The organism is Bradyrhizobium sp. AZCC 2289, assembly GCF_036924615.1.
Classification (GTDB): Bacteria; Pseudomonadota; Alphaproteobacteria; order Rhizobiales; family Xanthobacteraceae; genus Bradyrhizobium.
This window is the reverse complement of record NZ_JAZHRY010000001.1, coordinates 9,191,869-9,414,539: the sequence shown is the minus strand read 5'-3', so window position 1 is coordinate 9,414,539 and position 222,671 is coordinate 9,191,869. Positions and strand designations below refer to the sequence as shown.

Annotated in this window: 232 protein-coding genes, 2 tRNA genes and 5 pseudogenes (2 of these 239 only partly in view); 119 read left to right on the top strand and 120 right to left on the bottom strand. The window is 62.5% G+C overall.

From position 1 onward, the window contains the following. On the bottom strand, positions 1-634 hold the 5' portion of the coding sequence (locus V1289_RS44200; RefSeq protein WP_334405844.1) for a fumarylacetoacetate hydrolase family protein. The gene continues 365 nt to the left of window position 1, outside the view; the window shows 634 of its 999 coding nt (coding positions 1-634); the start codon lies at positions 632-634; its stop codon lies off the left edge, out of view. Between the two features lie 87 nt (positions 635-721). On the opposite strand from V1289_RS44200, the gene V1289_RS44195 reads away from it, so the two are divergent. The 7 genes from V1289_RS44195 (at position 722) to V1289_RS44165 (ending at position 5,412) form a co-directional block, all read left to right on the top strand. Next, complete coding sequence (locus V1289_RS44195; RefSeq protein WP_334405843.1) at positions 722-1,639, top strand: ABC transporter substrate-binding protein; 918 nt, start codon at positions 722-724, stop codon at positions 1,637-1,639. A 15-nt stretch (positions 1,640-1,654) separates the two neighbouring features. Continuing rightward, positions 1,655-2,353 (top strand): GntR family transcriptional regulator, encoded by a 699-nt coding sequence (locus V1289_RS44190; protein WP_309184673.1) that lies wholly within the window; start codon positions 1,655-1,657, stop codon positions 2,351-2,353. Positions 2,354-2,390: 37 nt separating this feature from the next. Beyond that, a complete protein-coding gene (locus V1289_RS44185) occupies positions 2,391-3,164 on the top strand; it encodes an ABC transporter ATP-binding protein (protein WP_442896144.1) in 774 nt (257 codons plus the stop codon). A 23-nt stretch (positions 3,165-3,187) separates the two neighbouring features. Further along, a complete protein-coding gene (locus tag V1289_RS44180; RefSeq protein WP_442896232.1) occupies positions 3,188-3,925 on the top strand; it encodes an ABC transporter permease in 738 nt (245 codons plus the stop codon). Next, positions 3,922-4,689, top strand: a complete 768-nt coding sequence (locus V1289_RS44175) for an ABC transporter permease (protein WP_334405840.1) — start codon at positions 3,922-3,924, stop codon at positions 4,687-4,689. Before V1289_RS44180 ends, V1289_RS44175 begins: the two co-directional genes overlap by 4 nt. 98 nt (positions 4,690-4,787) lie before the next feature. Further along, a complete protein-coding gene (locus tag V1289_RS44170) occupies positions 4,788-4,952 on the top strand; it encodes a hypothetical protein (RefSeq protein ID WP_334405839.1) in 165 nt (54 codons plus the stop codon). Between the two features lie 223 nt (positions 4,953-5,175). Further along, a complete protein-coding gene (locus tag V1289_RS44165; protein WP_334405838.1) occupies positions 5,176-5,412 on the top strand; it encodes a hypothetical protein in 237 nt (78 codons plus the stop codon). A gap of 65 nt (positions 5,413-5,477) precedes the next feature. Here the strand turns inward: V1289_RS44165 and V1289_RS44160 are convergent. From V1289_RS44160 to V1289_RS44140, 5 genes are all read right to left on the bottom strand, one after another. Further along, positions 5,478-5,554 (bottom strand) — tRNA-Pro (locus V1289_RS44160). 141 nt (positions 5,555-5,695) lie between these two features. After that, entirely contained in the window at positions 5,696-6,175 is a 480-nt protein-coding gene (locus tag V1289_RS44155) for a DUF192 domain-containing protein (protein ID WP_442896143.1), read from the bottom strand. Positions 6,176-6,301: 126 nt separating this feature from the next. Continuing rightward, a complete protein-coding gene (locus V1289_RS44150) occupies positions 6,302-6,997 on the bottom strand; it encodes a cold-shock protein (protein ID WP_334405836.1) in 696 nt (231 codons plus the stop codon). A gap of 198 nt (positions 6,998-7,195) precedes the next feature. Next, positions 7,196-7,957, bottom strand: a complete 762-nt coding sequence (locus V1289_RS44145) for an SIR2 family NAD-dependent protein deacylase (RefSeq protein WP_334405835.1) — start codon at positions 7,955-7,957, stop codon at positions 7,196-7,198. Positions 7,958-8,024: 67 nt separating this feature from the next. Beyond that, complete coding sequence (locus V1289_RS44140; protein WP_334405834.1) at positions 8,025-8,261, bottom strand: hypothetical protein; 237 nt, start codon at positions 8,259-8,261, stop codon at positions 8,025-8,027. A 185-nt stretch (positions 8,262-8,446) separates the two neighbouring features. Between V1289_RS44140 and V1289_RS44135 the strand changes: the two genes are divergently transcribed. Next, the gene (locus V1289_RS44135; protein ID WP_334405833.1) at positions 8,447-8,614 is read left to right on the top strand and encodes a hypothetical protein; all 168 of its coding nucleotides are present in this window, start codon (positions 8,447-8,449) and stop codon (positions 8,612-8,614) included. A 72-nt stretch (positions 8,615-8,686) separates the two neighbouring features. On the opposite strand, the gene V1289_RS44130 is transcribed toward V1289_RS44135, so the two are convergent. The 3 genes from V1289_RS44130 to V1289_RS44120 all read right to left on the bottom strand — a co-directional run bounded on the left by V1289_RS44130 (position 8,687) and on the right by V1289_RS44120 (position 10,012). Continuing rightward, positions 8,687-8,977, bottom strand: a complete 291-nt coding sequence (locus V1289_RS44130; protein WP_334405832.1) for a hypothetical protein — start codon at positions 8,975-8,977, stop codon at positions 8,687-8,689. Positions 8,978-9,328: 351 nt separating this feature from the next. Then, positions 9,329-9,514 carry a hypothetical protein gene (locus V1289_RS44125; RefSeq protein ID WP_334405831.1) on the bottom strand — a complete coding sequence of 62 codons (186 nt, stop codon included), beginning with the start codon at positions 9,512-9,514 and terminating at the stop codon, positions 9,329-9,331. 309 nt (positions 9,515-9,823) lie between these two features. After that, complete coding sequence (locus V1289_RS44120) at positions 9,824-10,012, bottom strand: hypothetical protein (RefSeq protein WP_334405830.1); 189 nt, start codon at positions 10,010-10,012, stop codon at positions 9,824-9,826. Between the two features lie 248 nt (positions 10,013-10,260). Here V1289_RS44120 and V1289_RS44115 point away from each other — a divergent pair, with 248 nt between their 5' ends. Continuing rightward, entirely contained in the window at positions 10,261-10,407 is a 147-nt protein-coding gene (locus V1289_RS44115) for a hypothetical protein (protein ID WP_309184641.1), read from the top strand. Positions 10,408-10,578: 171 nt separating this feature from the next. Here V1289_RS44115 and V1289_RS44110 read toward each other — a convergent pair whose 3' ends face one another. Next, positions 10,579-10,770, bottom strand: coding sequence for a putative quinol monooxygenase (locus V1289_RS44110; protein ID WP_334407916.1), 192 nt, complete (start codon positions 10,768-10,770; stop codon positions 10,579-10,581). Positions 10,771-11,282: 512 nt separating this feature from the next. Between V1289_RS44110 and V1289_RS44105 the strand changes: the two genes are divergently transcribed. The 4 genes from V1289_RS44105 to V1289_RS44090 all read left to right on the top strand — a co-directional run bounded on the left by V1289_RS44105 (position 11,283) and on the right by V1289_RS44090 (position 13,252). After that, positions 11,283-11,468, top strand: a complete 186-nt coding sequence (locus tag V1289_RS44105; RefSeq protein WP_309184639.1) for a hypothetical protein — start codon at positions 11,283-11,285, stop codon at positions 11,466-11,468. 145 nt (positions 11,469-11,613) lie between these two features. Next, positions 11,614-12,066 carry a VOC family protein gene (locus V1289_RS44100; protein WP_309184637.1) on the top strand — a complete coding sequence of 151 codons (453 nt, stop codon included), beginning with the start codon at positions 11,614-11,616 and terminating at the stop codon, positions 12,064-12,066. A gap of 48 nt (positions 12,067-12,114) precedes the next feature. Further along, on the top strand, positions 12,115-12,438 hold the full coding sequence (locus V1289_RS44095; protein ID WP_334408039.1) for a hypothetical protein: 324 nt from the start codon (positions 12,115-12,117) through the stop codon (positions 12,436-12,438). 166 nt (positions 12,439-12,604) lie between these two features. After that, positions 12,605-13,252, top strand: a complete 648-nt coding sequence (locus V1289_RS44090) for a glutathione S-transferase family protein (protein WP_334405828.1) — start codon at positions 12,605-12,607, stop codon at positions 13,250-13,252. A 30-nt stretch (positions 13,253-13,282) separates the two neighbouring features. On the opposite strand, the gene V1289_RS44085 is transcribed toward V1289_RS44090, so the two are convergent. Both V1289_RS44085 and V1289_RS44080 read right to left on the bottom strand, forming a co-directional pair. Further along, positions 13,283-13,534, bottom strand: a complete 252-nt coding sequence (locus tag V1289_RS44085) for a hypothetical protein (protein ID WP_334405827.1) — start codon at positions 13,532-13,534, stop codon at positions 13,283-13,285. A gap of 31 nt (positions 13,535-13,565) precedes the next feature. Further along, a complete protein-coding gene (locus V1289_RS44080; RefSeq protein WP_074278682.1) occupies positions 13,566-13,823 on the bottom strand; it encodes a PilZ domain-containing protein in 258 nt (85 codons plus the stop codon). Between the two features lie 233 nt (positions 13,824-14,056). Between V1289_RS44080 and V1289_RS44075 the strand changes: the two genes are divergently transcribed. Both V1289_RS44075 and V1289_RS44070 read left to right on the top strand, forming a co-directional pair. Beyond that, positions 14,057-14,131: transfer RNA gene (locus V1289_RS44075), tRNA-Glu, on the top strand. A 1-nt stretch (position 14,132) separates the two neighbouring features. Beyond that, positions 14,133-14,444, top strand: coding sequence for a hypothetical protein (locus V1289_RS44070; RefSeq protein WP_334405826.1), 312 nt, complete (start codon positions 14,133-14,135; stop codon positions 14,442-14,444). Between the two features lie 839 nt (positions 14,445-15,283). Here the strand turns inward: V1289_RS44070 and V1289_RS44065 are convergent. Continuing rightward, on the bottom strand, positions 15,284-15,511 hold the full coding sequence (locus tag V1289_RS44065; RefSeq protein WP_334405825.1) for a hypothetical protein: 228 nt from the start codon (positions 15,509-15,511) through the stop codon (positions 15,284-15,286). A gap of 405 nt (positions 15,512-15,916) precedes the next feature. Here V1289_RS44065 and V1289_RS44060 point away from each other — a divergent pair, with 405 nt between their 5' ends. From V1289_RS44060 to V1289_RS44050, 3 genes are all read left to right on the top strand, one after another. Then, entirely contained in the window at positions 15,917-16,414 is a 498-nt protein-coding gene (locus tag V1289_RS44060) for a DUF3617 domain-containing protein (RefSeq protein WP_334405824.1), read from the top strand. Between the two features lie 417 nt (positions 16,415-16,831). Beyond that, positions 16,832-18,064 carry a Zn-dependent hydrolase gene (locus V1289_RS44055; protein ID WP_334405823.1) on the top strand — a complete coding sequence of 411 codons (1,233 nt, stop codon included), beginning with the start codon at positions 16,832-16,834 and terminating at the stop codon, positions 18,062-18,064. Next, positions 18,061-18,552, top strand: coding sequence for a YodC family protein (locus V1289_RS44050; RefSeq protein ID WP_334405822.1), 492 nt, complete (start codon positions 18,061-18,063; stop codon positions 18,550-18,552). Before V1289_RS44055 ends, V1289_RS44050 begins: the two co-directional genes overlap by 4 nt. A 79-nt stretch (positions 18,553-18,631) precedes the next feature. Here the strand turns inward: V1289_RS44050 and V1289_RS44045 are convergent, their stop codons facing one another. After that, positions 18,632-18,850 (bottom strand): DUF2061 domain-containing protein, encoded by a 219-nt coding sequence (locus tag V1289_RS44045; RefSeq protein WP_334405821.1) that lies wholly within the window; start codon positions 18,848-18,850, stop codon positions 18,632-18,634. Positions 18,851-19,636: 786 nt separating this feature from the next. Between V1289_RS44045 and V1289_RS44040 the strand changes: the two genes are divergently transcribed. From V1289_RS44040 to V1289_RS44030, 3 genes are all read left to right on the top strand, one after another. After that, on the top strand, positions 19,637-20,674 hold the full coding sequence (locus V1289_RS44040; protein WP_334405820.1) for a PrsW family glutamic-type intramembrane protease: 1,038 nt from the start codon (positions 19,637-19,639) through the stop codon (positions 20,672-20,674). 103 nt (positions 20,675-20,777) lie between these two features. Further along, on the top strand, positions 20,778-21,350 hold the full coding sequence (locus V1289_RS44035; RefSeq protein WP_309184625.1) for an HdeD family acid-resistance protein: 573 nt from the start codon (positions 20,778-20,780) through the stop codon (positions 21,348-21,350). 242 nt (positions 21,351-21,592) lie between these two features. Then, complete coding sequence (locus tag V1289_RS44030; RefSeq protein WP_334405819.1) at positions 21,593-22,678, top strand: 3-deoxy-7-phosphoheptulonate synthase; 1,086 nt, start codon at positions 21,593-21,595, stop codon at positions 22,676-22,678. Between the two features lie 58 nt (positions 22,679-22,736). Here V1289_RS44030 and V1289_RS44025 read toward each other — a convergent pair whose 3' ends face one another. The 4 genes from V1289_RS44025 to epmA are packed head-to-tail and all read right to left on the bottom strand — an operon-like array spanning position 22,737 to position 25,382. Further along, positions 22,737-22,994, bottom strand: coding sequence for a hypothetical protein (locus V1289_RS44025; protein WP_334405818.1), 258 nt, complete (start codon positions 22,992-22,994; stop codon positions 22,737-22,739). Positions 22,995-23,029: 35 nt separating this feature from the next. Further along, entirely contained in the window at positions 23,030-23,233 is a 204-nt protein-coding gene (locus tag V1289_RS44020; RefSeq protein WP_334405817.1) for a hypothetical protein, read from the bottom strand. A gap of 8 nt (positions 23,234-23,241) precedes the next feature. Further along, positions 23,242-24,333, bottom strand: coding sequence for a lysine-2,3-aminomutase-like protein (locus tag V1289_RS44015; RefSeq protein ID WP_334405816.1), 1,092 nt, complete (start codon positions 24,331-24,333; stop codon positions 23,242-23,244). After that, a complete protein-coding gene (epmA, locus tag V1289_RS44010) occupies positions 24,330-25,382 on the bottom strand; it encodes an EF-P lysine aminoacylase EpmA (RefSeq protein WP_334405815.1) in 1,053 nt (350 codons plus the stop codon). Before epmA ends, V1289_RS44015 begins: the two co-directional genes overlap by 4 nt. A gap of 276 nt (positions 25,383-25,658) precedes the next feature. Between epmA and V1289_RS44005 the strand changes: the two genes are divergently transcribed. The 3 genes from V1289_RS44005 to V1289_RS43995 all read left to right on the top strand — a co-directional run bounded on the left by V1289_RS44005 (position 25,659) and on the right by V1289_RS43995 (position 28,355). Next, positions 25,659-26,000, top strand: a complete 342-nt coding sequence (locus V1289_RS44005) for a hypothetical protein (RefSeq protein ID WP_334405814.1) — start codon at positions 25,659-25,661, stop codon at positions 25,998-26,000. Positions 26,001-26,164: 164 nt separating this feature from the next. Next, positions 26,165-26,731 carry an elongation factor P gene (efp, locus tag V1289_RS44000; RefSeq protein WP_074278685.1) on the top strand — a complete coding sequence of 189 codons (567 nt, stop codon included), beginning with the start codon at positions 26,165-26,167 and terminating at the stop codon, positions 26,729-26,731. A 34-nt stretch (positions 26,732-26,765) separates the two neighbouring features. After that, the gene (locus V1289_RS43995; protein WP_334405813.1) at positions 26,766-28,355 is read left to right on the top strand and encodes a M23 family metallopeptidase; all 1,590 of its coding nucleotides are present in this window, start codon (positions 26,766-26,768) and stop codon (positions 28,353-28,355) included. 18 nt (positions 28,356-28,373) lie between these two features. On the opposite strand, the gene V1289_RS43990 is transcribed toward V1289_RS43995, so the two are convergent. Continuing rightward, a complete protein-coding gene (locus tag V1289_RS43990; protein WP_334405812.1) occupies positions 28,374-28,853 on the bottom strand; it encodes a carboxymuconolactone decarboxylase family protein in 480 nt (159 codons plus the stop codon). A 50-nt stretch (positions 28,854-28,903) separates the two neighbouring features. On the opposite strand from V1289_RS43990, the gene V1289_RS43985 reads away from it, so the two are divergent. Then, positions 28,904-29,515: a MarR family winged helix-turn-helix transcriptional regulator gene (locus V1289_RS43985; RefSeq protein ID WP_334405811.1), complete on the top strand. Its 612-nt coding sequence runs from the start codon at positions 28,904-28,906 to the stop codon at positions 29,513-29,515. A 54-nt stretch (positions 29,516-29,569) separates the two neighbouring features. After that, positions 29,570-30,802, top strand: a complete 1,233-nt coding sequence (locus V1289_RS43980; RefSeq protein WP_334405810.1) for a lytic murein transglycosylase — start codon at positions 29,570-29,572, stop codon at positions 30,800-30,802. A 101-nt stretch (positions 30,803-30,903) separates the two neighbouring features. Here the strand turns inward: V1289_RS43980 and V1289_RS43975 are convergent, their stop codons facing one another. Beyond that, the gene (locus tag V1289_RS43975) at positions 30,904-31,710 is read right to left on the bottom strand and encodes a glucose 1-dehydrogenase (RefSeq protein WP_334405809.1); all 807 of its coding nucleotides are present in this window, start codon (positions 31,708-31,710) and stop codon (positions 30,904-30,906) included. 41 nt (positions 31,711-31,751) lie between these two features. Continuing rightward, positions 31,752-33,593, bottom strand: coding sequence for a single-stranded-DNA-specific exonuclease RecJ (gene recJ, locus V1289_RS43970; RefSeq protein ID WP_334405808.1), 1,842 nt, complete (start codon positions 33,591-33,593; stop codon positions 31,752-31,754). A 712-nt stretch (positions 33,594-34,305) separates the two neighbouring features. Here recJ and V1289_RS43965 point away from each other — a divergent pair. Next, positions 34,306-34,662: a hypothetical protein gene (locus V1289_RS43965; protein ID WP_334405807.1), complete on the top strand. Its 357-nt coding sequence runs from the start codon at positions 34,306-34,308 to the stop codon at positions 34,660-34,662. Here the strand turns inward: V1289_RS43965 and V1289_RS43960 are convergent. The 5 genes from V1289_RS43960 to V1289_RS43940 form a co-directional block, all read right to left on the bottom strand. Continuing rightward, positions 34,638-35,981: an IS5 family transposase gene (locus tag V1289_RS43960; protein WP_334405806.1), complete on the bottom strand. Its 1,344-nt coding sequence runs from the start codon at positions 35,979-35,981 to the stop codon at positions 34,638-34,640. The two genes, V1289_RS43965 and V1289_RS43960, sit on opposite strands and share 25 nt — an antisense overlap. A 281-nt stretch (positions 35,982-36,262) precedes the next feature. Beyond that, the gene (locus V1289_RS43955) at positions 36,263-37,360 is read right to left on the bottom strand and encodes a cytochrome D1 domain-containing protein (RefSeq protein WP_334405805.1); all 1,098 of its coding nucleotides are present in this window, start codon (positions 37,358-37,360) and stop codon (positions 36,263-36,265) included. A gap of 534 nt (positions 37,361-37,894) precedes the next feature. Next, complete coding sequence (gene rclC, locus V1289_RS43950) at positions 37,895-38,521, bottom strand: reactive chlorine resistance membrane protein RclC (protein WP_334405804.1); 627 nt, start codon at positions 38,519-38,521, stop codon at positions 37,895-37,897. Positions 38,522-38,530: 9 nt separating this feature from the next. Then, a complete protein-coding gene (locus V1289_RS43945) occupies positions 38,531-38,890 on the bottom strand; it encodes a carboxymuconolactone decarboxylase family protein (protein WP_442896142.1) in 360 nt (119 codons plus the stop codon). A gap of 59 nt (positions 38,891-38,949) precedes the next feature. Beyond that, complete coding sequence (locus V1289_RS43940; RefSeq protein ID WP_334405803.1) at positions 38,950-39,093, bottom strand: hypothetical protein; 144 nt, start codon at positions 39,091-39,093, stop codon at positions 38,950-38,952. 57 nt (positions 39,094-39,150) lie between these two features. On the opposite strand from V1289_RS43940, the gene V1289_RS43935 reads away from it, so the two are divergent. Continuing rightward, the gene (locus tag V1289_RS43935) at positions 39,151-40,170 is read left to right on the top strand and encodes an AraC family transcriptional regulator (protein WP_442896141.1); all 1,020 of its coding nucleotides are present in this window, start codon (positions 39,151-39,153) and stop codon (positions 40,168-40,170) included. A 324-nt stretch (positions 40,171-40,494) separates the two neighbouring features. Then, entirely contained in the window at positions 40,495-41,787 is a 1,293-nt protein-coding gene (locus tag V1289_RS43930; protein ID WP_334405802.1) for a sensor histidine kinase, read from the top strand. A gap of 224 nt (positions 41,788-42,011) precedes the next feature. Here V1289_RS43930 and V1289_RS43925 read toward each other — a convergent pair whose 3' ends face one another. Then, complete coding sequence (locus V1289_RS43925) at positions 42,012-43,211, bottom strand: alpha/beta hydrolase (RefSeq protein WP_334405801.1); 1,200 nt, start codon at positions 43,209-43,211, stop codon at positions 42,012-42,014. A 565-nt stretch (positions 43,212-43,776) separates the two neighbouring features. Here V1289_RS43925 and V1289_RS43920 point away from each other — a divergent pair. Then, positions 43,777-44,814: a phosphatase PAP2 family protein gene (locus V1289_RS43920; RefSeq protein ID WP_334405800.1), complete on the top strand. Its 1,038-nt coding sequence runs from the start codon at positions 43,777-43,779 to the stop codon at positions 44,812-44,814. A gap of 166 nt (positions 44,815-44,980) precedes the next feature. Here V1289_RS43920 and V1289_RS43915 read toward each other — a convergent pair whose 3' ends face one another. The 6 genes from V1289_RS43915 to V1289_RS43890 all read right to left on the bottom strand — a co-directional run bounded on the left by V1289_RS43915 (position 44,981) and on the right by V1289_RS43890 (position 51,378). Then, a complete protein-coding gene (locus tag V1289_RS43915) occupies positions 44,981-46,021 on the bottom strand; it encodes a SecDF P1 head subdomain-containing protein (RefSeq protein WP_334405799.1) in 1,041 nt (346 codons plus the stop codon). A gap of 244 nt (positions 46,022-46,265) precedes the next feature. Beyond that, a complete protein-coding gene (locus V1289_RS43910; RefSeq protein ID WP_334405798.1) occupies positions 46,266-46,985 on the bottom strand; it encodes a haloacid dehalogenase type II in 720 nt (239 codons plus the stop codon). 147 nt (positions 46,986-47,132) lie between these two features. Beyond that, entirely contained in the window at positions 47,133-48,131 is a 999-nt protein-coding gene (gene glpX, locus V1289_RS43905; RefSeq protein ID WP_334405797.1) for a class II fructose-bisphosphatase, read from the bottom strand. A gap of 89 nt (positions 48,132-48,220) precedes the next feature. Continuing rightward, complete coding sequence (locus V1289_RS43900; protein ID WP_334405796.1) at positions 48,221-49,540, bottom strand: homoserine dehydrogenase; 1,320 nt, start codon at positions 49,538-49,540, stop codon at positions 48,221-48,223. 73 nt (positions 49,541-49,613) lie between these two features. Continuing rightward, positions 49,614-50,834: an LL-diaminopimelate aminotransferase gene (locus tag V1289_RS43895; protein WP_334405795.1), complete on the bottom strand. Its 1,221-nt coding sequence runs from the start codon at positions 50,832-50,834 to the stop codon at positions 49,614-49,616. A 253-nt stretch (positions 50,835-51,087) separates the two neighbouring features. Next, positions 51,088-51,378 carry a hypothetical protein gene (locus V1289_RS43890; protein WP_309184602.1) on the bottom strand — a complete coding sequence of 97 codons (291 nt, stop codon included), beginning with the start codon at positions 51,376-51,378 and terminating at the stop codon, positions 51,088-51,090. 296 nt (positions 51,379-51,674) lie between these two features. Between V1289_RS43890 and V1289_RS43885 the strand changes: the two genes are divergently transcribed. Both V1289_RS43885 and V1289_RS43880 read left to right on the top strand, forming a co-directional pair. Continuing rightward, the gene (locus tag V1289_RS43885) at positions 51,675-53,480 is read left to right on the top strand and encodes a PHA/PHB synthase family protein (protein WP_334405794.1); all 1,806 of its coding nucleotides are present in this window, start codon (positions 51,675-51,677) and stop codon (positions 53,478-53,480) included. Positions 53,481-53,554: 74 nt separating this feature from the next. Continuing rightward, positions 53,555-53,953 carry an MAPEG family protein gene (locus V1289_RS43880; protein WP_334405793.1) on the top strand — a complete coding sequence of 133 codons (399 nt, stop codon included), beginning with the start codon at positions 53,555-53,557 and terminating at the stop codon, positions 53,951-53,953. Between the two features lie 62 nt (positions 53,954-54,015). On the opposite strand, the gene V1289_RS43875 is transcribed toward V1289_RS43880, so the two are convergent. From V1289_RS43875 to V1289_RS43845, 7 genes are all read right to left on the bottom strand, one after another. Further along, the gene (locus V1289_RS43875; protein WP_334405792.1) at positions 54,016-54,888 is read right to left on the bottom strand and encodes a hypothetical protein; all 873 of its coding nucleotides are present in this window, start codon (positions 54,886-54,888) and stop codon (positions 54,016-54,018) included. Next, positions 54,885-56,675 carry a caspase family protein gene (locus tag V1289_RS43870; RefSeq protein ID WP_334405791.1) on the bottom strand — a complete coding sequence of 597 codons (1,791 nt, stop codon included), beginning with the start codon at positions 56,673-56,675 and terminating at the stop codon, positions 54,885-54,887. The genes V1289_RS43875 and V1289_RS43870 overlap by 4 nt, the downstream gene beginning before the upstream one ends. Positions 56,676-56,858: 183 nt before the next feature. Further along, positions 56,859-57,452, bottom strand: a complete 594-nt coding sequence (locus V1289_RS43865) for a class I SAM-dependent methyltransferase (RefSeq protein WP_334405790.1) — start codon at positions 57,450-57,452, stop codon at positions 56,859-56,861. A 4-nt stretch (positions 57,453-57,456) separates the two neighbouring features. Further along, positions 57,457-58,437 (bottom strand): N-acetyl-gamma-glutamyl-phosphate reductase, encoded by a 981-nt coding sequence (gene argC, locus V1289_RS43860; RefSeq protein ID WP_334405789.1) that lies wholly within the window; start codon positions 58,435-58,437, stop codon positions 57,457-57,459. Continuing rightward, on the bottom strand, positions 58,434-59,120 hold the full coding sequence (locus tag V1289_RS43855) for an FMN-binding negative transcriptional regulator (RefSeq protein WP_334405788.1): 687 nt from the start codon (positions 59,118-59,120) through the stop codon (positions 58,434-58,436). Before V1289_RS43855 ends, argC begins: the two co-directional genes overlap by 4 nt. A 291-nt stretch (positions 59,121-59,411) precedes the next feature. Beyond that, entirely contained in the window at positions 59,412-60,401 is a 990-nt protein-coding gene (locus V1289_RS43850; protein ID WP_334405787.1) for an MBL fold metallo-hydrolase, read from the bottom strand. Between the two features lie 156 nt (positions 60,402-60,557). Next, positions 60,558-61,088, bottom strand: coding sequence for a DedA family protein (locus tag V1289_RS43845; RefSeq protein WP_334405786.1), 531 nt, complete (start codon positions 61,086-61,088; stop codon positions 60,558-60,560). A 180-nt stretch (positions 61,089-61,268) separates the two neighbouring features. On the opposite strand from V1289_RS43845, the gene V1289_RS43840 reads away from it, so the two are divergent. The 5 genes from V1289_RS43840 (at position 61,269) to V1289_RS43820 (ending at position 66,195) form a co-directional block, all read left to right on the top strand. Next, positions 61,269-61,637, top strand: coding sequence for a hypothetical protein (locus V1289_RS43840; protein WP_334405785.1), 369 nt, complete (start codon positions 61,269-61,271; stop codon positions 61,635-61,637). Between the two features lie 132 nt (positions 61,638-61,769). Further along, on the top strand, positions 61,770-63,827 hold the full coding sequence (parE, locus tag V1289_RS43835; RefSeq protein WP_334405784.1) for a DNA topoisomerase IV subunit B: 2,058 nt from the start codon (positions 61,770-61,772) through the stop codon (positions 63,825-63,827). A 258-nt stretch (positions 63,828-64,085) separates the two neighbouring features. Then, on the top strand, positions 64,086-64,877 hold the full coding sequence (locus V1289_RS43830) for an outer membrane protein (RefSeq protein ID WP_309184587.1): 792 nt from the start codon (positions 64,086-64,088) through the stop codon (positions 64,875-64,877). A 197-nt stretch (positions 64,878-65,074) separates the two neighbouring features. After that, on the top strand, positions 65,075-65,260 hold the full coding sequence (locus tag V1289_RS43825; RefSeq protein WP_309184586.1) for a hypothetical protein: 186 nt from the start codon (positions 65,075-65,077) through the stop codon (positions 65,258-65,260). 164 nt (positions 65,261-65,424) lie between these two features. Further along, on the top strand, positions 65,425-66,195 hold the full coding sequence (locus tag V1289_RS43820) for an SDR family NAD(P)-dependent oxidoreductase (RefSeq protein ID WP_334405783.1): 771 nt from the start codon (positions 65,425-65,427) through the stop codon (positions 66,193-66,195). A 99-nt stretch (positions 66,196-66,294) separates the two neighbouring features. Here V1289_RS43820 and V1289_RS43815 read toward each other — a convergent pair whose 3' ends face one another. The 4 genes from V1289_RS43815 to V1289_RS43800 form a co-directional block, all read right to left on the bottom strand. After that, complete coding sequence (locus V1289_RS43815; RefSeq protein ID WP_334407910.1) at positions 66,295-67,065, bottom strand: outer membrane protein; 771 nt, start codon at positions 67,063-67,065, stop codon at positions 66,295-66,297. A gap of 204 nt (positions 67,066-67,269) precedes the next feature. Then, positions 67,270-68,523, bottom strand: coding sequence for an FAD-dependent oxidoreductase (locus V1289_RS43810; protein WP_334405782.1), 1,254 nt, complete (start codon positions 68,521-68,523; stop codon positions 67,270-67,272). 138 nt (positions 68,524-68,661) lie between these two features. After that, positions 68,662-69,492: an outer membrane protein gene (locus V1289_RS43805; RefSeq protein WP_334405781.1), complete on the bottom strand. Its 831-nt coding sequence runs from the start codon at positions 69,490-69,492 to the stop codon at positions 68,662-68,664. A gap of 145 nt (positions 69,493-69,637) precedes the next feature. Beyond that, positions 69,638-71,143 (bottom strand): caspase family protein, encoded by a 1,506-nt coding sequence (locus tag V1289_RS43800; RefSeq protein ID WP_334405780.1) that lies wholly within the window; start codon positions 71,141-71,143, stop codon positions 69,638-69,640. Positions 71,144-71,531: 388 nt separating this feature from the next. On the opposite strand from V1289_RS43800, the gene V1289_RS43795 reads away from it, so the two are divergent. Together V1289_RS43795 and V1289_RS43790 are read left to right on the top strand one after the other, a co-directional pair. Next, positions 71,532-73,037 carry a DEAD/DEAH box helicase gene (locus tag V1289_RS43795; protein ID WP_334405779.1) on the top strand — a complete coding sequence of 502 codons (1,506 nt, stop codon included), beginning with the start codon at positions 71,532-71,534 and terminating at the stop codon, positions 73,035-73,037. A 123-nt stretch (positions 73,038-73,160) separates the two neighbouring features. Continuing rightward, positions 73,161-74,228 carry a GGDEF domain-containing protein gene (locus tag V1289_RS43790; RefSeq protein ID WP_334405778.1) on the top strand — a complete coding sequence of 356 codons (1,068 nt, stop codon included), beginning with the start codon at positions 73,161-73,163 and terminating at the stop codon, positions 74,226-74,228. A 135-nt stretch (positions 74,229-74,363) separates the two neighbouring features. Here the strand turns inward: V1289_RS43790 and V1289_RS43785 are convergent, their stop codons facing one another. The 9 genes from V1289_RS43785 to V1289_RS43745 all read right to left on the bottom strand — a co-directional run bounded on the left by V1289_RS43785 (position 74,364) and on the right by V1289_RS43745 (position 82,341). After that, positions 74,364-74,804, bottom strand: a complete 441-nt coding sequence (locus V1289_RS43785) for a TfoX/Sxy family protein (RefSeq protein ID WP_334405777.1) — start codon at positions 74,802-74,804, stop codon at positions 74,364-74,366. A 156-nt stretch (positions 74,805-74,960) separates the two neighbouring features. Beyond that, entirely contained in the window at positions 74,961-75,365 is a 405-nt protein-coding gene (locus tag V1289_RS43780) for a HesB/IscA family protein (protein WP_074277105.1), read from the bottom strand. Positions 75,366-75,439: 74 nt separating this feature from the next. Continuing rightward, on the bottom strand, positions 75,440-75,811 hold the full coding sequence (locus tag V1289_RS43775; protein WP_309184577.1) for an SUF system Fe-S cluster assembly protein: 372 nt from the start codon (positions 75,809-75,811) through the stop codon (positions 75,440-75,442). Further along, positions 75,808-77,055 (bottom strand): cysteine desulfurase, encoded by a 1,248-nt coding sequence (locus tag V1289_RS43770; RefSeq protein ID WP_334405776.1) that lies wholly within the window; start codon positions 77,053-77,055, stop codon positions 75,808-75,810. Before V1289_RS43770 ends, V1289_RS43775 begins: the two co-directional genes overlap by 4 nt. Further along, entirely contained in the window at positions 77,052-78,377 is a 1,326-nt protein-coding gene (sufD, locus tag V1289_RS43765; RefSeq protein WP_334405775.1) for a Fe-S cluster assembly protein SufD, read from the bottom strand. The genes V1289_RS43770 and sufD overlap by 4 nt, the downstream gene beginning before the upstream one ends. Before the next feature lie 18 nt (positions 78,378-78,395). Next, positions 78,396-79,148 carry a Fe-S cluster assembly ATPase SufC gene (gene sufC / locus V1289_RS43760; protein WP_334405774.1) on the bottom strand — a complete coding sequence of 251 codons (753 nt, stop codon included), beginning with the start codon at positions 79,146-79,148 and terminating at the stop codon, positions 78,396-78,398. Between the two features lie 123 nt (positions 79,149-79,271). Further along, positions 79,272-80,753: a Fe-S cluster assembly protein SufB gene (sufB, locus tag V1289_RS43755; protein WP_334405773.1), complete on the bottom strand. Its 1,482-nt coding sequence runs from the start codon at positions 80,751-80,753 to the stop codon at positions 79,272-79,274. 94 nt (positions 80,754-80,847) lie between these two features. Further along, a complete protein-coding gene (locus V1289_RS43750; RefSeq protein WP_334405772.1) occupies positions 80,848-82,005 on the bottom strand; it encodes a cysteine desulfurase family protein in 1,158 nt (385 codons plus the stop codon). A 171-nt stretch (positions 82,006-82,176) separates the two neighbouring features. Continuing rightward, positions 82,177-82,341, bottom strand: a complete 165-nt coding sequence (locus V1289_RS43745) for a hypothetical protein (protein WP_334405771.1) — start codon at positions 82,339-82,341, stop codon at positions 82,177-82,179. Here V1289_RS43745 and V1289_RS43740 point away from each other — a divergent pair. Further along, the gene (locus V1289_RS43740) at positions 82,328-82,975 is read left to right on the top strand and encodes an alpha/beta hydrolase (protein WP_074277112.1); all 648 of its coding nucleotides are present in this window, start codon (positions 82,328-82,330) and stop codon (positions 82,973-82,975) included. The two genes, V1289_RS43745 and V1289_RS43740, sit on opposite strands and share 14 nt — an antisense overlap. A 14-nt stretch (positions 82,976-82,989) precedes the next feature. Next, a complete protein-coding gene (locus V1289_RS43735) occupies positions 82,990-83,502 on the top strand; it encodes a DUF1697 domain-containing protein (RefSeq protein ID WP_334405770.1) in 513 nt (170 codons plus the stop codon). A 3-nt stretch (positions 83,503-83,505) separates the two neighbouring features. Here the strand turns inward: V1289_RS43735 and V1289_RS43730 are convergent, their stop codons facing one another. Then, positions 83,506-84,183 (bottom strand): glutathione S-transferase family protein, encoded by a 678-nt coding sequence (locus tag V1289_RS43730; RefSeq protein ID WP_334405769.1) that lies wholly within the window; start codon positions 84,181-84,183, stop codon positions 83,506-83,508. 116 nt (positions 84,184-84,299) lie between these two features. Further along, positions 84,300-85,403 carry an anhydro-N-acetylmuramic acid kinase gene (locus V1289_RS43725; RefSeq protein ID WP_334405768.1) on the bottom strand — a complete coding sequence of 368 codons (1,104 nt, stop codon included), beginning with the start codon at positions 85,401-85,403 and terminating at the stop codon, positions 84,300-84,302. A 161-nt stretch (positions 85,404-85,564) separates the two neighbouring features. On the opposite strand from V1289_RS43725, the gene tyrS reads away from it, so the two are divergent. Both tyrS and V1289_RS43715 read left to right on the top strand, forming a co-directional pair. Next, entirely contained in the window at positions 85,565-86,818 is a 1,254-nt protein-coding gene (tyrS, locus tag V1289_RS43720) for a tyrosine--tRNA ligase (protein WP_334405767.1), read from the top strand. A 55-nt stretch (positions 86,819-86,873) separates the two neighbouring features. Then, positions 86,874-88,121 carry an MFS transporter gene (locus V1289_RS43715; RefSeq protein WP_334405766.1) on the top strand — a complete coding sequence of 416 codons (1,248 nt, stop codon included), beginning with the start codon at positions 86,874-86,876 and terminating at the stop codon, positions 88,119-88,121. A gap of 30 nt (positions 88,122-88,151) precedes the next feature. Here the strand turns inward: V1289_RS43715 and V1289_RS43710 are convergent, their stop codons facing one another. Next, entirely contained in the window at positions 88,152-91,865 is a 3,714-nt protein-coding gene (locus tag V1289_RS43710; RefSeq protein WP_334405765.1) for a YhdP family protein, read from the bottom strand. A 228-nt stretch (positions 91,866-92,093) separates the two neighbouring features. Here V1289_RS43710 and V1289_RS43705 point away from each other — a divergent pair, with 228 nt between their 5' ends. Together V1289_RS43705 and V1289_RS43700 are read left to right on the top strand one after the other, a co-directional pair. Continuing rightward, positions 92,094-92,813, top strand: coding sequence for a peroxiredoxin (locus tag V1289_RS43705; protein ID WP_334407908.1), 720 nt, complete (start codon positions 92,094-92,096; stop codon positions 92,811-92,813). Positions 92,814-92,977: 164 nt separating this feature from the next. Next, positions 92,978-94,348: a peptidoglycan DD-metalloendopeptidase family protein gene (locus V1289_RS43700; RefSeq protein WP_334405763.1), complete on the top strand. Its 1,371-nt coding sequence runs from the start codon at positions 92,978-92,980 to the stop codon at positions 94,346-94,348. Positions 94,349-94,369: 21 nt separating this feature from the next. On the opposite strand, the gene V1289_RS43695 is transcribed toward V1289_RS43700, so the two are convergent. Then, positions 94,370-95,605, bottom strand: coding sequence for an ABC transporter substrate-binding protein (locus V1289_RS43695; protein WP_334405761.1), 1,236 nt, complete (start codon positions 95,603-95,605; stop codon positions 94,370-94,372). 241 nt (positions 95,606-95,846) lie between these two features. Here V1289_RS43695 and V1289_RS43690 point away from each other — a divergent pair, with 241 nt between their 5' ends. Both V1289_RS43690 and V1289_RS43685 read left to right on the top strand, forming a co-directional pair. Next, entirely contained in the window at positions 95,847-97,910 is a 2,064-nt protein-coding gene (locus V1289_RS43690; RefSeq protein WP_334405759.1) for a carbamoyltransferase C-terminal domain-containing protein, read from the top strand. A gap of 131 nt (positions 97,911-98,041) precedes the next feature. After that, complete coding sequence (locus tag V1289_RS43685; protein ID WP_309184562.1) at positions 98,042-98,236, top strand: hypothetical protein; 195 nt, start codon at positions 98,042-98,044, stop codon at positions 98,234-98,236. On the opposite strand, the gene V1289_RS43680 is transcribed toward V1289_RS43685, so the two are convergent. The 6 genes from V1289_RS43680 to V1289_RS50075 all read right to left on the bottom strand — a co-directional run bounded on the left by V1289_RS43680 (position 98,217) and on the right by V1289_RS50075 (position 105,943). After that, positions 98,217-98,366 (bottom strand): hypothetical protein, encoded by a 150-nt coding sequence (locus V1289_RS43680; protein WP_334408037.1) that lies wholly within the window; start codon positions 98,364-98,366, stop codon positions 98,217-98,219. The genes V1289_RS43685 and V1289_RS43680 overlap by 20 nt on opposite strands. A 15-nt stretch (positions 98,367-98,381) precedes the next feature. Next, on the bottom strand, positions 98,382-99,254 hold the full coding sequence (locus V1289_RS43675; protein WP_334405757.1) for an NAD(P)-dependent oxidoreductase: 873 nt from the start codon (positions 99,252-99,254) through the stop codon (positions 98,382-98,384). Between the two features lie 3 nt (positions 99,255-99,257). After that, positions 99,258-100,389, bottom strand: a protein-coding gene (gene prfB / locus V1289_RS43670; protein WP_309184560.1) for a peptide chain release factor 2 whose coding sequence is annotated in 2 segments (ribosomal slippage) — positions 99,258-100,319 and positions 100,321-100,389 — 1,131 coding nt in all. Because the reading frame shifts where the segments join, the coding sequence is not laid out codon by codon here. An 80-nt stretch (positions 100,390-100,469) separates the two neighbouring features. Next, positions 100,470-102,968 carry a penicillin-binding protein 1A gene (locus V1289_RS43665; RefSeq protein ID WP_334405755.1) on the bottom strand — a complete coding sequence of 833 codons (2,499 nt, stop codon included), beginning with the start codon at positions 102,966-102,968 and terminating at the stop codon, positions 100,470-100,472. Positions 102,969-103,182: 214 nt separating this feature from the next. Beyond that, positions 103,183-104,487 carry an N-acetylmuramoyl-L-alanine amidase gene (locus V1289_RS43660; RefSeq protein ID WP_334405754.1) on the bottom strand — a complete coding sequence of 435 codons (1,305 nt, stop codon included), beginning with the start codon at positions 104,485-104,487 and terminating at the stop codon, positions 103,183-103,185. 613 nt (positions 104,488-105,100) lie between these two features. Then, on the bottom strand, positions 105,101-105,943 hold the full coding sequence (locus V1289_RS50075) for a hypothetical protein (protein ID WP_442896140.1): 843 nt from the start codon (positions 105,941-105,943) through the stop codon (positions 105,101-105,103). Here V1289_RS50075 and V1289_RS43655 point away from each other — a divergent pair. Further along, positions 105,899-108,307: an Rne/Rng family ribonuclease gene (locus V1289_RS43655; RefSeq protein WP_442896139.1), complete on the top strand. Its 2,409-nt coding sequence runs from the start codon at positions 105,899-105,901 to the stop codon at positions 108,305-108,307. The two genes, V1289_RS50075 and V1289_RS43655, sit on opposite strands and share 45 nt — an antisense overlap. Positions 108,308-108,372: 65 nt before the next feature. On the opposite strand, the gene V1289_RS43650 is transcribed toward V1289_RS43655, so the two are convergent. The 3 genes from V1289_RS43650 to V1289_RS43640 form a co-directional block, all read right to left on the bottom strand. Continuing rightward, the gene (locus V1289_RS43650; protein ID WP_334405752.1) at positions 108,373-109,710 is read right to left on the bottom strand and encodes a dicarboxylate/amino acid:cation symporter; all 1,338 of its coding nucleotides are present in this window, start codon (positions 109,708-109,710) and stop codon (positions 108,373-108,375) included. A gap of 126 nt (positions 109,711-109,836) precedes the next feature. Next, on the bottom strand, positions 109,837-110,391 hold the full coding sequence (locus tag V1289_RS43645; protein ID WP_334407907.1) for a biotin transporter BioY: 555 nt from the start codon (positions 110,389-110,391) through the stop codon (positions 109,837-109,839). 100 nt (positions 110,392-110,491) lie between these two features. Next, positions 110,492-111,679 (bottom strand): pyridoxal phosphate-dependent aminotransferase, encoded by a 1,188-nt coding sequence (locus tag V1289_RS43640; protein ID WP_334405750.1) that lies wholly within the window; start codon positions 111,677-111,679, stop codon positions 110,492-110,494. A gap of 239 nt (positions 111,680-111,918) precedes the next feature. Between V1289_RS43640 and V1289_RS43635 the strand changes: the two genes are divergently transcribed. The 9 genes from V1289_RS43635 (at position 111,919) to V1289_RS43595 (ending at position 121,021) form a co-directional block, all read left to right on the top strand. Further along, a complete protein-coding gene (locus V1289_RS43635) occupies positions 111,919-113,325 on the top strand; it encodes a M48 family metalloprotease (protein ID WP_334405748.1) in 1,407 nt (468 codons plus the stop codon). 108 nt (positions 113,326-113,433) lie between these two features. After that, positions 113,434-114,201, top strand: coding sequence for a DsbA family protein (locus V1289_RS43630; protein ID WP_334405746.1), 768 nt, complete (start codon positions 113,434-113,436; stop codon positions 114,199-114,201). A gap of 279 nt (positions 114,202-114,480) precedes the next feature. Then, complete coding sequence (locus V1289_RS43625; RefSeq protein ID WP_334405744.1) at positions 114,481-115,233, top strand: DUF1236 domain-containing protein; 753 nt, start codon at positions 114,481-114,483, stop codon at positions 115,231-115,233. Between the two features lie 232 nt (positions 115,234-115,465). Then, positions 115,466-115,936, top strand: coding sequence for a type II 3-dehydroquinate dehydratase (aroQ, locus tag V1289_RS43620; protein ID WP_334405742.1), 471 nt, complete (start codon positions 115,466-115,468; stop codon positions 115,934-115,936). A gap of 41 nt (positions 115,937-115,977) precedes the next feature. Beyond that, a complete protein-coding gene (gene accB, locus V1289_RS43615; RefSeq protein WP_309184549.1) occupies positions 115,978-116,469 on the top strand; it encodes an acetyl-CoA carboxylase biotin carboxyl carrier protein in 492 nt (163 codons plus the stop codon). 24 nt (positions 116,470-116,493) lie between these two features. Beyond that, entirely contained in the window at positions 116,494-117,843 is a 1,350-nt protein-coding gene (gene accC, locus V1289_RS43610; RefSeq protein WP_309184548.1) for an acetyl-CoA carboxylase biotin carboxylase subunit, read from the top strand. A gap of 126 nt (positions 117,844-117,969) precedes the next feature. Then, positions 117,970-119,502 (top strand): sensor histidine kinase, encoded by a 1,533-nt coding sequence (locus V1289_RS43605; RefSeq protein ID WP_334405740.1) that lies wholly within the window; start codon positions 117,970-117,972, stop codon positions 119,500-119,502. Further along, positions 119,499-119,939: a response regulator gene (locus V1289_RS43600; protein ID WP_309184546.1), complete on the top strand. Its 441-nt coding sequence runs from the start codon at positions 119,499-119,501 to the stop codon at positions 119,937-119,939. Before V1289_RS43605 ends, V1289_RS43600 begins: the two co-directional genes overlap by 4 nt. Next, positions 119,936-121,021, top strand: a complete 1,086-nt coding sequence (locus tag V1289_RS43595) for a sensor histidine kinase (RefSeq protein ID WP_334405737.1) — start codon at positions 119,936-119,938, stop codon at positions 121,019-121,021. The genes V1289_RS43600 and V1289_RS43595 overlap by 4 nt, the downstream gene beginning before the upstream one ends. Here V1289_RS43595 and V1289_RS43590 read toward each other — a convergent pair. Further along, positions 121,018-122,466: a DASS family sodium-coupled anion symporter gene (locus tag V1289_RS43590; protein WP_334405735.1), complete on the bottom strand. Its 1,449-nt coding sequence runs from the start codon at positions 122,464-122,466 to the stop codon at positions 121,018-121,020. The two genes, V1289_RS43595 and V1289_RS43590, sit on opposite strands and share 4 nt — an antisense overlap. Before the next feature lie 111 nt (positions 122,467-122,577). Here V1289_RS43590 and aat point away from each other — a divergent pair, with 111 nt between their 5' ends. Continuing rightward, a complete protein-coding gene (gene aat / locus V1289_RS43585; RefSeq protein ID WP_334405733.1) occupies positions 122,578-123,258 on the top strand; it encodes a leucyl/phenylalanyl-tRNA--protein transferase in 681 nt (226 codons plus the stop codon). On the opposite strand, the gene V1289_RS43580 is transcribed toward aat, so the two are convergent. Then, positions 123,255-124,253, bottom strand: a complete 999-nt coding sequence (locus V1289_RS43580) for a DUF2155 domain-containing protein (protein ID WP_334405731.1) — start codon at positions 124,251-124,253, stop codon at positions 123,255-123,257. The genes aat and V1289_RS43580 overlap by 4 nt on opposite strands. A gap of 328 nt (positions 124,254-124,581) precedes the next feature. On the opposite strand from V1289_RS43580, the gene V1289_RS43575 reads away from it, so the two are divergent. Genes V1289_RS43575 through V1289_RS43565 form a run of 3 tightly spaced genes read left to right on the top strand, consistent with a single transcriptional unit; the run spans position 124,582 to position 127,612 of the window. Next, the gene (locus V1289_RS43575) at positions 124,582-125,361 is read left to right on the top strand and encodes an SDR family NAD(P)-dependent oxidoreductase (protein WP_334405729.1); all 780 of its coding nucleotides are present in this window, start codon (positions 124,582-124,584) and stop codon (positions 125,359-125,361) included. Positions 125,362-125,395: 34 nt separating this feature from the next. Next, a complete protein-coding gene (locus tag V1289_RS43570; protein ID WP_334405727.1) occupies positions 125,396-126,343 on the top strand; it encodes an alpha/beta hydrolase in 948 nt (315 codons plus the stop codon). Between the two features lie 30 nt (positions 126,344-126,373). After that, positions 126,374-127,612 carry a cation:proton antiporter gene (locus V1289_RS43565; protein WP_334405725.1) on the top strand — a complete coding sequence of 413 codons (1,239 nt, stop codon included), beginning with the start codon at positions 126,374-126,376 and terminating at the stop codon, positions 127,610-127,612. Between the two features lie 55 nt (positions 127,613-127,667). On the opposite strand, the gene V1289_RS43560 is transcribed toward V1289_RS43565, so the two are convergent. Further along, positions 127,668-127,943 carry a hypothetical protein gene (locus tag V1289_RS43560; RefSeq protein WP_334405723.1) on the bottom strand — a complete coding sequence of 92 codons (276 nt, stop codon included), beginning with the start codon at positions 127,941-127,943 and terminating at the stop codon, positions 127,668-127,670. Positions 127,944-128,019: 76 nt separating this feature from the next. Then, positions 128,020-128,958, bottom strand: a complete 939-nt coding sequence (locus V1289_RS43555; RefSeq protein WP_334405721.1) for a GlxA family transcriptional regulator — start codon at positions 128,956-128,958, stop codon at positions 128,020-128,022. A gap of 109 nt (positions 128,959-129,067) precedes the next feature. Between V1289_RS43555 and V1289_RS43550 the strand changes: the two genes are divergently transcribed. From V1289_RS43550 to V1289_RS43540, 3 genes and pseudogenes are all read left to right on the top strand, one after another. Further along, positions 129,068-129,754: a DJ-1/PfpI family protein gene (locus V1289_RS43550; RefSeq protein ID WP_334405719.1), complete on the top strand. Its 687-nt coding sequence runs from the start codon at positions 129,068-129,070 to the stop codon at positions 129,752-129,754. 601 nt (positions 129,755-130,355) lie between these two features. Next, entirely contained in the window at positions 130,356-132,053 is a 1,698-nt protein-coding gene (locus V1289_RS43545; RefSeq protein ID WP_334405718.1) for a methyl-accepting chemotaxis protein, read from the top strand. A gap of 80 nt (positions 132,054-132,133) precedes the next feature. Then, positions 132,134-132,364 (top strand): annotated as a pseudogene (locus V1289_RS43540) (transposase); the annotation flags it as partial. Positions 132,365-132,498: 134 nt separating this feature from the next. On the opposite strand, the gene V1289_RS43535 reads toward V1289_RS43540, so the two are convergent. Continuing rightward, positions 132,499-132,909, bottom strand: a complete 411-nt coding sequence (locus V1289_RS43535; RefSeq protein WP_334405717.1) for an NADH:ubiquinone oxidoreductase subunit NDUFA12 — start codon at positions 132,907-132,909, stop codon at positions 132,499-132,501. A 263-nt stretch (positions 132,910-133,172) separates the two neighbouring features. On the opposite strand from V1289_RS43535, the gene V1289_RS43530 reads away from it, so the two are divergent. The 5 genes and pseudogenes from V1289_RS43530 (at position 133,173) to V1289_RS43510 (ending at position 136,773) form a co-directional block, all read left to right on the top strand. Further along, positions 133,173-133,712: a BA14K family protein gene (locus V1289_RS43530; RefSeq protein WP_334405716.1), complete on the top strand. Its 540-nt coding sequence runs from the start codon at positions 133,173-133,175 to the stop codon at positions 133,710-133,712. A 215-nt stretch (positions 133,713-133,927) separates the two neighbouring features. Then, the gene (locus V1289_RS43525; RefSeq protein WP_334405715.1) at positions 133,928-134,110 is read left to right on the top strand and encodes a hypothetical protein; all 183 of its coding nucleotides are present in this window, start codon (positions 133,928-133,930) and stop codon (positions 134,108-134,110) included. A 2-nt stretch (positions 134,111-134,112) separates the two neighbouring features. Continuing rightward, positions 134,113-134,516 (top strand): annotated as a pseudogene (locus tag V1289_RS43520) (response regulator). 9 nt (positions 134,517-134,525) lie between these two features. Next, positions 134,526-136,247, top strand: a pseudogene (locus V1289_RS43515) (CHASE3 domain-containing protein); the annotation flags it as partial. A 166-nt stretch (positions 136,248-136,413) separates the two neighbouring features. Next, positions 136,414-136,773 (top strand): response regulator, encoded by a 360-nt coding sequence (locus V1289_RS43510; protein ID WP_334405713.1) that lies wholly within the window; start codon positions 136,414-136,416, stop codon positions 136,771-136,773. A 180-nt stretch (positions 136,774-136,953) separates the two neighbouring features. Here the strand turns inward: V1289_RS43510 and V1289_RS43505 are convergent, their stop codons facing one another. Next, positions 136,954-137,850 carry a DMT family transporter gene (locus V1289_RS43505; protein ID WP_334405711.1) on the bottom strand — a complete coding sequence of 299 codons (897 nt, stop codon included), beginning with the start codon at positions 137,848-137,850 and terminating at the stop codon, positions 136,954-136,956. A gap of 742 nt (positions 137,851-138,592) precedes the next feature. On the opposite strand from V1289_RS43505, the gene V1289_RS43500 reads away from it, so the two are divergent. The 4 genes from V1289_RS43500 to V1289_RS43485 all read left to right on the top strand — a co-directional run bounded on the left by V1289_RS43500 (position 138,593) and on the right by V1289_RS43485 (position 144,453). After that, complete coding sequence (locus V1289_RS43500; protein WP_334405709.1) at positions 138,593-142,336, top strand: vitamin B12-dependent ribonucleotide reductase; 3,744 nt, start codon at positions 138,593-138,595, stop codon at positions 142,334-142,336. A 108-nt stretch (positions 142,337-142,444) separates the two neighbouring features. After that, positions 142,445-143,476: a DUF4238 domain-containing protein gene (locus tag V1289_RS43495; protein WP_334405707.1), complete on the top strand. Its 1,032-nt coding sequence runs from the start codon at positions 142,445-142,447 to the stop codon at positions 143,474-143,476. A gap of 346 nt (positions 143,477-143,822) precedes the next feature. Continuing rightward, positions 143,823-143,948, top strand: coding sequence for a hypothetical protein (locus V1289_RS43490; protein WP_334405705.1), 126 nt, complete (start codon positions 143,823-143,825; stop codon positions 143,946-143,948). Positions 143,949-144,108: 160 nt separating this feature from the next. Beyond that, a complete protein-coding gene (locus tag V1289_RS43485; RefSeq protein WP_334405704.1) occupies positions 144,109-144,453 on the top strand; it encodes a tRNA-binding protein in 345 nt (114 codons plus the stop codon). A 132-nt stretch (positions 144,454-144,585) separates the two neighbouring features. Here V1289_RS43485 and V1289_RS43480 read toward each other — a convergent pair whose 3' ends face one another. Next, positions 144,586-145,632, bottom strand: coding sequence for an acyl-CoA desaturase (locus V1289_RS43480; protein WP_334405702.1), 1,047 nt, complete (start codon positions 145,630-145,632; stop codon positions 144,586-144,588). A gap of 421 nt (positions 145,633-146,053) precedes the next feature. Between V1289_RS43480 and V1289_RS43475 the strand changes: the two genes are divergently transcribed. Beyond that, positions 146,054-146,398 carry a tRNA-binding protein gene (locus V1289_RS43475; RefSeq protein WP_334405701.1) on the top strand — a complete coding sequence of 115 codons (345 nt, stop codon included), beginning with the start codon at positions 146,054-146,056 and terminating at the stop codon, positions 146,396-146,398. Positions 146,399-147,339: 941 nt separating this feature from the next. On the opposite strand, the gene V1289_RS43470 is transcribed toward V1289_RS43475, so the two are convergent. Then, positions 147,340-147,609, bottom strand: coding sequence for a DUF2312 domain-containing protein (locus tag V1289_RS43470; RefSeq protein ID WP_334405700.1), 270 nt, complete (start codon positions 147,607-147,609; stop codon positions 147,340-147,342). A gap of 590 nt (positions 147,610-148,199) precedes the next feature. Beyond that, a complete protein-coding gene (locus tag V1289_RS43465) occupies positions 148,200-148,571 on the bottom strand; it encodes a hypothetical protein (protein ID WP_334405698.1) in 372 nt (123 codons plus the stop codon). Between the two features lie 661 nt (positions 148,572-149,232). Between V1289_RS43465 and V1289_RS43460 the strand changes: the two genes are divergently transcribed. Next, the gene (locus V1289_RS43460) at positions 149,233-149,478 is read left to right on the top strand and encodes a DUF6894 family protein (protein WP_334405696.1); all 246 of its coding nucleotides are present in this window, start codon (positions 149,233-149,235) and stop codon (positions 149,476-149,478) included. 135 nt (positions 149,479-149,613) lie between these two features. On the opposite strand, the gene V1289_RS43455 is transcribed toward V1289_RS43460, so the two are convergent. Beyond that, positions 149,614-150,237, bottom strand: coding sequence for a L,D-transpeptidase (locus V1289_RS43455; protein WP_334407906.1), 624 nt, complete (start codon positions 150,235-150,237; stop codon positions 149,614-149,616). Positions 150,238-150,574: 337 nt separating this feature from the next. Between V1289_RS43455 and V1289_RS43450 the strand changes: the two genes are divergently transcribed. Then, complete coding sequence (locus V1289_RS43450; protein WP_334405694.1) at positions 150,575-151,375, top strand: hypothetical protein; 801 nt, start codon at positions 150,575-150,577, stop codon at positions 151,373-151,375. 130 nt (positions 151,376-151,505) lie between these two features. Here V1289_RS43450 and V1289_RS43445 read toward each other — a convergent pair whose 3' ends face one another. The 3 genes from V1289_RS43445 to V1289_RS43435 all read right to left on the bottom strand — a co-directional run bounded on the left by V1289_RS43445 (position 151,506) and on the right by V1289_RS43435 (position 155,384). Beyond that, positions 151,506-151,820, bottom strand: coding sequence for a hypothetical protein (locus V1289_RS43445; RefSeq protein WP_334405692.1), 315 nt, complete (start codon positions 151,818-151,820; stop codon positions 151,506-151,508). A gap of 423 nt (positions 151,821-152,243) precedes the next feature. Next, a complete protein-coding gene (locus tag V1289_RS43440; RefSeq protein WP_334405691.1) occupies positions 152,244-153,797 on the bottom strand; it encodes an MASE4 domain-containing protein in 1,554 nt (517 codons plus the stop codon). Between the two features lie 1,311 nt (positions 153,798-155,108). Beyond that, positions 155,109-155,384, bottom strand: a complete 276-nt coding sequence (locus V1289_RS43435; RefSeq protein WP_334405689.1) for a hypothetical protein — start codon at positions 155,382-155,384, stop codon at positions 155,109-155,111. 341 nt (positions 155,385-155,725) lie between these two features. On the opposite strand from V1289_RS43435, the gene V1289_RS43430 reads away from it, so the two are divergent. Then, positions 155,726-155,899 carry a hypothetical protein gene (locus V1289_RS43430; protein ID WP_309184514.1) on the top strand — a complete coding sequence of 58 codons (174 nt, stop codon included), beginning with the start codon at positions 155,726-155,728 and terminating at the stop codon, positions 155,897-155,899. Beyond that, complete coding sequence (gene pdxY / locus V1289_RS43425) at positions 155,880-156,779, top strand: pyridoxal kinase PdxY (RefSeq protein WP_334405687.1); 900 nt, start codon at positions 155,880-155,882, stop codon at positions 156,777-156,779. The genes V1289_RS43430 and pdxY overlap by 20 nt, the downstream gene beginning before the upstream one ends. On the opposite strand, the gene V1289_RS43420 is transcribed toward pdxY, so the two are convergent. The 4 genes from V1289_RS43420 to V1289_RS43405 form a co-directional block, all read right to left on the bottom strand. Then, a complete protein-coding gene (locus V1289_RS43420; RefSeq protein ID WP_334405685.1) occupies positions 156,769-157,173 on the bottom strand; it encodes a cupin domain-containing protein in 405 nt (134 codons plus the stop codon). The genes pdxY and V1289_RS43420 overlap by 11 nt on opposite strands. A gap of 32 nt (positions 157,174-157,205) precedes the next feature. Continuing rightward, positions 157,206-158,618 carry an adenylate/guanylate cyclase domain-containing protein gene (locus V1289_RS43415; protein ID WP_334405683.1) on the bottom strand — a complete coding sequence of 471 codons (1,413 nt, stop codon included), beginning with the start codon at positions 158,616-158,618 and terminating at the stop codon, positions 157,206-157,208. 86 nt (positions 158,619-158,704) lie between these two features. Next, a complete protein-coding gene (locus V1289_RS43410; protein WP_334407905.1) occupies positions 158,705-159,502 on the bottom strand; it encodes a DUF2066 domain-containing protein in 798 nt (265 codons plus the stop codon). Positions 159,503-159,601: 99 nt separating this feature from the next. Next, positions 159,602-160,123 carry a DUF1993 domain-containing protein gene (locus tag V1289_RS43405; RefSeq protein WP_334405681.1) on the bottom strand — a complete coding sequence of 174 codons (522 nt, stop codon included), beginning with the start codon at positions 160,121-160,123 and terminating at the stop codon, positions 159,602-159,604. 115 nt (positions 160,124-160,238) lie between these two features. Here V1289_RS43405 and V1289_RS43400 point away from each other — a divergent pair, with 115 nt between their 5' ends. Then, the gene (locus V1289_RS43400) at positions 160,239-160,451 is read left to right on the top strand and encodes an MbtH family protein (protein ID WP_334405679.1); all 213 of its coding nucleotides are present in this window, start codon (positions 160,239-160,241) and stop codon (positions 160,449-160,451) included. A gap of 133 nt (positions 160,452-160,584) precedes the next feature. On the opposite strand, the gene V1289_RS43395 is transcribed toward V1289_RS43400, so the two are convergent. Then, positions 160,585-160,764 (bottom strand): hypothetical protein, encoded by a 180-nt coding sequence (locus V1289_RS43395; protein ID WP_334405677.1) that lies wholly within the window; start codon positions 160,762-160,764, stop codon positions 160,585-160,587. Positions 160,765-161,072: 308 nt separating this feature from the next. Here V1289_RS43395 and V1289_RS43390 point away from each other — a divergent pair, with 308 nt between their 5' ends. Then, positions 161,073-162,008 (top strand): hypothetical protein, encoded by a 936-nt coding sequence (locus V1289_RS43390; RefSeq protein ID WP_334405675.1) that lies wholly within the window; start codon positions 161,073-161,075, stop codon positions 162,006-162,008. Positions 162,009-162,186: 178 nt separating this feature from the next. Here V1289_RS43390 and V1289_RS43385 read toward each other — a convergent pair whose 3' ends face one another. Beyond that, positions 162,187-162,432 (bottom strand): hypothetical protein, encoded by a 246-nt coding sequence (locus V1289_RS43385; protein ID WP_334405674.1) that lies wholly within the window; start codon positions 162,430-162,432, stop codon positions 162,187-162,189. 694 nt (positions 162,433-163,126) lie between these two features. Between V1289_RS43385 and V1289_RS43380 the strand changes: the two genes are divergently transcribed. Continuing rightward, the gene (locus V1289_RS43380; protein ID WP_309184504.1) at positions 163,127-163,342 is read left to right on the top strand and encodes a hypothetical protein; all 216 of its coding nucleotides are present in this window, start codon (positions 163,127-163,129) and stop codon (positions 163,340-163,342) included. Between the two features lie 132 nt (positions 163,343-163,474). Here the strand turns inward: V1289_RS43380 and V1289_RS50070 are convergent, their stop codons facing one another. The 3 genes from V1289_RS50070 to V1289_RS43365 form a co-directional block, all read right to left on the bottom strand. Then, complete coding sequence (locus V1289_RS50070; RefSeq protein ID WP_442896138.1) at positions 163,475-164,023, bottom strand: septal ring lytic transglycosylase RlpA family protein; 549 nt, start codon at positions 164,021-164,023, stop codon at positions 163,475-163,477. A gap of 141 nt (positions 164,024-164,164) precedes the next feature. Then, the gene (locus tag V1289_RS43370) at positions 164,165-164,953 is read right to left on the bottom strand and encodes an SDR family NAD(P)-dependent oxidoreductase (protein ID WP_334405671.1); all 789 of its coding nucleotides are present in this window, start codon (positions 164,951-164,953) and stop codon (positions 164,165-164,167) included. A gap of 74 nt (positions 164,954-165,027) precedes the next feature. Next, positions 165,028-165,210, bottom strand: coding sequence for a hypothetical protein (locus V1289_RS43365; protein WP_442896231.1), 183 nt, complete (start codon positions 165,208-165,210; stop codon positions 165,028-165,030). Between the two features lie 255 nt (positions 165,211-165,465). Here V1289_RS43365 and V1289_RS43360 point away from each other — a divergent pair, with 255 nt between their 5' ends. The 3 genes from V1289_RS43360 to V1289_RS50065 all read left to right on the top strand — a co-directional run bounded on the left by V1289_RS43360 (position 165,466) and on the right by V1289_RS50065 (position 166,393). Continuing rightward, complete coding sequence (locus V1289_RS43360; protein ID WP_334405669.1) at positions 165,466-165,834, top strand: hypothetical protein; 369 nt, start codon at positions 165,466-165,468, stop codon at positions 165,832-165,834. A 136-nt stretch (positions 165,835-165,970) separates the two neighbouring features. Next, positions 165,971-166,204 carry a DUF6894 family protein gene (locus V1289_RS43355; protein ID WP_309184499.1) on the top strand — a complete coding sequence of 78 codons (234 nt, stop codon included), beginning with the start codon at positions 165,971-165,973 and terminating at the stop codon, positions 166,202-166,204. A gap of 9 nt (positions 166,205-166,213) precedes the next feature. Then, positions 166,214-166,393 (top strand): hypothetical protein, encoded by a 180-nt coding sequence (locus V1289_RS50065; RefSeq protein WP_442896137.1) that lies wholly within the window; start codon positions 166,214-166,216, stop codon positions 166,391-166,393. A gap of 24 nt (positions 166,394-166,417) precedes the next feature. Here the strand turns inward: V1289_RS50065 and V1289_RS43350 are convergent, their stop codons facing one another. Further along, positions 166,418-167,008 (bottom strand): NADPH-dependent FMN reductase, encoded by a 591-nt coding sequence (locus V1289_RS43350; protein ID WP_334405666.1) that lies wholly within the window; start codon positions 167,006-167,008, stop codon positions 166,418-166,420. Between the two features lie 202 nt (positions 167,009-167,210). On the opposite strand from V1289_RS43350, the gene V1289_RS43345 reads away from it, so the two are divergent. The 3 genes from V1289_RS43345 to V1289_RS43335 all read left to right on the top strand — a co-directional run bounded on the left by V1289_RS43345 (position 167,211) and on the right by V1289_RS43335 (position 170,284). Next, the gene (locus V1289_RS43345) at positions 167,211-167,645 is read left to right on the top strand and encodes a hypothetical protein (RefSeq protein ID WP_334405664.1); all 435 of its coding nucleotides are present in this window, start codon (positions 167,211-167,213) and stop codon (positions 167,643-167,645) included. A 137-nt stretch (positions 167,646-167,782) separates the two neighbouring features. Continuing rightward, positions 167,783-168,037: a hypothetical protein gene (locus V1289_RS43340; RefSeq protein WP_334405662.1), complete on the top strand. Its 255-nt coding sequence runs from the start codon at positions 167,783-167,785 to the stop codon at positions 168,035-168,037. Between the two features lie 165 nt (positions 168,038-168,202). After that, complete coding sequence (locus V1289_RS43335) at positions 168,203-170,284, top strand: methyl-accepting chemotaxis protein (RefSeq protein WP_334405660.1); 2,082 nt, start codon at positions 168,203-168,205, stop codon at positions 170,282-170,284. A gap of 45 nt (positions 170,285-170,329) precedes the next feature. Here V1289_RS43335 and V1289_RS43330 read toward each other — a convergent pair whose 3' ends face one another. The 4 genes from V1289_RS43330 to V1289_RS43315 form a co-directional block, all read right to left on the bottom strand. Continuing rightward, on the bottom strand, positions 170,330-171,490 hold the full coding sequence (locus V1289_RS43330) for an acyl-CoA dehydrogenase family protein (RefSeq protein ID WP_334405658.1): 1,161 nt from the start codon (positions 171,488-171,490) through the stop codon (positions 170,330-170,332). Positions 171,491-171,647: 157 nt separating this feature from the next. Further along, positions 171,648-171,905: a hypothetical protein gene (locus V1289_RS43325; RefSeq protein WP_334405656.1), complete on the bottom strand. Its 258-nt coding sequence runs from the start codon at positions 171,903-171,905 to the stop codon at positions 171,648-171,650. 62 nt (positions 171,906-171,967) lie between these two features. After that, complete coding sequence (locus tag V1289_RS43320; protein ID WP_334405654.1) at positions 171,968-173,002, bottom strand: DUF2778 domain-containing protein; 1,035 nt, start codon at positions 173,000-173,002, stop codon at positions 171,968-171,970. 146 nt (positions 173,003-173,148) lie between these two features. Then, entirely contained in the window at positions 173,149-173,826 is a 678-nt protein-coding gene (locus tag V1289_RS43315; RefSeq protein WP_334405652.1) for a nitroreductase, read from the bottom strand. A gap of 167 nt (positions 173,827-173,993) precedes the next feature. On the opposite strand from V1289_RS43315, the gene V1289_RS43310 reads away from it, so the two are divergent. Then, positions 173,994-174,242, top strand: a complete 249-nt coding sequence (locus V1289_RS43310) for a hypothetical protein (protein ID WP_334405650.1) — start codon at positions 173,994-173,996, stop codon at positions 174,240-174,242. Between the two features lie 97 nt (positions 174,243-174,339). Here V1289_RS43310 and V1289_RS43305 read toward each other — a convergent pair whose 3' ends face one another. Further along, complete coding sequence (locus V1289_RS43305) at positions 174,340-175,284, bottom strand: helix-turn-helix domain-containing protein (protein WP_334405648.1); 945 nt, start codon at positions 175,282-175,284, stop codon at positions 174,340-174,342. A 306-nt stretch (positions 175,285-175,590) separates the two neighbouring features. Here V1289_RS43305 and V1289_RS43300 point away from each other — a divergent pair, with 306 nt between their 5' ends. From V1289_RS43300 to V1289_RS43275, 6 genes are read left to right on the top strand one after another with little or no spacing between them, the layout of a single operon-like run. Then, the gene (locus V1289_RS43300) at positions 175,591-175,791 is read left to right on the top strand and encodes a hypothetical protein (protein WP_334405646.1); all 201 of its coding nucleotides are present in this window, start codon (positions 175,591-175,593) and stop codon (positions 175,789-175,791) included. Further along, on the top strand, positions 175,778-176,740 hold the full coding sequence (locus tag V1289_RS43295) for a DUF2336 domain-containing protein (RefSeq protein WP_334405644.1): 963 nt from the start codon (positions 175,778-175,780) through the stop codon (positions 176,738-176,740). Before V1289_RS43300 ends, V1289_RS43295 begins: the two co-directional genes overlap by 14 nt. After that, the gene (locus V1289_RS43290; RefSeq protein ID WP_334405642.1) at positions 176,740-177,045 is read left to right on the top strand and encodes a PilZ domain-containing protein; all 306 of its coding nucleotides are present in this window, start codon (positions 176,740-176,742) and stop codon (positions 177,043-177,045) included. The genes V1289_RS43295 and V1289_RS43290 overlap by 1 nt, the downstream gene beginning before the upstream one ends. A gap of 44 nt (positions 177,046-177,089) precedes the next feature. Continuing rightward, positions 177,090-177,314: a hypothetical protein gene (locus V1289_RS43285; RefSeq protein ID WP_334405641.1), complete on the top strand. Its 225-nt coding sequence runs from the start codon at positions 177,090-177,092 to the stop codon at positions 177,312-177,314. Between the two features lie 21 nt (positions 177,315-177,335). Then, positions 177,336-177,590: a hypothetical protein gene (locus V1289_RS43280; RefSeq protein ID WP_334405639.1), complete on the top strand. Its 255-nt coding sequence runs from the start codon at positions 177,336-177,338 to the stop codon at positions 177,588-177,590. Further along, a complete protein-coding gene (locus V1289_RS43275) occupies positions 177,568-178,617 on the top strand; it encodes an HD-GYP domain-containing protein (RefSeq protein WP_334405637.1) in 1,050 nt (349 codons plus the stop codon). Before V1289_RS43280 ends, V1289_RS43275 begins: the two co-directional genes overlap by 23 nt. A gap of 30 nt (positions 178,618-178,647) precedes the next feature. On the opposite strand, the gene V1289_RS43270 is transcribed toward V1289_RS43275, so the two are convergent. The 4 genes from V1289_RS43270 to V1289_RS43255 form a co-directional block, all read right to left on the bottom strand. Continuing rightward, the gene (locus tag V1289_RS43270) at positions 178,648-179,523 is read right to left on the bottom strand and encodes an MBL fold metallo-hydrolase (RefSeq protein ID WP_334405635.1); all 876 of its coding nucleotides are present in this window, start codon (positions 179,521-179,523) and stop codon (positions 178,648-178,650) included. A gap of 133 nt (positions 179,524-179,656) precedes the next feature. Further along, the gene (locus V1289_RS43265) at positions 179,657-181,279 is read right to left on the bottom strand and encodes an ABC-F family ATP-binding cassette domain-containing protein (RefSeq protein WP_334405633.1); all 1,623 of its coding nucleotides are present in this window, start codon (positions 181,277-181,279) and stop codon (positions 179,657-179,659) included. A 206-nt stretch (positions 181,280-181,485) separates the two neighbouring features. Then, positions 181,486-183,699, bottom strand: a complete 2,214-nt coding sequence (locus V1289_RS43260) for a multicopper oxidase family protein (RefSeq protein ID WP_334405631.1) — start codon at positions 183,697-183,699, stop codon at positions 181,486-181,488. A gap of 138 nt (positions 183,700-183,837) precedes the next feature. Further along, positions 183,838-183,987: a hypothetical protein gene (locus V1289_RS43255; protein WP_091976305.1), complete on the bottom strand. Its 150-nt coding sequence runs from the start codon at positions 183,985-183,987 to the stop codon at positions 183,838-183,840. Between the two features lie 124 nt (positions 183,988-184,111). On the opposite strand from V1289_RS43255, the gene V1289_RS43250 reads away from it, so the two are divergent. Beyond that, positions 184,112-184,579 (top strand): hypothetical protein, encoded by a 468-nt coding sequence (locus V1289_RS43250; RefSeq protein WP_334405628.1) that lies wholly within the window; start codon positions 184,112-184,114, stop codon positions 184,577-184,579. A gap of 18 nt (positions 184,580-184,597) precedes the next feature. Here V1289_RS43250 and V1289_RS43245 read toward each other — a convergent pair whose 3' ends face one another. The 4 genes from V1289_RS43245 to V1289_RS43230 all read right to left on the bottom strand — a co-directional run bounded on the left by V1289_RS43245 (position 184,598) and on the right by V1289_RS43230 (position 188,078). Then, the gene (locus V1289_RS43245) at positions 184,598-185,428 is read right to left on the bottom strand and encodes a tetratricopeptide repeat protein (RefSeq protein WP_442896136.1); all 831 of its coding nucleotides are present in this window, start codon (positions 185,426-185,428) and stop codon (positions 184,598-184,600) included. A gap of 32 nt (positions 185,429-185,460) precedes the next feature. Further along, complete coding sequence (locus V1289_RS43240; RefSeq protein ID WP_334405625.1) at positions 185,461-186,147, bottom strand: substrate-binding domain-containing protein; 687 nt, start codon at positions 186,145-186,147, stop codon at positions 185,461-185,463. Between the two features lie 6 nt (positions 186,148-186,153). Beyond that, positions 186,154-186,858, bottom strand: a complete 705-nt coding sequence (locus V1289_RS43235) for a GrlR family regulatory protein (protein WP_309184477.1) — start codon at positions 186,856-186,858, stop codon at positions 186,154-186,156. 182 nt (positions 186,859-187,040) lie between these two features. Further along, the gene (locus tag V1289_RS43230) at positions 187,041-188,078 is read right to left on the bottom strand and encodes a glutamine synthetase beta-grasp domain-containing protein (RefSeq protein ID WP_309184476.1); all 1,038 of its coding nucleotides are present in this window, start codon (positions 188,076-188,078) and stop codon (positions 187,041-187,043) included. Between the two features lie 540 nt (positions 188,079-188,618). Here V1289_RS43230 and V1289_RS43225 point away from each other — a divergent pair. Further along, on the top strand, positions 188,619-188,813 hold the full coding sequence (locus tag V1289_RS43225) for a DUF2735 domain-containing protein (protein WP_334405622.1): 195 nt from the start codon (positions 188,619-188,621) through the stop codon (positions 188,811-188,813). A 93-nt stretch (positions 188,814-188,906) separates the two neighbouring features. Here the strand turns inward: V1289_RS43225 and V1289_RS43220 are convergent, their stop codons facing one another. Beyond that, entirely contained in the window at positions 188,907-189,215 is a 309-nt protein-coding gene (locus V1289_RS43220) for an MliC family protein (protein ID WP_334405620.1), read from the bottom strand. Positions 189,216-189,313: 98 nt separating this feature from the next. Here V1289_RS43220 and V1289_RS43215 point away from each other — a divergent pair, with 98 nt between their 5' ends. Further along, positions 189,314-190,060, top strand: a complete 747-nt coding sequence (locus tag V1289_RS43215; RefSeq protein ID WP_334405618.1) for a tyrosine-protein phosphatase — start codon at positions 189,314-189,316, stop codon at positions 190,058-190,060. Positions 190,061-190,077: 17 nt separating this feature from the next. Here V1289_RS43215 and V1289_RS43210 read toward each other — a convergent pair whose 3' ends face one another. Further along, positions 190,078-190,281: a hypothetical protein gene (locus V1289_RS43210; protein WP_074277330.1), complete on the bottom strand. Its 204-nt coding sequence runs from the start codon at positions 190,279-190,281 to the stop codon at positions 190,078-190,080. Positions 190,282-190,387: 106 nt separating this feature from the next. Next, positions 190,388-191,086, bottom strand: a complete 699-nt coding sequence (locus V1289_RS43205; protein WP_334405616.1) for an SGNH/GDSL hydrolase family protein — start codon at positions 191,084-191,086, stop codon at positions 190,388-190,390. Between the two features lie 124 nt (positions 191,087-191,210). On the opposite strand from V1289_RS43205, the gene fabG reads away from it, so the two are divergent. The 4 genes from fabG to V1289_RS43185 all read left to right on the top strand — a co-directional run bounded on the left by fabG (position 191,211) and on the right by V1289_RS43185 (position 193,460). Next, complete coding sequence (gene fabG, locus V1289_RS43200) at positions 191,211-191,891, top strand: 3-oxoacyl-ACP reductase FabG (protein ID WP_334405614.1); 681 nt, start codon at positions 191,211-191,213, stop codon at positions 191,889-191,891. Between the two features lie 163 nt (positions 191,892-192,054). Beyond that, complete coding sequence (locus V1289_RS43195; protein ID WP_334405613.1) at positions 192,055-192,741, top strand: DUF2161 domain-containing phosphodiesterase; 687 nt, start codon at positions 192,055-192,057, stop codon at positions 192,739-192,741. A gap of 31 nt (positions 192,742-192,772) precedes the next feature. Beyond that, positions 192,773-193,072 carry a putative quinol monooxygenase gene (locus tag V1289_RS43190; protein ID WP_334405612.1) on the top strand — a complete coding sequence of 100 codons (300 nt, stop codon included), beginning with the start codon at positions 192,773-192,775 and terminating at the stop codon, positions 193,070-193,072. Positions 193,073-193,157: 85 nt separating this feature from the next. After that, complete coding sequence (locus tag V1289_RS43185; RefSeq protein ID WP_334405610.1) at positions 193,158-193,460, top strand: hypothetical protein; 303 nt, start codon at positions 193,158-193,160, stop codon at positions 193,458-193,460. Positions 193,461-193,642: 182 nt separating this feature from the next. On the opposite strand, the gene V1289_RS43180 is transcribed toward V1289_RS43185, so the two are convergent. After that, entirely contained in the window at positions 193,643-194,263 is a 621-nt protein-coding gene (locus tag V1289_RS43180; RefSeq protein ID WP_334405608.1) for a GNAT family N-acetyltransferase, read from the bottom strand. A gap of 217 nt (positions 194,264-194,480) precedes the next feature. Between V1289_RS43180 and V1289_RS43175 the strand changes: the two genes are divergently transcribed. Then, complete coding sequence (locus V1289_RS43175; protein WP_334405606.1) at positions 194,481-195,434, top strand: helix-turn-helix domain-containing protein; 954 nt, start codon at positions 194,481-194,483, stop codon at positions 195,432-195,434. Between the two features lie 122 nt (positions 195,435-195,556). On the opposite strand, the gene V1289_RS43170 is transcribed toward V1289_RS43175, so the two are convergent. The 3 genes from V1289_RS43170 to V1289_RS43160 all read right to left on the bottom strand — a co-directional run bounded on the left by V1289_RS43170 (position 195,557) and on the right by V1289_RS43160 (position 197,702). Beyond that, a complete protein-coding gene (locus tag V1289_RS43170; RefSeq protein ID WP_334405604.1) occupies positions 195,557-195,991 on the bottom strand; it encodes a winged helix-turn-helix domain-containing protein in 435 nt (144 codons plus the stop codon). A 130-nt stretch (positions 195,992-196,121) separates the two neighbouring features. Beyond that, a complete protein-coding gene (locus V1289_RS43165; protein ID WP_334405602.1) occupies positions 196,122-197,006 on the bottom strand; it encodes an AraC family transcriptional regulator in 885 nt (294 codons plus the stop codon). A gap of 69 nt (positions 197,007-197,075) precedes the next feature. Beyond that, positions 197,076-197,702 carry a TetR/AcrR family transcriptional regulator gene (locus V1289_RS43160; protein WP_334407903.1) on the bottom strand — a complete coding sequence of 209 codons (627 nt, stop codon included), beginning with the start codon at positions 197,700-197,702 and terminating at the stop codon, positions 197,076-197,078. Positions 197,703-197,794: 92 nt separating this feature from the next. Here V1289_RS43160 and V1289_RS43155 point away from each other — a divergent pair, with 92 nt between their 5' ends. From V1289_RS43155 to V1289_RS43135, 5 genes are all read left to right on the top strand, one after another. After that, positions 197,795-198,367 carry a hydrolase gene (locus V1289_RS43155; RefSeq protein ID WP_334405600.1) on the top strand — a complete coding sequence of 191 codons (573 nt, stop codon included), beginning with the start codon at positions 197,795-197,797 and terminating at the stop codon, positions 198,365-198,367. Positions 198,368-198,381: 14 nt separating this feature from the next. Continuing rightward, complete coding sequence (locus V1289_RS43150; protein WP_334405598.1) at positions 198,382-199,473, top strand: AbrB family transcriptional regulator; 1,092 nt, start codon at positions 198,382-198,384, stop codon at positions 199,471-199,473. A 359-nt stretch (positions 199,474-199,832) separates the two neighbouring features. Then, positions 199,833-200,594: an IS5 family transposase gene (locus V1289_RS43145; protein WP_334405596.1), complete on the top strand. Its 762-nt coding sequence runs from the start codon at positions 199,833-199,835 to the stop codon at positions 200,592-200,594. 182 nt (positions 200,595-200,776) lie between these two features. After that, entirely contained in the window at positions 200,777-201,790 is a 1,014-nt protein-coding gene (locus V1289_RS43140; protein ID WP_334405594.1) for a carbon-nitrogen hydrolase family protein, read from the top strand. Positions 201,791-201,816: 26 nt separating this feature from the next. Further along, positions 201,817-202,866 (top strand): phenylacetaldoxime dehydratase family protein, encoded by a 1,050-nt coding sequence (locus V1289_RS43135; protein WP_334405593.1) that lies wholly within the window; start codon positions 201,817-201,819, stop codon positions 202,864-202,866. Between the two features lie 20 nt (positions 202,867-202,886). Here V1289_RS43135 and V1289_RS43130 read toward each other — a convergent pair whose 3' ends face one another. Next, complete coding sequence (locus tag V1289_RS43130; protein ID WP_334405591.1) at positions 202,887-203,285, bottom strand: PaaI family thioesterase; 399 nt, start codon at positions 203,283-203,285, stop codon at positions 202,887-202,889. A gap of 124 nt (positions 203,286-203,409) precedes the next feature. Between V1289_RS43130 and V1289_RS43125 the strand changes: the two genes are divergently transcribed. Then, the gene (locus tag V1289_RS43125; RefSeq protein WP_334405590.1) at positions 203,410-204,192 is read left to right on the top strand and encodes a cobalamin-binding protein; all 783 of its coding nucleotides are present in this window, start codon (positions 203,410-203,412) and stop codon (positions 204,190-204,192) included. Positions 204,193-204,252: 60 nt separating this feature from the next. Here V1289_RS43125 and V1289_RS43120 read toward each other — a convergent pair whose 3' ends face one another. Next, on the bottom strand, positions 204,253-205,128 hold the full coding sequence (locus V1289_RS43120; protein ID WP_334405589.1) for an ABC transporter substrate-binding protein: 876 nt from the start codon (positions 205,126-205,128) through the stop codon (positions 204,253-204,255). Between the two features lie 98 nt (positions 205,129-205,226). Here V1289_RS43120 and V1289_RS43115 point away from each other — a divergent pair, with 98 nt between their 5' ends. Continuing rightward, the gene (locus V1289_RS43115; RefSeq protein WP_334405587.1) at positions 205,227-206,168 is read left to right on the top strand and encodes a LysR family transcriptional regulator; all 942 of its coding nucleotides are present in this window, start codon (positions 205,227-205,229) and stop codon (positions 206,166-206,168) included. A 23-nt stretch (positions 206,169-206,191) separates the two neighbouring features. On the opposite strand, the gene V1289_RS43110 is transcribed toward V1289_RS43115, so the two are convergent. Then, positions 206,192-207,469 carry an ArgE/DapE family deacylase gene (locus V1289_RS43110; RefSeq protein ID WP_334405586.1) on the bottom strand — a complete coding sequence of 426 codons (1,278 nt, stop codon included), beginning with the start codon at positions 207,467-207,469 and terminating at the stop codon, positions 206,192-206,194. A 60-nt stretch (positions 207,470-207,529) separates the two neighbouring features. Then, positions 207,530-207,925: pseudogene (locus V1289_RS43105) on the bottom strand (pyridoxamine 5'-phosphate oxidase family protein); the annotation flags it as partial. On the opposite strand from V1289_RS43105, the pseudogene V1289_RS43100 reads away from it, so the two are divergent. From V1289_RS43100 to V1289_RS43090, 3 genes and pseudogenes are all read left to right on the top strand, one after another. Continuing rightward, positions 207,915-208,157: pseudogene (locus V1289_RS43100) on the top strand (hypothetical protein); the annotation flags it as partial. The pseudogenes V1289_RS43105 and V1289_RS43100 overlap by 11 nt on opposite strands. 75 nt (positions 208,158-208,232) lie before the next feature. Continuing rightward, positions 208,233-208,385, top strand: coding sequence for a hypothetical protein (locus V1289_RS43095; protein WP_334405584.1), 153 nt, complete (start codon positions 208,233-208,235; stop codon positions 208,383-208,385). A 20-nt stretch (positions 208,386-208,405) separates the two neighbouring features. Then, positions 208,406-208,657 carry a DUF6719 family protein gene (locus V1289_RS43090; protein ID WP_334405582.1) on the top strand — a complete coding sequence of 84 codons (252 nt, stop codon included), beginning with the start codon at positions 208,406-208,408 and terminating at the stop codon, positions 208,655-208,657. Positions 208,658-208,741: 84 nt separating this feature from the next. Here V1289_RS43090 and V1289_RS43085 read toward each other — a convergent pair whose 3' ends face one another. The 3 genes from V1289_RS43085 to V1289_RS43075 form a co-directional block, all read right to left on the bottom strand. Next, positions 208,742-209,140 carry a hypothetical protein gene (locus tag V1289_RS43085; protein ID WP_334405580.1) on the bottom strand — a complete coding sequence of 133 codons (399 nt, stop codon included), beginning with the start codon at positions 209,138-209,140 and terminating at the stop codon, positions 208,742-208,744. 42 nt (positions 209,141-209,182) lie between these two features. Next, entirely contained in the window at positions 209,183-209,338 is a 156-nt protein-coding gene (locus tag V1289_RS43080) for a hypothetical protein (RefSeq protein WP_334405578.1), read from the bottom strand. Positions 209,339-209,597: 259 nt separating this feature from the next. Next, positions 209,598-209,759 (bottom strand): hypothetical protein, encoded by a 162-nt coding sequence (locus V1289_RS43075; RefSeq protein ID WP_309184455.1) that lies wholly within the window; start codon positions 209,757-209,759, stop codon positions 209,598-209,600. 221 nt (positions 209,760-209,980) lie between these two features. Between V1289_RS43075 and V1289_RS43070 the strand changes: the two genes are divergently transcribed. Next, positions 209,981-210,205: a hypothetical protein gene (locus V1289_RS43070; protein WP_334405577.1), complete on the top strand. Its 225-nt coding sequence runs from the start codon at positions 209,981-209,983 to the stop codon at positions 210,203-210,205. Positions 210,206-210,230: 25 nt separating this feature from the next. Here V1289_RS43070 and V1289_RS43065 read toward each other — a convergent pair whose 3' ends face one another. Further along, complete coding sequence (locus V1289_RS43065) at positions 210,231-210,779, bottom strand: CreA family protein (RefSeq protein WP_334405575.1); 549 nt, start codon at positions 210,777-210,779, stop codon at positions 210,231-210,233. Positions 210,780-210,999: 220 nt separating this feature from the next. On the opposite strand from V1289_RS43065, the gene V1289_RS43060 reads away from it, so the two are divergent. The 4 genes from V1289_RS43060 to V1289_RS43045 all read left to right on the top strand — a co-directional run bounded on the left by V1289_RS43060 (position 211,000) and on the right by V1289_RS43045 (position 215,128). After that, a complete protein-coding gene (locus V1289_RS43060) occupies positions 211,000-212,757 on the top strand; it encodes a L,D-transpeptidase (RefSeq protein WP_334405573.1) in 1,758 nt (585 codons plus the stop codon). Between the two features lie 96 nt (positions 212,758-212,853). After that, a complete protein-coding gene (locus tag V1289_RS43055; RefSeq protein ID WP_334405571.1) occupies positions 212,854-213,429 on the top strand; it encodes a glutathione peroxidase in 576 nt (191 codons plus the stop codon). Between the two features lie 152 nt (positions 213,430-213,581). Next, complete coding sequence (locus V1289_RS43050) at positions 213,582-214,547, top strand: polysaccharide deacetylase family protein (RefSeq protein ID WP_334405569.1); 966 nt, start codon at positions 213,582-213,584, stop codon at positions 214,545-214,547. A 23-nt stretch (positions 214,548-214,570) separates the two neighbouring features. After that, on the top strand, positions 214,571-215,128 hold the full coding sequence (locus tag V1289_RS43045) for a dihydrofolate reductase family protein (protein ID WP_334405567.1): 558 nt from the start codon (positions 214,571-214,573) through the stop codon (positions 215,126-215,128). 86 nt (positions 215,129-215,214) lie between these two features. Here V1289_RS43045 and V1289_RS43040 read toward each other — a convergent pair whose 3' ends face one another. Both V1289_RS43040 and V1289_RS43035 read right to left on the bottom strand, forming a co-directional pair. Beyond that, positions 215,215-215,667, bottom strand: coding sequence for a DoxX family protein (locus V1289_RS43040; protein WP_334405565.1), 453 nt, complete (start codon positions 215,665-215,667; stop codon positions 215,215-215,217). Positions 215,668-215,795: 128 nt separating this feature from the next. Next, entirely contained in the window at positions 215,796-218,105 is a 2,310-nt protein-coding gene (locus V1289_RS43035; protein WP_334405563.1) for an NADP-dependent malic enzyme, read from the bottom strand. A 336-nt stretch (positions 218,106-218,441) separates the two neighbouring features. Between V1289_RS43035 and V1289_RS43030 the strand changes: the two genes are divergently transcribed. Beyond that, complete coding sequence (locus V1289_RS43030) at positions 218,442-220,337, top strand: hypothetical protein (protein WP_334405562.1); 1,896 nt, start codon at positions 218,442-218,444, stop codon at positions 220,335-220,337. Between the two features lie 2 nt (positions 220,338-220,339). Here the strand turns inward: V1289_RS43030 and aspS are convergent, their stop codons facing one another. Further along, positions 220,340-222,115: an aspartate--tRNA ligase gene (gene aspS, locus V1289_RS43025; protein ID WP_334405560.1), complete on the bottom strand. Its 1,776-nt coding sequence runs from the start codon at positions 222,113-222,115 to the stop codon at positions 220,340-220,342. A gap of 195 nt (positions 222,116-222,310) precedes the next feature. On the opposite strand from aspS, the gene V1289_RS43020 reads away from it, so the two are divergent. Continuing rightward, positions 222,311-222,671 carry the 5' portion of a protein adenylyltransferase SelO gene (locus tag V1289_RS43020; RefSeq protein WP_334407901.1) on the top strand. Its footprint extends 1,115 nt past the window's final position, so only the first 361 of its 1,476 coding nucleotides appear in the window; the start codon lies at positions 222,311-222,313; its stop codon lies off the right edge, out of view.

The following is a 222,671-nucleotide window of genomic DNA, read 5'->3' as shown; positions in this document are numbered from 1 at the left end:
CCATTTCGATGCGTTGGGCGTCGCGCGCCGAGAAATCGTTGAAGATCGTATAGCCGAAGATGTGACCCCTGGCTTTTGCAGCCGAAATATTGGCGCCCTTGTTCCTGGTGATGATGCCGAACTCGAGCTCGTAATCCATTACCTGGCTGTAGCGCGGCCATTTCACGGTCGTGTTGGGACCGCGCACGCTGAAGCGGTTGGTGATGTAGTAGATCGGCTGTTTGCGATAGACCTCCGGCAATTCGCCGAGCGGTTCGGCATTGAGCCGCGCCAGTTCCGCCATGTCGTTTTTGGCGCGCGCTGCGAGCTTGAGCTGGCCGCGCGGCGCCTGAAGGATATGCAGCGGGAACGACATGCCGTCGCGCATCTGCCGCGGTTCCGGCACCGGCGCAAGAATCTCGGCACCCGCTACGGCAACCGACAGCGCGTCGTCCTTGCCGTGCTTGTCGAACGCCGCCGCCGCCTGTTCGAGCGCGCGCGGGCCGGCATCGATCAAGGCCAGCATCGACGCAAACGCCGGATTCGCATTTCCGTCCCGGCTTGAGGCCGCCGCCAGGTCGAACAAACGGGCATCTCCGGAATGCACGATCGCGATCTTCTCCTGACCGCCGGATTTGAATGTTGCGAGTTTCATGTGTTGAGCCCTTGCTTTTGATTGGAATATATGATCCGATAAAATATCGATAATCAAGTCCTAAAAATGTAAAATGGGGAAACCGCGGTGAAAAATATCCTTGCGAGCATTGCGTTCAGCTTGGCGCTGGCTGGATCTGCTGCCGCGCAGACGAAGATCCAGATCGGCTGCACCGCGACGTCGGATTGCGCCTCCGCCATGGTCGCGGTCGACGAGGGTATCTTCAAAAAGCACGGGCTTGACGTCGAGATGACGCCAATCGGCATCAACTCGAACATTCCCGCGGCGATCCTGTCGAACTCGATCCAGATCGGCGGACCGACCTCGACCGTGTTCCTGCAGGCCGTCGACGGCGGGCTGGACCTCGTCGCCATCGCCGGCGCGTCGATCATGAATCCCGTGTCGAACGGCAACATCACCGCCTTCGTGCGCAACGGCATCACCATCAAGGAGCCGAAGGATTTCGTCGGCAAGAAAGTCGGCGCCCCCGGCCTGAACGCCTTCCTGCACGTGCTGTTCGTCAAATGGCTGGTGGAGAAAGGCGTCGACCCCAAAAGCGTCAATTTCGTTGAGGTCACCTTCCCGACCATGTCTGATATCATCAAGTCCGGCGGTGTCGATGCCGTGCTCACGGCCGAGCCGTTAGTGACGCGCATGCTCAATGCGGGGCTGGGCTCGGTCGGGGCGCGCTATGCAGTCGAACTCGCGCGCACCGATCCGATCATTTTCTACGCCGCGTCGCGCGAATGGGTCGACAAGAATGCCGCCACCATCAAGGAATTCCGCGAAGCGCTCGATGAATCTGCGCAAATCGTCAACAGCGACCGCGAGAAGGCGTCCGCGTCAATTTCAAAGTTCACCAGGCAGCCGCTCGAATTGGTCAAGGCGACGCCGCCGAACCAGTCCGAACCGGTATTGAAGCCCGAGCAACTGGCGTGGTGGATCGACGTCATGTCGTCGCAGAAAATGCTGCATCGAAGCTCGACACCGCCAAACTGGTCCTGAATTGAGGCCTTTGTCATGCCGGCTCCCGAGCGCAATCCAAACCAACCCGCCAGCGAAGCCGGCACCTTGAGCGAGCGCGCCGCGACGCTGGTCGAGCAGGATATTTTGGCCGGCCATCTCGCGCCGGGGGCGCGACTTGGGATCGTCGATCTGGTCGAGCGCTACGAGATTGGCGCGACGCCGTTGCGCGAAGGATTATCGCGGCTGATTTCGCGCGGCTTGATCGTCGGGATCGGACAACGCGGTTTTCGCGTGGCCGACGTCAGCCGTGAGGATCTGGACGACATCACCTGCATGCGCACCGCGGTTGAGATCGAGGCGATCCGGCTCGCGATCGCCCAGGGCGACGATGCCTGGGAGGCCGGCATTCTGAGCGCGCTGCACCAGATGCGCCGGCATATCGAGCGCACCGGCAACGAATTCCGCGAAGGTGCTGAGGATTTCGACCGGCTGCACAAGGGCTTTCATACCGCCTTGCTTGGGGCCTGTGGCTCGAAACGCATGCTCGCCGCCCATTCCGACCTTTACGACCAGGCGTACCGCTATCGCCGCGTGATGATGCGCCAGTTCGACAGCGGCAAGAAATTCGTGCGCGCGCATCAGCTGCTCGCCGACTGCGTGCTCTCGCGCGACGTTCCCGGCGCCCAGGCCATGCTGGCGGAGCACCTTCGCTCGACCATCAACTTCGTCTATCCCCCAGGCAGCGGAAACTGACGTTATGGCCATCGCCGCGAAACGCCAGGAGGCGCCCGTGTCCTCCCTCGCCACGCCGCAGCTCGCGTTTGCGGACGCCACGCTGATACTTGGCGGCAAAACCATCATCGAGAATTTGACCCTCGGCGTGCGTCCCGGCGAATTCCTTTGCATCGTCGGCGCGTCCGGCTGTGGCAAGACCACCGCACTCCGCCTCGCGGCCGGTCTCTATCAGCCGACCAGCGGCGCGGTGACGTTCGACGGCCAGCCGATGCTGCAGCCGCGCCGCGAGATCGCGATCGTGTTCCAGGACTACGGCAAGGCGCTGCTGCCGTGGCGTACCGCGGCGGGCAACGTCTCGCTCGCGCTCGAGGCGGGCGGGATTTCCGTGACCGAGCGCCCTGCCCGCATCGACGCTTTGCTGCGCAAGGTCGGCCTGCCCGGCCACGCCGAAAAATATCCGGCGGAGATGTCCGGCGGCATGCAGCAGCGCCTGCAGATCGCCCGCTGCCTGGCGCAGGAGCCGAAGGCGCTGCTGATGGACGAGCCGTTCGGCGCGCTGGATGCGATGACGCGGCAGGGATTACAGGACGAGGTGCTGTCGCTGGTCGCGGCCAGCAACGCCACCGTGATCTTCGTGACCCACGATCTCGACGAGGCGATCTATCTCGGCGACCGCGTCGTCGGCTTGCTGCCGCATCCCGGACGGATCGGCATTGAACTTGCGGTCAATCTGCCGCGCCCGCGCGATCAGCTGGCGACCCGCGAGCACCCGGAGTTCCTGCGGCTCCGGCGTCAATTGTTCGACTTCATCAAGGCGACCGAACAGTGACGCTCGACCGCGCCAAGCCGCTGATGCTGCCGATTGGCGCGCTATTGGCTTTCGAGGGCTGGGCGCGCGCGACCCATCTGCAGAGCGACAGCCTGGCGCCGCCGAGCGAGATCGTCGCGGCGCTGGCGGGCGCCCTGGCCGACCACTCGATCCTGGCGGCGACCCGCGACACGCTGTTCGCGACGTTTGCGGGCCTTGCGATCGGCAGCCTCATCGGGCTTGCGCTCGGCATCGCTTTCGGCATTTCCGATACACTCGATCGCCTGATGGAAGTGACGGTCGAGGCCGTCAGGCCGATTCCATCGATCGCCTTGTTGCCGATTGCGCTGATCGCGCTCGGGTTCGGCTACCGCATGGAAATCGTCATCGTGGCCTTTGCCTGCATCTGGCCGATCCTGATCCTGAGCCGTGCGGCGGTTCGTAGCGTCGAACCGCGGCTGATGGAAGTATCGCGCGTGCTTCGGCTGCCCGCGGCGCAGCGAGTCCTCAAAATCATCATCCCCGCGGCCTTGCCGCGGATATTCGTGGCGTTTCGCCTCTCCGCCGGTATCGCGCTGATCGTCGCTGTCACCGTCGAGATCGCGATCAATCCGCTTGGCCTCGGCGCCGGTATCATGCTGGCGCAGCAGGCGCTTCGTCCCGACCTGATGCTGGCCTATCTGGTCTGGATCGGCGCCATCGGTTACGCGCTGAACATGCTGCTGACCGTGGCGCAGCGCCGCCTGTTCGGCCGCGCCGCGTTGAGCGGAGACAGCCTGTGAAAGGCGGCGCGATCATCTGGCGCGTGGCGAGCTTTGCGGTTGCCGCCGGATTCATTGCGCTCTGGCAACTGGTCGCCAATTGGAAGCTGGTATCGCCGGTGTTCCTGCCCGGGCCCGACCGGGCCTGGGCTTCGCTGCTGCGCGGATTTTCCTCCGGTGACCTCTGGAGCAAGCTTTTCGGCACGCTCGAGCACATGGCCTATGGCTGGCTCGCCGCATCGATCGCCGGCATCGCCATCGGCGCGATGATCGGATCGTCACGCCTGATGCGGACCTATGTAGCGCCGTCGCTGGAGTTCTTGCGGCCGCTGCCGGTCTCCGCGATCATTCCGGTCGCCATCGCGGCGTTCGGGCTGACCCAGGGCATGGCGCTGTTCGTGATCGCGTTCGGCGCGATCTGGCCGATCATGCTGGCGACCGTTCATGGTTTTGCCGCGGTCGAGCCCCGCCTCTATGAGGTGGCGCGGTCGCTGCAGATGTCGCGGCTGGCGGTGATTTTCAAAATCGCACTGCCGTCGGCCAGTCCCGATATTCTCGCGGGCATGCGCCTCAGCCTGACGGTGGCGCTGATCCTCTCGGTGGTCTGCGAAATCCTCGCCGGCCTCGATGGCCTCGGCCACTGGGTGCTGCTGTCGGCGCGCGCCTTCCGATCCGCCGATCTGTTCGCCGGCGTAATCCTGCTCGGCGTGACCGGCTATGTCACCTCGGTCGCGATGTCGCTGGCCGAGCGGCGGCTGCTGGCGTGGCAGGCTTCGCAGCGGTAAGTGCGCCCCCTGAATAGTAACCCAATGATTCGGCGCATTAACCCAACCTCTTTACAAAACGTAAACGTGCGCTTGCCATTTTTAGGCAGGAGGGTTCCATGGATATATATCCCGTACCTGCCACCGTGACGCACGCCAGAGTCCAGCTCGTCGCCGACCAGACCACCAAGGCGCCGCCCCGCACGATCAACCAGGACGTGCTGGACGTGTTGGCCACGGAGAAACAGGCCGAACGAGAAGCTGTCCTCGACGTCAAGGCCTGACCGAACCAGTAACCGGTTCGGCGGAGATGCCGGCAAGCGCCCTCAGCGCAGATTTTCCGCTGAGCGAATTTCTCAAGCGACGCGCCGGACTCCTTCTGTTCACGGAGAACGAACGGAGCCCGGATTTTCTCGCTCATCCCGAGATTAACGAAATCTCTATTTCGTGGTGGCGATCCCAAAAATCGTTGTGCAATCTGATCCGGTCGATTGCCGTGGGGATGTCATGAACGACGATTATTTCAAGCAGCAGGCTGACCGCATCCGGGCGATGGCCGACAAAGCCGACCCCTTCACCAAAAAGCGTCTGCTCGACCTGGCGGAGCGTTATGACGCCAAGCTCGGACGGCCATCACGAGCGACCCGGCAACTCAGGCCGCCGCTGGTGCCGGAACACAGCAGCCAGGCGAACGCCCCGACCGGTGCCGCCGAGCAGCTGCCGGACACACCCTCGCCGAGATGATGCCAACCGGTGCCGGCCGCGCCGTCGCGGGCGAGCCGTCAAGCTGGTGGAATTTGCGAGCTATTTGGTCGGGGCAGCTGGATTCGAACCAACGACCTGCAGTACCCAAAACTGCCGCGCTACCAGGCTGCGCTATACCCCGATCATGTTGGGAAGCTGCGTCGATACACGCTTAACCCGGCGCCATCAAGGCTGCTCGATAGTGTTTTCGAGCGAAAGCCTGCCCCGGACTTGATCCGGGGTGGATACCGGTTCGCGTCAAGAAAACGCGTTAAAATCAAGACTAATGGCCGTTGAACAGCGGGTGCGCCACCCGGTCGCCGGGCTGGATCCCGTATTTTTGCGCCGTGCCGGCAATCACCTCCAGCACCCCCTTGGCCAGTCCGCGCGAGGAGATGATCCGGGTGGACAGCGGTTCGGTATTTTCGGCGATCCGCAGGATCCGGCCGTCGGCCCGGATGAAGATCATGTCGAGCGAGATATAGGTGTTTTTCATCCACATCGACACCTCCTGTTCTGGCGTGAAATCGAACAGCATGCCTTTGCCGTCCGCCAGCTCCTTGCGGTACATCAGGCCCGTCTCCTTCTCCTGTTCGGTCGTCGCCATCTCGACCGAGAACACCTGCACGCCGGACTTGGTGACGATCTCGAGCGGCTGCACGCTCGCCGCCCGCGCGTCAGAATTCGCCAACGCGCCAAGCGCTGCGATCAGCATCAGCCAAACGTACAGGCGAGCCCGGACGACAACCGAAACGAAATTCATGGAAAACACTCACACCTGATCTTTTTGCCGGCCGACCCTAACCCGATGATTGCGGCAAATGCCAGAGGCCGCGACCGGGACGCATTCGGCCCGGCTCACGATTCCGTCAGGTCGTATATGGGATGATTAGTGCGACGACAGCGCCGACGGGCCACCCTCAGGGTGAATCTCGGCGGCCATCATGCCTTTGGAGCCGGGCCCGAACCGCACCAGCACATACTGGCCGGGGCGCAGTTCAGTCATGCCGAAGCGGCGCAGCGTTTCCATATGGACGAAGATATCCGGTGTCCCCTCCCCACAGGTCAGGAAGCCGAAGCCGCGCAGCCGGTTGAACCATTTGACCTGCGCCCGCTCCAGACCGCTGGTCGGGGTGACGCTGACATGGGTCCGCGGCGGCAGCATCTGTGCCGGGTGGATCGCGGTGGACTCATCCATCGAGACGATCCGGAACGCCTGATAGCCCTTTTGACGCTGCACGCATTCGACCACCAGCCGCGCGCCTTCGTAAGCCGTCTGATAGCCGTCACGCCGGAGCACGGTGACATGCAGCAGCACATCCGGCCAACCATTGTCCGGGACAATGAAGCCGTAGCCTTTCGAGGCATCGAACCATTTGATGACCCCGGAGATTTCAACGAGGTTGGCGGCGGCATCGCCGAGGCCCGACAGCGCATCCATCGCCGGATCGCGCTCCGCACCGGCGGAGAATTCACCTGGCCCAAGCGTGTTCTGTCCAAGCGTATTCTGTCCAAGCCGGTTCTGCCCTGCCCCGCCTGACGGCGGACCACCGAGCTTCTTGGACTCAAAACCGTCCGACCCCATGACCCCGGACCCCACACTTATTGGCCGCACGTCGTTTTGCGACTGAGCCGGAACACGCGCCCATCCATGACCACTCATGATAACGCCGCGCGAATCTCTCGAATCAAAAGATAACACTCCCGCCTGCGGCGCATAGCTAAAAAACTAACCCGCCGGGAACTATGAACAGTCTTGCACAGCCGCGAATCAAACGGGCAATCAGTTGCCTACGAACGGCCCGAGGGTTTCCCCGATGTCGTGCCGGATCACCAGATCGGCAATGTCATCCTGTTCGGTCGGTTCGTTGTTGATGATGACCAGTTTGGCGCCGCAGTTCTTGGCCATCAGCGGAAACCCTGCGGCCGGCCACACCACCAGCGACGATCCGATGGCCAGGAACAGGTCGCACTGCTGCGCCAGTTCCGAGGCGCGACGCATCGCGTCCTCCGGCATCGCCTGTCCGAACGAGATCGTTGCGGTCTTGACCAGGTCGTCGCACCGCGTGCAGTCGGGCGCGCTGCCGGTGTCATCGAAACGCGCTTTGACCCACGGCAGATCGTAAGCCTGTCCGCAGCCGATGCAGCGGGCGTAGGTGGTGTTGCCGTGGAGTTCGACCACGTCGTCGCCCTTGAAACCCGATACCTGATGCAGATTGTCGATGTTCTGGGTGATGATCGCGGGAACCTTGCCGGCCCTGTAGAGCGAAGCCAGGGCACGGTGGCCGCGCCCGGGTTTCGCGGCGGCAAAGGTCGGCTCCATCGCGAAGCGCCGCCGCCATGCCTCGTCCCGTGCCTCGGGACTGGCGACGAACTCGTCGAACGGGATTGGGCGATTGCGGGTCCACAACCCGCCGGGGGAGCGAAAATCGGGGATCCCGCATTCGGTCGAGATGCCGGCACCGGTAAAGGGAACGATGCTGGAGGCCTCGGCGATCATATTGCCGAGTTGTTCGACGCCGTTATGCAGATCCTTGGCAATCACTGGCGACCATCCGACTGTTGGCTCCACCAACTATAGCACGGTCAACCCAATTGCGGGATCGGCGCTGCTAGGCCGCTTTGGCGACCGGCTCCTTCGGCTCCCTCGCCTCTTCGCCCTTCTTGACCTTGGCAACCGGGGCGCCTTCGATTTTTTTCACCGGCTTGCCGTACTGGGCGAGCCGTTCCAGTTCCGCTTCGAGCTCGGCGCGCCGCGCGGCGACCTTTTCAAACAGCTTGTCGGTGGCATGATCGCGCAAGGCTGCGAGTTCTTCGATACTCAGCGAATCCAGATCGATCTTTGCCATGACAGCCTCCCGTTTCCTTTCCGCTAGCGGGAAGGTGCGCAAGCCACAAGGCGAGTTCCGTCCTTATCCACCGCCTTCGCTTTGAACGCAGGCGATCACAATCCTGCGACGCTGTTTCCCAATTCGTGCCCCAATCGCGAACGCCAATAGGGTCGGGACAAGACTCAAAGCAAGCAGGATGGGCAATGACCGAACAGGAAGACCGGATCGCGCGCGAGCGCGAAGAAATCGCCGCGCGCGTCGCCAGCTTCAAAGCCACCCAGCAGAAATTCGCACGCGAGCGTGAGGAATATTACGCCACGACACTGGGCAATGCGTGGAGCGGGTTTACCCGGCCGCCGTTCTGGGATTAGCGGAGTTTTACGCGACAGCCGGCAAAAAGCCCGGAGCGATGCTCCGGGCCTTTTTATGATCTGCGACGTTCGTTACCAGTAGTAACGACGCCAGTAGTGGCGACGGTAATACGGTCCACCGTAATAAGCGTAAGGTCCCGGACCGTAATAAGCCGGTCCGTAATAGCCGTAATAGCCCGGGTAGTAGCCCGGTCCATAATAGTACGGCCCATAGGCGCCCGCGACGCCCGCTGCGATCGCGCCTGCCGCGAGGCCGAATGCCAGCCCGGGACCGAAACCGAACCGGTGCGCCTCGGCCGGCGAGCTTAGGGTGGTTGCGCCGATTGTGGCCACCGTTGCCAGAATTGCGATTGTCTTTTTCATTCGCACCTCCTCGCATTGTCCGATGAACAAACGCGGGTGTTTCGCGATGGTTGCAACCGGTGCAGCGAATGTCGGGCCGAAGGGAACCGGCCCGGGCCCTGAACGCCGAGGTCGCGCGTGACGCGAGCTATGCGCCTGGACCAGGGTTGATCTGCGGCCGGCCCAGGAACCAATCGCGCGTTTCGTGGTTTGATTAGCGCGGGGGTCTTATCCCGAAGGGCGTAGCCATGCCGCCGTGGATGGAAGTCCTGCTCAACATCATCGCCTATGGCGGCTTTATCGCCATCGCGATCTACCACCGCTCGCCGAGCAAGGACCCGCCGGAGTGACAGGGCTTGAGCGCGCCATCCGTTAATTGGCTTTGTGCAGTTCGCCGGCCGTGCGCACCAGCCTGTCGGCCTTCACCAGCACTTGGCCGCTTTCCGGGAACGGCCGGAGCGAAAAGCTGATCGCAACGAAGGTCAGGCAAAACAGCAGGCCAACCACCATTACCCGTCGGTGGGTCGGCTTATCCGCGTTGTGAAATGAAGGGACCATGACTGTTCTCTCGGCAGCCATCCCTATCGCACCCCCAGATCAGCACAACGCGATTTGGGTTTTAACCTAACTCAATAGGGTTATCGGTTGCCTGGAGTTATCGGCTGTCTGGAAAGGGTTCGTTAGCAGACCGCCGCAAGCCGCCCCCTTCGCGACGGCGTGGTGGTCTGGATAAGGGCCACCCAGACCACAATCATCCGCAGCATATCCAACAATTATCCGCAGCAAATCCACAGGGCGGAAATGCCGTTTTCCTCCGCACCTTCATCGTCTTGCTGCGCACTCGTCCACAGCCGGCACCTCAGCGCATCAGCCGGCAGCGAGCTTCTTCAACGTCGCGTGAAAACTCAGGCTGCGGGTCCCGACCAGAACCGTGCCGAACACCTCGGCCCGATCATCGGCAAAGGTACCGGAAAACCCGCTGGTGACTTCCTCCCCGCCGCACAACGGCTGGGCAAACGGATCCGAAAACGGCGATGCTGATATGCGCGAGCACATCGCCACGGCTTCCGTCGGACGGGAAATAGCGGGACTCCTTTTGTTCTCGGGGAACGAACAGGGGGCGCATTTTCCCGTCCGCTGCCGGCTTAAAAGACCGTTACTTTTCTCGGCTTCGTGGTGACGGCAACGGCGATCTCGCGCCACGCTCTGTGCGACGACCTGACGCCCCCAAACCTTGCCGGAATTTCATTTTGCGCGATCGAACCTTTTCAGCCCGGTCTGGACTTACCTAAAAAGGTGCTCTCATGACCCAAGCCGACCACTACCGAGACCAGTCCAACCGGGCCAAGCGATTGGCTCAGTCCGTCAACGATCCGGAAACCTCGAAGAAGCTGATCGAGATGGCCGAAGAATTCCGGCTCTACGCCGAACGCCTCGAACAGACCCACTGACGCCTTCCCCACTGACGCCTTCGGTTCCGATTGAATCAGAGCGGAGCGCCGGGCTTGCCCCTGCCGCATGTTGTTCCCGCGGACGATATCCAGTCCACATTCTGTGGAGCTAACTTTCACTCGCAAGCGGCGACACACTGCCGGCGACGGCAAGCATCACCTGCCGATTCATTATCGCTGGATCGATTCGGCCCGGTATATTCTCGTCCCCGAGCTTTCGACGATACGGCCCTTGAGAGATTTTACGAAGGCCTTCGACCCGTCGACCGCGAAGTGAGTGCGCAATGCTGCCTCATCCGCCCATTGCTCGAAGAAAAACAGCCGCATCGGGTTCTGGCAATCGACGTGGACGTCATGGGAGATGCAGCCGGGCTCCTTCCGGGCGCGCTCGAAATGCTCGAGGCATGCGCGAACACGTCGTCAAACGCCTCCTCGCGCGCAACAATACTGCCGGTCACCAGAATCATCTCGCCACCCCGATGTTCGCGCGCACCGCCCGCTCCCGGCAGACGCCCGTGGCTGTGCGTTGACTGGCCCGGCCGCGTCGTCAGTGCGGCAAATGAGGAACGACAACCAGCATGGCCAATAGCATAGCGAGGCTGCTCAAGACCGATAATTTCATCCGCACCGTCTTTGCATCGGTGACCGGCAGCACGAAAAGAAAACGATCGTCAGAACGATCGGGCCGTCGACCAGATACATCTGATATCCCTCCGTTTGATCCAAGATTGAGGGAGAGCGCGGATCGAATATGTGCGGAAGGTCATGCGATCGAGGCCGGCCGCTTTTGCCGGAATTAGTGCACGTTCGATGGAAACGACGCGGGCCCGCTGCAAGGCGGTTCTCTTTCGGGGAAATTGCGTGCATAATGGCGCATGGCAAAAGCAAAAGTGACCTTCAAAATCGTCCGAAACGCAGAGGACGACTGGAATATCCTGGCGGAATATCCGGGCGTCGAGCCCCGGGAAATCACCGGGCTGAAAAGCAAATCCGACGCGGACGACTGGATGAACGGAGACCGCCGCATCGCGTGGCTCCGCTCCCAGGGTTACGCCAAGTAAGCCGCGAAGTGATCCCTTAGCTTTCCGGCGAAAACCCGGGGGTTTTGACCCGCCCGCAAGGGCCTGCCCTCGCGGGCATTTTGCTGCTATTCAGTGCCCCGAACTGTCGAACCTTCTTAAAAGAAACCAGAGGGAGCCAAGAAATATGCGTTATCTCCACACCATGCTGCGTGTCCGCAATCTCGATGCCGCGCTGAAATTCTATCAGGACGCGCTGGGGCTGAAGGAAGTGCGCCGCGTCGACAACGACAAGGGCCGGTTCACGCTATTGTTCCTGTGCGCGCCCGAAGACGAAGGCCTGTTCAAGCAGGCGCCCCAGAATCGCGGCGCGCCGCTGGTCGAGCTCACCTATAATTGGGACGAGGAGAAGTACGGTGAGGACCGCTATTTCGGTCACCTCGCCTATGAGGTCGACGACATCTACGCGACCTGCGACCGGCTGATGAAGCTCGGCGTCACCATCAACCGGCCGCCGCGCGACGGCAACATGGCGTTCGTGCGTTCGCCGGATCTGCATTCGATCGAGCTGCTGCAAAAAGGCAATCCGAAGCCGCCGGCGGAGCCGTGGGCTTCGATGCCGAACACCGGCCACTGGTAAACCCTGTACAGATTTTATGTGCACGTCCGCCATCCCAGCTACCGGCTGGTGACAGAGGCGGACGCGCCGTTTCCATCCGGCACCTCCGAAGACAAATGGCGGCTGACGCGCGGCCGCCATGCCGACGACGTCAATGCGGAGGTGCGGGACGCCGTCGATCAGAACGGCTACTCGCTGTTCCGAATCGGACTATCGCTGTCTGGAGATTCCAAAGTCATGGAGGAACCCCACCCTCCCTCATACGTTGTTCTCGCGATCAAAAGATTTCGAGGAGGAAACGATGGGAAAAGGAATTTTGCTTTGGTTATTGGGCGTGCCGATTCCAGTGATCATTCTGCTTTGGTTGTTCTTCGGCCATTGATCTCTATTTGACGCGCGGGCGCCGCGCGAACCGGGCGCCGTACTTTACGCGAAATCAGGCCCTGCCGTTACGCGGCGGGGTCTGATTTTTTATTGGCCTCGGTGCAATCGTATCAGCGCTTTTCGGCGGGAATTCCGATATGAACTGTGACCAGCAGATCATCGGGAGCGAAAGCGCGTGGCCAACGACAAGCAAAACCAACTCACGATCTGGGGCCGGGCCAACTCGGTCAATGTGCAAAAAGTGCTGTGGTGCCTGCACGAACTCGATATCAGCTATCAGCGCATCGATGCCGGCATGCAGTTCGGCAAGAACAACGAGGCCGCCTATCTCGCGATGAATCCCAACGGCCGCGTGCCGACCCTGGTCGACGGCGATTATGTGCTTTGGGAATCCAATTCGGTAATGCGTTATCTCTGCCTCGCATACGGCCAGGGCTCGCCGATCTATCCGCAAGCGCCACAGCAGCGCGCCGCCGTCGATCGGTGGCTGGACTGGACGCTGTCGACCCTGCAACCGGTCGACCGTCCCGTGTTCTGGGCGCTGGTGCGGACGCCGCCCGAAAAACGCGACATGGTCGCGATCCAGAAGGATGTCGACGCCGAAGCCGTGGTGTGGCGTATCATGGAGAAGCAGCTGGCGAACCGGCGCTTCATCGAAGGCGATCAGTTCACGATTGCCGATATCGCGGTCGGCGCCTTTGCGCGGCGGTGGTTCGGCGTCGATGGCGTCACCAAGCCGAAGCTGCCCTGTCTCGAACGCTGGTTCGCGCAGATCTCGCAACGGCCGGGGTTTGTCAAATTCATCGCGCCGCCGATGACGTGAAGGACGCGTCAAACAAAACCGCAGCGTTGCTCAGCGCGCGCCCATATAGCCACTGGCCCCGCTGCTGACGTATCCGCCGATCTTCACGCAGGTGTCGGAGCCCTCGGCCTTGACGAAGCCCGCACCATATTCGGCGCACGTATTGCTGCGGGCGGCTCCCTTGTTGAGCGGAATCGGCTTGCCCGAGGTCGGAGCTTGGCCGGACTTCTCATGGCCATGTTGCTGCGCCAACGCGAAGGCCGGCCATCCGGCGACGATGATGATCAGGAGGATTTTTCGCATCGCGCCTTTTACCGCGCGGCGCCGACCGGCGCTAGCGGACGAACTTGACACCCACCGACTTGCCGCGGCGCCAGACCACTTCGCAATTTCGCCCGGTCCGGGCGTCGCGCGAAAATGCCAGCCGCAATTTGGCGGGCAACGTGTTGGGATCGTCGATCGTGACCTTCGCGCCCGTCGTCGACATGTCCTGCACCACGCATGGGCGTGCCGCGAAGCCGCCTTCGAGCGTGATCCAGCCGGATTGACGCAGTGATTTGCGCGCCTCGCGCTTTTTGGTTCCGATCGCCATGGCGGCATTCCTTACGCCTTGCGGATTTAAAAAGCGTTGTGAACTGGCCGACCTTTCGGCGGGCGCCCGGCCTCCGACACGGTCCCGAATGGCCCGCAAAAGGCCTTTTCGGGCGGCTTGCCCGCCCGGCCAAACGCCACTATACGTTCGCCCGTCCCGCCTTGATCCTTCGTCGCGGCCGGGACCAACACGGCAAGTCAAGCGCGTAAGGCACTGATTTGCCAGTTGTTTTTGCTCCCTTCGTCTATCGGTTAGGACGCCACCCTTTCACGGTGGAGAGAGCGGTTCGATTCCGCTAGGGAGCGCCATATGTTTCAATGGCTTAGCTCCGCGAAGCTCCTTCATGTCCAGCATATGTCCAATATAGGCAGTGTGGACTGCGATCATGAATCGCCGACAGAAATCACACTCGGCGAGGTGCGGTCCTCGGGCCCTCGCCGGCTGCTGGTCTACTGCGGCAACTACCGCTTGGCCCGTTCAGTCGTCATCAACTCTGATCAATGGTCCGACGATATCCGGCGGTCGGATCTGGAGCCGCGGTTTTCCTACAAAGCCTGGCGCCGCCGCGGCGCCGACGTCCGGCCGCTTTTTGAGCCAGCCGCCATGGGAACGGGCGGATAGAAATTCCAGCCCGTACCTCGCAATCCCGTGAAGCCGTTTCGTGGCCGCCGACCGACGAAACACAGGGATCGGGCTGCGAAACCATTTTCATGCTTCGGCGAAGAAATCCTGCAACCGTAACGGCCCAAGATGCCTCCGTGACTTAACAACGGGGTCAGGTCATGTGGGAAATCATCAACCTTCTATACCGCGAATATTGCCGCATCCGTTTGGATGAGATGCGCAAGGTCCGGCTTCACCGCGAGGTGATGTCATGAAGCCCGAGCAAGAAAAGCTTCATTTCGAGGATGTCGCCCAGACTTTGCGATCCGCTGAGTTCAGGCGTTCAGACGATCTCAGCAGATGGCTAAGGCAATTCTTCAGCAGTCGCTGGTTGCGATACGTTGCCGCACGCGGTGAGTTGGATAGATCATCCGCGCTTTTGTCGACTCACCACCGTGCCTGATGGTCCTGATACAATATGCGCATTTGATTTTTAGACATGCGAACCGTCGCGCTTGTATTCGTATTTCTAGCTGCGCTCTCCGCGATGGTTCGCGGGCATCAGTATCAGTTCAAACCGCTGCCTACCCGGCCGCTGCCGGCGGTGAACGTGCCCTGAGCGGTCGCAATGCTGCGGGCGCTGAACTAGACCTCGGCCCTGCCACGCCGCGCCGAGAGGTCATCAAGGCCTACCAGATCGTGACGTAGTCGTCATCGAACCTTGGCACGGATTGTGCTGACATATCCTTGCCTGGAAATTTCACTGTCCGGGGCTAAATCCAACGCCGCCAAGCGATCATACTCCGCTTGAGCGTTGCAGCGGTTGGTGCGCTGGGGCCATTTCCTTGGCCTCCTTCTTAGTCGTCCGGGTGCTCACTCGGCTGGATTTCGTCGCAATACACCGCCAGCAACGTTGCCGCATCTTGATTTGTCGGCTCTGCGATCGTCCGCTGCTCCTCTATTTCTTTGCGGATCGCCCAAATGAGTTCTTCCCGATCTAAAATTCCTTTCCGCAACAACTCGCCAACCAGAATCTTCGTCAGCGAGAATGCAGAAAAGCTAACGGCCTCTTCGTTGATACGCATCTTGATGGTCTCTCCAAGTCTGTTGTGCTTCGAGCGCTTGCCACCTTCTGATCCCGCCGCCGCCCTTGCCCTTAACAGGCACGGGTTCATCTCCGGAATGGCGTATTCAGACTGAGCGCGATTCCTGGCAAAATTGCTTCCATGCAGCGCCAGAAAAAGACGGCTGCTGCTATATTGTGCCGACTATCACCGCGGCCATTCTGTCGCGGTCTCGGCCGATCGCTGGCCCGACCATGTGCGGCTGTCCGATCTGGAGCCAAAGTTTACCTGTCAGGCTTGCGGGCCGCCGCTGCGCCGACGTCCGGCCGTTATCGTGCGGTATGGTCTGGACGGAATTATCAAGCTTGATGATCCGGGTGAGAGCACTACCTAGACGTTGTTGGGGCTTTCGATATGGAGAGCGCAATGACTGAACTGGCACGCTGTGAGGATAAGTCTAACTCGGTACGACGCGCAGGAATGCTAGCAGCCACGGCTGCAATCGCGCTGTTTGCGGCAATGCCGGGGTGTCTCGCGTATGACGGTCCAACTTTTCGGAGTGGGCTGTGGAAGTTTGAAAGGACGTTGGAGGCTGACGGCAAGCCGACCAATCGGCTGCCCACCAGCGGATTATCAATCGACCGAGAAATGACTCGCTGTGTCGATCCAACCTCCGCGCTGAAAGCGGAATTCACACCGTCCCACTTTGGAGCCTGCAAAACCAAAAACGTTCGGAAGACAGATGGTGGTTATGTTTTCCAGAGAGCCTGTGAAAGTGGTGTACCGATCGAGACCCAGATCGATGTGAAGAATGACGGCGCTTATACAGAGATTAATCAGGGTAGCATTGGAAAGATATCGACGAAAGAGACCGTCGTAGCGCAAAGGGTCGGCGATTGTGAACGCAGCGACCGTGAGCGATAAAGCGGCCTCTCGCTCCTCGCTTGTGGTGCACCATTTGTGGGGCAACCGCTCTCAGTGTCCCGGGTGTGAACCGGCGGGCCGTTTCGCGGCTCCAGTTACGAACCTCCTGCGGCGGGATTTTCGTATTTGTTGATCCCGACCCCGAAAGCCACGGGCTTGGCATCGGCTGGCGCGGCGGCCAGCAATAGGCCGGCCAGCACGACGCCCACACATCATCAACCGAGCCTGACCACGTCCTGCACCCCCGCGCCGCAGCGGCGCCCGGCCCGGTCCACCATGATATCCTAGTATCTTGATTCCATGAGCCTCTTTGACGCGCTGTCGTCAAAACATGTTAATCCAATGTTAGAGACTTCGTCCGATCGACGTTAAGAGTTGTTCAAACGGCGTGTTTGGACTTTTGCGAGGTTGCGCTTCATGCCTGACGATTGTTCCGCGGTCGACGGTGCCCGGGTGCTTGCGGATCTCAATACGCTCCGCAGCATCGGCGCCTACAAGACCGGCGTTCACAAGCCGACCTTCTCTGAACCGCATATGCGCTCGCTCAAATGGCTTGCCGGGAGGCTTCCCGAAGCCGGGCTCACCGCCGATATCGACGGCATCGGCAATGTGCTCGGCACCACTACGAAATCCGGACCGAAACTGTTGGCGGGCTCGCATCTCGAAAGCCAGAATTTTGCGGGCTGGCTCGATGGGCCGCTCGGCGTCGTCTATGCCCTCGAGGCCGCCCGCGTCATCAATCCCGATCCGACGTTACGCGGCGCGGTCGAAGTCGCGGCCTGGTGCGATGAGGAAGGACATTTCGGAAGCTTCCTCGGCAGCAGGTCCTACGTTGGCGGCGTCACCGAGGCCGATATCGACGCCGCGCGCGACCGCAGCAGCGGCCGGACCATGCGGGACGCCCTGCGCGATGTCGGTCTTGCCGGCCGGGCGCGCGTGACGGCCGAGCGCGGGCGGCACATCGGCTATCTGGAGGCGCATATCGAGCAAGGCGAGACGCTCGAAAGCGGCGGCCTTACGATCGGCGTGGTCACCTCCATCGTCGGGATCTGGCAATACCGGATCAGCTTTACCGGCGAGCAAAATCACGCCGGCACCACCCGCATGGCGGTTCGCAGGGATGCCGGCGTGGCGCTGGCGAGGTTTTGCGTTGCCATCGACGATCGCTTTCCCGCGCATTGCGGACCGCGCACGGTATGGACCACCGGCCGCATCACGCTCGATCCGGGCGCGCCGAGCATTATCCCGGGCAGCGCCGAGATGCTGTTCCAGATTCGCGACGACGACCCAACCGTCATCGAGCGCCTAGAGGGTTTATTGCAAAGCATGGCCGCCGAGGTCACCGCGCAAGGCCGCTGCGGCGTGAACGTGGAGCGTCTTCGTACCGGCGCCCCAGCCTTGATGGATGGCGTTATCCAGCAGACCATCGAGGCTGCGAGTGCCGGCTTTGCCGGCGGCAGGTCCATCCGCATGCCCAGCGGCGCCGGCCATGATGCCCAGGTGCTCGCCACGATCATGCCGGCGGGCATGCTGTTCGTGCCCTCGATCGGCGGCATCAGTCATCACTGGACCGAAAACACGGCCGACGCCGACATCGTCACCGGCGCGCGGGTTTTTACCGACGCCTGCCGCCGCCTGCTGGCGGGATGAGCGCCTCCGCTTCGGCGATGCCGAAGCCGTGGCAATTTGTTATTGTTGCGGCGCACGCGGGCGCGATTCGCGCGAATCCGCTGGGAATTTTGCCGATGACCTTCAAGTCAGGCGACCTCGTTGTGCTGAAATCCGGCGGCCCGACCATGACCGTCGATACCGTCAACACGGATATTTTTGACGACAACAAGATCACCGGCGTGCTCTGCGCCTGGTTCGTAGGGGACAAGTTCGAACGCGCGAGATTCGACCACAGGGCGATCGAGCCGGCCGGATTGCAACAGAGCCCGGCAGGGAAAACGGAAGCGATTCAGGACGAAACTGCGGGCGATTACAAACTGGTGCTTGATGAGATGGTTTCCGCGATGAATGTCCCGGCGGAAGAAGGCGAGAGCGCCACCAAGTCCGGCGCCCCTGGCGTGAAGATCGCCGTCGCCAAGCGGAAGCGGAGCCCGCCAACAGCCCACAAGACGATAGGACCGCATTAGCCGGAGCTTGATTAGCCGAGATCGGGCGCTGCTTGAGAGGCCGGCGTTGTTTTTGCTCGCGCCAGCTCCAAGAACCAGTTCACCTGCGCCGCCCCCATTGAATGTCGGCCCAGACGCGCTCGTGCAGGTAATACCAGGCGATCTTGGTGACGACCTCGATGCCGGCGATTGAGCCGGCGATCTCGACCCTGCCGGTCATCAACCAGCTGATGGCGAAAGTGTCGAACGTTCCCAGCGTTCGCCAACTGACGGCTTTGAGAACCGATCTTGTATGCGTCTCTGCTCCACGAAAAAGCACCCGGTCATGCCTCCTGTCTGGCTCTGATCGAAATCTATCACGCCCGCGTGCCGGACTGTCCCACGATCGTCGCGCTCCCGTGACTTTCCCGCTCCGGTCGGTCCGACGAGTGCGCAACCTTCTTGACCACCGGGCAGATCAATCGCGGATTCCGCCACGGGGCTTGCTTGCTATGACAAGACTGCTGCACCCGCGGCGCGACTGCCTGTACGGCCGCAGGCCTCAACCGTCGACAGCAAAAAAATATCGACGGGATCGGCGACGAGGACGCCATGGTCAATGCCAAGCCGCACGGCATCTGCCGCGGTTGCTGAGCCGCCCGCTGACGTCTCCATTTCAATGGGCGCGTATTCTGTGTCGTCTCTTGGGCACAAAAAAGCCCGGGAGGTTGCCGGGGCTTTTGATTTGGCTCGGAACGAAACTCAGTACAAATTGATCATTACAGATTGATCCTTGGCGACCACCGGGCCACCGAAGTTGAACTTGCAGTTCACGCCCACCAAAGCAGTTTGCCGACGGGTTGCGTTGATGCTCCACAGGCAGCATGTGTAGATGAATTGGGCAATGAATGTCGTTGCGCGAGGGTTACATTGGCGCTGATAGAGCAACCGCGGACGGTGCGACGATGATCCGCACCGTTTCGGTTGCCACCGCGAATTGCTATGCCGGCCGCTTCCGAGGCCTCGGAATTTTGGAAGTTCCGGCCAGCACCGGTGCGGCCATGGATGTTCTTGCTAAGCGCCGAATTTGCGGCCATTTTCGACCCGACAGGTAAAGTTCCGCTAGATGCTGCTGCTCGAATCCCTTCCCACCGTCATCGGCGCCGCCGCAATCGCACCCGCATTGTTGGTGCTGTGGCTTGTGATCGCCGCCGATGAGCGGCCGGGCCCGCCTGCCCGGGTCTGGGTCGCCTTCCTGCTCGGTGCCGCCAGCATCTCGTTGCTGGGTATCGCCCGCGCGCCGTTCAACGCGCTGCTGGCAATCCCCGGCAATCCCTGGATGACGCAGGCGCTGCGCTCGCTCTTCGGCGTCGCCGCCCCCGAAGAGATCGTCAAGGTTTTGGTGATTGTCGCCGTGTCGGCCCGGCGCCGGACTTTTGCGGACCCGATGGACACCGTCGTCTACGGCGCCGCCGCCGGACTCGGATTCGCGGCGTATGAGAACCTCGCTTATCTCGTGCAGCACGCCGACATGTGGCGATCGCTGGCCGCCTTGCGCAGCGTCCTGACCGTGCCGTTCCACGGTGCGCTCGGTATCATCGCCGGCGCGTACCTCGCCATCGCGCGCGCCGGCACCGCGCTCGGCGCACACCGGCACCACCGCGACTGGGCACGCATCTCGAGCCTGATTCTGGTGTTGTTCGCGCCGATCGCGCTGCATGCCGGATTCGATTTTCCGCTGTTGACGCTGCAGAAAAATTCCGACCTCAGTGATACCACCCGGTTGATCCTGGGATCGGCCAGCGTTTTGATCGGCTTCAGTTCGATCGGATTTGCGGTGCGGCTGGTGCGCCGGGTCGGCCGGCACCACGCGCCGCGCACTGAACTGGCGCGCGAGCGGCTGAGCCAGTTGCGGCGGATGTGGGCGCTGTTGGTCGCCGGCGGCGGCGCGGGCTTCGCAGGTGTCGCCTTCCTGCTGACTTCGCTGCACCACTGGTTCATCAATCCGGAGCGCAACGCGTCGCTGGTTCTGGTCCCGATCGGGCTGACATCGATCCTGATCGGCTTCGCGCTGCTGGTGGCTACCACGGCGGTCTATGTTTTCGGCCGCAATCGGATGCGGACGACGTCGGAAGGCTTTTCGTCGGCACCCGGACAGGGATAAGCCTCCTTCCGGCTGACGCGTTTTCTTTTCCCCAACCGGTTTCCACTGCGCTCGAAAACGCTTTAGTATGCCATCAGGCTCGCGCGTACCGGGAGAGCTTGCGATGACCCTTCCCAACGACATCAACAAATTACAGTCCGACATGAGCGCTGCCGTCAAAGCGCATTGGAAGGCCTTCTTGTTCGAAGGCATCCTGCTCGCGGCGCTCGGACTGGCGGCGATCGTCGTACCGCCGCTCGCCAGCCTCGCGGTCACCATCTTCCTCGGCTGGATGTTCCTTATCAGCGGCATCGGCGGACTGATCGTGACGTTCTGGGCCCGCCACATGCCTGGCTTCTGGTGGTCGCTGATTTCGGCAGCGCTCGCCGTGCTCGCCGGCATGATCCTGCTGGCGCGGCCCGTACAGGGCATCCTCACGCTCACCATCGTCGTCGGCGCCTATTTTCTCGCCGAAGGCGTCGCCACCATCATGTACGCGCTGGAACACCGCCGCGAATTGTCCGAACGCTGGTCCTGGCTCCTGTTCGGCGGACTGATGGACATCGTAATCGCGTTTTTGATCATTGCCGGCCTGCCCGGCTCGGCGGACTGGGCGATCGGCCTTTTGGTCGGCATCAATCTGTTGTTCGGCGGCGCTACGCTGATCGGCGTGGCGCTCGCCGCGCGCAATTCCTGAACCGGCGGCGACGGTGCTCGCCGCCCCGATTTGGGGATGACAAGACACCAGGCGTGCGCTATAGAGCGGCCATGACCACCATCGCCGCCAGCTATTTTTGGTATTTTAGCTTCGACAGCTCGCTGGCGCTGGGAGGATCACGCTCAATCTGAAGTATTGCAGCAAGAAGTCCGAACAGCCGCCAGACCTGGCGGCTTTTTTGTTGCGCCGGCAGGTCCTTAAAACACACACAGGAGCCCGCCGTGTTGAGCACCACAGACGATCTTCGAATAAAGGAACTGAAAGAGCTGAGTACGCCCGAAGAGGTGATGCGCGAAATACCGCGCACCTTGACCGCGACGCGTATTGTGATGGCGGCGCGCAACGCCATCCACGCCATCCTGAGCGGTACCGACGACCGCCTTCTGGTCGTCGTCGGGCCCTGCTCGGTCCACGATCCCGTTGCAGCCGTGGAATACGCCGAGCGCCTCGCCGCCTTGCGCGAACGGCTTGCCGATCGCCTCGAGATCGTGATGCGCGTCTACTTCGAAAAGCCGCGCACCACGGTGGGGTGGAAGGGCCTGATCAACGATCCGGATCTCGATGGCAGCTTCAACATCAACAAGGGGCTGCGTCTCGCGCGCAACGTGCTTTCGGCCGTGAACAATCTCGGCGTGCCGGCGGGGACCGAGTTCCTCGACATGACGACGCCGCAATACATCGCCGATCTCGTTGCGTGGGCGGCCATCGGCGCGCGTACCACGGAGAGCCAAATTCATCGTGAGCTTGCGTCCGGACTGTCCTGCCCAGTGGGCTTCAAGAACGGCACTGATGGCAATGTGCGCATCGCCGCTGACGCCGTGAAGTCGGCATCGCATCCGCACCATTTCATGGCGGTCACCAAGGGCGGACGGTCCGCAATCGCGGCGACGTCAGGCAACGAGGACTGCCACGTCATTCTGCGCGGCGGCAGCAAGCCGAATTATGACGCAGCCAGCATCGATTCCGCCGCGGCCGAACTCGCCCGTTCAGGCGTGACGCCGCGGATGATGGTCGATGCCAGCCACGCCAATTCGAGCAAGAAGCCGGAGAACCAGCCGCTGGTCGTCGCCGATGTCGCCCGCCAGATATCCGACGGCGAGCAGCGCATCGTCGGCGTCATGATCGAGAGCAATCTGGTCGCCGGCCGCCAAGATGTGCTGCCGGGCGTAGCGTTAACCTACGGGCAGAGCATTACCGATGGCTGCATCGACTGGGAAACGACTGCGTCGGCACTGAACCTGCTGGCCGATGCCGTCGCGGCTCGGCGGGAAGTGCGGTCGGGCAACTTCCGGGAATGCTCGGCCTAGCCGATCAGCGTGCGGGGCGCGACGTTTCGCGCCCCTGCCGCCGGGGCGCCATCGCCGCCTAGCAGCCGCGGCAGATGCTCTTGATCTTCTTGTCGAGAGCGGCGTTTTCCTTGCTGAGCGGGTCGTTCGGATCGCTCAGGTTTTTCTCGTCTGGCACATCGCCCACGCGCGGCTGGCGATGACCGACCGGTGCCTGTATTGCAGGCTTGTCGGCTACCGCCGAGTTTTTCGGAACCGTCGATGTTCCGCCCTGCGCGAACGCGGCGGGACCGCCGATCAGAACCAGCAGCGCTATCGACAGGATTGTTTTTCGCATCTTGGTTCTCCCTTTCGAAACTCTCTTTACCGCGTTCACTGGGGAACGTCGATAACGGCGCAATTCCGGCGTCCCTGGGCAGCACAGTCCTGCACCTTCCGCAGATCGGCCATGGTGCCAAGTAACCAGATTCCCGCCGCCACCAGCACAGCAAAGAAACCGAGCATCACGGCGTTTTCGACGTTGCGATGGCGCTCATCTTCCGGCGGCTCCGGGCTCACCCCGCCCTCGTCTGTCATCGGGCCGATCACGGCTTCGGAGGATAGAGATGAACGTCACCACAATAATCCACGACACGATAACGCGTTTCCGAGGATAGTTCACCTTCCCGGGAATTCGCATGCGACAAATAATTCGGGCCCACCGGGGCCTTGCCATGGCCGCCGGGAATGTCGAGCACATAGTCCGGCTGGCACAGGCCGGATACCCGTCCCCGCAAGGCCCGCATCAGTTCCTGTCCGTGCTCGATCGTGGTGCGGAGATGCGCCGTGCCGGGCGCCAGATCGCCGTGGTGCAGGTAATAGGGCTTGATCCGGCATTCGACCAAAGCCCGCATCAGGGCCTCCAGCGTTGCCGCATCGTCATTGACGCCACGCAGCAAGACCGACTGGCTCACCAGGGGAATGCCGGCATCGGCCAGGCGGGCGACCGTGGCGCGCGCCATGTCGCTCAGCTCGCGCGGATGGTTGGCGTGAATCGCAAGCCAGGTGGTCGCGCCCTCCACCTTGAGCGCAGCGACCATCTCCGGGCTGATCCGCGCGGGATCGGCAATGGGTACGCGGGTGTGGATACGGATGATCCTGACGTGATCGATGGCGGCGAGATCCGCCATGATTTCAGCGATCCGGCGCGGCGACAACATCAGGGGATCGCCGCCGGTCAGGATGACTTCCCATACTTCTGAATGGTTACGGATGTAATCTAGCGCAGCGCGGTAGGCACCCTCCGAGAGTGCGGTCGCCTTGCCCGGCCCGACCATTTCGCGACGGAAACAAAACCGGCAATACACCGCGCAGACATGAACCAGCTTGAACAGCACCCGGTCGGGATAGCGATGGACGATGCCGGCGACCGGCGAATGGGCATCGTCGCCGATTGGATCGGCGCTCTCGCCGGCATGCTCGATTAGTTCCCGGACATCGGGGAGGAATTGGCGCGCGATCGGGTCGTCGGGGTTTTCGCTGTCGATCAGCGCGGCAATATCGGGCGTCACCGCGATAGCATAGCGCGCGGCGACGCGTTCGAGACCGGCAAGATCCGCCGCCGGCGCAAGCCCCCGTTCGACCAGTTCGCTGGGCTGACGCAATGTCGCGATCAGCTTTGGATCGATCCTGTTCATGCCTCACCTGCCGGCGGCGTCCACACCACCTGGTCGATCCGCAGCGCGCCGCTCGCCAGCATCACCAGCCGGTCGAAGCCGAGTGCTATGCCGCTTGATTCCGGCATCGCCGCGACCGCATCGAGAAAATCGTCGTCGAGCGGATAACGCTCGCCATAACGCCGCGCCTTTTCGTCCATCGCCAAATCAAAACGATGGCGCTGCTCGGCCGCATCCGTCAACTCGCCAAAACCGTTGGCGAGCTCGACGCCGCAGGCATAGACCTCAAAACGTTCGGCGACGCGCGGATCGGCCGCCTTGGCCCGCGCCAGCGCCGCTTCCGGGGTCGGATATTCGAACAGCACCGTCAGCCGCCCCTGCCCGAGCCTGGGTTCGACATGCTCGACCAGCACCTTGCTGAAAATGTCCGACCAGGTGTCATCATCCGCAATCCGTACCCGCGTCTTGGCCGCCGCCGCAAGCTGTGCGCGATCACCTTCGCCCTCCGCGATCGTCGCCAGCAGATCGATACCAGCAAAACGCTCGAACGCCGCCGCCACCGTCAGCAATTCCGGCTCGGCAAACGGGTCGGCCGTTCTGCCGCGAAACGAAAATCGCCCGATGCCGGTCGCCTGCGCCGCGTGCGCGATCACGACAATGCTGTCGGCCATGATCGCGTCATAGGGCGCGTTGGCGCGGTACCATTCCAGCATGGTGAATTCCGGCAAATGAAGATCGCCGCGCTCGCGGTCGCGAAACACCCGGGCGAACTCGAAGATCTTTGCCTCGCCCGCCGCCAGCAGCTTCTTGGCCGCGAATTCCGGCGAGGTCCGCAAATAGCGGGTCGCACGGGTGCCGTCGGCGCAGGTCAACTCGGTGCGGGGGGCGTGCAGATGCGTCTCGTTGCCCGGCGAAACCTGCAGGATTGCGGTCTCGACCTCGGCAAAGCCCTGCTCGTCGAACCAGGCCCTGACGGCCTTGGTGATGGCGCTCCTGGCCATCAGGAACGGTTTTCGATCGGCGTGCCGCGCCGCCGACCACCAGGGCGACGGCTGGTTGATCCCAGCCATCAGCAACCCGCCCCGGCGTGCCGCGGCCGACCGTCGTCCAGCAAAGCCATCAACAGGTTCAGGAGATCGGCGGATACCATTGACACTATTTGACTTTCTCCTTGCCGGCGCGATCGGCTAGAGACTGCGGACGGCCCGCGCCTTTCGAATCGTCTGTTCATGTCGAAAGACACGCGCCTTGTCCATTCGCGCAACCGGTGCTGGAAGCCTGGGACGCGCTGAACCTCGCCGGCTATTGGGTCGTCCGACGCGCAGGATCTGGAGCGAGATGCGGACATGTTTGGCGACTGGTTACGAAGCACGGGTTTTCTGCTGTCGTTTGCGCTGGTGTTGTTCAGCTTTTCCGCCGCGGCGCCGGCCAGCGCGGACGAGCCTGGGGCCGAATTCAAATTGCGGGCAGTAGACACGCTGGTTTCACCCGATCATCAGCTGCGGATAGAGCAGTATTCCAAAGATATGGGAGACGAAGGTTTCCGGCATCAGTTCTGGGCCTTCGACGACAAGATCGAGGCCTGGCGCTGCATCTATGACCTCAAAACAGGGGCATTCTCGGTCCCGCCGGCGTTTGCCGAACACAACGCCAAGGCCGTCAAAACCCCTCGCGCGGACCGGAAATAGCCGCGACAGGCTCTTGATCCCGCCCGTCAGCAACCTGCCAAAACGGGCCGCAAAAGGCTGGTATCTGCAGGGCAAATCAGTATGTTGCAGCCCGAAACCGCCTCATTGGCCCCAGGACACCCATGTCCGGATTGGTCGGAGGCCAGAAATTCAGGAAAACAGCTTTGAAAGTCATCGCCAGTTCTATTCGCAAGGGCAACGTCATCGAGCAAGACGGCAAGCTTTATGTGGTTCTGACCGCCGAGAACATCCATCCCGGCAAGGGAACCCCGGTCAGCCAGATCGAAATGCGCCGAATCGGCGACGGCGTGAAGATTTCGGGACGCTACAAGACCACCGACCAGGTCGAGAAGGCGACGATCGAGGACCACAACTTCAACTATCTCTACGAGGACGCCGACGGCTTTCATTTCATGAACGCCGAGAACTTCGACCAGGTCCAGGTGCCCAAGGACATCGTCGGCTCCGCGGCCCCCTATTTGCAGGAGAACATGTCGGTGAAGCTTTCGCTGCACGACATGATTCCGGTCGCCATCACGATGCCGCAGCGCGCGACGCTCGAAGTCGTGGATACCGAGCCGGTGACCAAGGGCCAGACCGCATCGTCGTCCTACAAACCTGCTATCCTCTCCAACGGCGTCCGCACCGCTGTGCCGCCGCACGTCGGAGCGGGAACAAGGATCGTGGTCATGACCGAAGACGGCTCCTACGTCGAGCGCGCCAAGGATTAAGCCAGCTGTGCCGCCGGGGGGCGACGCATTGAACATGAAAGCCGTCCGCTTGCTGACCCGTTGGCTGGCAGCCTTCTGTTTGCTTGCCGCCGGCGCGGCTGCCGCTTCGGCCGACGAGTTCAGGACCCCTTCGATCTCGGCCGTGCGCGTCGAATGGCGCGCGGTTCTCGATCAGCTTCGCTCCGAGATCAGCTCCCAGCCGGCGATCGCCGCAACCTTCACCTTCGCCGGCCAACGCCGGGTGCCGGCCTGGGATCCCCGTTCGACGCCGGCGCTGGTGCAACTGAACGCGGTGACCTCGCCGATCTTCGCCGGCATCGGGCGCAGTCCGGTGCCGGTGCTGTTGCCGTTCGATACTGCAGCCTATCTCGAAGCGCGCGCGAACGGCGCACCGGACAGCCTCTCGGTGTCGCGCTACCAGGCCGACTTCCGGTCCGCCGACCTGTTCCACGCCGGTTCCTCCGGTTACGACGCAATGTTCTCGCTCGAGCCCGGCGCCGGCGACGGCATGCCGCAGCGGACCTTTGACAGGCCGGTCGAGGTGCAGATCACCGGGTCGATGCTGACCTACGATCTTGCCGATCCCCTCAGCGGCAAGGGCGAGCCGGTCAAGGCGCTGGCGGCGCAATTTCCCGACATGCGCCGCTTCATCCGCGAAGGCTATGTGCGCTATGCCTTCACGCGCTTTGGCGTGCCCTATGTGGTGTCGATCCAGTGTCTGGACTCGGCGCCGCGGGCGCGGCGGCTGGCGTGCCGCGAGGCCTATCCGGTCGCGGAGCGATTCCTGAAAGCATTGCGCATCGCCGGCGGCCAGCCGTCGCGGCCGCGCACCGACATCTCGTCCGATATCGCCGAACGGCCGGCCGCGGCGTCGGCCGATTTCAGCTATCGCCCGAGCGGCGACATCATCGCCAACAGCGGCGCTCACAAACTGGGCGGCCATGCCGACCTCACCGCCTATTCGCAAATCCGGTTTCCGCTGGAAAAGGCCCCGGCCTTCGCCCACTCGCAATCCCTCGGCAAAGGCAAAGCCGGCGAGTCGGCCGCGGAATATCCGTGGCGCGACAATTTTTGCGAGGCCCGCAGTTTCGAAGTCGGACAATGCGCCGGCGGTTTCGGCCACCAGGGCCAGGATATCCGTCCCGGCGCCTGCCCGGCCAACGGCGAAGGCCCTCAAAGCTGCGATCCCAAACGGCAGGCGGTCGTTGCCGTCCGCGATGGCGTCGTGATCCGCTCGACGAAGCAGCAGGCGGCGACGCTGCAGATCAACACCGGCAACGAGCACATCCGCTTCCGCTACATGCACATGAACCCGTCCAGCATGGACGCGGACGGCCTTCTCAGCGGACGCCGCGTCGCCGAGGGCGAAAAGATCGGCGTGGTCTCGAACTACCTCGACCATCCCAACGGCACGTCGCGTCATCTCCACTTCGACGTCCAGGTGTTCACGCGCGACGGCTGGCTCTGGGTCAACCCCTACACCACCCTGGTCTCGGCCTATGAACGCCTGATCCGCGGCCGTGGTCGCGAGATCGGGCCCGAACCGCAGGCGTCCGCCGCGGTGGCGCATGCGTTGCCCGAGGATGTCATCCGTCCCGACGCACGGGAAGGCAGCGAGAACTAATTCCATCGACATCCCACACTACGACGACGCCGCGCGGACGGCTTTTGCTCGCGCCGGCGGGATCCAGCGATAGGCGGCGCCGAACCTGTTCCAGACATTGATCGAAGCGATCGCCGAGGTGAGATAGGTCAGCTCCTTCTCGGAGAATTCCGCGCTCGCCTGCGCGTAGACTTCGTCGCTGACGCCGCCGGGCAACAAGGTCAGCGCTTCGGTCCAGGCGAGCGCTGCACGTTCGCGTGGCGAGAACTGCGGCGCCTCGCGCCAGACAACGACGAGGTTGAGCTTGTCGGCTGACATGCCGAGGCTCTCGCCCTGCAGGATGTGGTACTGCACGCAGAAGGCGCAGCCGTTGATCTGCGAAGCGCGCAACTTGATCAGCTCGAGCAGTTGCTTGTCGATGCCGGCCTTGGCGGCCGCCTTGCCGAGCGCCAGCACGATTTCGTAGGCGTCGGGCGCCAGCGTCCTGAAGTCTTCGTATTCCTTCCGAGCATGTGACATTTTCATCGCCTCATGTTATCAGTGTTCTGATTTATTATAAGAGCCCTTATATGGCGCTCAAGGTTGGAACCTCGGCGAAAGCAATATCTCGCGCGGCGCGAAAAACGCCGGCCGGAAAATCGAAAAAATCCCGAAAATTCGCGGCGGCGAAAAAATCTGCCCGGCGCCGGAAAAAATCCGCCAATCATCCTCCGGTCGCCTTCGGCCATCCGCCGCCGCCCGGCGAAGGCAAGCGCGGCGAACGGGGCTACCTCACCTATTTGCTGCGGCAGGCCCAGGCCGCGACGCGGCTCAGGATGGAACGGGCGCTCGCCGAACTCGGCGTGACGCCGCCGCAATTCATCGTGCTCACGATGCTCAAGGCCTATCCCGGGCTGTCCGGCGCAGATCTCGCGCGGGTGGCGCTGCTGACTCCGCAGACCGTCGGCGTCATCATTCGCAACCTGGAACGCGACGGCGCCATCAGGAAAACCCCGCACCCGGTCCACGGCCGGGTGCTGCAATGGACGATGACACGGCGCGGCAACAGCCTGCTCGAAAAATGCCGGCGTCACGCCAAGGCGCTGGAGCGGCGGCTGGCTGCCGGGCTTGGCGCCAAGACGCAGATCATCGTCCGGCGCTGGCTGTCCAAAATCGCCACAGATTTGCAGCAGGAAGGCTAGTTCCGCGGCGCCCTGGCTTTTGGTGCACGCCTGCTCCGCCGCTACACTGGCCCGATGAAACAGCCTGATTCTCTGCGCTCCCCTACCCGCCGCGGCCTGCTCAAAGCTGGCCTCGCGGGCGGCGCGTTGCTTGCGCATCCGCTCGCGGCGTTCGCCACGGCGCCCCCGGGCTTCAACCAATGGCGCGACGGCTTTCGCGCGCGGGCCTTGGCCAAGGGCATTTCGGAGGCGACCTGGACCCGCGTGATGGGCGACATCGAACCCGACATGTCGGTGTTCAAGCAGATGCAGAAGCAGCCGGAATTCAACGAGCAGATCTGGCAGTACATCAATCGCCGCGTCTCGGACTGGCGCATCATCAACGGCCGCGAGGCGATGAAGAAGAACGAGGCGCTGTTCGCGCGGATCGAACAGGATTTCGGCGTCGAGCGCGGCACGCTGCTGGCGCTGTGGGGCGTCGAATCCGCCTATGGCGATCCCCTGGTGCAGCAGAACCACATGACGCCGGTGTTTCCCTCGCTCGCCGCCCTTGCCTGGAACGAGCCGCGCCGAAAAGCCTATTGGGAAACCGAGCTGATCAACGCCTTGAAGATCGTCGACCGTGGCTGGGGCACGCCGGAGGAAATGCGGGGATCCTGGGCCGGCGCGATGGGGCACACCCAATGGATGCCGGAAGTCTGGCTCAATGTCGGCATGGACTACGATCACGACGGCAAGGTGTCGCCGTTCGGCAAGCCCGACGATGCGCTGGGCTCCAGCGCGCGCTTCCTGGTCAACCGCGGCAAATATCACCGCGGCGAACATTGGGGCTATGAAGTCCGCGCGTCCGGCGCCGCGAGCGGCAGCCGCACCTATGCGGCGTGGACAAGCGCCGGCGTTGTCAGAGCCGACGGCCAGCCGTTCCCGCAACAAAACGCCTCGGCGCAGATGTGGGTGCCGGTCGCCGGCGGACCTGCGTTCCTGCTCGGACCGAATTTCTACGCGGTGCGCAGCTACAACCCGTCGATGAACTATGCGCTGGCGATCTGCCATCTCGGCGACCGCATTCTCGGCGCGCCGCCGTTCATTCAACCATTTCCCGGTTCCGAGCGCGCGCTGACGCTGGCCGAAGTGCAGGAAATGCAGACCCGCCTGACCAAGGCCGGCTTCGACACCGGCGGCAATGACGGCCGCGTTGGCAACGACACCATGAAGGCCGTGAAGGACTATCAGACCAAAATGGGCCTGTTGCCGGCGGACGGCTATGGCGGGCTGAAGGTGTTGGCGCGGTTGCGACAGGGCAGTTAGGTCAGCGTCATTGCGAGCGAAGCGAAGCAATCCATCCCTCCGCGGAAAGGAAGAATGGATTGCTTCGGCGCTTCGCTCCTCGCAATGACGAGCCAAACCCCTCACCTCCGCGGAACGCCGCCTGCATTCATGCCGCCGTCGATCACGAGTTCGCTGCCAGTGACATAGCTCGACGCATCGGACGCCAGATACAGCACGCCCTGCGCAATCTCCGAGGCATGGCCAGCGCGCGCCAGCGGCGTCGCGATCTTGGCGCGCTCCTCCGGATCGATCGGCGCGTTCTGTCCGCGCCCCGCGGCTTCCGTTGGAATCTTGCCCCAGATCGGGGTGTCGATGATGCCGGGATGCACCGAGTTGACCCGGATGCCGTCGCCCACCGCGGCGCACTCCATCGCGATCGACTTGGCGAACAGCCGCACACCGCCCTTGGTCGCGCTGTAGGCGGAGAGGCCGGGCGCGCCGCGCAGGCCCGCCAGCGACGACATCATGATAACAGAGCCGCCGCCGGTCTTGCGCATCGCCGGCAGGCAATGCTTCACCGAGAGGAATACGCCGTCGAGATTGATCGCGTTCTGCCGCCGCCAGTCTTCCAGCGTCATGTCGGTGATCGACGGCACGGATATGCCGATGCCCGCGTTCGAAACCAGGATATCCAGCCGGCCATAGCGCTTCATGACCTCGGCCACGACTTCGATCCAGCGTGGTTCGCTGGTCACATCCTGATGGATGAAGATCGCCTCGCCGCCGGCTTTCTTGATGCCGGCGACCACCGCCGGGCCCCTGAGGTCGTCGACATCGGTGACCGCGACAGAAGCGCCTTCGCGCGCCAATAACTCGGATACCGCTTCACCGATGCCGGATGCTCCGCCCGTGACCAGCGCGACCTTGCCTTGAACCTGACCCGTCATTTCCACTCCCGTTTGTTATTATTGGCTTCGTTGGTGTTGATCTATCGGATGATCGCCGGTCCCTGATCCGGCACGGCGACATCGACCACGCGAAACTGCACGCGTTCCGAACCCTGCCAGCGATCCACCGCGAGCGAGCCCGCGACATGCAAGGGCTGGCCGCGATTTTGCATCAGCGCGTTGCCGAGCTTTTGGCCGACCGAACGGAACGCGATGCCGTTGACGATGGTGCCGTCGCCGGATTTGAACCGCAGGCGCAGATGCGCCTGCCCCACTTCGTCGGCATAGACCAGCTGATGCGACGGCAGCGCGATGACCGGTTCGGGATTGCCGGCGCCGAACGGCCCGGCGAGGTTCAAGGTCGCCGCGAATTCCGGCGTCACCGCGCGCGCGCTGACGGCGCCGTCGATGAACAACTCGTTCTCGTGGCGGGAGTTGGCGACATCGGCGGCCAGCGCGCTTTCCATGAAGGCGCGAAACTCCGCGAGCTTCTCTTTCCGCAGCGTCACGCCGGCGGCCATGGCGTGGCCGCCGCCTTTCATCAGCAATTTTTCCTTCACCGCCTGCCGCACCGCCTTGCCGAGATCGACGCCGGAAATCGAGCGGCCCGATCCGGTGCCGATGCCGCCCGGCTCCAGCGCGATGGCAAAGGCCGGCCGCGCGAATTTTTCCTTCAGCCGCGAGGCGACGAGCCCGACCACGCCGGGATGCCAGCCTTCGGATGCGGTGACGATCACCGCACCCTTGTCCTCGAGCCCGAGCGAGGCCAGCGCCTCGGCTTCGGCCTGCGCTTCCGCCGCCTGTTCGATGATGCGGCGTTCGCTGTTGAGACGGTCGAGTTCGGCGGCGATCCGCGCGGCCTCGGAGACATCGCCTTCGAGCAGCAGCCGCACGCCGAGATCGGCGCGCCCGATCCGGCCGCCGGCATTGATGCGCGGTCCCAGCATGAAGCCGAGATGCCAGGCTTCGGGCGGGCCGTTCAGCCTTGAGACGTCCATCAACGCGGTATGGCCGACATGGTCGCGGCGGCGCATCGCGATCAGGCCTTTGGCGACGAAGGCACGGTTGAGCCCGGTCAACGACGCGACGTCGGCAACGGTGCCGAGCGCGACGTGATGCAGCATGCCCAGCAGATCCGGCTCCGGCCGTTCGCCGGTCCAGAACCCGCGCTGGCGCAATTCACGGTTCACCGCGACCAGCGTGATCAGCACGAGGCCGACGGCGGCGAGATAGCCGAGGCCCGAGAGATCATCGGCCCGGTTCGGATTCACCAGCGCATCGACCTCGGGCAAGTCATCGCCACTTTGATGGTGATCGATGACGACGATGGACATGCCGAGCCGCCGCGCTTCGGCAAACGGCTCGAAGCTGGTGGTGCCGCAATCGACGGTGACCAGCAGCGTCGCGCCTTTTCCGGCGAGCGAACGCACGGCTTCCACATTGGGCCCGTAGCCTTCAAAAATGCGGTCGGGGATATGGATCAGCGGATCGAGCCCGCAATGGCGGAGATGCCAGGCGAGCAGCGCCGCCGAGGTCGCGCCGTCGACATCGTAATCGCCGAAGATCGCGACCTTTTCGCCGCCTGTTGCCGCGTCGGCAATCCGCTTCGCGGCGGTTTCCATCTGCGTCACGGTATAGGGGTCGGGCATCATTTTGCGGATGGTCGGGTCGAGAAAATCCTCGACCGCATCGAGCTCGACATCGCGCCCCGCGATCACCCGCGCCAGCATTTCCGGCAGTTGATAACGCTGCACGATCGCGAGCGCCTTTGCCGCGCCGCGGGCATCGAGCCGGTCGCGCCACAATTTTCCCGTCGCCGATTTTGCGACGCCGAGAAATGCCGGCGGTAATTCGACGGGCAAGGCGGTTACGGGAGGCGTCATGATGCTTTCAGTCTGTGGGGCCAACGTGCCCTGCCATCTCTGCGCACTTCCGGATTCAATGTCAAAAGCAAAGCAGACACGAATTAGTGGCTCGCGGCGCGATGCGCCCGAGGTTTTGCATGAGCGTTGCCCTCGAAACACAGAGGGCGCAGGGAAAGCCGGGTGCGCGCTGCACCCGCGGTCTCGTGTGCAAAATTGTGCAAAAAGATGCGCACACGAGCATACAGGTTCAGCGGAGAGCATCCGGCCTTCCCTGCGCAATGGTTTTACGGCTTACTTCGCGCTCTCCCCGGTGACCGGGCTTTCTTGCCACCGTTATCCCTGAGAAGCTTGCTTCTCAAAAACTTGACGCCAGCATCGGGGCGCCAGGACCACACGACTTCGCCGTCCGCATCAGCCGCGCTCGTCCGTCGCAGCATCTACGTCCACCGCATCCCACCGCGCGTTTCGTGACGATCGCGAGCCGCCCCTCTTGTCGGGTGAGACGCGCGGAGAAACACCACTGATTTGCCCGATGCGACAAGCGGATTATTTTCTTAAATAGGGCTTGACAGGAAATCTTGATTTGCCCGTCGGGCAAAATTGCAGGGCGTAAAATGGCTGGAGCGACTTGTCCGCCGTCGCATTTGAAGTACGATCTGAAATTCGATCTCCTCCGGCGAGAATGGAGACTTGAATGTCGGGTCGTGCTTTGACAGCCGTGGCGGTTCTGGTGGCGCTGGCCGTTTCCAGCGCCATCACCGCGGCGCAAACCGTGCCGAAACTTGACTACGAATTTTTCAAGAGCCGCGTCGAGCCGGTCTTTCTGACCAAACGCCCTGAACATGCCCGCTGCTACGTCTGTCATGTCGAGAGCAACAACGCATTCCGTCTCGAGAGGCTTTCAAAGGGGGAGCCTGCCTGGACCGAGGAACAATCGCGCCGGAATTTCGAGATGGTCGCAAAGCTCGTCAACCCGGGCGATCCCGATACAAGCCGGTTGCTGCTTCATCCCCTTGGCCCCGAAGGCGGCGGCGATGTGGTCTCCGGTGAAGAATGGCCTTTTCACGCAGGCAACGGATTTAGCTGAGGGAAGAGGCTGGCGAAGAAGAGGCACAACAAAATCCTGAGCCACTTGACGAGGCGGCGGAAGTTGTAGCCGGCGGCGGCGAGGATGGCGTTGTTGAGGTCGCCATTGCGGTGGGCGAGATAGTTGCGGCCCATTCGGTGCTCGTCCTTGAGATGGCCGATGACTGGCTCGACGGCAGAGCGGCGACGCATCTCTCGTTTGATCGCCGGGGTCACGCGGCGCTTCTGTTTTGAGGTGTAGATTTTGAACTTGTAGTCGGGTGGCGCGTTGTGGCCGCGATAGCCGGCATCGGCGTGGAGCCGATCGATCGTAGCGCCGACGAGTTTCTCGATCCCCGGGATCACCTCAGCCAGCGTATGGCCGTCATAGGGATTGCCCGGCAGCGCCTGTACATGGGCGACGAACTGGCCGCCCTTGCTATGCTTGAGGGGGATGGCAACGCTGACCTTGACGCCGAACTCGTAAGGCTTGTGGGCCTTGCCCTTGCCGATGCATTCCACTTCGGGGGCATGCAGGCTGTAGACCTTGGCGCCGCGCTGCCCGCGTTCCTGCTCGCGCACCCGCCGGCTAAGGCTGAGCAGGTGAGCGAAGCTGCCCTCGAGCCCATGGTCGCCGTCGATCTTGCGGGCAATGTCGCGGATGACGCGGCCCAGATAGGTCTTGAGCGTGCGCAGAGCCCGGTTGGCGCGCTTGAACTGCTTGGCATGGGCGTAACGCTGATGCTGGATCAGCGCGGACTTGCCGACCCGCGTGTACGACTGCCGGAGCTCCACGCCCAGCTTTTTGGCCAGCGTCGCCAGCTTCTCACGGGCCCGGTTCAACAGCTTGGCGTCGGTCGGGAAGGCAACGTTCTTCGGCTGCACCGTGGTGTCGACAATGACGCGCGAGAGTTCCGAAGGCTTCATCGCGCCGGTTCGCGTCGCTACCGCCAGGCTCTCCTGCAACAGCGCTTGCAGCCGCTCCTCTCCCATGCGGTTGCGCCAGTGGGTCATCGAGGAGCGATCGAGCGGCAGCCGGTGCTTGAAAAACTCCTCGCCGCAAAAGTACTGGTAATATGGGTTCTCGATCCACTGCTCGCACACCACTTCGTCGCTGAGGTTGTAGGTGTGCTTGAGAATCGCCAGCCCCGCCATCAGCCGGGTCGGCAGCGGCGGCCGGCCGGAGCCGTCGGCGTAAACCGCCCCGAACTTCTCTTCCAGAAATCCCCAGTCGATCGTCCGCGCCAGCTTCGCCAGCGCGTGATCCATGTTGATGACCTGGTCCAGCCGCGAACGAAACAGATCCTGCTCGCCGCTTTCCCGCCGCTCCCGTGGCCGCATCGAATCCCCTCCGATCACATGATCGGTAGAGAATCACAGCTTCAGATTCGAGGGAATCCTCAACACGAATTTGCAAGAAAATCGACGCAGCAGCTACGATTGCTGGCAAATCCAATCACAGCAATCCCCGCAATTTCCATTGCCAATCAATCGCTTCGGGATATTTCACGGAGGACTGCTTCATCCCCTTGGCCCCGAAGGCGGCGGCGATGTGTTTCACTCTGGCGGACGCCAGTTCCCGTCGAAGCGCGATCCGGCCTGGCGCACGCTTGCCGCGTGGGTCAATGGAGCGACGCTCGCTTCCCAGAAGAAATAGCGGCGGAGCCCGGATGGTCCGGGATAACAAGCGTGTTGATGCGCTTGGGCACCTCGCCGACCGGGACCACAGCGATCAGCTTCATTGATGTGGTATCGATCGCCGAGACCGAGCGCAGACCCGCGTTGGAAATGTAGACCGTCTTGCTGTCGGGCGTGAAGGTGACCCAATTTGCAACCGCCGAAATCGATCCATGCCCCCGCAGCTTGAGGGACGGAAGTGCTACTTCGCCTGACAGCGTGAGGTCGGCAAGCGAATAAACATACACCGCGTTATTGGGGATGCTGGTCACCCACAGGCTCTTGCCGTCGGGTGCAACGCCTATGCCGTGTGAAGGCGCCGTGGCGCGGTCCCCATCGGTTTCAAACTCGGCCTTGGCTGCAGGTAGCTGGACCCGTGCCACTTCCTTGCGCGCGGCAAAATCCACCACCGCAAACCCGTTGAGGTCGGACAATTGCACGAAGATACGTTTGGTCGAGCCATCCGGGCCCGCCTCGATCGCCATCGGGCGAATGCCCTTGTCGAGCTTGATCTCCCACGCGGGTTGCTCGGTCGTGAGGTCGATGACCGTTACGATCCCGGTTCGGATCGAACCGGTGACGGCGTATTTGCTGTCGGGCGTTACATAGACGTTATGCAGCCTGCCGTTGACCGGCACGCTTTTGGTCCGCGTCAGGGTTGCCGGATCGATGATATCGAGCGCGCCGGGATCGCGGGCGATGCCGACCACGATGCGGCCGCCTTTGGCCACCGCGATATTGTTGGGGTGGGCGCTCAGTTCGACTTTCTTGATCAGCTTGCCGGATTTGCGGTCGAAAACATCCAGCGTCGAATCGACTTCATCGCTCACATAGACCCTGGAACCGTCGGGAGAGAATGCAATCCCGTGCGCGCCCTCGACGCCCCTGATCTGCTGGACCACCTTGTTGGTGGCGGGATCAATGACGTGGATACTGTCCCCGGCGCTGTTGGTGACGTAGACGCGGGCCATGCTGGCCCAGGCCGGAATGGGTGCAACCATCAACAGGATCCACGCATGGCGTAAGACGCGATAGGCGTTCATGGGCGTCGGGCTCCCGTTGCTCTGATGGTGTCTCAGGGTACGTAGCAATTGGCCAAACTGCAAGGCAGAGGCCGGCCCGAAACGAACCCGTCGGATGGGTTGAGCGACCGCGAAACCCATCAATCAATTGCGCCCGCGGAGCTGATGGGTATCTCGGAATTTATCATCGGGCCGGCCGCAGGGCCGGACCCGTTGGCTCAACCCATCCTGCGCGCTTGAGTCCGCTTTCGGCGGTAAAACGGAAGTTGGACTTTTGGGCCGTCAGGGCAGCTTTTGACCCGACCCGGAAGTCGAGGCCTTTCGGACAATTTTCTGACGATGTCCGTTGATCGGGGTAGAGCAGAAGTCTCGTTTCGGGGCCGTCAGGACCGTTGTTGACCCAAAGTGGTCATGGTCCGCGGCGGGCGGCCGACACAAGGGGCCGCCCGGTCGGCGGCCTCTTTCATTTTCGACCAGGCGGACCATGTTGCCTATTGGCAGATACTGTTCCAGACTGTTTCCGATGCTGCAGGTTCCGGTGGCAACCGGCTGCGCTCACTCGGCCGGGGCGGTGGAGGTCTTGCTGGCGGTCATCGTCTGAAGTTTGGCGAAAGGGCGCGCCTCAAGGAAGGCGCGGGCGCTGTCGGCCATGATCAGCAGACCGCCGACCAGCATGATTACATCCTTCAGCACGAGCCGACCGCCGCCTGACAGATAAGGGAAACCGTGCTGCGCATCGCCAAGCGCCGAGACCCACGCGTCTGGCGTCGTGATCAGGAAAGACAACGTCACGAATGGCGTCAGGAACGAGAGCGTTGCGCCCAAGATGCCCCATCGGCGCGAGAACACGCCCAGCAGCGTCAGCAGGCCGATCGTTATCTCCATGGTTCCGAGCCGGTCGGAAAAGCCATAGGTATTATTCGCGGTCTGCCAAGCCCGCTCGGCCGGCTTCAACTCACCCTCGTGCGTGAGGTGCGCCTTGTACTCGGCCGGATGCTCGTAGAAGAACGACATAAACGGGCTGTTGGCGACGAAGGGCGTGATGCTGTCGGCTTCATAGGGCGCGAATTTGAGCGCGCCAATCCACAGGAAGACGATCGCGATGGCGACGCGCATCAGCGGGATGCCGACCCGATCGGAATGAGCGATCCAGGAAAGCGGCAGACGAAGATAGCCGATCATGAGTTCTCCTCAGGCGTTGGGATTGATTTCGGCGGCGGCGTCGAATGCGTCGAGCGCGCGGGTGGAATAGACGACGGCCGCGCCGGCATTGACGGAGACCGCAACACCCAGCACTTCGGCTATCTCTTCCCTGGTCGCACCCCGTTCCCGGGCCGCCGCGGTATGTACCGTGATGCAGCCGTCGCAGCGCAGGGTTATGGCGACCGCAAGCGCGACGAGTTCGCGGGTCTTTTCATCGAGGTGACCGACCTTCGGGCCGGCCCCGCTCAGGGTGGTGTAGCCCTTGATGATATCGGGGTTGAGCTTGCCGAAGCCGCCGACCCCGGCGAGAAGCTGCTGCCGATATGTATTCCAATCCAGCATGTGCATGACGCTCTCCTCTTCGATGCGATGTGAAAACGCGGAATGAACGGTGGGATTGACTGTGTTCAGCGCTCCGCGTTGCGCGACGAGGCGCGAGCGGGATAAGCCAGGACCGGCAATGCAAGAGTGCCGCCGATGAATGTTTTCTTCATCGCGTATTCGTGATCGTTGCGCGTCTGAAATCCGCGCTTGGGTTGACGCATCCGCATTACATTCTCCTCATTCATTCGATGCTTCGAGAAATCGGGGCGAACGGGGAATTGGCGATGCTCTCGCGGCGCAAAACCTATGCCGGCCGGATCAAACATCCAGACGACGCGACTGAGCCGGCTACTCTCGACCCGCTCAGTTCGATTGCTCCCCTGTTCCGGGCGCGCCCGGAAATTCAGGATGTGTGCCGATTTGCCTTGCAATGGGAGGTCGTGCACGAAGCGGAACCGGCGGGCTTTGCTCAATTTCACATCGTGACCAATGGAAATTGCCTGCTGGAGCGGTATTCCGGCGAAACGTTCAAGCTGGAAGCCGGCAGCATCCTCCTGCTCCCGCAGGGCGACTCCCACGTCGTGCGATCGGCGAGCCGTGGCGGAAGCTCCGGAGCGCCGATCAGAACCGAATACAACAACGCGATCAGGATCAAGACCAACACCCGCGGCGCCACCGAGACCGAGATGATCTGCGGCCGGCTGCGGTTGGATGGGGCCATGTACAGTCTCGTCACTGCCGCATTGCCAAAGGCGATCGTGCTCAGCATCGGCAGAGGGGATCTGTTCGACCGGATGCGGATGCTGGTGCAGGCGATCGATGAGGAACTGCAGGCCGCGCGTCCGGGCGCGGCGACGATTGCCACCGAGCTTGCTACCGCTCTCTTCGTGATGATGCTTCGCCTGCATTTCGAACAGTCCGCGGCATCGAGCGGCATATTACGGCTGCTCGCATCGTCGTCTTCGGCCAGAGCCGTCACCGCCATGTTGAGAGCTCCCGCGCATCCATGGACGCTGGATGAGCTTGCGGCGGAAGCGCATGTTTCGCGCGCGACTCTGGTTCGGATCTTCCGCAGGGAGGGGGATATTGCGCCGCTTGGTTTCCTGAGCGAGTTGCGGCTTGGTCTGGCACGCCATCGCCTCGGCTCGACAACTGGAACCCTGGCGCAGGTGGCGGCAGTGGTCGGCTACGACTCCGAGAGCGCATTCGTGCGCGCGTTTCGGAAACGTTACGGGATTTCGCCCGGTAGACTCCGCGCCGTCATAACGGGCGATCTCGCGGAGAAAGCTCACCCAATTCCATGATGGCCGAACGCAGCGTGAGACTGACAGCACGGCCGTAATAAAAGCAGGAAAGGCCGCCCCGGTTGGCGGCGTCTCTTTCATTTTCAAGCAGGCGGACCATGTCGCCTATTGGCACGAAACGGACATGCCGGGTTGGCCGGACGATGTCTGCTCTTGAGGGTAGAACGGACATGCCGTTCAGGCGGGGCCACTTCCGTTTTTGACCCCGAGCAGACGTTGGATGTTTGGCCGCATCTTCGTTTTGGACGGCGATGAGAGCTATCGCGAACTGCGGCTGGAGCCGTTATACTGCCCTCACCGTCCAAGCCGAGGAACATGCTCTGCATGAACGAGAATGTCCAAGGAGAAAGCACCGCTTCTGAGCTGCAAGATCGGGTGACCGAACTCATCGAGCAACAGACGGCCATCTCGGAAGTGCTGCGCGCCATTGCGAACTCGCCGCACGACTTGCAGCCCATCTTCGACGCCATCCTCGACAGCGCCACACGCCTCTGTCGAGCAGACTCAGGCGCCTTACGTCTCTCCGAAGAAGGCGGCCTTCGTCTCGTGGCGGTGCGAGGGGACCCCCTTTTGGTTAGTCAGGTGTGGTCATTAATCCCGGCTCTCGCAGAAAAGGGGAGCCTTCCGGATCGATTAGCCGCAAGCAGGTTACCCACCCACATCCCCGACTTCACAGCAGTTGAAGGCGATCTTCGGGATGATTTTTGTATCACGGTGGTGAACGCAGGTCTTCGAACGGGCCTGTTTGTGCCGTTGCTCAAAGACAATGAGATAGTCGGGATAATTAGTCTGGGCCGCAAACAGGTGCAGCCATTCACTGACAAACAGATTTCCCTATTCAGGGACTTCGCTGCGCAAGCTACCATTGCCCTGGAGAGCACCCGCCTCGAGCGGCAATATCGCGGGGCGCAGATGGCGCTGGCGCGCGCCAACCGCGTCGCGACGATGGGCCAGTTGACGGCCTCGATTGCTCATGAAGTGAACCAGCCAATCACAGCGGCAGTCACATACGCGTTAGCCGCTCGGCGTTTCCTAAGCGCGGATCCACCGAATTTTCGCGAGGTGGATGACGCGCTCTCTCTGATTGTCAAGGAAGGGACTCGCGCGGGCGAGGTCGTCGAGCGAGTTCGTGCGCTCATTAAGAAGGTGCCCGCACGAAAGGACGCCGTAGCGATCGACGATGCCATCCTTGAGGTTATTGCTCTCACCCGTACGGAGGCCGCAAACAATAGTGTGTCGGTGCGGACGCAATTTGCGGAGGGCTTGCCGCGTGTCCAAGGCGATCGGGTCCAACTGCAACAAGTGATGCTGAACTTGATCGTCAATGCCATCCAGTCGATGAGTGGCGTTGAGGACGGCAACCGCGAATTACAGATCAGCATCGATGCGGTTCCGTCCGAAGGTGGCGTGCGCGTCGGGGTTCGGGACACCGGCCCGGGGCTGAGCCCGGAAAGCCTCTCGCGTCTGTTCGAGCCATTCTACACGACCAAGCCCGAGGGCATGGGCATTGGCTTATCTATCTGCCGCTCGATCATCGAAGCGCACGGCGGACGGCTGTGGGCGATCCCGTGCGAACCGCAGGGTGCTCTCTTTCAGTTTACGATCCCCGCTGACTGAGCGGACGGATCGTGATCGAGTCGATGTCGCTCTTTGGGCACTTTTGAGATATGGCGTTCTCGCCAAGCGATGTGTGCCTCTCGGGGAAGAGCGGACCTCATCGGCCGACGTGCAACCGGCGCTAATGACCGAGCGCAGAGATTCGGTCGAAGCGATCCGCTGCATTGAACCTTTTCAGGGACGGCGGACGCGGTCGGCTCCAATCCCGCCCTACGCGCCTGTGTTCAGTTGATGCGCTTGTGGCCGAGCTGCCGCACTTCCCAGGGCAGAATGACCTCGCGAAAAATCACCGGATCCGGCCAGGTCGAGGCGGTGCGGCCCATGTGGCCGCCAATCGGGTTGATCCATGCTTCGCGCGGCTCGCTGCCGCTATTGATGAGAAGTTCGAGATCATCGATTGGCACCTGCGTATCCCTGGTTCCGCCGACCACCAGGATCGGAGCCGCCGGCTTGCCGAGCACTTCCTGCGCCTGCAGCGACATCTTGGGCAAGAAAGCCAGCAACTCGTCCGCCGATTTCATGCCGTAGACGAACAGGCTGGCCGGCAGCAGGTCAAACAGATATTCGCGGGTGTACATCCGGCCACGGAAGAAGTCCGGCTGGAATGTGCGATGGATCGGCGGCGACTGGGTGACGGCGCCGGCGAGGCGCTTGGCCTCCGTGTGCGCAAGTTTCGCGGCCCAATAGGCGCCAAAGCTCTGGCCATGCACGACGATGCGGCTCTTGTCGATCTGCGGCCGCGACGCGAGATAATCGAGCACGCGCGAATAGATCCGCTCCGCGGTCTCGCTTGCCTTGCTTGGTGCCTGTCCGGTGCCCGGGCTATCGACCGCGAAGAAGCCAATGCCTTCCGGCAGCGCCGCAGCGTAGGTTTCGGCAACCGTTTCCTTTCGGCTGTCCAGACCCGAAATCGCCAGCACCAACGGGACGGGACCAGGGACATTGGCAGGCAGCCGCAGGTAGCCGACAATTTCGCTGCCTTCGAAGGGAATGCGCACGACTTCGAGCGGTGGGTCGAAATACCGGGCATGCTGGAGATAGGCTTCGACGGCGCGCTGGTATGCCGCCTGTTTCCCGGCGGAAGTCGGCGCCGGCCACTGCCCGAAATAATACAGGCGCCAGGCGCGCAGGAAGTTTGCATCGGCTTCCTTCGGCTCGCTCGCGGCCCTCGCCTTTGCCATGTAGACGTCGGCGACGGCACTCCAGGCAGCGGCCCATTCGTCTGGATCGCGTGTGCCGATGCGGCCGAGCGCATCGGCGGCGTCGCCAGGCAGAATCCCTAACGCTGGATAGGCGCCGGTCTGCGCCCTTGCGAACGTTTCGGCCTTGATCTCATCGATGGTGCGGTCTGCCGTCTGCGCCGACGCCGCCGCGCTGAGGGCGTGCATCAGCACGATGAATAAAATCAACGAGAATGGGCGCATGGCTCTGCTTGAGCTTCCTTGTGGCAGCCTTCCCGGCATGGACGTCATTCCCCGTCGTTTCCTCAAACCGCCGTTTTGTGATCGGCGTCGGGCTGAACAATAGAAGCCAGTTTACGGCGATGGCAATCTCGCATCAGCTTGATATCTTAATGATACCCGAGCACCGAAGACTTCAGCCGATCGGCCGCTCGACGCTCGTGCCACAATTGTAGTGGCGCCGTTTACTCAACCTTAGGCTATGCTCTGTATTTCTACTGGAGATAGTGGAACTGGGAATAAGACTATGTCCGGGTATAGCGAATGGCTTCAATTATGAGGCTCGTCGGGTCAATCAGGTTCTCGCAGATGTCCCGGAGGGTTATTTCGCCTTTGTAAAATACGTCCGGTAGCGCCCCAGCTTGGGCGGGCGCGAAATTCATCCACCCTTATCAACGGATACGTCCTCCTGCGTGCGGATGCGGCAGGAGCACGCCACCTCGCGAACTCTCACGTACGGATTGTTGTCTGCCGTGTCTGTCGCGACCACCGAACAAGCATCGATAAGGCCCAGGTGGAGAATGTTCTCGTGCACGGCACCATTGACATGAAGCGGACGATCTTGCGCTGGCCGGATACCCAGGGGCGGTTGAACCTGGCCGATGACGAAGTTGAGGCCGCCTGGAATATTTTCTCGTTTAACTGGCGACTGCTGGCGAGCGCGGCGGGGGTCGTCGTTGCCGTTCTCGTCGCAACAGAATTTTACGTCGAGACCATGGGCTATCTCGTGGCTTTTGCTCTGGCGAGCCTTTACTGGTGGTTTGGACTACGGAACGCTCGTTCGACGACGCACGCCAACCCCAGGATTTTTCTCTGCCTTGTCGCACTTGCGCAACTGGTAATGGCCATACCGGTCATACTGACGCTGACGTATGTCGCCGTTTCCGTTAATCTTCCTCTGCAGGATGCCAGGTTGCTGGCTTGGGACCGCGCGCTGGGATTTGACTTCCGGAGTTTCCTGGACTTTACAAACCATCATCGCGAACTGATCCCGCTCCTGGCCCGGTCGTACAGTTCGATCAATCTGCAGCTGCTCGTGATTGTACTCCTGCTTCCTCTGACTGGATGCTATCGGCGAGTCGCGGAGACGGTATGCGCTGTCACGCTCGCTATTTTGGCCACGACCCTTATCGCGGCCCTCGTGCCGGCCATCGGTGTCTATGGTGCGTTAGGATTGCAGGCATCCGATTTCCCCCAACTCGTGCCCCAGGCCTATTACGACACATTGCGCGACGTGCCGCTCGTGCGAGGAGGGCACCTGCACAAACTGAGCTTGACTCAATTGTCGGGCGTCCTGACGTTTCCCAGCTTTCATGCGGCATCTGCTATTCTCCTCATGTGGGCTTGCTGGCCCCTGCGCTGGGTGAGACTGGTCGTCATTCCATGGAACATCGTGATGATGGTGGCGACGCCGCTGGGCGGAGGCCATTATTTGGTTGATGTCCTGGCGGGGGTCTTGGTGGCGATCGTGGCGATCGGCGTGACGAGCAAGATAAGTGGCATTTGTTCGCCGAAACGAATCGACGCGCTACATTCCGATGTCCAACCGCTACAGCCTTCGCGATAGACTGATGTCAGGAATTCAACTTCAAAAGTGTTGATATCCGGCTGCACAGTTGCGTTGCGCGACGCCCATTGGCTCACACAGGGCCGAGCTACTGCGGTTACCCGCGTGCTTCTTGTCCTGTTGGTCGGCTTCGTCGCAATCCGCCCAAAGAGCGCTAATCTCCCGGCTATTGTTTTCCGCTATTGCCCGCCGGTTCCACAACCTGCTGTTCGACGACGCTCAGGCGCCCGGGCAGCGTTCCCGAGCGCAACATCATGGCCATGGTGTTGGCGTCTTCGAGCGTGAAGTTACCCGATGATATCACCCCCGAGCCGCCCAGGATCGGCTCCCGAATGACGGACACCGAGAGCACCTGGTCGTCGAGGACGATGGCGAATGGCTTGCTCACATTGTCCTGGGTAACTTGCGCGAAGCGCCTCGTGCCATGCGCGTTGAACCGGAACGACGCGATCGGCTGGTGGGTCGCGGGATCGAACCCTGGCGCGGCATCGGTGATATCGTTGCCCTCGACGGCGGTCTCCTTCAGGACCAGATAGGGAGCCTTGGTCTTGAAGTCGGTGAGTACTTCGGATCCCTCGGGCGGGGAGCCTTCCATCGCCTTGGTGGCGGTCATCGACTCATCCACCAGGCGCAATGCGAGCCGCGCTTGCTTGGCGAACATCGCGCTCACGCGTCCGGGATCGCTGATGCCCGGCAGCAGGACGCGTATACGGTCGGACCCGTCGGGCTGCACACTCGCCTGCCCGATGTCAGTGCTGCGCAGGCGCTGTTCGATCATCTCGATCGACTGCCTGACCAGTCGGTGCAGGCGCTCGGAGAACCCGGAATCCGTCGGCGTGAGCCGGGTCAGCCCGTCACCGCCGTCGGCAACGGCGATAGCCGCTTCGCCTGATTGCGCCGCTTCCGTCGACGGCACGAGCTTGCTCAAGACCCGTTGCCGGTCCTTGGGCTCTGTAATCCGGACTTCGACGCCGCCGTCGCGCATCGCCAGACCGGCAAACGGGATGCGTCCCTCCCGCAATATTTTATACAAATCATCGCGCAGCTCGGTCACGACGGCTTCATGCAAGGCCGCGCCGTCGACCTTGAACACGACGCGGGACCCGCCTTGCGTTTCGAGAAGCTTCCCGGCATTGACCGCAATCGCCGCGCGCATCCTGTCGACCGCCTGCGCATCGTCGGACGCCGGCGCGCGCGGCGCCGACATCGCCGGCAATGCTGCGGACGCGAGGATGAAAGCGACGACAAGCCCTGTCGTCACGGTCCGCTGGTTCATGGTCATGGCGTCCTCTTTTCGGCGGCACAGTGCCGTTAGCGCGCCATTGCGGGCGTAGCACAGCAGGCAGTGCCAGTCCCTTGGTGCTCCGAGCGCGCGCCGAGGTTCAATCACTCGCTTTTCGGGGGGCCGGCCGCGCCGCCAGTCGGGACGCTATCGCAATCCGCCGCCTAACCTAGCAGCCCATCTTGTCGGCGATCCCGCCAAAATCCTTGGCGACGATGTCCCAGTCGCCCTTGGCTTCGAAATCGTACTTCTGCAATGGGCCGTATTCGGTCGGCCGTGCGACGAAGGCCGTCTTCAAACCGAGCTTTTGCGCGGCCTTCAAATCGTGATTATGGGCGGCCACCATCATCACCTGCTCCGGCGGCAGGCACAGCAGCTTTGCGGCGCCGAGATAGGTTTCGGGATCGGGCTTGTAGTGCTCGAACAGTTCGGCCGACATCACCAGGTCCCAGGGAAGGCCGGCGAATTTCGCCATGTTGGTGAGCAGCGCGACGTTGCCGTTGGACAGCGGCGAGATGATGTATTTTGTCTTCAGCCGCGTCAGGCCGGCGACGCTGTCGGGCCATGCATGCAGGCGGTGCCAGCCCATGGTCAGGTGATGCAGGTCGGCGTCGGTGAGGCCGGAAATCCCGAGCTGCGCGACCAGCTTTTCCAGCGACTGCCGGTGCAGCGTGTCCAGTATCATGTAGCCGCGCTCGGGATGCTTGCGCACCTCGTCCATCGAGGCGGCATAGACCGCGCGCCAGCCGTCGACCAGCGCGGTCCAGTCCGCCTTGATGCCACGCGTCTCCGACCACTTGGTGAAATCCGCGATCAGGCTGGTGCGCCAGTCGACCACGGTGCCGAAGACGTCGAACCCCAGCGCTTTTACGGCGGAAATATCGGACATGGTCGCCTCCCCTTTTTATTGTTTTTTCTTGGTCATTCTCCGATGCGCAATTGCGCATCGTAGATGGTCCGAAGGACCAGACCCGGAATCTCGCGCGGCAACTTGCAGATTCCGGGTTCGCGCTTCGCGCGCCCCGGAATGACGGGATCAATCGAGGTGAAATTTCTCCAGCTGCCGGTGTTCCGCCTTGATGTAGCGCACGGTGCCGGTGACCGAGCGCATCACCACGGTTTCGGTCTCGATGACGTCCTTGCGGAATTTGACGCCCGACAGCAGCGAGCCGGTGGTGACGCCGGTGGCCGCGAACAGGCAGTCGCCGCGCGCCATGTCCTCGATGCCGTAGATCATGCGCGGATCGGCGACGCCCATCTTGTGGGCGCGCTCGCGCTTTTCCTCGCTGTCGAGGATCAAGCGGCACTGCATCTGGCCGCCGATGCAGCGCAGCGCCGCCGCCGCCAGCACACCCTCGGGCGCACCGCCGGTGCCGATATACATGTCGACGCCGGTATTGTCGGGATCGGCGCAATGGATCACGCCCGCGACGTCGCCGTCGGTGATGAGGCGTACCGCAGCACCGGTGCTGCGAACGCCCGAAATGATATCGGCGTGGCGCGGGCGATCGAGCACCAGCACGGTGATCGCGGCAGCATCGACGCCCTTCGCCTTGGCGAGCCGGCGAACGTTGTCGGCGGGCGATGCATCGAGCTCGACGACGCCCTTCTTGTAGCCGGGGCCGACCGCGATCTTCTGCATGTAGACGTCGGGCGCGTGCAGCAGCGTGCCGCCGTCGGCCATCGCCATGGTCGCGATCGCGCCGGGCATGTTCTTGGCGCACAGCGTGGTGCCTTCGAGCGGATCGACGGCGATATCGACCTGCGGTCCGGCGTTGAGCCCGACCTTCTCGCCGATGAACAGCATCGGCGCCTCGTCGCGCTCGCCCTCGCCGATCACGATGGTGCCCTCGATCGGCAGCTTGTTGAGTTCGCGGCGCATTGCGTCGACCGCGGCCTGGTCGGCGGCCTTTTCCTGGCCGTGGCCGCGCAACCGCGCCGCCGAAACCGCGGCGCGCTCCGTCACGCGCACGATTTCGAGCGTCAGAATGCGCTCGAGCAACAGCTGCGGCGGCACGGAAATATGGGTCGACATCACAAGCACTCCTTTGAACCTTCACAACGGACCTGGCGGCCCGTATCTTCGTTTCTTGCGCTTAGCACGTGAGCCGTGCGGTTCACGCGTTAGTTTTTCTCGATTCGTATCACCTGCGGCCGGCCGCTGATCACCTTGTCGCGCTGCACCGCCTCCAGCGCGCGATAGACCGCGTCCTCGCTGGTGGCGTAGGTGATCAGGATAACCGGAACCGGTGACGGTTTCTTCGCCGACCCGTTGGCGTCGACGCCGTCGGGATGACGCTGCACGATCGATTCCAGCGAAATCCTCTGTTCCGCAAGCCGGGTGGCGATGGTCGCGGCAGTACCTGCGAGATCGCGCGCCATCAGGCGGATGTAGTAGCCACCTTCGTGGCGTTCCATCGGCGCCTTGGTGGTCGCGCGCAATTTCTCCACCGGACGTCCGAACGGCATTGCGCGAATGCCGCGCGCGACATCGGCGATGTCGGCAACGACGGCGGACGCGGTCGCCGCACCGCCCGCGCCGGGACCGACCAGCGTGATCGCTGGAATCCCCTCGCCGTCGATCGTGACCGCATTGGTGACGCCCATCACCTGCGCAATCGATGACGATTTCGGCACCATGGTCGGATGCACGCGCTGTTCGATACCCTTCGCCGTCCGCACCGCGACCCCAAGCAACTTGACCCGATAACCGAGTTCCTCCGCGGCGCGCAGATCTTCCGGCGCGATCGAGGAGATACCTTCGACATAGACTGCGCTTTGTGCAACCTTCGTGCCGAACGCGAGGCTGGCCAGGATCGCCAGCTTCTGCGCGGTGTCGTGGCCGTCGACGTCGAACGACGGATTGGCCTCGGCATAGCCCAGACGCTGCGCATCCTTGAGGCATTCGGCGAATGACAGGCCTTCCTGTTCCATCCGGGTCAGGATGTAATTGCAGGTGCCGTTGAGGATGCCGTAGACGCGATTGATCGATGTTCCGGCAAGGCCCTCGCGCAGGGTCTTGATGACGGGGATTGCTGCGCCCACCGCTGCCTCGAAATTCAACGCGCCGCCGTGCTTCTCGGCAGCCTTCGCCAGCCGCAATCCGTGCTTGGCGATCAGCGCCTTGTTGGCTGTCACCACCGACTTGCCGGATTTCAGTGCGGCCTCGATCGCCGACAGCGCCGGTTCGCCGGAACCGCCCATCAATTCGACGAAGCAATCGATGTTGGGATCGTTGGCCAGCGCCAGCGGGCTTTTGGCCCAATCGATGTCGCGCAGATCGAGACTGCGCTTTTTCACTTTCGAACGCGCGGTTACGGCGGTGACGCGTATGCCGCGGCCGCTGCGCGCCGATAGCGTGCGTCCCTGCTGCTCGATCAGGCGGACGACTTCGGCGCCGACAGTGCCGAGCCCCGCGATGCCCACTTTCAGGGGTGCGACCATGACTTGAAAAACCTGCCGGAGGAACTTTGACCAGGCACGATCCGAAAACGGGAAACCATTTTCGGAATCACGCCTAGCGCCGATTGGCGAGAGGAACCACGTTGTGCAACGTTTCGATGCCGCTTTCAAGGAAGCGGCGCACACCGCGCGCAGCCTGCCGGATCCGCTGCTCGTTCTCCACCATGGCGATGCGGACATAGCCTTCGCCATGCTCACCGAAGGCGACGCCGGGCGACACCACCACGCCGGATTTCTCCACCATCAGGGTCGCGAACTGCATGCTGCCGACCTGCTCGAAGGCCTTCGGCAGCGGTGCCCAGGCAAACATCGAGGCTTGCGGCGGTGGGATCTCCCAGCCCGCGCGGCCAAACGATTCCACCAGCGCGTCGCGGCGCTTGCGGTAGGTATCGCGCATTTCGCGGATGCAGTCGTCCGGTCCGTTCAGCGCCGCGGTCGCGGCAACCTGAATCGGCGTGAACGCGCCGTAGTCGAGATAGGATTTCACCCGCGCCAGGGCGGCAATGATGCGCTCGTTGCCGACGGCAAATCCCATGCGCCAGCCGGCCATCGAGAACGTTTTCGACATCGAGGTGAATTCGACGGTGACGTCGATCGCACCGGGAACCTGCAGCACCGAGGGCGGCGGATTCTTGTCGTCGAAATAGACCTCGGCATAGGCCAGATCCGACAGGATGAAGATCTCGTGCTTCTTCGCGAACGCGACCAGATCCTTGTAGAAATCGAGGTCGGCGACATAGGCGGTCGGATTGGAGGGATAGCAGACGACCAGCGCCAGCGGCTTCGGAATCGAATGGATGATCGCACGTTCCACCGCTTCGAAAAATTGCGGCGTCGGCTCCGACGGCACCGAGCGGATCACCCCGCCCGCCATCAGGAACCCGAAGGCGTGGATCGGATAGCTCGGATTGGGGCACAGCACGACATCACCGGGCGCGGTGATCGCCTGCGCCACATTGGCAAAGCCCTCCTTGGAGCCCAGCGTCGCCACAACCTGGGTTTCCGGATTGAGTTTGACGCCGAACCGCCGGTTATAATAGGCAGCCTGGGCCCGGCGCAGACCGGTGATGCCGCGCGACGCCGAATAGCGATCGGTCCGGGGCTTGCCGAGGGTTTCCTTCAGCTTCTCGATCACATGGGGCGGCGTCGGCAGGTCCGGATTGCCCATGCCGAGGTCGATGATGTCGGCGCCGGCGTTCCGCGCGGCCGCCTTGGCCCGGTTGACCTGTTCGAACACGTAAGGCGGCAGACGGCGGATACGGTAGAATTCTTCCATGGGACCTTTGCTCCGACTACCGGCAGGACAGAATCGCCAGACCCTTGGGCGTTGCGAAACCAAATCGGGTTTCGTCCAGAAATCGCGCTCAATCAACGATTTAGAGCGAATTCAGGCGCAAAAATCCGGGGTCGATGACCCGATATGCGGTTGAATTGGGGTTCTTTTTAGCACGGTCACATGGCGGCGCCAGCTTCTATCGGCCTGACCAGGCCACTTCAGATTGGACCCGGTCACTTGAAATTGGAACAAGTCACTTGGCGGCGGGGTTTGGGGCCGCCGAGGTGGCCTGGCGGTCCCGCGCAGCGATCAGCTCTTTCTCGATCTTGTCCTGCTCGGCCGGCTTCATTGCCGCCTCCTCGCGGTCGGGGGGCAGATCGTGAACCGGGAGATAGGAACCGGCTTCCTTCGGACGCTGGGGCGCATCATTGGGCAGGCCGACCCCCGGCAGATCCGCGATCGACGTCGAGCAGCCGCCCACGGCCAGCGCTGACGCGAACAGCGCACCGATTGCCAACAGCCTGATCGTTCGATCCATCCGCATCCGTCCGGAAGTCCCCACTTGCCGGTAGCCACGCTCTTACGCGCCCTGTCGCTGGTACGAGCCGTTTTGCTGGTACGAGCCTTGCAACGACAAATCGCGTAACTGCGTCAAATTCGCCGCAACCGTTCAAACCATTGTCGCCCGAAACGATTAAAGCCAGACCACCAAATCGGACCGCTGAGGCCTCAATATGTCAGAACGAAGATTCTTTATCGCAGTGCAGCAGGATTAACCCCAAAAGTGTCACCGCAGATCGGCGCGGTGACGAACCCCAAATGAAGTTATAGTGTCCCGTCATGAGCGATGTTAGCACCGAAACCCAGTCCGCGAAAACCTTCAACGCCGAAGCATTCGCGATGAACATTGCGCGGGCGATGGAAAGCAGCGGGCAGGCCCTGGCGGCCTATCTCAAGCCGCGCGAGACCGGGGAGATCAAGGACAAGCCGCCGAACGAACTTGGCGAGGTGATCAAGACGCTCAGCGTGGTCGCCGAATATTGGCTCTCGGACAAGGAGCGCGCGGAGGATCTGCAAACCAAGATGGGCAAGGCCTATCTCGATCTGTTCGGCTGTGCGATGCGCCGCATGGCCGGCGAGCAGCAGCCAAAACCCGCGATTGAGCCGTCACCGCGCGACAAGCGCTTCATGGACCCGGAGTGGAAATCGAACCAGTTCTTCGATTTCGTCATGCAGCTCTACCTGCTGACCACGCAATGGGCGCACGAACTGGTGCGCAACGCCGAGGGAATCGATCCGCACACCCGCAAGAAGGCCGAGTTCTACGTCCAGCAGATCACCAACGCGATCGCGCCGTCGAATTTCATCCTCACCAATCCGGAAGTGCTGCGCGAGACGCTGGCGTCGAACGGCGACAATCTGGTTCGCGGCATGAAGATGCTGGCGGAAGACATCGAGGCCGGCCGCGGCACGCTGCGCATCCGCCAGTCCGATCCTTCCAACCTCGTGGTCGGCGTCAACATGGCGACGACGCCCGGCAAGGTGATCTTCCAGAACGAGCTGATGCAGCTGATCCAGTACACGCCGACCACGGAGACCGTGCTGCGCACGCCGCTCCTGATCGTGCCGCCCTGGATCAACAAATTCTACATCCTCGATCTCAAGCCGGAGAAATCCTACATCAAGTGGTGCGTCGATCAGGGCATCACCGTGTTCGTAATCTCCTGGGTCAATCCGGACAAGGAACTCGGCAAGAAGACGTTTGACGACTACATGAAGGAAGGCCCGCTCACGGCGATGGACGTGATCGAAAAGGTGACGGGCGAAATGAAGGTCCACACCGCCGGCTATTGCGTCGGCGGCACCCTGCTCGCCTCGACGCTGGCGTGGCTTGCCGAAAAGCGCCGCGTGCGGGTGACCTCGGCGACGTTCTTTGCGGCGCAGGTCGATTTCACCCATGCCGGCGATTTGCTGGTGTTCGTCGACGAAGACCAGATCTCGGCGCTGGAGCGCGACATGGAAGCCGCCGGCGTGCTGGAAGGCAGCAAGATGGCGATGGCCTTCAACATGCTGCGCTCGAACGATCTGATCTGGTCCTATGTCGTGAGCAACTACCTGAAGGGCCAGCCGCCCACCTCGTTCGACCTGCTGCACTGGAATTCCGACGCGACGCGGATGCCGGCGGCGAACCATTCCTATTATCTGCGCAACTGCTATCTGGAGAACCGGCTCTCCGCCGGCAGCATGGTGCTGGACAACACGCTGCTCGATCTGTCGAAGGTCAGGGTGCCCGTCTACAATCTGGCGACCCGCGAGGATCACATCGCGCCGGCGGATTCGGTGCTCTACGGCTCGCAATTCTTCGGCGGCCCGGTGAAATATGTATTGTCCGGGTCGGGCCATATCGCCGGCGTCGTCAACCCGCCGGCGTCGGGCAAGTACCAATACTGGACCAACGACAATATCAGGGATGTGACGCTCGCCGACTGGCTCAAGAACGCGCAGGAGCACAAGGGATCGTGGTGGCCCGACTGGCGCCAATGGCTGGAAAGCATTGACCCCGAGATGGTCCCGGCGCGCGTGGTCGGCGAGGTGCTGCCGCCGATCGAGGACGCGCCCGGCAGCTATGTGCGGGTCCGCGCGTAGCGCAGGCCGCCGCGCTTGGGTATAACCAGCCATCCCGCCGGGACGGGATTCGAAATCAATCGAGGGGGAAACCAATGACGCGCGAATTGTTCTGGCTGACGCTGACGGTGATTTTGACCGGAATCCTGTGGGTCCCCTACATCCTGAACCGCTGCCAGGTTCGCGGCCTCATCGGCACCATGGCCAACCCGTCGCGTAACGACAAGCCGCATGCCGAATGGGCCACGCGGCTGATGTTCGCGCATGACAACGCGGTCGAGAACCTCGTCATCTTCGCGCCACTGGTCCTGATCCTCGCCGAGATCGACTATTCGACGAAATGGACCGTGCTCGCCTGCGCGGTTTATTTCTGGGCCCGCGTCGCGCACCTGATCGTCTATACGCTCGGCCTGCCGGTGTTCCGCACGCTGGCCTTCACCGTCGGCTTCCTCGCCCAGGCGGTGCTGGCGCTGGCGATTTTCAAGATCGTTTGAGCCGATCCCGGCCTCTCCTGCACGGGTAGAGGCTGGCGGTTACGGCCGCCGGTGATCCCGGATCAATTGCTGCGGAGCGCCGCAGCGATCTGCGCAGCAACGTCGACGTCATCGAGATATCCGCCAATGCCGTGCCGGTTATCGGTGTGGTTATTCACATACGGATAGTTCTTGATCGGCGGCGTGATGGCGAAATTGGCGGCGTCAAGCGGATAGAGCGCCACCACGTCGTGGGGATCGAATGCGTTGTACCAGTCCGCGGCGCCAGCGGGCATCACAAGCGGCGTTGCCAGCCGGCGGCTGATGGCGCGGATTCCCAGCGGCGATCCGACCGTCACGTAACGCGGCACCATATTGCCGGCATGCGCGCGCAGCACCTCATAGGCGACCACCGAGCCGAGGGAATGACCGACCACCACGGTCGGCTCGCCGGTCAGCTTTGCAGCGACGATCGCATTGATGGCGCGACGCACCGGCCGGTCGTTGACATAGATGAACACGTCCCTGAGCAGCTTGCCGATGCCGTAATTGGAAACGCCGGTGGCGCGGCGTTCGACGACCCTGATGATGGCCTGCACCCAGGCCCAGTTCTCCGGGCCCCGCTCCTGCGGACCCCGCTCCATTTCACCATCCAGTTCCTGATCGGTGACGATACCGTCCTCGCTGGCCTGGACGGCCACCTCCTGCAGAAACTCGGCATATCCGTCGTCGGCGGCGCCGCCGCGCGTGGCAACGCTGTCCGCCTCCGGAAGATCGCGACGGCGCAGCAATTCGTCGAGCATGTCCCCGTAGAACGGAACGTCGATCTTGATGTCGGCCGGCTCCGTCACCCCCGCGACGGTGAATCCGCGGCGCAGTGCGGTCATCCATTCGTCCTGGATGATCTCCGGCGACTTGCCTTCCTGTGCGCGGCCATGAACGAGGAGCAGTCTCATCGGAAATCGCCTTTCGCGATGGCGTCCCGTAATAGCTTTACGCCCTCGGGCGCGAACGTCGTCCACAACGCAGGCAGCAGCCAATCGCGCGCCGCAAGCACCACCTCAGACAGCCGCGCATCGCGCACCGCGACGAATGACCAGCCCTGGCGCAGCATCGGGCAAAACGGCAGGATGGTCTGCGGTCCCGTCTCATGCGGGCTTACCCCGCGTTCCGCCAGCATAGCCACGTCGAACAATTCGGTTTTCAAATCGTCGCGCATGTATTGCCGCACCGATTTCACCTCCTGATCGAGGCCGGTGCTGGCGTAGGCGTAGGCCGCATACAGGCCGAGCGTGGGATCGAAGGCCTTGAGATCACGAATCTTGTCGGCGAACGATTCCGCTTGGTCTCGCGAAATCCGGAATACGCCGAGTCCGGCGGCTGCGGCCACCGCCGCGCGAAATCCTTCTATTTGTTCACGTACATACTTATACCCCTCCCAGCGCTTGCTGTTCGTTGCCGGGACGTAATTCACGTTGGTCACGACACCCTTGTCGACGAAGATATGACCGATGTAGCCGCGCAGCCCCGGCAATACGGTCCCGTTGCCATTGTCGAATTCAATCAGAACGCTGGCGGAAGCTGCGGAGACGTCCATCGGCCAAAGCCGTACGAATTCTTGATCGAGCGTTTCGGCTCGAAAATTCGGGCAGTTGGCACCTCGAACCCTGGCGCCCGTCACCGAAAATCCGGTCTGCGTCTCGAATTTTTCCACCGGCACGTCGGCGGAGAACAAGTTGATTGCCTCCGCAAGACCCAGGTTCGGAGCAATTCCCTGTGCCGCGGCAGCTGCGGCTTGCGCAGTACCTTGTACCTCGCTCGCCAGATTGATCGCCCGCTGCGCCACGGCCGCGACCGACGGTCCGGACCGCCTGCGGCGAGGACCTGATGGCCCCCGCCGGGTGCTGCGGAGAGTGTCGGTACCCCCGAGATCGCCCGGCCAGGCGAATTTAATATCGGGGCCTTCTGGCGCGCGCTCCACGCGCCCGACATAGGCCTGCACGGATTCGAGGATGAACTCCGGAAGCTGTCCGGCCTTCGGCATTTCGGTGAACGCCGCATCCTCGACGAGTTCGCGAAGCAGGTCCTTCAGCTTGCGGTTGGTTACCACCTCGATCTGCTGACCGTTTTCCGACACCTGCTCGATGAGAGCGGCCGGCGGGTCGCGAAAACTTCGCATGAACTCCCGGGTGAATATGCCTTCACGGCGCGCCTTGTCGTCCGCCAGCGCCGCCTCGACCGCGACCAGCGAAGGCAGCGTTGCGAAGACGCGATCGATCTCCGGCCGCGTATTCCGGTCGAGCTGCTTGTTCGGAAAAATCGACCCGCCGTCGACGCGACTGCTCTGCATTCCCGCAGGGATCGATCGGCAGGCATCCGAGATGAAGACCACGCTCTGGAGTCCACTTTCGCGCGCGGCCATCACCGAGACCTCCACCGAGATGGCCTCGTTCGGATTGTTGGGCGCGCCTGAAAGCAGCCAGATCTCGGAGCCACCGTTTTGCAGGCCGTGGCCGGCGAAATAGATCACGATTTGCGAATAGGTCCGCGCGTCGACGGCGCGCTCAACCTCGGCAAAAATACTTGCGAATGTTACCGGCGCAACGTCGTCTGTGAAGGGTTTGACTTCAAAGCCCTGCTTGCCGATCCAGGCCGCAAATTTGTTCGCGTCCTCCACCGCGCCCAGCAGCGGCGCGGGTGCTTTCGGCTTGTTCACGCCGATCACGATCGCCAGGCGAGACATGTTCTTCCCCCGTTCGACGCCCGAGAGTGCCACGGCGAAATCGATCATTCAACTAAAGGTTGGGAAGCCGGTTCAGCCACGACGCCGTCCGGTTTCACCGAAACAGCGCGATCCGTGCCAGTCCGGAGCCCCCGGCAGCCGGCCTCGCGCTGGTCGGGCTGGCGATCTTCAGGCTTCCCCGGATCAAGCCGCGGTCTTGCGGACGACGAGATGCAGCATGTTGGCGGGCGTCGCGTCGAAACTCTGGATCACGCTGGTATCCGATGTCAGCGGATCCCAAGCCCCCGCAGCAGCGTAGGTCGCCTGCAGCCACCCCAGTGAGGGATAATTGTAGTAACGGCCGAGATTGTCGCGGCCGTCGCCCTCACCGATCTTGAAACTCGCATAGAACACGCCGGACGGTTTTAGCGCACGGTGGATTCGGGTCAGAATACCGCCGAGTTCGTCTCGCGGCACATGCAAAAGACACGCACTGGCCCAGATGCCGTCATAGGCTTCGCGCCCGTCGAGTTCATCGAACAGCAACGCCTCAACGGGATGGCCGAGACGGCGCGCGGCGATCTCGGCCATTTCAGGTGAGCCGTCAGTGGCGCGGACCTTGAAGCCCGCCTCCAGCATGACCGCCGAATGATTGCCGGCGCCACAACCGAGTTCGAGGACCGAACCGCCCAGCGGCAACAAGGCCAGAAAACCCCGCAGCCGCGTCGATGGCGCCTTCGCCCAGTCCGCATAGGACTGGGCGTTGCTGCGGTAGAATTGCAGGGTTTTCTCGTCCACGCCGCTAGCTCTCGGCAAGGCCCAGCATCAGCCGCATGTTTTGCACCGCAGCCCCCGAGGCGCCCTTGCCGAGATTGTCGAGCCGCGCCACCAGAACCGCTTGGCGGTGTTTGTCGCTGGCAAAGACGTACAACTCGAGCTTGTTGGTCTCGTTGAGCCCCTCGGGCTCGAGCTTGCCGCTCTTGGTCGCCGCGTTTTCGAACGGCATCACCGAGACGTAGGTGCTCCCGGCGTAGCGCTTGGCCAGCACGGCGTGCAGGTCAGATCCGCCGGGTTTGCCCGGAAGCATGTCGAGCTGCAACGGCACGGAGACCAGCATGCCCTGCCGGTAATTCCCGACCGAGGGCACGAAGATCGGCCGCCGCGTCAGCTTCGAGTAAAGCTGCATCTCCGGCAGATGCTTGTGCTCGAAACCGAGGCCATACAATTCGAACGCCGGCGCGGAGCCGTCTTCGAAACTGGCGATCATCGACTTGCCGCCGCCGGAATAGCCGCTGACCGCATTGACGGTGACGGGATAATCCGCGGGCAAGACAGCGGCATCGACCAGCGGCCGCAGCAACGCGATCGCGCCGGTCGGATAGCAGCCGGGATTGGAGACCTTTCGTGCGGCCCTGATCTTGTCGGCCTGGTCGGGCGTCAATTCCGGAAAGCCGTAGGTCCAGTCGGGGGCGACGCGAAACGCCGTCGACGCGTCGAGCACCTTGGGAGCCGCAGCGCCCATGCTGTCGATCAACGCAACGGTCTCCCGCGCAGCATCGTCCGGCAGGCAGAGGATGACGAGATCCACCTCCCCCATCAGCGCCCGCTTGGCGGCTGCGTCCTTGCGCTTCTCCTCGGCAATGCTTTTCACCACGACGTCGTTCTGCTGGTGAAGGCGCTCCTGAATGCCGAGGCCCGTCGTACCCGATGCGCCATCGACAAAGACGGATGGTTTGGTGGTGTCGCCGACGGACCGCGGCTGATGGGTATCGGTCAGGGTCATGGCACGCTCCTTTCGAGCTTGTTCGTTTCGTCCGCAAAGGCTCCTTCGTCCGCAAAGGCTTGCGGCCGCGCTTCTCGCATCAGCTGCGCAATCCGGTGCGCGCCCGCGTCGGTTTGCAAGGCAAGGGCCCCCGCAATCGCCGCATAGTCGGTCTCGGATTTGTGCTGGTTCAGCTTGAAGCTGCCTTCAACCTCTTCAACCGTCATCACCAGTCCCACGATCGCCTTTTTCAGCCCATCCAGCCGCCCCGCCGTCATCTTCGACGAGGTCCAGGGCTGCTTCGGCACCAGCCAGTTCTCGAATTTGGCGCTGAGCGTATCGACCTGCACAGCGAGTTCGTCGTCGGACAATCTTCGCACCGTCCCGGTCAGATGCACGGCCTGATACAGCCAGGTCGGGACCTGATCCGGCGAGACGTACCAGTCGGGCGATACATAGGCATCCGCGCCGTTGACGGCCAGCAACCAGGACGAGGCCCCGTCCGCCAGACTTGCCAGCGGATTGTGACGGGCAAGATGAAACAACGCCTGCGGCGTACCGTCGTTGGCGGCCGTCAGATAAAACGGCAGCGAGGATGCGATCGGCTTCTTGCCGTCCCACGCGCAGACGTTGCCGAAACCGCGCGCTTGCGCAAACGCCAGGCTTGCGGCGCGATCGCATTTGAACGGAGGTGGCGTATACATTTCAAACTCCTGCTAGACGTAGGAGCCGCCAGATCAAACCGCGTTTCTTGAAAGGGAAAAGCCGCGGAGAGGATCCGGCGGCAGGGGCAACAATCTTAAACGCAGACGACCGCCCATACCGCAGAGGTGCGGCGGCGGCGGGCAAACAGAATGGTCGCGGCGTTGGTCATGGCGCGGCTATAAGGCCGCGCCCCGCCGGCGTCAAGAGATGCCGCCGTCATTCCGGGGCGCGAAGCGAACCCGGGATTCCGGGTTCGATGCTCCGCATCGCCCCGGAATGACGAGCGATGGTCAGATCGTCGGATTCCACGGCGCCGGGACCACCCGGTAACCGCCGCCGTCCTTTTCGACATTGCCAAGGCCCGGGAATGGATAATGGAAGCCCTGCACCTGCAGCTTCTCCGCCACTACCATGTCGTAGACCCGGCGGCGGGTTTTCTCGGCTACATCGCCGTCCTGGTCGAAAAAGGCGTGCCAGCCCGGATTGGTCGCGAACGGGTTCGGGTTGTTGGTGACGTCAGACTGGATGAAGACCTTGCCGGAGCCCGACGACAGCACATAGGAGGTGTGGCCGGGCGTGTGACCGACGGTCTCGACCGCCAGCAGTCCGGGCGCGACTTCCTTGCCCCACTCGTAAGGCGTAACCTTCTTCTTCAGACCCGCCTCGAAGATATTGCGATTGTTCTTGAACAGGCCCTGCATGCGTCCGGCGGGCGCGCGGCTCATCTCGCCATCGTCCATCCAGAACTTCCACTCGGTCGCGGGCACCAGCACTTCGGCATTCGGGAATGCGGGCGTGCCGTCCGCGGTCAGCAAACCGTTCACGTGGTCGCCGTGGAAGTGCGAGATCACCACCAGATCGACCGCCTTGGGATCGAAACCCGCGGCAACGAAATTATCGGCGAACAGGCCGTTGGCGCCCTTGCTGTTGGCTTTGGATACCGCGCCGTTGCCGGTATCGATCACGACCAGCTTGCCGCCGGTATTGATGACCAGGGGCGCGAAATGGATCGTCATCATGTCGGGCGGCATGAACGCCTTCACCAGCGCGGCGTTGACTTCGTCCTTCTTCGCGTTGGTGATGAAGGAATCTTCCAGCTTGAAGACGTTCTTGCCGTCGGAGACCACCGTGACCAGGATGTCGCCGACCTTGTAGCGGTAGTAGCTCGGCGCCTGCTTGTCGGCGACCGGCGCTGCGGCCTTCGCGGGAGCGGCTGATAACAGGGGCGCAGTGGCGATTGCGGCGGCGCCGGCGAGTGCGTGACGTCGAGTCAGTTCCATAGGTATCCTCCCAGTGAGACGATAACGGCGATGCGGGATTCCCCGCCCTTTGTTGCGCGGCGGGATTTTACCAGCGTTTCGACGGTAACGCGATGACGCTGTCTTTGGGGGCTAACCCCCGCATCACAGGGTTATTCCAGCCGCGCCCGGCGCGCTTCACGCCACGCGCCAAACCCATTCGGCGATCTGCGCGATCACGTCGCCAAACAGCAATAGCGCGGCCGACCAGACCAGCGCCGAGACGAAATTGGCGACCTGAAACGGCCAGTACGACATCTCGAAAATGCCGGCAGCGAGCGGCACCGAGGCCCGCAACGGTCCGAAAAACCGCCCGATGAAAATGCTCGGCACGCCCCAGTTTTTCACAAACGCCTCGCCGCGCGGCAGGATCTCCGGGTAGCGCGACAGCGGCCACATCTGCGCGACGTGTTCCTTGTACCTGTAACCGAACCAGTAGGAGACCCAGTCGCCGAGGGCTGCGCCGATGCCGCCGGCGATCCAGACCGGCCAGAAGCTGATGCCGCTGGCGCCGATCAGGGCGCCGATCGCGACCAGCGCGCCCCAGGCCGGAATCAGCAGCGATATGAATGCGAGCGACTCGCCAAATGCCAGCACCAGCACGATTGGCGCGGCCCAAACCTGGTGGTTGCGCACGAAATCAGCCAGAGCGTGCGCGAAATCTTCCATCGTATCAAAGCCTTCCCGCCCCGTTGATGGCTTGAACCTTTCTGCGGGTTCCGAGCCTAACCACAGGTAAGCCAGCCCGTTGCGTGACTTCAAGTCACAAAGGCGGGCACGGGGCGTGATGTCAGTCGGCTTTCCTACCCGCCCGGCGTGCAACTCTCCAACAGGACAAGGAATTATCGGATGATCGGATCGTTGATGATGTGCGTGAGCGTCGTGGTTCTACTGGTCGGAATGCTCGCCGGCATCGCCATGGGCATCCAGCAAAACTTCACCCTGGCGCCGGCGCACGCGCATCTGAACCTCATCGGCGGCGTGCTCTTGTTCCTTTTTGGGCTGTATTACCGCCTGATTCCGGCGGCCGGGACGACCATGCTGGCCAAGGTGCAGGGTTGGCTGCATATCGCAGGCGCGATTCTGTTCCCTGCAGGCGTCGCCCTGGTGTTGCTCAAGGGGCCTTCGGCTGAGGCCGCGCCAATCCTGGGATCGCTGATTGTGGTCGCGGCGATGACATTGTTCTTGGTCATTGTGTTCCGGACCTCGCGGGCCTAAGGCCGGCTCCCTATTTGAATCGCCGGGCCCGGCGCTGGTCGCCGGAGCCCGGCCGTCACCTTTTCAACCCATCCGTGGCATAGTTAGAGCAACCGATTCGCTGCGCCAGCCGCGCGCAATACATGAAGAACTATGTCCAAACCATTGAAATCTCCTGCAAAGGCTAAATCCGGCAACGATCTGTTCGGGGCCCCGGAACCCAAGGGGCGCGCCCCGCTCAAGGTCGCGGCCCGCTCGGGCAGCGCCGAGGCCGGCTACACCGCGGCCGACATCGAGGTGCTCGAAGGGCTTGAGCCGGTGCGCCGCCGGCCCGGCATGTATATCGGCGGCACCGACGAAAAGGCGCTGCATCACCTGTTCGCCGAAGTCATCGACAATTCCATGGACGAGGCCCTGGCGGGCCACGCCACCTTCATCGAGGTGGAACTCGGCGCCGACGGGTTCCTGACCGTCAGCGACAACGGCCGCGGCATCCCGGTCGATCCGCACCCGAAATTCCCGAAGAAGTCCGCGCTCGAAGTCATCATGTGCACGCTGCATTCCGGTGGCAAATTCGACTCCAAGGTCTACGAGACCTCGGGCGGTTTGCACGGCGTCGGCGTCTCCGTCGTCAACGCCCTCTCCTCACGGCTCGAAGTTGAGGTGGCGCGCAGCCAAAAACTCTACCGGATGAGTTTCGAGCGCGGCCAGCCCAAGGGCAAGATCGAAGACCTCGGCAAGATCAACAACCGCCGCGGCACCCGTATCCGCTTCAAGCCCGATACTGAGATTTTCGGCGCCAAGGCGGCATTCAAGCCGCAGCGCCTGTTCAAGATGGCGCGCTCGAAAGCGTATCTGTTCGGCGGCGTCGAAATCCGCTGGCGCTGCGACCCCGAGCTCTTGAAGGGCATCGAGGACGTTCCGGCCGAAGATACCTTTCACTTCGCGGGCGGCCTGAAAGATTATCTCGCCGCCGCGGTTCACGCCGACACGCTGGTGCATCCGGATATCTTCTCCGGCAAATCCGGCCGCAACGGCGCCCACGGCGCCTGCGAATGGGCTGTCGCGTGGACGGCGGACGCCGACGGCTTCCTCTCCTCCTATTGCAACACCGTGCCGACGCCGGACGGCGGCACCCATGAATCCGGCATGCGCAGCGCGATGCTGCGCGGCCTGAAGGATCACGCCGAGCGCATCGGCCAGGGCAAGCGCGCCGCCTCCGTCACCTCCGAAGACGTGATGGTCGGGGCTGCCGTGATGCTCAGCGTGTTTGTGCGCGAGCCTGAATTCCAGGGCCAGACCAAGGATCGGCTCGCCACCGCCGAAGCCCAGCGCATCGTCGAGCAGGCGATCAAGGATCCGTTCGACCACTGGCTGTCGGGCAATCCGCTGCAGGCCAACAAGCTCCTGGATTTCGTCATCGAGCGCGCCGACGAACGGCTGCGCCGCCGCGCCGAAAAGGAGATTTCGCGCAAGACCGCGGTGAAGAAACTGCGGCTGCCCGGCAAGCTTACCGATTGCACCAACAGCGCGCAGGAGGGCTCCGAGCTCTTCATCGTCGAGGGCGACTCGGCCGGAGGCACCGCCAAGCACGCGCGCAACCGCCAGACCCAGGCGATCCTCCCCTTGCGCGGAAAAATCCTCAATGTCGCTTCCGCCGGCAAGGACAAGCTGACAGCGAACGTCCAGCTCGCTGACCTGATGCAGGCGATCGGCTGCGGTACTGGCGCGCATTACCGCGAAGAGGATCTTCGCTACTCGCGCATCATCATCATGACCGACGCGGACGTCGACGGCGCCCACATTGCGTCGCTTCTTATCACCTTCTTTTACCGCCAGACGCCGCGGCTTATCGATGAAGGGCATCTCTATCTCGCGGTGCCGCCGCTCTACAAGCTGACCCATGGCAGCAAGACGGTGTACGCGCGCGACGAGGCTCACAGGGATCAGCTTCTCAAGAGCGAATTCAACGCCAACGCCAAGGTCGACGTCAGCCGTTTCAAGGGCCTCGGCGAAATGATGTCGGCGCAGCTCAAGGAAACCACGATGGATCCCGCCAGGCGCACGCTGTTGCGCGTCGTGCTGCTGGCCGACGACCGCGAAGGCACCGCCGATTCGGTCGAGCGGCTGATGGGCACCAAGGCCGAAGCGCGGTTCGCCTTCATCTCCGACAAGGCCGAGTTCGCCAGCGACGATTTGCTGGACGTTTAGGCTGCAAAATCCGGGCTTCGCGGGTGTTTTGGACGAATTTCAACCCAAAAGCCCGCTTTTGGCTCGATTCAGCGCGATTTACGGCCCTTGCTGCCGGTTCGCTTCCAACCACCCGCGCTTCGTTTTCGGACGGGTGTGTTCCTCCCGCAACAGCTTTTTGAGCGGAAGCACGTATAGTCGCCATACTGGATTTGGGAATCGGTGCAGGCGCACTTCTCGAGCGGTCGTAGTCGACAGGTCAATATTGAGGATTTGAACATGAAGAAATTGGTGCTGGCTCTGACCGCTCTCGCGGCATTCACCGGATCGGCCTCGGCGGCCGACCTCGCGGCCCGTCCTTACACGAAGGCTCCTCCGCCGGTTGCGCCTGTCTATAACTGGACCGGCTTCTACATCTTCGGCGGTGGCGGCGGTGGATTGTGGGCGGCCGATCAGAATGTTCAAACCAACGTAGGTAGCATTCCGCTCAGCATCGATCACCGTCAGGGTGGCTCTGGCTGGTTCGGAACGGTCGGTCTCGGCTACGACTGGCAGTTCAACGGTCCTTGGGTGTTCGGCTTGTTTGCAGATGGCCAGTTCGGCAGCATCAAGGGCACTCTTGACGACCCGTTCAACCAGGTGATCGCCCCGATAAAGTTGGAGGACTCGTGGGCGGTTGGTGCGCGGGTCGGCTATTTGGTAGCCCCGAATGTTCTGTCCTACGTGAACGGTGGTTACTCCGGTTCTCAATGGTCGCGCACGACGCTGCTCGATGAGTTTAGCGGCGCTCCTGTGGGTGGTCACACCAACAGCTTCACCCGCAACGGTTGGTTCATCGGCGGCGGCGTGGAGAACAGCCTGAACATCTTCGGCATCAGCTCGCCGGGCTGGTTCATGAAGACCGAGTATCGCTCGGCTTTCTATGACAAGAAATCCGTCCCTCTGCTGTTCGACGGCACCAATTTACCTGTCGGTACCAATCTCAGGTTCAACAGCTGGAACCAAACCATCTCGACTTCACTGGTCTATCGCTTCAACTGGGGTGGCGCACCGATCTCGGCGAAGTACTGATCTCTGCCAAATCTCTTAAGCTCAAAAGCCCCGGCATCGTCCGGGGCTTTTTTGTTGCCTTGGCGCGATCCTTTACGTGTTCTTTGGCGAATGACGATATGGCTTGGCTCGGAGGTATCATCCGATCCCTGCTCTTGCGCTGGGCGAGCCGGCGCGCCACTCTGGCTGCCGTTGCGCAATGGCCGCGAGGAACCCCCATGGACAGAGTGTTCTTGATCCTTGGCTTTCTCGCGCTTGCCATCGGCCTGCTCTGGATCGGCCAGGGCACCGGCGCGATTGCCTGGCCGAAATCGAGCTTCATGATCAATCAGCTCCAGTGGGCGGGATATGGCGCGTTGCTCGGCGCAATCGGCCTGATGCTGATCTGGCAAGGCAAGCGCTGATCGGAACCGATGTAGCTAACTCGTCATGGCCGGGCATAGCCGTCCGAAGGACGGCGTCGCTTCCGCTCGCCTATGCCCGGCCATACACGTCTTATTTTACGCGATAAGAAAGACGTGGATGCCCGGGAAAAGCCCGGGCATGACGAAGAAAAAGGACAACAACGATGAAGGCGGGACATTTCGATCTCTCAGGCAAGGTGGCGATTGTCACCGGCGGCAATGGCGGCATCGGGCTCGGCATGGCGCGCGGATTGGCGGAAGCTGGTGCGGCGATCGCGATCGTCGGCCGCAATGAAGCGAAGTCGCAAGCGGCGGTCGCCGAGATCGAACGAAGCGGCGCCAGGGCCATTTCCGTGGTCACCGACGTCACCGACAAGGCCGCCGTCGCGGCCATGGCCGAACGCGTGGCCCGCGAGCTCGGCCGGATCGACATCCTCGTCAACAATGCCGGCATCAACATTCGCAAGCCGCCGCACGCGCTCGACATCGACGAGTGGAACAGCGTGATCGCGACCAACCTCACCAGCGCTTTCCTGTGCTCGCAGGCGGTCTATCCCGCGATGAAAGCGGCGGGCGGCGGCAAGATCATCAATATCGGTTCGATGATGTCGATCTTCGGCGCCAGCTTCGCGCCGGCTTATGCCGCCAGCAAAGGCGGCATCGTGCAGTTCACGCGCTCCTGCGCCTGCGCCTGGGCCGCCGACAATATCCAGGCCAATGCGGTGCTGCCCGGTTGGATCGATACCGATCTGACCAAGCGTGCGCGCGAGCAGATCGACGGCCTGCACGACCGGGTGCTGGCGCGCACGCCGGCGGCGCGCTGGGGCGGGATCGAAGACTTCGCAGGCATCGCGGTGTTTCTCGCCTCACCCGCGTCCGATTTCGTCACCGGCACCGCCATCCCCGTCGATGGCGGGTATTCGATCATGGGGTAGCGCAAGGCGCGCGAACCGCGGCGGCATCTTCGCCGGAGCGCCGCAACGAAAAAGCCCCGGAGATACCGGGGCTTTGGTTCGTTGGCGAGAAGCGAAAGCTCAGTACCGTGCGACGACCGGGGCGTTGAACTTGTAGCTCAGACGGACGACCGCGGACTGAATATCGCGGGGTTTTGTATCGAAGGTGTAGGTGCCGGGCGAGGCGCCGGCGAGCTGATAGCTCTTCCTCTCGAACGCGGCATAGTCGTATTCGAGACCGACGATCCAGTTCTGGGTGATGCCGTATTCCCAACCGGCGCCAATGGTCCAGCCATTGTGCCACTGGGTCTGGGATCCGGAACCCGTGACCGGCGGAAGCACGGTCACCGACAAGCGGTTGTTGACGCCGGCATAGCCGCCCTTCACGTAGAACAGATTGTTCGCCACGGCATAGCCGGCGCGGCCCGTAATCGTCGCCATCCAGTCGGTACGCCAGCTGAACCGATCGTCGAGGCCGACGCCGAACACGTTGTTCAGCACGGTACCCTTGTTGTCGAGACCGGAAATCGTGCCCTCGAGACCGAACACGTAGTTGCTGGCCTGCCAGTTGTAGCCCATCTGGCCGCCACCGAACACGCCCGTGCCGCGCTGGCGAAAACCCTGACCGGGCGAGAGATCACCGAACACCGTGGTGTTGGCGGTGTTGATCCATTCCTCGTTCGTGGTGGCGCCGCCGATGTGGCCGCCGATATAGAAGCCGCCCCAGTTGTAGATGGAGTCGACGAAGGCCGGAGCCTTGGTGTATGGCCGCATCGCCAGATCCGCCGCCGACGCGGCACCCGTTCCAAGCGCGGCAGTGAAGGCCGCAGCAGCAATCAGTTTTGAGTGAATCATTTTCTTGCATCCCTTGTTGTCCCTGGGCGCAAGCTTTGAACGAGAGAACTTACCAATCCGGAATCGATTTCGCAGGCAACGTCGAATTGTCGGCTGACGAGGTTGAATCTCGCGCCGCTGTTGCCGTCGCGCAACTTTCTCGAACCGTTTTAACGGGCTGTTATCCCTAATGAATTCCGAGCACCGCAACGCTGCGCGCGCTCAGGATTGCGCCGGCGAATGCACATGCTCCGGCCGGACGCCGAGGCCGACCAGCCGTGCCGTGATGCCCTGCAGCCAGGGCACCGCCGTAATCAGCCGCACGGCCAGCGGCACTTTCAGCGGCGCGTCGCCGGGCTTCAGCGCCGCACTGACGATGTTGTTCTGCGCGATGACCTGCATCCGCTGCGTCATCTTCACCGGAAATTCCCGCCGCCTTCGCACCGCGTCGAGTTCGTCCTCGGTCGGGCAACCGCTTGTCAGTTTGGCCGCCAGAAGATTGGCGGTCGCCACCGCGTCCTGTACGGCGAGGTTGACGCCGACGCCGCCGACCGGCGACATCGCATGCGCGGCGTCGCCGATGCAAAGCAGTCCCGGCAGCGTCCAGCGCTTCAGGCGATTGATCGCGACCGTCAAAAGCTTCACATCGTCCCAGCCCTTCACATCGGCAAGGCCGGGTTTCAGGATCGGCGCCATGCGCGCGACGTCGTCGAGCAGCGCCGGTAATCCCCTTGCCTTCACCGCGTCGAACTGCCCCTTGGCGATGACATAGGCGCACTGCCAGTAGTCGCCGCGGTCGAACGTGACCATCATCTTGCCGGGCTCGACGCGGGCGAACAGATTCTCGCTCTCATTCGGCCGCCGGCCGGCGCGAAACCACAGCACGTCCATCGGTGCGCCGATCTCGTCGGTCGCAAGCCCGGCGCGCTCGCGCACGATCGAATGACGGCCGTCGCAGGCGATGGTCAGATCGGCGACGATATCGATCGGGCCCTCCGGCGTGTTCGCCCGCACACCCGCGATCTGATCGCCGCGATGGATGAGATCGATCGCCTCCGCATTCATCATCACCTTGAGCGAGGCGAACTGCTTGCCGGCCTCGCGGAGGAAATTGAGGAAATCCCACTGCGGCATGAAGGCGATGAACGGGTATTTGGTGCCGACGCGGCTGAGATCGGCAATCCGCACCGGCGTGCCGCCGAACATTCCGTCGAGCTTCTGCAATTGCTGATGCGGAAGTTTCAGAAACCCGTTGATCAATCCGAGTTCGTCCATCACCTGCAAGGTCGAGGGATGCACGGTGTCGCCGCGGAAATCGCGGAAGAAGTCGGCATGCTTCTCCAGCACCACGACATCGATGCCGGCGCGCCCGAACAGGTATCCCAGCATCATGCCGGCGGGCCCGCCGCCGACGATGCAGCAGCGGACCTGCATCGTGCGCCCCGATGGTTGTTCGGAAAAACTGCCTGCGTCCATGATCCGGCTCTCGTCGCAGCAAGCGTATGCTTCGAGACTAGCGCGCCTATCGGCCCGCGCAGAGAGATAACATCGCGCGACCATAACAAAAGGCCCCGGACGATGCCGGGGCCTGAAGTTCGTTGGATCAGGGAGGAATCAGTATTTCGCGACGACGGGACCGGCGAACTGATAGTTGAAGCCGACGCGCGCCAGGCTGCCGCGAACATTGTAGTCAAATCGCGACTGGAAGGGTGGAATCGGCGGAATGCCGAAGTTGCTGGTGTCCGAGATGTGGCCGAGATCGTAGTACAGATATTCGCCCTTGATCGACCAGTTGCTGGCGAGCTTGAATTCGGCGCCCGCGCCCACGGTCCAACCGGCCTGAATACGCGTACCCGCAGCAAAGTAGTCAACCGGCGTTGCGTAGTGGAACTGTCCACTGGTCTTGACGTCGGCCCAGGCCAGACCGCCGGTGCCGTAGAGCAGCAAGGCCGGTGTCGCGAGGAAGCCGGCACGCAGACGCGCGGTTCCGAAATAGTCGATCTTCTCGGAGGCGGTTACGAAGTTGGTTGCGAAGGCGGCGCCGCCATCGCGCTGCGCGACGATCGGGCCGGTGAGCGTGCCGCGCCCCCTGATATCCGAACCCTGGATATCGGCCTCAACGCCCCAGACCCAGTTCTGCACCTGCCAGTTGTAACCGGCCTGCGCGCCGCCGAATCCTCCGGTCAGATCGTGGTTGAGGCCGTAATTGGCGCTCGCAACGATCGCCAGAGCACCGGTGTCAGGAAGACCGGTCTCGCTGGCGCTGGTGCGGCCAAAGCCGCCGCCCCCATTCAGGCCGATGTAAAAGCCGGTCCATGAATAGACCGGCGCGATCGGTACCGGCGGCCTGGCCTTCACCGGCATGTCGGCGGCCACTGCCCCATTGAGCCCAACTACTCCGAAAGAAATAAACGACGCGAGTGCCCACCCCAAATTCCTGCGCATTTAATTCCCCCAAATCAAAAAACCGGGCCAATTATAATCGACGACGGCGGTCTTTCGACGAAGAACTCAGGCTTGGTAGCAGGACGCAACGTCTTTTCGCGCGGGCGTTGCAGACAAGTAACACTTATGCGGTACTAGGGACCCATCAACGCCGAAAACTCTTGATCTCCGAGACGCTACCGTCCCGGTAGGTCAGCTCCACCGAGACCGATTGGGTCTGCGGCGCGAGCTTGAGGTAAGGCTGCGCGTCGTGCGGAATGACGAGCGGGTCCCTGGAATCGCAGGGCGGCATCTTCACTACCCTGTCCGGGACCGCGCTGTCGATCCCGACGCGGACTTCCCGGATCGCGCAACGATACGACATCAGGTGCGTGTAATAGACCAGAAGCCCGTTGAATTCGCGAAACGACAGCCAGCTCGTCGCCGTCATGTCGAGGATTTTTCGCTGGTCGCGGATCAGGGCCGCCTCGGGATCGAACCGGATCGGAAACGGCCCCTGCATATCGCCTGAGGTGTCGACATAGCGGACCTGGATGGTGCCGGCGGGTGCGTCGGCGGCAAGTTCGATCGACGGATTTGGCATCCGCTTGCGGGTGCGCGGATCGAGCGTGTCGATGAAGCCGGTTTCGCGGAAATCGCCGGCCTCCCCCATCCGCCATGAAATCCCGAGCGTCGGATCGGCGATCGAGAACGTCACCGTCCAGCCGCCATTGTGGCGCGAGAACGCGGCGATCGGGGCGTTGACGGAATCTTCCTTCGGCACGCGCGGCACCGACACCGGCGGCAGCGCCGCTACCTTCTGCGGCAGCTCGGCAGGTTTTGCGACGGCGTCCGGCTGCGCCTTGCCCGCCGTGCCGTTCAGGAACACGTCGTCGACCATCTGATCGAAGTAAACCGGGATCTGCTTGTGCTTGACGGTGTCAGCCATTTCGCTCACGAGCCGGCGCGTGTGCTGCGCGACCTGCACGAGGTTTTCACCGGGCTGCAGCAGCTCCTTCGCAAACGTCCGCGTGAATACCGAATTCGGGCTGGCGTCGTCGTTCGACAGGCGGTCGAGCGCGGTCTGCCGCGGTCCCGCCGAAAACACCGAGAACACGCCCTCCGGCAATTGCGTCATCGGCGCCAGCCCGCCGCCGCCGGCGACCGCGCGGGTGCCGGCGCGCTCGAACGGATTGTTGCGGCAGGCGTCGAACACCAGGATCGCGGTTCGCACCTTTTTGTTCTGCAACCGCTCTACGATGCGGTCGGCGAGCACGGAGGCGTCGCGCACCAGCTCTTCCTGGCCCTCGGTCGCGGCCGGCACGTCGGTCGGCAGCAGAAAATTCTGGCCGGCGATTTCAAAGCCGTGGCCGGCATAGAAGAAGAACGCGGTATCGCCGGCGTCGACCGCCCTGTCGAAGGCCAGCAGCGTTTCGGAAAAGGCCTGCCGGTTCTGGTTCTCCGCCACCATCACGTTGAAGCCGAGCTGCTTTAGCGTATCGCCCATGGTGCGGGCGTCGTTGACCGCCTTCTGCAATTTGGGGACGTTTTTATAATCGTTGTTGCCGATCACGAGTGCTACGCGCTTTTCGGCGTGGGCGGGCGCGGAGAACACCACGAGGCACGCCGCGAGGCTCCCCGCCAATGCGACCTTGAACGATAGCCAGTTCATCCGAATTTCCTGCCCTGCCCGCCATAGAAAGGCGCCACCAGTAGCCTGCCGATGCGTCGCAGCGGTTCAAGCTGACAATCGGGACCTCGCTATGTGCGGCAAGGCCCGTCCTTACATCGACTCGTTTGACCGGGAAATGACAGTCTGGCCGTTATTTGTGCGAAAACGTTAAGCTTTTTCGGCCATTTGGCGCGTTCCAAGATTGACTTTGGCCGTTTCGCGCCTATGTTTCGGGTCAACGCGGCCCTGGATCGAAACGCGATTCCCTTGGGTTAGCCGCTCGTCTGCGTAAGTCAGAGCCCCCAGCTTTTCAAAGCGCGCCGTTTCGGGGTTGAACGCGACAGCTTTTTACCCTCGATTCCGAACGGCGGTGTCGAGCAGAGGCTCAATGTCTTTTTCCCATCTCGGTCTTTCCGACAAGGTGCTCGCCGCAGTTGCGGCCACCGGTTACACCACCCCGACCCCCATTCAGGAACAGGCGATCCCCCACGTTCTCGCCCGCCGCGACGTTCTCGGCATCGCCCAGACCGGCACCGGCAAGACCGCTGCCTTCGTCCTTCCGATGCTCACGCTGCTGGAAAAGGGCCGCGCCCGGGCCCGGATGCCCCGCACCCTCATCCTGGAGCCGACCCGCGAACTCGCCGCCCAGGTCAAGGAACAGTTCGACAAATACGGCGCCGGACAAAAACTCAACGTGGCGCTGTTGATCGGCGGCGTCTCGTTCGGCGATCAGGATAGCAAATTGACGCGCGGCGTCGACGTGCTGATCGCCACCCCGGGCCGACTGCTCGACCATACCGAGCGCGGCGGATTGCTGCTCACCGGCGTCGAACTTTTGGTCATCGACGAAGCCGACCGCATGCTGGACATGGGCTTCATTCCCGACATCGAACGGGTTTGCAAACTGGTCCCCTTCACCCGGCAGACCCTGTTCTTCACCGCGACGATGCCGCCCGAAATTGCGCGCATCACCGAAACCTTCCTGCACAATCCGCAAAAGATCGAAGTTTCCAGGCCCGCGACGACCGCGGTCGGGGTGTCGCAGTTCCAGGTCAGCGTCGGCCGCGAGCCGCATGAGAAGCGTGATGTATTGCGCCGCCTCTTGCGCGACGCCAAGGATCTCAACAACGCGATTATCTTCTGCAATCGCAAGCGGGAAGTCGCCGTTGTTTACAAATCGCTGCAGAAGCATGGCTTCAGCGTCGGCGCGTTGCATGGCGACATGGATCAGTCCGCCCGCACCGCGGCACTCGACCAGTTCCGCAAGGGCGAGATTCCGCTGCTGGTCGCCTCCGACGTCGCGGCCCGCGGCCTGGATATCCCGGCCGTCAGTCACATCTTCAACTTCGACGTTCCCCACCATGCCGACGACTACGTCCACCGCATCGGCCGTACCGGCCGCGCCGGACGCACCGGCACCGCGATCTCGATGGTGACCTCGCTCGATCATAAATCGATCGTGGCGATCGAGAAGCTGATCGGCCAGGCCATTCCGAAGGCCGAAGGCGACTTCAGCGTTCGCTCCGAATCGTCCGACGAGCAGCCCCGCCAATCGCGCGGGCGCGAAGGCGCAAGAGAAGGATCAAGGGAAGGATCACGCGAAGGATCCAGAGAACAAACGCGAGAGGGTTCGCGGGACGGTTCGCGCGGCGGCCGTAACAAGCCGCGCCGCGAACGCGAACCGCGACGCGCTGGCGGCAGCGGCCGTGGTCCCAAGCCGCAGCCGGAAGCGCCGGTCGAGGCGTTCACGCCTCCCACCCCCGCTCCGGCCTCGCGCGTGCCTTCGATCGGCCGCGCCGAACCGCGGCGAACCCAGCGCGAACCGGATGCGGAGCCCGCGGATCATTCGCATCTTCCCGCATTCCTGCTGAGACCCGTTCGCGCCCGCGTGTGAGCAACTGCGAAAGCCGGGGAACCCGTTTACCCGGCATTCATTCTCCTCAATTAACCTGCCGCCGATAATTTTAGTAATTGCTGCTGCCAGCAAGGCGGCGCTGCACGTATTGGGGACGGATCAGTGGTGAAGCTGCTGGACGAACACGAACGCACGCTGGCCTTCGCCGAAGTCGCGTTGGGCCAGATCAAATCGCTCCGGCAGACCGCTGTCCCCCGCAATTATGAAATCTGGTACGTCTACGCCACCGGCTACAATGCCCCCCTCAACAAGATCATCAACGAGACGCTGGCGCGCAACGGCAGGCTGAGCGAAGCCGACCTCGAACAGATCTACGAGACCTACCTCTCCCACATCAAGACCTCCGACCGCATCGACAAGGTCGGCGCGCGCGTGATCGGCGAAATCGACGACGTGATGAACCTCATCACCGAGGCGCTGGGGATGTCGGCGAGCTACGACGCCAGCCTGAGCGGCGCCAGCCAGAAACTCGCCGATGCCAAGCAGCCTGACCAGATCAAGGCGGTGATCGAACAACTGGTGAAGTCGACCTGCGAAATGCGCGACACCAACAAGGCGCTGGAAAACCGGCTGTCGCTGTCGAAGACCGAAATCAGCAACCTCCAGCACAGTCTCGAGGCCATCCGCGCCGAGAGCCTGACCGATCCGCTCACCGGGCTCGGCAACCGCAAATATTTCGACCGCTCGATCGAGATGGCGGTGCAGACGGCGCTGGCCACCAGCGAGCCGTTGTCGCTTCTGATGTTCGATATCGACCACTTCAAATCGTTCAACGATTCCTATGGCCACCTCACCGGCGATCAAGTGCTGCGGCTGGTCGGCATGTCGCTGAAGCAAACCATCAAGGGCCAGGATATCACCGCGCGCTATGGCGGCGAGGAGTTCGCGGTCGTGCTGCCCAACACCGCGCTGCGCCAGGCGCTGACGGTCGCCGATCACATTCGCCGCGCGGTGATGGCGAAGGAATTGAAGAAGAAGTCCACCGGCGAAATCCTGGGCCGGGTCACGATCTCGGTCGGCGTCTCCATGCTGAAGCCGGGAGACGATACGGATTCACTGATCGAACGCGCCGACGCCTGCCTCTACGCCGCCAAGCGCAACGGCCGCAACCGCGTGATCTGCGAAGCCGACCCCGAATACGCCGCCGAGACCCGCAGCCAGGTGGCTTGACCGTAGTCCCTCATGGTGAGGAGGCGCCAACGGGTCGCGCGAATGCGCGCCCGAGACAGGCTCCGCGCCGTCTCGAACCATGAGGCCCCGACCTCGCTTGCGGCCATCCTTCGAGACGCGCGCGTTGCGCGCTCCTCAGGATGAGGATTTTTTTCGCGACGCCATCTTTTTCTTCTTCGCCGCCGCTTTGACTTTAGCCACAGGCTTCTTCGCCGCAGCCGTCCTAGCCGCCGCCTTGCGCGCCTTCGGGCGCTTGCGCAACGCCGCGCGCTGCGCGGCTGCCAGCGCCACCCTCGCCCAACCCGCCAGTTCTTCGGAATCGTCGAACAGACGCGCCGGCAATTGCCAGTACGAGTTCACCGTGACGGTTTTGGCCCGCGTCTGGTATTGAAACGGCTTTGAACCTTCGGCCTCGAACTGCGGAATGCTCTGTTCGTCGGCACGGAAGTAAAGTCCGGCGCGCAGCGCCAGCGCGAAATTGGTGCCGTCGGCGGAGATGCCGAAGCCGGAGAACATCTTCCTGATGGTCACCGGGCCGAAATCCGCAAACAGGTCGATCAGGAAATCGCGGTCCATCTATCCACCGTCGTCCCGGCCTTGCGCCGGGACCCATACGCGTGTCATCGCGCAGGGGCACTATGGTCGACGTCTTTGCCCGAAATCAACCGCCGGTGATTATGGGTCCCGGCTCCTGATGCGCAATTGCGCATAAGGGCCAGGACGACGACGCGGTCAGACCTTCGCCGGCGTCAGCTGCACCGACTCGCCGCAACCGCAGGCGCCGGTCTGGTTCGGGTTGTTGAAGATGAACTGCGACTGCATCTTGTCGGCCTTGTAGTCCATCTCGGTGCCGAGCAGGAACAGCACCGCCTTGGGATCAACCAGAATCTTGACGCCCTTGTCCTCGACGACCTCGTCGGTGGGGCGTACCTCGTGGGCGTATTCCACGGTGTAGGACTGCCCGGCGCAGCCGCCATTCTTGATCCCCACCCGGAGGCCTACGATTTCGGAATCGGCGCGCCTGGTCAGTTCCGTGATCCGCTGGGCGGCGGCTTCGGTCAGTTTCATGACCTGCGGGCGCGGCCGCGGCTTCGGCTTGGCGGCGGGTGTAGGTGAAGCGGGTGTCATGTCAGTCATGTGATCATTCCCAGCGGCAAATCAATGCCGGTCTTCGCGAACAGATTAAGCGAAATCCTCTAACGCTTCACATCTCACCACATATTGAGGACGAGTCGGGCCTCGTCGGACATCCGGTCCGGCGTCCACGCCGGGTCCCACACCAGATTGACATTGACGACGCCGACGCCGGGAACGCTGGCAATCGCGTTCTCCACCATGGTCGGCAATTCGCCGGCCGCCGGACAGTTCGGCGTGGTCAGCGTCATCATGACGTCGACGCCACGGTCGTCCTTGAGGTCGACCTTGTAGATCAGGCCGAGCTCATAGATATCGGCCGGAATCTCCGGATCGAACACCGTCTTCAACGCGGCCACGATCTCGCCGCCGAGCCGCTCGGTCTCCTCCGGCGGCAGCGCCGAGATGGTCTCCATATTGGCGGTTTTGATTTCGGCTATGTCGGTCATGAAAACAATTCCCGCGCCTTGATCAGCGCCCGTGCCAGATGGTCGACTTCTTCTCTTGTATTATACATTCCAAACGACGCGCGGCAGGTGGCTGTGACATTGAACCGCTCTAAAAGCGGCATCACGCAATGGGTGCCGGCGCGCACCGCAATGCCCTGCCGGTCGATCACGGTCGCGACATCGTGGGGATGGGCGCCCTTCATCTCGAACGAAATCACCGGTCCCTTGCCCTTTGCGGTGCCGATCAGGCGCAGCGAATTGATTTCGCGCAGGCGCTCTTGCGCGTAGGCCAGGAGATCGTTCTCGTGGGCGGCGATGCGCTCCTTGCCGATCGAATTGACGTAGTCGATCGCAGCCCCCAGCCCGATCGATTCCACGATCGCGGGCGTGCCGGCCTCGAATTTGTGCGGCGGGTCGCCATAGGTGACCCAGTCCCTTTTGACCTCGCGGATCATCTCGCCGCCGCCGTTGTACGGGCGCATCGCGACGAGCAGATCGTGCTTGGCATAGAGCACGCCGATGCCGGTCGGGCCGTACAGCTTGTGGCCAGTGAAGACGTAGAAATCCGCGTCGATATCCTGCACGTCGATCGCAAGGTGCACGGCGGCCTGGCTGCCGTCGACCAGCACCGGAATGCCGCGGGCATGCGCGAGCTTCACCACGTCCTTGACCGGCACGATGGTGCCGAGCGCGTTCGACATTTGCGTGATCGCGACCAGTTTGGTTCGCGGGCCGAGCAGCTTTTCGAATTCCTCGATCAGGAAATTGCCTTCGTCATCGACCGGCGCCCATTTGATGACGGCGCCGTGACGCTCCCGGAGGAAATGCCAGGGCACGATGTTGGAATGGTGCTCCATGATCGAGAGGACGATCTCGTCGCCCTCGCCGATATTCGGCTCGCCCCAGGACGACGCCACGAGGTTGATGGCCTCGGTGGCGTTGCGGGTGAAGACGATCTCTTCGGTGCGGCGAGCGTTGAGGAATTTTGCCACCTTGGCGCGGCCGCCTTCGTAGGCTTCGGTGGCGGCATTGGCGAGGTAATGCAGCCCGCGATGCACGTTGGCGTATTCGCTTCTGTAGGCCTCGGTCATGCGATCGAGCACGGCATTCGGCTTCTGCGCGGAGGCGGCGTTGTCGAGATAGACCAGCGGCTTGCCATAGACCTTCAGGGCCAGCGCCGGGAAATCCTCCCGCACGCGGGCGACGTCATAAGAGCCGTTCAGGACCGCCGGATGCATGGTCACCCCCTCGCCTCCAGCCAGCGCTGCGCCGCCGAGATCGCGACTTCACGCAAGGTGTCGTTGGCGATGGACTCGATGGCCTCGCCGACAAAAGCCTGGATCAGCAGCGCCTGGGCTTCCTTCTCGGACAGGCCGCGTGCGCGCAGGTAAAACAGCAGGCTCTCGTCCAGCGCGCCGGTGGTGGCGCCATGACCGCAGGTGACGTCGTCGGCAAAGATTTCCAGCTCCGGCTTGTTGTCGGCCTCGGCCTCGTCGGACAGCAGCAGCGCGCGGGTCATCATCTTGGCGTCGGTCTTCTGCGCCTTGGGGCGCACAACGATGCGGCCCTGGAACACCGAATGGCCGCGATCGTCGACGACCGCACGGAAAACTTCGCGGCTGTCGCAATGCGGCACCGCATGATCGAGGAACAGCGTGGTGTCGGCGTGCTGGCGGCCGTTGAGCAAATTGACGCCGTTGGTCTCGACCCGCGAGCCCTCGCCCGCGAACGCGATGGTCGCCTGATAGCGGCTGACATTCGCGCCCGAGGTCATGCCGAACGTATTGAAATGCGCGTGCGCGCCCAGCGTGACGATAGCGGAAGCAATGTTGAAGGCGTCGCGGCCGTCCTCGACCAGGCGAACGTGGTCGAGCCGCGCATGGTTGCCGATCGAGACGATCAGGGAATCATACGCCTGATAGGCTTTGGCCCCATCGGCAGCGATATAGCTCTCCACCAGCGTGGCGCCGGAATCCTTGCCGAGGCGAAGCATCGAGCGGGTAAACATCGCCGCCGGCGTGCCGCCGCTGGCGATATGGACGATATGCAGCGGCTCCGTCAGCACGGCGCCATCGGCGACATCGATCACCATTCCGTCCGTCATCATCGCGCTGTTGAGCGCGACCATCGGATTGGAATTGTCAGGCGCGAACAGCTGTGTGTGGAGCATGGCATCGCCTGCTTCCAGCACCTCGCGCAGGGTGCGGATTCCAAGTCCCTTTTCGGGATCGCCGAGTTCGGACAGTTTTGGTGCAAACACGCCATCCACCAGCACCAGCCGCCGCGCGCCCGCGACCGCATGTAGCTTCAATGCGGAACCGGCGCGGGTGAGCGCCGGGCCGTCGGGTGCCGGCGCGAGCGGCAGCACCTCGCGCATCAGCGCGCGCAGATCGGTATATTTCCAGTCTTCGATCCGCCGGTGCGGCAGGCCCTCGCGGCCGTAGGCGTCGAACGCCTGCCGCCTGTGATCGGAGACCTTGCCGGTACCGGCAAGCCGGTCGCGCGCGATCGCGAAAGCATCGCTCATCGCACGTCCGGTTTCGGTCTTTGCCACAACAACGTTCATGATCAAATCCGTCTGGCGTCAGGCAGCATCTTCGAACTGGGCGTAGCCGGAAGCCTCGAGTTCCAGCGCCAGTTCCTTGCCGCCGCTTTTGACGACGCGGCCCTTCGACATCACGTGCACGAAATCAGGCACGATGTAGTTGAGCAGCCGCTGGTAGTGCGTGATCACGACCATCGCCCGCTCCGGCGAGCGCAGCGCGTTGACGCCGTCGGCGGCGACCCGCAGCGCGTCGATGTCGAGGCCGGAATCCATCTCATCGAGGATGCAGACGGCGGGCTCGAACAGCGCCATCTGCAAAATCTCGTTGCGCTTCTTCTCGCCGCCGGAAAAGCCGACATTGACGCCGCGGCGAAGCATTTCCTGCGGGATGTTCAGCCGGGCCGCGACCTCACGCACTTTCCTCAGAAAGTCCGGCGTGGAGAATTCGCTCTCGCCGCGCGCCTTGCGCTGCGCGTTCAGCGCGGTGCGCAGGAAATTCATGGTGGCGACGCCGGGAATCTCGACCGGATACTGGAACGCCAGGAACACGCCCTTGGCGGCGCGCTGGTCCGGCGACATCTCCAGCAGGTCCTCGCCCCTGAACAGGATCTCGCCGCCGGTGACTTCATAGCCCGGCTTGCCCGCGATGACGTGGCTCAGCGTCGATTTGCCGGAGCCGTTCGGCCCCATGATCGCGTGCACCTCGCCCGGATTCACCGCGAGCGACAGCCCGTGGAGAATTTCGCGATCCTCGACACGGACCTGCAGATTTTTGACTTCGAGTAGTGACATCATTTTCTTCCGTTTTGATCCTCGTCCTGAGGAGCGCCGAAGGCGCGTCTCGAAGGACGTAGCCGACAAACTTTCCTCTCATCCTTCGAGACGGCCGCTATGCGGCCTCCTCAGGATGAGGCCCTATCCAACCGAACCTTCAAGGCTGATCGAGATCAGCTTCTGCGCTTCCACCGCAAATTCCATCGGCAGTTGCTGCAGCACGTCCTTCACAAAGCCGTTGACCACGAGGCCGACGGCTTCTTCCTGGCTGAGCCCGCGCTGCACGCAGTAGAACAGCACGTCTTCCGAGATCTTCGACGTGGTCGCCTCGTGCTCGAACAGCGCCGACGAATTCTTAGCTTCCACGTACGGCACGGTGTGCGCGCCGCATTTGTCGCCGATCAGCAGCGAATCGCAGGCGGTAAAATTGCGCGCGCCGGTCGCCTTGCGGTGGGCGGTGACGAGGCCGCGATAGGTGTTTTGCGAGACACCGGCGGCGATGCCCTTGGAGATGATCCGGCTCGTCGTGTTCTTGCCGAGATGGATCATCTTGGTGCCGCTATCGACCTGCTGGTGGCCATTCGAAATCGCGATCGAGTAGAACTCGCCGCGGGAATTATCACCGCGGAGAATGCAGCTCGGATATTTCCAGGTGATTGCTGATCCCGTCTCGACCTGGGTCCAGGAGATCTTCGAATTGTTGCCGCGGCAGTCGCCGCGCTTGGTGACGAAATTGTAGATGCCGCCGACACCTTCGGAGTTGCCGGGGTACCAGTTCTGCACCGTCGAATATTTGATCTCGGCGTCGTCAAGCGTGACCAGCTCGACCACGGCGGCGTGCAGCTGGTTCTCGTCGCGCTGCGGCGCGGTGCAGCCTTCGAGATAGCTGACGTAAGCGCCCTTGTCGGCGATGATCAGCGTGCGCTCGAACTGGCCGGTGTTGCGCTCATTGATGCGGAAGTAGGTCGACAGCTCCATCGGGCAGCGCACGCCCGGCGGCACGTAGACGAACGAGCCGTCAGAAAACACCGCCGAATTCAGCGTCGCGAAATAATTGTCCGAGGTCGGCACGACCGTGCCGAGATACTTCTTCACCAGCTCCGGGTGCTCGCGGATCGCCTCCGAGATCGGCATGAAGATCACGCCGGCCTGCTTCAGCTCCTTCTGGAAGGTGGTCGCCACCGAAACCGAATCGAACACCGCGTCGACCGCGATCCTGCGCTCGCCTTCGGGGCGCACGACGCCTTCCAGCACCTCGACCTCGCGCAGGGGAATGCCGAGCTTTTCATAGGTTTTCAGGATTTCCGGATCGATCTCGTCGAGCGAGGCGACCTGCTTCTTCGGCTTCGGCGCCGAGTAGTAATACAGATCCTGGTAATCGATCTTGGGGTAGTTGACCCGCGCCCAGGTCGGCTCGGTCATGGTCAGCCAGCGCCGATAGGCCTCCAGACGCCATTCCAGCATCCACGCCGGCTCGTTCTTCTTTGCGGAGATGAAACGGACGGTGTCTTCTGACAGCCCCTTGGGGGCCTTGTCGGACTCGATAAGTGTCTCGAATCCATATCGATATTGATCGACGTCGATCCGCCTGACGCGGTCGACCGTCTCTTGTACGGCAGCCATTCCATCCTCCGCTCGCGGTTTCAAGGACCGCGGTGGACCAATTCCGTAAGTCTACTACGATGCTTTTGGGACGAGATCACCTGCTTAGAACCGTTCAAGCTGTGTTTCGTCGTCTCTCTCTAAGTAAGGTATTGGCGAGCTTTCGCCAAGTCTTAAGCGTCAGATCAATGTCTGTCTCTGATGTGGACCAGCCCAGACTGAGCCGCACGGCTCCCTGCGCCAGCTCGTGGCTGAGGCCCATGGCCGCCAGAACGTGCGACGGTTGAACTTTCCCCGACGAACAGGCGGACCCCGAAGATACCGCGATACCGTCGAGATCGAACCCGATCACGGCGGTTTCGGCCTTCAGGCCGGGAACAGTGAACAGAGTGGTATTCGGCAACCGCCGAACGTGGCCGGAGAACACGATCATCTCGGGGGTTTGGACCAGACCATTTTCGAGGCGTTCCCGCAGACCCCGCAATCGAACAGCGTCCTCTTCGAGCGCCGCCATCGCGGCCCTCGCGGCGGCCCCGAACGCCGAAATGCCCGCGACATTCTCGGTACCGGCACGGCGACCCAGTTCCTGCCCGCCGCCGCGCAACAGCGGCTCAAGCCCCTGCACGCCATCGGCCAGAACGACCGCGCCGACACCCTTGGGGCCACCGATCTTGTGCGCCGACAGCGTCACCAGATCGGCCTTCATCGAATCGATATCGAACGGGATTTTGCCGAGCGCCTGGATCGCATCGACATGCAGCAAACCGCCCGCCGCATGGACGATCTCGGCCGCTTCGGCGACCGGCTGCACCGCGCCGGTCTCGTTGTTGGCCAGCATCACGGACACCAGCGCCGCAGGCCCGCCGTCCAGCTTGGTGCGAAGATCGTCCAGGTCCAGCAGACCGGAACGCGTAACCGCGATGGTCCCGATTGCGTCGGCCGCAAACCGGCCGCCCGCGAGCACCGAGGCGTGCTCGATGGCCGAGACCAGCAATCTCTGAACCGGAAGACCGGCGCCTCGTCGCAAGCCCGGCGTCAGCGCCAGCGCGTTGGCCTCGGTCCCGCCTGAGGAAAACACCACGCCCTCGGGCCGGGCCGCGACGCTCGCTGCGACCGCAGCCCTTGCTTCCTCGACCAGCCGCCGCGCCCTGCGGCCCTCGGCATGAACAGAGGACGGGTTGCCGCTGATATCCCAAGCGGCCGCCATCGCTGCCCTGGCCTCCGGGCGGAGCGGCGTGGTCGCATTCCAGTCGAGATAGACGCGGTTAGGCATAGAGTATGATATTACCTAAATTCTTGAGATTCGGACGCCGGAACGGGGCACCGCCCCCGCCGCGAGCTTTATCGCAATTGGGGGATCGAGACCTCGCTTGCAATCGCAAGCTAACGCTTTGAACACGCTTTGAGATGTTCAAGAAGCTTGCTTTTTGCCCCTCGCCTCATGCTAGAACGCGGCCTCCAGTTCACCGAGCGCCGCTCGCGCATCGCCCGACGACGCCTGATCACCCTTTCCATGAGCCACTTTGTCTGCGCAGTCGCCGATGAAGTCAGCACAAATCGGTTGATTGCCGAAGGGATCAATCAAGGGATCACTGATGCCTGAAGTCATTTTCACCGGCCCCGCAGGCCGCCTCGAAGGCCGTTATCATCCGGCCAAGCAGAAGAATGCGCCGATTGCGATGGTGCTGCATCCGCACCCGCAGTTTCGCGGCAGCATGAATCATCCGATCGTCTATCAGGTCTACTACGCCTTCGCCGCGCGCGGATTTTCCGTGCTGCGTTTCAACTTCCGCGGCGTCGGCCGTAGCCAGGGATCGTTCGACCACGGCACCGGCGAATTGTCTGATGCCGCTTCCGCACTCGATTGGGCGCAGACCATCAACCCGGAGGCGCGCGCCTGCTGGGTCGCCGGCTTTTCCTTCGGCGCCTGGATCGGCATGCAGCTTTTGATGCGCCGTCCCGAGGTCGAAGGTTTTATCTCGATTGCACCCGAACCCAACCGCTACGACTTCTCGTTTCTGGCGCCCTGCCCCTCGTCGGGCCTGATCGTCCATGGCGAAAAGGACATTGTGGCGCCGGCGAAAGACGTCACCACCCTGGTCGAGAAGCTGAAGACCCAAAAGGGCATCGTGATCGACCAGCAAACCATTCCCGGCGCCAACCATTTCTTCGAAGACAAGATGGAGCCGCTGATGGAGACCGTGACCGGCTATCTCGACATGCGGCTGGCCAACGTCCGCTAGCCGCTGGGTTCGCCGTGACCGCCTTCGTCGCCCTGCTGCGTGCGGTGAATGTCGTCGGCACCGGCAAATTGCCGATGAGCGATCTGAAGGAGATGTGCGAGGCGCTGGGATTTGGCGGCGTCCGCACCTACATCGCCAGCGGTAATGTCGTGTTCACCAGCCGCAAATCCGAAGCGGCGGTGAAATCGGCGCTGCAGGCGCGGCTTGAAGCCTATGCCGGCAAGCCGGTCGGCGTGTTGGTGCGATCCGCCGCCGAACTGCAGGCCGTGCTCAGGGATAACGTGTTTCCAAAGGCGCCGGCGAACCGGACCGTCGCCGTGTTCCTCGACCATGCGCCGCCGGCCGACACGCTCGCCGCGATCCGCGGGCGCAAGGACGAGCAGATCGGATTGGGCACGCGCGAGATCTACATCCACTACGGCGACGGCATGGCGAAATCGAAACTGGTGGTGCCCGCGGCCAAGACCGGAACGGCGCGCAACATCAATACGGTCGCCGCCCTCGCCAAAATGGCCGCCGATTTGTAAGCGTCAGGCCGCCAGTTTCAGCATGTGCGCGTCATAACGAACCAGGAACGCGTGCAGCAATTGCGGATAGTCGGCGCCGACCGCCGACCGGACACTCGGCCGCTTGGCGAGTTCGGTTCGCCACGCGCGCACCTTCGGCGTGTCAGCGAAGATTGAAAGATCGATCAGCGTGTCGAACACGTCGAAATAACGAAAGATCGGCGCGAACACGGCGTCCACCAGGCTGAAAGCTTCACCGGCGAAGAACGGGCCTGCTCCCAAGGCGTCTTCGACCCGCGCAAATTTCGCGGCGACCGCGACCCGTTTGCTTTCGAAGATGGCAGGATCCCCGGTGGTTTCTAGGCCCCATAACTCGCTCAGAATAGTTGAGCCGAACTCCATCCACGCCCGGTGCTGCGCACGCTGCAGCGGATCCTGCGGATGCAGCTTTGCGCCACCCTGGGTGTCCTCGATGTATTCGCAGATCACGTTGCTTTCGAACAGCACCGCCTCGCCGTCGTTAGTGCCGACACGCAGCACCGGCACCTTGCCGAGCGGCGAAATCTTCAGAAACCAGTCCGGCTTGTTGGCGAGGTCGATGTCGATCCGCTCGAACGGAACGCCCTTCTCGGTGAGCGCAATGACGGCGCGTTGCACATAGGGGCAAAGCTTGTGGCTGATCAAAGTGAGCTTCGGCGTCATGACGATCTCCGGCACGCAAGCCCACATGCATGCTTCATGCGTTCGCATGCAAATTAGATGCGTTTGCATGGAATCGTCAAGGTCGATGCAATTGCATCAACAATTCTTGATCCCGATCAGGGTCTGGCGATAATCCCGCCGGTCATCGGAATCGGCACGCCCGTGGTGGCGGGGTAGCTCAGCGGCAGCCCCTTCAGGCCCCGCGCGGCCAAGAAGCCAAACGCCTGCGCCTCGATGGCGTCGGCCGACCAGCCGAGCGCGTCCGCAGCCTCGACGGTCGCGGGCTGAAGCCGCTCGCGCAGCATCCGCAACATGGTCATGTTGCGGGCGCCGCCGCCGGCCACGATCCAGCTTTTCGGCGGCTTCGGCAGCAAGGGCACGATCCGGGCGATCGCCGCAGCCGTGAGGGCCGTCAACGTCGCGGCGCCATCGTCGGCACGCATCTCGGGCAGTTTCAGCGCGGCGAAATCGTTGCGATCGAGCGATTTGGGCGGCGGCAACGCGAAGAACGGCAGTTCCAGCGCGCGCGCGATCCAAGCCTCGTCGGGCCTGCCCTGGGCGGCCAGGCGGCCCTCCGTGTCAAAACCCTGGTTCATCACGCGGTACATGAAATCGTCGAGCAAGGCGTTGCCCGGCCCGGTGTCGCAGGCGATCAGCGTATCCTGCCCGTCGATATAGGTGATATTGGAAACGCCGCCGATATTGACCACCACGATCGGCCCTTCGCGCTGCAGCGATTGCGCCAGCGCGCGGTGATAGACCGGCACGAACGGCGCGCCCTGCCCGCCGGCGGCGACGTCGGCGGCGCGGAAATCATGCATCACCGGGATATGGATCGATTTGGCGAGTGCTGCAGCGTCGCCGATCTGAACGGTCAGCTTCCGCTCCGGGCGGTGCAGCACGGTCTGGCCGTGAAAGCCGACGATATCGATGTCCGAGCAGGAGATGCGGTTTTGCGCGGTAAAGGCGGCCACCGCCTCGGCATGTGCCAGCGTGACGGCCCGTTCGGCCTCGCGCAGGATGCCCGGCCGCGCATCGCGCTGCGGCAGGTCCTTGGCCTCGAACAGCGCATGGCGCAGCAGGCTGCGCTCGGTTTCGGTATAGGGCCGGTATCCGGACGGGCCGAACGCCCGTACCTGCCTGCCGTCGGTTTCAATCAAAGCGACATCGACCCCATCGAGCGAGGTGCCGCTCATCAGACCGATTGCCGTCAACATCATCCCAATAGTGCCTTCGTGACGCCTGCCCCCGACGCCCAGCTTGTGTCAAACAAGCACATCTTATAATGCCACAGCGCGTCCGGCTGCGGCAGCCTGTTTCGCAGGAGTTCCGCCACCTGTTGCAATTACCGTAAAATAAGAATGATCAGAGTCACCGACACATGACTGCATTTAAATCAGACTTTCTGAAGACCCTGCAGGAACGCGGTTTCATCCATCAATGCTCCGATTTCGAGGGGCTGGACGCGCTGGCCGCGAAAGGCCAGGCCACCGCCTATGTCGGCTACGACTGCACGGCGCCCTCGCTGCACATCGGCAACTATTTGACCATGATGATGCTGCACTGGCTGCAGGAGAGCGGCAACAAGCCGATCACCCTGATGGGCGGCGGCACCACCATGGTCGGCGACCCCTCCGGCAAGGACGAATCGCGCGCGCTGCGCAGCGTCGCCGAGATCGAAGCCAACAAGGCCTCGATCCGCGGCGTGTTCGCCAAGGTGCTGCGCTACGGTTCCGGCCCCAGCGATGCGGTCATGCTCGACAATGCCGAATGGCTGACCAGGCTGAACTGGATCGAAATGCTGCGCGACATCGGCCGGCATTTCTCGATCAACCGCATGCTGACGATGGACTCGGTGCGCCTGCGTCTCGAACGCGAGCAGGAGATGAGTTTCATCGAATTCAACTACATGGTGTGCCAGGCCTATGACTTCGTCGAATTGTCGCGGCGCGTCGATTGCCGCCTGCAGATGGGCGGCTCCGACCAATGGGGCAACATCGTCAATGGCGTCGACCTCGGCCGCCGCATGGGCACGCCGCAATTGTTCGCGCTGACGACGCCGCTGTTGACGACGGCCTCCGGCGACAAGATGGGCAAGACCGCCAAGGGCGCGGTCTGGCTCAACGCCGATCAGTTCAGCCCGTACGATTTCTGGCAATACTGGCGCAACGTCGAAGACGCCGACGTCGTGAAATTCCTGAAACTGTTCACGATCCTGCCGATCAGCGAGATCGCAAAGCTTGCGACGCTGCAGGGCGGCGAGATTAACGAGGCCAAGAAGGTGCTGGCGACCGAGGCGACCGCGCTGCTGCATGGCCGCGATGCCGCCAACGCCGCAGCCGAAACGGCGCGGCAGACTTTTGAGGAAGGCGCGATCGCCGAGAACCTGCCGACGGTCGAGATTTCGACGGGCGAACTTGAGGCCGGCATCGGCGTGCTTGCCGTCTTCGTCAAGGCGGGCCTGGTCGCATCGAACGGCGAGGCACGCCGCCAGATCAAGGGCGGCGGCGTTCGCGTCAACGACGCCGCGGTCACCGACGAGAAGATGGCGCTGACATCAGCCAATCTCACCCCGGAAGGCGTGATCAAACTGTCGCTCGGCAAGAAGCGTCACGTCCTGCTCAAGCCTGCATAGGCGTATTCGCGTTAGGCACTTGCTCGGGGCCACGGAAACGCGCTCCCTGCCCTACATGGATAAAAGTACGCCTCCGGGGGATACGCTCACAAAACCGCTGAAGCCGGCGCGGGTGGCGCTCAACGTGCTGGCGCTGTGCTTCACCCTGTCCGTGCTCGGCCGCGGCCTCGGCGAGAGTTTTACGGTTTTCTTAAAACCGATCTCGGAGAATTTCGGCTGGGACCGCGCCCAGGTGGTCTCGGTCTATTCGCTGACCTGGCTCGCGGGTGGACTGATGGCGCCACTGGTCGGCCGGTTGTTCGACCGCTCTGGTCCGCGCACCGTCTATTCGCTCGGGCTGGCGCTGCTCGGCGGCGCGTTCCTGGTCGCGGCGCACGCGCAGGCGCTCTGGCAGTTCCAGCTCAGCGTCGGCCTGTGCGTCGGGGTCGGCATTGCCCTGATCGGCACCGTGCCGAACTCGATCCTGCTCGGCCGCTGGTTCGGCCCGCGGCTGCCGACCGCAATGGCAGTCGTATATTCTGCGACCGGCGCAGGGATCCTGATCCTGCTGCCGGCCTCGCAACTGCTGATCGAACGGATCGGCTGGCGCGACGCCTATCAACTGTTCGGAACCGTGGCTCTGTTCCTGCTGTTGCCGTTGCTGATGCTACCGTGGCGGCTGTTCGCCACCGGCTCACCGCACATCCCCGGCAAGAGCGATGCCGGCTTCATCGACTCAGGCTGGACGCTCAAGAGCGCGATGCGCCACCACGTCTTCTGGGCATTATTCTCCACGTTCTTTTTCACCGCGGTCGCGATGTATGCGATCACGGCGCAAATCGTCGCCTATCTGATCGACGCCGGATTCCCTCCGTTGCAGGCCGCGACCGCCTGGGGCTTTTCCGGCGTCGTGCTGGTGTTCGGCATGCTCGGCGTCTCGACGCTCGACGGCATCATCGGCCGCAGGCCATCGGTGTTGTTCAGCTACGGGGTCTCGATCGCCGGAATCATCATGCTCTGGCTGTTACAATATTATCCGAACTTCTGGCTGCTGACGGGCTTCGTCGTCTGCTTCGGCAGCATGATCGGTTCGCGCGGCCCGCTGATCACGGCAACCGCACTTAACATCTTTCGCGGCCAGCGGGTCGGGACGATCTTCGGAACGATTTCGATCGGCAGCGGGCTTGGATCGGGGCTTGGCTCCTGGAGCGGCGGCCTGATCCACGACTGGACCCACAGCTATAATCCGCTGTTTGCCTTCGCACTCGTCAACGTGGTGCTCGGATTGATCCCGTTCCTGGTGGTGCCGGCGCTGCGGCGCTGACGACAGCGTCCTGACCCTCGCGGAGCGCGCTCAGTTATTCGGCGGGAGATCGATCGGATTGTTTTGCTTGCCGGTGTTGAATTCAAAAATCTTCCGGAGCACGCCAGGCGCCATCGCCGAAATCGGATTGACGCGCAGCAACGGCTGGCCGGGGGTGCCGACCACTTCATAGGTCACGCCGATCAGGCCCTCATTGCTGCCGCCGCCGAGGAACAGGCCAATGACCGGAAGCTGGCCGAACATGTTGTTCAGCCCGTACATCGGAACGAAGGTGCCGCTCATGCGCACCGAATTGCCGGCATAGTCGATGCTGCCTTCGATGGTGGCGCCGATGGTCGGCCCCTTGACGACGCCGTCGCGGATCGTGAGCTGCCCGCTTTGCCGGGTGAACCCCGCGCGCAGCGCCGAGAACGCCACGCCGTTCTGCACGCCCACCGGTCCGCCGGCGGCGACGCGATCGAGTTCGGGCACGCCCTTGACCGTGAAGTTGCTGATATTGATCACGCCTTCCTTGGCGGTGGGTTCAACCGTGGGCGGCTCCATCGCAAGCGCGAGCTGCCCACCGATCACCTTGGAGTAGGTGTCGGTAAAGCGGAGGAACGCGCCGGCATCGTCGGTCTCCAGGACGATCACATCGCGTCCCTGTCTTTGCGCGCGGCGCAAGTCTGCCGCGACCGGCGTATCGCGCCCGACCTTGCCGTTCAACGTAAAGCTCTTGATGGCGCCGCTGCGCCGCGACATCTTGGCATCGACGCTGCGCAGCGCCTCGCCGTTGAAGCCGGCGACCGCACCAAGCTTGAGGTCGATGTCAAAATCGATGTTCTTGGTCTTGCTCTTGGGGTCGGCTTCCTTGCCCGAGATCGCCGATTTGAGGAAGCCGCGGCCATCGAACACGTCGCCGCGCATGATGACCTTGACGACGCCGTCGGGGCCGCGTTCGGCTTTAAGCGAGGTCTTGTCGCCTTCCGAGGGCGCATAGGTCGGGAAGTTCGAATTCAGGAGATCGCCGTTCTGGTCGACTTCCAGCGATCCCTTGATCGAGGCGCCGCTGCCATCGATGACGATATCCTGGAACAGGGTCGATTGCGGTTTCTGCACCACATTGAAGGTCGCTTTCCCCGACTTGCCTGGCACCTTGACCCAGCCCGGCAATATGTTGTCGAGCTTCAGCGAGGTGAGGTCGGCCTCGATGCCGAGTTTGCTGTCGTGATCGCTGCTGCCGCTGATCTTGCCGATCACCTTGACCGGGATGGCGCCGCTGATGGCCGGCCCAAGGTCGAGCCCAAGCCGCGCGCGGCTCGCATCGTCGAGCGTCGCCTGCAGTTTGACATCCGCGTCGCCCTCGCTCGGCTTGCGATAATCCAGCGCGGCCGGTTGCCCGTTGATCTTGACGTCGCCCTTGACCTGATAGCCGGCGTTGTTGGCCAGAACCTTCAACGTGCTGGCCTCGAGCTTCTGGTTCATCACGAGCTTGTCGGCGGCAAACCCGCCGAGATCGGCGCTGACGGTGTAGGTGGTGTCGGCCTTGGTCAGCTCGCGCTTGACCGGCAGGCCGAGCGTGACGATCGCGGAAACCGTTCCCTTGCTCGAATTGGGGTCGATCAGGGTGCCGGAGAATTCGCTGAGGCGGTCGGAGGCGAGAATTTCAGCCGCGGCCGGAACGGTGCCTTCGATCTTGAACTTCACTTTTGCCGGTGCGGGCTTCGGCGCCATGTCGGGCACTTCGAAGGCGAAATCGGAAATCATCAGCTTGCGCCCCGCCGGCGTATCGGCCGTGCCCTGCCCGATCGTCACCGTCGCGGTGCGCCCGGTCACCCGCGCCTTCAAATCGGCATCGCGGACCGACGGCATTTCGTCGACCGGCCGCACCGTGACGCCTGACGCCACGATGTTGACGGCGAGACCATCGTCCGGGATCGGGGGACCTTTGCGCGAAAGGTTTCGCACCGGCGAGTTGACGCCGACGTCGATGCGCTGGAGCGTGCCGCGGTCGATCCGATCGATCACCCATTCGCGCACCTCAGGCACGATCAGGATCGGCCACATCCGCTTCAGGGCGGAGGCCGACATCGGCGTTCCCGCAAACCCAAGCTGCAGGCGAGGCTCGCCCGAATAATCGATACTGCCGGTCCCGGCGACGCCGATCTCGCCATTGCTGATATCGGCCTGGGTCAGCAACACGCGCTTCTTGTCGGTGTCGAAGCGCAGCCCGATCGCAATGCGGTTGAAGATCAGCGGCTGTTCGTTGTCGTTCCCAGCCAGCACGATGGTGCCGCCGGAGAAGCCGGCCTGCCAATCGGTGACGCTGTCGTTCGGCGGCTCGAGATGGGCGAGCAGCGTGATCCGGTTCGAACCGGAAATGATCTTGAAGGGAGCCACCAGCACCCGCCGTCCGGAATCCCATTCGACGTTCATTTCCGCCGAGTCGATCACCATCGGATAATCGGGCGTATCGCTGTCGATGATGTGGCCCGCGCCCGCAATGATCTTGCCACGGAAATAGGTCGGCAAACCGTCGCGGCCCAGCTCGCCCTTCATCTCGCCGGAGAGCGGCAAATCCGTGCTGTAGGTGACGTCCTTCAGCCGCATCGCCAGCAGGATATTGGCGCTCGGCAGCTTGTCGGCACGCAAATCGACCGATCGCACGCCGTTGGCCTGTGGCCCCACCAGCACCCGCAGTGACCAAGGACGGGCGCCTTCTTCGCCAAGGCTCAGCGCCACCCCGCCGCCGCTCGGCCGGCGCAGGCTGAGGCTGATATTGTCAAAGGTCCATTTGTTGCCGCGCTGCTGATCGTCGACGACGAGATTGCCGTTCTTCAAGCCGATTTCGTTGAGGTTCTGTCCGTCGAGGCCGGTCAGGCTCAGGCTGTCGAGCCAATCGAGCCCAGCCAGCAGCCCGTTTTGCGTGGTGTCGGGAGCGGCGGCCGCCGCACTGGACGGCGCATTGGGCGACGCGGCACCGGGCGCAAGCGAGCCTGGGGTCTGGCGCGGGAATGTCGGCGCGATACCCGCCTCCCGCTTTGAGGCGACACCGGTGGCCAGTGGTTTTGCGGTGTCGCCGGCGGACACCGTCACCTGGCCGTCCGGCGTGATCCGCACGGCGAGTTCGGCATCCACCAGATTGAGGCTCTCGGCACGCAGCCGTCCCATCAGCAGCGCTGTGCCCGACAGTCGCACTTCGGCTTTTGGCGCACTCGCGACGATGGCGTGGTCACGGTCCCGGACGACGATGTCGCGGATACGCACCGCGATCCGGATTTTGCCCGCACGCTCGATCTGCGTACCGCCGACCTCGACCGTATTGCCGTGACCGATATTCTCCTCGATCGCCGCCGCCAGCCAGGGCGTCGCCACGTCGAGATTGATGGGTCCTGCTCCGAGCCGCCACCACAGCCCGCCGAAACAACCGCCGAAGATCACGGCCAACACCGCAATCACGACTGCCAGGCGTTTGACCCAGCGCTCGCCGCGGATCCATCGCCGCACCGCCGAGATGCTGTCGCCGAACCGGTGCAAGCCTGAATTGGAACGGGATAATAGCCGTCGCGCGCGGTGACACGCCGCCTCGTCGTGGTCCTGATCCCAGCCGGCCTCGTCTTCCCATTGGGAGACATTGCCCTCAGCACGCGGATTCGACCCTTGGGGCGAAGTATTCCTAGCCATTGCCTCTCGGTGCCGGCGCAGAGGTTGATCGCCGCCAAGGGCGCGCCCGTCGATCTCTCTCGAGCGCTCCTGTGCCGGCATCGCTGCCAATCCTCGATTAATACTGTTACTCGTCCCCAAGCCCAAGAACTCAATCAACGACGCGATCAAGGGCCTCTTCAACGAGCGGACGGGTGGTGCGTCGAATTTCTTGTAACCATACTCCGAGGTCATCAAACTTGCCCAGCGATCGGAGCGAATCCGGGCGTCCGGGACGAGACCCGCATTACCCTATTGGTTGATCCGCGGAAAGCGACGAAAGGAAGGCGTATGTCCAAGAAAACGCGCAAGAAATCCTCCACGAAACCGTCCAAGACGATCGCCAGGAAGGCCGCCCAAAAAGCGACCACGGCCAAGGCCGGCCGCGGCGGCTCAAAGGCGCCGGCCAAGCCGGCCAAGAAGCCCGCGGCAAAAGCCGGCAAGGCGGTGGCAAAGAAATCGGGCAAACCCGCTAACAGCGCTTCGGCAAAAGCCTCGCACACGCCCGCGTCGAAACCGTTAAAATCCGAGCAATCCGCTTCACCAAATTTGGCCGTGGAGGGCGCGAAGGCCCCCGCCTTCCACTTGCCCCGCGACGGCGGCGATCATGTCTCGCTCGCGGACTATGCCGGCAAGAAGCTGGTGTTGTTTTTCTATCCCCGCGCGGATACGCCGGGCTGTACCCGGGAGGCGATCGACTTCACTCGATTGAAGGGCGCCTTTGCCGAAAGCGGGACCGAGGTCCTGGGCATCTCAGCCGACACCGTGAAGGCACAAGAGTCCTTCAAAAACAAACATGAGCTCTCCATTCCTCTCATTTCAGATGAGCAACATGAGATGCTGGAGGCGTATGGTGCCTGGGGCGAAAAATCCATGTATGGCAGGACCTTTCTTGGAATACTTCGGACCACTGTTCTGATCGGCGCGGATGGCCGGGTTACCCGGATCTGGCGCAACGTTCGGGTCGACGGCCATGCCGACGAGGTTCTGGCGGCCGCCCAAGCCCTTTAAGCGTCTTGCTGGACGGGTTCCCTGACGCGAACCGTTATCCACGTCACTTGAAAACGCTCCAATTTACCGGGTTCCATTTCCGGAAAATTAACCATGAGGGGGTCAAATCGGCCGCGCAGAATTAAGCCGTACGGAGCTCCTGTCCGACCGGCGCGGGAGTGCCGATGTCGTATCGTTCCGGTCATCATTCCGAATATCACCAGCACCATCACCACCCCCAGGACCATGGCCGGGTGTCCCCTCGCCGCGCGGTGGCGCACGCCGCGTCCGCCGCCTCGGTCCAGGAGCGCAACGGTTACGCCATCGTCCACGCCGGCAAGCAGGTCCGGTTCGGCCCGGTCGTGTTCTGGATCGTGGTCGGCACGGTGACCGTACTCGGCATGTGGTCGGCGGCAACCGCGACCTATTTTGCGTTTCGCGACGACGTCTTGACGCGGCTGATCGCCCGTCAGGCCGAGATGCAATACGCCTACGAAGACCGCATCGCCGAATTACGCGCCAAGGTCGACCGCACCACCAGCCGGCAATTGCTCGATCAGGAACAGTTCGACCAGAAGCTCGACCAGATCATGCGCCGCCAGACCGCGCTGGAATCCCGCGCCACTGCCCTGGGCGCCATGCCGGATGCCACGGTGACCGGATCGATCCGGCCGTCGGCGCGCGGCACCGCCAGCGATACCTCATCGACGGCGACGCCAAAGCCCTCCCCGATCAGCGACACCGTGATCTTCGTCGCGCCGCCGGATCGCGAGGCGCGACTGGAATCCCGCGCGCCGCTGATTGCCAACCCGCAGCCGAACCAGTTTGCGAAGGTTCAGGGCGGCGTCGACAACGTCCTCGTCCGCCTGCAGACCTCGCTTGATCAGGTCGAGCGGCGCCAGATCGCAGCGCTGAGCTCGGTCGAAGACGGCATGGAATCGAAAGTGCGCCGGATGCGCGGGGTCATCACCGATCTCGGCCTCGACATGGCGCAGCTGGAGGCCGCAACGCCGCGCGCCGGCGTCGGTGGCCCCTTCGTTCCGGTCAAACTTACGGCCAACGCCGGGCCCTTCGAGCGCCAGCTTTACCAAATCAACGTCACCCGCGCCCAGGTCGATCGACTCAACCGGACGCTGGCGCTGGTGCCCTATCGCAAGCCCGTCGTCGGCGAGGTCGAATTCACCTCGGGCTTCGGCGTCCGCAGCGATCCCTTCCTCGGCCGGCCCGCCATGCACACCGGCCTCGATTTCCGCGCCGCCATGGGCGATCCCGTGCGCGCGACCGCGAACGGCAAGGTGGTCTCGTCGGGATGGGCGGGCGGCTATGGCCGCATGGTCGAAATCGACCACGGCAACGGGCTGTCGACCCGCTACGGCCATCTGTCGCAGATCAACGTCAAGGTCGGCGACCTCATCAAGATCGGACAGGTGATCGGCGAAGTCGGCTCGACCGGCCGCTCCACCGGTCCGCATCTGCACTATGAAACACGGATCGACGGCGACGCGGTCGATCCGCAAAAGTTCCTGCGCGCCGGCGTGCGGCTCAGCGCAGGCTAAATCCGAAAACGCCGGGCTGGCTTACCGCGTGGCGTCGTGGCCGACCTCACCGGTGATCACGTCGCCGAACAACTCCCAGGCCTCGCCGTTGAATTTCATCAACTGCATCTGCTCGATCGGAAAGTAGTCGTCCGGCGAGGTGTTGACCATGATGCCCGGCAGCATCAGCTCGGAATGGAAATTCTTCAGGTTCGCCGCCTGCTTCATGACGTTCTCGCGCGTGAGGTCGTCGCCGCACTGCTTGAGAACCTGTACCATGGCTTCCGACTCCACATAGCCATAGAGGTTGTTGGCGTTGGTCTTGTCGCCGTCGGGATAATATTTGTCCATGAACGCGCGCCACTTCAGGACAGCCGGGTCCTTGTCCCAGGTCGGGTCGGTCGGATCTTTCAGATACGCCGTCGAGATGATCCCCTTCGAGTATTCGAGACCCGCCGGCTTCAACACCGAGGCAACCGAGGTCGCGGTATTGGCCAGGAAGAATTTCGGCTTCCAGCCGAGTTCGCCGACTTTGCGGATCGCCTGCGCCGACCCCTTTGGCGCCGCCCAGGAGAAGAAGATATCGGCCCCGGAATCATGCAGCGCGACGATCTGCGAATCGATCGAGGGATCGCTGACCTCATAGGACTTGTCGGCGATGATCATGTTGATCTTGTCGCCGAGCCCGTCCTTCAGCCCCTTGAACTGGTCCTTGCCGGCGTCGTCGTTCTGCCAGAACACCGCGATCTTGCTGTTTGGGAAATGATCGATGATGTATTTCGCGTAGATCCGCCCCTCGCTCTGGTAGTTGGGCTGAAAACCCATGGTCCACGGGAAATTTTTGGGATCGCCGAATTTGGTGCCGCCGGAGGCGACAAAGAGTTGCGGCACCTTCTTGGCGTTCATGTATTTCATGATCGCCGAATTGGACGGCGTGCCCAGCGGCTGGAAGATCAGCAGGACCTCGTCGCTTTCCACCAGTTTGCGCGCCTGCTCGATCGCTTTCGGCGGGCTGTAGGCATCGTCATAGGTGATGAAATTGATCTTGCGGCCGCCTATTCCCCCCTCCGCGTTGATCATCTTGAAGAAGGCTTCCTCGGTCTTGCCGATCACGCCATAGGACGAGGCGGGCCCGCTATAGGGCATGATGTTACCGATCCTGATCTCGGTGTCGCTGGCGCCGGGATCATACTTCTTCTGCGCGCTGGCCGCGGTCGCGATCAGCGCGGCGGCCGCGAATGCCGCAACGGCGGCTAAATGTCTCGAACGTCCCAGCATCGTTCTCTCCCGATTTTTCGTGCTTATTTTGCGCCAAGTTTCGCAAGTCGCGCGGATGCTGGCAAGCATCGACTTATTTCGCCCGGCGAAACAGCATTGTTGCCCGCCGCCAAGTGTGATTGATGATCTGGGGAATCTTACCATTCCATGGCGGTTGGAATTGAAAAGTCGAATTGTTCCCCGACATCCCCGGCTCGGAGCTGCTGGCTTTCGCTTCGCGCGCTGGCTAGCGCAACGAACAATGGGCGCCGCTGGTTTTCATCAGCTCGGCTCGGAGTTCGCCGACCACCGGTTGGCGCGCGTGCGCGAAAAACTTCGCCGCGGCGAGACCGTGTTCCTCGCCGGCCTTGGGCTTGCAGGCACGCACAATTCCGGTGTGGCGCTGGTTGCGGTGACGCAAGCGAACGGCCCGCGCCTGATCGTCAACAACGAAGAAGAGCGCTTCTCCGGTAACAAACACACCACGGAATATCCGCGTCAATCGATCGATGCGATGGTCGCGACGCTCCGCGCCGCCGACCGCGACATCGATGATATCGACGCGTGGCTCACGAGCTGGGATTATCCCTCGCTTGCCGGCACCCTGACGCGCTCGATGGTGGAGGAAATACCGCAAAGCCTCAACCTGGCGCGCGTCAGCGACGCATCGGCTTTCGACCGCCGCCGCCTCGAGCAGATGACACGTTCGCCCAAAATCCTGGCGCGGCAGCTCAGGCTGGCCAAGCCGCTGCCGCTGATCTGCATGCCGCATCACGGCAATCATGCCTGGTTTTCATTTGCGGCCTCGCCGTGTGCCGATGACGGGGAACCGGTTGCCGTCGCCGTGCTGGACGGCACCGGGGACGTCGGCTCAATCTCGCTTTACGTCGTCGAGAAGGGCGAGATGCGGCAGCTCTATTGCAACAACAGCATGTTCGATTCACTCGGCATGTTCTACAGCGTGATCTCGTCGACACAGGGCGGCTGGACATGGCTTTCCAGCGAAGGCCGGTATATGGGTGCCGCTGCCTGGGGCGACATGAACCGCGCCAGCAATCCCTATTACGCACGGCTGAAAGACGTCCTGCATCTCGGCAGCAACGGCGAGGTGCGGCTCAATCGCGCCATGGCGAACTGGCACTGCGAACCCGACATCAATCCCTACAAGTCGCCGCTGATCGATATTCTCGGCGAACCGCTCAAACCCGAACAGCTCTGGAATCCCGACGCGATGCTTCGCGTCGAAGACATCGAGCATCGTCCCGACACCAGGGATCGCCTCGACAAGGCGGCGGCGACCCAACTGGTCTTTGAAGACGCGATCATCCATGTCGTGGATCACCTGTTGCGCACGACAGGCGCGAACCGGCTGGTGCTGACCGGGGGCGTCGCGCTCAACGCCATCGGCAATATGCGGTTGCTCGAGCATTTCGATCAGGCATGGTTTGCCGAGGCGCAGCAGCGCGACGCCCGCCTGCATCTGTGGGTGCCGCCGGTGCCCGGCGATCCCGGCGTGACCATCGGCGCCGCCTGGCTGTTTGCGCATCTCGCCGGCGCGCCGCGTGGTGCGCCGATGACGCACGCCTTCTATTGCGGTCTGCCGCCGTCGCAGGCGGACATCACGGCGGCGCTGAAAGCCGACGACGTCGCCTCCCAACGCGTTGGCGATGTCTCGACGCAAGATGGCCGCGATGCCATCGCCGATCTGATGGCATTCATCGTCGCGCAGAGCGGCGTGATCGCGCTGTATCAGGGCGCGGCAGAGACCGGCCCGCGCGCGCTCGGCCATCGCTCGATCCTCGCCAACCCCTGCGACCCCAACGCGCGCGAACGGCTCAACGAGCGCGTCAAATACCGCGAAGCGATCCGGCCGCTCGCGCCGATGGCGACGCTGGAAGCCGCCCAACACTATTTCGACCTGCTGCCGGGCGCCGCGGACGCCGATTACAACGCCTACAATTACATGGTGCTGACCGCGCAATCGAAACCGCATGCGCGCGACAAAATCCCGGCGGTCATTCATGCCGACGGCACCGGTCGGATCCAGATCGTGCGCGCCGATGACGATCCCCTCACCTACGCTTACCTGAAGGCGCTCGGCCGTCACATCGGCGTCGAGATGTCGGTCAACACCTCCTTCAATGTCGCCGGTCCGATCGCGCAGACGCCGAACCAGGCGATCGACACCCTGCGCCGGTCGAAAGGCCTCGATGTCGTGCTACTGGTAGCGGGCGACGGCGCGGTCCACGCGGCCTGGCACGGCGGCGAGCGCGACAGCGGCCGGTTTACCGGCTGGCTCGCGGAATGGAAAAGCCGCCCAAAGTGAGGGGACGATCGCCGGTAAGGTTGACGAGTTAGCTTAACCGGCGACTTCGATTGCACCGCGACGTCGGCGCGCTATCGTAGGCTGCCGGGTATTCTCATGATCCGGACTCGCATTAGCCAAGTGAACGCGCGATGCACGCCGAAAGCCAGGAACGGTTCCGAATATTGAACCTCAGTCCGAAGCCTGCCTGGGCCGAGGTCTGGCATCTCTGGAAGATCGTCATTCCGCGGCGATCCATCACCGGACGATTGCTGACCGGCCGGGTCTGGCGGCGCTTCGACGGCCGCCGCTGGATCTACAAGAAGTTCACCGAATATTCGGACTGAGCTTGAGGAACGCTACCACACGCCCATCGATCAGCAGCATCACCAGCATGACATTGGTCGCGCCGGAACGCCGCAGGATCTGAAAAAACACGATGTAGGCGAGCGCGGTCGCCCCCCGATTCCCGGGCACGCGTTCTCGATGCGCCTATTTCGGCCGCGACACGATCTCGATCATCTTGCCTTCGTCGTCGTCGGGCATCTGCCCCTTCGCGCGGGCATAGGCTTCGACGGCAGCACGCCCGAGCAGGGGCGCCTCCGCCAGCAGGGCCTCGGCCAGTTTCACCGCATAGGCCGCGTCCTTGTGGCGAAGCGCAGCCGTGAACGACGCGCCCGAGAAATCGCGCGCCACCATGCGCCTGGAGTGACGGATCACCTGCGGGCTGGCCACCGCGCCGGTTGCCATCGCTTCCGCCACCAGCTTCATGTCGAGCCCGGCCTGCTCGGCCATCGCAATGCCTTCGGCGAGACTCGCGATCTGCACCGCGCCCATCAGGTTGTTGATCAGCTTGTAGACCGTGCCGCTGCCCACGGCGCCGAAGTGCCGGATCACGTTGCCGATCGGCGCGAGGTAAGGCTTTGCGGAATCGAGATCCGCGGTATCAGCGCCGACGAGCAACGTCAGCTTTCCGGTAGCCGCCGCTTCCGGCAGGCCCGTGACGGGACAATCGATATAAACCAGACCGCGGCCGCGCAGTTCGCGCGCCATATCGAGCGCATGCTGGTACGACACGGTCGAACATTCGATCGCGAGCGTGCCTGCCTTCATCGTCGCGGCCGCGCCGTCCCTGGTCAGCCAGACCGCTCGCGACGCCTCGTCGTCGGCGACCATGGTTACGACGGCATCGGCATCGATTGCGGCGTCCTCCGGCGAGGTCGCCCATTGCGCGCCGCGGGCGATCAGATCTTCCGCCTTGGCCTTGCTGCGATTCCACACCGCGACGGTGAAGCCGGCGTCGAGATAACGGCCGGCCATGCCGTGGCCCATGCGTCCAAGACCGATGAAAGCAACCCGCGTCATGCGCTAATCCACATCCTCGACCGCGCCGGGCGCGGTGCCGAACGCGCGTTGCGCCAGGGTCGCGGCCATGAATTCATCGAGGTCGCCGTCGAGCACGCCCGACGTATCCGACGTCTGCACGCCGGTGCGCAGGTCCTTCACCATCTGATAGGGCTGCAGCACGTAGGAGCGGATCTGGTGACCCCAGCCGATATCGGTTTTGGCCGCCTGATCGGCGGCGGCCTGTTCCTCGCGCTTCTTCAACTCGATCTCGTAGAGCCGCGCACGCAACATATCCCAGGCTTGCGCCTTGTTCTTGTGCTGCGAGCGGCCGGCCTGGCAGACCACCGCGACGCCGGTCGGGATATGGGTCAGCCGCACCGCGGACTCGGTCTTGTTGACGTGCTGGCCGCCGGCGCCGCCCGAACGCATGGTGTCGGTGCGCACGTCGGACTCGGCGATGTCGATCTTGATGCTGTTGTCGACCACCGGAAAGATCGCCACTGACGAGAACGAGGTGTGCCGGCGCGCGTTGGAATCGAACGGCGATATCCGCACCAGCCGGTGCACGCCGGCCTCGGTCTTCAGCCAGCCATAGGCATTGTGGCCCGAGATCTGGATGGTGGCGGATTTGATGCCGGCTTCTTCGCCCTGGGTTTCTTCCAGATATTCGATCTTGAAACCGTGCTTCTCGGCCCAGCGCGTGTACATGCGCAGCAGCATCGAGGCCCAGTCCTGGCTTTCGGTGCCGCCGGCGCCGGCATGCACTTCCAGATAGGAATCGAACCGGTCGGCTTCGCCCGACAGCAACGCTTCGAGCTCGCGGCGGGCGACTTCCTTCTTGAGCGCCTTCAGGGCGGCCTCGGCTTCTGCCACCACGCCCTCGTCGTTCTCGGCTTCGCCGAGCTCGATCATGCCGATATTGTCCTCGAGCTCGCGCTCGACCTTGCCGATGCCGGAAAGCGCGTCCTCCAGCGAGGTGCGCTCCTGCATCAGCTTCTGGGCCTTCTGGGGATCGTTCCAGAGATTGGGATCTTCGGCGAGCTTGTTCAGCTCGGCCAGACGCGCCGTGGATGCATCGACGTCAAAGATGCCTCCTCAGCAGCCCGACCGACTGCTTGATCTCTTCAACAAGGCGTTCGACTTCGGCGCGCATGGTGGTCTCTGATCTGCGGCACAAGCCGCCGGTTCAATTGTGCGAGGGATGTAGCGGCGGTGACCGCAAAGCGCAATCGGCTAATACAATCCACCGGTTCCGGGACGCATGATATTGCCGGCATCCGGGGTCTGCGCCGCCGGGACGCGGCCATCGGCATCGGCTACTCCAATGACGGAGTAATTATCCGGCGGCGCCGTACCCGGCTTGAAGGCTTCCAGAATGGTCCGGCCGCCGTCGCCGGGACCGGCGCGCATGCCGGTCTTGGCATCGACGCGGACCAGCTTGATTCCGGCGGGGACCTTGAACGGGATCGCCGGCTTGTCGGCGAGCGCGAGCTTGAGGAAGTCGCGGGCGATCGGCGCGGCCAGATGGCCGCCGGTGGCGGCGTTGCCGTGGCCGAGCGGACGCGGCTTGTCGAAGCCGAGATAGATGCCGACGACGATGTCGGGCGAGAAGCCGATGAACCAGGCGTCCTTCGCCTCGTTTGTGGTGCCGGTTTTGCCGGCGATCGGCTTGCCGACTTCCTTCACCGCGATCGCTGTGCCGCCCTGCACCACGCCTTCCATCATCGAGGTGATCTGGTAGGCGGTCATGGGATCGAGCACCTGCTCACGGCGGTCGACGAGCTGCGGCTCAGGCTGATTCTTCCAGCCGCCGGGCGCGTCGCAGCCACGGCATTCACGGGCGTCGTGCTTGAATATCGTGTGTCCGTAACGGTCCTGGATGCGATCGATCAAGGTCGGCTTCACGCGACGGCCGCCATTGGCAAACATCGAATAGGCGGTGACCATCCGCATCACGGTGGTTTCGCCGGCGCCGAGCGCATAGGACAGATAGTTCGGCAGTTCGTCGTAGACCCCGAAGCGCCTGGCGTATTCGCCGATCAGGGGCATGCCGATGTCCTGCGCCAGCCGCACGGTGACGGTGTTGAGCGACAATCGCAACGCATTGCGCAGCGTGGTCGGGCCCTGGTATTTGCCGGATGAAAAATTCTCCGGGCGCCAGACGCCGGCGCCCTGCCCTTGGTCGATTTCGATCGGCGCGTCGACCACGACGGTCGAGGGCGTGTAGCCATTATCGAGCGCCGACGAATACACGATCGGCTTGAACGACGAACCCGGCTGCCGATAGGCCTGGGTCGCGCGGTTGAACTGGCTCTGGTCGAACGAGAACCCGCCAACCATCGCCAGCACGCGGCCGGTCCAGGGGTCCATCACCACCATCGCGCCGGACACTTCCGGCAATTGCCGCAACCGGTATTGTCCTTCGACCGGATTGCCATCCTTTCCGAACAACGGATCGGCATAGATCACGTCGCCCGGCGCAAGCACTTGCGACACCGCCGTCGGCGTCCTGCCCTTCGCAGGCCCTGACGCGGCCTTGGCCCATCGCACGCCATCGAGGGTGATGATGCCGGTCTGCCGCTCCTTGGCAACGGCGCCACCCAGTTCACGGCCGGGCTGAAAGCCGATCCGTGCCGACTGATCGCTGGTTTCCAGAACCACCGCCATCCGCCAGGGCGAGATGTCCGCGAGCGATTTGACGTCGGCAAGCTTGACACCCCAATCGCCTGAAACGTCGAGTTTGCTGACCGCACCGCGCCAACCCTGCGCCTCGTCATAGGTGACGATGCCGGCGGCCATGGTCTTCCGCGCCATCACTTGAATCTTCGGATCGAGCGTGGCCCTGACCGACAGCCCGCCCTCATAGAGTTTCTTCTCGCCGTAGCGCTCGAAGATGTCGCGGCGGACTTCCTCGGCAAAATACTCGCCGGCGAAAATATGCGCGCCGTTGGCCCGGTTGGTCACCGTCAGCGGATCCTTGCGGGCCTTGTCGGCGTCGGCCTGCTTGATCCAGCCGTTTTCCAGCAGACGATCAACGACGTAGTTGCGGCGCTCGATCGCGCGATCGCGGTTCCGCACCGGATGCAGCGCCGCGGGGGCTTTCGGCAGCGCCGCCAGATAGGACGCCTCCGCGACCGTGAGTTCGTTGACCGATTTGTCGAAATAAACCAGCGACGCGGCGGCGATGCCGTAGGCGCCGAGGCCGAGATAGATTTCGTTGAGATAGAGTTCGAGAATGCGGTCCTTTGAATACGCACGCTCGATGCGCATCGCCAGCAGGGCTTCCTTGATCTTGCGGGCGAACGACACCTCGTTGGTCAACAGGAAGTTCTTGGCGACCTGCTGGGTGATCGTGGAGGCACCCTGCGGCCGGCGGTTGGAACCGTAATTCTGCGCGTACAGCACCGCCGCGCGGGCCATGCCGGAAAAGTCGATGCCGCCATGCTCGTAGAAGTTCTTATCCTCGGCCGCCAGGAACGCGTTGATGACGAGTTTTGGGACCGCCTGGATCGGCAGATAAAGCCGACGCTCCTTGGAATACTCGCCGAGCAGCGCACCGTCCGACGCATGCACGCGCGTCATCACCGGCGGCTCATAATCCTGAAGCTGCGAATAGTCCGGCAAATCCTTGGAAAAATGCCAGATTGCGCCCGCCACGCCGGCGACGCCGACCAGGAACACTACGGTTCCGGCGGCGAACAGGAAACCCAAGAACCGCACGAGCAAGCGCATTATCGAAGTTCCGTTCCAACCCTTGCGCCGCAATTCCGCGGCGTCTACCCTAGCGCGAAAGCCCTGCCCGGCGACCCGCCGCAGCACTGGCCGATAATACACGAGCCGACGGACAATAATATTGGCCGATTCCGAAGGCCCAGCGGTAGTTTTCTATACCGTTGCCGCTGTGGCCAAACTAGGGCTTCCGGCATTGGGCCGCTCTCTTTTCATTTCATTTGGCCGGCCCAGCGATTGCCAGAGGTTTGGCGAAAAATGTGTCAATCGCCTGGGCCATCGATCCGACCGTCCTGGTCCGCCAGTTCTCCGATACCAGATGTTCGAGATCGCCCTTGTTCGAGACATAACCGAGTTCGACCAGGACCGACGGCACGTCGGGGGCCTTCAGGACCCGGAAGCCTGCGGATTTCAGCGGGTGCTTGTGCATCCGCACCGTGCTCTTCATCTCGCCCATTAACGTGCGTGCGAACCGGTTCGAGAAGGTCTTGGTTTCGCGCTGCGCCAGATCGATCAGGATGTCGGCGACTTCGGTCGGCTCGTCCGACAGGTTCACCCCGCCGATCGCGTCGGATTTGTTCTCCGCCTCCGCCAGCCGCTCGGCTTCGGCGTCCGAGGCTTTGTCGGACAAAGTATAGATCGTGGCGCCCTGGGCATCGCCCTCGCGACGCGGAAGTGCGTCGGCGTGAATCGACACAAACAGCGCCGCCGACTGGTTGCGCGCGACCTTGACGCGGTCGTTCAGCGGAATGAACGTGTCGTCGGTGCGCGTCATAACGACGCGATACTTGCCTGATTTCTCGATCCGATCGCGCAGCGCCAGGCCAAATCCCAGCACCAGGTTCTTTTCGCTTTCGCCACTCGACTGGGTGCCGTTGTCGATGCCGCCATGGCCGGGATCGATCACGATCAGCGGGCGCGAATCGGGCGCGGCAGCGGGCTTCGTCGCCTCCGGTGGGACCACGGCGGCGTTGGCATCCGCGATCGCCGGTCGCAGTTCGGGCCGGTTCTCGGGCGCAAGGGTCTGGACGAAGGCGGTCCGGTCCACCTCTTCCAGCTCCAGCACCAGCCGCGGCGGCTGGTCGTTGGCCGCCTCCAGCATGGTGGAATCGGTGATTTTCGCAGGGCCCGTGAGATCGAACACGATTCGCGAGTCGCCCGGCATCACCAAGCCGTAGCGGAACGCCTTGACCAGCCCCCGGCCCCCAGTTCCGGTCCCGGTCGGAAGCTGGAAGGTGACCTGCGGGATATCGACGACCACGCGATACGGATCGGCCAGGGTAAAGGCCCGAAACTGGATGGTCTTGTCGAGATCAAGGACGAAGCGCGTCCGTTTGCTGTCGCCGGCCAGGCGGGCCTCCGAGGCGACGGGAAAACTCGATGCCACGGCAGGCCCGGCCGGAGCCGGGTTCAGCGCGGGAGCCTCAGCCGCGCTTGGGGCGATCGCCGGCGCGCACAACAATGCTGCGACGCACAACACGCCGCATCCCAGCAAAATACGTTGATTTGCGCGGCTCGCCAACGATTCCGTGCCTCCGAGCAGACCTATTACCGGATTAGAACCGCAGGGTTAATTGACCCTTAACGCGCCGGCGGCGAAAAGGTGCGAGTGTTGCCGCGCAGCGACGCTTCCCTTGCACGTGCGGCCCAATCCACGTATGTACGGGGGGCTGACGGCTAATACTCCCGGTTGTGTCGCGTTCAGCCTCCCGGTGCAGCGCCGGAACCTTCGAAGCCGAAGATTCCTGCGTCTTTCCCGATCCCCCCACAGCCAGCGCTGCGCGCGGCTGCCAAGGAGTGACGGTTTCGAGCCCGAGTGGCGTCCGGTCCCAGGCACACTCTCGCCCCAGGGACGGTTTAAGACACGGCAGAACTGATTATCCGGACCCCGAAAAGGTCCGATATGCGATGGCCGGCGGGCGCTTTGGCGCCGCGCCGGGGCCGTTAGCGATTAACAAGGCGGTACTCTTTTTGCCGCCAACATGTTCAGACGGGCCGACGCTTGATGCGCCAGACTGTGTTGCCGACCAAGATCCACGGAACGATCGCACTTCCGCGAGGCGAAAGCCTCGCACGTCGTGTCGCTCCGGGACCCCGTTCGGCGTGGCGCGCAGGTTTGCGTTTTGGCCTTCCCCTCACCCCCGAATCAGGTGGACCGTCGCGTCACCGGGCCGCGCATCATGCGCGCGCCTTGCACCGCGCCCGCCGCCGTCAAGAGCCCCAAAATGCCCAACAAGATGTTGATCGATGCCACCCACCCGGAAGAGACCCGGGTCGTCGTGGTCCGCGGCAATCGCGTCGAAGAATTTGATTTCGAGACCGCCCAGCGCAAACAACTGCGCGGCAATATCTACCTCGCCAAGGTCACGCGGGTAGAGCCGTCGCTCCAGGCAGCCTTCATCGAATATGGCGGCAACCGCCACGGCTTCCTCGCCTTCAGCGAAATCCATCCCGACTATTACCAGATTCCGGTCGCCGACCGTCAGGCGCTGATCGAAGCCGACGAGCGCGCCCATCGCGAGGCCGAGGAAGAGAGCGAGAACCGCTCCTCCAACCGCCATCGCGGCCGTTCGCGCCATCGCAATGCCCGCCGCCGCGGCAATGGCGACCGCGTCCAGAGCGAGGTTGTGGAAAACGCCGCCGTCGATCCCTCGCAGATCCCTCAACCCTATGAGGGCCAGGAAGGCCACGGACACGAAGGCCTGCACGCTGAACATTCGCACGCTGAACATTCGCACGTCGAAGAGCCGCATGGCGAACATCATGACCACGAAGGTCATGAGCATTCGCACGAGCATGATCACGACCACACGCACGATCATGAGCATGCCCATGATGAGCATGATCACGCGCAGGACCAGGGCACCGAGACCCACGCCAGCGAGACGCTGGCGGCGGTAACCCTGCCCGATACGGCCGCTGTCGAGGCGGCCGTGGCGGAAGCTCACGAGGAAGAGGAAGAAGAGCACGCGCATCATGACGAGCATGCGCGCGAAAACGCGGCTCACGCCGACGACGCGCCGCATGCCGAAGATGGCGGCGCCGAACCCCACGAGCATGCCGGTGAAGCGCACGCCGCCGCGCCGCACGATGAGCATGCCGCCGCGAATGGCGAGGAACATCACGACGACGAGGACGAGGAAGGCGAGGACGCCGAAGAGGAACTCGTCGAATCCGTCGGCGGCGACGACGTGCTGGAAGAAGTTCCGGAACGCGCTTTCCGTCCACGCCGCCAGTACAAGATCCAGGAAGTCATCAAGCGCCGCCAGGTGATGCTGGTTCAGGTCGTCAAGGAAGAGCGCGGCAACAAGGGCGCGGCGCTCACGACCTATCTGTCGCTGGCCGGCCGTTACGCGGTGCTGATGCCCAACACCGCGCGCGGCGGCGGCATCAGCCGCAAGATCACCTCGGCGCAGGATCGCTCACGCCTGAAGGAAGTGGTGCAGGATCTCGACGTGCCCGAAGGCATGGGGATCATCCTGCGCACCGCCGGCGCCTCGCGCACCAAGCCCGAAATCAAGCGCGACTTCGAATACCTGATCCGGATGTGGGAAACCGTCCGCGACATGACGCTGAAGTCGCAGGCCCCTACCCTCGTCTATGAGGAAGGCTCGCTGATCAAGCGCTCGCTGCGCGACCTCTACAACAAGGAAATCGACGAGATCCAGGTGGCCGGCGAAGCCGGTTATCAGGAAGCGCGCGACTTCATGAAGATGCTGATGCCCTCGAACGTGCGGGCGGTGCGGCAATATCGCGACGGCCAGCCGCTGTTCTCGCGGATGGGCGTCGAGAGCCAATTGGATGCGATGTTCTCGCCGACCGTGCAGTTGCGCTCCGGCGGCTACATCGTCATCAACCAGACCGAGGCGCTGGTCTCGATCGACGTCAACTCGGGCCGCTCGACCCGCGAACATCACATCGAGGACACCGCACTCAAGACCAATCTCGAGGCGTCGGAAGAAGTCGCTCGCCAGTTGCGCCTGCGCGATCTCGCGGGCCTGATCGTCATCGACTTCATCGACATGGACGAGAAGCGCAACAACCGCGCAGTCGAGCGCAAGCTCTCAGACTGCCTGCGGCAGGACCGCGCGCGCATCCAGGTCGGGCGCATCTCGCATTTCGGCCTGCTGGAAATGTCGCGCCAGCGCATCCGCGCCAGCGTGCTGGAGAGTTCGACCGAGCCCTGCGCGCAATGCGGCGGCAGCGGTCATGTCCGCTCGGTATCGTCGGTGGCGCTGCAATTGCTGCGCGGCATCGAGGAAATCCTGATGAAGGGCGCGACTCACAATCTCGTGGTGCGCACCCGGACCGACGTCGCGCTCTACGTCCTCAACCACAAGCGCGGCCATCTGCGCGATCTCGAAAACGCCTTCAAGGTTTCGCTTGCGGTGGTTGCCGACGCGACCGTGAGCGGCCAGCAGTCGTTCATCATCGATCGCGGCGAACAGGTGCACACGCTGGAAGCGGCCAAGGCATTGCTCGCGGCGCAAGCCGCAGCCTCGCCGCCGCAGGTCGAGGAAGCCTATGACGACGAGGAATCGTTCGATATCGAAACCGAATCGGAAATCGAGACCGAAGAAACCGAAGGGCTGACGGAGGATGCCGCGGCCGGCGAAGAAACCGGCGGCGAAGCCGAGGGCGACGGCCACCGGCGCAAGCGGCGCCGGCGTCGGCGCGGCCGCTCCGGCGAGGCGCGCGAAGGCGGCGCGCCGCGTGACGAGAACGAGGCCCCGCGCGTGGTGCCCGAAATGGCCGCCGATGGCGCGGTTGCCGACGACGGCGAGTCCGACGAGGAAGAAGCCAACGAACAGCCCGGCTTCGCGCGCAGCGAACAAGGGCCCAATGGCGAGCGGCGCCCGCGCCGCCGCGGACGCCGCGGTGGACGCCGCCGGCGTGGCAACGGACCGGAAGACGGCCTGGTCGGATCGATCGCGGACGAACTCGGGCCGACATCGGCGCCGGAGGCGACCACGGCGGTTGCCGATTTCGACGGCGTTTCGCCTGAGCCGGCGCCCTCGCTGGTGCACCCCGAGCCTGTGTCGCAGCCGCCGCAATGGCAACCTGCCGAGCAGCCGCACGCCCAGCCCGAAACCGTCAGCGCGCCCGCGGCGGAAGAGACCGCCCAGGAAGCCGACCGCGCCGCCGCGCGACGGCGCTCGACCGTGCGCGAGAAGGTCAGCTTCCTGACCAGCGCCCCGAGCGATGCGCCCGCACCACTGGTTCAGAGTCAGCCAGAGCCGCCCCCTGCGGCAGCTCCCGCCGACCCCGTTCCGGCGGCAACCAGCGACACCCAGCCGCGCAAGGCGGGATGGTGGTCGCGCCGTTTCGGCGGCGGCGAGTAAGATCGACCTCAAAAGAAAAACCGCCCGGCAAAACCGGGCGGTTTTTTATTGGCTCAACACGATCGTCAATCGGTCGTGAGCGCGGTCTCCATATCCGATGGATCGACCTGCTTGTTGAGATTGGCATGCAGCTTGTCGCGATCGAGTTCGCCCTCCCACCACGACACCACCACGCAGGCAACACCATTGCCGCACAGATTGGTCAGCGCCCGGCATTCGCTCATGAACTTGTCGATGCCGAGCACGATGGCCATGCCGGGTACCAGACGCGGATCGACGACGGCCAGCGTCGCCGCCAACGTGATGAAGCCCGCCCCGGTGATGCCGGACGCGCCCTTCGAGGTCAGCATCGCGACCAGCAGGATCGTGATCTGCTGGCCGAGGGTGAGATCGAAACCGAGCGCCTGCGCAATGAACAGCGTTGCCAGCGTCATGTAGATGTTGGTGCCGTCGAGGTTGAAGGAATAGCCGGTCGGCACCACCAGACCGACGACCGACTTGGAACAGCCGAGCCGCTCGAGCTTTTCCATCAGCGAGGGCAGCGCGCTCTCCGACGATGAAGTGCCGAGCACGATCAGGAGTTCGTCCTTGATGTAGGCCAGGAACTTGACAATCGAGAAGCCGACGATCCGGGCGATGACGCCGAGCACGACGAACACGAACAGCGCCGCCGTGAGGTAGAACGTCGCGATCAGCCCCATCAGATTCAAAATCGCGCCGGTTCCGAACTTGCCGATGGTGAAGGCCATCGCACCGAACGCACCGATCGGCGCCGCCTTCATGACGATGGCGATGACACCGAACACCGCGTGAGCAGCATCATCGACAAAGGCACGTATGGTATGGCCGCGCTCGCCAAGGGCCATGATCGAGAAACCGAACAGGATCGAGAACAGCAGCACCTGGAGGATTTCGCCGGTCGCAAAGGCGCCGACCACGGTATCTGGAATGATGTGCAGGAAGAAATCGACGGTCTTCTGGGCTTCGGCCTGCTTGGCGAATCCGGCTACCTTGCCGGCGTCCGCCAGGGCTCCGCCAAAACCCGAGCCGGGCCGCACCACGTTGCCGACGATGAGCCCGATCAACAGCGCGAAGGTCGAGACGATTTCGAAATAGACCAGCGCCTTGACGCCGATGCGGCCGACCTTCTTGGCATCCTGAATATGCGCGATGCCAGATACCACGGTGCAGAAGATGATCGGCGCGATCACCATCTTGATCAGCTTGATGAAGCCGTCGCCGAGCGCCTTGATCCAGTCGTTGGTCGCAAGATCGGGCCACAGCCAACCGACGAGGGCGCCGAGCGCGATGGCGATCAGCACCTGAATATAGAGAACCTTGTACCAGGGCTTTGCCGGTTTCGCAGCACTCACCGGTGCGCCGCTCGCAATCGTTGCCGCCATGATGTTACTCCCCCCTCAGAGATCGCTGATTTGTTCCGCCGCGTTTGCGCGGCGTCGTCCTACCCCGCCTAGCCAAGAGCCATTGGCCCAACGGTGTCAATGGCGTTGGTCGCGCGCCCGGCGGTTCTAGCCGCGACGATCGAGCACACGCCTGATCGACGGTACGAGCGCAGCACCAAGCGCGTTCTTGATCAGCGACGCCGCCAAGAACGGCGCAATCCCGACCAGCCACGCCTTCTCGACGCCGAGTTTCATGCCGAACGCCAGCCAGGTAAAGCCGGCGGCGAGAATAAGCACGTGTCCGAGCCCCATTGCGAGGAACAGCCAGGCGACCGATCGATCCCAGCCGCGTTCGCTCAGCCACCCCGTGGCGAAAGCCGCCGCCACAAAGCCGAACAGATATCCCGCCGGACCGAGCAACGGCGCGAGACCGCCGGCGGGACCCGCGAATACCGGCAATCCGAGCGCGCCTTCCGCCAGATAGGCCATGACCGTCACGCTGCCGAGACGCCAGCCATAGGCCGCGCCGATGACCAGCACGACCAGCGTCTGCAGCGTCATCGGCACGTACGGCAATGGCAGATTGACCTTGGCCGACATGGTCAGCAGCGCGGTTCCCAGCGCAACCAGAATGACGCTGCGCAGCACCCCGGAGATTCCGCCGGCACGCTGCGGCCACAGCAAGGCGGCGAGCGGAAAATGCGCGGGTACAACGGGCGCGGGCATCGTTCTGACGGACAAAGCAGATCTCCGGATAAGGGTTTCTCGTGTGCGGGTGGCGCTAGCCGAGCCAGCGCGCGATGCGCGCGACGGCTTCGCGCATCTCGTCGGCCGAACGCGCGTAGGAAAAGCGAATGAAGCTGCGGCCGTGGACCGGATCGAAATCGACGCCAGGGGTGGCCGCGACGTGGGCCTTTTCCAGCATCCGGCTGGCGAACTCGAAACTGTCGGACGTGAAGTCCGAGACGTCGGCATAGAGGTAGAACGCGCCGTCGGCCGGCAGGAATTTGGTGAGGCCGGCTTTCGGCAGGCCGTCGATCAAAATCCGGCGGTTCTCCTGATAGCCGCGCTTGATCGCTTCCATCGCTTCGCGGCCTTCGAACGCGGCTTCGGCCGCGATCTGCGACAGCGTCGGCACCGAGATCGACAGGTTCTGCTGCAGCCGTTCGATCGGCCGCACCAGCGGGTCCGGCACCACCATCCAGCCGACCCGCCAGCCGGTCATGCAGAAATATTTCGAGAACGAGTTGATCACCAGCGCCTGCGGCGAAAGCTCGGCCGCGGTCACGGCGGCAAACGCATAGTCGAGACCGTGATAGATCTCGTCGGAAATGAACCGGATGCCGGCGCCTTCGGCGGCCGCCATCAGGCTCGTGAGCGCCTCGCGCGACATCATGGTTCCGGTCGGATTGGCGGGGCTGCCGACCAGCACACCTTTCAGCGGCGCCTTGCGATGCGCGGCCAGCAGGGCCTCGCCGGTCAGCGCATGGCGAGTTTCGCTCGAGGTCTCGATCAGCACCGGCTCGCAGCCGAGCGCGGTCAGGATGTGCCGATACGGCGGATAGCCTGGCACGGTGACCGCGACCCGGTCGCCCGGCTCGAACATCGAAAGAAACGCCAGGATGAAACCGCCGGACGAACCGGTGGTGACGACAATGCGCTCGGCATCGACCTGACAGCCATAAGTATCGCGGTAGTGCCGGGCGATACGCGCGCGCAGCGAGGGAACGCCGAGCGCGGACGTATAGTCGATCCGCCCGTCCGCAAGCGCGGCTTGGGCGGCCGCGATCGCGACGCCCGGGGCCGGCGCCGCCGGCTGCCCGACTTCCATGTGAATCACGTGGCCGCCCGCCGCCTCGATGCGGGCCGCCGCCGCCATCACATCCATCACCATGAAAGGCGGAACATCGCTCCGTGCCGAGGGGGTCAGCAGGTATTTTGCGCGGTCTCTGAGTGTCGCTTCGAGCATCGATATCTGCTATTTGAACGGCCGCCGCCGATTTCACGGGTCCTGCACCGGTTACCGCCCCAGACTGGCCGCATTCGGTGGCTCCTTATAGCGTTTTCAAGCGAAGTGGATACCGGTTCGCGTGAAGAAAACACGCCAAAACAACAGACTGGGGTCGAATTCCGATCTAACAAGCTCGCTCCATCAGGACCGATCCGGCCCACCGCATATCCGCGCCGCCAATCTTTAAAAGACCGCACATGTTGCTTCGCATCGGCTTACGCAAAAAGACCTCGAAATGGACCGCGCTGATGACCGCGGCCGCGCTGGCCGTGGCCCCGATGGCCGCGCTGGCGCAGGAGAACAAGGGCCCGCCGATCCTGCGTGACACCGAGTCCGAGCAATTGCTGCGCGAATACACCAGGCCGATCCTGCGCGCCGCCGGTCTGGAAAAGCAGAACATCCAGATGGTGATCATCAACGAGAGCGCCTTCAACGCTTTCGTCGCCGACGGCCGCCGCATCTTCGTCAATTACGGCGCGATCATGCAATCGGAGACCCCGAACCAGATCATCGGCGTGCTCGCGCACGAAACCGGTCACCTTGCCGGCGGCCATCTCGCCAAAATGCGCGAGCAGCTGGCGCAGGCGCAGACCCAGATGATCATCGCCATGCTGCTCGGCGCCGGCGCGATGGTCGCGGGCGTGCGAAGCGGCAATTCCAATAACGGCCTGGTCAATGCCGGCGCCGCCGCTGTCGCCGGGCCGCAGGAAATGATCCGCCGCACGCTGATCTCCTATGTGCGCCAGCAGGAGGAGAACGCCGACAAGGCCGGCGTGAAGTTTTTGACGGCCACCGGCCAATCCGCCAGGGGCATGTACGAAACCTTCAAGCGTTTCACCAACGACAGCCTGTTCGCAGCGCACGGCGCGGACCCCTATGTTCAATCGCATCCGATGCCCGCGGAGCGGGTCGCAGCCCTCGAGGAATTGGCGCGTTCCAGCCCCTATTGGGACAAGAAAGACGACCCGGCCCTGCAAATGCGCCACGACATGGTGCGCGCCAAGATCTCCGCCTTCATGGAACGGCAGGACACGGTCTACCGGCGCTATCCGATGTCGAACACCAGCCTGCCCGCGCGCTACGCGCACGCCATCACGACCTATCTGCACGGCGATCTGCGCAGCGCGATCGCCCAGATCGACGGCTTGATTCAGCTGCAGCCCGGCAATCCCTATTTCTACGAATTGCGCGGCCAGGCGCTGCTGGAAGGCGGCAAGCCCGCCGAGGCGATTGCGCCGCTGCGCAAGGCGGTGCAGCTCTCGAACAACGCGCCGCTGATCGAGATGATGCTCGGGCAGGCGCTGGTGGCCACCGACAACAAGGCCTATGCCGAGGAAGCGATCTCGATCCTGCGTGCGGCGGTGGCGCGCGAGACCGAGGCGCCGCTTGGCTACACCCAGCTCGCCATGGCCTATGGCCGCAAGGGAGACTACGCCGAGGCCGATCTGGCCTCCGCCCAGGCCGCCTACCTGCGCGGCGACAACAAGACCGCGCGCGATCTGGCCTCGCGGGCCAAAACCCGCTTCGCCATCGGCACGCCTGGCTGGGTCAAAGCTGACGACATTGTGAGCGCCAAGCCGCTGCCGGGCCAGAAAAACAACTAGAAATAAACCGAGTTGAACTACAACCTGTTCGAAACATTGACGTACCTGTTCCAAGAGCCGGCCTTCGCAAGAATTGCCGGGCGAAACCCGCCGCACAAGGATTTGCCAATGCCCTCTTTCCGTTTTCTCGCACCCGCCCTGTTCGCGCTCGCGCTCGGCGCGGCGCCGCTGTCCGCCTCCGCGCAGAGCTTTTCCGATACCCAGCGCGGCGACATCGAAACCATCGTCAAGAACTACCTGATCTCGCACCCCGAAGTGCTCGAAGAGGCGATGAATGAACTGAGCAAGCGTCAGGCCGCCGCTGAAGCCGAAAAGCACGAAGCGAGTGTCAGCAAGAATGCGGACGCGATCTTCAACTCACCGCGCGGTGTGACCCTTGGCAACAAGGATGGCGACGTCACCTTCGTCGAGTTCTTCGATTACAATTGCGGTTACTGCAAACGCGCCATGGCCGACATGCTCGATCTGATGAAGGCCGATCCCAAGCTGAAGGTCGTGCTCAAGGAATTCCCGGTGCTGAGCCAGGGCTCGGTCGAAGCGGCCCAGGTCGCGGTCGCCGTGCGCATGCAGGATCCGACCGGCAAGAAATATCTCGACTTCCATCAGAAGCTGCTCGGCGGTCGCGGCGCCGCCGACAAGGCGCGCGCCATGGCGGTTGCCAAGGAAGTCGGCCTCGACATGGCGAAGCTGGAAAAGGACATGGCGAGCCCGGAAGCGAAGGCGACGATCGAAGAGAACTTCAAGCTCGCCGAAGCCATGGGCATGAACGGAACGCCGAGCTACGTGATCGGCAAGCAGGTCGTGATCGGCGCGGTCGGCATCGAAAGCCTCAAGGAGAAGATCGGCGTCGCCCGCTGCGGCAAGGCGACCTGCTGACGCGCCGGCCTCGCACGGGCCACTTCGTTCGACGATAAAAATCCGGCTGCGGCGCAGCCGGATTTTTTGTTGGACAAAACGCCGCGGAAGCCGAACCGCCGGAACCTTTCAGCGGTTTCAATTTCAGCTGAAATATCTGTTCACCGCGCATTCACAAAACAAGCGCGATGGAACCGTAAATAGTCAGGAACATCGTCGATCTCCTGTCGTTGTCGACGCGGGCAATGCATCCACGTGAGGAGATATTCGATGACTAATCGCTTTTTGATTTCGGCCGCAGTGGCGGCCCTGATCGCCGGAACCGGTTTTGCGAATGCACAAGGTACCGGAACGAGTCGTGAAGGCGCGTCGGGCGCCGCCCCCACCCAACAGAGTGCTCCTTCAACGGAACACGCTGCGCCTTCCGTAGCACCGAAGAAAGAATCGGGCGCATCGACGGGCATGAAGGGCGCCGAATCCCAGGGAATGAAGGGCTCTGAGAACTCCGGCATGAAGGCCTCGGAATCCAACGAAAAGGCGCAGCCGGGAACGAGCACCAGCAAGAGCGCGCAAGACAACAATGCCATGCCGGGCCAGAAGTCGAAGAGCATGAGCTCCGAGAATGAGAATGCCAAAGGCGGCAAGGACATGAAGGCCGAGGGTCGTGACAGCAAGAGCGGTACCACGAACGCCGCCGAAAGCCGCGACAGCAAGACGGGCAACATGAACGCCCAGACCAAGGGCACGACCGACTCGAGGTCGCAGACGACGACGGGCAACGCCGCCACTTCGGCGACCGCAGCCCCGCCGGCTGAAAAGCGCACCCAGATCGTTTCCGCCATCAAGTCGGAGAAGATCGAGGAGACGACCAACGTCAACTTCAACATCGCAGTCGGCACGGTGGTGCCCTCGACGGTTCGTTTCCATCCGCTTCCTGCCCGGATTGTGGAAATCTATCCGGAGTGGCGCGGCTACGATGTGATCTTCGTGCACGGCCAGTACATCATCGTGCGTCCGCAGACCCACGAGATCGTCTACATCATCGAAGGCTAAGAGCTTTTGAGCTCACGGCGCGTTCGGGGCGGGCAGAAATGCCCGCCCCTTTTGCGTGGCGGCCAGGCATCCTCAAACTTTGGTTAACGAATGATTTCCGTAGGTTCCATGCGGCTTTTTACGAACCGGATGAAGCTCTTGGGGCCTATTCCACGGGGCCAGAAGGCTTCCCCTAGCCGCCGTTGTTACCTATAACCCCGCGACCTACCCGCCCCCAATTACTGGAATCTGGATGGCCGAGGCCTCTACAGCGACGATTTATGTGCTCAACGGTCCGAACCTCAACATGCTGGGGACCCGCGAGCCCGAGACCTACGGCCATGCAAGGCTCGCCGATGTCGAGAAACTGTGCGCGGAGACCGCTGCGCAGTTTGGCCTCAAGGCCGATTGCCGGCAGTCCAATCGCGAAGGCGAGCTGATCGATTTCATCCACGAGGCGCATGCCAGCAAGGCTGTGGGCATCATCATCAATGCCGGCGGCTACTCCCACACCTCGATCGCGCTGCATGACGCGCTGGTCGCGGTGAAACTTCCAACCGTCGAAGTGCACATCAGCAACATTCACGCCCGCGAGAGTTTCCGGCATCATTCCTTCACCGCCAAAGCCGCCTTCGCTTCGCTTTGCGGCTTCGGCATCGACGGCTACCGGCTCGCGATCAACGGCCTTGCCGCCAAAATCGGCGCCAAAGCAAAAAAAGCCTGACGCGTCAGCCGTCACCACCCAGAGAATTCCGGATCAACAGCATGGCGAGCAAGCCTGACACCAAATCAGCCGCAAATTTCAAAAGCGACGACAGCGCGCTCATTCGCGAACTCGCTTTGCTGCTGGACGAGACCAGTCTCACCGAAATCGAGATCGAGCGCGCCGGTCTTCGGGTGCGGGTCGCACGCAACATCTCAATCGCGGCCTCGATGCCGGCGAACTTCCAGCCGGGCGTTTCGGCGTCTGCGGCTTCGGCCGCATCCGCTGCGCCCGCCGCTGCCACCGACCTGGCAAAACACCCGGGCGTTGTGCCCTCCCCGATGGTCGGCACCGCCTATTGGTCGCCCGAGCCCGGCGCCAAGCCATTCATCGAGGTCGGTAGCAAGGTGTCGGCCGGACAAACGCTTTTGATCATCGAAGCGATGAAAACGATGAACCAGATTCCATCGCCGCGCGCGGGCACCGTAACGCAAATTCTCGTCGAGGACGGCCAGCCGGTCGAATTCGGCGAACCGCTGGTCATCATTGAATAGAATTCGTCAACGTCAGGCGCTGCGATGTTCGACAAGATACTCATAGCCAATCGCGGCGAAATTGCCCTGCGCGTGCTGCGCGCGTGCAAGGAACTCGGCATCTCCACCGTTGCCGTGCATTCCACCGCCGACGCCGATGCGATGCATGTGCGGCTTGCCGACGAAAGCGTCTGCATCGGGCCGCCGCCGTCAAAGGACAGCTATCTCAACATCCCCGCGCTGCTCGCGGCGTGCGAGATCACCGGCGCCGATGCGGTGCATCCCGGCTACGGCTTCCTGTCCGAGAATGCCCGCTTCGCCGAAATCCTCGCCGAGCATAACCTGCATTTCATCGGCCCGAAGGCCGAGCACATCCGCCTGATGGGCGACAAGATCGAAGCCAAGAAAACTGCGAAGAGGCTCGGCATTCCCGTGGTGCCGGGTTCGGACGGCGGTGTCGGATCCGACGACGACGCGATGGCGATTGCGGAGGCGATCGGCTTTCCCGTGCTGGTAAAGGCTGCCGCCGGGGGCGGCGGGCGCGGCATGAAGGTCGCGCAGACGGCCGACGATCTGATGATGGCGCTGTCGACCGCATCCAACGAGGCCAAGTCCGCGTTCGGCGATGCCTCGGTCTATCTGGAGAAATACCTGCAAAAGCCGCGCCACATCGAAATCCAGGTGCTCGGCGACGGCCGTGGCGGCGCGATCCATCTCGGTGAGCGCGACTGTTCGCTGCAGCGGCGTCACCAGAAAGTCTGGGAGGAAGGCCCCTCGCCGGTCCTCGCCGCCGCCGCCCGCGCCAAAATCGGGGCGACCTGCGCCAAGGCGATGCAGGACATGAAATATCTCGGCGTCGGCACCATCGAATTTCTGTTCGAGGACGGCGAGTTCTATTTCATCGAAATGAATACCCGCATCCAGGTCGAGCATCCCGTCACCGAGATGATCACCGATATTGACCTCGTGCTCGAGCAGATCCGCATCGCCGCCGGCGGCGACCTGCCGGCGACGCAAGACGAGATCCAGATCATCGGTCATGCCATCGAATGCCGGGTCAACGCCGAAAATCCGCAGACCTTCCGGCCGTCGCCTGGAAAGATCACGCAATTCCATCCGCCCGGCGGGCTCGGCGTACGGATCGACTCGGCCGTGTATCAGGGCTACGTCATCCCGCCCTATTACGACTCGCTGGTCGGCAAGCTGATCGTCCATGGCAAGACCCGCGGCGAATGCCTGATGCGGCTGCGCCGGGCGCTGGATGAGATGGTGGTCGAGGGCATCGAAACCACCCTGCCGCTGTTTCGGGCCCTGGTGCGCGAGCCCAGCATTATCGATGGCGACTACCACATCCACTGGCTGGAGCAGTACCTGGCCGGCCAGCCGGTCGGTTGAACCGGCCTCGAAAACAATCACCGCCCTATGGAACCAATTGCCTGAGCAGGCGTTTTGCTCGGCCCGGGAAATCCTTCCCGTCCGGGGGATCGCTTGAATTCCACTGCTTCATGACGCGGGACTGTTGTGACGCCTGACGCCATGCGCCGGCGGGCAATTGGCCAGATCCTGCTGCTTGCGGCGGGGCTCGCGGTGCTGACGGTTATCAGCGCTGGCTCGGTCTATCTGGTAAACAGGGCGCGGGAGGACGCGCGCTGGGTGGTTCGCACCGTTGAAAATGAAAATCAGATATCCTTCACGCAACTGCAATTGCGCCGGGCCGAAAGCGCTCAGCGCGGCTTTGTTCTGACATTGCAGCCCAATTTTCAAACCGATTTCGAGGAGGCCGCATCCCAGATTCCGCCGGCACTAACGCGGCTGAGTGAACTCACCAGCGACAATCCGACTCAAAAGCGGGTTCTGGACCAGATGATTCCACTCAGCCATCAGCGCATCGAGGAATTCCGAAAGACCATCGAACTTGCGCGGACCCAGCGCCTGAACGACGCCGCCCAGATCGTCCGCGAGGACGTTGGCCGCGCCGCCATGAACCACATCTATGATCTGGCGGGCGAGATGCGTGCGGAAGAAGATCGTCTGTTTGTCCTGCGTACGACCAACGCCGACCGCAGTCAGACCCTGGCGGCATCGATGACCGGCATCGGTTCGGGTTTCGTTGCCGTCCTGGCCGGCATCTCCATTTTTCTGGTGCGGCGCTCGTCGCGCGCACGCGACGAAGCCGAAGCATTGCTGCGCGACAACAATATCAATCTCGAGGCCACCGTCGATGAGCGCACCGCGGATCTGCGCGAGGCCAATGACGAGATCCAGCGTTTCGCTTACATCGTCAGCCACGATCTGCGCTCGCCGCTGGTCAACATCATGGGCTTCACCAGCGAGCTCGAGGAATTGCGCGGCGATATCTTCAAGCGGATCGCAGCCCTTGCCCGCGCCGGGACCTCGACGCCGCCGGTGCCGGACAATGCGACCGATAGCGCCGAACCCGTGCTCGAAGGCACCGACAAGCAACTGTCGGAAGATTTCACCGAGGCGCTGGGATTCATCAAATCCTCGATCGGCAAGATGGACCGGCTGATATCGGCAATCCTCAACCTCACCCGCGAGGGACGGCGCGAATTCCAGCCGGTGCGCATCGATACCCGCGAACTGATCGAAGGCATCGTTGCAACCGTGGCGCATCAGGCCGCGGAAGCCGATGCTCAAATCCGCATCGAGCCGCTGCCGAACATCGTCAGCGACCGTCTTGCGCTGGAGCAGATCTTCTCCAATTTGATCGATAATGCGCTCAAATATCTCAAGAGCGGGGTTCCCGGCGACATCCTGATCCGGGGCCGCACCAAACTTGGCTTTGCGATTTTCGATGTCTCCGACAATGGGCGCGGCATCGATCCCAAGGACCACCAGCGGATCTTCGACCTGTTCCGTCGCGCGGGAACCCAGGACAAACCCGGACAAGGCATCGGCCTTGCGCACGTCCGTGCGCTGGTGCGGCGGTTAGGCGGAACCATGTCGGTGGCATCGGAACTTCACACCGGCAGCACATTCACGATAACACTGCCGATCAACTGGACATTCAGCAACCGGAACAAGGCGTCATGAGCAAGCCAGTCACCATCATCATGATCGAGGACGATGAGGGCCACGCCCGCCTGATCGAACGCAATATCCGGCGCTCCGGTGTCAATAACGAGATCATGCCGTTCACCAACGGTACAGACGCGGTGAACTATTTGTTCGGCAGCGACGGCACGGGACTCAATCACAAGGGCGAGGCCCTGCTGATCCTGCTTGACCTCAACCTGCCGGACATGACCGGCATCGATATCTTGCGGCGGGTCAAGGACAACAAATACCTGAAGGCGACGCCGGTCGTAGTTCTGACCACGACCGACGATTCCCAGGAAATCAAGCGCTGCTACGAACTCGGCTGCAACGTCTACATCACCAAGCCGGTGAATTACGAAAGCTTTGCCAACGCCATTCGCCAGCTCGGCCTGTTCTTTTCCGTCATTCAGGTACCACCCGCCGCCACATGAACACCGCAACGCCGACATTGCTGTATATCGATGACGACGCTGCGCTTGCCCGGCTGGTCGACCGCGGCCTGACGCGACAAGGTTTTAGGGTCGTCCATGCCGCCAGCGGACATGAGGGGCTCGCGCGCCTGGCGCAAGGCGGCATCGACGTCGTCGCCCTCGACCAGTACATGCCCGGTCTCGACGGTCTGGAAACGCTCGAGCAGATACTGAAGATTCCGGACGCGCCGCCGGTGGTGTTTGTCACCGCCTCGCAGGATTCGGCGATCGCGGTCACCGCGTTGAAGGCTGGTGCGGCGGACTATCTGGTCAAGGATGCCCAGGGCGATTTCATTCCGCTGCTCCACGTCGCCGTCAACGGCGCGATGCGGCAGGCTCAAATTCAAAGAGCCCGCGATGAGGCCGAGGCCGAGGTCCACGCCTCACGCGACCGCTACGCAGCACTGGCAGCCGAACGCGAAGTGCTGTTGCGCGAAGTCAACCACCGCGTCGGCAATTCTTTGCAGATCATCGCTTCGCTTTTGCACCTGCAGGCGAATTCGAGCACGCAGGACGGCGTCAAGGAGGCGCTGACCAACGCGATGGGACGCGTCGCCGCGGTCGCCCAGGTCCACCGCCGGCTCTACACCTCGCACGACCTGAAGAGCGTGCTGCTGAACCAGTATCTGGACGCCCTGCTGGAAGATCTCAGGCGGTCGGCCGAAGGCAACCGGATGTCGCGGCTGACGCTGAAGGCCGAGCCGATCGATATCGACCCGGATCGCGCGGTGGCGATCGGCATCATCGTCAACGAGCTGGTGATGAACGCGGTGAAATACGCCTACCCCGACGGCGCCGGCCCCATCCATATCGAACTCAAGGCCCAGGGCGACGATCTCGTGCTGTCGATCGCCGACGACGGCGTCGGCCTCGACGCAAAGGCCGATCCGCGCGGCACCGGCATGGGCCAGCGCATCGTCTCGGCGATGGCCGCCAAGCTGGAGGCAACCGTCGAACGCGATCCCGCCCATCAGGGGACCCGGATCGTGCTGCAATTCCGCCGCGCCAATGCGGCGAAATCCGCAAACGTGGCCGCCGGTTAAAAGCCGATGAACCGCAGCCACGGCAGCACGATCAACAGCAGGCCCGCAAAGTAGATCACCCCAAAAATCAGGCCGAATTTCCAGAAATCGCGCTTGCCGATGTAACCGCTGCCGAAATACATCGGCGCCGGTCCGGTGGCATAGGGCGAGATCACGCCCATCAGCCCCAGCGAATACACGCACAGCAGCATCAAGGTTTGCACCGACAGGCCGGGAATGCTGGTGCCGACGGCAAGCACGACCGGCAACACAGCGGCCGTGTGCGAGGTGATGCTGGAAAAGAAATAGTGGATCCAGAAGAAGAACGACACCAGCAGGATCATCCCCATCAGCGGCGACACGCTGGCCAGCGGCTTGGCGTAGCCCTCCGCCACCCATTTGATGAATCCGATCTCGTTCAGGCCGGACGACAGCGTCAGCAGCGAAGTGAAATAGAAGAACACTTCCCAGGCGCTCTTTTCAGCGACGATGTCGTCGAAATCGATCACACCCGTGACCAGCATCAGCGAGATCACCACGAACACCACCATCGTCGGGTTGATGAAGTTGGCACCTAACAGCGGCAGGCTGATGGTGGGATTGGAGCCGCAGATCCACAGAAACATCGCCAGCAGCACCAGGGCTGCCATGATCCATTCGCTGCGCGACGGCGGCCCCATCGCGGCGATTTCGCCGGCGCTCCAGGTGACGATTTCCGGGCTTTCCTTCACCTCCGGCCGGCACACGATGTAGCTCAGCAATGGCACCAGCAGCAGCAACAGGATTCCGAGCGGCGCAAACCCGAAGAACCATTGCGACCAGCCGATGTCGACATTGACGATCTTTTTGGCGATCGAGAGCGCCGCCGCATTCGGCGCCAGCGCGGTCAGGAACAGCGAGCTCGTGACCGCCGTGGTCGCAAACGCCGTCCACATCACGTAGGTGCCGATCAGGCCGGCGGTCGGCCCGGGTTCGGAACCGTAGATCCTGGGAATGTTACTGACGATCGGATAGATCGTGCCGCCCGAGCGCGCGGTGTTGGACGGCGTCGCCGGCGCGAGCACGAGGTCGGAGAAGGCGACCGCATAGCCGAGGCCGATGGTGCGGCGGCCGAGCGCGCGCACCAGCATCAGAGCGAGCCGCCGGCCGAGCCCGCTCTTGCGGTAACCGATCGAGAACACGAAGGCGCCGACGATCAGCCACACCGTGCTTTCGGAAAACCCGCCCAGCATCCAGCGCAGCGATTTGTTGGGATCGGGTTCGACATACCCCATCACGCCCGCGACCGTCAGGCCGATCAGGCCGACCGCGCCGACCGGCATCGATTCCAGGATCAGGCCGGCGATCACGGCCGCAAATATCGCAAAATAGTGCCACTGATTGAGATTGAGGCCGGCCGGTACCGGCACCAGATAGATCGCAAGCCAGATCGCCAGCGGCGCGATGGTCTTCCAGGTAATTTTCACGAATTCCCCTCTTGCTCCCGACCGGCGTTCCCCGCTTATCCCGGTGTTCCGGCCCGCCGCCTTTTTTTCGACCGTAGCATAGGCCCTCGGCGTCCTGCTATTCTGGGGCCCATGACGTCGCGCGACTCCGCCTCTTCCGAAATCACGCCCGAAGTGCTGCTGCGCGCCTATGCCTGCGGCATCTTCCCGATGGCCGAAAGCGCCGACGACCCCACCCTGTTCTGGGTCGAGCCGGAAACGCGCGGGGTGATCCCGCTCGATGGTTTTCGCGTCGCCTCGCGCCTCGCCCGCACGGTGCGTTCCGACGCCTTCACCGTCACCGTCGATACCGCCTTCAAGGCGGTCATCGCCGGCTGCGCGGCGCCGCAAGCCGGCCGTGACGACACCTGGATCAACACGCGGATCCGCGACCTCTATCTCGGACTGTACCAGCTCGGACACTGCCACAGCGTGGAGGTCTGGCAGAACGGCGATCTGGCCGGCGGCCTATACGGCGTCAGCCTGGGGCGCGCCTTCTTCGGCGAGAGCATGTTTCACCGTGCCCGCGACGCCTCGAAAGTGGCATTGGTCCACCTGGTGGCGCGCCTGATAGAGGGCGGTTTCGAACTGCTCGACACCCAATACGTCACCGAGCATCTGCGCAGTTTTGGCGCCGCGGAGATTTCGCGCCGTCGCTATCGCACACTGCTCGACAAGGCGATCACGGGCGTATCAGCGGATTTCCTGCGATTGCCGGCGACCCATCCGGTCAAGGGCGCCGACGCGCTCGCGATTATTGCGAACCGCAGCTAGTTCCCGAACAATCCACCGAACAGCCCACCGGGCCGCTGCGCCGGCGGAGGTGGCGGCGGCGGTTGCTGCTGGAATTGCGGCTGCGGCGGCGGACGCGGCGCTGCCTGCTTCGGCGCCGGCGGGCGCTTCTGCGCCGGCGGCGGCGCCACGGCCTTCGGCGGATCGGGTGCTGCGGTGACGATGGTCTGGTCGGGAACTTTGCAGTCGGTGAGCCAGATGTCGTAGATCGGATGCTCGACGCCGTGCAGGCCGGGGCTCGCGGCATACATCCAGCCGGAGAAAATCCGCTTCACCTCGCCCTGCAGCGTGATCTCGTCGACCTCGACGAAGGCGTCGGTATTGGCGGCCTCGGTCGCCGGACGCGTGTAGCAGGCGTCGGTCTTCACCCGCAGCGCGCCGAACTGGACGGTCTCGCCGATATCCTCGTCGAAATTGATGATGCGTCCGGTGATCTTGTCGAGGCCGGAAAAGCTCGCCTTCTTGTTGGTGACCTTCGATGCGGGGGGCTCGGATACCACCTCATCGCCCGGCTGCAGGGTCGCCGGCGCCCCAGGCACGCTCTTGGGCTGGCGCTGCCCGGGCGGCAGACCCGGCAGCGGATTGGCCGATGGCGGTGCGTTGGCCACGCCCGGACCGGCCGGCCCGCCGGGCTGCGGCGGCGCCACCGCGATGCCGGGCGGGGTGTTCTGCGGAATCACGGTGGTACCGGGCGGTGGTGCCAGCGGCTGCGACTGGACGCTTCCCGGCGGCGGCACGCCCTGCCCCGGCAGCGGGCGGTTCGGCGTCGGCAACAGCCGGCCGCGCGGCAATTCGGGCACTTCCTCGTCGTCGTCGGGGGGCGGCTGCGGCTGACCGGCGCGGGGGATCGAACCGGGCGGGCGCGGCGCGGGATCGGAAAAGATATTACCGATCTGCGCGCGCGCCGGAGGCGCAAGCGAGAGTGTTGTGGCGGCAATCAGGGCCGCGAAACCAGTCAGGGCAATGGTTCGAAACATCTCGCGCGGCTTTAACAGGCGAATCGGGCTCGCGACATACAATCATATCCGCCGCTCGCGTGCCCTCCGGTTAACACGCCGAATACGGCGGGGAAAGGGCGGCTTCCGGCCCTGCCCGCCGCCCAAAAGCGTTTTCGAGCGAAGTGGGTACCGGTTCGTGTGAAGAAAACGCGTCAACACAGCAATCTAGCGTTCGGTTCTGCTTCAAGAACCGGGCTCTGGTCAGCCCGCGCCACAAATGAAATAGTCCCCCTGTCGAGCGTTCGCGCTGCCCAGCGCCGAAATCACAAGAATCCGGGACAACCGGAGGAGCCAAAGGACCCCTGACATGACCGATCGAATTCGTCTGGACGGCAAGGTCGCCGTCGTCACCGGGGCTGCCGGCGTCATCGGAACCGCGACCATTCACCTGTTGGCCGAACGCGGTGCGCGTATTGTCGCAGTCGACCGCAGGGAGCCGGATCTTGCGGCCGCGATTGCCGACCTGCCGGCTTCGGCGCAGGCGCTGGCGGTCGCCGCCGACGTCACACGTGAAGAGGAGGTCGCCGACTATGTCCGGGCTGCGGTCGACAGGTTCGGCACCATCGACGTGTTCTACAACAACGCCGGCATCGAAGGCGACATCAAGCCGATCCCGGAATATTCACTGGAGAGCTTTCGCCGGGTGCTCGACGTCAACGTGGTCGGCGTCTTCCTCGGCATGAAGCATGTGCTGCCGGTGATGCTGAAGCAGAACAAGGGCAGCATCATCAACACCGCCTCGATCGCGGGCCTGATGGGCTCGCCGCACATCGCGGTCTACAGCGCCAGCAAGCACGCGGTGATCGGGCTGACCAAGAGCGCGTCGTGGGAATGCACGGGCACCGGCGTGCGCGTCAATTGCGTCTGCCCCGGATTGATCGACAGCCGGATGCTGAGTGCGATCATGCAGGGGCGCAATGGCGGCAACTCGCCGCCGCCCAATGACAAGATCGTGGAGCGGATTCCGGCGCGACGGCTGGGACAGGCTTCCGAGGTCGCCTCAATCGTGGCGTTCCTCGCCTCCGATGAAGCCAGTTACGTCTCGGGCTCGGCCTACACCGTGGACGGCGGCCGCACCGCAGCCTGATTTCTCAAGTCACAACACCAGAGGTCTTCGCACTATGCCCGTTACGCTCGATCCCGATGCCGCCGCCGTCTACAAGGCATTCCAGGAAGCCGGCCGTCCGCCCTATGAGAACGGGACGCCGGCGGAAGCGCGCGAGCTCTACCTGAAGGGTCGCGTCGTCTCCAATCCCGAGCCGCCCGAACTGGCCGAGGTCAAGCCGCTCTCGATCCCGGCGCCGCACGGCGCGATCCCGGCGCGCATCTACACGCCGAAGAATTTGCGCAGGGCCGATGGCGCAGCGCCCTGCCTGGTGTTCTACCACGGTGGCGGCTGGGTGATCGGCGATCTGGACTCGCACGACGTGGTCTGTCGCAAACTCGCGCATGAAGGCAAGCTGATCGTCATCTCCGTCGATTACCGGCTCGCCCCCGAGCACAAATTCCCCGCCGCCGTCGACGACGCCATATCGGCAGCCAAATGGGTCGCGGCCAATGCGAAAACGCTCGGCATCGACAACAAGCGATTGATGGTCGGCGGCGACAGCGCCGGCGGCAATCTCGCCGCGGTGGTAGCACTTGCCGCGCGCGACGGCGATGGACCAGCGATCGCCGGCCAGGTCCTGATCTATCCCGCCACCGACTTTGCGATGGCGCATCCCTCGCATCGCGAGCCCGAGACCAGCATCCTCTTGACCCACTCCGTGATCAAATGGTTCTGCAACCATTATCTCAGCGGCGCCGCCGACATTCACGACTGGCGCGCCTCGCCCGCGCGCGCGAATACGCTGGTCGGATTGCCGCCGGCCTATGTGCTGACCGTCGGCGCCGATCCCTTGCGCGACGAAGGCGACGAATATGCCGCCCGGCTCAGGCAAGCCGGCGTGCCCGTGACCTACAAGCACTTTCCCGGCCAGTTCCACGGCTTCTTCACCATGGGCAAGCTGCTCAATCAGGCCAATGTCGCGGCCAGCGAAATCGGCGTATGGCTTAAGGCGCTGAACTGATCGCCAGCTTTTTGTGACGGACGCAACGCATTGGAAGCATCGGCCTCCATCGAAATAGCCAAACATACGCTGCTGTCCTGCGGGCTCATTCTGGCGATCGGTACGCTCGCCAGCCTGCTGGCGCAGAAGATCAGGATTCCCGACGTCGCGGTGTTCCTGATTACGGGGATCGCGATTGGCCCGCAGGCGCTTGGCCTCGTGCATATCGGCGCGGAATCGGCGCTGAACCAGATCATCCTGCTGTTCGGCGCCAGCTACATTTTGTTCGATGGCGGCGCGACGCTGCGCTTTGCGGTGCTGAAGCAGGTCTGGATCACCATTGTCGTGATCGCGACCATCGGCGTCGTCATCACCGCCGGGATCACCGGCCTCGCCGCGCATTTCATCCTCGGCATTCCCCCGATCGTGGCGTTGCTGCTCGGCGCGACGCTGGCCTCGACCGATCCGGCGACGCTGGTGCCGATCTTCCGCCAGGTCCGGATTCGCGACCGGGTGGCACAGACTGTGATGAGCGAGTCCGCGTTCAACGACGCGATGGGCGCGATCCTGACCTTCAGCATCCTCGCGGTGGCAACGGGAAGCGGCTCGTTCTCGTTGACGGCATCATTGCTCGGCCTGCTCGAGCAATCCGTCATCGGCATCGTCGCCGGCATCGTGCTTGGCTATCTCGCCGCGCTGCTGATCGCGCATGAGAAGATGGCCTTTCTCGCCGAATACGCGCCAGTCGTGACGCTGGTTGCCGTGATCGCCGCCTATTTCGCCGCCGACGGCCTGCACGCTTCAGGTTTCATGGCGGTGTTCGTATTCGGCATCATGCTCGGCAACAAGGAAGCTTTCGGCTTCAAGATGGAGCCCGGCGAAGCGCAAAAGCTCGACGAGTTCGTGCTGACCACGGCGTTCATCCTGCGCCTGTTCATTTTCATCCTGCTGGGCGCTCAGGTCGACTTCACGCTGATGGAAAAATACTGGCTCGGCGGTACCGCCGTCGTCACGGTGCTGATGCTGGTTGCCCGCCCCGCGACGGTGTTCCTGTGCACGTGGCCCGATCGCCGCGCGCGCTGGAGTTTTGCCGAAATGCTGTTCATGTGCTGGACGCGCGAGACCGGCGTCATTCCGGCGGCACTCGCCGGGCTGCTGCTCGGCATGAAAGCACCCGGCGCGCAGATGATCGCGTCGGTGACCTTCATCGCGATCCTGATGACGATCCTGATCCAAGCCTCGACCACGGAATGGCTGGGACGCAGGCTCGGGCTATTGGAGAAGAACTAGCGGTGGCGGCGCCACGTCCGCCGCGGCCTGCCGCCGCAGCGGATGTTCACTTTGTTCAAATCGACAATCCGCCAAAGACCACGATCGTATGCGTGGCTTGCCAGAACCAGTGCCCTCCATCACGCGCCGCCTGCAGGCTGAAAAACCGTTTGTTCCAGCCGGGATCATGAGCGAAACGAATATTCTCCAGCTTGAAATCCGCCTGTCGTCGTTTCCACTCCGTTGCCCAGGCCAAATGCGCTTCGTCGAGTTGCTGCCGAAGTTTGGAGACCTCGATCGAATAGCTGGACGGAAACAGAATACTGAAGATCATGGAATTGCCGACCATCATGCAGTCTCTTCACGAGACCACCTTCAGGATAACGCCAAAGCCTGATTCAACCAGTCAAATTTTCGAGTGATTGAAATCATCCCGCCCTCGCCGCGCGGCGCAGCGATTGCGGGGGCTGACCGAAAGCGCGGATGAAGGCGCGGCGCATCCGTTCCGGATCGCGAAAGCCGGTGGTTTCGGCGACGCGTTCGATCGCCTCGGAGGAGGATTGCACGCGCTGCCGCGCCACCTCGATCCGTAACCGCTCCACCGCCTTCGACGGCGTGGTGCCGGTCTCCGCGATGAAGGCGCGGGTAAAGTGCCGCGAACTCATGCCGGCCTGCTCGGCCATGTCCTCGACGGACAACGGCGCATCGAGATGTTCGCGCGCCCACGCCAGCAGCGGGCCGAACCGGCCGGTTGGCGCCTTCAACTCCAGCAACGACGAGAACTGCGACTGGCCACCGCTGCGGCGGTGGTAGAGCACGAGCTGGCGCGCAGTCTTCTGCGCGATGTCGTCGCCATAGTCTTCCGCGATCATGGCCAGCGACAGGTCGATGCCCGCAGTGATGCCGGCCGAACTCCAGATATTGCCGTCGCGGACGAAGATCTGGTCGGGCTCGAGCTTGACCTTCGGATAGGCTTTGAGAAAATGCCGGGTGCGCTGCCAGTGGGTGGTAGCACGACGGCCGTCGAGCAGACCGGCTTCGGCGAGGATATAGGCGCCGGAGCAGACGCTGGCGACGCGAACGCCACGTCTGGCGATCGAACGCACGAAGGCCAGCGTCTTCGGGCAAATCGCCGGCCCGCGGCTGCCTTCTCCGCCGGCCACCATCAGCGTGGTGATCGCACCCGATGGTTTGAAACCGCGCGCCATCATCTCGACGCCGGACGAGCTGCGTACCGGCCCCGGCGTGACCGCGACAACCCTGATGTCGGGCGCATTGTTGGCAAAGCGCGCGGCAATCTCGAACACCGAAATCGGACCCGCCGCATCGAGCAATTGGAAATCGGGAAACACGAGAACGCCGATCATGATCTTCAGCCCAATCCCTGAGATGTCCTGAAATGAGGGAAATATGTCATTTCGGACAAGAGGCGATCATGACAGGATGACGACGTCAAGCAATATTTGGAGGCTCGTGATGTCGGCACCGCTTCAGATCGGTCTCGTGCTATTCCCGAAGGTGACGCAACTCGACTTCACCGGACCGCTGCAGGTGTTCTCCAGCATACCCGGCGCCAAGGTGCATTTGATCTGGAAGCGGATCGAGCCCGTCGCCAGCGACTCCGTCATGATGCTGACGCCGACCGTCAGCTTTGCCGACTGCCCGCAACTCGATGTGATCTGCGTGCCCGGCGGGCTCGGCATCGATGACATGATCAACGACGAGGAGATGCTGGCCTTCCTGCGCCAGCAGGCGGAGGGAGCGCAGTACGTCACCTCGGTCTGCACGGGATCGCTGGTGCTGGGCGCAGCCGGCCTGCTCCGGGGTTATCGCGCGGCGACGCACTGGACCGCGATGGATTTTCTCTCGGCGTTTGGCGCGATCCCGACCAAGACCCGCGTTTGCATCGATCGCAACCGCATCACCGGCGGCGGCGTCACCGCAGGCATCGACTTCGCGCTGACGCTGGTGTCGCAGCTCGTCGACCGCAAGACCGCGGAGGCGATCCAGCTCCGGATCGAATACAACCCGGCGCCGCCGTTCAACGCCGGCTCGCCGGACACGGCACCGGCGGAAGTTCTCGCGTTCATGAAAGAACGGATCGCGCCGGGCCAGGCCCGCCGCGGCGAAATGATCGCCCGCGCCGCCGCACGCTCGGCGTAACGCAACGCGGTTTGAATTCCACACAAGAAAAAGGCCGCCTGGTTTCCCAGACGGCCTTTCCTGTCTCACGGCGGCGCCACATTGACGGGCGATTTCAGAACCTCGAGACCGGGGGCCTATCTCCCGGCCGTATCCTGATCGGGTGCCGCTGCATATCGGGGCAGTCGCGAACTGGAGCCCGAACCGTACGCGATGGTCTCCCATCTCCGTAAGATGTCCCCATTCAGCCGCGTGCCGGCCGCGAACGCAAGAACGCGGCGGCCGATGTCCCCGCTGTTCGCGTTATTCACAGGGGTGTCTCGCGCCTTTCGGGTCCTGGCAGTGTCCTATTTCTTTTCGAGCGCGCGCTTGGGCGGAAGCAAATCCCGTATCAGCCACCCCCTGCCGGAGCGACGATACAAACGGCCCGCGCGCCGATGGCTCAGGCGACGAACTGCCGAGGAAGCCAACCACTGACGTCAATGCTTGCCGAGGAATATAAGAACAGCCTGATCGCAAGCGTCAGGGTTGTCCTCCCGGCATGATTGTACGTCGTTCTCAATAAAAGCTTAACTGGTAAAGAGATACTGTGCCGATCGCTTCCGTCACGAAGGCACTTATCATGCGGCATCTTACTGTCTACAATCGTTTTGCGATGATCATCGCGGTATTGACCGTTGTCTTCGTCGTCGCGCTAGGCGTTCAAGTGACGGTGCTTCGCAATACCGTCATCGAGGAACGTCGGACCAAGGTGTTCGATCTGGTCGAGGCCGCGAAGAAGATCCTGTCGAATTACGAGGAAAAAGCCAAAGCCGGCAAGATCTCGGCGGAGGAAGCGCGGCAACTTGCTTTCGATGCGATCGGCGCAATGCGCTGGGGCAAATCCGCTGACTATCTCGGAATCTACGGCGCCGGCAGCACCAATGCCGGCGTCACCTATGTGCACGCCAACCCGAAATACATCAATGTCAATCGCTGGGATTACAAAGACAATCAGGGCCAGCTGCTGATTCAAAACATCGTTGGCAAAGCCCGCACCGGCGGCGGTTACCTCGAATACCGGGTGCCGAAAGCGACGGGTGGTCCCGAGCTGCCGAAGCTCACCTATGCCGGCGGGTATGGTGAGGGCGAAAAGCTGCTCGCAATCCAGGCAGGCGTCTATAACGACGATATCGACGCGGCGGTGTTCGACCGCGCCATCTGGATTGCCGCGGGCGGACTGGCGGGATTGCTCGTCGCGGGATTGGCCGCATTCGCTCTCGGTCGCGGCCTGGTTCGTCCGCTCGATGCGATATGCGGCGTTATGGACGGTCTGGCGAAGGGTGACTTGAGCGTTGAGGTCCCGTTCGTGGAGCGTCGTAACGAGATCGGCCATATCTCGCGCAGCCTGGCCGTTTTCAAGGATCGGTTGATTGACGCCGAACGTCTCCGCGCCGAGCGGGAAGAGACGACGGCTCGCGCTGTAGCGGAACGGAAATCGGCCATGAATCGGATCGCGGGCGAGTTCGAGAAAAGTGTCGGCGGCATCGTCGCCGGGGCGGCTTCGGCAGCCGCCGAAATGCAGCGCTCGGCGCAATCGCTGTCCGCAATCGCGAAGGAGACGGCGCGGCAGAGCACCACCGTCGCCGCAGCCGCGCAACAGACCACGTCGAATGTGCAGACCGTGGCTGCCGCGGCAGAGGAACTTTCGACATCGGGCCAGGAAATCTCCCGTCAGATTGTTCACTCGGCATCGATAGCGCAAAGCGCCGTTGCGCAGGCCGACCGCACCAATGCCATGGTGGAAGGGTTGGTGGAGGCGACCCAGAAGATCGGCGAGGTGATGGGGCTCATTCAAAACATCGCCGGACAGACCAACCTCCTGGCCTTGAACGCGACGATCGAGGCCGCACGGGCCGGCGAGGCCGGCAGGGGCTTTGCCGTGGTGGCAAGCGAAGTGAAGGCGCTGTCGACACAGACCGCGAAGGCAACCGAGGAGATCGCCGATCAGATCCAGGCGATCCGCGATGCTACCGGGGCAACGGCCGGGGCGATTCGCGAGATCGGCGCCACCATCGGGCAGATCGACGAGATCGCCACAACGATCGCTGCCGCGGTGGAGGAGCAGGGTGGATCGACCAAGGAAATTGCCCGCAGCGTGCAGCAGGCCGCGCAGGGCACGCAGGGGGTCATGCAAAATATTGCCGGCGTGACGCAGGCATCGGGCCAGGTGGGAACTGCCGCTGAAATGGTTCTCGGTTCGGCCGGCGAACTCGCAATGCAGTCCGAGCGCCTGAAGCAGGAGGTCGAGAGTTTTCTCGCGACAGTCCGGGCGGCGTAGCCTTACTACTGAGGGAGAACAGATGTTCGGCATTTTGAAAGATCAGTGGCGGCGGGTTCTGCCTCAAAAATGCCAATCGGGCCGCCAGTCACGACGCGGCCGTGCAGATGATCGATACCTCGGTCGTGCGGGTGCACCGGCACGGAGCCTGCATCGCGGACAACAGTCACCAAGATATGGGTCGCTCGCGAGGGGGCCTAACGAGCAAGATTCACGCGGTGGTGGATGCCAATGGCCTGCCCGTCGATCTCGCCCTCACGCCCGGTGAGGCGCACGATAATCGGCTGTGCTCGGTTCTTCTCAGCGCCTTGCTTCCGCAAACGGTCTCGAAATGGCGGATTGGCGCGCTCGTTGAGCCCGAAGTACCATGCCGAAGCAGAAGCATCATATGTCCAACAGGCAGCGGATCCGAGTTCGCGGCCGCGCAATCGTCGATGACGATGGTTTAGTTTCCCGGCGTCCAGGCCTGGTAGTCGCCGGTGGCCGCTGGCCGACGGCCGCTGGCCAGCGTCGAGCCGGAGGGGCGATAGGCTGAAGGCGTCCCCGTCATGTTCGGGACATGCGGTTTTTCCCACTCGCGCGCCGCATAGTTTTCTTCGGTCGGTGCGACATCGACGGTGTGGTGCAGCCAGCCATGCCATGACGGCGGCACCTTGGTGGCCTCGGCATATCCGTTATAGACCACCCAGCGCCGCTCAAAACCCAGCGTCGGATCGACCTTGCGGCCCTTGGTGCGGTAGTAGGTATTGCCCTGCTCGTCCTGGCCGACCTTCTCGCCGAACCGCCAGGTCCACAATTGCGTGCCAAAGGTCTGGCCGCTCCACCATGTGAAGAATTTGAGCAGAAACTGTTTCATGAACTCAGGCCGGTTTGAGATGCTTCGGCTCTGATGCCATCGGCGCGCTGAATTGTCCAGATAAGTCCTGATATCCCTGCCCCGCTACCGCTACGGTATGAACCTGCCGCATTCGGCGGCCAATGTCGCGGAATCGGCGCAATCTGTTCATTTCTCATACAGTTCCTATCTGACAGGCTGAGCGTTGCGCACAATCGATGCGCGGGCTCGGGAACGTCCACCCGCCCCATGGGTTGAGAAGTGTCCCGCAGATGGAGCCAATGATGATCAATCTTAAGGTTTTAAGTACCGTCGCAGCCATGGCGCTGGTGTTGCCCATGGTGGTGCCGAGCGAGAGCTTTGCCCAGAATCTGGGTAGCAAGGCTGCGGGCGGCGGCGGCGGTGTCCGTGGCGGTGGTGGCGGTGGTGGCGGAGTGCCACGCATGGGCGGCGGTGGCGGCGGCTTCACTGGCGGCGCGCCCGGTCCGAGATTTAGTGGTGGCGGTGGCGGTGGCCGCGTCTATGGCGGCGGTGGCGGTGGCTATTATCGTCACGGCGGCGGTGGCGGCGGATTCATTCCGGGCGCGGTGGCCGGCGCCGTGATCGGCGGCGCGATCGCCTCGCAGGGTTATTACGGCGGATCGGGCTATTACGCGCCGGGCTACTACGACAACGGATATTATGACGACGGCGGCGCCGTCGCGGTAGCGCCGGCGCCCGGTGGCGATGATGCGGTCGCCTACTGCATGCAGACCTACCGTTCCTACGATCCGCAATCGGGAACGTATCTCGGCAATGACGGTTACCGGCACCCCTGCCCGTAACGGCATCTCTGCCTCGTGAGTTAAGGGCGGCGCGGTCGATGCGCCGCCCTTTTTGCGTCAGGAAGAACGCGATGACGTCCCTTCGAGTCGTCATCGCGCTCGATCTTTTCGTTTGAGCGTGATCTCGGCGCAAACGCTTTGCGTTTGTTGCGTGGGAAAACCGGCACCCACCGAGCGGCGATATCCGGGCGCAATCCGCTGGAACGGCAATCGACATGGCGGGGCTGGATCCGAACGCGAAAGCCGCAGTTGCATTCAATCCGACACACAAGTGCCAATTTGCTCCTAAGCAAACCTTATATGCACTCTACGATACAGACGACATGTCGCCGTTCCGCCTTAATCACGCCACGGGCCGCGGTGCGAATCGCCTGACCGCAGCCAAAAAAGAGGATTGATCGTGCCGCGCGTTCTCGTGGTCGATGACGACCCGATGGTATGCGTCGCCATCGAGGTCTGTCTTCAGCGTCAGGGTTTCGAGGTCACCGTCGCCGACGGCGGTGAAGCGGGAATGCGCGCGCTCGAATCATCCGAATACGACGTGATGCTGATCGATGTCTTCATGCCGCACATGCGCGGATTCGAATCGATTCGGATGTTTCACGAGCGCAGGCCGGATGTCCCGATCGTTGCGATGCCCGGCTACGCCTTCGCCAATACCGAACGGGCGCCGGATTTCCTGCGCATGACCATCGAACTCGGTGCGGCATGCTGCCTGCGCAAGCCGTCACGCCGAACGCGCTGTTGACCACCATCAATCAATGCCTCACCAGGCCGACCTCCTCCGCTCGCCTCAAAAAATAAAAAGCCTCAATGCCTTCGCAGCGTATTATCCTTGGAATCGGCCTCGTAAGCCTCCTCCTCATCGGCGCCGCCTCGATCGGTCTCGACGTCAAGTCGCGGCACGACACCGCTGCAGTCAATCATACGCTCGGGGTGCTGACGAAAATCCTGGATTTGCGGTTGCGCGTTCGTGGCGCGGAGAGCGCCGCACGCGGCTTTACGCTCAACGGCGACCCCAATCTCTTGAACGAATACAATGAGTCCCGCGACCGGATCCCATCGGCGTTCGCCGAGCTGGCCGAAGCAACCAGGGATCATCCCGCTCAGACGCAACTGCTCAAGGCCACCGAAACGCTGGTTGCCCAACGGCTTGCCGTCAGCAACGAAGTGCTGCGACTGCTGGCGGCGGGCGACACCGCGGCATTGGCGGCGCTGCGGGCCAAGGGAGAAGGCCGTGCGGCGACGGCGGCGATCGGCACCAATTTCGACAGGTTGGCTGCCGAGGAGGATAGGCTGCTTGCGGTGCGGTCCGCGGAATCCCAGCTCACCGGGCGCGTGCTGCTGGCGATCGATCTCGCCGGCGTGGCGCTGATCCTGATCCTTGCGACCGCCCTCACCCTGGAAAGCCGCCGCTCGCGCCGCGAGTTGCAGGACTCGCTCAGTGTGACCAAGGCCGCCAACGAAACCCTCGAGGCGGCCGTTGCCGAGCGGACTGAACATCTGGTCGCCGCCCATGAGGAACTGCGCCATTCGGCGGATGTGCTGCAAAACACCTTCAACAGCGTCGCGGAAGCCGTGCTGGTGATCAACGCCAAAGGCGAGGTCCTGCTCGTCAATGCCGCCGCCCGGCAAATGCTTGGCTACCGGGACGGCATGACGGTCCATCAGCTGCGGCAGCTGAGCGTCGCCTACCGCGCCGATGGCGTGACCAAGCTGACGGCGGACGAAATGCCTTCGGCGCAGGTGCTGCGCGGGGAACCGTTCGCGCAACAGGAGATCGTCATCCGTCCGACCGACGGCCGCGCGGCGCTTCATCTCGTGGTCAGCGGCCGGCCGTTACGCAGTGCTTCCGGCGCCATCAGCGGCGCGGCGCTGGTCTACCACGACATTTCCGCATCGCGCGAAACCGAGCGCAAGCTGCAGCAGTCGCAAAAACTCGACGCCATCGGCAAGCTGACCGGCGGCGTCGCGCACGACTTCAACAACATGCTGACCGTCATCACCGGCACCACCGAGACGCTGGTCGCCGGTCTTCAGAACTTGCCGACGCTGCAGAAGACCGCCGAGCTGATCGACCAGGCCGCCGAACGCTGCTCCGAGCTGATCCAGCATCTGCTGGCCTTCGCCCGCCGCCAGCCGCTGCAACCGCGCAATGTCGATATCAACGGCACCGTTCTCGATATGGCAAAACTGCTGCGTCCGACGCTGGGCGAGCAGATCGAAATCAACTCGATCCTCGAGCAGGAAGAGACGACGTCGCATATCGATCCGTCGCAACTGGCCAATTCAGTGCTCAATCTGGCGATCAACGCCCGCGATGCGATGCCCGATGGCGGCAAGCTTATGCTGGAGACCCGAAACGTCGTGCTGGACGAGGCCTATGCGGCGGCCAATCCGGATGTGCTGCCCGGACCCTATGTGATGCTGGCGGTCAGCGACACCGGCAGCGGGATGTCGAAGGCGGTGCAGGAGCGGGTGTTCGAGCCATTCTTCACCACCAAGGAAGTCGGCAAGGGCTCGGGGCTCGGCATGAGCATGGTCTACGGCTTCGTCAAACAGTCGGGCGGCCACATCCGGATCTATAGCGAGGGAAGGCCACGGCACCACGGTCAAGCTGTATCTGCCGCCGGCCCGCAGGGCGGCTGCGGCCGCTTCTCCCGCCGCCGCGCCGTCGTCGGGCGGCTCCGAGACCATCCTGGTGGTGGAAGACGACACGCTGGTGCGCGAGTTCGTCGCGGCGCAGTTGCGCAGCCTCGGCTACAAGACCGTTTCCGCCGCGGACGCCCGCGCGGCCATGGTCATGGTCGAGAACGGCCAGCCGTTCGACCTGCTGTTTACCGACGTCATCATGCCCGGCGGCATGACCGGCCGCCAGTTGGCCGACGAGACGACGAAGCGCCGGCCCGGCATTAAGGTGCTTTATACCTCGGGCTATACCGACAACGCGATCGTGCATCACGGCCGCCTCGACCCCGGCGTGCTGCTGCTGACAAAACCTTATCGCAAATCGCGCTTGGCGAAGATGGTGCGGCTCGCGCTCGAGGGCGAAGGTGCCTAGCGCATTCCAGTTCGGTGGCTTCATCCTTCGAGACGCGGCGAAGACGCCGCTCCTCAGGATGAGGTCAGCTTCACAGCCTCTCAGGATGAGGTCTGGTATTAGACCCTCATGGTGAGGATGCCCCCGGCGGCGCATTTGCGCCGTCCGGTGCCGCGCGTCTCGAACCATGTGGCCCCCTAATCACGACCTTGTCGCCAGCACGACGCCGGCGAGCGTGCACATCAGCGCGATGATCTGGGTCAACCCGAGCGGCTCGTGCAGCGCCAATGCCGAGGCGACCACGCCGATCACGGGCACGGCCATGGTGCCGATCGCCGCCACCGATGCCGGCAGGCGTGCCAGCGCGGCAAACCAGCTGACATAGGCGATGCAGAACTGGATCACGATCGAATAGACCAGCAGCCACCAGCCAAGTTGCGAGACCTTGTCGAGATGCGTGGTCTCGATCAGGAGCCCTGCAACCGCCACCGGAAAACAGCCGAGCCCGATCTGCCAGGCGGCGGCCGGGATCGGCGCCAGCTGCAGCGGCAGTTTCTTGGCCAGCACCGTGCCGAGTGCAAAACCGATGGCGCCGGTGAGCGCCATGATGATCCCCGGCAGTTTTGCGGCACTGGCGGTGAGGCCGTTGCCGCCCATGATGGCGGCGAGGCCCGCAAACGCCATCAGCAGCGCGAATGTCCGCAACAAGGTCGGGCGCTCGCCAAGCACCGGCCAGGCCAGCATCGAGGCCCATACCGGCATGGTGTAGGCGATCAGCGCGGCCTCGCTGGCCGGCAGCCAAAGCAGCGCCAGCCCCATCAGCACCATCCAGCCGGTAACGTTGAGCAGCGCCGCCAGCATCAGGCGCGGCCACAGCCTGCGCGGAACTTGCAGGCTCTGGCCGCGCGCCAGCGCCAGCCCCGCCAATAGGCTGGCGCCGATCACGCCGGTCAGGCCACGCAAGGTCAGCGGCGGCAGCTCGCTCAAAAGGTACTTTGTTACTGGCCAGTTGAAACCCCAGCCCACCGAAGTGATGGCGAGGAACATCAGGCCAGCGGGTGCGATGCGCGCCCGCGCGGTCGGTTTTGATTCTGTCATGGAGCCCGGCGATGGGGTGGAATCACCCTCACCTTCGCCCTTATCGCGGCCTCCGACCACGGGCTCGCGGACATGCCAGCCCGGACGTCCCCGTAGCCTTACGTGAGTCTTGGAAGTGCAATCCCAAAGCGCGAATAAATAGTTCGCCTGTGAACAGCGGGCGCAGCCGCGCTCCACAGCCTGTGCGTAATTTTTTTCCCTTGGGAATCCGTGAGGACTCACTGATACTTGGAGCCATCACAAGGGCGCGATGCCCCCTGTTTTCCCAACCTTTCCACCATATTTAGTATTTGATTCAGGAACTCGTACTAGTTCTTGACGGGCGCAACGGAGTTGGCCTAGTTTTCCTCCTGTTCGGCGCGAGTGTGTTTGGGTCCCCGCCGGTCGCTCCCAAAAGGGGTTCCGAAATGACCACTCCGTCGGCCAGCGAAGGCAGCGGGTGAGGCTTTTCTGCCCCCAAAATTTGGGGGCTTTGGGGCGCTAATAATGAGCCGGAATCGGTTCAGCTGGAGTGTCGGAGTGACGTGCCAAAGCGGCGCGTTGGGGCGTTGAATACGGCAACCTCACGCCGGTGCGTAACGGCACCTGCATGAGGCGCCAGAGAAACAGAGGCCGGGTTCACCGGTTGAGCTGCGGATAGAGAGACCAGGGTTGCACGCCAGCCGTGGTCTGGGAGTCCGCTCAAGGAATAACATCCGGCGCCGCGGTAGAGCGGTCCGGTCAAAGAAGACGGGGCACGACCATGCGAATCGAACGACGCAACACCACTCAGGGACAGTCACCCTACGCAGGGATTGATTTCAGATTGACGACATCGGAGATCCGCAATCCCGATGGCTCGATCGTGTTCCGTCTCGAAAATGTCGAGGTTCCCCAGTTCTGGTCGCAGGTCGCCTCCGACGTTCTGGCCCAGAAGTATTTTCGTAAAGCCGGCGTCGCCGCGCGGCTGAAGAAGGTCGAGGAAGAGACCATCCCCTCCTGGCTGTGGCGCTCGGTGCCCGACACCGAGGCGCTGGCGTCCCTGCCCGAGAACGAGCGCTATGTCAGCGAACTCTCGGCAAAACAGGTGTTCGATCGCCTCGCCGGCTGCTGGACCTATTGGGGCTGGAAGGGCAGCTACTTCTCGTCGGAAGAGGACGCGCAGGCGTTCTACGACGAGCTGCGCTTCATGCTCGCCAAGCAGATGGTCGCGCCGAACTCGCCGCAGTGGTTCAACACCGGCCTGCACTGGGCCTACGGCATCGACGGCCCCGGCCAGGGCCACTATTACGTCGACTGGAAGACCGGCAAGCTGACCAAGTCAAAATCCTCCTACGAACATCCGCAGCCGCACGCCTGCTTCATTCAGGGCGTCGATGACGACCTCGTCAACGAGGGCGGCATCATGGACCTCTGGGTGCGTGAAGCGCGCCTGTTCAAATACGGCTCCGGCACCGGCTCCAATTTTTCCCGCCTGCGCGGCGAAGGCGAAAAGCTCTCGGGCGGCGGCCGCTCGTCCGGCCTGATGAGCTTCCTCAAGATCGGCGACCGAGCCGCCGGCGCGATCAAGTCGGGCGGCACTACGCGCCGCGCTGCCAAGATGGTCGTGGTCGACGCCGACCACCCTGATATCGAGACCTATATCGACTGGAAGGTGAAGGAGGAGCAGAAGGTCGCAGCCCTCGTCACCGGCTCCAAGCTCAACCAGAAGCACCTCAAGGCCGTGCTGAAAGCCTGCGTCAATTGCGAAGGAAGCGGCGACGATTGCTTCGATCCCGAAAAGAACCCTGCCCTGCGCCGCGAAATCAAGCTGGCGCGCCGCGCGCTGGTTACCGACGCCATGATCAAGCGCGTGATCCAGTTCGCGCGCCAGGGCTACAAGGAGATCGATTTCCCGATCTACGACACCGACTGGGATTCGGAAGCCTACCTCACCGTCTCCGGCCAGAACTCCAACAACTCGGTCTCGCTGAAGGACGATTTCCTCCGCGCCGTCGAGACCGACGGCACCTGGGACCTGATCGGCCGCACCAACAAGAAGGTGACGAAGACGCTGAGGGCGCGCGACCTCTGGGAAAAGATCGGCCACGCCGCCTGGGCCTCGGCCGATCCCGGCCTGCACTTCAACACCACCATGAACGACTGGCACACCTGCAAGGCGTCCGGCGACATCCGCGCCTCCAATCCGTGCTCGGAATACATGTTCCTGGACGACACCGCCTGCAATCTGGCGTCCGCGAACCTGATCACCTTCTACTCGACCTCGACCAAGCGCTTCGACGTCGAGTCCTACGAGCATCTCTGCCGGCTCTGGACCGTCGTGCTCGAAATCTCTGTCATGATGGCGCAATTCCCGTCGAAGGCGATTGCCGAACTCTCCTACGAGTTCCGCACGCTCGGCCTCGGCTTTGCCAATATCGGCGGCCTGTTGATGACCATGGGCCTGCCTTACGACAGCAAGGAAGGCCGCGCGCTGTGCGGCGCCCTGACCGCGATCATGACCGGCGTCGCCTACGCGACCTCGGCCGAGATGGCCAAGGAGCTCGGCCCCTTCCCCGGCTACAAGAAGAACGCCCAGCACATGCTGCGCGTGATCCGCAACCATCGCCGCGCAGCGCACGGCGAATCCCGTGGCTATGAGGCGCTCGCCGTCTCGCCGGTGCCGCTGGATTATGCCAGCGTGCCGCAGACCGACATCGTCGAGCACGCCAAGGCCGCCTGGGACAAGGCGCTCGAACTCGGCGAGCTCAACGGCTACCGCAATGCGCAGACCACCGTGGTGGCGCCGACCGGCACCATCGGCCTCGTGATGGATTGCGACACGACAGGCATCGAGCCCGATTTCGCGCTGGTAAAATTCAAGAAGCTAGCCGGCGGCGGCTACTGGAAGATCATCAACCAGGCCGTCCCGGTGGCCTTGCGCACGCTCGGCTATCGCGAAAGCGACATCGCCGAGATCGAGGCCTATGCCGTCGGCCACGGCTCGCTCTCGAATGCGCCGGGCATCAACGTCTCCACCCTGAAGGCCAAGGGTTTTACCGACGAAGCGCTGGCCAAGGTCGAAGCGGCGCTGCCGACCGCGTTCGACATCAAGTTCGCCTTCAACAAATGGACCTTTGGCGAGGATTTTCTGCGCGACACCCTCAACCTTGCGCCGGAGACCATCGCAGCCCCCGGCTTCGATCTGCTCGCTGCGGTCGGCTTCACCAAGCGCGAGATCGAAGCCGCCAACGTGCACATCTGCGGCGCGATGACGGTGGAAGGCGCGCCGCATCTGAAGGCCGAGCACTATCCGGTGTTCGACTGCGCCAACCCCTGCGGCAAGATCGGCAAGCGTTACCTCTCGGTCGAGAGCCACATCCGGATGATGGCGGCCTCCCAGCCGTTCATCTCGGGCGCGATCTCCAAGACCATCAACATGCCGAACGACGCCACGGTGGAGGATTGCAAATCCGCCTACCTGCTCTCCTGGAAGCTCGCGCTGAAGGCCAACGCGCTCTACCGCGACGGCTCAAAGCTGTCGCAGCCGCTCAACTCGCAACTGATCAGCGACGACGACGAGGAAGACGACGCGATCGACACCTTCTACGACAAGCCGATGGCCGCGCGCACCGCGCAGGTCTCGGAAAAGATCGTCGAGAAGCTGGTCGAGCGCATCGTCGTGATGCGCGAGCGCGAAAAGATGCCGGATCGCCGCAAGGGCTACACCCAGAAGGCAGTCGTCGGCGGCCACAAGGTGTACCTGCGCACCGGCGAATATGACGACGGCCGGATCGGCGAGATCTTCATCGACATGCACAAGGAAGGTGCTGCGCTGCGCTCCTTCATCAACAACTTTGCGATCGCGGTTTCCCTCGGCCTGCAATATGGCGTGCCGCTGGAAGAATATGTCGACGCCTTCACCTTCACCCGCTTCGAGCCCGCAGGGCCCGTGCAGGGCAACGACTCAATCAAGTATGCGACCTCGATCCTCGACTATGTGTTCCGCGAGCTTGCGGTCAGCTACATGTCGCGCTTCGACCTCGCCCATGTCGATCCCAGCGAGAGCAATTTCGATGCGATGGGCAAGGGCGTCGAAGAAGGGCGCGCGCCGGAGCAGCCCTCCAACAAATATCTGTCGAAGGGCCTGACCCGTTCGCGCACCGACAATCTCGTCGTCATGCGCGGCGTCTCACCCCCGGAGACCGAAGCCCGCAGCTCCAGCAACGTCACGACGATGGCCTCCCACGGACCAAGCGCCCGCAACAGCGACACCGTCGAAGGCGCGGTCGCGCTGAAGCAGGAAGCCCAGCACGATCTGTCGCCGACGGAAAAGCTGGAAGCGATGCAGTGGAGCAAGGCCGGCGCCGCCGCCCAGGCCGCACCGAGCAAGGCCGAGCGCAGGGCGGAAGCGAAAGCCAAAGGCTACGAAGGCGAGATGTGCGGCGAGTGCGGCAACTTCACGCTGGTGCGGAACGGCACGTGCATGAAGTGCGATACGTGCGGAAGCACGACGGGGTGTTCGTGAGGGATAGATTGATGATCGATTAATCTGGGAAGGCCGCTCAAAAGAGCGGCCTTTTCCTCACGAGACCAGATTGCTGCGCGAACGCCGGTTCGAATAAGGGCATCTGTGATGAAAATTGATCCAGCAAACGCGGAGAAGCTTCCACGCTACAATCACTATGTTCCAAAGTTCATTTTGGATAATTTCGCCAAAAATGGAAAATTGTCGATACTAGATAAGCATACACGCAGACGATTCAAACTTCCGCCGTATCGGGCGATGGGCGAGAAGGATTTCAATAACGTTCGCTTTGGTGACCACGTTTTATCGTTTGAGAACAAATTCACCTACATGGAAGACCGAGCCGCCCCTATCATCGCGGCGATCGTTCAACGGAGATCGCTAGATTCGCTGAGCCCTACGGATCTAGCAACTCTGCATACATTCGTGGTCGTTCAACTTCTCAGGTCCAAGAGACGACGGCTGGATCACACTGTCTTCAGCACTGAAATTAGGAAACGCTGGCCCGACGCAGACCTGAACCCACTTAAAGAGGAAATGGTCGACGAAGAGTTTGAAAAGCTCTTCGCATTGAACTTCTCACTATCGAAACTGGCTGAATTAACTTCTCCCCTTGTTTCCAAACATTCGTTCTTGATGATTAAGGATTGTAGGGAGGAGCTTTACATTTCCGACAATCCCGTCGTGATGCACAACGCGAAGCAGTACGGCCCCTATGGAAATATAGGGCTCGCCGTGCCTCATATTGAGATTTACTATCCGCTGTCACATCAGATTGTGCTCGGTTACATGTGTCCACTGACCATGAAGGAGACAGAAGAGAAACATCGCGACGCTGAAAGCGAAATAAGCTCTCTTTTCAGCCGGATGTTTATGTCCCCGAAAGGTCTATCAATCGCCGCTAAGTTGGAGATAGAGAAATCGCGGTCAGAAGTTCAAAGGGCAAAAAGCTATTATGCGATGATAAAGAACGAGCGGCTCGCGCCTTTAACTTCTGAAGTTTTGCTGTTTCTGAATTCTCTTCAAGTGCGCGGCTCATTTAGATACCTAGCGTGCCGCACTGATAGTTTTGACTTTGCAATGAAGGCTCTATCCGAGAGGCCCCATTGGAAGGAAGGCGTTGGGATCAAGGTTGCGTAGCCCGTAGGGCGGATTAGCGGAGCGTAATCCGCCGTTACCCATTCCGCCAAGGCGGCGGATTACGCCTTCGGCTAATCTAATCCGCCCTACGGACTAGCGAATCACCCCTTTGACGACCTCGGCGATTTCGGCCTCAAAACACAGGAAAGCCACAATCTGACGAAAACTGGCCTGTGGATGGAAATTTGTAAGTCTTTGACTTGTCTTTGGTTTTAAAATCGTCCTGTGTGTATCGGGGGCTATCAACACTCGAATTGGCCATGAGCCCTTGCCAACCGATTCCGGCGACCCCACACATCTAACTCCCCCGAAAGGCATGTTTTTTCTTCAATGGGGAACCATGCCTATGTCTGACCACCAGCTCAAATTCAAAGGCCCTGGCTTCGACTTCGACGCTAAGGGTTGGATCGCGATTGCAGCGGCAATAGTGATCGTACTGTTGATGCTGCTCATTCCGCTGTTGCTCCATTGAGTACTGCGCCTCGGAAGGAATGCTCCGGCAGAGTTCGTACGGCAGATTGGTGACAGCGTAATCCGCCATTTTGCTCGCGGTTGGGTTACGCTAGTTCTTCACCTGATCGACCCCGATACTCGCTTCGTGCCGCTTCATTCGCTGCCCGCAGGTCCATGACATGACTCCCCTCAAACCCCAGGCCGCCTACGACGACTTCGCCCGTCTCGACATCCGGATCGGCAAGGTCGTCGACGTCCAGCCGTTTCCCCGCGCGCGCAATCCGTCTTACCGGGTTGGCGTCGACGTTGGGTCCGATCGGATCATGTGGTCGAGCGCGCAGATCACGAACTATGAGCCCGCGGCACTGGTCGGGTCGCTGGTCGTGTGCGTCTGCAACCTTGGGCCCAAGAACATTGCAGGCTTCACGTCCGAACTGCTGATCCTCGGGGCCAAGGACGCGGCAGGAAACGTGATCGTTCTTGGTCCCCGCAGTGACGTCGCGATCGGCGAGCCGATCTTTTGACGACAGGCGCCTTCGGCTAATCCGCCCTCCGCTTCGTGCTTCAGGACCATAGCTTCCGGATCTGGTATCGAACGTTTTCCGCCGTCCGCACCGGGGAGCGAGCGGTCCGGCTTCCGGGAATAGCGGGCAAGTCTACCTTCCGGACGAGCGAAGGTCTTCGGCGACGTGGTCGAATGGGTTCTGGATGATGGCAGCCCCAGGGCCGCCGTGCTGCGTATCTGGCGGTCCGGACCCTTGACGCGCGCCGGCCGCGAAAATGTCGTGAACGAGCCCGAGTTTCCCAAGCCCCCGAATAATCAGGCCATTGATGTCGATCTCGTACCAGGCGTGCGAAAGGTAGGCGTCCCGCGGAAACCGATGATGGTTGTTGTGCAGTCCTTCACCGAAGGTGAGGATCGTGGTCACCAACTCGTTGGTCGTGCCGTCATTGAGCTCGAAGCGACGGTAACCGTAGCGACCGTCGCTATGGCAGACCGAGTTGACCAGCGAGGTGGCCATGGTCATGACGTAGCTGCGGAACAGGCCGGAGAACAATACGCAGCCGATCATCGCGTGCACGCCGCCAAGCGCGTAGCCGAGGGCGCCCGGAATGAACACCGCCGAGATCGCGTACCAGTACCAGCGCGTCCTGGTGAAGAACATGGCGATCGGGTCGGCCAGAATATCCCTGGCGTAGTATTCGGCATCGGTGGTCGCCTGGTCCCACACCCAGCCGCCTTGCGCATGCAACATCCCCTTGACGAAGCTGACATGGCGGTTGCCGACGCCGTCATAGTGGGGGCTGTGGACATCGCCGGGCTTGTCGGAGTGAAGATGGTGCCGGCGATGATTGGAGACCCATTTGAGCACCGAGCCCTGCACCGCCATCGTGGCGATCGCGGCGAGTAGCGTCCGCATGACCGGACCGCAGCGGAAGCTGCGGTGGACGAAGTAGCGATGCATGAAGCCGATGCCGACCGTGCTTAGCGCGAACATGCCGACGAAGACCGAAATCTCCACCCGGCCGATGCCCTGCGTGAATGCCCAGACCAGCGCCGCGATCGAACCTCCGATCATGATGCCGAACGCGATGTAGGAATCGCGAAACTTGGCGTCTACCACCGGGCCTTCAAAAAGCACTCCTGGTGGCATTTTCTGGTCCGCACCTTCCTCCGACACCACGCCCTGAATTGCGGTCATTTCAGCTGATCCATTGATGGAAAATTAACCCTTCTGCGACGCACCGTACAGACGCGGGTTATTTCTAGCAAGGACTCGATCGGCCGCGGGAGCGCGGAGCCGGGATCTAAAAAGGCGCCAGACAGCGACCCTGTTCAAAATGACGCTCTTGAGGCAAGCGGGCGGGAAAAATCGTCGTAAAGCCAGATTTCACGGGCTTGCGTGCATGTGGTGGCGAGTTCGATTTTTGGGGACGTGCTTTGCCGGCAAGGAGCGTCTCGCCTGTCGGCGCGCGGGATTCGCGTTGCGCTATTTCAATGGTTTGTAGAGCTCGTAGGGCGGATTAGCGGGCATAATCCGCCGCCTGTGCTCGCGATTGATCGGCGGGTTGAACTGCGCTAGCCAGCCCTTGCTCGCGCTGCCCCCACCGCAGGTGCACCCCATGACTCCCCTGAAACCCCAGGCCGCCTACGACGATTTCGCCCGTCTCGACATCCGGATCGGCAAGGTCTTCGACGTCCAGCCGTTTCCCCGGGCGCGCAAACCGTCTTACAAGGTTGGCGTCGACGTTGGCGCCGATCGGATCATGTGGTCGAGCGCGCAGATCACGAACTATGAGCCCGCGGCACTGGTCGGGTCGCTGGTCGTGTGCGTCTGCAATCTTGGTCCTAAGAACATCGCAGGCTTCACCTCCGAGCTGCTGATCCTCGGGGCAAAGGACGCCAGCGGAAACGTGATCGTTCTTGGTCCCCGCAGTGACGTCGCGATCGGCGAGCCGATCTTTTGACAAGACGCGCCGCACACATTGCTTCACCGTCATTGCGAGGAGCGACAGCGACGAAGCAATCCATATCTCCACTTGCGGCGCTATGGATTGCTTCGCTTCGCTCGCAATGACGATGTGGAAACATCCGCAAGCGTAGCCCGGATGAGCGCAGCGATATCCAGGGTTGATCTATCATCTGACTCTCAATCGCTCGCTTCGCTCATGCGGACTGTTAACGTCCCGGCACCGGCATGGGTGGCCGCATGGAGGAGCGCGACGTGCCAGCGGCAGGATGCGCTAACTTGCCCGCAGCGGCGTGCGGCTGGCCGCGCTGATGACTATCGACAGACTCCAAATAGGAGGTGAGCGTCTAGGTCCCTTTTTTTTGTAACATCTACTCAACTTTCAGTTTTTCGGCTACCGACCTTCCGTAGTTTCACGGCCCGGTTCGTGAGTTGCTGTGCACCTGCCAAGCGCGCAAGCTACCTTGGGGCTGATCCACTCGAATCACGTGAGGTGGCCATGTTTAGCAAGCTGATCGACGATTATCGCAAGCAAGCAGCTCAGCAGATATCGGATGCATTGGACCTAGCGTCCGGTCGGTGGCGCATCGGCAATCGAGAGGGTGACCAATCGAGTAGCACAGCCTCAAGCAAGCGAGGGTTGGCCGCAAGACTGTTGGCCTTAGGCAGGGCTTACGAAAAGTTAGACCAATAGCTCCACAACTTGCACTCCTTCGAGGCCGCCACAGCTGGCGGCCTCTTGTTTACTTTTCGGAGAGCTCTCCAGATTCACATAGACGGCTTGCTGTCGCGCGATACGCGCGAGGCCGGCGGATTACGCCTTCGGGTAATCCGCCCTACGAGCTCTAACGTCACCCCGGATATCGCGGAGCCTGTCATCGGGCGCGCATTCGCGCGACCCGTTGGCCCATCCGGGCGACCCTCGCTTCTTCGATCGGCTCAGGCCGCCTTCGCTGCCTTTTCCGGCGGCGCCGTTTCCATGGCCCGCATGTAGAGATCGAGCAGGCTTTCGCGCTCGTCGCGCTCTTCCTTGTCTTCCTTCCTCAGCTTGATGATCTCCTTGAGGATCTTCACATCAAACCCCTCGCCCTTGGCCTCCGAAAAGACCTCCTTCTTCTGCTCGCTCAGTTCATGCATTTCGGTGTCCAGATTCTCGATCCGCTCAACGAAAGAACGAATCCGCCCGCCGGGAATGGTGATGTCAGACATGGTACCTCTTTGTTGAATGAGGTCGTGAAAATGACCCCAAACAAATAACCAATGTCTTAACCCGGGAAGGCGCTCGCCTCGGGAACCCGATATTCCCTGGACATACCGCATGAGCGTGATTTCGATTTCAGCGCGTAGGGCGGATTAGCGGAGCGTAATCCGCCGTTACGGCTTTATACCAGGCGGCGGATTACGCTTTCGGCCAATCCGCCCTACGGACTGCGTTCATGATCCGGTTGACCCGGCCAAGGATCATGACGAGGGGAGATATGCGCACGCTTGGGGGATTACGGTCTGCCGGATTGGCCGCACGCATTGGTTCACCGTCATTGCGAGGAGCGACAGCGACGAAGCAATCCACGTTTCCGCAAGCGGCGCTATGGACTGCTTCGCTTCGCTCGCAATGACGATGTGGAAACATCAGCAAGCGTAGCCCGGATGAGCCAACGGGTCGCGCGAATGCGCGCCCGATGACAGGCTCCGCGATATCCGGGAAAATTTATTGGCTGACCATCAATCACTCGCACCCGCGTATCGCTTCCGCCTTCGCTCTTCGAGCTTCGGCGGAAAAGTCGCTCATGGGCTGCTTCCTAACGCCCCGGCACCGGCGTGGGCGGACGCAAGGAGGGGCGTGATGTGCCGGTCGCAGAACGCGACGGCTTCGCGGCGGCGCGCGACGGGCCGCGCTGATTGCTGTCGACGGACCCGAGGTAGGAGGCGAGCGCCGAGGCCGTATCCGCACTGCTCGCGTAGTGGTCCTTCAGGAAAAGGTAGAGCGTGAGCTTGAAGCGGCCCTTGGCGAGACCGCGGGGGCTGCGATGACACGTCGTACAACCATCAGCAAACAGCTTGGCGGCCGATTTGCCCTGATCGAGATTCTGTGCATTTGCCGCTGTGCCGGTCAGCACGGCGATGATGCCAAGAGCGGCCAGAGCGCGCCCCAATTCCCTTAGCGATGTCAATTTGGGAAGGTTCCTCAATAAGCCAAGCGATCGTCACGGTCAGCGGATTGCAACAGCTACTTGACGACGTCAAGCCGGACGTCTGCAGCAAGTAGAGCTCGCAGGGCGGATTGAGCCGACTTGTCCGCCGAAGCTCTTTGAGCGAAGGCGGAAGGCGTAATCCGCCGCTCACTCGCGACAGATCGGTGGGTTACGCTGCGCTAATCCACCCTGCTTCCTGCCGCCGTGCTCAGGATATCTCATACACCGATACCTTGTCCGCGATGCCGCTCTGACGCAGGGCCACAATCAAATTCTCAGTTTCGCTCATGCGGCAATGTTACATGAAAGACGGTACAGCGGGAACCCTGCACGCCGCGGCTTGCAGGCAAAGGCGCAACGCCGAATCCACCGTTCTCTGACGACGCATCACCGGAAATTTACGGAGCCCGCATCGTGCGACGCGTCGCGTCGATCCGTTCCTTCACACGTTGCACACTGTTTTTGCGCGAACAGCTCACGCATTATGCTTTGGTTGCCTTAGGGAACCGGAGACTCAGTGGTACGATGCAATGCATACCGAGACTTGGAAGTTGAGACTTGGAAGTTGAGACTTGGAATCTGGACTTGTGAACTGAGACTTAGAAACTGAGACTTTGGAGCTAAGACTTGGGAGCTTCGGATGCCGTACTACTACTTCGATCTCGTGGTTGGCGAAGAGTTCAAAAATCAGGGCAGCATCATCCTCGAGGATCTGCATGGTGCCTCGGACAAAGCCGATCAACTGGCGAACGAACTGTCACAGGTACAGCCTGAACTGAAGGCGAGAGGTTGTGCCGTCCGCGTCACCGACGGCGATAACAGGGAACTCTATCGCACGCCGCTCGATCCCGTTCCGAAATGGCTGTCGGCGCGGAAAACAGGTTAGCCGTAGCTCGCAGGGCGGATTAGCCCAAGGCGGATTAACGAACGGGTCGCGCGAATACGCGCCCGATGATAAACTCCGCGTAATCCGCAGCCCGGCCTTCGTCTGCGAGCTGCGGCGAGCAGGTCGCCATTGCGCCTATGCGCTCTGGCCCGGCGGCAGCACCACGACGGTCGCTCCGGGCCTCACCCGCTCAAACAGATCGATGACGTCGGCATTGTTCATACGGATGCAGCCGGACGAGATCGCCTGGCCGATATATTCGGGCTGGTTGGTGCCGTGGATGCGGTAGAGCGTGTCCTTGTTGCCCTGGTAGAGATAGAGCGCCCGCGCGCCCAATGGATTCGCCGGACCGCCGGGAATGCGCGAGGGATAGGGGCCGAGCCGCGCCTGAATCTCCGGCGTCGGAATCCAGTCCGGCCATTCAGCCGTACGGCCGACCGTGGCGACGCCTGAAAAGGCCAGCGCTTCCTCTCCGACCGCCACACCGTAGCGGATCGCCTTGCCCCCCGGCATCACGTAATAGAGATAGCGCGCATCGGTATCGACCAGGATCGTGCCCGGCTGCTCCCTGCGCGGATAGTCGACGACGTGCCGGAGAAAACGCTCGGGAATGCTGGCCTGCGCATAAGGCGGATGGGCCAGCAACTGCCGGTCCCTTGCCGTCATGCTCGCATCCGACGATGGCGCGAGCGTCGCCTGCATGCAGCCGCCGAGCGCGAGCGACCCCATCAGCACCAACGCAAATCCGGATCTCGGCACCACCCTGCCCTCCAGCGCGTTACCTGGCGCCAGTTATTGCCGAAATAATGCTGAAATCATGGCAACCGGATCGCGCCGGATATAAAAGCGTTGAGGCGCATTAGGCGACGGCGGTGGATCAAGTGCACTGTCACGGTCATACCCTGGAACCGAAGCGGAGAGCCGCCGCGCCGTTCGGCTGCGCGCGCCGGATTCCCTGACGCTATCGCCATGTGATCCCCTATTCTTCCATTATACGGCCATTCTTTGGGCAAGACTGGAGTATTTGGCCGCTGGTCGACCCGACGGATAGTCGACCGCCACCTTCGGATGACATTGGATGGAAAGGGAGACGCCAGTGAACTCCACACCCACTCCAACAGCAATTGAACCCCACGATGCCCTGATCGCGCGCGCCGATGAACGACTCGCGCACGCCCAGGAACAGATCGCGCGCGCGGATGAAGAGCTCGCGCGATTGACTGAACAGCTTGATAAAATGGAGCGCGATGACGCGCGTCCGCCTCCGGCCGGACCTCGCCCAAAATCACCGCCTAAAAGGCCGGCGCTCCGGGCCCTTGTCGGCCTGACGCTGGCGGCGTGCATCGTTGTCCCTGCCCTGGTTTTGCAGTCGTCCTATGGCGGCGAGGCCAAGCTGGTTGTCGCCCGTTGGGCGCCGCAGCTCGTTTCAACGCCATCATTGCCATTGCCGCCGGATAATCCGCCGGTTCCCGCGCAGCCCGCTCCATCTGTCGTTCAAGTGGCCGCGGCGGAGGCCGCACCACCGCAAGCAACCTCCGTGGCTCAGACCGCACCGCAAGACGCCGCGCCGACAGCTACCGCAGCGTTGCCCGATTACACACAGTTGCTGCAAACGATGGCGCGCGATCTCGCGAATGTGGAGCGAAACATCGAGCAGCTCAAGGCGAACCAGCAACAAATAGCCAGCGACAATTCGAAAGCCATTGAGGAGCTCAAGGCGAGCCAGGAAGAGATAAAACGCGCAGTCGTGAAAGTTTCCGAGCAGAACCTGCCCAAGACATCACTGCCTCCAACGCAGCCGACTCCGACCTCGCGCAAGCCCGAGCGACCGCTTCCGTCGCCGCACGCGAGAGCGCGGCCTCGAGCCCCAGGGGAGTGGATCTACGAGGACTGGTAGCCATCGCATCGATGCAGTGATCACGAAGTCTTATCCTGCAACAGCGCCTCGATACAGAACGGGCACGCTGTGCGGGGGGCACTTGCGACAAGAGAGTCGCCGTCACGCCTTGTCGCGAGCGCCAATCCCATCAATAGGGATCATAGGCGTAGGCATCATACGGAGCGAGCGGTACGGTCGCGATTCCGACGCCGCCGCCGACGACCACCCCGCCAGCCCAGCCCAGCGGGCCGGGCTCATAGTACACGCGCCGGTAATAGGGCATGCGAGCAAAACGGCCGGTATTGTATGGCGTGTGCACGCCGTACCCGCCGGTCAAATAATGGGAATTCGGATAGGTGAACCCGATCATGCCCGGTTCCTGCGTGGCCTCCTGGGCCATCAGCGGGGTCGCCAGCACGGTCGACAGGACCGCAGCAGCACCCAATAGCGCGAGTTTCTTCATCGTCGTCCTCCGGTTTCCGGTTTGGAGGAGCAACCGGCGAACACAGCCGGCGTTCCGAGCTTCCGTTCAACCCGCTGTGAGCAGGTCCCGCCGGTCGCTTCAAAGTCGGAGCCGCACCGAACGCCGCTTGTGGTTTCCGTTGGTTGCGTTGCGCAAATAGCGGACCAAATTCCGCAGCGCAGCGAAATGACGCGATGTGCCAGGAGCGAATCTGACGACCGGAAACGCACCTCGTCGCTCACGATCCGTCGGCGACGTCTGTGCTTTGTATAGCAGGGTCCGCTTCAGGCGGTAGCAGCCTCTGCAGGTAGCTTAACCGCCAATCCAAAAGCTGCACAACTCGATTGCTTCATCGATTTCGGCCGGCACTCCGACACTCGGGGCGCGGCATCGCGTTCGGTGGCGATGACGGCGTATTCCGAGTCAGGAGCGCGAACTAACCAGGAGGTCCTCGGGTCGCTCTCGTCGTGAAGCACCGGCAGACGTCGCACCGTCGGCGAGCAGCATAAACTGAAAGACGGCGCCCTCGGGTTTGTTCGGGGCAACCCACAACCGGCCATCATGGGCCTCAATGATCGAACGGCAGATCGACAGACCCATCCCCATACCGCCCGATTTTGTAGTGAACATTGGGTTGAATACCCGCTCGAGCTCTTGCGAGCCGATTCCTGTTCCGGTGTCCGCCACCGATACGATGACGCTCGCGCCGTCGTGGACCTCGGACCTCACGCACAGGACCCGCGGCCCATCCTTGGCCGCCATCGAATCGATCGCATTTGTTATCAAATTCAGAAGCACTTGCTGCAGCTGGATTCGATCTCCTCTTACCTGCGGCAGCTGTGCATTCGGCTCGGCCTGGACCTGTATCCGGTGCCTCTGCAGATCGCCGCGCGTCAAGGTTAGGGCCTCCCCGATAAGTTCGTTGATATCGAGCGAAGTTCTGTTCCGGCTGTCCTTCTTGAAGATCGCCCGAATGCTTCCGATCACCGCTGCCGCGCGATGGCCATCAGCGACGATCTGCTCGAATGCCGCCTTCGCTTCATCGGGCATCGAGCGTTCAAGCCAGCGCAACCCCGCATCGGCATTCGTTATCATCCCAGTCAATGGCTGCTTGATCTCGTGAGCAATCGAAGCCGACACCGCGTCCCCGGTCATCAGCCGCGCCTCGCGCTCGCGACGTTGCGCCAAGACCGCGCGGAGCACCCCCGCGTAAAGCGTCGTTATCTCGTACAGCAGGACAAATAGGAGGAGACTGCCGGACAGGAACCCGAAGATCCGGCCGGCATACCAGCCGAAGCTGAAGCGGGCCGGAACGGGAAACGCAATCAGAGTGATCTCTATCACGTAGGCGCACATCACCACCATCAGCCACAGATCGAGCACCGAACGCCGCCGGATCCAGAGCACAATGAGTGCAAGAACGCTCAACAGGTCAAGACACCCAGCATAATAAAGCCAGAGGGTAGAAAAGCGGACCGCATCGAGCGAAATGCGCGGCAATAGCGCATCCCCCGCTGTGACAAGAAAAGTGGCCGCACACACGACGGCCGCGGTCGTGGCAACGCTCGCAAGGATGGCCGCGCCCACGGAGCCCTGCCGCAACCGCCTGGCCGGATCGGCATCCTTCAACAGGGCATAGGCGATGACAAACACGGGAAATCCGGCGTGCCACAGAATATAGATCCAGGTCGTGCTCTGCAGTCCCGCGCCAAGCAGGCCACCTGGCGCGAAGACGCCCGGAAAGGTCAGCATCCACGAGATTAACATGAGCGCTGTGAAGAGATATCCACTTGAGATCGCGAGGAGGGCAGGCGAACGCAAGATCGAGAACTGGGCAAACAGCAGGACAGCGGTAATCGAATCGTTCACGAACATCGCCGTGGCATAAGCCGGGACGAAGGCGTCGATCCGCCCCAGCTGGATGGTCGAGAGCGGCCCAACTTCCGTGATGAGAAAGGCGACCAGCAAAGCGAGCACGACGGCAAGGGCAAGCCGTCTCTGCGCCCGGCCGGGCGGCAAGCTCGAGAGGATGAAAGGTTGTTCCTCCGGGGCAACGGCTGTCCTCTTCACCATCGGAGCGACTCCTCGCAGCGGCTGGAACGCGCGGCACGAAGCTCATACGGCTTCGCCACTGCCGTCACAGGCTGCCTCAGTTCGCCGCCATTTCTGCCCATTGGGTCCGCTGACGACGAACAAGGAAGCGTCGCTGCCTCTGAAAAGGCTGGACTGGCGAGGTTTCCTGCGGCGGCGCATGCGATCGCGCCAGTGACCGACCTCAGAACACTTTTTCGCTGTATCGTTCCGGCTCTTCCCGGTCCGATTGGACACCCAGCGTGACATCAGTCTATCTCATTTGCGCGTGAAAATCGATTTCTGGTTTGGTCATTCGCGACCGGGTCGAGTCAGCAGCAAGCCCGGCCATGTCCGCAGTTCCGCCGAAAGCGGAAGTAATTCAGAGCATTAGCGGCCCCACCGCGGCCATGCCGGGTTGATGCCAAGCTGCGAAACCGGAGCCTCGAATCATGCGCTACGAACTCAGCGATTATGAATGGACCGCATAGGTACCGCGCGCTGTCCGTTGAAGTGGACGGCGACTATCTCTGGTTCTGGAGCGGCTCACATTCCGACTACGACAGATTGATTCAATGAGTTGGCGCCCTGCTTGTTGCGTCGCTTCGCGTGCAAGTCAAATCTGGCGGCGCCGCATGCGGCAAAACTACGCGACGGGCAAATCAGAAAAACCTGTCCAGTGCCCGCGCGAAAAATATTCCGCTTTCGCCGTCGGGCAAATCACTGATCTAAATCCGCGCGTCTCACCCGATGAGAGGGGCGTTGCGCACGTCACGAACGCGCGGTGGGATGCGGTGGACGCGACGCTTGCGCCAGGACGAACGCAAGATGCTCGCGGACGGCGAAGTCGTGTGGTCCTGGCGCCGCGATGCTGGCGTCAAGTTCGTGAGAAGCAAGCTTCTCAGGGATGACGGTGGCAAGAAAGCCCGTTCACCGGGGAGCACGAAGCAAGCCGTAAACCATCGCGCGGGGAAAGCCGGGATGTCCCGGCCCACCTGTGGTCAATCCCCTGTGCATTCTTGTGCAACATCTGCCGCACAGGGGGCCGCGGGTGCCAGCCGGCACCCGGCTTTCCCTGCGCCCTCTTCTCTTCGGGAGGGCATCAGATAGCAACAATTCGGGCGCATCACGCCGCGAGATCGCGGGGGTGTGGGCCATCAATGTCAGGGCAAACGACGCCACGAAGTTCTAAAAACCTGGCGGCGATGGCAGTGTCGGTCAGTGCGTTGAGAGACCGGTGGTCGCGGTCGATGCGGCCGTCGCGGTCTTCAGTTTCGTCCGCGGTGTCAGGACGCTGAGCTGATGCGGCGAGGCCGCAGACGTTGGGACCTGCGACTGTTGGCGGACATTCGCGCCGCCCAGCACTTGAACCTGCACCGCCGATATCGGCAAACCTGCCGCTTCATAGGTCGGCAACTCGGCGGCGAAGCCGGCAGTGACAGCAGCCATCGAGATCATGGCGGCGGTGGCGATAGAGAGGAAAGTCTTCTTCATTATTGTTCTCCTGGTAGGATTCGAAACCTCAACCTATACCTCTTTTGTTGCACTGCAATGGCATTTTGTTGCACTGCAAATCACAGATGCGGCATATAATTAATTCTGATATTACAATATGTTATGGCGCCCCGAAGGGGGCCAACCGCGATGCCGGGCACGCGAGTGACCACCTTGTGATCGACCTGCATTTTGGCTTCATCGACCAGGACCCGCGCCGACAAGAGAGCCGCCCGCTGCTCGGAACACCCCCACGATTTGGAACGAGGAGCTTGATAGTCTCCAGAAGGCGCAGGCCCGCCGCTCGGGCCCATGACAGCGCGTCGATGGAAAGGATCACCATGAACGGAAATCGATATTACGGCATTCGGGTCGAGGGCGCGAAATACGGCGTCGGCTTCGGCTCGGCGCTCGCCATCGCGATCTCCTATACCAACAACCATTCGATCCTGTGGGCGATCATCCACGGCATCCTGGGCTGGCTCTACGTGATCTATGTCGCGCTGTTCGGGTGATCCGGCCCGCAGCATGAGCGTGATTTCGATTCAGTCGCAGGTCGCTTTCGGCCACGTCGGCAACAGCGCTGCGGTGTTTCCGCTGCAGATGCACGGCATCGACGTGATCGCTGTGCCGACCACCCTCTTGAGCAACCGGCCGGGTTACCCGACCCTCCGCGGCCGGGTGCTCGACGCGCCCCTGGTCGCCGATCTCCTGCGCGGGATCGAGGAGCGCGGCGTGGTCGACGCGTACAAAATGATCCTGTCCGGCTATCTCGGCTCGGCCGAGATCACCGCCGAGGTCGCCGACTTCGTCGCGCGCGCCAGGGCCCGCAACCCGGCTTTGCTCTATTGCTGCGATCCCGTGCTCGGCGATCGCGACCGCGGCCTGTTCGTGCAGCAAGACATCCCGCCGCTGGTGCGCGACCGGCTGTGCCGGCTGGCCGATATCATCACCCCCAATCATTTCGAGTTCGAATGGTTGTGCGGGGCGAAGGCCACGACGATCGATCAAATGATCGAAGCGGCGCACGCCCTGATGGCGCGTGGTCCATCGACCATCGTCGTCACCAGCGCCGAACTTGCGGACACCCCGGACGACGAGATCGAGATCGTTGCGATCGAACAATCCAAACAAGGGTTAAACGCCTGGCGCGTGCGCACACCAAAACTCCCGATCAGCCCGAACGGAACCGGCGACCTGTTTGCCGCGCTGCTGGTGGCCGCGCGCGTTCAGGGAAAAGATACGCCGGATGCGCTGGGCCACGCCGCGTCCGCGATCTTCGCCGTGCTGGAGCGCACCGCGGCGCGCGGTACCGAGGAAATGCGCATCGTCGAGAGCGCCGAGCAGCTCGTTCACCCGAAGCGCCGGTTCGACGCCGTCGCCGTCATTTCGTAGGGCTAACTACGTTCCTCGGTGGAAGTGAAAAATTTGGTTCCATCGAAAAAGCGGTTCGGGCGATTGAATACGGAGATGAACGTCGCGCCGTTGGGCGCATGCGCGACATGGATGTTGCCGCCCGGCCGCCACACGAAGTCACCCGCGCCACAGATCCCTTCCGATCTTCCAGCGATCCTTCGAGCATAAAGGTCTGTTCGAGCGCGGTGTGCTCGTGCAATGGCACGACCGCGCCGGGCGCCATTTTGAACAGGATGGTCGAGCGCCCTTCGTCGTCCCGGTACAGGATTTTCATCTCGATGCCGTCGAACTCGGTTCGCTGCCAGGGCATCGACGACGCCGCGACGAAGGTCGAGCGAAGTTCGGGCGGGTTGACCGGCACAGGCTTGTTCATGGCTTTCTCCTCCGAAAAATCCACTGCGGTATTCAGGATATCTCGTAGACCGACACCTTGCCCGCGATGCCGCTCAACGCCACGCGTCTGGGTGTTGCCTTTAGCCCCTGGGTCTCGAGCAAGGTCCGGGCCTGCGCGTTTTCCACCACCTGTTCCGTCACCACGATCGAGCGTGAGGCGGCAAGGCCCTGGACGCGCGAGGCGATGTTCACCGTCTGGCCAAAATAGTCCTGCTGGGCATTGAGTATGACCGCAAGGCACGATCCTTCATGAATGCCCATCTTCAGGCTCAGGCTCTGATGTTGACGTTCGGCACCAAGATCGCTCATCGCCTCGCGCATGCGGATCGCAGCGGCAATGGCGCGGTCAGGCGTCTCGAAGGTCGCCATCACGGCATCGCCAATGGTTTTCACGATGGCCCCCCGTTCGGACGCGATAATCTCCTGCAGCAGCCTGAAATGCTCATTGACGAGATCGAAGGCGGTGAGGTCGCCGACCCGCTCATAGAGCTCGGTGGAGCCTTTGAGATCACTGAACAGGAATGTCAGGCTCAAGATCTTGAGGCGCTGGCCGATGGCGAGCGTGTCGGTCCGGTAGATGTCGCGAAAAGTCTGATTGGTGAGGAGACGCTTGGCCGTGAGAATGGGCTTGCGTTGCTTCAGCAAGTCGTCCAGCGCCTGGTTCGCCACCCATACCGCCGGCAGCACGCGGCCCTCGGTGCGATTTTCCAGGGCCAGCCGCAGCGGCCCGGGGCGCAAGGCAATGGTGTCGACGGGAACCTGGAGCTTGTTGAAGATCACGGACAGGTTCTGGCGCTCGGCCGCCTCCTCGCCGCCGACATCAAGGAACTGGGCCGTGTGCGTCACGGGATCGAATACGATCAACGTGCCCGCCGGCGCCTGCAAGGAAAGGATGGCCCGTTCTCCGGGCGGCAAGTCGACAATTTCGAGCGTGACCTCGTCCAGCAGCTTCTCCATATCGATATCGTCCGGCAGATCGATGGCCGAACTCCAGAACACCTGGCGATAATATTCGGCCGGGGGCAATTCGTCGGGACTATGGGCCGCGATCCTGCGCACGCGCGGGCTTACCGTAAAAGTCACCTCGACCAGATTGTCGAGCGTCGTCTCATAGCCCGCGGCGCAAAAAGCGCAATTATACTGCGCCCTATCCAGGGTCTTCAGGCTTTTATTGGCGGAGAGAACACCGGCGCAACTCGGGCACATGACGCTCCACGTCATCTCCAGTATGCCGAGCCCCACCGCATGCAGGAGGGCCGCGATCACCCGCTCTTCGCCGACATCAGCCGTGGCCGCGAGATCAAGCGCGTTCATTCTGTTCAAAGCATGATCCGGGGCATCCCGCACCATACGCTCGAGCATGTCGACAACGACTCCGTCGGCCGACTGACGCAGGGCAACAAACAGATTCTCGGTTTCGTTCATGCGACAAGGTTACATGAAAGAAGGCAGAGCGGATACGACAGTGTCATCAGCTATTCCGGATTCAGCAAAGCCGGCGGGATGCGCGGCTACGCCGGATCGCCATTGCCTGAGAGCACCTGCGCCGCGCCGCCGATGCCGCGCCGAAAAGCTTCGTCAAAATTGGTGCCGCGAACCTGCCAGCGGTGCGTCCGGCCATGCCAGTCGATCCGCCATTGCGTGGCCCATCCGAGTTCCCGGTCGTCCCAGACCAGCCGCCCGACCAGCGCCGCTTCCCCGCCCTGCCCGGCCACCACCGGACCCCATGGCCGGGACGTCGTCGTCCCCGGCTCGGTGCGCGTGATGCCCGCTTTCGCCAAGGCGGCCGCGCTGGGCAGCACGACACTCATCCCCCGCCGGGCCGCGGCCGCGAGCAGCGATTCACGCTGCAGGGCCGACTGGTCTGCGTCCGACGTGATCATGTAATCCTTGGCCCCCAGTTGCATTTCGACAAAGGCGGCAAGGACCGGGCGGTGCGAACGCCACGGCTTGAGGCCGATCACATGAAGAAGCTCGTCGATCTTCGTCTCCTCAAAGTCGACGGTCAGGTCGTATGGCCGATCGCGGGTACCCTGTTCGTCGCGGGTCGGCGTGCCCGACATCTGATCGTGATAGCTGAACGCCCTGACCAAATCTTTCGCGTTCGATTTGTACGCGGCCAATCGACCGCTGCCCGCAAGTTTTTGAGCGCCGGAAACCTTGATCAGAACATCCTCCAGAGCGGCGGCGAAGCCGATGATGCGATTGGCCTCGCCCTGGCCGGTCACGATGGTCTGCGCACGATAGAGATCATCCGCAGCCGTCGCGCTCGCGCCGCCGCAACACGTCAACGCAAGCGCAAACGACACCCTGATGATGGCGCGAACCACATCAGGGCCTATCGAGTGCGGCTGTTGCCTTGTCGTGAGCCGGGTAACCACGCCTCTCTCCTGCCCGTTCCAACGCCTTTACGTCTTCAGTTTCAACCGGCCCATGAAATCGCGTTTCCCAAGCGGCGCGCCCTTGTGGCGAAGGATATCGTAGGCGGTGGTGGCATGGAAAAAGAAGTTCGGCAGCGAGAACGACATCAAAAAACCTTCCGCCGTGAACGGCAGCGTGCGTTCGCCGATCTTGAAGGTGACATCGCGGCCGACCAGCGCGCTGACCGCGTCGGGCGTCAGGCCCGAGAGTTCGTCGCGCGCCTCCGTCACCAGCGACTGCAGCGCTGCAAAATCGAGATCCGGCCTGCCCGACGGCGGGACGAACACGCCGTTCTTCGCCGCCGCCATGGCGCCGCGCGAATGATGCGCGACCGAGACGATCTGGAAACGGAACGGCATCATGTCGGGCGCAAGCCGCGTCTCGACGACCTCGGCCGGGTCGATGCCCTTGTCGCGGAAATGCGTCAGGCTCTTCTCGAGCAGACCGCCGACCGCGCCGAGGATCTGCAGATAGTTGGCGACGGTGGCGTCGTAGAGTGAAAAGGCCATGGCGTCAGTCTCCCAGCGTTTGCTCGTTGCCTCCGACACAGACCGGTTGGTGAATGTGCTTGCTTGCTACCTTAAGGAGGTCAAGGTGCGGCATCCTAATAGCGGAGCCTGAGCCATGGAAGACCCGGACGACGACAGGATGTACATGGTGGTGGTCAATCATGAAGAGCAGTATTCGATCTGGCCTGCCGGAAAGGCGCTTCCTGCGGGCTGGAAGTCGGCAGGAAAGACCGGCACGAAGCCGGAGTGCCTTCAGTACATCGAGGAGGCGTGGACCGATATGCGCCCGTTGAGCCTGAGACAGAAGATGGAAGCGGGCAAAGCGTGATCCGCCGCTGCCCGATAGCGGCTTTGGTTCGTCACGGCCGGGAAACGATTCCGGCCTTCGGACGGCCAAGCCCGGCGCTGACGGCTGATGAATCTATTTCAGGCTATCAGCGGAGACTCTGCCCCAACAGCGATCAGGCCGGCAACAACTGATCGAACTCCGGAGGCGCATAGGATTTTCCGTCCGCGTCGGTGATGACGACGTGCCAGCCTTCGCTGGCGAAAATCCGCGCCTTGGCAACAATGATCAGGGAGCTCTGTCTTTCGATATTGAGCGATTCGTTCTCGCGTTCTGCGATCATCCTGTAGGCCAACGCTGTTCCCCTGTTCGTCCCTTGCACCTGTCGCGTGTTGCCAGCGCGCTTTGGCCGCAATTCGCCGAGAGCGTGACAATTTGGTGCCGAAGCAGCACAGCGCCGTCGTCGCGCGCCGGGCGGCGGCGGATGGGTGCTGCCACTCGCCGCCGGTTCCGGTTCCCTTGGATGGCCGCAACCTCTCCATCCCTTCGCCTTGCTTTGGTCAAACCCGGCTGGAGTTGTGGGCGGGCCAGAGGTTCGTCGACGTAACAGTTAGTCCGCGGTCCGGTTGATGCGGACGACTTTGGACCGAGTACGGAGCGCCTATGCATCCCTTGCTGAAAGAACTCGAACGAGACAACGATCCGCACGACGCGCTCGAGATCGCACCCGGCGTCGTTCTGGCCGCGCGAGCGGAGCCGGAATTTTCGACGCTCGCGCCGGGCGCGATGAGCCATGCCGCGGAGCCGCGGTTTCACCCAGGGCCGAGCGCCGCTGTCGCCGCGCCGTCGCTCGACGCGACGTTTCGTGCGGATGACCATATCCGCGCCCCGGGCGGCCGGTCGTCGAAGGGCAAAAAGCTGTCGCGCGTATTGTTCGTCTTCCTGTTCGCGCTTGGCAGCGCCGCCGCCGCGGAAGCGTGGCGGCACTACGGCGATACGGCCAGGGCGATGATCGCAAACTTGACGCCAGGTTTCGTTGCGACAAGTTTCGTTGCGACGTCGCCGCCGCCGGCCAGCGCAGCGCCTGCTGAGCAAACGGATGCGACCGACGTGCAGGCGGTTCAGGCCACCGCACCAGCAGCGACGCCCGCGCCAGCGGCGGCACCCACGCCACCAGCCGCTCCGGCCCAGTCCGCGGAAGCCGTCGCGCCGAACGCCCCCGCGCCCGATCAGGCGCCGTCGCTGGCGTCGATGGCGCAACAAATCGAGCAGCTCACGGCCAGCGTCGAGCAACTCAGGGCCGGCCAGGAGCAGATGTCGCGCGACATCGCCAAGGCATCTGAAATGAAAGCGTCGGAGGTCAGGGCTCCCGAGCCGAGCGTGCGCCCCCGGATAGCCGCGCCGAAGATGGCAGCGCCGCCGCGGCCGGCCGCAGCGTTAGCCCGCAAGCCGAGCCCGACAGCTTCAGCCGCGCCCTATCTGCCGCCTCCGCCCTTACCGCCGGCTGCCGCGGCGCCGATCGCGCCGCAGCCGGAAGCGCAGGCAACGGTTGAGAGCGATGGCAACCCGGTGGTACGTCCGCCGCTGCCGGTGCGATAGAACTTGATCGTTTGAAGCAGCCTGTTCGGAAATCATCCTGAGGCGCGCGCCTTGCGGCGTATTTGCGCCGCCAGCCGAGCGACAATGCCAAAGCCGATGCGCAGGAATGTCGGGAGGCGGCGCCAGCGCTCCGCCCCCGATCCAATCTCATTGCACCCGACGGGCCGTCGTAGCTCGCTTATTGTCGCTGTGCGCTGACGTCATGCCTTGATGCGTGCGCGTGGTGCCTCGCCGGCGCGACGGATAGTTTGACGCCGCCGACAGATGCCATGGCGTTCGCGCTCCCGCTGTTTCTGGAGCCAACACCCAGGCTCTGGTAGAATGCCTGTTCGCCGGGCTCCTGGACCGCCTGTTGCGCCATCACCGGCGCCGCCATCGCGACCGAAAGAACGGCAGCTACGCCGAAAAGCTTGAACCTGGTCATCGTCGATTCCCCTTCTGAGTTGATCAATTCGTGAGCGTTGCGAACCGCACCAACCCGCTTGCGCGGATTGTCGTGTGCGTTCGTTCTGCACACATAGAATTGCCCAACCGACATTCAATGGAATGATGAATATCATATAAACGTGACCCCAACCGGCGTCACGCCGCGCGCTTGGAAGAATTTGCCGGGATCGCGGACCACCACAGTGCAATTCGCCTCGCCATCGATCGGCAAAGAGACGCCGCGATTTTCCCGACGGGAAAATCACCAAAATCCTGTCCAGCTATCTTGCGGAAAATATTTCGCTACGCCCGTCGGAGCCTTCCCCTTCGCCCCGCTCTTCGCGGAGAGAGGCAATATCTGTCCGACGGGTAGATCAAAATTCGTAAGGCGCACCAGCGAAACGTAATAACACCTCCGGACAGGGTGCCCGGCAGAAATAGCGATACAAGTGTAAAGGACAGGATTGCCGTCAACCCGGCCGGGACCATCGCGGCAATCGCGACCGCAGCCACCGAGAAACCGGTGTGTGCGTCAGCCAGGCGTGGCGCGCGGAAGATGAAAGTTCCCTGCTCCCCCGAACGTCCTGGTCGTCGCCACCGGAACACTACGGAGAGCCTGACGGGCCCGAATCGTGGCACGAAGTCTGCATAGATTTAACCGACCGGGGAATTCTTTATCAGCGAAGGACACCATGCTCGTTACTCTTGTCGCCGTTCTCTGCAACGGCCAGCTCTGCCTCGAGAAAGTCGTCACAAACAGCGATCAGTCGGGAATCACCATGGCGGCCTGTACGGTCAACGCGCAGATCGGCATCGCCGATTGGCTCGCCAAGGGCCCGTACCATGAGTGGACGCTGCAACGGTACAAGTGCGTGGTGGGCCAGTACACGCCCAAGAAGGAAGCTTGATCGGCGCGCCATCCCCCACGCGGGGATGGCCGCTATAGCTTCGGTTCTGATTCAATCAGAACCGAAGCTATAGATTTTTGCTTGGACGCGTTTTCTTCACGCGAACCGGTATCCACTTCGCTCGAAAACGCTCTATTGCACGACGTCGAGTTTGACGTTGGCAACGCCCTTTCCAACCATTCCGAGCGACTCCGCCGCGGAATAGGAGACGTCGACGATCCGTCCGGGAACATACGGGCCGCGGTCGTTGACCCGCACCGTCACCGAGCGGCCGGTGGATACGTTGGTCACGCGCAATTTCGTGCCGAACGGCAACGTCGGATGCGCCGCGGTCAAATCATGCGTATCGAATTTTTCGCCGCTCGCGGTCTGCGTCCCCTCGGTGTAGAAGCTGGCAACGCCCTGCGATGCCACTTTGGTGTCGCCGGCATTCCGGTGCGATGCGAACGGGGTATGCTTTCTCACCGAGGCCACACGCCGGTGCGTTACGGACGACGCCGTTCGAACGCGTTCCAGCGACGCCTGCTTGGTCGGGTGAAGTTCGGACCTTTGGCTCACCACAGAGGACTGCGCGCACGCCGCCAGTGAAGCCGCTGCCAGCGCGAGCGCAAGCAGCCGAATGATTTTACGGCCTGTCGTGATGTCGACGGACGCAGTACCGGAACAACCGATGGGCCACATGTTGTATCCCCAACTCGCGCCCCAGCCCAAGCCGAAAACCAACATGCCGTCATGGTCCGAATCCAATCGGGGCGGCAACGTGGCCGGATCCCGGCGGCCACAATTTCGCCAACGCTATTCCTTTCGGGTGTGGTGATTGGGTCACAGTTCATGGAGCGTCGGCGGATCAAACCAGTTGGTCAGCGACAGGCCGCCATCGACGACGATCGCAGCTCCCGTGACATAGGCCGACACCCGGTTCGACAACACCGCCAGCGCCATCGGCGCGAGATCCGTGGCCTGGCCGAGACGGCCGAGCGGGATGTGTTTTGCCAGCGACGGATCGGCGACGAAGCCGCCGGCCGCGATCGCGCCGGGCACCAGCGCATTGACGCGGATGCCATAGCGGCCAAACGTCTTGGCCAGCTCCTTCACCAGCATCGCCATCGCCGCTTTCGCCGTCGAGTAATGCGGCAGGTTGCGCGGCGTGCCTGCGTGCAGCGAGGTCAGCAGCAGGAACGAGCCGGGCGCTTTGGCCGCGATGAGTGTTCGCGCCAGTTCGCGCGCGAGGTGAAAGCCGGCGTCGAGGTTGACCGCGTGCATCTGTTGCCATGTCTCGCGGTCCACCGCCATGGGGTGATCGGCCTCGCGCCGCGGCGGCGAGGCGCTGTGAACGAAGTGCGTTACCTGCCCGACCGCGGACTGTGCGTGCGCAAGCAGCGCATCGCAGGTGGCGCGGCTGGCGAGATCGCCGACAAAGGGAAACGCAAGTTCCGGCCGGGCTGAGGTTTTGATCGCGGCCATGACCGTGTCTTCGCGGATATCGGCGAACACGGTCCGCACGCCCTCGCCGACCAGCGCTTGCGCAATCGCGCGGCCGATGCCGTTTCCCGCACCGGTCACCAGCGCCGCCTCGCGCGCGGGATCGAAGGGCGTGCTGAAGAGGCTCATGTCGGACGGTCTCCGAGATCAAAACGACGCGCATGCTAGCACGCGTTGTCGATCCGGACACAGGCCGTCCGCTGTCAGCTCTGATGCGGTCCCCGCATCATCTTCATGGCGTCTTCGATGTGACGCCAGTCTCGCGCGTCCTCGGCGTCGCCCTTGCGCTCGCAATCCTGGGCCATCTGGGCAGCCTGGGCGATCGCCTCGAAACCGTGCCGCTCGACCATCTGCCGCGCGATCACGTGAATCTGCGTCTCGGACATCATGTCGCTCTCCCGATGTCGACTCGCCCCCGAAAGCCGCAGGGGCCAGCAATAGCCGGTTCCGCTGCAGCCTGTTCCAAACCCTCCAGCTGGGGGCTCGTTCCCCTGTGTCCGCATTTAATCTCGCGCGCTGCGGACCAGGGAACTTGTTCGTTCGATGCAAAAGGCCGTCGCTGCAGGTCCGCATGCCACCAATTCCACCTCTTCCCGCCGCATTTTTTCGCTTTGCTGCGGCTCTGGATGGAGCGAACTCGAATGAAAGGGACAATCGCGATTGCGGCGTTGGCGCTGTTGCTGGTTCCGTCGGCAACGATGGCGCAGGAACGCGGCGGGGATGCCGCGCTCGGAGCATTGTCTGGCGCCGTGGTACTCGGGCCGGTCGGCGCGCTCGCTGGTGCGATCGTCGGTTACACGGCCGGGCCGTCGATTGCGCGATCATGGGGCTTCAGACGATCGGGCACCGCCCGCCAGGCGCGGAAGCCCGCAGCGCAGGAGACGCGGGTGTCGCGTGCCGACGCTCAATCTGCGCCGCGAAGTCAGGCCAGTGCGCCAACGGCGGCGCAAATGCCACCGCCTCCGAAAACGGCCTCCACCACCGCGCCGCCGGTCCAAGGCCTGGAGTGAGGCGCAGCGGTCGGTCGCGGCGCGGTCGGCGACCGCGTTCTCCGTAAAACCCCGTACGCAATCCATCGGAATTTCCCGCGGACGTTGCCGCTGCTATTTTTCGAGCCTGCTCCTCGCTTTGATTCGGAGGCGGAACATGGCTCAGGTCTATTTCCATTGCTCCAACACTGAACGGGTAATGATCGATCAATACGGCGCTGCCATTGGCGATCTGGCCGAGGCGCGTGACCACGCCGCCCTGGTGGTGCGGTCGCTGATCATGACGCCCAGCACGGAAGACTGGCGCAGCTGGGTCCTGCACGTGAGCGATGCTTCCGGCGACGAGATCTTCGCCGTGCCTTTCGTTTCCATGCTCGGCAAGCCGCATTGAGAGCACGCCATGACAATCGCGCAATCATCGACACGGCTTCGCCTGCGCCTGAACGACTTCGTGACGAGGTGGCACAGACTGATCAGGAATGCCCGCAATCCCTATCGGCCTGAACTTCACTACATGCGAGGGCCCGGCCCGAAATGGCACGCGAAACACCTCGGCCGCGCCGAAAGCGGGGCGTTCTGAGGCATGGCACCTGAGGGCACGCCGTCAATAAGGCGGCGCCTTCCTCCCCCGCTGCGCTTTGGCGGCTTCCATCCACCACGTCAAATCATCGGCAAACCTCGGAAACGCATGCTCCAGCGCCTTGCCGCCCTCGCCGTTCGGCTTACCCTCCGCCGAGAGGGTCTGCGCGATCGGCCCCACCGCGATCGTGGAAGAGATCACCACCATGCCCATTTCCGAGAGCGTGCCATGCCACGCCGTCGCAGCCCGCGCGCCTGAGAAACGTCCGGCCGAATAGCTGGCGATGGCGGCGGGGCGCCAGAACCATTCTTCCAGAAAATGATCGGTGAGGTTTTTCAGCCCCGGCTGGACACCCCAATTATATTCGCCGGTGATGAAGACAAAACCGTCGGCGCCGCGGATCTCGCCCGCGAGTTTTTCCAACGCCGCCGGCGCCTCGCCTTTCGGATATTCCTTGTACATCCGGTCCAGCATCGGCAGGCCGACCGCTTTGGCGTCGATCAGTTCGACGTCGTCGCCCCGGGCACGAAAGCCCTCGACGACGAAATGGGCGAGACGGATGCCCATCCGGTCGGAGCGATAGGAGCCGTAGAGCACGAGAATGCGATGGGTCATGATATCCACACACTGCATGAGGCCGCGTGGTGATGATAGGCTCGGCGTCATCAGCCGCCAATCTTGATCTGGCGCAATACGCCGCGCGGCCATCCCCACAACCTGACCTAGTGTCATGTTCCCAGGGGGTACCGCCTTTGGCCGACTTTCGTTCAGCGAACAATCGTCCTAGACTTCCCCGGGCTCGTAGCGGAGCATCGCGATGCGTTTTCGCGTAAGGAAGTTCGCCCATGTTCTGGAGCGCCTTGGGCTGGCCATGGCTGGTGCCGCCAGCGGCTTGTTTGTTGCAGCCCTGGTCGGGACCAGCGTCGCCGCGCTGACGACACAGGCGTTCCTGCTGCTCATGATGATTGGCGGTGCCGTCGGATTCTACCTGGGAATCGATACGCCACCCCTGCCCTTTCATCCGCACGATGAACAGGCGGCAAACCGCGGCGATGGCGGCAAGATCGACACCGCGGAATTCCTGAGCGCCGTCGGCACGTTTCTAGCGGCGGCGTCGGCTTTTTCGTCGGTGGGCGTGATCGTGCTTCGTCACGATCCACACATCGCCTGGACCTGGATGATCATGGCGGGATGGGTTATCGGCGTGGTCATGCAGATCATTGCCGGATCAATCGCGCGTTTTCGCCGTTAGGGCCGGCCGCTCGCAGGGCGCCGGGCTACGATCGATCTACCGAAAATTGATCAAATCGTTGCACGCTGATCCCAACAGCAAAAAATCGCCAAAATCCTTTTTACGAAATGCGCTCGTTTCGAGAAGGAAAACCTCCCATGCGGATCAAACGCGCGATCTTCGTTGGTTCGGTGGCCGCCATGGCTGTGATGACGGCGCCAGTGCTGGCGAAGAATTCCACGCCCCAGAAGACCGACGACAAATCGACCTCATCGTCCTGCCACGCCTACCAGCAGGCGGCCGACGGATCGTGGATGGAGCTGCCATGCCAGGAGCTGGGTTCCGGTTCCGGCGCACCCGCCCAGCATAAATCCGCGACGCGCAGTACGGTCGAAGAAACCCGCACACGCTGAAATCGGCTGGTGGACCGGCCAGCTCGTCTATTCGATTGCGCTACCCTGACGGCCTTCGGGACCCGCGCAGGTGCTCGCGCGCCGCAAGCGTAAACCCGAGATTAACACCGGCTATTTACGATAGTGGGGAACTCGCCCCACACCCATCGTGAACGGCCAACCCCCATGAAAATCGGTACCCTCCTGACCGCCGCCATCGCCTCGCTTGCCGCCGTTGGCGGAGGGCTGGCGGTCTATGTCGCCGCCACGAAATACCAGACGATGGACCACGTTTCCGTCGCCCAGCGCCGGCTGGAGATCGTCCGCGCCGTTGGCGAAATTCCGCGCTATCTCAATCCCGAACGCGGCTTCGCCACCAATATCCTGATGGGACCACCCGCCGTGGATCCGAAGTTGCGGGCCGAGCTCGACAAATACCGCAAGCAGACCGATGGCGCGCGCGACAAGATGAACGAGGTCAAGGGCACCCTGCCCGGCGCGTTCGACGATGCGCCAGCCGTGATGGCCGGCATCGACGCCCTGAATGTTAAATTTGCCGCGCTGCGCGAGGCGATCGACAAGGCGATCGACGGTCCGGCCGATACCCGCAAGGATGCCGCCAAGAAGATCGTCTCCGATAACGCTGTCTTCAACAATGCCGTGACCACGCTGCTCGACGGGCAGGTCCGCAAGATCGCCCTGCTCGATGGCGACGCCTACCGGCAGGCAAGCTACGCCAACATCGCCTGGACCTTGCGCGACGTCGGCGGCTTCAACGCCAGCCTGCACAAGAACCTCGTCGGCGCCCAGCGCGCGGCGACCGAGGCCGAGAGGATGGATATCAGCCGCTCGCAGGGCCGCAACGACCAGATCCTGATGTCGCTGCAGGAGTTGCGCGGCAATGCCTCAACGCCGGCCAATGTGGCGACTGCACTGGGCAAGATGAACGAGGACTATGTCGAGCGTTTCGGCAAAGAGTTGAAACTGGTGAAGGACGGCGCCGTCAGCGGCAAATATGAGCACGATCTCGACACCTATTTTGTGGAGTCGCAACGCGGCCTCGGGGCGATCATCGAGGTGCGCGACGCGTTCTATGACAACGCCGAGCAGATCCTCGGCACCGGCTATTCCGCCGCGCGCTTCAGTTTCCTGATCGCGCTCGCAGGGCTGATCGCGGTCGCGGCAGCCAGCGCCGCCCTCGTAATGATGGTGCGTCGCCGCGTCTGCAAGCCGATCGTCGACCTCACGGCCAGGATGTCGAGCCTCGCCAGCGGCGATCTCGCCAGCGAAATCGAGGGCGCCGGCCGCGGCGACGAGATCGGCGCGATGGCGTCCGCCGTCCAGGTGTTCAAGGATAACATGATCAAGGCGGATCGCCTCGCCGCGGAAAAGGAAGCCGAGAACGAAATCAAGATGCGGCGCGCCCGCGTGCTCGACGATCTCACCCGCGCGTTCGAGACCAAGGTCAGCGAACTCGTCGGCGGATTGTCGTCGGCTTCGGCCGTGATGGAAGACACCGCGCAGTCGATGTCGTCGACGGCATCCGACACCAACCGCCAGGCCGCCGTCGTCGCCGCGGCATCCGAACAGACCTCGACCAACGTGCAGACGGTCGCCAGCGCCACCGAGGAATTGACGTCCTCGATTTCGGAGATCGGCCGCCAGGTCGCGCAATCCACCGAGATCGCCGCGCGCGCGGTCGAGAACGCACGGCGCACCGGCGATACCGCGCGTTCGCTGGCCGAAGGCGCACAGAAGATCGGCGATGTCGTGACCCTGATCCAGAACATTGCGGCGCAGACCAATCTGCTGGCGCTGAACGCGACCATCGAGGCCGCGCGCGCCGGCGACGCCGGACGGGGCTTTGCCGTCGTCGCTTCCGAGGTGAAATCGCTGGCCGGCCAGACCGCCAAAGCCACCACCGAAATCTCCGAACAGATCGCGGCGATTCAGGCCGCGAGCGACCAGACCGTGACCGCGATCGGCAACGTGGCCGAGGTGATCGCCGAGATCGATCAGATCGGGATTGCGATCGCGTCCGCGATCGAGGAGCAGGGCTCGGCGACCAAGGAGATTTCCCGCAGCGTCCAGGAAGCCGCGCGCGGGACCCAGGAGGTCAACGCCAACATCTCCGGCGTCCAGCGCGCCGCCGACGACACCGGCGCCGCGGCCAGTCAGGTGCTGGGAGCGGCGGAACAGCTATCGTCGCAATCGAAGGATCTCGCCGGCCAGGTCAACCGCTTCCTCGCCGAGGTCAGGGCGGCGTAATCCGCCCGCGATGCAGCTTGCGCTGTCGGCAAATCAACATCACGACTATCCGCGAAGCCCCAGCACCCGGCGGGCGATGGACTGGCGATGGACTTCGCTCGGCCCCTCATACATCCGCATCAGCCGCGCCTTCTGCCACAGCGCGTTGAGCGGCAATTCCAGCGTCATGCCGAGTGCGCCGAGCGTCTGCATGGCGTGGTCGCAGGCGTCATAGGCCATCTCGGTCGCGAACACCTTGATCATCGAGGCCTCATGCCTGACGTCTTCGCCGCGATCGGTCTTTTCCGCGGCGTTGCGCACCATCAGCCGGCACGCATGCATGCGCGTCGCGATATCGGCGATCCACCACTGGATCGCCTGGCGTTCGGCCAGCTTGACGCCGAACGTCTCGCGCTGCCTCGCGTGCTCGCACATCATGTCGCTGGCGCGCCGCGCGATGCCGATGCAGGTCGATCCCATTTCAAGCCTGCGGGTACGCAGCCGCAACTGCATCGGCGCGTAGCCCTTGCCGACTTCGCCGAGCACGGAATCGACCGGGATGCGGCAATCTTCAAACACGATCTCGTAGGTCGAGCCGCCGCCGAGCATCGGGATTTCGCGCTCGATGATGAATCCGGGCGTGCCCTTCTCGACGATGAAAGACGTGATGCCGCCCTGCCGCGCGTCGCTGCCGACGCGGGCCATCACGATGATGAAATCGGCCGCGCGGGCGTTGCTGATCCAGATCTTCCGGCCGTTCAAAACCCATTGCGCGCCGTCGAGCACCGCCCGCGTCTTCATCGCGGCGGGATCGCCGCCGGCGCCCGGCTCGGAGATCGCGATCGCCGACGTCATCCGTCCTGCGATATAGGGTTGCAGATATTTCTTCTTTTGCACCTCGGTGCCGACGGCCTGCAGCATGCGCAGGTTCGGCGAGTCGGGCGGCAACACAAAGGGCACGCAGGTGCGGCCGAGTTCTTCGTGCACGGCCGCCATCGTGCGCGTCGGCAGGTCGTGGCCGCCCAGATCTTCGGGCGCGTCGAGGCCCCACAATCCAAGATCCTTCGAGACCGTGCGCAGCCGCTGCTTTTGCTCCGCGGTCAATTCGGGATGGTCGCTGCCGGGCAGCTTGGACTTCAGGTAATGAGGCTCCAGAGGAATCAGTTCCCGATCCACAAACCGAGCGACCGTCTCGCGGATCATTTCCGTTTCTTCATCGGTGCTCATCAAGTCGATCCTCACGCGCCACGGATGGTTCAAAGCAGTAGCGCATTTCCAATTTGCATGAACAGCGGAAAGCGCACCGGTCAGCTCGAACCGCGCCGAAGTTTCGTCTGGCGAAACCGGAGGCGCAGCAGGTGCGTCGCGTCGAACGGTCCGGTTTTCAGAGCAGTTTCGAGCGAACGAACAGCGCGCGCAGCGCGTTGGTTGCTTGCACCGTCAGCATCGCGTCGCCGGCCGCCCCTTGAAGCGCGCTGATGGCGTCGTCGTGCAACGACTTGAACTCGATCCACTCGATCGAACTGAGATTGGTGATGAATTGATAGGCCTGGCCGACGGTCGCAATCGAAACCGTCTCTCCGTTCAGCTTGATCTTGAAGGTGGCTCGCAGCAGCGTTTCGGACTTCGATACATCTGTCATGACTTGGTTCTAAACGAGGAAATCGAAATTTTTCGTCATCGCTCGCTTTTGCAACAAAGCCATCATGACTGCGAGGTCGAACGTCGCGAAGCCGCATCGCCAAGACTTGGCACGACGACGAGACGCGTAACCTCGCCATTGTTATACGCCTGCAGGAAGCGATCGTAGTCCTTGAACGACACGCAGCCGTTGGAATCGCCGTTGGGGCCGAGCATGTAGCTGTGCGCCAGCAGCCCGGACCGGCCGAGCGTCGCGTTGCTGTCGACGGGAATCATGCGCAGCGCCCGGACGCCGTGGAACAGCCGCTCGCGCGGCTTCAGGTCATAGACCGCCGGCGGTGTCGCGCCGATGTTGACCTCATGAACGTGTTGCGGGTCGTCCATCAGGCTGCCCATTCCCGAATGGGCCTCCAGTTTCGAACCGTTCGGCATGTAAACGGCATGCGCCGAGATATCGTAAACCGCAGTCTGCCCGTCGTAGCCGAGCGCCCCGAGATCCGGTCCGTCGTGGAACAATCCGCCGTCCGGGGCGAGCGAGGCCAGCCTGATGCGTCCCGGGATCAGGTCGGACAGCTTTTGCAGCAGGGTGCGCCGGTCAGGCTGGGCCGTGGTGTCGGCCTGGGCGAACGCCGCCGCCCCTGCCCGCGTGTCGAGGTTTGCCTCGGCCGGGCGGGATTTTGGCAGCGGAATCCCGGACGAGGCAGCGGGCCTGGATTCCTCGACCTTGGGTCCCGGTGCATCCTCGAGCAAGGCGGACCGCCAGTCCTGGGACTGCAACTGCTGGCCGAGCAGCCCCCTGGCTTCACGAAGCTTGATCTCGGCGGCCGAAAGCGCCGACTGGTCGAGGGTTCGCGAGGCAAAGTTGCCAGCGGACGATTCGGGCGTGGACGCCGGCTGGAAACGATCGTCAAACGACGGCAGGCCGGCGTTTGCCGGCAGCGCCGCAGTGGGGAGAATGGCCGTGTTGGCGGAATCGGCGATCCAGGCAGCCGCGCCCAGCGCCAGAGCGACCGCAGCCAACGCCAGCGCGGTCGTTTCCGACCACGAGAAGCGGCGATGCAACGATAGCCGATCAGCTGTCGTCCTGACTGACGTCATCGATTCCCCGGTTCCACCCGTTGGAGCGCCCACCCCGCAGGGATTCATCGAAAGGCCGGATACAATATCAGGGCCATAACTGAGGCATAATCGAGACAAACGGCTAAGGCGGCCGTCCGTCCCCATGGTTAACGCGCCGCCCGCGCCTAGTCATGGAACCCGACATAGCGCACGAAATCACCGTTCGATTCGCGATCGGACCGGACCGCATTAGCCGGAAAACTGTCATCCGGATATCCCATCGCGACACAGGTCATGATGGCCTGGTCCTCGGGAATACCGGCCACCTCGCGCACGATATCCGATCGCATGATGCCCTGGCCGTTGATAACGCTGCCAAGGCCCCGGTCCCACGCCGCCAGCACGATGCCGTAACAGAGCGCGCCGAGGTCGAAGTGGCACACCGCACCCGGATCGAGGATCCGGTCATAGCTCAAGACCACCGAAACCGGCGCATCGAATTGCCGAAAACCCCGCAACACCCAATCCTGCCGCATCGGCTTGTCGTCGCGCGCGATGCCCATGGCGCCGAACAGCTTTTTGGCGACATCGACCTGCCGCCCGCGGTGAACGCCCTGATACTCGCCGTGGCTGATGATATCGCGCTTGGGCTTGGCGCCGGCGACCATCTCTTCCATGTTGCGCTGGCGGACCCGCTCGAGCGGCTCGCCCGTCAGGACGTGGACATGCCAGGGCTGGGTGTTCATCGAGGACGGCGCGCGCTTGGCGACTTCAATAATCTCCTCGATGACGGCGCGCGGCACGGGCTTCTTCTTGAAGCCACGTACGCTTCGGCGCGTCTGTACCAGCGTCTCGAAATCCATTCGTTGCATCCCCACGTTTCTTCCGCGCCAGGCGCGTGTTTTTGGTCCGCCAAGACCGGGAGCGGACAGTCCATGCCGATCACTTTATCAAGGAAATCAAGCTTGGGAACTTGATCACTTGAAGAATCCGCGATCCAATCCGACCGTGTCCTGATTGGGAGAGCCTCATGTTCAAACGTCTATTTTTAGTTGCAATGCTTGGAACATTCGCTATCGGCTCGGCGTTCGCACAGGAAAGCTGCGAGAGCAAGGCCGTCGGCAAGGACGGGAAAGCGCTGGCCGGCGCTGCGAAGGCATCCTTCATGAAGAAATGCATGGCCGATAGCTGCGAGACCAAGGCCGTCGGTTCGGACGGCAAACCGCTTTCGGGCGCTGCCAAAACCAGCTTCTTGAAGAAGTGTGAAAAGGGCGCATAGGCGCCTAAGCGCGCTCCTGCCTCGGGAGCGCAAGCGGCGGCCAGTCCCGTTCGAACGGGTCGTCGCATCGATGGCCGTCGCAAGTTCGCGTGATCCGTCACGCCCCACGCGATCTTGCGAGGGTCTCCGATGGGGACTCGCCGAACTGGGAACGATAGCTCCTGGAGAAGTCGCTCAGATGCCAAAAGCCAAACGCAAGTGCGCAGGCCTTGACGCTATGAGCGCCGGCGAGAAGCCTTTGCCGAACCAGCCATAGCCGCCTCAGCCGCAGGTACCGATGCAGGCTCATTCCCCGGTAGCGCTGGACCGCGTCGTGCATCGTGCGCACTGAAACGCCAATCTGTCCGGCAAGATCGCCGCTGTAGACGGGGTGTCCGATATCGCCGGACAGGATCGCCTCGACATCCCTGAAAATCTTGAACTGCCGGGCGGAATTCGCACGCGTAGCCCAATTCGTAGCCACGACATCAGCAAACGCATGATCGACTGCAGCAAATAGCGATTCCTTGATCGCCGCGGAAGCTTCCGCCACCTCGGATGCTTCCGAAAATTGCGGCGAGATGGACAGCACCTGCAGCACCAGCCTGCGCAGCCGGCTTTGCGCGGCCTCACTGGTTTCGAACGCCTTGAAATTGAGCTCCGTCTGGGGCCAGCCCCGGTTGTCTACCTGAGGCGTAAAGACGATCGAGGCGTACTCTCGAGGCGTCCGCTCAACCGCGCTATATGCCGCTCCGCTATTGCCGACGACGATCACAGAGCGGTCTCGTTCCACACCGTTGAAGCGGATCGGAACGCCGTCATCCATCGAAAATCCGACCGCCGTAGAGTTCGGTCCGAGCAGTGCATCGACGATCCGCGGAAACGACCGGGTGTAATTCACGTCACACCCGGCCAGGTTCAGGATGATTTGCTCGGCCGAAATTTTTCGCACAAGCGGCGTGAAGTCCACACTGAGATGTCGCACCGAACTTCGAAATGCATCGATGTCGGCAAATCGAAATATCTTCGGCGCCATCGTCGGCGCGAGAGGAATACTGTTCATTCAAAATCTTCTTGGCAGAAAGCCTGCGTCGGCGCGCAATGTTACGCCCGCAATGGCACCAAATTCGACACCTCCCGAGTATGTCCGCCAACCGACATAAGAACGATATGCGTGTCGGGAGAACGATACGCGAGTCGGCGCCGAAAAATAGCTGAAGCAACTCTCATTTTGCCTAAATTCGATAGTGTTTGCAGCATTACACGCGGTATCAGGAAACCCCACGCGCCGTATTCTTATGGGCGCATTAATGATTGTCTCGCCTAATTCGATGGTCGGAACACTTTGCGTTCCGCAGCGGAACAAGAATTGGCGCCGCAGATGCCCATTAACGCCTCGAACGATTTTATCTCCGAACTTGATCGCGCCATCGAAGGCGGATCGCCGGCGCGCCGCTGTCAAATGCTGCGGCAGATAACCAACCTGTTTCTCGCCGGCGCCGACCGGCTGAACGAGTCTCAGGTCGCCGGTTTTCGACGAGGTCCTGATCCGGCTGATGGCATGCATTGAGGTGCAGACGCTCGTGCATCTCAGCAGAACCCTCGCCGATCTGCAGTCGGCGCCAAAGGAATCGATCCGCCGTCTTGCCCGACACGAGGAGGCGCTGGTTGCCGCGCCCGTGCTGCGCGGATCCGACTCGCTTCCAGAGCGTGATCTCATCGAGATCGCCGATAGCCGGAGCCAGCAACATCTCCTCGCAATTTCGGGACGAAAACGACTCAGTGAATCGCTCACTGATGTACTGCTGAAGCGCTGCGACACGACTGCCCGCCGTCTGCTTGCGACGAATGCCGGTGCTCGGTTTTCAAGCACGGGTTATTTGGCGCTGGTCGCCGCCGCAAAACGCGATGACGACATTGCGGACTCATTGGTACTTCGGCCTGACATGCCGGTTGAAATGCTTCGAGAACTCCTCGCAGGAACAACCAAGGCGGGCCGAGCCCGGCTCCTTAGAGTCGCCCCGCCCGGGGCGCACCGAGCGATTGAGGCCACCATTGAGAGCATAGAAACTGAAATCGGCACGAATACGCCCAAGCCAATTGATTACTCAGGCCCGAAATCCACGGTGCTTGCGCTCAACAAAGCTGGAAAGTTAAACGACTCCTCCATCAACCGCTTTGCTGTGCGAGGGGAGCGTGCAAACCTCATTGCGGCACTATCGCTACTCAGCGATGCCGCAATCGAAACCATCGAAGCCATCGTGGAAAAAACCGACCCCTGTAGGCTCATCGTTGCCTGCCGGGCCTCGCGGCTAAACTGGACGACGACATTTGCGGTCATCCGCTATCGATGCGGCGCCCAGGCGATCTCGCCCGAGGACATTGAGCGCCGCAGAGAGGCCTTCGAGGCGCTCCCCCTGTCCGTTGCGCAACGAACGATCCGCTTCGGGTCCGTCCATGACCTCGAAATGGAAATCAATTCGACGGACAAAGCACTCGCAACGGCCGGAGCAAAATAGTGCCGTTTGGCGATCGAAAATCCGAGCGCGTCCGCCTCGAGCACAAACGCTCCGTCAACCTCATGGGTGTCGACGGCACCTGGCGAAGGAGTTGCTTGCTCCTCGATGTTTCTTCAACCGGCGCCCGACTTGATGTCGATGGAACGCTTGAGGTGCTTCAAGCCAAGGAATTTTTTCTGCTGCTATCCTGGACGGGATTGGCATTCCGGCGATGCGAACTCATCCGGGTCGACGGGTCCGAGGTCGGCGTTCGATTCATCGAGGTCAAGAAAAAGGCCCCGGGACGGCCCGTCGCTGCAACCTAACGAAACACGGCCCTCATGTTCCATTGATAAGGCGGTGAACCCAAATGCAAATGATTGCTTCGCGAATTATTCCATTTCTCGAGGTCCAATCTCTCGCACCCGGCAACGCGCTGGAAGCGTTGTTTCGGGATGAAAAGGGTTTCATTCTCTATCTTTCGGACGGCGGCCCGTCCTCGATTAGACAGGAGAGGCTTATCCGTCTTGGAGTGCGCGAGGCATTGGTTTGGCTACACGAGGCTCCGCAGGACGGGGCATCGTTTTGGGATTGATGAAGAGAAAGGACTTACTTGATGCGCGGTCTACGCAAGATCACCAACTTTTCCATATTGACCGTTTCGACAGAACCGCTGCGCGGAATTGTCGAGATTGATACCTTCGATTCGGTGGTGAAATTCGAACTCAGCGAAGACACGGCGCTCAACATTTGCGCCGATCTCGAACATTTTCTTACGCAAGGAAGCCCAGGCGACCACGCAAGCCACAGCGCGGACAGACCGCGACCAGACATCGGGACCAATTGTTATGTCCGTTCACGTCATAGCTGATACGCGTGACAGGCTTTCCGCGCTGTCCAGGATGCTCGATCAGCAGCATGCCGTAACGTCGGAATTGCTCGGTGGAGCGAGCCTGCGTCACAATGGCATCGACGCCGTCGTTGTTGCTGCCGATCTGGGCAAGGTTGAGAATATTTCAGCGTTGAAAGCGGTATCCGGAAAACTAAAACACGTAACCAAGCGAATTTTTCTGACCGATCGAAAGGGACGTCTGTCGGTCGTCCAGGCCTATGCACTGGGGGCGACGCACGTCCTCAGAAACCCCGTCAGCCAAGCGCAATTGCTGGCGAAGCTCGCCGATGGCGACGCCATTGCGACAACCCGGGACGAGATCGGGTTGATCGGACAGGAGGCGGCATCGGCCGGCGCCGCCAGCATCGCCTCGATGTTCTCGGCCGTATTAAGCGGCGCCCCGGTCGATGTCAGGGGCGCGAAAAACGCCGGCAGCAAGATCGCCGACAGTATTGCCGAAGATGGCCTGTCCAATTGGCTCACAACGGTCCGCCGTCATCATGAGGGGACTTATCAGCACTGCCTTCTGGTGACGGGAGTAGCCGTCGACTTTGGATTGAGCCTCGGCATGGCAAAGGCTGACGTGGAACGATTGTATTCAGCTGCGATGTTTCATGACATCGGCAAGGCAAGAATTCCGCTCGACGTTCTGGACAAGCCCGGGCGTCTCGACGATCGGGAACGCGCGCTGATCGAAACTCACCCTGCGGCGGGATATGAGGCGCTGATGGGGACTGCAGGTGTTTCCCCGGAAATTCTCGATGCAGTCCGCCATCACCACGAATACCTCGACGGCAGCGGCTATCCCGACGCGCTTTGCGCCGAAAGCATCGCGGATATCGTGCGAATATTGACCATTTCCGACATCTTCGCGGCATTGATCGAGCTGCGAACCTACAGGCCGGCTATGCCGAGGGAAAAGGCTTACGAAATCCTTCAGAACATGAAAGGCAAGCTCGAGCGACCACTTGTCGAGGCGTTCAGGGACGTCGCGCTAAACAGATGACGTTTCCCTCGCCACGCGATCGAGCGTCAGCTACTCCCGCTTGAACCGATAGTTGAAGCGATCGCCGTCCGCGGTGATCAGGCCCACGGTCGGTGTCGGGAAATGGATCGGCAGGATCAGCGTATCGGTGCCCACCACGGAAGCAAAAAATTTGCGGCGCGACACTGCTGACTGCTTTGCATCCCAGTCCGGCTTCGCCGACCAGTCAGGTTCGCGGCACTGGATCACGTGATGCATGAGGTCGCCGGCCACCACCGCGCGCTTGCCGCGCGAGAAAATGTTGACGCAGCAATGGCAGGGCGAGTGCCCCGGCGTCGGCGTCAGCGTGACGGTGTCGTCGAGCGCGTAATCGTCATCGACCAGCAGCGCCTGCCCCGCTTCCACGATCGGCAGACAATTGTCGCGGAAAACCTTGCCGGGCGGATTGGCGCCCTTGGCATATTCCGCTTCCCACACCGCATATTCCCTTTTGTGAAACACATATTTCGCATTCGGGAATGTCGGCACCCAGCGGCCGTCGCGCAGCGTCGTGTTCCAGCCGGTATGGTCGATATGAAGATGGGTGCAGAACACATAGTCGACCTGCTCGTAGCCGATGCCGAGCGCGAACAGCTCGTTGCGCCAGCGCTCCTTGCCTGGAAAATCGAACGGCGGCGGATGGCCCTTGTCCTCGCCGGTACAGGTGTCGACAAGGATGGTGTAGCGCGGCGTGCGGACCACGAAGGTCTGGTAGGTGATGACCATCATGCCGAGCGCGGTGTCGAACACCTCCGGCTCCATGCCCGGCAAATGATGCTTGAAAACGGCCTCGTCATAGGCCGGGAAGAAATCCTGCGGCCGCCGCCACGGCCCCTCGCGCTCGATCACCGCGTCGATGGTGATGTCGCCGATCCTGATCTGTTTCATTTTTTTCGTTTCGCTCTCGCTTTTTGCGGCAGCGTAGCGGGCGACATCGGGGCGTCAAGCCAGGGACAGCAATGCGAAATGTTCGTAGCCGGGATCGCGCTTCGCTCCATCCCGGCTACGGGCTCACAGCGCTTCAGCTCCGCAAGCCCGGCGCCTCCTGCCCGGTGCGCGCGACATATTCCGAATAGCCGCCGCCGTATTGATGCGGGCCCTCCGGCGTCAGCTCCAGCACGCGGTTGGAGAGTGCGGCCAGAAAATGCCGGTCGTGGGAGACGAACAGCATGGTGCCCTCGTATTCCGACAGCGCCGTGATCAGCATTTCCTTGGTCGCGAGATCGAGATGGTTGGTGGGCTCGTCGAGCACCAGAAAGTTCGGCGGATCGAACAGCATCTGCGCCATGACCAGCCGCGCCTTCTCGCCGCCCGACAGCACCCGGCATTTCTTCTCGACGTCGTCGCCGGAAAAGCCGAAGCAGCCGGCCAGCGCGCGCAGCGAGCCTTGGCCGGCCTGCGGAAACGAATCCTCCAGCCACTGGAACACGGTGCGCTCGCCGTCCAAAAGATCCATCGCGTGCTGCGCAAAGTAACCCATCTTCACGCTGCCGCCGACCGCCACCGTTCCGTCGTCCGGCTCGGTCGAGCCCGCCACCAGCTTCAGCAGCGTCGACTTGCCGGCGCCGTTGATGCCCATCACGCACCAGCGCTCCCTGCGGCGGATCATGAAGTCCAGCCCCTCATAGATGCTTCTGGAGCCGTAGCCCTTGTGGACGTTTTTGAGGCTGACGACGTCCTCGCCGGAGCGCGGCGCCGGCAGAAAATCGAACGCCACGGTCTGGCGGCGCTTCGGCGGTTCGACGCGCTCGATCTTGTCGAGCTTCTTGACCCGGCTCTGCACCTGGGCGGCATGCGAGGCCCGCGCCTTGAAGCGCTCGATGAACTTGATTTCCTTGGCGAGCATCGCCTGCTGGCGCTCGAACTGGGCCTGCTGCTGCTTTTCGTTCAGCGCGCGCTGCGCCTCGTAGAATTCGTAATTGCCGGAATAGGTCGTCAGCGTGCCGCCGTCGATCTCGACGACCTTGTTGATGATGCGATTGATGAATTCGCGGTCGTGCGAGGTCATCAGCAGCGCGCCCTCATAGCCCCGCAAGAACTGCTCCAGCCAGATCAGGCTCTCGAGATCGAGATGGTTGCTCGGCTCGTCCAGCAGCATGACGTCGGGACGCATCAGGAGGATGCGCGCCAGCGCCACGCGCATCTTCCAGCCGCCCGACAGCGCGCCGACGTCGCCCTCCATCATCTCCTCGCTGAAACCCAGACCCGACAGCGCCTCGCGCGCCCTTCCGTCCAGGGCGTAGCCGTCGAGTTCCTCGAAACGCCCCTGCACTTCGCCGTAGCGCGCGATGATATCTTCCATGTCGTCGGCGCGGTCCGGATCGGCCATCGCCGCCTCGAGCTCTTTCAGCTCGGCTGCGACGAGGCTGACGGGGCCGGCGCCGTCCATCACCTCGGCCACCGCGCTGCGGCCGGACATCTCGCCGACATCCTGGCTGAAATAGCCGATCGTGATGCCCCGATCGAGCGCGACCTGGCCCTCGTCGGGTTGTTCCTGGCCCGAGATCATCCGAAAAAGCGTGGTTTTGCCGGCCCCGTTGGGACCGACGAGGCCGATCTTTTCGCCCTTCTGGAGTGCCGCGGAGGCTTCGATGAAGAGAATCTGGTGGCCGACTTGCTTGCTGACGTTATCGAGACGGATCATGGGGGCCTGAATGGATTAAGAGCTTGCGGCCGCTCTTAATCCATGTTGCGTCGCAGCGAAAGCCCGAACCATCACGGGGGAACCATTCCGCAACCCCATCGCACCCGCCACACCCCCTCAGCGCCGGGTGCCCCCAAGCCGGATTTACACGCTTGACCGGCGCCTCCGGCGCCGGCTCCTTTCGGCAAATAAGCCGTCGAACCGAGCTAATGCTTCATCGGCATCTGCATCGGCATCGTCATCGACGGCGTCGCTGACGCATTGTGTTTCATCACCATGCCCAGTCCACCGCCCGCTGCACTCAGATCGGGAACGATGGCGATGTTGAGCATCATGCCGCTGTCCTCGTGGTCGAGGATGTGGCAATGCAGGACATACTCGCCGATGTATCGGTCGTATCGGGTCCTGATGTGGACCTGATAATTGTTCTCGACAAAGATCGTATCGCGGAAGGTGTGATACATCCCGCAATATTGGCTGGCCAATTGGCCCTGGTCGCCGCCAGCCACCGCGTTGCAATTGCCGTCCTTGTCGAAAATGGACACTTGCTGGCCGCTCGCATTCGGCGTGGTCACGTCGATGACCTGGAACGGGTTGACGTGGATGTGGAAAATGTGCGGCTCGCCCTGCGCCGTCAGCAGCCAGTCATCCGACGTGTTGACCTGCCGCGTGATATTGACGACATCCGGATCGTAGGATTTGCCGTTGACCTGGAAGTGCAGGCCCTGATCCTGCGTAAAGCTGATGGAAAACGCGGCTTGTTGAACGTCGGGATTTGTCGCCGGTGGCAGATCTTCGAAAGGTGCCCAAGGCCGCAGATCGCCTGCACGCAATCCGTCGCGAATGGCGGGGGGAAGCTGCGGATTGGCGTCAAACAGCGCCTGCTCGACATAATCCTTCAGGTTGACCGTCACCGCCTGCCCTCCCCTGACGTGGACGTAAGCCAGGAGCTGCGGGTTTGAAGGTCCCTGCCCGCCATGGCCGCTGCCGTTGATGACCCTCTGCGCCGGCGGGGCTGCCTGATCGAGCAGGCAATAATCGCCTTCGGACGGGAACGCGACCAGGATGTCGCTGCGGTATCCCGGCTGAAGGTAATTCGACTCGAGCAGACCTCCTCCCGCCGGCTGCGCACGAATCTCGCGCAGCTTCGCCCGCGTCAATCCGTCGGTGGCAATCTCGAACTGCGGTATCAGCGTCCCCGCCGTCGCGTTGCACGCGGTCAGCAGGTCGGCCTTTTGCTGCAGACGATTGCCGCTGAGCGCGGACGCGGCAATGAGATTGGTTGCTCCAACCGGACTCGCGCGCACCACCTGCAGATTGATGGTCTCATGGATGCCGGCATGGACGAACCGCCAGCGTTGAATCTGCCCTGCGGGCAATGTGATCGTCGGCTGGACGACGCCGTTGATGCTGGTGAAGCGTCCGTTGGTGTCCCAGATGGTCGCCGAGTCCAGCTGCAACGCGAAATTTTCAACGGCGCCGGGACTGACCTGATTTTGCGGTGTCGACAAGGGACAGACCCAGGGCGCAGACGTCGACGCACCGGAGCTGTTGACGTTATAGAGACCCGCCGTGGTGTAAAGCTGCTGCCAAGGGCCGCCCTGATCGTTTTTCTGAACCGCGAAACAGGCATAGGCGATTTGCTGGAACAGAAATACCTGCTCGGTCAGCGGGACGCCGGCGGCGGTGTGAAGCACGGTATCGATATCCGCGATCGGATGCGGGTCAGCCGGGGTTGGCGGCGCATACGGCCGATTGCCGCGTATCAGGATAACGCCGGAGGCTCCGCTCGCAACGTTGACGGCGGTCGAACCATGGCGGTGCGCATGGTACCAGAACGTGCCGGCGGGATGATCCGCGGGAATGTTGATTTCATAGGGGAACCGCGATTGCGGAGCGATATTCAGCAGCACATTGTCACTATTGCCTGCCGGGGAGACGTGCAGGCCATGGGTATGCAGATTGGTGGTGTTGAAGCAGCCGACTCCGAACGGCAGGCTTAATCCTGTCGGCGGACTGTCCCAGCAGCTTGGGTCGCTCTTGTCGGTCCCGTTCTTCAAATCGACCCGCAAGGTGTCACCAGGCCTGACATCGATCACCGGACCGGACTTGCATCCGCCATAGGAGCGCAACTGGACGGGATCTTCTCCATTCGGCTGCGGATCGGTCGGATCGGGGTTGTTGATCTTGAACTGCGCGAGCACGAAATCGAGCTCCACCGACACGATCGAGCCGTTCCGTGACATCGACCCCTGCGGATTGCAGGGAGCGGGCGCGCCCAGCGCCTGCGGCGCCAGCCGCGGGCCAGGTTCGCTCAACGTTGGAGGCGCCTCGAACGGATGCACCGTGGCCGCCCGGAGTGGCGCACTCGCACCCAGCATTGCGATGAACGTGAATACCGCCAGCACAGCATTTTTCATATCGGTGCCCTCCTGCGGTTAGGAGAATACCGTAACGTCGCAATCGTCAAGCGTGTATTTTATAAATTTATCAATCTTAGAGGATAATGCTCACTCGGATGTGTTCGGATGCGGGCAACGAACGGTTTGCCACCGGCGCTAGTGCCGTTTGAAATATTGCACAGCGCGTTCGTGCTTTTCGGCGGCCGCGCGTGACTTGAAAGTGCCGAGATTACGCCGTTTGCCGGTCTTCGGATTTACTTTCCGGGAATAGAGCCGGTATTCACCGGACTGCAGTTTGCGGATCATGAGACCTGCCTCGCCTGACCTTCCTGTCGGGTCAACCTGAACGACACGACCTCGTTCCCTGGACTCAACTAATTTTCGCGCAACCGGGTTCGAACCCGCGAGCCCGCACGATCGACCAAGGTCCATGTTCGCATCGATATCCAACAGCGCGATGACGGAAGTGGAGAAGATTTTAGCCGAAGCCGCTCGGCTGCCGCTGAAAGACGCGGCTTACGCGCTGTGGCGGCAGAGTCCGCGGCTGGATACGCTCGAGGGTCAGCCGATGACAGCCGAAGAGCACGCCGCTGCCGCCGCGCGGCCGATGGCGGAGATCATGGCAAAGATGAAACACGACCACGATCATGCCGAGGATGGACGGACCTTCGGCCGGCTGAAACGCGCGCATCCCACGGCCAGCGACGCTGATGTCAAGACCGCGATCATTGCCGCGGTGAAGTTCGACGACGACTGCTTCAGATATTATGAGGAAGCGCACGGCGATTTTGGCGAACGGATCGAGCGCGCGGTCGAACTCGCCGCAAGGAAAAATCCCGGCTACTTGCAACGGACCTACCAGAAAGCGAAATACTACATCGGCTATTACATGAAGTAGGACGGCCGCGTGCGCGGCCTAGAAGCACAAATTCGTCACCACATTGCCGCGCTTGTCCTTGATCGCGTACGGACATCGCATCCGCTCCAGCGCCTTCTTGGCGTCTTCGTCGCCGAGCGCGGCGGCGCGCTGGTAATAGGCCTTGGCGGCATCGGAATCCTTCGGTCCGCCACGGCCTTCCTGTGAAAACGCCCCCATCCGCTCCAGCGCGCCGGGGTGATTTTGCGCCGCCGCCTTTTCAAACAGCGCCCGCGCGGCGGCATCGTCCCTGGATCCGCCATTGCCCTCCGCCAGCATCATGCCGAGCTGATACTGCGCCTCGGCATTGGTCTCGGCGGCCTTCGACAGCAATTCACGGGCGCGCGCGGGATCGGCGGTCGCGCCGGCGCCGCCGCCAAGGGCGGCGAGATTGCTGACGCCGCGGGGATTGCCGGCTTCGGCCGCGCGTTCGAACAGTTTTCTCGCCTGCGCTTCGTCGCGCGCAACGCCGGCACCGGTGCCATAGAGCACGCCGAGTTCGACCATCGCCGAAGTGGATCCCTTGTCCGAGGCCTTGCGCCAGGCGGCGATCGCTTCCGGCATTTGCCGGTTCACGGCGTAGGCGCGGCCAAGCTGGTACATCGCCCGGCGCGGTCCATTGGCGGCGTTTTTGCAATATTTGATCGCGGTCGCGATGTCGGAGGCGGCGATATCGGGCACGCCCTTCACGTCGGCCGGCTTGTCGGGATCGGATGGATCGGCCGCAACGCGGTCGCACAGAACGAGGTCCGCCGATTGCGCGTAGGCCGGCGCCGGCGTCGTCATGGCGACGATCGCAACGACCGTAAAGGAGCAAATCCGTCTGGACATGCCCGGCAGGTTGCGTCGAAGAGCCGGCAAATTCAAGGCTTGAGCCCGCAACCGCGCAGCACCGGGGCGACCTCCGGCGAAGCCAGATAATGCAGCAGCCGGTCGGCCTGATCGGCCTTCTGCGAAGCCGCCATGCGGCCGGCCGAAAACACCGCCGGTGTTTGCAGCTCGTGCGGGATCGGTCCGATGACTTCGACACCGCTGACCTGCTTCAATTCGCTGATCTGCTGGACGGCAAGGTCCGCCTCGCCGCCAACGAGCCTTTCCGCAGTAAAGCCCGACGGAATAATCACGGCGCGGGCGTTGATCTCGGCGGCAATGCCCAATTGTTCGATCAATTGCGCGAACAGGATGCCGCTGGCGCCGATCCGCGAATACGCCACTGAACGGGCGCCGAGCAGCGCCGCGCGCAGCGCAGCTTCGGTTGCGATATCGGGATGGGCTGCGCCTGCCCTCACGGCAACGCCGACATAGGAACGCGCCAGGTCAACGCAACTATCCGTCACGACGCAGCCCGCGCCCGCGAGTTCCGAGAGCCCCTCGCGGGTCAGAATGACCACGTCGGCCCCCTCGCCGCCGCGCAGCCGATCGAGCAACGCCAGGGTCGGCGCGAAATCGGCATCGATGCGCCCGCCGCCGGCCACTTCATGGCGTCCGGCCAGGCCGTGCACTGCGCCCCTCAGGGCGAGCGTCGAGAGCACGCGTATGGCATTATCCATTTGCGATCAGACCCGGCGCATCAGTTTCAGGACGGCGGTCAGCCGAAGGCTGCGCTTGCCGGCCAGCGCGGTGGCATCCAGCAGCGCTCCCTCGTCGTCGCAAGTGCCGGCAAAGCCGATGCCGACCTCATGGCCGCCGAACACGGGGTTCTCGCCCCTGGCCGGGGTATGCTCCTGGTTGAGGATCTGTCCCTTCCAGCGTCCGTTCGCCGAGGTGTAGGTGCCGAGATAATAGAACGACGCGTCGCCGCCGAGGATGCGGCCGTCATTGAGCAGCATCACGCCGGTCAGGCCGCCATCGACGCCGTCCAGCATCCGGATGTGAATGGAATAGAGGCCGTTGACGATGCCACCCTCGCCGACGCCGCCGGCAATCGGTATCGCCTCTTCCTCGATCGGCGTCATGACCGAGCTGAACACCGCGCCCGGCAATTCCTTGAGGCGGCCATCGAAGCGATAGAGGTCGCCGTCCGGCCTGCCCCGCGCCAGCAGCGTCGCATCGTCGGTGCCGGCCATCGCCCGATAATTCGGGTCCGGATTATGGCGAACGGTCTTGATCTCGATGGCGATCTCGTCGCCGATTTTTTCGTAGGTGCCGATGTGGGCAAAGGCCGAATTGCCGCCGAGCATCTTGCCGTCGCGCGCATACATCACGCTACGGCCGACCGTATCGTTGAGCTGAAACCTGACCTTGTAGAAACCCTCAAACAATAGCCGTGTCCCCGGCAAGCGCGTGACCCGCTATCTAGCGCGGTTCATAACGCAGGGGAACGGCCTTGACGCCGCATCTTCGAAGCGCCGTCATCAAAACGCAATGATCCGTCAAGGCGGTTTTGCCTTGACGGATCAGGTTGCAGCCCGGGCGCCCCCACCGAGGCCCTATGCCGAAATGTTTAGGCTGCGGCAGCCTTCGCGCCGGTCGGAACCGAAGCGATCGTCTTCAGGATCTGCGAAGCGATCTGGTAGGGGTCGCCTTGCGAGTTCGGGCGGCGGTCTTCCAGATAGCCCTTGTAGCCGTTGTTGGCGAAGGAATGCGGAACGCGGATCGAGGCGCCGCGGTCGGCAATGCCGTAGCTGAAGGTGTCGATCGACGCCGTCTCGTGCTTGCCGGTGAGGCGCATGTGGTTGTCCGGACCATAGACCGCGATGTGATCGGCGCGGTTGGTCTTGAAGGCTTCCATCAGCTTCTCGAAATATTCCTTGCCGCCGACTTCCCGCATATAGGTGGTGGAGAAGTTGGCGTGCATGCCGGAGCCGTTCCAGTCAGTATCGCCGAGCGGCTTGCAGTGGAATTCGATGTCGACGCCGTACTTCTCGGTCAGACGCAACATCAGGTAGCGGGCCATCCACATTTCGTCAGCGGCTTTCTTGGAGCCCTTGCCGAAGATCTGGAATTCCCACTGGCCCTTCGCCACTTCGGCATTGATGCCTTCATGGTTGATACCGGCGGCGAGACAGAGATCGAGATGCTCTTCCACCATCTTGCGGGCAATATCGCCGACGTTCTTGTAGCCGACGCCGGTGTAGTACGGACCCTGCGGCGCGGGATAGCCAGAGGCTGGGAAGCCGAGCGGGCGGCCGTCCTTGTAGAAGAAATATTCCTGCTCATAGCCGAACCAGGCGCCTTCGTCGTCGAGGATGGTGGCGCGCTTGTTCGAGGGGTGCGGGGTCTTGCCGTCGGGCATCATGACTTCGCACATTACCAGCGCGCCGTTCGTGCGCGCGCCGTCCGGATAAACAGCGACCGGCTTCAGCACGCAGTCGGAGCTATGTCCTTCGGCCTGCATGGTTGAACTTCCATCGAAGCCCCACAGCGGCAGCTGCTCCAACGTCGGGAACGCATCGAATTCCTTGATCTGCGTCTTGCCGCGCAGGTTCGGTGTCGGCGTATATCCATCGAGCCAGATATACTCGAGCTTGTATTTCGTCATTGAGCCTCTCTGTTGATGATGCAAAAACGTGAGGTGCCGAAAGCCAATCGGTCGCCGCACGCGTACCCGGCCACCATCGGCCGATTCTTACCAAGCAATTAAAGTGCCAATCGCTGCACTGCGGCAGCCGCCGTTTCCTCGATGTCCAGCGCGCCCGAGCACTTTTTTGCTGCGACATAGAAGCGCGGTTGGCACGCGTGTCCAGCGGCCAAAATTCGCTCCGACAGCCCCTCCCGAGCCCGATTCTCCGGCAGTTTCGCTCCCGACACCGCCACGCGATTAAAGCCGCGGCAGGTCACCGCAACAACCGTCAAGCAGGTCGCCCTTTGCCGGCAACCTTGTTGTCGGCTCAAGCGTTAGTCATCTGCCCATTGCCTCACACGAAGCAAAACCAGAATTGCCTACCTTTTAGCCATTATATGGTTCTCTTTTGGTCATCTTGCATCCGCGGAGGGTACGGACGATATCGCGTTTAGTAACCACAAGAGAACGAGTCGGGCGCACCATCAGGGTTCGCGTTCCGTCAGAAGGAGAAATGGGATGATGAATTCGAGTTTGAATCAAGGAACTGCCAAGATCTATCAATTCCCCGCCGGGGGCCGCGCGGCTCTCGGGGGACGTCGCTACGGCGAGACCACGGATGTTGCTTCGGCACAGGCCGGCGACTCCGCGTGCAGCGGCAGCTGGTACCACCAGGCAGCCATCGACGAATCCAAGCCCGGGCGAGACCACTGATGCCGGCCATAAGTTCGGTAGCGACGCGCTCGAAGCTTCAGGCGCGGTTCGGAGAGTAAGAAAGGGTCGGAACGAAAACGTTTCGGCCCTTTTTCATGTCAGCTCGCACGCCGTTACCGGCCGTTTGGCGTGCTTGAGCGTGGTAATGCCGGCCTTGGTCATCTTCAAGGTCACGCCGCTTCCCGAATAGCGCGAGCCGGAAAAAGCAAGACGTTTGCCAAGCGTCACCGCCCTGCCGTCGAGCTGCAGATGGGCGCGTGAATCATATTCGAAAAATCCGACGATGAATTGCGTCCCGTCCGCGCAGCGATAATTCTGAAAGGTCTGGGCGAACGCGGCCGATGCGCCAATCGTGCCAAGAAAAAAAGCCGCCCCGAAAACGGCGATCTTGCGATTATTCATGTCCTTCCCCCAACGGGCTCAGTATAGACCAGATTGCGGAAAGCCAATACGCCGTCCCCATCATTTGTCCGCCGAACAGGATTGCCCAGGTCAGCCAGATGTCAGACAGCCCTGCCCGTCATCTCAATCTCGCCGGCGCCAGCAATTTCCGCGATGTCGGCGGCTATCCCGCAAGAAACGACCGCCGGGTCCGCTGGCGGCAGATCTTCCGCTCCAACCATCTTGGCCATCTCACCGACGGTGACATCGAGGTGGTGCGCGGCCTCGGGGTACGAAGCGCATTCGATTTTCGCGGCCGCATCGAGCGCGCGGAGGCCCTGTGCGGCATGGCCGAGATTACCGTGCATTCGCTGCCGGTCGAGCCCACGGTGGTCGCGGCCCTGCGCGCCATCGCCGCCACCGGCACGCCGCTGTCGACCGTTCACGCGACCGAGGTGATGCGCGATTCCTATCGCAGCTATGTGCAGCAAAACACGCCGCGCTTTCGGACGCTGTTCGCGCATCTGCTGGAGGATCGCGCGCCGCTGGTGATTCACTGCACCGCCGGCAAGGACCGCACCGGATTCGCCTGCGCGCTGATCCTGCATACGCTCGGCGTTTCGGACCAGGCGATTTCGGAGGATTACCTTCTGACCAATCGCTTCTACCGGCGGGATCCCTCCGCCAGCAGCGACCTGCCCGACGACGTCAAGCAGGTGCTCGGCTCGGTACAGACATCGTTTCTGGCCGCCGCGTTCGAAGCCATCGACGCCGACTATGGCGATCTCGAAAACTATCTCCGCGATGGCCTCGGGCTTGGCGCGGCCGAGCGCGCCGAACTCGAGGCGCGCTACCTCGTAGCCTGATTTGGGAGAGCTTCTCTTTAAGCCGCCGCTTCGGCTTCCATCTCGGCGTCGAGGTCGGCGATAACGTCCTCGAATGCCGAAATCGCCTGCTGGACCGCGGCGATCTGGATCAATTCCCAGCCGTTCACCGGCCCGTTGCGATTTTGCAATGCGACGACCAAGTCCCGCCGCTGCTCCTTAAGCTGAACAAGCGGTAAACCGTGGTCGGGTAGATATCTCATGGCGCAGCCCCCCTGCCTGGGATGAACTCCGCTTATAGGGCAAGGACCGCTGCGATCGACTTACAGAACTCCGCCAAATTTTAGCGATCGGGCCCAATCCGTAGTCTTACGTAACACCCTCCGCCTTCACGGCCAGTTCGATCGAACTGGTCAGGGCCTGCGTAATGCAATTGGTCGCCCAATCGCTGGTATGAAGTTGCGTGTCAGCGCCATCGTCCAGTTCCTCGATCGGGATTTTATCGTCGACCCATCGCTGCATCAGGGCGAATCGACGAAAAAGATTGACGCCCTTGTCCCTGGCGACGTCCGATATCATCGACGTAATCTTGTTCGACAGATCAAGCTTGCCCGGTGGCTGCACGACCGCGCGGGTGTATTGCGAATCCATCAGCACCACATCGATCGGCCGGCCCGCGAGCAAATCCAGCCCGACGGTGATCGCCGCCTTCACCTCGTCTGGGTTATAATCCTGGCTTCGGTAGACCGCGTTGGTGCCTACCTGCCAGATGACAAGTGCCGGATCTTCGGCGATGACGTCAGACTCAAAGCGCGACAGTTCCTCCGGCGCCTCCTGCCCTCCGATCCCGCGGTTGAGAACGTCGATCATCCGGCCGTAGAAACCCTGCCGCAGAAACGTTTCCAGCCGGGGAGGATAAGGCAAGACGCCATCGGCGCCGGCCGTCGATGACGATCCGACCGCCACGACCTTGACTTTCCGTTTGTGTTTGAGTGCCTCCGCAAAATTCGGAAGCGGCTTGAAATTGAAGAGATCGAGATGCTGGTCGCACGGTCGCGCATCGGGCATGTGAACATCCTCAGCGGGAATGAAGTCTTGTACACCCGTATTTGGAGGCAAAGTCCCGCGGCATTGCAAATGAAATTCCCCTGACGGTAGTGTGCGCTCCCTGTATTCGGCCGGGAGACCCATCATGGACGGAAAAGTCGTTGTCATTACCGGCGCTTCGGGCGCGCTCGGCAAGGTGGTCGCCGAACAGGCGCTGGCTCGCGGCGCCCGGGTGGCCGGTATCGACTATGCGCCGGCGCAATTGCCGGCAACACCGACCCGGCTCGAACTCGGCAGCGTCGATTTGACCGACGCGGCTGCGGCCAAAACGGCAATCGACGCCGTCGCGGCGCATTTCGGCAAGATCGATGCGCTGATCAATATCGCCGGCGGGTTTGCGTACGAGACGGTCGCCGATGGCGATCCGAAGACGTGGGCGCGGATGTATGCGCTCAACGTCACGACGGCGTTGAACGCCTCGCGCGCGGCGATTGCGTCTCTCACCGCCTCCAACGCCGGCCGGATCATCAATGTCGGCGCGATGGGCGCGCTGCAGGCGGGCGCCGGCATGGGCGCCTACGCCGCCTCCAAGGCCGGCGTGCACCGCATGACCGAGGCGCTTGCCGCCGAGCACAAGGGCAGGATCACCGTCAACGCCGTGCTCCCGTCGATCATCGACACCGCCGCCAACCGCGCCAGCATGCCGACAGCCGATTTCGGAAAATGGGTGGCGCCGAAAGAACTCGCCGATGTGATCCTGTTCCTTGCCAGCGACGGCGCATCCGCCGTCACCGGCGCGCTGCTGCCGGTGAGCGGGCGGGTTTAGACGGGCAAGGCCCCCATCAGTCCGGGATCAACAGCCGCAGCTTCGAATGCTCTGTTTGCTGATAGCGGTTCTGGCGCGGCAGGATCAAATCCCGCTGCATGCACCAAGGCCGATCCGGGTTAGACTCGGAGATATTGAGTCGCCCTACGCCACCGGAGCTATCTTGGAAACCGCGCTTTATCTGCCTGTCAAACGCTTCCTCGAAAAGCTCGGCTACACGGTCAAGGGCGAAGTCGGCGGCTGCGATCTGGTGGCGCTGAGCGACGACGATCCGCCGGTCGTGGTGATCGGGGAATTGAAACTCACCTTCAATCTCGAACTGATTCTGCAGGCGGTCGATCGTGCCGGCGCCTGCGACGAGGTTTGGCTGGCCGCCAAACTGTCCCTGCGCGGCAAGGGCCGCGAAAGCGACGCGCGTTATCGCAATCTCTGCCGCCGGCTCGGCTTCGGCATGCTCGCCGTCACCAACACCGGCGACGTCGAGGTGATCGTCACGCCGCCCACTACCGCCCCGCGCCGCGACAACAAAAAGCGCTCGCGGCTGGTGTCGGAGCACCGGCGGCGGAAGGGCGATCCAGCGATGGGCGGCAGCACGCGCGCGCCGATCATGACGGCCTATCGCCAGCAGGCGCTGGCCTGCGCCTCGGCGCTGTCGGCGGGACCACGGCGCGTGAAAGACCTGCGGGTCGAGATTCCCGATGCCGGAAAAATTCTATTGCACAATGTCTATGGCTGGTTCGATCGCGCCGAGCGCGGCATCTACGTCCTGACCGATGCCGGATACGCCGCACTGAAACGCTGGCCGCAGCAACCGATCGACTTTGCGGTGGCCGGCGACGCCGCGCCATAGCGACGAGGACGACGGAGAAACGGGGGATCAAATGATCGTGGTGACCGGGAGCGTAACGGCGCGACAGGATTCCTTCGATGAAGTTCGCCGATTAAGCCTCGAGCACGTCCATCGTTCGCGCGGCGAGCCCGGCTGCATCTCGCATGCCGTGCATGTCGACTGCGAAAATCCGCTGCGGCTGGTGTTTTTCGAGCAATGGACCGATCGCGCGGCCCTGTTGGCGCATTTCGCGGTGCCCGCCTCGCGCGAGTTCGTCCGTTCGCTGCAGTCGCTGGCCGCGGCCGCTACCACCATCGAGCTGTACGACGCGACCAGGCTCGAAAAACTCTAACGCATGGCTGTATTGCCACGCCAATTTCATATTGCAATGCAACATAAGGGCACCTAGGTATCTCACGATCAGATGCGAGGCCCCGATGAGCGAAGACTGGAACACCAAATACGGCACCCGGCGCGTGCGGCGCGATCCGCCGACGCTGGAGGAAGCAATCTTCGCCGCCGTCGGCATTACCGAGGATGCGCAGCAGCAGGCGGAAATCGCCGCAGCGCTTATGGGACTGCCGTATGAGGAAGTGCTGGCCGAAGTGAAGAAGACCGGACGCGCCGTGGCGCGAACCGTCACGCGCGTGATCACGGGCGAGCAAGGTGCGCAGCGCTCTGTGGTGGTTGAGCGCCGCGTGGTCAGGCGGTTCGGCAACGACAAGCGCACCGGCACCTGAAGGTACGCGGGCAGTTCGCTCGATCCATGACATTTTCCAGCAAAGCGTACCCCGGACCTGATCCGGGGTAGACGCCGGTTCGCGTCAAGAAACGCGACAAAACAAAATACGAAAGCCCGGCTCTGATTTAATCAGAACCGGGCTCGAGGATTAGCGAATGGCCGCCTGGACTCGCTTAACCGTCAGGCCGCCTTATCCCACCCGTACATCTGCAACAGCATCTTCCAGTACGCGCGATTGAAATTCGCGATCGCGCGGCTGGCGTCGAGCGAGGTTGCAAAGGCGGCCGGCGCAGGCACCGGCTGCTTCTGCTGGGTCAGGTCGATATTCCCGGTGGATTCACCGTAGCGGAAGCTGAGATGCGCGCCGAACTTGTTGGCAAGCGCCCGCATCGCCTCGTTCTGCGCACCGGTGGTGATGCGCAGGCTGCGATAGCCCTTGGCGCGGGCCTCGGCGATCAGCTTCCTGAACAGGATGCTGCCGACGCCCTTGCGCCGCACCGATGCTTCCACGCTGAAGGCGATCTCCGGCAATGAATCCTGGGATTGCTCGGGCGGATGCAGTTCTGCTGCGCCGCGCACCACGCCATCCTCGATATAGGCCATGATGACGGTGCCATCATTGGCGCATTTCTCGGCGTAGCGTTCGATGAAGCTGTCATCCATGAAGCCATGGAAGCGATCGTGGCGGCTGGTGCGGTCGAGCCGCAACAGATGTTCGCGCAACAGAGGTAGCTCTTCCTGCTGGCTTAGTGTCCGAACCGTGCCCTTGGCGAGCGCCGGACGGGTAATTTCATAGCTCATATCAAATCTCCTCATGGAAGCCCTCGAGGAGGCGTCGAATCCCTAGACCACCTATATTGTGCATCGCAACATGATACGCAAGTCCCTAGAATGCCTCATAAAACGTCAAATTTTGTTAACCGATTGTTAACCTGCCGCGCCGCTCGGCAGGCTATTTGCAGGCACTGGATTTGAGCCGGACTTTGGCCCAAACTCGCCCGGTTCCTGGAGGTCCATCGTGGCTGTCGTGCTCAACACGAGTTCTTCAGTTCCGGATCGGCGGCTTGCGGTTTGGCAGGACATCGTCTGCGACACCTTTGTCGGGCTCGATTGCCGTTCCGACATGCACGAGGCGTTTTGGGGCGCGGTTTCGCAATCGGCGGTCGGCCCTGCGGCGCTTACGCGCGTCGATTCCTGCGCCCAGCGGGTGTTCCGCACGCCATCACGGATCGCACGCGCCAGCGAGGATTACGTGCTGGTCGCCTTGGGCAACAGCGGCGTCAACGGCGTGTATCAGGACGGACGCGAAGCGGTCGTGTCCGCGGGGCAGTTCGTCATTTACGACACCACCCGCCCCTACGAGCTGCGCTTTGACGACAGCTTTTCGCAGACCATCCTTCAGATGCCGCGAAAACTGCTGCAACAGCGCATCGGCGCGTTCGACGCGCTGACCGCAACCACGTTCTGCGGCGATCGTCCCCTCGAAGGCCTGGCCTATGAGTTCCTGGTCAGCATGAGCAAGGTCATCGATCATGTCGATCCCGCCACCGCTACCCGTCTCCTGGATCAGGGGTTGGATCTGATCGCGATGGCCTTCGCCGAACGGATGCATCAGCGTTCGCCGGACCAGTCGTTTCACCGCTCCGCGCTGCTCTATCGCCTCAAGAACTATATCCTGACGCATCTCAGCGACCCCGAACTGTCGATGTCGCAGGTAGCCGCGGCCATTGGCATCTCGCCGCGCTATGCCAGCCATTTGATGGCCGACGAGCAGACCTCGTTCCGCAGCTACGTCCAGACGCAACGCCTGGAACGATGCAAACGCGATCTGTCAGATCCCGCCCACGCCGCACGGCACGTCGGTGACATCGCGTTCGCGTGGGGCTTTAACGACCTCGCCCATTTCAGCCGGATCTTCAAGCAGAGGTTCGGCGCCTCGCCGCGCGAATGGCGCGAGCAGCTTCCGCATTAGGGCGTGGACCCATAAACCTGGAGCGGCGGCGGACGTCCGCTTCGGTGCCGATAACGGGCTCAAGTCGGACATGGCCCCATGTCCGAAAAGTGCCAGAAGGCGACCTTGTGCTGATGGTGGGTTCAGCGCAAACGCACGCTCCGAAGCTTTGGCGACCGTCGATGGGTGTTCGGCGAAACAGGCGCATAGCGCAGTCTAGCTTTCATGTGCCAGTCGCTGACGTGTTCCGTGCTGTCTTCGAGACGAACGACCGATCCTACGAACGAGTAGCCTCGTCCTTTAACGTTGGCGATATATCTGTTGCCGCACTGGCCATCCCTGAGCGCCTTGCGGATGGCGGCCACGTGGACCCGGAGGCTGCCCTCCTCCACGGTGACGTTCGACCAGACATGATCAATGAGCTGGTTCTTTCCGATGACCTCGCCTGGACGTTCGGCGAGATAGACCAAAATATCAAGCGCCCGACTACCAAGGGGAAGCGTGACACCGTTGCACCATAGCACCCTCTTGCTACCCGAAAGCTCAAACGGACCAAATCTCAGCGTTCTATGCACCATGGCTAGAGCAACCCGGCATCGCAACTTCCATCCTCTACAGCGCACTATAATGTCAAGTAATTGCGCCGTATGCACCGTGTCTGCCGTTGTTTAGACCGTTTTTGCTCAACCCTCTTGGCTGGGCTGACAGCTACGAACCGAACTCGCGGCGATACATCGCGGGGGTCAAACCCGTGGCCCGCCGGAACGCACGGGTAAAGCTCGACTGCGAGGAAAATCCGCACACGAAGGCCATTTCTGCAATCGATGTGCCCCCCGCCGCGATCATTGTCTTTGCCCACTCCAGCCGCCTTTGGCTGACGTAGCGATGCGGAGGCATGCCTACTGCAGCAGAAAACGCGCGCGTGAAGTAAAAGATGCTGAGAGACGCGACGTTGGCGAGATCGGCAACCGCGATATCGTCAGCAAGATGCTCCTCGACATAATCAAGAACACGCCTCAGGCGTCGCTCATCGAGCCGGTGACGTCGTTCAATCGGCAAGCGGACGGAACCAGCATCCCAATGCGCGTGTAGCAATCTTGCAGCAAGCAGCAGAGAGGCCGTTTCCGCGAACATGCGTCCGGCAGCGGTAGGGGTCATCATCTCTGATAGCACCGACAAGCCAATCTGATTAACGACTTCGTCCTGCACGCCGCACACGTGGCGAGCAGACCGATCGAGCGCTGCAGGAAGACCGTAGTAATCGCCCAGTTGCGTAAAGACGCTGGCGGTCAAGTGTAAGTTCAAGACTCGAATCTTTTTGGCAGTAATGATGTAGGCCTCATCATACTTGCTGCCTATTGGTTTGACCCAGACGAGGCCCGGTATGTGCTCCGAAGACCGCCAGCTTCCACCCATTCTCCAGCCGCAGGTGCCTTCCGATCCATCAAGCATGATTGTAATTTTGGTCTCCGGCTCAGCGGGGTGCACCCCTTCTCCGCGACCATAGGAACGGACCTCGGCGAAAAGATTCGACCAACCCAACTCAGACGACGACTGCAGCACGTCGTATCGCTGATCTTGCGCTTTTTGCACGCTGTTCCTCCGCGACCATCGCAGACGACTATCGTAATTTCCGCAGTGTAAAGGAGATCCCAACATCAATTAAACTGGCTTCGTCTTCAGCCTGCTTTTCAGATAAATCCGGGTCATCTCGCGCAACTCCTCGATGGCGCCCGGACGAACGCTTTGGTCAGCGGCGTCCGAGAAGGCGGCCATCGTCTTCATGTTGCCGAGGATCACGACGGCCATGTCTTGCGCCTTGTTGGCGGTCAGGCTCGGGCTGCGCAGCGTCAATGTCCGGACGATATGCTTGTGAATGGATCTGCTGAATTCACCTCGCTTCACCGACAAAACTTCAGGAATTTCCAACAATCGTTTCAACGTCGGCCCGGCGCCTTGGTGGAGATCGACCATTAGATCCAGCAAGAAATCAGCGAGCGAGGAGATGGATAGCGATTGGATTCTGGAATCAAGTTCGTCGAAGGCGTTGTGAACGCCTTCGTGGTAATGCGCGATCAACGCATTTGCCAGGACTTCCTTGTTGGGAAAGAAACGATAGAGCGAACCTATTTTGGTGTTCGATCTTGCCGCAATCTCGGCCATCGTTGCCATCTCATAACCCTTCTCGGAGATGACCGCGGCGCCAGCTTTCAATATGGCGGCGACCCGCAGCTTTCCGTTGCGCCTTTGCGGCGCCTTCGCGTGCGGAACTTCGTTGGGTCTTGACATAGTTGAGGGCATGCTCAATTATCGCGTTATGTGAGTGCAGGCTCAATTAACGCAGCTGAAACACCGAACGTCAACCCAACAGGCGAAAAACCATGCTTGAACTCGATCCCAAGACGACCGCACTGGTCCTCATCGATCTGCAAAAAGGCATCATGGGGCACGAACTGAAGCCTTACCCGGCAGACCGGGTCACGAAGGCCGGCAGCACGCTCGCGGACACCTTCCGCAAAGCAGGGGCGCCGGTCGTTCTCGTGAATGTAGGCTTCGCCAAGGATTTCAAAGACGCCTTGAGGCAGTCTGTCGATCAGCCCTTCGCCGCACCGCCGGGCGGCTTTCCTGAAAATTTCAGCGAGCTGATCGATGGATTGGCGAAGCCTGGCGACATTCTCGTCACCAAGCGCCAATGGGGCGCCTTCCATGGCACGGAGCTGGATCTGCAACTGCGCCGCCGCGGTATCCAGACAATCGTTCTGGGGGGCGTCGCAACGAACATGGGCGTCGAGTCGACGGCACGACAGGCATGGGAACACGGCTATGCCGTCGTTCTTGTCGAAGATGCGACGAGCGGCATGTCCGCTGAGATGCACAACTTTGCCATCGGCAATATCTTTCCAAGGATCAGCAGAGTCGTCAAAGGTGCTGATCTGACTCTTTCCCAAGCCTGACGGTGCAGCAGTCCGTGTCTTTATCCACACTGCCCGTCTTCGCTCGCTGGGGAGTTCTGATTGCTCTTTCGATTCTATTTTCTGCCTTGCTGACATGGGCTCGGTTGCCTGCGGCCCTTCTGCTTGGTTCGATGACAGCCGGCATCCTCGTCGAAAATGGGGGCTCGGGCATCCTTGTGCCGCAACTGCCTTTCGGCTTCGCCCAGGCGATCATCGGCTGCATGATAGCGCGCGTTCTTACGTCCACCATTATTCATTCCTTTCTGCATGAGTGGCCGCTGTTTCTAGGCATCAGCTTCTTGGTCATCGTTGCCAGTTGTTTGTTGGGCTGGCTCATCAGCAGGTTCCGCATTTTGCCGGAAACAACGGCTATTTGGGGATTATTGCCTGGCGCGGCGTCAGCCATGATGGTGATGGCCGATGCCTACGGCGCTGACGCTCGGCTGGTTGCCTTCATGCAATATGTGCGTGTTCTCATGGTCGCTCTCGTAGCTTCCATTATTGCCCGTTTCTGGGTTCACGCACCGGCGGTTGCGGCCGCAGCGCCTGCGGTCTGGTTTGCGCCGATCCACGCACTGCCTTTTCTTGAAACGCTGGTCCTCGTTCTTGGAGGAGTCATTCTAGGGCCTGTTTCCCGCATTCCGGCAGGAATATTGCTGATACCCATGTTCCTCGGTGCGGTTCTACAATCCAACGGTCTTGTCGAAATCGAATTGCCAGGCTGGCTGCTGGCGGTCAGCTATTTGCTTCTTGGCTGGACGATTGGCTTGCGGTTTACCCGGGAAATTCTTGTGTATGCCATCCGGGCTTTGCCGAAAATGATAGTATCAATTCTGATGTTAATCGCATTTTGTGGCGGCTTGGCCTTCGCTCTCGTCGAAGTTTTCGATATCGATCCTTTGACGGCCTATCTTGCCACCAGCCCGGGCGGGGCAGACTCGGTCGCCATTATTGCGGCATCCACCAATGTCGATGTCGGGTTTGTTATGGCGCAGCAGGTCGCTCGTTTTATGCTCGTCCTTATCATTGGCCCGGCTTTGTCTCGATTCGTTGCGAATCGGATAGCTAGGAATGTTCCAAATATTTCCGACAAAACTCCCACCTGAGTGAGTTGGTCGCAGAAGATTAGTTCAGTCGGGCGCCGGTATGGATAATCCCGATCAGGGATGGTTGGCTCGCTTACGCGAGACCGATGTGTGCCTTGTCTCTGCGAGCCGATATTGACGGACGGGATAGCTTGGACGGCGATAGGAACAGAAGCCGATATTATCAGGGGATAGCACATGAAGTCCCTATCCGTGCGGTAGCCGCGACGGTGATGTCCGTTCAGGGTCATTCGCGTCGATTTTGGCATGTCAGGGTATGTCCGCTTACGGGATAATCTCGGAAGTACCGGTCCTCCGGTTTTGCCGGTTGAAGGCATCGGCTTAGACGTGATTCAAGCGTCCAACCGGAGCCTCAAATCATGCGGTGTGAACTCACGGACTTTGAATGGGCTTCCATTAGGTCATTTCTGCCGAACAAGCCGCGCGGCATTCCCCGTGTTGACGACCGGCGCGTCCTGAACGGCATCTTTTGGGTTCTGCGCTCAGGCGCTCCGTGGCGCGACCTGCTGGTGTCCTATGGCCCCCGCACCACCTGCTATAATCGCTTTGTCCGCTGGCGGCAGGCCGGCGTCTGGGACCGGATCATGGATGCACTGGCCGCTGGTCACGACGCGGCGGTGCAGATGATCGATACCTCGGTCGTGCGGGTGCACCAGCACGGAGCCTGCATCGCAGATAACAATCACCAAGATATAGGGCGCTCGCGAGGGGGCCTAACGAGCAAGATCCACGCGGTGGTGGACACCAATGGCCTGCCGGTCCATCTCGCCCTCACGCCCGGTGAAGCGCATGACAATCGGCTGTGTTCGGTCCTGCTCAGCAAGTTGCTTCCACAAACAATATTGCTCGCGGATCGTGGATACGACGCGAACTGGATCAGGGAGCTTGCCCGACAGCAAGGAGCTTGGGCGAACATTCCGCCGAAACGAAATCGGAAAGACCCCGTCTGCTTCAGTCCCTATCTGTATCGTGCCCGCAACTTGATCGAACGGTTCTTCAACAAGATCAAGCAATGTCGGCGTGTTGCGACTCGATACGAGAAGCTCGCAGCTAACTATCTGGCGTTCGTCAAACTCGCCTCAATCCGAATTTGGCTGCGTGCTAATGAGTCCACGCCCTAGTCTCCAGCCATTTCCCGTCGGCTTCCCCCGTCACTGCACCTTGCGCTCAGCGGTCGCCTTGGGCTGCCGATCCGCCAGTTAAGACAAGTTTTCGTGCCGCCGCGGACAAGCGCCGCGGCCGGGTGCGGCAGTAGGCTCTTGCGCAACGATTGTCTGTCTCACGAACCGGAAGGACGATGTTCATGGGTCTCGTTCATCAGAAATACAAGGTAGCGGTGGTTCAGGCGGCGCCGGTTTGGCTCGATCTCGATGCAACCGTGGACAAGACGATCGCGTTGATCGAACAGGCGGCCGCACACGGCGCGAAGCTGATCGCATTTCCCGAAACCTTCATTCCCGGATATCCGTGGCAGATCTGGCTTGGCGCTCCGGCTTGGGCGATCGGCCGCGGTTTTGTGCAGCGCTATTTCGACAACTCGCTGTCCTATGACAGCCCGCAGGCCGACAAGATCCGCAAGGCCACCAAACGCGCCAAGCTGACCGCGGTGATCGGCCTGTCCGAACGCGACGGCGGCAGCCTCTACATCGCGCAGTGGCTGATCGGGCCGGACGGCGAGCCGATCGCGAAACGTCGCAAGCTCCGGCCGACCCATGCCGAACGCACCGTGTTCGGCGAAGGCGACGGCAGCGATCTTGCCGTCCATGACCGCGCCGACGTCGGACGGCTCGGCGCCCTGTGCTGCTGGGAGCATCTGCAACCGCTGTCGAAATATGCGATGTACGCCCAGAACGAGCAGGTTCACGTCGGCGCCTGGCCGAGCTTCTCGCTGTACGATCCGTTCGCGCACGCGCTTGGCTATGAGGTCAACAACGCCGCGAGCAAGGTCTATGCCGTCGAAGGCTCCTGTTTCTTCCTCGGGCCGTGCGCGGTGGTCTCGCAGGCCATGATCGACGAACTCTGCGATAGCCCCGAGAAACATGCATTCCTGCACGCCGGCGGCGGCCACGCCGTGATCTACGGGCCGGACGGCAGTTCGCTTGCCGAGAAACTTCCACCCGATCAGGAAGGCATTTTGTATGCCGACATCGATCTCGGCATGATCGGCGTGGCGAAAAACGCCGCCGATCCCGCCGGACACTATTCCAGGCCCGACGTCACGCGGCTGTTGCTCAACACCTCCCGCGCCAACCGCGTCGAGCATTTCACGTTGCCCGTCGACGCCGAGGTCATGAGCGAAATCAGACTGCAGGCCTGACGATCCGAACCCACGAGGAGCCCGCCATGGAATCCGCGATCCCGGAGCATCTCCGCAGCGCCCGCACCCGTCACCGTCGCGTTCCCGACGATTATGCGCCGCCTTACCCGTCCTTCGTGGCGCGCCACAAACCGAGCGTGGCGCAGGTGGTGATGGCCTATTTCGGCGTCCAGACCCACGGCGCGCCGTCAAAAGCCGCCGAGCAGGCGCTGGCATGGATCGTTTCCCGCATCGCGCAAATTGGCGGCCCGACCCATTTTGACCGGGCGCGGTACGTCGACGAAGCCGGTTTCACCAACGTTGTGACGGTGGCCTATTGGGACGATCGCGCCAAATTCGACGGCTGGTTTCCGGCAGCACGCGACGGCTGGACCGGCGAGGCGCGAACCGCCGACGGCGTAGGCACGTTCATCGAGGTGCTCTATCCATCCGTGGAAGGCAACGAAACCCTGTTCTCGTCGTTGGGTAGACCCGAAGGCGTCGCGGTGCTCGCCGACGGCATGAGCGGCGAGGTTCAGGAACATGCCTATTGGGGCGGCATGCGCGATCGCATTCCCAAGTCGCAAACCAGCGAGATGGCGCCGTCAGGCGCGGCGCATGCCGTCCGCGACGGCTCGCGTATTCGGGTGATCCCCCACGACAACCTCTGCCTGATCCGCTCCGGTCAGGATTGGGGCGACACCGAAGCCTCCGAACGCAAGATGTATCTCGACGACGTCGAGCCGGTGTTGCGGGAAGGCATGGATTTTCTGCGCGACGATGGCCGCTCAATCGGCTGTTATGCCAACCGCTACATGACGGTCGTTGCGCCCGACGGCGGGCCTCTTGAAAAGTCCTATGGCATGAGCTGGTGGAAGAGCCTCGCGGCACTGGAGCGATGGGCCGAATCGCATCCGACCCATGTCCGGATCTTTGGCGCCGCCATGAAATATCTGTCGACGCTGGGTCCATCGGCGAAGCTGCGGCTTTATCACGAGGTGACCGTCGCCCGGGCCGATGAGGCGTTCTTCGAATACGCCGGCTGTCACCCGCAAACCGGAATGTTGAACGCCGTGCAGACGGTGGATACCGCATAGGCCGCGCACCGTCCGCACTCCTACAACACCATCTGCGTCTGCGTCACGATCGCGACCAGCTTGCCGTCTTCGGTCTCCAGCCGCGTCTGCCAGACCTGCGTCCGCCGTCCCCGATGCACCGGCGTAGCGGTTGCGACCACGGTGGTCCCCTCCTTGGCGCCACCGATGAAATTGGTCTTGCTTTCGATCGTGGTGGTGCCCTTGGCGTCCTCGGGCAGATTGATGACGGTCGCGGCAGCCCCGACCGAATCCGCGAACGCCATGAGCGCGCCGCCGTGAATGGTGTGGTTGAGGGTGCAGAGATCGGGGCGCACCGGCATCCTGGCGACCACGCGATCCCTGTCCGCCTCGGTGAAGGTGACGCCCTTCAACTCCGCAAACGGCATCTTCATCGACTGGATTTTCTCAAGCGGCGTCATGCATCCTCCCGTTCTTCTTTCGAGCCATTTCTTAGGAGAATGGCTGGCCCAGGTAAATCGGGCAATGACCCCTGAGGTAATGGCCACGGTGACAAGGCGCCGCTAATTCTGCATACCGTTGGCGATGCGCCACTTCCCTCCCCGCCGGATTGTCTGCCTCACCGAGGAAACGGTGGAGACGCTGTATCTGCTCGGCGAGCAGGACCGCATCGTCGGCGTCTCCGGCTATGCGGTGCGGCCGCCAAGAGTTCGGCGCGAGAAGCCGCGGATATCGGCCTTCATCTCGGCCGACATTCCAAAGATCCTGGCACTCGAGCCGGATCTCGTGCTCGCCTTTTCCGACCTTCAGGCTGGCATCGTTGCCGACCTCGTCCGTGCCGGCGTCGCCATCCATGTCTTCAACCAGCGCGACGTCGCAGGGATCCTGGCGATGATCCGCACGCTCGGCGCGCTGGTCGGCGCGGCCGGGCGCGCCGACCAGCTTGCCGGCAGCTTTGAGGCGCGCCTCGCCGACATCGCATCGACGGCCCGGCCTTCGCCAAAACCAAAAGTCTATTTCGAGGAATGGGACGATCCCCTGATCAGCGGCATCGGCTGGGTTTCCGAGCTGATCGAGATCGCCGGCGGCGAGGACGTGTTGCCGAAATTGCGGTTTCAGCAGGCCGCCAAGGACCGGATCATTTCGCCCGATGTGGTACGCAACACCGCACCCGACGTGATCCTGGCGTCGTGGTGCGGCAAGAAGGTCGTGCCCGACCGGATCCGGCAGCGGCCGGGCTGGAGCGAAATTCCGGCGGTACGCAACAACCGCATCGTCGAGATCAAGTCGCCGCTGATCCTGCAGCCGGGACCTGCGGCGCTCACGGACGGGCTGGATGCGATCGTCGCGGCGTTGTGGCCACAGTGACGTCGCCGCGACCGATGATCTTCCTCTATCACCCGAACCAGGGTTCGCTGCGATTTCCTGCTACTCCGCCGCAAACGAGATGGTGGATTGATCGTATTCTCCCGATCCCATTCGCCCTTCCGCAAAAATCTTGTGCTCTGCGATCCAGTCGAACGATTGCTCGAATACTTCCTTCGAATAGGTCTCGAATACGATCCGCTCACCCGGACCCCAGCGACGCGTATCCATGACGGCATGGAAACGATCCGGGAATTCGTTCTTGTAGTAGCGCGTGTAGGATTCCGGCCGCAGATCGATATCGCGCTGCGCGCTGCGCAAGGCGCGGAAGTATCGCCTGACGTCTTCCGGATCCACCGTGCCCTTGATCATGGCGGCGATCATGAAGGTGGTATCGATCACCTTGCGGAAGCCCAATTGCTCGGCCAGATAATACGGCCCGTTGAAAAGCGCCGCCGCCGGGCTCTTGCCCTCGATCAGCAGCTCCATGCGGTGAAACAGCATGCCGTCTTCGAATGTCAGGTTGATCTCGCCCGGAGTCATGTACTGCTCCAGCGCCTGTATCGTCGAATAATGGCTTCCGGACTGAAATCCGACCGAGATAGGTATGCCCGCAAGATCGCCTGGGGTGCGCACCGGTGAATCCGCAGGCACGAAGATTCCGGAGGGCGCGACTGAATAGACGTCGGCATAGAGCTTGGCGTGACCATTGGAGGCGGCCACGTTCACCGTCCAATGGCAGGCACAGCTCACATTGGCTTCGCGCCCCTTTTCGATGCTCTGGAAGGCGCCCTGATTGGCCTTGTTGTGATGCTGCCCCTCGGTGGAGCGGATCAATTCGCGAAATTCATAGTCGAGGCCTTCGGCGCGGAAATAGCCTTTCTCCTCGGCGACCCATTCCTGCAGGCGAAAATGCGGCTCGATGATGAATTTGCTCACGGCGGATCTCCCTTAAAGCGCACCCTTGAAGGTTTCCATTTGACAGCAGCGTACCCGATGCGCGTCAATGGCGCCATGTCCGCATGGGAATAGATGATATGGCCGAAAATGCATCATCGGAGCTGAACCTGAGAGAACTGCGGATCCTGAACGCCTTGCTGCACGAGCGCAGCATCACCCGGACCGCACAGCTTCTGGCGACCACGCAACCCGGCATCAGCAAGGTGCTCCGGAATCTCCGAGCGCAATTTGCCGATCCCCTGTTCGTCCGAAACGGCCACGCGATGCAGCCGACCGCCAAGGCCCTCGACATCGCCGATCAGTTGCGCACGCTTCTCGGGGCTGCCGACGGTTTGCGCGCCTCCGTGTCGGCCTTCGATCCCGACCAGTCGGACCGCACGTTCAGCCTGTTGCTGACCGATGTCGGAATGATCCGTTTCCTGCCGCCGCTGATCGCCCACGTTGCTGCGATCGCGCCGAGAGTCAAAATCCGGGCAACGCCGCTGGACTCACGCCAGTTCGAGCTCAAGCTGGAAGCGGGCGAGGCAGATCTGGCGCTTGGCGCGTTTCCGAAGGCGGCGCGCCACCTGCGGCGTCAGCGATTGTATTTCGACGGTTATGTGACCGTTATGCGCGATGGCCATCCCAGAATGTCGACCTTGCGGTCCCGCACCGGCTTCCTCGCCGAGCGGCATATCCTTGTCACGGCATCAGAGACCGGTCATGCCGCGCACGGGACCGCGCAGCGCGTGCTGGCGTCGCAAATATCGCCATCGAACATCATGCTGCAGGTCCCAAGCTTCATCGCCGGTGCCATTGTCGCGGCCGAAACCGACGGTCTCACGACCTTGCCGGCGAATCTGGCGAAGCGCCTCGCCGGCCCGCTCGGGCTGACCGCCTTCGACACACCGATTGCCTTGCCGCGCATCGAAATCGCGCAGTATTGGCATGAACGGTATCATCGCGATGCCGCGCACCGCTGGTTCAGATCAGAAACGTTCGATCTGTTCAGTTCGACGGCGCATAAGCGCCGCCGGTGAACTGAACCTGCGAAACGATCGACTTAGATCGCTTCCACCCCGCACCATTCCGCGATGAACAGCGCGGTTGCCTTGGTCGATTTGCGCAGCGAGTCCAGATCGACATATTCGTTGAATCCATGCATCGCCGCCCCGCTGGCGCCGAAGCACAGGCTCGGGATGTTGTGGTTCAGGCCATAGAACCTTGTGTCAGTCAGTGCAGTGAAAACATGGTCCTGCACCTCGCCGCCATAGACCGCAGCATACGCCTTGCCGAAGCCGGCTTCGGGGGCTGCGGAATCCTTCAGCTCATAGCCCTCGGACAGAAATCCGGACCACGCCACCTCGGGCGGATTGTTGGAGAGGAAACGATGGTCGCGCGCGGCGGCCGAGACGCAGGCCAGAATCTCGTTCTGGCAATCGGCGACCGACCAGCCCGGCAGAACCGCGATCCGGCAATCGACGTCGCACCAGGCCGGCACGCTGGAAGCCCAGTCGCCGCCCTTGATGATGCCGGGATTGAAATTGATCGGATGTGTCAGCGTTTTGAAATAGCGATCGCTTTTCGCGCGCTCGTTCCATTCGGCCTCGAGCTTTTGCAGCCCATGTATCAGATGATACGCCGCCATGATCGCGTTGGAGCCGGAGCCGGCCTCGAACACGTGCACGGGAAAACCGCGCACTTTCAGGCGAAACCAGATCACGCCGACCTGCGAGCGAACCATCTTGCCGTTGGTCGGCTCGGGAATGAAGCAGGCGTCGGCGCGGTAGCCGCGCTGCAAGGTCGAGAGCGCGCCGACGCCGGTGCTCTCCTCCTCGATCACGGACTGAAAGTGGATCCGCGCGGTCGGCTTCAAGCCGGCCGCCTTGATCGCATCGAGCGCATAGAGCGCGCCGATGGTGCCGGACTTCATGTCGCAGGCGCCGCGGCCATACATCTTGCCGTCCTTGACGACCGGCGAGAACGGCGGCGTCTCCCACATATCCAGCGGCCCGGCAGGTACGACGTCGCAGTGGCCCTGCAGGATCAGCGACTTTCCTGCATTACGCGACGGCCGGTAGGTACCGACCACGGTGCGGGCCTTGGAAAAATCATGCTCGATCGGGCCGAAGCCGCGCAGATCCTTCAAATCCTCGACGTCGATATGCCAGTCGTCGACCTCATAGCCGCGTGCACGCAGGAGATCCGCGATCATGTCCTGGCAGGGCCCCTCGGCGCCGCGGGTCGACGGTATCGCAACAAAATCCCGTGTGGTCGCCAGCTGCGCATCAAAGCCGGCGTCGACGGCATCCAGGATTTTTTGTTGCGTATCGGCAGTCATGCGGCAGCTCCAATTGCGAGTTTCTTCTTTGGTCGTGAGAGCCGGCACCCTAGCCCGGCCTCAGCCGCCGGGATATTGCACAAGATAGGCATCGCGCAAGGCGTCTTCGAGCAGACGGCCTTCCGAATAACCACGCAGCGATTGCGGCCGCCCGACACCGTCGCGCAGCCGCGGACAAGGTTCCGGCGCGCCAAGCACCGTGCGCACGGGAATCCGCTCGGCATAGACAGGCAATTCGTAATCCTCCGCATCGTCGGCCACGCCCCTTGAGCGAATCTTGGCGGACGCCTGTTCGATCTCCATCGCGATGACCGCGGTCGCCTTGATTTCCTGTGCCGTGCTTTGCCGCAGGCTCGCGGTACGATCGGGAAAGAACCGGTCGACCATGGCGACCAGCGCGCGCTTCTTCTCCTCGGGATCGGTGACGAGGCAAGCGGTGCCGAACGCCAGGGCCGCCGCCGGTGTCGAGGGTTGGCTGTTGGCGGAAACTTACTTTCGCGCGCGACCGTTGCCTGGGTTCGTGCTTGGATTTGCCGGTCACCCCATTCCGCAGCTGATCGCGTCAGCTGAAAAATTGGCGAAGGCATCTCTCCTCGCACTGCGCGCGAACCGCAAGCCGGGCAGCGGTGGAACCGGCATCGTCAAGATGTCGAAACCCGCATCCTCGCCGTCCCGATCGGTCGGCTGAAACAGGCGCCTATGAGAATCGCCACCGCATGAATAAACTCCATCGTTGGAATAAGCGTCACGATGGAGCTACCGGATGCCCGGCAACCGCAACGTCCTGTATCTCATCATCGCGGCGCTGGTCGCGGCCGTCGGCGTGCTCAGCTACAATCTCTATCAGGCCAAGAAGGAACCCGAGGGCCTGCAGATCAATGTCGGCCCCAACGGGCTGAAGATACAGAACAAGTGAAGGAGGCCCATTTGGCGATCATGGAGGCCTCACGCACGGCGTTGATTGCCCTGGCCGGCAGCCTCGGCCTGTGGATGCTGGCAACGCCCGCGGTCGCCGAACAGGTCTCGCGCGAGCAGGACATTGTCAATCTGCGACTGGGTCAGCGCATTCTTGTCGACGACGGATCCTGCCCGGTCGGGCAGATCAAGGAAATTTCGGGGTCGCAGATGACCGCAAACGGCGTCGTCCGCGTCCGCAAATGCATTGCGCGGCTCGGCACGAAACGATAGCCGATCGCCGCTTCGGCGCGCGGTCGCGTTACCGGCAACATTCCTGGATGTCTGAATTGCGAAATACGGCCGGGCTGGCGCCAGCTAGTTCGAAGGCTCGAACATGCACTGCAGCGTCGGCTTGGCGATCTTGGTGAAGGTCGCGCCGATTTCGGACTGCTTCGACGGCGGCACCCAATCGGTCTCGATCGTCGGCACGCCGGTTTCGCTGATGCCGCGCAGCAGGGCCTCCCGCAGGTCGGGGTCATCCACGGTGGCGGCGGCGTAGTCGTGCAGGCAGCCGCAAACAGACTCAGGATGCGCCCAGCGTCCCACCATGTGCGGAGCGCACAGGCGCACGAACTCGCCGCGCGGATCCGGCACCTTGAACAGCGACCGGAATTGAATCGTCTGGGGTTGGGGAATTTGCGGCACTTGGGCCTGCGCCGGACCGCCCACAATGAACGAAGCCAGGATGGCGGCGGAACTGATACGAACCAACATACAGAACCCTTACCGGCAGTTTTTTGGACGTTCCTGGAGCGTTCAGTTGGCAGCAACAACGATCGACTGCGGAACCTGGATCGTAACCGGCGAACCGTTGTAGGAGAAGGTGCCGATGCCGGGCAGCGAATTGTCCGAAGAACCCGCCATCGAGGGACCGGCCAGGACGAAGGCGAAGATGAAGCTGATGGTCCGCATCTGACTGTCTCCGGTTTCGGTGCCGGCGGTCCCCGCCGTTTCGTTGGCAGTCTGATAACCACCCGCTGTTTCCGGATATCTGCGCCAAAACAGAAAATGGTTTCGTCGCACTGCAGAATTGTTTCGTCGACCTGCTGCGACGAAACAATGGCACGAAAAATTCAATGATTTCAGTCGAATAACGCGCGGAAAGCGGGACCTTGAGGGGCGAAAGATGCCGCTCGGCGCCGCTAAGGCTTGTCGATTGAATTTTGCGACATCACGGGCCGATAGCAGCCATCACGTCAGGCGCCGGTGTCACAATGGGTGACCCGCAATAGGTGAACGTCCCGATCCCCGGCATGTCGCGATCGGCGCTGCCGGCCAGCGACGGGCCGGTCAGAACGAAAACCAGGGCAATCACATAGCTGAGTGCGCGCATCTGAATTTCTCCAATAGCCATTTGAAAATCAGACGCGCGCGGCGGCCCGCGGGTTCGACGCAGGCCTGCAAGTTTTTAACCTTTGTCTGCTGAATAAGCCGCACTGCAGCAGGGCCGGTGATGAACCAAAGCATCCCTCCGGCCGACTCAGTCGAACACCCTGCAACCTTTCTCAGAGGTTGTGCGTTGTCGTAATCCCAGTCCAATGAAGGATAATAGTCGTGGGCAATGACAACATCGGCGTTGGCAATGGAACCGCGTCCCGCAAACCCGCCCAGCAGATGGCGGGTGCGATGTCGCAGCAGGGCGGCAGCGTCCTCGGGGACAATCAATGCACCCAGCAGAAGCTGGTGCGGCTGGTGGGGTGCCGCGATCCCAAAGCCCAGTCCGACAAGGCCCGCCCCTACAAGGCCGGCGTCGAACCGAAGCAGCGGCAATTCGATTAGGCCGCCGTTCTGGTTCCCCGCCCCACTACTGGATGAACTCGCCGCATTTCTGCACTGCGCTATCGGCTGTCCCCCAAGGCATGATCGGTACCGAGGAGGTAGAGTTTTTGGGTGAGCCTTCGATCAGCTTGTCCGAATAGACCATGTAGACCAGCACGTTCCGTTTGGCGTCGCAGCCACGGACGATCTGCATCTTCTTGAAGAACAGCGAGCGGCGCTTGCGGAACATGTCGTCGCCCTGCTCCAACTTGTCCTTGAATCGGATCGGGCCGATCTGGCGGCATGCCAGCGAAATATCCGAGACCTCCTCGGCAAGCCCGATCCAGCCCTTGAAACCGCCCTTCTCCGGTACCGTGAAATGACACGCCACCCCCTCGACCTGGGGGTCGTCGACGCCATAGGTCGCGAGCTTGTCGTTGGGGCTCATCCATTTGAACACCGTCGAGCGGCGGAAAATCAGGTCCGGCTCGTCAGCGGCGGCGGCCGGGCAAGCCTGCCAGAACGTCAGGGCCAACACCGCCAAAGCCAGATTTCTCCACCTTTTGTCACGCTTACCAATGGCTTGGGATGTCATGAATGTCTCCGCTGAGGGCTTGCGGCCTATGTAGTGCGGAAAAGCCGCGCAGGAAGGCTGCCGGCAGCGGACGACCAGCGCCGTTTAACCTATTGTGAGGCTTTTTTGCTACGCTTGCGACGAAAACGCCGGGATCACGGAAGGGTTAGAGGCCTCCCGCTGGTGAACGCGTTTCGCGTCTGCGACAACAAATGACTATCTGGACTGGGAATCGAGGATTATGCGCGTGAGCGGGCGTCGGATTTCTATAGCGAATATTGCGAACGAGCGGTTTTGGCAGATTGCGATTTTGACTGCGGCTGGCACGATCGGCGCCGCGTCGCAGGCAGACGCCGCGCTCTATTACTGGCAGGATTCTGATCCCGGCTACTATCGGCCGGATCCGATGGCTCAGCCGCGGCGGCAAAAAGTACGGCGGCACCAGGCCAGGAAGGGCGAGGTGACGGAAAAGGAAACCGGCGCCAAGCCGCAGGGACCGCTGATCATCGCGGTCTCGATCGAAAAGCAGAAGGTGCGGATCTACGACTCCAACGGGTTCTTTGCGGAAAGCCCGGTCTCCACCGGCATGGCCGGCCATTCGACCCCGATGGGCGTCTTCAGCATCATCCAAAAGCACAAATTCCACCATTCCAACATCTATAGCGGCGCACCGATGCCGTACATGCAGCGGATCACCTGGTCAGGTGTCGCGATGCATGCCGGCGTGCTGCCGGGATATCCGGCGTCGCATGGTTGCATCCGCATGCCGATGGCGTTTGCCGTGAAGATGTGGAACTGGACCAAGATGGGCGCGCGGGTCATCGTCACACCCGGCGAGATGACGCCTGCGAATTTTTCGCATCCATTGCTGATGGCGCAGAAAATCGCGCCGCAGCCGGCGATCGCCGACGAGCCGAAGACGGATGTGCCCGCGGTAAAGACCGACAAGGGAGCGGACGCCGGCACGGCGATCAAGCCGGAGAACTCTGAAGCGAACCTGGAGCTGAGATCGACCGTCGGTCACGCGCCTGCGTTGCCGTTGCGCGAACAAACCCACACCGCAGATGCCAGCGCCGCCATGCCGTCGACCAACGCCGCGGTCACGATGTCCGATGCCGGTAGCGCGCGGCCCGCGTCCAGCGAACCTGTTTCCGTCAAGACCGCCCCGGCGCCAACCGCCGGCGACGCCGCGAAGACCGAGGTCACCGCAAGCGAAAGCGCAAAAGCCGAGGACAAGCCCGCCGAGGCGAAGGTCGAGGCCAAGTCAGACGATGCCAAGTCGGACGACGTCAAGACCGAGGACACCAAAGCTGAGACCTCCACGGTCGACACATCGAAGGCCGACGAGCCCAAGGCTACGGACAAGGCTACGGACAAGGCTACGGACAAGGCTACCGACGAGGCGACCGAGAAGGTTGTTGAAATGCCTGCAGAGCCCGCCAAGGCGGTCGCAGATGCCCCCGCCGCGGCTCCCGCCGATGTGAAAAAAGACGCGGCGCGACTGCCCGGCGCCGAGAAGGCCGTCGCCGCGAAACCGGAACCGCCGAAACGTACAGGCCCGATTGCGGTGTTCATCAGCCGCAAGGATTCGAAACTTTACGTTCGGCAGGAATTCAAGCCGCTGTTCGACGCCCCGGTGACGATCGCGCCCAGCGACCGGCCGTTGGGCACGCACGTGTTCACGGCGCAAGCCGACAAGAACGACGCCAATTTGTTGCGCTGGTCGGTGGTCACGCTGCCAGCGGCACGCAATGCGGCCCGAAACGACGATGGCGACCGCCCTGCCCGACGACGCAAGGGCATGGCCCCCGCCGAGACGAAACCGATCCCAGTGCCGGACAGCCCGGCCGAGGCGCTGGACCGCATCGTCATCCCGCCGGATGCGATGGCGCGCATCGCGGAAGCGCTGACGGCCGCCAGCTCGATCGTGGTGTCCGATCAGGGCATCAACCAGGGCGAAACCGGCGAAGGCACGGATTTCATCGTCTCGCTGCGCTAGCGCGATCGATCCAGCCATAACGGCTTGTTGAGCAGCGGCCAAACGGCCGTTGCGCTATATCCATTTGGCACGAATTCGCTGTGGTGGAGGCCGGCCATGATGAACCGCAGGACCATGATGACGGTGGCGCTGGCTGCGCTCGCCGGCGCGGCCTCGACCCGGGTCGCAATCGCGCAGGCCGGCATGAGCAGGATCACCGCTTACGCGTTTTCATTTCCAGCACTGACCGGCGGCGACATCAGGCTCGCCGAATTTGCCGGCCATCCGCTGCTGATCGTCAATACCGCATCGCTGTGCGGCTTCACGCCGCAATATGCGGGCCTGCAGGAATTGTGGACCGAGTTTCACGGCCGTGGCCTGACGATCATCGGCGTTCCCTCCGACGATTTCGGCGGGCAGGAACCGGGCGGCGCGACCGAAATCGCCGAGACCGCGCAACACCAGTATGGCGTCACCTTTCCGATCGCGGCGAAGGCCGTCGTTAAAGGCCCGGACGCGCATCCGTTCTACAAATGGGCGGCGGAGGCGCGGCCGAAGGATGTTCCGCGCTGGAACTTCCATAAATATCTGATTGGCCGCGACGGCTATATCGCGGACGTCTTCCCCGAAACCGTAGAACCACGGGATACGCGGGTGAAAACCGCCATTGCGCGGGCGCTGGCCGACTCCTGAATTAACCGGTTCGGCGACAAATCGACCACCGATAACGACAGCCGTTGCCTTGGCTACGCCGCTCCAACTAGGGTATTATGCGTTGGGGCAGGAATCGGACCGGCGGCAAAGAGCCGGTACCGGGAACGGGATCAGGATCTAAGGAAAACGCCATGCGTATTGCAGCAGGTCTGGTTTTTGCGGGCGCGGTTTCATTGCTCTCGTCTGGCGCAGCATGGTCGCAAACGCCGCCGGCCGCCAAGGCCGCCGTTGCTCCTCTGACTGCGACGGCCGCGCCGGCTCCGGCCGCAGCGCCTGCTGCTGCCGCCGCCGCTCAACCCGCGAGAGCCGCTTGCACCAACCCCAACGCACTCGGCGTCGGCCGCACCGTCGAAATCGACACCACGGGCGGACCGGGCTTCGGCTTCGAGCATTTCAAGCAACTCGACTTCCTGCGTGACAAGGAAGTCGTGCTGACCTTCGACGACGGTCCGTGGCCGGTCAACACGCCGTCGGTCCTGAAGACGCTGGCGGACGAATGCACCACCGGCATCTTCTTCTCGATCGGCAAGCACGCCACCTACTATCCGGAAATCCTCAAACAGGTCTATGCAGCCGGCCATACCGTCGGCAGCCACACTTGGTCGCACGCGACGCTCACGAACAAAAAGCTCACCGACGACCAGAAGAAGGAAGAAATCGAAAAAGGCTTTAGCGCGGTGAAATGGGCGCTGGGCGGTGTTTCGCCGTCGCCGTTCTTCCGCTTCCCGGCGCTGCAGCACCCGCCGGAAATGGTCACCTATCTCGGCGAGCGCAACATCGCGATGTTCTCCTGCGATCTCGACTCCTTCGATTTCAAGGCGAGCAAGGCGCAGCAGGTGATCGACGTCACGATGAGGAAGCTCGACAAGCTCGGCAAGGGCATCATCCTGATGCACGACTTCCACAAGCACACCGCAGAGGCCCTGCCCGAACTTTTGAAGAGGCTGAAGGCCGGCGGCTACAAGGTCGTTGCAATGAAGGCGAAAGTGCCGGTGCAGACCCTGCCGCAATACGACGAAGAACTTCTCAAGGACGCCAAGCTGCCGACGGTAAGCTCCCGCCCGGTCTCCAGCGTCGTGCAGACGATTTCGGAATAGTCGGTTCACAGTTCGACAAGCCTGTGCCCGCGCTGCGCATCGAGGGTTACGTCATCGTGTCGGGCGACGGCATGCTGGCCAATGCCGATCGCGTGATGCCGGAAGGATTGAAGTTTGACGGCGACAAGCGGTTCTTCACCGCCGCCCTCGATCGTGCCGACCTGATCGTGCACGGCCGCAATTCCTACGAAGACCAGCCGAACTCGCCAAAGCGGAAGCGGGTCGTCCTGACCCGGAATGTGCGCGCGATCGCGCCCGACCTGGCCAATCCCAAGGCGACCCTGTGGAATCCGGCGGGCGCATCGTTCGAAGCCGCCTGCGAGCGCGCCGGCGTTCAATCGGGCACCATCGCGATCATAGGCGGTCCCTACGTGTTCGGGATGTTCATGGACCGCTATGACACGTTCTGGCTCTCGCTGGCGCCGCACGTGCGGCTGCCGGACGGAGAGCCCTGCTTCCCCGGCGTGCCCGCGCGCACGCCGCAGCAGATACTGGCCGCGCATGGCCTCAAGGCCGGCGAGCCGCAAATGCTCGACCCGGCCGATGACGTCAGCGTCACGCCGTGGCGGCGCAGCGCCTGAAACCCTTTATTTTTACGCGTTTTCTTTACGCGAACCGGTATCCACCCCGGATCGAGTCCGAGGCAGGCTTTCGCTCGAAAGCGCTACTACACGTCCCCGTAAATCGGCTCCGACGATCGCGGTCCGCGGCCATAGCCCGCGATGATGAACAGCGCGCCGATGATCGACAGGTTTTTCAGCGCATCGATAATCGCCTTGTCCCGGTCCGGGCTCGCGGGATTCCAGAAATCGTGGAAATAGAAGGTGACTACGAGCACGAACAGGATCAGCAGAATGGCGAAGAATCTTGCGCCGAAATTGAGCGCGATCATCAGGCCCGCAATGACCTCGAACGAGCCGACGGACAGTGCCAGCAGTTGCGGCATCTTCATGTTTGTCATGGTTTCGAGCTGCAATATGTAGGGATCGAGCAGCCCGGGAATAATGACTTTGCTCGCAATTGCCTGCGCCGTTGACTGAACGTCGAAAAGTTTGGCTGCTCCCGAATAGATAAAGAGCACGGCGAACAAAATTCGCCCGAAAGTAATCAAGGCTGGCATGGGTCGGCCTCACTCAATGGCAATGCGCAAAATCGCAAGCGGCGGAGCGAAACGATTATGGGCGTTTCGCCTGCGCTTTTCAAACGAACAAATCGAAACCGCCGGCGACCCGAGCCATTTGATTTGAACTAACCAAACAGGGTCGGTTGCTGGCGGCCGGCACGCTCCTGGGCTTCGACCGCGGCCACCGCGGTCATGTTGAGAACGCCGCGCGCGGTCACCCCGGGCGTGAGAATGTGCGCGGGGCGCGCCGGCCCGATCAGGATCGGGCCAACGGGAAGCGCGTCCGCCAACACCTTGATCGTCTGGTAGGCGATGTTGGCGGCATCGAGATTTGGCATGATCAGGATATTGGCCTCGCCTTCCAGCCTCGATTGCGGCAGCACGAGCTTCCGCGCCACCGCCGACAATGCGGTATCGGCCTGCATTTCTCCGTCCGCCTCGATCTCCGGATGCTTCTCCTTCAGAAGCTGGGTGGCCCGGCGCATCTTGCGCGAGGAGTCCGTGTCATAGCTTCCGAAGTCGGAGTGTGACACGAGCGCTATTCTGGGCTTGAAATTGAAGCGCTGGACATGGATCGCCGCCAGCGACGCCATCTCCGCCAATTCCTCCGCGCTCGGGTTCGGCCGCACCTGGGTGTCGGCGATGAAATAGGCGCCCTTGCTTGTGATCATCAGCGCCAGCGCCGCATAATCGCTGACCCCCGGCAGGAAGCCGATGATCTCGCGCACATGGCGCAGATGGCTCATGTAGCCGCCCTCGACGCCGCACAGCATGGCGTCGGCTTCGCCGCGCACCACGGCGAGCGCCGCGATCACGGTGTTGTTGGTGCGCACCACCGTGCGCGCCGCATCCGGCGTGACGCCACACCGGCCGGCGACCTCGATATAGGACGTCACATAGGAGCGATAGCGCGGATCGTCCTCGGGATTGATGAGGTCGAAATCCCTGCCAGCCTTGATCGCAAGGCCGAACCGCTTGATGCGCGCCTCGACCACCGAGGGACGGCCCACCAAAATCGGCCGCGCCAAGTTCTCCTCCAGCACCACCTGCGTCGCGCGCAGCACGCGCTCGTCCTCACCCTCGGCGTAGATCACACGGACCGGTTGGGTCTTGGCCTTCGCGAATACCGGCTTCATGGTCAGGCCGGATCGGAACGCATAGCGCTGAAGCTGGGCGCAATATTCATCGAAATTATTGATCGGCCGCGTCGCCACGCCGGAATCCATCGCCGCCTTCGCCACCGCCGGCGCAATGCGCAGGATCAGGCGCGGATCGAACGGACTCGGGATCAGCGAACCCGGCCCGAAGCCCTGCGTCTCGCCGGCCTCGAAACCATGCGCGACCGCATCCGACGGCGGATCGCGCGCGAGCTGGGCGATGGCATCGACCGCCGCATGCTTCATCTCCTCGTTGATCGCGGTGGCGCCGACATCGAGCGCGCCGCGGAAGATGAACGGGAAGCACAGGACGTTGTTGACCTGGTTCGGGAAGTCCGATCGTCCGGTGCAGATCATCGCGTCGGGGCGTGCTTTGCGCGCCTCGTCCGGCATGATTTCGGGATCCGGGTTTGCGAGCGCCATCACCAGCGGCTGGTCCGCCATCGCCTTGACCATCTCCGGCTTCAGCACGTTTGGCGCTGATAAGCCCAGGAAGATGTCGGCGCCGCCGATCACATCGCCCAGCGTGCGCTTGTCGGTCTTCTGCACATAGACCGCCTTCCAGCGATCCATCAGCGTGTTGCGGCCCTCATAGACGAGGCCGTCGATATCGCAGACCCAGATGTTCTTGCGCTGCGCGCCCAGCGAGACCAACAGATTGAGGCAGGCGATCGCTGCGGCACCCGCGCCGGAACAGACGATCTTGATGTCTTCCAGCTTCTTGCCGTTCAGCCGCAGCGCATTGGTGATCGCGGCGCCGACGATGATGGCGGTGCCATGCTGGTCGTCATGGAATACCGGGATCTTCATGCGCGCCTTGAGCTGCGCCTCGATCTCGAAACACTCCGGCCCCCTGATGTCCTCGAGATTGATGCCGCCGAAGGTCGGCTCGAGCGCTGCGACCGTCTCGACCACGCGCTCGATGGTGTCGGCGGCGATTTCGATGTCGAACACGTCGATGCCGGCGAACTTCTTGAACAGGACCGCCTTGCCCTCCATGACCGGTTTGGAGGCCAACGGGCCGATATTGCCGAGGCCCAAAACCGCGGTGCCGTTGGAGACCACGGCGACCAGATTGGCGCGGGCGGTCAGGGAAGCGGCTTCGGCGGGGTTTTTGGCGATCTCCATGCAGGCGGCCGCGACGCCCGGCGAATAGGCCAGCGCGAGATCGCGCTGGTTCGCGAGCGGCTTGGTCGCCTGGATCTCCAGCTTGCCCGGTCGCGGCAGCCGATGGTACGCCAGTGCCGCGGAATCAAGATCTTCAGAATAGGACGACATACGTACTCCCGCGTTTCCGACCCCGAACTTTGTTTCTTGGCTACGTCCAGAAGAGGTCAGCTTTCCGGCAGATTGAGCCGGATGTGAAGCACGAGCAACCGCTTGGATGCAACATCCGACGGTTTACCCATCAACAGGCCAGCTACTGGCCGATCGACGCAAATTGTCGATGCCGTCAGCACATGCCCCTCCCTCATCCGGTCATTCGACCGACAATATGACAAATTGCCCCCTGCACAATCGCCAACCGGAGTTGACCGAATGGTAAAGATACTGATGGGTCTGGCTGCCGCGATCGTGATCGCAGTGGGCGCTTTCTTCGGCCTCTAGTTCTACATGCAGCATCGGGTCGCCGGCGAGGTCGAGGCCGCGTTCGAGCAGATCCGCGCAACCGGCGGCAAGGCAAGCCATGGCAAGGTGTCGTTCGACCTGTTGAACCGTACCGTCACGGTCGCAGACATCGCCGGTGAAACCGCCGCGCAACCTCCGGTTAGCGTCAAGATTGCCAGCGTTACGGCTGCGGGCGTCAGCCAGCCGAACCCGACGCGATTCTCCGCCAACAGCATCGAAGCCACCGACATCGAGGCCGGCCTGGCGATGGCCAGCCCCGGCTTGAATCTCACTTACAAGGTGCCACGGATCACCTTGAAGGACTATTCCGGTCCCGCCAGCCTGCAACGGCCACCGGCTTTCTCGTCCTTTGTCGACGTCTACCGCTTCGCTCTCGAGCAATTTGCAACCATCACCGCGTCGTCGATCACGGCCCCCAGCCTTGCCGGAACCATGAACTTCGGCGCCGCGACGCCGGGCGGAGGCGAGTTCACCTATTCGGGCTTTGCGATGCAGGGCATTAAGGACGGCAAGATCGACGTCACGAAGGTCGATGGGGTGGTTTTCAACGTCGCGATGGCGCAGGCGGGCAAGACGGAGAAGATGACCGGCCGCCTTGCAAATATCGCGTCCTATGACGTCGCTATCGGCGCAGCTGCGGCCATGTTCGATCCGCAGAAGGCCAACGACGACCGCTATTACCGCGCTTACCGGCAGGTCTCGGCCGGTCCCTATACCGTCACGTCCGGGCAAGGCCTGACGATGCGGATCGACGGCATGACCATCGATGACGTCGGGCTCAGGCCATCGCGGCTGCAACTGCCGGCGCTGCTGGCGATGATACCGCCGGCCGGCGCCGCGCCGCCGACGCCTGCGCAAGCGCGCGAGATGATGGAGAAGGTGGCCAAGCTCTATGAGGGCGTCCAAATCGGAAATGCCGAGATGCGCGGGCTCTCGGTCGAGACGCCGCAGGGTCCGCTGAAGCTTGCGACGATGCGATTCAATCTGGAGAGCGGCAAGATCGGCGAACTTGCTTTCGAAGGCCTCGATACGCGCGCGCCAAAGGGGCCGGTCAAGGTCGGGCGCTTCGCGCTGAAATCCCTCGACATCTCCAACCTGATGCGAATAACGGCGCAGTTCGCCGCGCAAAGGCCCGCACCGGACCAGGCGCTGGCGCTGTTGCCGCTGATCCAGGGCGCCGAGGTAAAGGGCCTCGTCGCGCCCTTCAAAAACACCGACAAGCTGGTCAACGTCGACACACTCGGCCTGGACTGGGGCCAGTTTGTCGGTCCGATCCCTAGCCAGGCGCACCTGGTCGCGAACCTGACCACCCCGATCGAAGCGGCCGACGCCCCGATGCTGGTCGCGGCCGGGATGAACATTGCGGCGATCGACTTCGATCTCGGCGCGGCCTGGACCGAAGCGCCGCACACCTTCGTACTGGAACCCGTGTCGCTCGGTGTCGGCAACCTGTTGAAGGCCACCGCGCGTGTCGCATTCGCCAACGTGCCGCGGGGCGCATTCTCGATCAATCCGGCGCAGGCGGCCAACATGGCTGCGCAAATCGAGGCCGGGACCATCGAACTCACGCTGCGCGACCTCGGCGGCGTCGACCTTGCGATCGCGCAATATGCCCGCACGCAGAACCTCAGCCCCGACGAAGCGCGCCGCGCCGTCATTGACGACATCAAGGCCAGCACCGCGGAGGCGGCAACGACCAATCCGGACGTGGCGGCGCTCGCCGACGCGCTCGCCGGCTTCGTCGAGAGCCCGAAGGGAACGCTGACGCTCAAGCTCACGCCGCACGGCAAGGTCCCGGCGATGCAGCTGATCCAGGTGCTGAAAATCGACCCACTGACGGCGCTGGCGCAATTTCAGGTGGAGGCCTCGACCACGCGGTGAACTTAGCCCTTGTCCGGCAGATTGAGCCGGATGTGAAGCTCGCGCAGCTGCTTCGGCGCGACGTCTGACGGCGCTCCCATCAAGAGGTCCATGGCCTGTTGGTTCATCGGGAATAGCGAGATTTCGCGCAAGTTCGTGGTGCCGCAGAGCAGCATGACGATGCGGTCGACGCCCGCCGCCATGCCGCCATGCGGCGGGGCACCGTACTGGAACGCGCGGTACATGCCGCCGAAGCGTTCGACCACGTCTTTCTCGCCATAGCCCGCGATCTCGAACGCCTTCACCATCGCCTCGGGGCGGTGGTTGCGGATACCGCCGGACGCGATCTCGTAGCCGTTGCAGGTGATGTCGTACTGGAACGCCTTGATGGTCAGCGGATCCTGCCCGTTGAGCGCATCGAGCCCGCCCTGCGGCATCGAGAACGGGTTGTGCGAGAAGTCGACCTTCTTCTCGGTCTCGTCATATTCGTACATCGGGAAGTCGACGACCCAGGCGAGCTCGAACCGGTCCTTGTCGATCAGGTTCAGCTCTTCGCCGAGCTTGGTTCGCGCCAGGCCTGAAAACTTCCAGAATTTGTCGGGATCGCCGGCGACGAAGAACGCCGCGTCGCCCTCCTTCAGCCCGAGCTGGGTACGGATCGCCGCGGTCCGCTCAGCGCCGATGTTGTTGGCGAGCGGACCGGCGCCCTCGCCGCCCTCGCGCCACATGATGTAGCCAAGGCCGGGCTGGCCCTCGCCCTGCGCCCAGGAGTTCATGCGGTCGCAGAACGCGCGCGACCCGCCGCCGGTACCGGGGATCGCCCAGACCTGGTTCCTGGGGTCCTCCAGCATCCGCGCGAACACTTTGAAGCCGGAGCCGCGAAAGTGCTCGGAGACGTCCTGCATAACGATCGGGTTGCGCAAATCGGGCTTGTCGCTGCCATATTTGCGCAGGGCTTCCGCAAAAGGAATCCGCGGCCAGCCCTTGGTGACCGGCTTGCCCTTGGCAAAATCCTCGAACACGCCGGTGATAACGGGTTCCATTGCCGCGAACACATCGTCCTGGGTGACAAAGCTCATCTCGACGTCGAGCTGGTAAAACTCGCCCGGCAGGCGGTCGGCGCGGGGGTCTTCGTCGCGGAAACAGGGCGCGATCTGGAAGTAGCGGTCGAAGCCCGACATCATCAGGAGCTGCTTGTACTGCTGCGGCGCCTGCGGCAGCGCGTAGAACTTGCCGGGATGAATCCGCGACGGCACCAGAAAATCGCGCGCGCCTTCCGGCGAGGAGGCCGTCAGGATCGGGGTCTGGAATTCGAAGAATCCCTGCTCTTTCATTCGCTTGCGCATCGAGTCGACGATCTCGCCACGGGTCATGATGTTCTGGTGCAGCTTCTCGCGACGCAGGTCGAGGAAACGGTACTTAAGCCTTATATCTTCAGGATATTCCTGGTCGCCGAACACCGGCAGCGGCAGTTCGGCGGCCGGTCCGAGCACCTCGATCTCGCTGATGTAAAGCTCGACCGCGCCGGTCGGCAGTTCCGGATTGTCGGTGCCATCAGGACGGCGGCGCACCTTGCCGTCGATCCGCACCACCCATTCCGAGCGCAGTTTTTCGGCGTCCTTGAACGCCGGCGAATCCGGGTCGGCGACGCATTGCGTCAGGCCGTAATGGTCGCGCAAATCGATGAACAGCACGCCGCCATGGTCGCGAATCCGATGGCACCAGCCCGACAGCCGGGCGGTCTGGTCGATGTCGCTGTCGCGGAGCGCGCCGCATGTGTGTGACCGGTAGCGATGCATGGAGTTTCCAAAAACAGATATTTGATGGGTAGAATCGAGCGGCCCAAAGGGCCTGCCCGAAGTGCGGCAGGGTTTACCCGACGAGGTCAGGCGCGGCAACCAGCGCCGGGGCCGTTTTGGCCCCAAAAGCGGCGTTTCTAACCCCCGGGACTTCAACCCTTTGCCTATTCCCCGGGCGCGCCTATCTTGATGGTCATGACCGTCCATTTCCCGTTCCAGAACACCTACGCGGCCCTGCCGGCGAACTTTTTCGCCCGCGTGGCGCCGACCCCGGTCGCCTCCCCCCGGCTGATCAAATTGAACCGGCCGCTGGCCGTCCATCTCGGCCTCGATCCGGACCTGCTGTCGACCCCGGAAGGCGCCGAAATCCTCGCGGGAAAACGGCTGCCTGACGGCGCCGACCCGATCGCGATGGCCTATGCCGGGCACCAGTTCGGGCACTTCGTGCCGCAGCTCGGCGACGGCCGCGCCATCCTGCTCGGCGAAGTCATCGACGCCGACGGCGTCCGCCGCGACATCCAGCTCAAGGGAAGCGGCCCCACCCCGTTCTCGCGCC

Bases quoted from the DNA above. Each gene is read 5' to 3' on its own strand.
- V1289_RS43110 (WP_334405586.1), bottom strand. From the start codon at position 207,469: ATGACTGCCGATACGCAACAAAAAATCCTGGATGCCGTCGACGCCGGC.
- V1289_RS43130 (WP_334405591.1), bottom strand. From the start codon at position 203,285: ATGACGCCGCTTGAGAAAATCCAGTCGATGAAGATGCCGTTTGCGGAG.
- V1289_RS43040 (WP_334405565.1), bottom strand. From the start codon at position 215,667: ATGCCAGCCTTGATTACTTTCGGGCGAATTTTGTTCGCCGTGCTCTTT.
- V1289_RS43550 (WP_334405719.1), top strand. From the start codon at position 129,068: ATGTCGGCACCGCTTCAGATCGGTCTCGTGCTATTCCCGAAGGTGACG.
- V1289_RS43460 (WP_334405696.1), top strand. From the start codon at position 149,233: ATGCCGTACTACTACTTCGATCTCGTGGTTGGCGAAGAGTTCAAAAAT.
- V1289_RS43260 (WP_334405631.1), bottom strand. From the start codon at position 183,699: ATGAAAAATGCTGTGCTGGCGGTATTCACGTTCATCGCAATGCTGGGT.
- V1289_RS43525 (WP_334405715.1), top strand. From the start codon at position 133,928: ATGGCGGGGCTGGATCCGAACGCGAAAGCCGCAGTTGCATTCAATCCG.
- V1289_RS43035 (WP_334405563.1), bottom strand. From the start codon at position 218,105: ATGTCGTCCTATTCTGAAGATCTTGATTCCGCGGCACTGGCGTACCAT.
- V1289_RS43555 (WP_334405721.1), bottom strand. From the start codon at position 128,958: ATGATCGGCGTTCTCGTGTTTCCCGATTTCCAATTGCTCGATGCGGCG.
- sufC (WP_334405774.1), bottom strand. From the start codon at position 79,148: ATGTCACTACTCGAAGTCAAAAATCTGCAGGTCCGTGTCGAGGATCGC.
- V1289_RS44015 (WP_334405816.1), bottom strand. From the start codon at position 24,333: ATGAACAGGATCGATCCAAAGCTGATCGCGACATTGCGTCAGCCCAGC.
- V1289_RS43850 (WP_334405787.1), bottom strand. From the start codon at position 60,401: ATGGAACTGACTCGACGTCACGCACTCGCCGGCGCCGCCGCAATCGCC.
- V1289_RS43080 (WP_334405578.1), bottom strand. From the start codon at position 209,338: ATGCGGACCATCAGCTTCATCTTCGCCTTCGTCCTGGCCGGTCCCTCG.
- pdxY (WP_334405687.1), top strand. From the start codon at position 155,880: ATGTCGCGCTGTTCGGGTGATCCGGCCCGCAGCATGAGCGTGATTTCG.
- V1289_RS44005 (WP_334405814.1), top strand. From the start codon at position 25,659: ATGTTTGGCGACTGGTTACGAAGCACGGGTTTTCTGCTGTCGTTTGCG.
- V1289_RS43650 (WP_334405752.1), bottom strand. From the start codon at position 109,710: ATGGCGGCAACGATTGCGAGCGGCGCACCGGTGAGTGCTGCGAAACCG.
- V1289_RS43955 (WP_334405805.1), bottom strand. From the start codon at position 37,360: ATGAACGCCTATCGCGTCTTACGCCATGCGTGGATCCTGTTGATGGTT.
- V1289_RS43805 (WP_334405781.1), bottom strand. From the start codon at position 69,492: ATGCGCAGGAATTTGGGGTGGGCACTCGCGTCGTTTATTTCTTTCGGA.
- V1289_RS43390 (WP_334405675.1), top strand. From the start codon at position 161,073: ATGCATCCCTTGCTGAAAGAACTCGAACGAGACAACGATCCGCACGAC.
- V1289_RS43500 (WP_334405709.1), top strand. From the start codon at position 138,593: ATGCGAATCGAACGACGCAACACCACTCAGGGACAGTCACCCTACGCA.
- V1289_RS43265 (WP_334405633.1), bottom strand. From the start codon at position 181,279: ATGATCCGTCTCGATAACGTCAGCAAGCAAGTCGGCCACCAGATTCTC.
- V1289_RS43900 (WP_334405796.1), bottom strand. From the start codon at position 49,540: ATGGTCGCACCCCTGAAAGTGGGCATCGCGGGGCTCGGCACTGTCGGC.
- V1289_RS43295 (WP_334405644.1), top strand. From the start codon at position 175,778: ATGGCATGCATTGAGGTGCAGACGCTCGTGCATCTCAGCAGAACCCTC.
- V1289_RS43800 (WP_334405780.1), bottom strand. From the start codon at position 71,143: ATGAACTGGCTATCGTTCAAGGTCGCATTGGCGGGGAGCCTCGCGGCG.
- V1289_RS43480 (WP_334405702.1), bottom strand. From the start codon at position 145,632: ATGACCGCAATTCAGGGCGTGGTGTCGGAGGAAGGTGCGGACCAGAAA.
- V1289_RS43560 (WP_334405723.1), bottom strand. From the start codon at position 127,943: ATGATGGTCGGCAATTCCATGATCTTCAGTATTCTGTTTCCGTCCAGC.
- V1289_RS43980 (WP_334405810.1), top strand. From the start codon at position 29,570: ATGAAACAGCCTGATTCTCTGCGCTCCCCTACCCGCCGCGGCCTGCTC.
- V1289_RS43330 (WP_334405658.1), bottom strand. From the start codon at position 171,490: ATGAGCACCGATGAAGAAACGGAAATGATCCGCGAGACGGTCGCTCGG.
- V1289_RS43250 (WP_334405628.1), top strand. From the start codon at position 184,112: ATGTTCGCATCGATATCCAACAGCGCGATGACGGAAGTGGAGAAGATT.
- V1289_RS43445 (WP_334405692.1), bottom strand. From the start codon at position 151,820: ATGAAGAAACTCGCGCTATTGGGTGCTGCTGCGGTCCTGTCGACCGTG.
- V1289_RS44085 (WP_334405827.1), bottom strand. From the start codon at position 13,534: ATGCGAAAAATCCTCCTGATCATCATCGTCGCCGGATGGCCGGCCTTC.
- aroQ (WP_334405742.1), top strand. From the start codon at position 115,466: ATGGCCGAGGCCTCTACAGCGACGATTTATGTGCTCAACGGTCCGAAC.
- V1289_RS43820 (WP_334405783.1), top strand. From the start codon at position 65,425: ATGAAGGCGGGACATTTCGATCTCTCAGGCAAGGTGGCGATTGTCACC.
- V1289_RS43750 (WP_334405772.1), bottom strand. From the start codon at position 82,005: ATGCCTAACCGCGTCTATCTCGACTGGAATGCGACCACGCCGCTCCGC.
- V1289_RS43270 (WP_334405635.1), bottom strand. From the start codon at position 179,523: ATGAAACAGATCAGGATCGGCGACATCACCATCGACGCGGTGATCGAG.
- V1289_RS43945 (WP_442896142.1), bottom strand. From the start codon at position 38,890: ATGCACATGCTGGATTGGAATACATATCGGCAGCAGCTTCTCGCCGGG.
- V1289_RS43160 (WP_334407903.1), bottom strand. From the start codon at position 197,702: ATGTCAAGACCCAACGAAGTTCCGCACGCGAAGGCGCCGCAAAGGCGC.
- V1289_RS43435 (WP_334405689.1), bottom strand. From the start codon at position 155,384: ATGAAGAAGACTTTCCTCTCTATCGCCACCGCCGCCATGATCTCGATG.
- argC (WP_334405789.1), bottom strand. From the start codon at position 58,437: ATGACCCTGACCGATACCCATCAGCCGCGGTCCGTCGGCGACACCACC.
- V1289_RS43990 (WP_334405812.1), bottom strand. From the start codon at position 28,853: ATGTCACATGCTCGGAAGGAATACGAAGACTTCAGGACGCTGGCGCCC.
- V1289_RS43030 (WP_334405562.1), top strand. From the start codon at position 218,442: ATGCAGCATCGGGTCGCCGGCGAGGTCGAGGCCGCGTTCGAGCAGATC.
- V1289_RS43360 (WP_334405669.1), top strand. From the start codon at position 165,466: ATGAAAGGGACAATCGCGATTGCGGCGTTGGCGCTGTTGCTGGTTCCG.
- accB (WP_309184549.1), top strand. From the start codon at position 115,978: ATGGCGAGCAAGCCTGACACCAAATCAGCCGCAAATTTCAAAAGCGAC.
- V1289_RS43470 (WP_334405700.1), bottom strand. From the start codon at position 147,609: ATGTCTGACATCACCATTCCCGGCGGGCGGATTCGTTCTTTCGTTGAG.
- V1289_RS50070 (WP_442896138.1), bottom strand. From the start codon at position 164,023: ATGTGGCCCATCGGTTGTTCCGGTACTGCGTCCGTCGACATCACGACA.
- V1289_RS43240 (WP_334405625.1), bottom strand. From the start codon at position 186,147: ATGGATAATGCCATACGCGTGCTCTCGACGCTCGCCCTGAGGGGCGCA.
- V1289_RS43840 (WP_334405785.1), top strand. From the start codon at position 61,269: ATGATCGGATCGTTGATGATGTGCGTGAGCGTCGTGGTTCTACTGGTC.
- V1289_RS43985 (WP_334405811.1), top strand. From the start codon at position 28,904: ATGGCGCTCAAGGTTGGAACCTCGGCGAAAGCAATATCTCGCGCGGCG.
- V1289_RS44060 (WP_334405824.1), top strand. From the start codon at position 15,917: ATGACTGAACTGGCACGCTGTGAGGATAAGTCTAACTCGGTACGACGC.
- aspS (WP_334405560.1), bottom strand. From the start codon at position 222,115: ATGCATCGCTACCGGTCACACACATGCGGCGCGCTCCGCGACAGCGAC.
- V1289_RS43490 (WP_334405705.1), top strand. From the start codon at position 143,823: ATGTCTGACCACCAGCTCAAATTCAAAGGCCCTGGCTTCGACTTCGAC.
- V1289_RS43785 (WP_334405777.1), bottom strand. From the start codon at position 74,804: ATGGACCGCGATTTCCTGATCGACCTGTTTGCGGATTTCGGCCCGGTG.
- V1289_RS43715 (WP_334405766.1), top strand. From the start codon at position 86,874: ATGGATAAAAGTACGCCTCCGGGGGATACGCTCACAAAACCGCTGAAG.
- V1289_RS43495 (WP_334405707.1), top strand. From the start codon at position 142,445: ATGAAAATTGATCCAGCAAACGCGGAGAAGCTTCCACGCTACAATCAC.
- V1289_RS44105 (WP_309184639.1), top strand. From the start codon at position 11,283: ATGGCAAAAGCAAAAGTGACCTTCAAAATCGTCCGAAACGCAGAGGAC.
- V1289_RS43155 (WP_334405600.1), top strand. From the start codon at position 197,795: ATGCTTGAACTCGATCCCAAGACGACCGCACTGGTCCTCATCGATCTG.
- V1289_RS50065 (WP_442896137.1), top strand. From the start codon at position 166,214: ATGACAATCGCGCAATCATCGACACGGCTTCGCCTGCGCCTGAACGAC.
- V1289_RS43340 (WP_334405662.1), top strand. From the start codon at position 167,783: ATGCGGATCAAACGCGCGATCTTCGTTGGTTCGGTGGCCGCCATGGCT.
- V1289_RS43925 (WP_334405801.1), bottom strand. From the start codon at position 43,211: ATGCGCCCATTCTCGTTGATTTTATTCATCGTGCTGATGCACGCCCTC.
- V1289_RS43635 (WP_334405748.1), top strand. From the start codon at position 111,919: ATGTTGCTTCGCATCGGCTTACGCAAAAAGACCTCGAAATGGACCGCG.
- V1289_RS43115 (WP_334405587.1), top strand. From the start codon at position 205,227: ATGGCCGAAAATGCATCATCGGAGCTGAACCTGAGAGAACTGCGGATC.
- V1289_RS43690 (WP_334405759.1), top strand. From the start codon at position 95,847: ATGGGCGCCGCTGGTTTTCATCAGCTCGGCTCGGAGTTCGCCGACCAC.
- V1289_RS43275 (WP_334405637.1), top strand. From the start codon at position 177,568: ATGTCCGTTCACGTCATAGCTGATACGCGTGACAGGCTTTCCGCGCTG.
- V1289_RS43485 (WP_334405704.1), top strand. From the start codon at position 144,109: ATGACTCCCCTCAAACCCCAGGCCGCCTACGACGACTTCGCCCGTCTC.
- V1289_RS43890 (WP_309184602.1), bottom strand. From the start codon at position 51,378: ATGCGGATGGATCGAACGATCAGGCTGTTGGCAATCGGTGCGCTGTTC.
- V1289_RS43780 (WP_074277105.1), bottom strand. From the start codon at position 75,365: ATGACTGACATGACACCCGCTTCACCTACACCCGCCGCCAAGCCGAAG.
- V1289_RS44180 (WP_442896232.1), top strand. From the start codon at position 3,188: ATGCTGCCGATTGGCGCGCTATTGGCTTTCGAGGGCTGGGCGCGCGCG.
- V1289_RS44120 (WP_334405830.1), bottom strand. From the start codon at position 10,012: ATGTGCTCGCGCATATCAGCATCGCCGTTTTCGGATCCGTTTGCCCAG.
- V1289_RS43095 (WP_334405584.1), top strand. From the start codon at position 208,233: ATGCCCGGCAACCGCAACGTCCTGTATCTCATCATCGCGGCGCTGGTC.
- V1289_RS44070 (WP_334405826.1), top strand. From the start codon at position 14,133: ATGTTTCAATGGCTTAGCTCCGCGAAGCTCCTTCATGTCCAGCATATG.
- V1289_RS43210 (WP_074277330.1), bottom strand. From the start codon at position 190,281: ATGAGATATCTACCCGACCACGGTTTACCGCTTGTTCAGCTTAAGGAG.
- V1289_RS43825 (WP_309184586.1), top strand. From the start codon at position 65,075: ATGGACAGAGTGTTCTTGATCCTTGGCTTTCTCGCGCTTGCCATCGGC.
- V1289_RS43895 (WP_334405795.1), bottom strand. From the start codon at position 50,834: ATGGAAGAATTCTACCGTATCCGCCGTCTGCCGCCTTACGTGTTCGAA.
- V1289_RS43205 (WP_334405616.1), bottom strand. From the start codon at position 191,086: ATGCCCGATGCGCGACCGTGCGACCAGCATCTCGATCTCTTCAATTTC.
- V1289_RS43220 (WP_334405620.1), bottom strand. From the start codon at position 189,215: ATGAATAATCGCAAGATCGCCGTTTTCGGGGCGGCTTTTTTTCTTGGC.
- V1289_RS43090 (WP_334405582.1), top strand. From the start codon at position 208,406: ATGGAGGCCTCACGCACGGCGTTGATTGCCCTGGCCGGCAGCCTCGGC.
- V1289_RS43975 (WP_334405809.1), bottom strand. From the start codon at position 31,710: ATGACGGGTCAGGTTCAAGGCAAGGTCGCGCTGGTCACGGGCGGAGCA.
- V1289_RS43530 (WP_334405716.1), top strand. From the start codon at position 133,173: ATGATCAATCTTAAGGTTTTAAGTACCGTCGCAGCCATGGCGCTGGTG.
- V1289_RS43575 (WP_334405729.1), top strand. From the start codon at position 124,582: ATGACCGATCGAATTCGTCTGGACGGCAAGGTCGCCGTCGTCACCGGG.
- V1289_RS43810 (WP_334405782.1), bottom strand. From the start codon at position 68,523: ATGGACGCAGGCAGTTTTTCCGAACAACCATCGGGGCGCACGATGCAG.
- V1289_RS43170 (WP_334405604.1), bottom strand. From the start codon at position 195,991: ATGGTGCATAGAACGCTGAGATTTGGTCCGTTTGAGCTTTCGGGTAGC.
- V1289_RS43630 (WP_334405746.1), top strand. From the start codon at position 113,434: ATGCCCTCTTTCCGTTTTCTCGCACCCGCCCTGTTCGCGCTCGCGCTC.
- V1289_RS44165 (WP_334405838.1), top strand. From the start codon at position 5,176: ATGAACGACGATTATTTCAAGCAGCAGGCTGACCGCATCCGGGCGATG.
- V1289_RS43285 (WP_334405641.1), top strand. From the start codon at position 177,090: ATGCAAATGATTGCTTCGCGAATTATTCCATTTCTCGAGGTCCAATCT.
- V1289_RS44065 (WP_334405825.1), bottom strand. From the start codon at position 15,511: ATGCGTATCAACGAAGAGGCCGTTAGCTTTTCTGCATTCTCGCTGACG.
- V1289_RS43145 (WP_334405596.1), top strand. From the start codon at position 199,833: ATGCGGTGTGAACTCACGGACTTTGAATGGGCTTCCATTAGGTCATTT.
- V1289_RS44115 (WP_309184641.1), top strand. From the start codon at position 10,261: ATGACCCAAGCCGACCACTACCGAGACCAGTCCAACCGGGCCAAGCGA.
- V1289_RS43060 (WP_334405573.1), top strand. From the start codon at position 211,000: ATGCGCGTGAGCGGGCGTCGGATTTCTATAGCGAATATTGCGAACGAG.
- aat (WP_334405733.1), top strand. From the start codon at position 122,578: ATGACGTCGCGCGACTCCGCCTCTTCCGAAATCACGCCCGAAGTGCTG.
- V1289_RS43730 (WP_334405769.1), bottom strand. From the start codon at position 84,183: ATGACGCCGAAGCTCACTTTGATCAGCCACAAGCTTTGCCCCTATGTG.
- V1289_RS43065 (WP_334405575.1), bottom strand. From the start codon at position 210,779: ATGACATCCCAAGCCATTGGTAAGCGTGACAAAAGGTGGAGAAATCTG.
- V1289_RS50075 (WP_442896140.1), bottom strand. From the start codon at position 105,943: ATGATGCGCGTGCTCTTCTTCCTCTTCCTCGTGAGCTTCCGCCACGGC.
- V1289_RS43695 (WP_334405761.1), bottom strand. From the start codon at position 95,605: ATGCTGGGACGTTCGAGACATTTAGCCGCCGTTGCGGCATTCGCGGCC.
- V1289_RS43245 (WP_442896136.1), bottom strand. From the start codon at position 185,428: ATGTCCAGACGGATTTGCTCCTTTACGGTCGTTGCGATCGTCGCCATG.
- V1289_RS43185 (WP_334405610.1), top strand. From the start codon at position 193,158: ATGAGCGAAGACTGGAACACCAAATACGGCACCCGGCGCGTGCGGCGC.
- V1289_RS44035 (WP_309184625.1), top strand. From the start codon at position 20,778: ATGACCCTTCCCAACGACATCAACAAATTACAGTCCGACATGAGCGCT.
- V1289_RS44055 (WP_334405823.1), top strand. From the start codon at position 16,832: ATGCCTGACGATTGTTCCGCGGTCGACGGTGCCCGGGTGCTTGCGGAT.
- V1289_RS43315 (WP_334405652.1), bottom strand. From the start codon at position 173,826: ATGGATTTCGAGACGCTGGTACAGACGCGCCGAAGCGTACGTGGCTTC.
- V1289_RS43885 (WP_334405794.1), top strand. From the start codon at position 51,675: ATGAGCGATGTTAGCACCGAAACCCAGTCCGCGAAAACCTTCAACGCC.
- V1289_RS43795 (WP_334405779.1), top strand. From the start codon at position 71,532: ATGTCTTTTTCCCATCTCGGTCTTTCCGACAAGGTGCTCGCCGCAGTT.
- V1289_RS43325 (WP_334405656.1), bottom strand. From the start codon at position 171,905: ATGACAGATGTATCGAAGTCCGAAACGCTGCTGCGAGCCACCTTCAAG.
- V1289_RS43845 (WP_334405786.1), bottom strand. From the start codon at position 61,088: ATGGAAGATTTCGCGCACGCTCTGGCTGATTTCGTGCGCAACCACCAG.
- V1289_RS43305 (WP_334405648.1), bottom strand. From the start codon at position 175,284: ATGAACAGTATTCCTCTCGCGCCGACGATGGCGCCGAAGATATTTCGA.
- V1289_RS43415 (WP_334405683.1), bottom strand. From the start codon at position 158,618: ATGAACGAAACCGAGAATCTGTTTGTTGCCCTGCGTCAGTCGGCCGAC.
- V1289_RS43400 (WP_334405679.1), top strand. From the start codon at position 160,239: ATGGAAGACCCGGACGACGACAGGATGTACATGGTGGTGGTCAATCAT.
- V1289_RS44170 (WP_334405839.1), top strand. From the start codon at position 4,788: ATGGATATATATCCCGTACCTGCCACCGTGACGCACGCCAGAGTCCAG.
- V1289_RS43255 (WP_091976305.1), bottom strand. From the start codon at position 183,987: ATGATCCGCAAACTGCAGTCCGGTGAATACCGGCTCTATTCCCGGAAA.
- V1289_RS43705 (WP_334407908.1), top strand. From the start codon at position 92,094: ATGTCCAAGAAAACGCGCAAGAAATCCTCCACGAAACCGTCCAAGACG.
- recJ (WP_334405808.1), bottom strand. From the start codon at position 33,593: ATGACGCCTCCCGTAACCGCCTTGCCCGTCGAATTACCGCCGGCATTT.
- V1289_RS43075 (WP_309184455.1), bottom strand. From the start codon at position 209,759: ATGCGCGCACTCAGCTATGTGATTGCCCTGGTTTTCGTTCTGACCGGC.
- V1289_RS44150 (WP_334405836.1), bottom strand. From the start codon at position 6,997: ATGGGGTCGGACGGTTTTGAGTCCAAGAAGCTCGGTGGTCCGCCGTCA.
- V1289_RS43535 (WP_334405717.1), bottom strand. From the start codon at position 132,909: ATGAAACAGTTTCTGCTCAAATTCTTCACATGGTGGAGCGGCCAGACC.
- parE (WP_334405784.1), top strand. From the start codon at position 61,770: ATGTCCAAACCATTGAAATCTCCTGCAAAGGCTAAATCCGGCAACGAT.
- V1289_RS43685 (WP_309184562.1), top strand. From the start codon at position 98,042: ATGCACGCCGAAAGCCAGGAACGGTTCCGAATATTGAACCTCAGTCCG.
- V1289_RS43310 (WP_334405650.1), top strand. From the start codon at position 173,994: ATGTTCAAACGTCTATTTTTAGTTGCAATGCTTGGAACATTCGCTATC.
- V1289_RS43870 (WP_334405791.1), bottom strand. From the start codon at position 56,675: ATGTCTCGCCTGGCGATCGTGATCGGCGTGAACAAGCCGAAAGCACCC.
- V1289_RS43190 (WP_334405612.1), top strand. From the start codon at position 192,773: ATGATCGTGGTGACCGGGAGCGTAACGGCGCGACAGGATTCCTTCGAT.
- V1289_RS43345 (WP_334405664.1), top strand. From the start codon at position 167,211: ATGCGTTTTCGCGTAAGGAAGTTCGCCCATGTTCTGGAGCGCCTTGGG.
- V1289_RS44140 (WP_334405834.1), bottom strand. From the start codon at position 8,261: ATGGCAAAGATCGATCTGGATTCGCTGAGTATCGAAGAACTCGCAGCC.
- V1289_RS43740 (WP_074277112.1), top strand. From the start codon at position 82,328: ATGCCTGAAGTCATTTTCACCGGCCCCGCAGGCCGCCTCGAAGGCCGT.
- V1289_RS43940 (WP_334405803.1), bottom strand. From the start codon at position 39,093: ATGCGGATGCGTCAACCCAAGCGCGGATTTCAGACGCGCAACGATCAC.
- V1289_RS43385 (WP_334405674.1), bottom strand. From the start codon at position 162,432: ATGACCAGGTTCAAGCTTTTCGGCGTAGCTGCCGTTCTTTCGGTCGCG.
- V1289_RS43405 (WP_334405681.1), bottom strand. From the start codon at position 160,123: ATGGCCTTTTCACTCTACGACGCCACCGTCGCCAACTATCTGCAGATC.
- V1289_RS43545 (WP_334405718.1), top strand. From the start codon at position 130,356: ATGCGGCATCTTACTGTCTACAATCGTTTTGCGATGATCATCGCGGTA.
- V1289_RS43430 (WP_309184514.1), top strand. From the start codon at position 155,726: ATGAACGGAAATCGATATTACGGCATTCGGGTCGAGGGCGCGAAATAC.
- V1289_RS44135 (WP_334405833.1), top strand. From the start codon at position 8,447: ATGACCGAACAGGAAGACCGGATCGCGCGCGAGCGCGAAGAAATCGCC.
- sufB (WP_334405773.1), bottom strand. From the start codon at position 80,753: ATGGCTGCCGTACAAGAGACGGTCGACCGCGTCAGGCGGATCGACGTC.
- V1289_RS43050 (WP_334405569.1), top strand. From the start codon at position 213,582: ATGCGTATTGCAGCAGGTCTGGTTTTTGCGGGCGCGGTTTCATTGCTC.
- V1289_RS43085 (WP_334405580.1), bottom strand. From the start codon at position 209,140: ATGTTGGTTCGTATCAGTTCCGCCGCCATCCTGGCTTCGTTCATTGTG.
- V1289_RS44130 (WP_334405832.1), bottom strand. From the start codon at position 8,977: ATGAAAAAGACAATCGCAATTCTGGCAACGGTGGCCACAATCGGCGCA.
- V1289_RS43135 (WP_334405593.1), top strand. From the start codon at position 201,817: ATGGAATCCGCGATCCCGGAGCATCTCCGCAGCGCCCGCACCCGTCAC.
- fabG (WP_334405614.1), top strand. From the start codon at position 191,211: ATGGACGGAAAAGTCGTTGTCATTACCGGCGCTTCGGGCGCGCTCGGC.
- V1289_RS43830 (WP_309184587.1), top strand. From the start codon at position 64,086: ATGAAGAAATTGGTGCTGGCTCTGACCGCTCTCGCGGCATTCACCGGA.
- V1289_RS44080 (WP_074278682.1), bottom strand. From the start codon at position 13,823: ATGGCGATCGGAACCAAAAAGCGCGAGGCGCGCAAATCACTGCGTCAA.
- V1289_RS43665 (WP_334405755.1), bottom strand. From the start codon at position 102,968: ATGCGCTTGCTCGTGCGGTTCTTGGGTTTCCTGTTCGCCGCCGGAACC.
- V1289_RS43230 (WP_309184476.1), bottom strand. From the start codon at position 188,078: ATGACGAAATACAAGCTCGAGTATATCTGGCTCGATGGATATACGCCG.
- V1289_RS43745 (WP_334405771.1), bottom strand. From the start codon at position 82,341: ATGACTTCAGGCATCAGTGATCCCTTGATTGATCCCTTCGGCAATCAA.
- V1289_RS43595 (WP_334405737.1), top strand. From the start codon at position 119,936: ATGAACACCGCAACGCCGACATTGCTGTATATCGATGACGACGCTGCG.
- V1289_RS44125 (WP_334405831.1), bottom strand. From the start codon at position 9,514: ATGGTCCCTTCATTTCACAACGCGGATAAGCCGACCCACCGACGGGTA.
- V1289_RS43995 (WP_334405813.1), top strand. From the start codon at position 26,766: ATGAAAGCCGTCCGCTTGCTGACCCGTTGGCTGGCAGCCTTCTGTTTG.
- V1289_RS43675 (WP_334405757.1), bottom strand. From the start codon at position 99,254: ATGACGCGGGTTGCTTTCATCGGTCTTGGACGCATGGGCCACGGCATG.
- V1289_RS43320 (WP_334405654.1), bottom strand. From the start codon at position 173,002: ATGACGTCAGTCAGGACGACAGCTGATCGGCTATCGTTGCATCGCCGC.
- V1289_RS43580 (WP_334405731.1), bottom strand. From the start codon at position 124,253: ATGTTTCGAACCATTGCCCTGACTGGTTTCGCGGCCCTGATTGCCGCC.
- V1289_RS43370 (WP_334405671.1), bottom strand. From the start codon at position 164,953: ATGAGCCTCTTCAGCACGCCCTTCGATCCCGCGCGCGAGGCGGCGCTG.
- V1289_RS43875 (WP_334405792.1), bottom strand. From the start codon at position 54,888: ATGAGACTGCTCCTCGTTCATGGCCGCGCACAGGAAGGCAAGTCGCCG.
- V1289_RS44040 (WP_334405820.1), top strand. From the start codon at position 19,637: ATGCTGCTGCTCGAATCCCTTCCCACCGTCATCGGCGCCGCCGCAATC.
- V1289_RS43930 (WP_334405802.1), top strand. From the start codon at position 40,495: ATGAACGAGAATGTCCAAGGAGAAAGCACCGCTTCTGAGCTGCAAGAT.
- V1289_RS43855 (WP_334405788.1), bottom strand. From the start codon at position 59,120: ATGTATACGCCACCTCCGTTCAAATGCGATCGCGCCGCAAGCCTGGCG.
- V1289_RS43915 (WP_334405799.1), bottom strand. From the start codon at position 46,021: ATGTCGGCGCCGCGCGCGCCGGCGTCCGACGATGCGCAGGCGGTCGAC.
- V1289_RS43935 (WP_442896141.1), top strand. From the start codon at position 39,151: ATGCTCTCGCGGCGCAAAACCTATGCCGGCCGGATCAAACATCCAGAC.
- V1289_RS43225 (WP_334405622.1), top strand. From the start codon at position 188,619: ATGATGAATTCGAGTTTGAATCAAGGAACTGCCAAGATCTATCAATTC.
- V1289_RS43055 (WP_334405571.1), top strand. From the start codon at position 212,854: ATGATGAACCGCAGGACCATGATGACGGTGGCGCTGGCTGCGCTCGCC.
- V1289_RS43280 (WP_334405639.1), top strand. From the start codon at position 177,336: ATGCGCGGTCTACGCAAGATCACCAACTTTTCCATATTGACCGTTTCG.
- V1289_RS43350 (WP_334405666.1), bottom strand. From the start codon at position 167,008: ATGACCCATCGCATTCTCGTGCTCTACGGCTCCTATCGCTCCGACCGG.
- V1289_RS44190 (WP_309184673.1), top strand. From the start codon at position 1,655: ATGCCGGCTCCCGAGCGCAATCCAAACCAACCCGCCAGCGAAGCCGGC.
- V1289_RS43365 (WP_442896231.1), bottom strand. From the start codon at position 165,210: ATGTCCGAGACGCAGATTCACGTGATCGCGCGGCAGATGGTCGAGCGG.
- V1289_RS44100 (WP_309184637.1), top strand. From the start codon at position 11,614: ATGCGTTATCTCCACACCATGCTGCGTGTCCGCAATCTCGATGCCGCG.
- V1289_RS43725 (WP_334405768.1), bottom strand. From the start codon at position 85,403: ATGATGTTGACGGCAATCGGTCTGATGAGCGGCACCTCGCTCGATGGG.
- V1289_RS43505 (WP_334405711.1), bottom strand. From the start codon at position 137,850: ATGACAGAATCAAAACCGACCGCGCGGGCGCGCATCGCACCCGCTGGC.
- V1289_RS43775 (WP_309184577.1), bottom strand. From the start codon at position 75,811: ATGACCGACATAGCCGAAATCAAAACCGCCAATATGGAGACCATCTCG.
- V1289_RS43180 (WP_334405608.1), bottom strand. From the start codon at position 194,263: ATGAGCTATGAAATTACCCGTCCGGCGCTCGCCAAGGGCACGGTTCGG.
- V1289_RS43570 (WP_334405727.1), top strand. From the start codon at position 125,396: ATGCCCGTTACGCTCGATCCCGATGCCGCCGCCGTCTACAAGGCATTC.
- accC (WP_309184548.1), top strand. From the start codon at position 116,494: ATGTTCGACAAGATACTCATAGCCAATCGCGGCGAAATTGCCCTGCGC.
- V1289_RS43355 (WP_309184499.1), top strand. From the start codon at position 165,971: ATGGCTCAGGTCTATTTCCATTGCTCCAACACTGAACGGGTAATGATC.
- V1289_RS43960 (WP_334405806.1), bottom strand. From the start codon at position 35,981: ATGCGGCCACGGGAGCGGCGGGAAAGCGGCGAGCAGGATCTGTTTCGT.
- V1289_RS44020 (WP_334405817.1), bottom strand. From the start codon at position 23,233: ATGACAGACGAGGGCGGGGTGAGCCCGGAGCCGCCGGAAGATGAGCGC.
- V1289_RS43910 (WP_334405798.1), bottom strand. From the start codon at position 46,985: ATGTCCGATATTTCCGCCGTAAAAGCGCTGGGGTTCGACGTCTTCGGC.
- V1289_RS44025 (WP_334405818.1), bottom strand. From the start codon at position 22,994: ATGCGAAAAACAATCCTGTCGATAGCGCTGCTGGTTCTGATCGGCGGT.
- epmA (WP_334405815.1), bottom strand. From the start codon at position 25,382: ATGGCTGGGATCAACCAGCCGTCGCCCTGGTGGTCGGCGGCGCGGCAC.
- V1289_RS44155 (WP_442896143.1), bottom strand. From the start codon at position 6,175: ATGAATTTCGTTTCGGTTGTCGTCCGGGCTCGCCTGTACGTTTGGCTG.
- V1289_RS43700 (WP_334405763.1), top strand. From the start codon at position 92,978: ATGTCGTATCGTTCCGGTCATCATTCCGAATATCACCAGCACCATCAC.
- V1289_RS43880 (WP_334405793.1), top strand. From the start codon at position 53,555: ATGACGCGCGAATTGTTCTGGCTGACGCTGACGGTGATTTTGACCGGA.
- V1289_RS43420 (WP_334405685.1), bottom strand. From the start codon at position 157,173: ATGAACAAGCCTGTGCCGGTCAACCCGCCCGAACTTCGCTCGACCTTC.
- V1289_RS44050 (WP_334405822.1), top strand. From the start codon at position 18,061: ATGAGCGCCTCCGCTTCGGCGATGCCGAAGCCGTGGCAATTTGTTATT.
- rclC (WP_334405804.1), bottom strand. From the start codon at position 38,521: ATGATCGGCTATCTTCGTCTGCCGCTTTCCTGGATCGCTCATTCCGAT.
- V1289_RS43710 (WP_334405765.1), bottom strand. From the start codon at position 91,865: ATGCCGGCACAGGAGCGCTCGAGAGAGATCGACGGGCGCGCCCTTGGC.
- V1289_RS43640 (WP_334405750.1), bottom strand. From the start codon at position 111,679: ATGCTCGAAGCGACACTCAGAGACCGCGCAAAATACCTGCTGACCCCC.
- V1289_RS43140 (WP_334405594.1), top strand. From the start codon at position 200,777: ATGGGTCTCGTTCATCAGAAATACAAGGTAGCGGTGGTTCAGGCGGCG.
- V1289_RS43380 (WP_309184504.1), top strand. From the start codon at position 163,127: ATGCTCGTTACTCTTGTCGCCGTTCTCTGCAACGGCCAGCTCTGCCTC.
- V1289_RS43600 (WP_309184546.1), top strand. From the start codon at position 119,499: ATGAGCAAGCCAGTCACCATCATCATGATCGAGGACGATGAGGGCCAC.
- glpX (WP_334405797.1), bottom strand. From the start codon at position 48,131: ATGTCGACCCATATTTCCGTGCCGCCGCAGCTGTTGCTCGAGCGCATT.
- V1289_RS43475 (WP_334405701.1), top strand. From the start codon at position 146,054: ATGACTCCCCTGAAACCCCAGGCCGCCTACGACGATTTCGCCCGTCTC.
- tyrS (WP_334405767.1), top strand. From the start codon at position 85,565: ATGACTGCATTTAAATCAGACTTTCTGAAGACCCTGCAGGAACGCGGT.
- sufD (WP_334405775.1), bottom strand. From the start codon at position 78,377: ATGAACGTTGTTGTGGCAAAGACCGAAACCGGACGTGCGATGAGCGAT.
- V1289_RS43215 (WP_334405618.1), top strand. From the start codon at position 189,314: ATGTCAGACAGCCCTGCCCGTCATCTCAATCTCGCCGGCGCCAGCAAT.
- V1289_RS43335 (WP_334405660.1), top strand. From the start codon at position 168,203: ATGAAAATCGGTACCCTCCTGACCGCCGCCATCGCCTCGCTTGCCGCC.
- V1289_RS43125 (WP_334405590.1), top strand. From the start codon at position 203,410: ATGCGCCACTTCCCTCCCCGCCGGATTGTCTGCCTCACCGAGGAAACG.